A 195,442-nucleotide genomic window follows, 5' to 3' on the forward strand; every position below is an offset into this window, starting at 1 on the left:
CGGCAGTTGCGCAGCTCGTCGAGCAGCGGCCGCAGGTCCTCGCACAGCTCCAGGTAGATGACCTTGGGCTGCTTCTCGCGCAGGCGCCGCACCATGGCCAGCGCCGAGGCCGGCGAGTGGTGGCATACCGGGAAGATCTCGAGCTGCTCGCTCAGCGCCCGGTCGACGTCGTCGACCAGGCCCGACAGGATCCCGGCCAGGGTGTCCGGCTCGCCGGCGAACGCGGCGGCGGCGTCCAGCAGCTGCTCGCGGAGTGCGCCGAACGGGCTCATGAGAGCGTCTTGATGGCCTGGCGGCCACCTTCGAGGAAGTCCGTCCACGGCCCGCCGTCCTTCTTGCTGCGGGGTTCGACGATGCCGTGCCAGTACTTGTTCAGGATGGCCAGGTCCTCCGGCTGACGGCGGGCCAGCGAGCCCACCAGCGAGCCGCCGAGCGTCTCCGCCCGCAACTGGCGATCACCGAAGAACTGGCTGTGCAGGATGGCGTCCTCGAGCACGCCGATCTGCTCGGCCGTGGACAGGGCCGACTCGAGCTTGTCGTCGTCGCTCTTGGCCGAGGCCGCCGCGTTCCGCAGGTCGGCGAAGCTCTGCAGCAGGATGTCGAGCAGCGTGGGCGGCACGTCCAGCTCGATGCGGTGCCGGCGCAGCAGCTCCGTGGTACGGAATCGGACGATCTCCGCCTCGCTGGTCTTGCTGGTCACCACGGGGATGCGGACGAAGTTGAACCGCCGCTTCAGCGCCGACGACAGGTCGTTGACGCCCCGGTCCCGGCTGTTGGCCGTGGCGATGATCGAGAATCCGGGCTGGGCGAAGACGATGTTGTCGTCGTCGAGCTCGGGGATGGAGACGTACTTCTCGGACAGGATGGAGATCAGGGCGTCCTGGACGTCGCTGGTCGACCTGGTCAGCTCCTCGAAGCGGCCGATCACGCCCCGCTCCATCGCCGTCATGATGGGCGAGGGGATCATCGACTGGCGGGACTGCCCCTTGGCGATCACCATGGAGACGTTCCAGGAGTACTTGATGTGGTCTTCCGTGGTGCCGGCCGTGCCCTGGACGACCAAGGTGGAGTTGCGGCTGATCGCCGCCGCGAGCAGCTCGGCGAGCCAGCTCTTGCCGGTGCCCGGGTCGCCGATGAGCAGCAGGCCGCGGTCGGAGGCCAGCGTCACGATGCTGCGCTCGACGAAGCTGCGGTCACCGAACCACTTCTGCGGGATCTCGCGGTCGAGGCCGTCCGAGCGCTCGGAGCCGAGCACGAACAGGCGGACCATCCGGGGGCTGAGCCGCCACGAGAACGGCTTGGGGCCGTCGTCGACGGACTCCAGCCAGTCGAGCTCTTCGGCGTACTTGACCTCGGCGGGGGCACGCAGTATCTCGGTCATTCGCGGGTCTCCTAGGTGAGGAAGTTCTTGAGCTCGAGCACGAGTTTGCGGATGTGGCCGGAGATCACGGGGGTGCCCAGGTCTTTCAGCTTTTCGCGGAACCACTGGTCCACGCTGGCGTACCCCGAGCTGTTCACGGAGCCGACCGGGATGAACTTGACCCCCGAACGATGCAGGGACGTGAAGTCGTCGATCAGCGACCGGTTGTCGTAGAAGTCGGAGATCCAGACCATCACGGTGTTGCGCGGGTCGACGATCTTCGGCCGGGCCAGGGCCATCGCGACCGTACCGTCCGTGCCGCCGCCGAGCGTCGTGCGCAGCAGCACCTCGAACGGGTCCTTCACCCACGGCGTCAGGTCGAGCGCGCGGGTGTCGTAGGCGACCAGGTGCACGTCCACCTTGGGCAGCCCGGCGAAGATCGACGCCAGGATGGTGCAATTGACCATCGAGTCGACCATCGACCCCGACTGGTCCACCACCACGATCAGCCGGGCCGGAGTCGTCCGCCTGGCCGTGTGCCGGTAGAAGAGCCGGTCCACGTACAGCCGCTCGTCCTCCGGGCTCCAGTTGGTGAGGTTCTTCCAGATCGTCCGCTCGATGTCGAGGTTGCGGAACACCCGCTTCGGCGGCACCGACTTGTCGATCTTGCCGACGCTGGTCTTCTCGACCTGCGTACGGAGCACCTCGGCGACCTCGTCGACGAACCTGCGGATCAGCGCCTTGGCGTTGGCCAGGGCGACTCCAGAGAGGTTGTCCTTGTCGCGGAGCAGCTGCTCGATGAGCGACATGCTGGGATTGAGCTGGGCGGCCAGGGAGGAGTTGGACAGCACCTCGCGCAGGCGCATGCGGCGGACCAGGTCGCCTTCCAGGTTGGCCAGGGCCTTGTTCAGCTCGGCGTCGTCGATTCCGCGACCGCCGCCGCCAGTGCCGAGCCCCCGTCCTTGGCCGGATCCTTCGCCTTCCCTTTCTCCTTCGCCTTGAGCGTTGCGGCTGCCGCCGCCTCCCCCGAGTGCTTGCTTGAACCACCCGGCGTCCTTCTGCCAGGCGGCGAGCTGGGAGGCCGAGACGTCGCCCGTCCCGGTGGCGAAGACGTTGAGCAGGAGCTTGGAGATCAGCGCGGCCCTGCGCACCTGCTCACCGGAGTCCTCGGCGTCCTCGGCGTGGTCGAGCAGGCCGTCGAACTCGGCGGCCAGGTCGGGGAAGCGCTGCACGAGGTTGTCCACCGACACCGACGGGTCGAGCAGGGCGACCGGCAGGCCGAGGTCGTCCACGACGGCCACGCTGGCCGACTCCAGGGTCGCCTGCTCCTCGGTGTTGAACACCTGGGCCAGCAGGCGCCAGTAGAGCACCTGCCGCCTGTTCTCGTTGTTGGCAGTCATTTGCGCAGCAGCCGTCCCGCCCGCTCGCGCAGCACGGCCACCGCGTCGCCGTTCCTGGCCTCGGCCTTGGCGATCTTGGGGTCCGTCGCGCCCTGCGCCCAGTCACCGTTGTGCGCGGTGACCGGCAGCTTCTTGACCGTCCCCTGGACGGCGAGCGGCTGGAGCAGCCACCGGCCGGCGTCCCAGCGGAGCAGCCCGATGCACGACTCGGAGCCGCGCACGATCGCGGGCGTGAGCGGGCCGCACGAGGGCAGCCGATCGATGTCCACCGTGATCGTCTTGCCGCCGAGGTCGAACACCATCGGATCGCCCTTGCGCACGGAGTAGCCCTCGACCAGCACCGGCTCGGCGATTCGCACCGGGTGGCGTTCCAGCGGCGGCGTGGCGGGGGCGAGCGCGCTCCCCAGCTGGACCCGCGCCGTGGTGAACGGGTCCGCGGGCTTCCCCACCGTGGCCCGGTCGTCGTGCCACACCAGGTCGCCGCCGCCGAGCAGCGGCATGTCCTTGACGTCCAGGCTGCGATGCTCCGCCAGCGCGTTGAGCAACATCGGGGCCCCGGTCAACAGCCGCCACACGGCCGGGCCGACGATCGTGTCCACCTTCGTGGCGGCGACGCTCGTACGCACCAGACGGCACTGACCGCCGTCAGCGGGCTCCAGGATCGCGTGGACCTGCGCCTGCACGGCGGTGGCGTGCTCGTGCACGTCCACACCGAGCACCAGCAGCCGCCCGGACACCGGCTCGCCGGAGCCCGCGGGCAGACCGCCCGCCTGCGTGAGCATCAGCGCCCGCGCCCACAGGTCGGCCCAGCGCCGGGCGGGCACGACCTCCATCGTCGCGACCGGGCACGACGCGCGCAGCTCCCCCGCCAGGCCGTCGATCAGCACCGCCAGCCGGCGCAGCCGCGGCTCGGCCAGCAGCGCCTCCATCGTCTGGCTCACGGCCGAGACAAGGTCGTGGTCGACGCCTCGCCAGCCGGTGATGGCCAGCTCGTTGAGCCAGGACCGGCACCCGCCGAGCAGGTTGTCGGTCGTACCGGCCGCCGGCGGCTCCGCCCAGGAGTCCCGCTCCCGGCCCAGCGCCGCGTCGAGGCGGCCCAGCAGGGCGTCGTGCACCGCGCCCAGCAGCGCGGTACGCCCACCGGCCAGCGCCGTGACGTTCTCCTCCGAGACCGAGCCCGCGGCGACCTTGGCCGCCGCCTCGCCCACCCGGTCACCCAGCGGCGTGGCCGCCACCGCGCCGGCCAGGTCGGTGAGCGCCGAGGCGCGCTCCTCGCCGAGCCGGGCCAAGCCGTTCGTCAGGGCCTCGTCGAAGCCCGTCACCAGGTCGAGCGCCTCGCCGACACCCGGAAGGGGCTGGTCGGCCAACTCCGCCAGCTGCACGCTCAGCATCAGCCCACCGCCCCGGTGGACGGGAACCAGTGCAGCTCGGCGATGGGCTCGGTGGTCATGGGCAACTCCAGGTAAGCCAGGTGGCGCAGGAACCGGCTGAACACCTCGGCCCCCTGCGTACGCTCGACACCACCGTTCAGGTGGTAGGACAGCCTCTCCCCCTCGGCGAGCTCCACCCGCAGGTAGCCGGCGACCCGGTCCTGGCCGTACTGCAGCACCGCCTCATCGACCAGTGATCGCAGGTGCTTGCACATGTCGCCGTACAAGCCGCCACACGGCCGGTTGTTGTTGGTGCTGCAGTTGTAGGTATGGGTCCCGGCGGTGACCGACGAGACGTACACCCGGCTGATGTCCGAGCCGCTCGACACGACTCCCTGCAACCGCCCGTCGGCCATCTCGACGAAGGGCACCTTTGCCAGCTTGCGCGGTCTGACGGGAGAGACCACCCGTGCCACGCTGTGTTGCTCCCACGCGGTTCTGTCCGCGGTCACGCCTTTCGACCTCCAGCCCAGCGGCTCGCGGACGCCTGCCGGTGCGGCGGCACCTGTGCGAACGGCCGATCAGTGATCGCGTAATTTACCCCATTCGCGGGGAAGCGCGGGCGCGTTTCGATCACCTCCGAGAGCACGCCCGACCTTGGCTTCGACTATCGAAGTAAGAGGCATTGCCGCTAGGTGCTCCTTACAGTTAAAGTCGGCCGTCAGGAGCGAAAGCGGGCTGAGCGCCTTACCGGAGGAGCGCATGGTGGATCATGTCGACCAGGCCGGGTCTCCCCTGCGTCAGCTGCTCAAACTCGCGGTGCCCGCGCTCGGCGTCCTGGCCGCCGAGCCGCTCTACCTGCTCGTCGACACCGCCGTGGTCGGCCATCTCGGCGCGGTGCCGCTCGCCGGGCTCTCGATCGGCGCGATCGTGCTGGCGCAGATCGCCACCCAGATGCGCTTCCTGTCCTTCGGTACGACCGCCCGCGCGGCCCGGCTGCACGGCGCCGGCCGCCGTACCGATGCCGTGATCGAGGGCGTGGAGGCGACCTGGCTCGGCGCGATCGTGGGGCTGGTGCTGATCGTGGCCGGGCAGCTGCTCGCCGCGCCGATCGCCGGCCTGCTCGCCGGTGACGACCGGGTCGCCGCCGCCGCGGTGAGCTGGCTGCGGATCGCCCTGCTCGGCGCCCCGATGATCCTGATCACCCTGGCCGGCAACGGGTGGATGCGCGGCGTACAGGACATGCGGCGCCCGCTCCGCTACGTGCTCGTGGGCAACGGGATCTCGGCGGTGCTGTGCCCGGTGCTCGTGCACGGGTTCGGCTGGGGGCTCAACGGCTCGGCGGTCGCCAATGTGGTCGCGCAGGTGATCTCCGCGAGCCTGTTCGTGCGGGCACTGCTGGCCGAGGGCGTGCCGCTCGCGCCGGTCCCTGCCGCGATGCGCGCCCAGCTCGGCCTCGCGCGCGACATGATGGTGCTCGGTCTGGTCTTCCAGGCGTGCTGGGTGTCGGCGACCGTGGTCGCCGCGCACACCTCCACGGCGGCGGTCGGCGCCCACCAGGTGGTGTTCCAGCTGTGGATGTTCCTGGCCTTCGTGCTGGACGCGCTGGCCATCGCCGCCCAGTCACTGGTCGGGGCCGCGCTCGGCGCGCGCGACGGGGAACGGGCGCGCCGGCTGGCCTGGCAGGTGACCGGTTGCGGGTTGGTCTTCGGGGCGTTGCTCGGGGTGGTGTTCGCGGCGCTGGCCGGCATCCTGCCCCACGCGTTCACCACCGATGCGACGGTGCTGGCAGAGATGCCCCACGCGTGGTGGTTCTTCGTCGCGCTGCAGCCGATCGGTGGCGTCGTGTTCGCCTTGGACGGAGTGCTGCTCGGCGCCGGGGACGCGGCGTACATGCGGACCGCGACGTTGAGTGCGGCGGTGCTGGGGTTCCTGCCGCTGGTATGGGGGTCGCTGAGCTTCGGCTGGGGGCTGGTGGGGATCTGGTCGGGCTTGTCGGCCTTCCTGGTGATTCGGATGACCACCCAGCTGGCCCGCCTGCGGTCCGGCCGCTGGGCGGTGCTCGGCGCCGTACGGTGACCCGGCGGTTGAGCGGTGCTCGGCGCCGTACGGTGATCCGGCAGTTGGGCGGTGCTCGGCGCCGAACGGTGATCCGGCGCCGAGTCCGCAAAGGCCTCGGTCAGGCGCCTACGTAGGCCGCGAGGTGCTCGCCTGTGAGGGTGGAGCGGGCGGCGACGAGGTCGGCCGGTGTGCCCTCGAAGACGATCCGGCCGCCGTCATGGCCGGCGCCCGGCCCGAGGTCGATGATCCAGTCGGCGTGCGCCATGACCGCCTGGTGGTGCTCGACGACGATGACCGACTTGCCCGAGTCGACGAGCCGGTCGAGCAGGCCGAGCAGCTGCTCGACGTCGGCGAGGTGCAGGCCGGTGGTCGGCTCGTCCAGGACGTAGACGCCGCCCTTGTCGCCCATGTTGGTGGCCAGCTTGAGCCGCTGCCGCTCGCCGCCGGACAGCGTGGTGAGCGGCTGGCCGAGGCTGAGGTAGCCGAGCCCGACGTCGGCGAGCCGGTCGAGGATGGCGTGCGCGGCCGGCGTACGCGCCTCGCCGGCGCCGAAGAACTTCTCGGCCTCGGTCACCGACATCGCGAGCACCTCGCTGATGTCGCGGCCGGCGAGGTGGTACTCCAGCACCGAGGCCTCGAACCGCTTCCCCTCGCACTCCTCGCAGGTGGTGGCGACCCCGGCCATCATCGCCAGGTCGGTGTAGATGACGCCGGCGCCCTTGCAGGTGGGGCAGGCACCCTCGGAGTTGGCGCTGAACAGCGCCGGCTTCACCCCGTTGGCCTTCGCGAACGCCTTGCGGATCGGCTCGAGCAGTCCGGTGTAGGTCGCCGGGTTGCTCCGTCGCGAGCCGCGGATCGCGCCCTGGTCGATCGAGACCACGCCGTCCCGCCCCGACACCGAGCCGTGGATCAGCGAGCTCTTCCCCGAGCCCGCCACCCCGGTGAGGACGACCAGCATGCCGAGCGGGATGTCGACGTCGACGTCACGGAGGTTGTTCGCCGTCGCGCCGCGGATCTCCAGCGCGCCGGTGGGCTTGCGCACCGTCTCCTTGAGGGCGGCCCGGTCGTCGAAATGGCGTCCGGTGATGGTGCCGCTGGCCCGCAGCCCCTCGACGGTGCCCTCGAAGCAGACGGTGCCGCCCGCCGTACCGGCGCCGGGGCCGAGGTCCACGACGTGGTCGGCGATCGCGATCGCCTCCGGCTTGTGCTCAACGACGAGCACCGTGTTGCCCTTGTCGCGCAGCCGCAGCAGCAGGCCGTTCATCCGCTGGATGTCGTGCGGGTGCAGCCCGATCGTCGGCTCGTCGAAGACGTAGGTGACGTCGGTGAGCGACGACCCGAGGTGGCGGATCATCTTGACGCGCTGCGCCTCGCCACCCGACAGCGTGCCCGACGACCGATCTAGCGAGAGGTAGCCCAGCCCGATCTCCACGAACGAGTCGAAGGTGTGCCGCAGCTTCGCGAGCAGCGGCGCCACCGACGGCTCGTCGAGGTCGCGGACCCACTCGGCCAGGTCGCTGATCTGCATCGCGCACGCGTCGCCGATGTTGATCCCCTTGATCTTCGAGGACCGGACCGCCTCGCTGAGCCGGGTGCCACCGCACTCGGGGCAGGCGGTGAAGGTGACCGCCCGGTCCACGAACGCCCGGATGTGCGGCTGCATCGCCTCCCGGTCCTTGGACAGGAACGACTTCTGGATCTTCGGGATCAGCCCCTCGTAGGTGAGGTTGACGCCGTTGACGTTCACCTTGGTCGGCTCGCGGTGGAGGAAGTCGTACCGCTCGGTCTCGGTGTAGTCGCGGATCGGCTTGTCGGGGTCGATGAAGCCCGACTGGGCGAAGATCCCCACTGTCCACCAGCTGTCCGTCTTGTAGCCGGGGATGGTGATCGCGCCCTCGGCGATCGACTTGGAGTCGTCGAAGAGCTGGGTCAGGTCGATGTCGTTCACCTTGCCCATGCCCTCGCAGCGCGGGCACATCCCGCCGGTGATGCTGAACTCGCGCCGCTCCTTCACCGCCTTCCCGCCGCGCTCGAGCGTGACCGCACCCGCTCCGCTGATCGAGGCGACATTGAAGGAGTACGCCTGGGGCGAGCCGATGTGCGGCTGCCCGAGCCGGCTGAACAGGATGCGCAGCATCGCGTTGGCGTCGGTGACGGTGCCCACGGTGGAGCGGACGTTGGCGCCCATCCGCTCCTGGTCGACGATGATCGCCGTGGTCAGCCCGTCGAGCACGTCGACCTCGGGCCGCGCCAGCGTCGGCATGAACCCCTGGACGAACGCGCTGTAGGTCTCGTTGATCAGCCGCTGCGACTCGGCGGCGATCGTGTCGAACACCAGCGAGCTCTTGCCCGAGCCGGAGACGCCGGTGAACACCGTCAGCCGGCGCTTCGGGAGCTCGACGCTGACGTCCTTGAGGTTGTTCTCGCGAGCGCCGTGCACGCGGATCAGGTCGTGGCTGTCGGCGACGTTCGGCTCAGGCGACTGCGTGTCCGTCCTCGTGGCCATGCTCATCCTGTCTCCATCTGTTGGGCGGGGCCGCCGTCGCGCTCCCCATCAGGTCGCCCCCTTCGGCAACGGCCCCCTGTCTACCTGATCGGCGGGGCGGGCCGGAACTGGCGGACCGCCCTCCCGACATCGCTCAGGCTAGGTGCGGCTCGGTGACCCGTGCTTCTCGAATCCTGACCGGTCTGGTCACCTGCTTCGCCACGCACGGCGGCATCCCCGCCGTCGCGCGTGCGGCACGGCGCCGGTAGACGCTGGGCGGTACACCGACCAACTCGGTGAAGCGGGTGCTGAAGGTGCCCAGCGACGAGCAGCCGACCGCGAAACACACCTCGGTGACGCTGAGATCTCCACGGCGCAGCAGCGCCATCGCGCGCTCGATACGCCGCGTCATCAGATAGCCGTACGGCGACTCCCCGTAGGCCCGCCGGAACTCGCGGCTGAGGTGCCCGGCCGACATGTGCGCGCCGCGGGCGAGCGCCTCGACGTCCAGCGGCTGCGCGTACTCCCGGTCGATCCGGTCGCGAACGCGGCGCAGGCGGGCCAGGTCGCGCAGGTGCTGGGCCGCCGCGGGGCTGCTGGTCACCTACCCGATCGTGCCACGTCGCGCCGGAGGTGCCCAGCGATGGCTTTTGAAGTGGCCCGGCCTCCGGAACCCGGCCCTCGCGTTGATCGTTGTGACGGGCGGCTGACACAACCGATCCCGACGACAGGGAGACAACAGCGTGGTCTTCAAACGGATGCTGGGCGCTTTCGGCGTGGGCGCGCCCTCGGTGGACACCGTCCTTTCCACCCCGCGCATCCAGCCGGGCGGGCTGCTGACCGGGCAGGTACGACTCAAGGGCGGCGACTTCGACGCCGAGATCGAGCACATCACCCTCGGCCTCGTGGCGCGAGTGGAGATCGAGCATGGCGACGGCGAGCACGGCGGGCTCGGCGAGTTCTCCCGCACCCAGGTCTCGGGCCCCTTCACGCTGCGCGAGGGCGAGAACCGCACCCTCGACTTCCAGATCCCGGTGCCGTGGGAGACGCCGATCAGCGAGATCGACGGCCAGCACCTGAACGGCATGGCCCTGGGCGTACGCACCGAGCTGGCCATCGCCAAGGCCGTGGACAAGGGCGACCTGGACATGATCGCGGTCGAGCCCCTGCCCTCCCAGCTCCGCATCCTCCAGGCGTTGCTGCGGCTCGGCTTCCACTTCAAGTCCGCCGATCTGGAAGCCGGCCACCTGTACGGAGTGCACCAGGACCTGCCGTTCTACCAGGAGATCGAGTTCTACCCGCCCGCCCAGCACGCCGGGGTCGTGGGCGAGGTCGAGCTGACCTTCGTGGCGAGCCCGACCGGGCTGGAGGTCATCTTGGAGGCCGACAAGCGGGCCGGCCGTTACTCCGGCGACGCCATCGGCCGCTTCCATGTCAGCCACGACGACGCGCTGCACACCGACTGGTCCAGCGAGCTCGACCGCTGGCTGACCGGCCTGGCCCAGCACGGCGGTTATGGGTCGCACGGCCACATGGAGCATCACGAGGGCTACGGGCACCACGACGACCACCACCGCGGTGGCGGTCCCGGTTGGGGAACGGTGGCCGCCGCCGGCGCCGCGGGTCTGGTGGGCGGGTTCGTCGCGGCCGAGGTGGCCGAAGAGATCTTCGAGGGCGACGAGGAAGAGGAAGGCGGCGACTGGTAGCGCGAAGCCGGGTGGCGGGCCGTGACGGCCCGCCCGAACGCCGGTAGCGCTGGCTATACCGCTGAATTCCAGCGAGTGGGATCGATCATGAGGTGGTCCGGCCGACAGGCTTGTGGCATCGCAAACGAGCCACCAAGCAGGGAGCCCCCCGATGTCGTACCCCTCCACCAAGCGTCGTAGCCGGTTGGCCCTGGCGGCGGTGGCCGTCGCCGCGCTGAGCGGCCTGGGCCTGTCCGCCACACCGGCAAGCGCCGACACCGACGCCGTGCGGAAGAGCCTGGACGCCCTGGTCAAGGTCGACAAGTACCCCGCCGCGCTGGCGGCCGTACGAGGGCGTGACGGGCGGACCCGCAACTACACCGCCGGAGTGGGCGACCTGGAGACCAAGGCGAAGGTCCCCGTCGACGGGCAGGTACGCATCGCCAGCAACACCAAGATGTTCACCGCCACGGTCGTGCTGCAGCTGGTCGGCGAGGGCAAGATCGACCTGGACTCGAAGGTCGAGAAGTACCTACCTAAGGTGGTGCATGGCAAGGGCGTCGACGGCCGCGAGATCACGGTCCGGCAGTTGCTGCAGCACACCAGCGGCCTGGCCGACTACGACGACGTCCTGATCAAGGACTATCTGGCCATCCAGCACACCCACTACGAGCCGCGTGAGCTGGTGGACGCGGGGCTGACCAGCAAGAACTCCCCCAGCCACGGCTGGAGCTACAGCAACACCAACTACATCTTGGCCGGGCTCATCGCGCAGAAGGTCACCGGCCGGCCGATCGGCGAGCAGATCACCCAGCGGATCATCGAGCCGCTCGGGCTGCGCAAAACGTACTGGCCGGCCCTCGGCGACCAGTCCATCCGCGGCCCGCACCCCAAGGGCTACTACGCCGCCAAGTCCGGCGACCCGTACACCGACGTCACCACGATGGACCCCTCCATGGCCTGGGCGGCCGGACAGCTGATCTCCACCCCCACCGACCTCAACCGGTTCATGGGCGCGCTGCTGGGCGGCAAGCTGCTCGAGCCCGAGCAGCTCAAGCAGATGAAGACCACCGTCGACGCCCCCGGCTTCGACTCCGTCGGCGGCTCCCGTTACGGGCTCGGCCTGGCCACCTTCAAGCTCAGCTGCGGCGGCTTTGCCTGGTCCCACGGCGGCTCCGCCCCCGGCTACGCCACCGCCAACGCCATCACCGACGACGGCCGGGCCGCCACCATCGCCGTCACCGCGCTGCCCACCGAACTGTCCGCCTTCAAACACTTCGAAGCCGCCCTCGACACCGCGCTGTGTGAATAACCGCAGGCAGCAGCGCCTAGGAGAGCGACGGCCCGGCACAAGCGGACCGTCGCTCTGTTTTTGCCGCATCGCATTCAGCGATGAATACGAATAAGCCGTGTTTCCCCAGGTCAGCAGGAAATCATGAACAGCGGTTTCGGACCAGGTTGAGGTAACTCAGTGCGACTTGACTCGGCCATTCCTGAAAGGACGGACACCGCAGCGTCACCAATATGGAACGGTCCCCAACTCAGCAGCCGTCACAGCCGACTGCGTGCTATCGACCAGGACGTCCGCTTCGAGGCCGCACCCCAGGCCCAGCCCCTGACCCGCACCTGTGTGACGCCCCCCGTCAGCGCGCGAAGAACCGGTCGATCCCGCACCACGAAGAGGCCCTCTCCTTTGACATTGTCAGCTAGATCGCCATGAACCGATAGAGTCAGACCCGGTTGTGCCACAGGTAGTCCTGGAGAAGTCAGGGCAACGACCGGAATTGACCGCGGAGTGGCTATGCGTAAAGGCGACACGCTCTGTGAGCGACGAGTTGCCAGCACCTTGGTCACCCCCTAGTGTGCCTGAGGCATATTCACGTGTTCGGACACCTGAAGGGTTAAGGGCCAGTACAGGCATTCGGCCTGCACAGGATCCGCTCTATGGGGGCATGAATGGCGCTCAGACCGCGCACGGCTTCGGCCGTGGTGGTGCCAGCGGCAATGGAGTGCGGCGTGATCCCACCGCCGCGGCCCAAGGCCGCCGCCTTCGACATGCCCGCCGACCCTTGCCGTGCCCTGAACGCGCAGGGCCGGTCGTGGTCCGCAGGAAGAAGACAGACGTGACCTCCACCGAGTGGGAGGCCCAGACCGCCGACTGACGCCCGTTCAGCCGGACGGGCGCCCACAACAAGCGGAGAACCAAGGAAATTGACCCCATGTACCCGCACGTGCATGTGTGTCCGATTTGGGAGGTTTTGTGGTAGCTGTGGTTTCGGACTATGACAAGATCGGTGGCGCTCCCACCGTCCGTGAAGCGGTGGACCGCTTCTACACGGTCGTGCTGGACACCCCCGACCTCAAGCCGTACTTCGACGGCATCGACATGGCGCGGCTCAAGCGACACATGGTCATGCTGCTGTGCTCCGTCCTCGGTGGCCCCGAGGTCTACGAGGGCCACGACCTGGCCGACGCGCACCGTGGCATGGGCATCACCGATGGGCACTATGACCAGGTCGGCGACATCCTCGTCACAGTGCTCCGCGACCTCGGTGCTCCTGAGGAGGTCGTGGCGAACGTCGTGACGATCCTGGGCCAGGTGCGCGGCTCCATCGTGGAGAAGCCCGCAGAGGCAGCCGGGTAAGTGGACACGCAAGCCTTAAAGGACAGCTGGCACCAGGTCGCCCGGTCGGGTGATCAGGTGCCGCTGTTCTTTTACTCAGCCCTGTTCCTGATGTACCCCGAGACGCGCGCCCTGTTCCCGGTCTCCATGGCCACTCAGCGGGATCGGCTCGTCAGCGCGCTGGGGCGCGTCGTCAGCAACGTCGACCACGTGGAAGACGTGGTGCCGTTTCTCCAGCAGCTCGGCCGCGACCACCGCAAGTTCGCCGTGGTCACGCAGCACTACCCCGCTGTCGGCCAGGCACTGCTGGCCACGCTGCAGCACTTCCTCGGCGATCGCTGGACACCTGCTCTGGCCAACGACTGGACGCAGGCGTACGGGCTGGTCGCGAAGGTGATGACCGAAGCGGCCGAAGAGGCTGCGGCCACGACCCCGCCCTGGTGGGACGGCGAGATCATCCTGCATGAGTCGCGCGCCCCCGGCATCGCGGTGATCCGGGCTCGCCTGAACTACCCGTACCCCTTCCGCGCGGGCCAGTTCGCGTCGATCTCGGTCGGGCTGCGACCGAGAATGTGGCGTTTCTACTCCTTCGCCAACGCGCCGCGTCGCGACAACACTATTGACCTGCACGTACGGGTGGTCGACGGTGGCGCGGTCAGCACGGCCCTGGTGCACGGCGCGCAACGCGGCGACGCACTGAAGATCGGCGCACCGCTGGGCGACCGGTTGACGCTCGACACGAGCCTGCCCAAGGATCTCCTCCTGATCGCCGGCGGCACGGGCCTGGCTCCCCTCAAGGCGCTCGTGGAGCAGGTGGCCTACGAAGGGGCGCGCTGCAACATCCGTCTCTTCGTGGGTGCCCGGACCGCCCGCGAGCTGTACGACATCGAGGCGCTGTCCAAGCTGGACGCCGAGCACCCATGGTTGAGTGTCGTGCCCGTCGTGTCCCATGACGGGCTCTACCGCGGTGAGCGCGGCTATGTGGTGGACGTCGCCCTGAAGGCCTGGCGTGGCCAGGATGTCTTCGTATGCGGCTCTGAAGAGATGGTTCAGAGCACGACCGCCCGGCTGCTGGACGCCGGCGTGCCGGCCGAGCAAATCCGCTTCGACGAATTCACCAGCGCTGGAGGTAGAGAGCAGTGACGGGAGAGACGCCATGGGCACATAACCCATCGAACGGCCGCCAGCCACTGACGCCGGATCGGGTACGGAACAAGGACTTCTCACGCGCCAAGCTCGGGAGCCGCGGCTACAACGCGGATGAGGTACGTACGTTCCTCTACCGCATGGCCGACGACATAGCGGCCAGCGACACGGAGAAGGCCGACCTGCGCGCGGAGGTCGACCGGCTGCGCAACTGGTTCAAGGACCACGGCCACGACACCTCCCCGGGCGCCTCGGCCAGGCTCAACGTCGACGCGGTCAACCTCCTCTCCCGCGCTCAGCAGACGGCGGACGCCCAGATAGCCGAGGCGGAGGACTACTCCCGCAGGCTGGTGGGCCAAGCTCGCCAGCAGTACGAGCAGATCCTCCAGGAGGCGCAGCAGCAGGCGGAGGAGGCCGCCAGCCAGGCGGTCAACGTCTATCGGGCGAGCGGAGAGGTCCAGTCGGTCGAAGCCGAGGAACTGGAACGCCGCATCGCCTACCTGCGCACTTTCGCGGAGGTCACCCAGGTCCAGTTGCGCGCGGTCCTCGAAGGGCTGACCAACGAGGTCAACAAGCTGGGCACCCTGCCGGAGACGAGCCGACAGGCTGTCGCGTACTCCTCCTTGGGCTCCTCCTCAGGCTTCTCCACGAACCCGGGCTAGTTCCGGCCGAGCCGGCCACCGGAGAGGTCACCGACGACTCGAACCCGCAGACTTCCGATCCCCGCACGCCCATGGCGTGCCGCCACGGTCCTGGACACCCGTCGGCCGGGATCTTTCTTTCGCATGCCTGATTAGAGATCCGCGTCACCGTAGGCGGCTGGGTCACAGTTCGGGGCATGCGATCAATCGCCACGCCTGAACCGGGCGATCATGGGTAGCGCTGAGCAACCACACCCGTAACACCGGACGGACGGAAGCCCAGCATGCTCACCCTCATTCTGCTCATCTTCGCCTTGGCCTGCTTCGTGCTCGCCGCCTTCAACGTCGGCGGCGGCCGCGTCAACCTCATCGCCCTCGGCCTGGCCCTCTGGGTATTGACCGAGATCATCCCCCACATCAGCGACTTATAGCGGCCGGCCGGACTCCGCTGCCGTCCTGGGCCGTCCCGGGCAAGGACGGCAGCGGAGTGTCATGGCTTGACGACGGCACCTACAGGACGGAACTGCTCGATCATCGCCGCGTACCCGCTGCCACCATGCCCATCCGCCACGGCCCGATCGGTCAGGGCCTTGATGAACCTCGGAAGCTCGGCATTCACCCCGAGGGACTCACTCTCGTGGATGAGATGTTCCATCGCGGCCAGGTGCGTGTCGATGGTGGAATCAACGGCCGGGTACGCGCCGTCGTCGATCTGCCGCGCATAGGCGGACACCCAGCCGTTCACGGTTTCGATCCCCTTGCTCGCGATCGGGGCGAACGCCGTGGCGTCCACACCCGCCGCGCCGAGCAGGGCGGCACCCTGCAGGAAGCCGTTCAGGATGTTCCACATCAGACTCAGTACGGCCACGTCGTACAGCGCCGACAGCCCATGGTCGTCGCCGAGGTAAGTCGTACCCGCGCCAAGGCTCCTCAGGGCCGACTCGTGCAGGTCGAAAGCCGACCGCGGCCCGCTGTAGAGGAGAACGGCCTCCGCCCCGACGGCCGCGGGGGTGGCCATGATCGCGCCGTCGAGGTAGGCGCCGCCCTGCCGCGTCACCCACTCCGCGGTCTCGCGGGCCCCCAGCGACGTGCCAGAGGTCAGATTCACCAGGACGCGGCCGTCGAGCTCCTCGCCCAGCGGATCGAGGAGCGTGTGCACAGCCTCGTAGTCCGACACGCAGACGACCACGAGCGGGCCGGCCAGGACGGCGTCGCGGACCGAGTCGGCGACCTTCGCCCCCTGGGCGGCGAGATGTTCGGCCTTCGCCGCCGTACGGTTCCACACGGTCGTGGAGTAGCCGCCGCGCAGGAACGCTCCAGCCAGCGCCTGACCCATCAGGCCAAGACCAATGACCGTCACGTCGCGATTCCGCATCATGCGCTGCTCCCTCGATGGGTTTGAGTGGTCATGGCAGAATCATCAACGTTCACACCGATATGAAGGTCAAGGAGCAGCGCGCGTGCTGATCGGGGAGCTGAGCCGGCGGACCGGAGTCCGCACGCATCAACTGCGTTACTACGAGGCCCAGGGCCTGCTCGAGCCCCGCCGCGCCGCCAGCGGCTACCGCGAGTACACCAGCGATGCCGTCCTGACCGTGACTCAGATCCGGCGGCTGCTCGAAGCCGGACTGTCGACCCAGGAAATCGGGTACTTGCTGCCCTGCGCCACCGGCGCGGCCCCCGACCTCGAGCCCTGCCCCGAGCTCCTGGACACGCTGAGAGCCCGCATGCACGGCCTGGACGAGCACATCGACCTGCTCACCCGCTCCCGCCAGGTCCTCCACGACTTCATCGACGCCACCGAACAGCGCGGCGTCACTGCGAACGTCGTTGTATCGCCGCCTCGATGCGCATCACCAGGCCGCTGATCGCCACGAGCGCGAAGACACCGAGCACCTGCCAAGGCGGGTGGCCGTTCTCGACGATGAGCGCACCCACGCAGAGCGCGAGGCCCAGCCCGAGAAGCACCGCGCCGTACGTATGCGTGCTCTCGATACCGTCGCGGTCATACGGGGGGTCGATGCGCCGAGCGGGCTTATCAGGCTCGTTCACAGCCCGGAGCATCCCACGTCGCCGGTAAATCCGGAAGTGTCGCCCATCAGTGTTGGAAGGATTCCCATCTTGATCACCGATTGGACCCGGCAGGCACTCCCGGCCATGCTCGACGACCTCAAGGCCGTGGTCGAGCTGGAAACCCACAGCTCCGACAAGGCCATGCTGGTCAAGGGGCTGCACGCGATCCGCGCCCGGGCCGTCGACCTCCTCGGCCCGCCCGACGCGGAGGTCCTGCACGACGGCGGACCGTACGGTGACATCCTTGAGCTGACCTACCAGGGCACCGCGCCCGGCACCGTGCTGATGCTCAGCCACTACGACACCGTCTGGCCCACGGGGACACTGGCCGAGTGGCCGTTCACGGTGGTCGACGGTAGGGCCGGCGGGCCGGGCGTGTTCGACATGAAGTCGGGCCTGGTGCAGTCGATCTGGGCACTGCGCGGGCTGCGCGAGCTGGGGCTGCCGCATCCGAGCGTGCGCTTCCTGTTCAACGGGGACGAGGAGATCGGCAGCCCGGCCTCGCGCGAGCACATCGAGGCCGCGAGCGCGGACGTGCTGGCGAGCCTGGTCTTCGAGGCGTCGCTCGACGGCGCGCTCAAGACCGCCCGCAAGGGCGTGGGGCTGTTCGACGTGAGCGTGACCGGGGTGGAAGCGCACGCGGGGCTCGACCCGTACGCGGGGGCGAACGCGATCCACGCCCTGGCCGAGATCGTCACCACGCTGGCCGGCTCCGCCTCACGCGAGCGCGGAACCACCGTGAACATCGGCGTGATCACCGGCGGCACCGGCCGCAATGTCACGGCCGGCCATGCGAGCTGCGGGATCGACGTGCGAGTGACCGACCCGTCCGAGATGGGACGGATCGACGACGTGTTCGCCGGCCTGCGGGCCGCCGATCCGCGGGTGACGATCTCCGTGACCGGCGAGTGGAATCGGCCGCCCATGACCCCGAACCCCGCCTCGCAGCGGCTGTTCAAGGAGGCCCAGGAGGTGGCGGCCGGGCTCGGCTGGCCGCTGGACGAGGTGTCGGTCGGGGGCGCCAGCGACGGCAACTTCATCTCGGCGCTCGGGCGGCCCGTGCTGGACGGCATGGGCGCGGTGGGCGACGGGGCGCACGCTCGGCACGAGCACCTGCTGGTCGAGCACATCCCGAAGCGCCTGGCTCTGACGATCGGCCTGCTCACGGCTCTCGCCTGATGTTCTCATGTGACGGCGGCGGGGATGCTGGCGGTGACCGTGAAGCCTCCCTCACCGTCGTCCCCCGCGCTGAAGGTGCCGCCGAGCAGGGTCACCCGGCGGTTGAGCCCGGTCAGGCCCATCCCGGAGCCGGCGCCGGTCAGCGTGGGATCGACGCTCCGCCGAGGCGGCACGTTACGCACCTCGACGTCGGCCCGATCACCGGGATAGGCGATGGTGACGGTGACCGGCGCCCCGGGGGCGTGCTTGCGGGCGTTGGTCAGCGACTCCTGTACCACCCGGTAGACGGCGCGGGCCACGACCGCGGTCACCGTACCGGGATCGCCCTCGACACGCAGCGCCGCGCGGTCGGCTGCCGCCAGCGCGGCCAGGTCGCCGCCGGTGTCGTCGTCGGGACGCTCTGCGGGCACCATCCGGACCCCTGTGCTCATCACCCGCATGAGGTCGCGCAGCTCGGTGAGGGTCCGCGTGCCGGCGAGCCGGATCTGCTCGGCCGCGGCGCGGGCGTCGTCGTCGCGGGTGGTGACGCGCAGGGCGTCGGCGTGCAGGACGATCTCGGTGACGTGGTAGGTGACGATGTCGTGCAGCTCGGCGGCCAGGCGCCGGCGTTCGGCGGTCTCGGCTCGCTCGGCGAGCAGGTGGCGTTCGGAGTCGGCCAGCTCGGCTCGCTTGCGCAGCGACCGTACGAGCTCGCTCCGGGCCTTCAGATAGAGGGCGATCAGGGCGGGGAGCGCGGTGGCCGACAACGCCACGTACAGCGCCCCCCATGAGGGGGACCAGATCGGGATCGCCGGCACCGCCAGGACCGCGGCGAAGGCGAACGCCTGCCGCCATGGCACCAGGACCACCAGGAACGACACCACGATCGGGGCCGCCACGGGCGGGGCGACCCGCTCCACACCCGGCGCCAGCGCGAACATCGTCGTGACCGCGACGGCCAGCGCTCCCACCGTCCGCGGGAAGCGGACCACCAACGGCAAGGACGCGTCGAGCAGGAGATTCAGGGCCAGCTCGGTGAGCGAGGCGGCGCCGCGAGCGTACGCGACGTACAGGACGATCTGGATGACAGCGCACAGCACGGCCGCGCCGAAGGCGGCCCAGAGCATGATCCTCCGGTCGCTGACGATGAGCTCCGGTCTGGAGAAACGTGGCAGTGCGCGCACAGCGAAAACCTAGTGTTCAGGGAGGAGTCCGGCCTGGTGGGCGAGAAGAGCGGCCTGCGTACGGTGGGTGAGGTCGAGCTTGACCAGGAGGCGGGAGACGTAGCTGCGGACGGTGGTCTCCGACAGGAACAGTCGCCCCGCGATCTCCGGATTGGTCAGCCCCTCACCGAGGCAGACCAGCACCTCGCGTTCGCGCTCGGCGAGCGCGGCCACCCGCGACCGGGCGGTTTCGCGCCGCTCGTCCCCTCTGGACGACTGCGCGAGCAGTCTTCGCGCCGCGCTCGGTGACATCACGACGTTCCCGTCGGCCGCCACCTTGACCAGGTTGATCAGGTCTTCTGCCGGGGTGGCCTTCACCAGGAAGCCCCCGGCGCCGGCCTCCAGTGCGCCGAGCACATGCTCGTCGGAGTCGAACGTCGTGAGCGCGATGACCGCGGGTGGCGAGGCGAGCGCCGCGATCTCCTTCGTCGCGGTGATCCCGTCCACGCCCGGCATCCGGAGATCCATCAGAACCACGTCCGGCTGGTTACGCAGGACCTCCTCGACCGCTTCCGCCCCGTCACGGGCCTCGCCGACCACCTCGATCTCCGCGCTGGAGCCGAGGATCGCCGTGAGATGCCGGCGGACCATCGGGTCGTCGTCGGCGAGCAGAACCCTGATCGACATCCGCACAGTCTGCCATCCACCACCCCCGCGCTATGGTGCCTGGGGGCCCAGGCACCATGGCCTGATCAATCAGAGAGTCCACTCCAGAAGCCGCATCGGTGCTCGGCGCTGAGGTCGACCGGGCCGATACCGCCCTGGCCCGTGGGCTTCAGGCTGAGCATCGTCTGGCCGGACGGCGTGAAAGCGCGCCAGGCGGGTGCGCCGGCGGCCTGCGGTTTGCCGGTGTGGGCGAAGGACGTCCAGTAGCCGATCATCTGCTCCGCCAACCGCCACTGCTCCGTCGTCAAGCCGTCTTCTGGCCGGCCGTCCAAATCGAACAGGTAGGGCAGGTCGCTGGCGTGCTGGGCGCCGAGCGGGAATTCGGACGGGGTGCCGATGATGTTGGGCGCCTTGTCGTCGGCGAACTCATAGGCGTACACCGTGGTGCGGGCGGCCACCGCCTTTCCCGTCTCCAAGGTCGGGCAGGCCCAGGCCCGGTCACTGCTCACCGTCGCCCAGGCCTGGCCGGGAGAGGTGAAGTCCGTCAGCGGATATTCCCGCATCACCTTGTCGGCCTGCTCGCCGAACGCGCCCTTCATCAACTCCGGGTAGTTCTCGGCGGTCACCGGGAACCCGGCCTGTGCGGCGCCGGCGACGAAGCCGTTGCTCTCGCTCTTGGTAGCGCCGGAGATCACCGGCACCCGCGGGAACCTGCCCTCGCGCAGCGCCCGCGCCGGGTCGAGCGGCAGCAGCGGCGTGCCGTAAGCGACATCGTTACCGTAGTCCCCGTTGATCTTCATCAGCTCGGCGACCGGCTTGGCCCGCATACAGTCCAGCTCCTTGCCCGCTACGCAGCCCAGCTGTTCGGCCGCGGCCAGGCCGGCGTCCTGGCTGCTCTTCAGCGAATGGTACGGCTGTATCGCGCCCACGCTCGGGATCGGAAGATAGGTGCCGTTCGGCCAATTGAGCATGCACGACCCCGACTGCATGGCGGCCTTGTCGATCAGGCCGCGTGTGGCCGGCGAGGTCAGCAGCGCGCAGGTGCTTATCCCGCCGGCGGACTGACCGAACAGCGTCACGTTGTCCGGGTCGCCGCCGAAGGCCGCGGCGTTGCGCTGCACCCATCTCAGGGCTTCGACCTGGTCGGCCAGCCCGAAGTTCCCCGAGCCGGGCAGTCCCGGCAGCGAGAGGTAACCGAAGGCCCCCAGCCGATAGTTGGGCGTCACCACCACCACGTCGCCCTGGTCGGCCAGCCGCCGGGCGTTGTAGATGCTGCCGGAGCCGGTGAGGAAGCCGCCCCCGTGCAGCCACACCATCACCGGCCGCGGCTCGCGCGACGGCTTGGCGGGGGCGGTGACGTCGAGGAACAGACAGTCCTCCCCGCCGAGCTGCTTACCCGCCTCCTCCTGCAGGCACAGCCGGCCGGGCTGGGTGGCGTCGGCCACCCCCCGCCAGGGTGCGACCCGCACCGGCTCCTTCCACCGGAGCTTCCCCACCGGCGGCCGCGCGAAGCGAATCCCCGAGTACGTCCTTACCGTGCCGTCGTCCGCTCCCCGGATCCGGCCCGAGTCCAGCTGCACGATCGTCGGGCGCGGCGTCGGCACCTCCTGCGCGGCGGCGGCCTGCGTGACGCACGCGGACAGGGCAAGACAGCCGCCGGCGACCACAGCGAGCAGCCGCCTCGCCATTGACATGGATCTTGTTGCGCTCATGCGGCCAGCCTCGCGTCCGCTCCGAGCCCGCCGTAACGTGTGGGCGTTGCGGCCTGGCGATCGGTTGTTGCGAATGGGTGCGACCAAGGATTCATTTCTCGGGTACGGGAGTGCCGTCGCAGCCGCGGTCGATGCGCCCGGTGTTCGGCGGCGCAGTCTGGCACCCTCAGGCAGATCCGTCTTCCGCCTGTCCAGGCCAGGCGGGATCATGAGTGTGGTGGTCCCAGCGACAATCCTGCTCCCTCGTGCGGGGGAGCAGGATCACCACGTGGGGGGAGGCCGCCCGACCGACGACCCCGGAAGGCTCGGTAGTGCCGAGATCAACCGGTTGAGAGGGGTTCGGGGGCAGATGGACGTTCCGAGCGTAGGTGCGCGATGGAGCCGGGTACGCAGGCTCGCCGGCTATGGCGCGGCGCTCAGCATGTCGCTGTACTTAGCCGTCAAGATCGTCTGGATCGCGGCGGGCCTGTTCGGTCACGCTCCGGACGGTTACGGCACCGCGGACTGGGTGCTGCTGAACGTCGTCACCGTGGTGATGGCGGCGACCGGGATCGTCCTCGGACTGGCGCTGGCCCAGCCGTGGGGCCGTCGGCTGGCGGCCGGACCGGTGATCTTCTTTTCCTGGGTGGGCGCGGGCTTTCTGGTCCCGATGCTTCCGTACGTGGTGATCAGCAGTTTCTTTGGAGGCGACGGTTCCGGCTCGGCCGCGCAGGGGGAGGAGGTCTTCATCGCCATCGGCTTCGCCGGGATGGCGGTGGGGCTGGCCGTGGCCCTGCCGATCTACCTGAGGGAGCGATGGCCGCGGCCCTTCCTGGGGCGGGTCGGTGACGGCCCGGCACACTCATCGGCGCTGGTGACGGCGGCGATGGCGGTGGCCGTCGGGCTGGGACTGCTCTGGTGGTCCTGGGCACTGGGCGGCACGCTGGGCCTCGACCCGGTGTCACGCGCTCAATTGGAGCTCAACGATCGGCTGTTGAGCGGGAGCTCCGGGCTGTGGGCGCTGCTCGGAGCCTGGAGCGTGTGGACGCTCACGCGTGGCCGTCCCGCCCCGCTCCGGCGGTGGGTTCCGATGACGCTGGCCTTCGGGGCGTCCGGCTCGTTGTTCGCGTGGGGCGGTTGGAAGCTGCCGATGGTGATTCTGCGACCTGGCGGGTTCGTGACCGGCGAATACACGGCGGTCGCGATCGTCGAGCACGCCTTGGGCATCGGCGTGGGCCTGGCCCTCCTGGCCGCCATCCTGAGGGCCGCTCGCGGGACATGTTGAAAACCGTCTACTGGAGCCCGGTTCCCTCTCAGATGTGGCGTACGGCGGCGCGCAGGCATTCGGCCAGGTGGTGAACGTCGGATTCCGTTGTCAGCCAGTTGGTGAAGGCGGCGCGCAGCGCGGGCACGCCGTCCAGGACGGTGGGCGTGAAAAACGCCTCGCCGGCGAGTCGTTCGCCGAGCGCGGCCAGTCGCTCGGCGGTGGGGTCGGCGGCCAGGGTGAAGCAGACGACGTTGAGCCGGACAGGCGCCAGCAGCCGCAGACCGGGGATGCTCTCGATGGCCTCGCCCAGTAGCCGGGCGCAGGCGACGCACCGTTCGGTGATCTCGCGGTGGCCGTCCCGTCCGTAGGAGCGCAGGGTGAACCAGGCGGCCAGCGCCCGCAGGCGCCGGGAGTTCTCCGGGGTGAGGTGGCCGCTGTCGGGCGTGTCACCGAGCGGGCCGAGGTAGGCGGCGGCGTTCTGGAACACGGCCGTCTGCAGGTCCGGGCGGCGTGTGAACTGAAGGGCGCTGTCGTACGGCACGTTCAGCCATTTATGCAGGTCGACGCAGATGGAGTCGGCCAGGTCAAGGCCATCGCACAGGTGGGCGTGGGCCGGGGAGAGGGCGGCGAAGGCGCCGAAAGCGGCGTCCACGTGCAACCAGAAGTCGTGACGCTCGCGCAGCGCCGCGATGGCGCGCAGGTCGTCGAAGTCGGCGGTGTTGACGGTCCCGGCGTTGGCCACCACGACGCACGGGCCGTCCACCTGGCGCAGCGCGAGCTCCAGCGCCACCGGGTCGACGCACTCCCGCCCCGGAATGGTGGGTACGGTCACCAGGGCCCGGCGCCCGAGCCCGAGCATCGACAGGCCCTTGGGCACGCTGGAGTGCGCGGTGCCCGACAGCACCGTCACCGGCCCGAGTGCGCCGACCCCGTCCTCGGCCGGCGAGACGCCGGTCCGTTCGCCGATCCACTCGCGGGCGATGGCGAGCCCGACGGTGTTGGACATGGTCGCGCCGCTGACGAACGTTCCGTGGTGGTCGCCGGAGAGCCCGAACAGGGTGCGCAGCCAGGCGATCGTCTGGCGTTCCAGGTGCTGCCCCGCCGCGTCGAGAGAGGTGAAGGAGTTCTGGTCCCAGGTCGCGGTCAACCAGTCACCGGCCAACGCGGCCGGTGTGACACCTCCGGTGACGAAACCCCAGTAGCGCGGGCCGGCGCTGGCCGACAGCGTCGGCTCCCAGCGCGCGGTGAACTCCTCAAGCGCCGCTCTCAATCCCTCGCCCCGCACGGACATCGCAGCCGCCTCGGGGATCGGGGCCGTGGGGACGACCTCCCGTTCCGCCAGGCGTCCCAGGAGGTCGGCGCTGTGCTCCGAAACCGCCCGCAACAGCTCGGGCAGCTGGTCGCGGTCGGCGGCGAGTATGGGGTGCATGGTGGTGGTTCTCCCTTCGTCTGGAACGATTTACGACGGTATGCGGGGCACCTACCCAGCCGCCTAGTCCAATTCTGGAAAACTGGACCAGTGAGGATCGGAGAGCAGCAGATGGCCAGGGCTCTGCGGTCTTGGCGCGACACGGGGGAGCCACTCAGCACGGCGCTGGCAGGTGCTGTGCGGGAAGCGTTGCTGGACGGCCGCATCCGCGCAGGAAGCGAGCTGCCCGCCGAGCGCCGCCTGGCCGCGGCGCTGGGGGTCAGCCGCGGCACGGTAACGGCCGCCCTGGCGGGGCTGCGCGAGACCGGATGGGTCCACACGCGGCATGGGAGCGGCAGCCTCGTGCGGCTGCCCCCGGCGGTGGCCGAGCGTGTCGCCCCGCTCTCGGCGTCCGGAGAAGCCGGGTCGCTGATCGACCTTCGCCGGGCCGTCCCGGCCGCGCCGCAGCAGCCGTACCTGGAGGCCATGCGGCGGGCGGCCGATCGGGCCGGGCCCGTTCTGGCCGAACACGGGGAGCCGGGACCGGGGCTGCCCGAACTACGCGAGATGATCGCCGCGCGTTACAGCCATGAGGGGACGGCCACCCGGCCCGAGCAGATCCTGGTCACCAACGGGACGCGGGCCGCGCTGACCCTGCTGGCGGCCCATTTCCGGCCCCGCCTCACGGCGGTGGAGATACCCACGTACGTCGACGCGCTCCACGTGCTGCGGGCCGCCGGTACGAGGCTGGTCGGCTTCCGGGTCACCGGCGACGGATGGGACCTCGACCAGCTGGAGTCCTCCTTCGCCGCCGCGCGCGGCCACCTCGCCTACCTGGTGCCCGACTTCCACAACCCGACCGGGGCGCTGATGTCCCCACGCGTCCGCCGCGCCGTCGCCGACCTGGCCGCCCGCCATCAGGTGACCGTGATCGCCGACGAGACACTGCGCGACCTCGACCTGCGCGAGAAGCCGGTCGGCCTGCTGCGGATCGCCGGCGCGCTGCTCATCGGATCGGCCAGCAAGTCGGTGTGGGGCGGGTTGCGCGTCGGCTGGATCCGCGCCCGAGCCTCGCTCGTTCGTGACCTACAGGAGCACCCCCTGGCCGGGCCCCTGTCCGCGTCGCCCATGCAACAACTCGTCGCCGCCGAACTCCTGAGCGACCCCAAACCGGTGCTCGAACTGCGCCGGGACGAGTTGCGCGCACAGCGCGACCACCTCTGTGCCCTGCTCGACGGCGACGATCGCTGGCGCTTCACCCGCCCACCCGGCGGCCTGGCCCTGTGGCTGCGGTTGAGCGCGACACCCGCCGACACCGTCGTGCGCCACGCGGACGAGCACGGAATCGCGCTCGTCGCGGGCCCGCGCTTCGCGGCCGACGCCACCCTGACTCACTACCTGCGCGTCCCGTTCACCCCGCCGCACCCCGTACTGGATCGCGTCGCCGCAGTCCTCGGCGACGCCTGCTCGGAAGGTCGGGGGCCGTCCTTAGGACGAACGATCATTCGCGAGCGCACCACCGCCCGCCACACGCGGGAAGAGGGTCTGGCACCGGCTGGGACGGTGACAGAAGTATTCATGTGAATTGCAACCGGATCGTGTTTATCGTTGACGTGTGCGGATTCGGGCCGGGGTTCTCGATGGTTGGGCTCCGGGGAGGGAGACTTCGCGATTTCGCATGGCAGGACGGCCGTCGCGGGGACGGCCGCGCGCGGACACCGGCTTCTCCCCTTTCGTGAAGGAATCCGGTACTGAACACGGTTCGGCTCACCCACCGATCATTTACGCTTCTCGGCCCTCATCCCGGGATATCGGAGGAGTTCGTGTCAGATAAGGGAGCGGGTATCGCGGTCGCTCTCATCGGGGCGGGGGCGGTCATCGTCGCGGCGCTCATCACGACGCACGCGCCGATCTGTCCCGACTTCATGTGCGGCCCCGACAAGGCGACCACTAAGCAGCAGCCCGGTGGCGGGGAGGGCAAACAGATCATCAAGGTGCCCGACGGCAAGGCGGACGTGGAGATCACCCCGGGCGAGATCACCTGCACCGCCGAGGGCGGCTGCGACAGCGAGGTGCGCATCGAAAGCGTGGGCGACGCCACGCTGAAGGTCACCTACATGGAGATCAGAGGCAACGGCAAGGCGTACTTCAGCCAGGACGGCGCCTGCGCGCGCAAGAATCTGGCTCCCGGCGTGTCCTGCTCGTTCGGTGTGAGCTTCACTTCGCCGGCTGAGGGTGGCACGGCTCAGGCCACACTGGTCATCCACCACAATGTCGGCGCCCAGCCCACCCTCGTCACCCTTCGCGGCGAGGGAACGGCCCAGCAGCCGACGGACACTCCCACGACGGATCCCCCGGCCAACGGGTAGCCCTCCGGCGCCGCCGGGTGGGACGTCTCGCCCGGCCGTGTCGGGGAACGTCACGTCGTCGCCGGTCTTGATGTGCGCCGACCGGACGAGCGGCGCCGACGCGGCGAACGGCGCAGTATGCGGCCCGATGGCGCCTGGTCGACTGTCTGAAGCGGTGCGGACTGGTCGGCCGATCCGGCCGCAGGGCTAGCGCCATAGGCACGCACACGTCTCCGTCACGATGGAGATCTACACGCACGGCGGCCGGGAAGCAGTTCGACTGACGCTGCCATCGCCATTACCGTCAAAGGCCCCATTCCTTGATCGGAATGGGGCCTTACGCTGGGTGGGGCTACCAGGACTTGAACCTGGGACCTCTTCCTTATCAGGGAAGCGCTCTAACCGTCTGAGCTATAGCCCCGCGTACGCCAAACCGTATCGCATCCCCACCAGGGAAGGCGAACCAGTTGTTCGGACGAGGAAAAGCTTACCGCCTCTCCGTAGTTGCTCGCGCCGCCCCCGAAAGATCGACGGCGACGCGAGCCAAAAGCCGCAAAACAACGAGCCACAGAACCACGAACCACGTATGGAAACTACTCCGCCTCGCTGAAGGTCACCTCGACGCCGCCCACCAGGTCGGAGGCCACGTTGTAGATGACCGCCCCCAGCGTGGACAGTGCCGTGATCAGCACCACGTTCACCGCGCCGATGAGGGCGGTGTAGCCGAGGATGCGGACCGGCTCGAACCAAGAGGCGATGTCGATCGGGATCGAGTTTTGCCCCTGCTCACCCTTGCCGAGCTGGTTGACCAGGTCCACGAGCGAGTCGAACACGCCCAAGGCGGACAGTACGCCGTACAGGACGGCCACTGCCACGAACAGCACCACGAAGCAGACGAGGGAGACCACGAAGCTGAACTTCATGGCCGACCACGGCTCGACGCGACGCAGGACCAGGTGGGCCTTGCGGGGGAGACGGGCCCCCGCGGAGCTGGAGGGCTTCTTCTTGGGCATCTCGACAAGCGGAGGCGCCTCGGAAGTCAGCGAAGGACGGAGGCGGACCGTCTCGTTGCCCTCCGACTGCTCCTCCCCTGGCTGACCCGTGACCGGCGGCACCACTCCTTGCGGAGGTGTCGCCTTCTCCTCGTCGACCGCTCCGTCGAAGATCTCGGTTTCATTGGACTTCTTCGGCTGCTGGCCGTTGTCCCGGGCCGCCTTAGTCCTGGCGGAGCCACCCTGGGCGCTCATGACCTACTCTCCTCCCCCGTCTTCCTCACTCTCCACCGAAGTCTCCATGGACTCGGCGTTCCGGGCGAGGGCCACCACGCTGTCGCCTTCGGCGAGATTCATCAAACGCACTCCCATGGTCTGGCGGCCGGACTGCTTGATCTCGCCGGCACTCGTCCGGATCACCCCGCCGGCGGATGTGATCGCGAAGACCTCATCCTCTGGGTTGACCATGACTGCTCCGACCAGCTTGCCACGGGAACTGACGATTTTCGCAGTCAGCACACCCCTGCCGCCACGTCCTTGAACTGGATACTGCTCGACGGGTGTCCGCTTTGCGTACCCAGCCTTGGTGGCGATAAGCACATGTTGACCATCGGCAATTCTATTCATGGCGAGAAGTTCGTCACCATCAAGGAATCTCATGCCGATGACGCCGCTGGTCGCCCGTCCCATCGGGCGCAGCGCCTCGTCGGAGGCGGTGAAGCGGACGGACTGCGCGCCCTTGGAGACGAGCAGCAGGTCGTCCTCCTCGGAGACCAGGCGAGCCCCGATGACCTCGTCGTCATCCCGCAGGTTGATCGCGATCAGACCACCGGACCTGGGGGAGTCGTACTCCGACAGGCGGGTCTTCTTCACCAGGCCGCTGCGGGTGGCCAGCACGAGGTAAGGGGCGACGTCGTAGTCACGCAGGTCGAGGACCTCCATTACCGTCTCGTCGGGCTGCATGGCCAGCAGGTTCGCCAGGTGCATGCCCCGCGCGTCGCGCGCGGCGTCGGGCAGTTCGTACGCTTTGACGCGGTAAACGCGGCCTTTGTTCGTGAAGAACAGCAACCAATGATGGGTCGTCGTGACGAAGAAGTGGTCGACGATGTCGTCCTGGCGCAGCTGCGCGCCCCTGACGCCCTTGCCGCCACGCTTCTGCGCCCGGTAAAGGTCGGTACGGGTGCGCTTGGCGTAGCCGCCGCGGGTGATAGTGACGACGATCTCTTCCTCGGCGATGAGGTCTTCGATCGACATGTCGCCGTCGTACGCGACGATCTCGGTCTGCCGGTCGTTGCCGAAGCGGGCGACGATCTCGGCCATCTCGTCACCGACGATCTGCCGCTGCCGGGGCTCCGAGCTCAGGATGTCCTGGTAGTCGGCGATCGCCGTCATCAGCGCCTCGAACTCGTCCTGGATCGCCTGGCGCTCCAGGGCGGCGAGCTTGCGCAGCTGCATGTCGAGGATGGCCTGGGCCTGGATCTCGTCGATCTCCAGCAGCGTCATCAGGCCGCCCTGGGCCTCCGCGGCCGACGGCGAGCGCCTGATCAGCGCGATGACCTCGTCCATCCGGTCGAGCGCCTTGAGCAGCGCCCGCAGGATGTGGGCCCGCTCCTCGGCCTTGCGCAGCAGGTAGCGCGTCCGCCGGACGATGACCTCGATCTGGTGCGCCACGTAGTAGGTGATGAACTGGTCGAGCCGCAACGTACGCGGCACCCCGTCGACCAGGGCCAGCATGTTGGCGCCGAAGGTGTCCTGGAGCTGGGTGTGCTTGTACAGGTTGTTGAGCACGACCTTGGCGACGGCGTCGCGCTTGAGCACGATGACCAGCCGCTGGCCGACCCGCGACGACGACTCCTCGCGGACGTCGGCGATGCCGGTGACCTTGCCCTGCTTGACCAGCTCAGCGATCTTGTAGGAGAGGTTGTCGGGGTTGACCTGGTAGGGGAGTTCGGTGACGACGAGGGCGTGACGGCCCTTGTTGTCCTCCTCGACCTCGACGACGGCTCGCATGGTGATCGAGCCGCGGCCGGTGCGGTAGGCGTCCTCGATGCCCCTGCGGCCGACGATCAGGCCCTTGGTCGGGAAGTCGGGGCCCTTGACCCGCGCGATGGCCGCCTCGAGCAGCTCCTCTTCGGAGGCCTCGGGGTTGTCCAGCGACCACTTGACGGCCTCGGCCACCTCGCGCAGGTTGTGCGGCGGGATGTTGGTCGCCATGCCGACCGCGATGCCGCCCGAACCGTTGACCAGCAGGTTGGGGAAGCGCGCCGGGAGTACGACGGGCTCCTGGGAGCGGCCGTCGTAGTTGGGCTGGAAGTCGACGGTCTCCTTGTCGATGTCGCGCAGCATCTCCATGGCGATGGGCGCGAGCTTGCACTCGGTGTAGCGCATCGCCGCGGGCGCGTCGTTGCCCGGAGAGCCGAAGTTGCCCTGCCCGTCGACCAGCGGGTGGCGCAGCGACCAGGGCTGCGCCAGGCGTACGAGGGCGTCGTAGATCGAGGTGTCGCCATGGGGGTGGTAGGAACCCATGACGTCACCGACGACGCGCGAGCACTTGAAGTAGCCGCGGTCGGGGCGGTAGCCGCCGTCGTACATCGCGTAGAGCACGCGGCGGTGCACCGGCTTGAGACCGTCACGCACGTCCGGCAGGGCACGCGAGACGATGACCGACATCGCGTAGTCCATGTAGCTGCGCTGCATCTCGGTCTGGATGTCGACCGGTTCGATGCGGTCCGAAGACGGTGGAGGCGGAGTGTTCACTTCCGTCACGTGTGAAGATCCTTTTCTACTGTACGGCTGAGCGCTACACGTCTAGGAAACGGACATCTCGCGCATTGCGGATGATGAAGGCCCTGCGCGCCTCGACGTCCTCACCCATGAGCACGCTGAACATCTCGTCCGCCTGGGCGGCGTCGTCGAGCGTGGCCTGTAGCAGGATGCGGCTGTCAGGGTTCATGGTGGTTTCCCACAGCTGGTTGGCGTTCATCTCGCCGAGACCCTTGAACCGCTGGACCCCGTCGTGGGAGCGGGGGTCACGCTTGCCGCGGCCGATGCCGTCCTCGATGATCGCGTCGCGTTCGCGGTCGGAGTAGGCGTAGGAGGCGTCGTCGCCCTTGCGGTCCCACTTGATCTTGTAGAGGGGCGGCTGCGACAGGTAGACGTGGCCGCCCTCGATCAGCGGGCGCATGAACCTGAACAGCAGCGTCAGCAGCAGTGTGGTGATGTGCTGGCCGTCGACGTCGGCGTCGGCCATCAGGATCAGCTTGTTGTAGCGCAGCTTGCTGATGTCGAACTCGTCGTGCACGCCGGTGCCCATGGCCGTGATCAGCGACTGGACCTCGGTGTTCTGCAGGACCTTGTCGACCCGGGCCTTCTCGACGTTGAGGATCTTGCCGCGAATGGGCAGGATCGCCTGGAAACGCGAGTCGCGGCCGCCCTTGGCCGAGCCGCCGGCCGAGTTGCCCTCGACGATGAACAGCTCGCACTTGTCGGGGTCGTTCCACTGGCAGTCGGCCAGCTTGCCCGGCAGGCCGCTGCCCGACTCCAGCAGCGACTTGCGCCGCGTCAGGTCGCGGGCCTGGCGAGCCGCGAGGCGGGCCCTGGCGGCCTGCAGCGACTTGTTGATGATGTCCTTGGCCTCGCCGGGGTTGCGCTCGAACCAGGCGCGCAGGTGGTCGTTGCAGGCCTTCTGAACGAACGACTTGGCCTCGGTGTTGCCGAGCTTCGTCTTGGTCTGCCCCTCGAACTGCGGGTCGGCCAGCTTGATCGAGACGATCGCGGTCAGGCCCTCGCGGACGTCCTCGCCGGAGAGGTTGTCGTCCTTGCCCTCCTTGAGGAACTTCTGCTCGCGCGCGTAGCGGTTGACGATCGACGTCAGCGCCGCGCGGAAGCCCTCCTCGTGGGTGCCGCCCTCAGCCGTGTTGATGGTGTTGGCGAAGGTGTAGACGGACTCGCTGTAGGAGTTGTTCCACTGCATGGCGATCTCTACGGAGACGCCGTCGCCGTGCTCCTCGAAGTCGATGACCGACGCGTGCGCGGGCTCCTTCTTGGAGTTGAGGTGCGTCACGAAGTCGGACAGACCGCCCTGGTAGCAGTAGGTGACCTCGACGACCTCGCCGTTGACGTGGTCGGGCCGCTCGTCGCGCAGCACGATCGTCAGGCCCTTGTTGAGGAAGGCCATCTCCTGGAAGCGCCGCGAGAGCGTCTCGAAGTTCCAGGTGGTGGTCTCGAAGATCGCCTCGTCGGCCCAGAACGTGATCGTGGTGCCGGTCTCGGTGGTCTCCCCGTCCGTCGCCAGTGGCGCGGTCGGCTTGGAGTGCTCGTAGCGCTGCCGCCAGATGTGGCCGTTCTGCTTGACCTCCACCTCCATGGCGGTGGACAGCGCGTTGACGACGGCCGAGCCGACGCCGTGCAGACCTCCGGACACGGCGTACGACTTGCCGTCGAACTTGCCGCCCGCGTGCAGCGTGGTCAGCACGACCTCGACGGCGGAACGCTTCTCGACCGGGTGGATGCCGGTCGGGATGCCGCGGCCGTTGTCGATGACCCGCACACCGTTGTCGGCGAGCAGGGTGACGTCGATGCGGTCGGCGTGGCCGGCGAGGGCCTCGTCCACCGAGTTGTCGACGATTTCGTAGACCAGGTGATGCAGACCGCGCTCACCGGTCGAGCCGATATACATACCCGGGCGCTTGCGAACCGCCTCAAGCCCTTCGAGTACGGTGATTGAGCTAGCGTCGTAGGACAAGTGCCAAATCCTCCTGCCGCGGACACGCGGCTGGGGAGGCGACCGTTGTCAAGCTGCCCCTGCCGTGCCCGTCACCGTCGTGAGTGCCCCGTTGCGTTGATCACCCGGGGGAATCGGCGCCGCATACGTGCCGGGGGTGACACGCAAACGGACGTGTCCGGAATCCAGTTTCATTCTACCGGCTCTGAGGGCCCAAGGTGGCATTGAACGCGCCTGTAACGGCCTGTCGCTTGTTTTCCCCCTCTTCGAGCATCCCCCCACAGGAATGGGGGTCATCGCGTCTGCGGCTCTCTGATGGGTTTTCTCGCGGGTCCGGCCCATGGGTTTGTCGCCGATCCGGCTCAGCCGTAGGTGTCTCCCGGGCCCTTGCTGCCGGTCACCCTCAGGCCCCCGGCCGCGCGCGGTGCGTTCTGCGGGCCTCTGACCTTCACCTTCGTCACCGTGCCGTGTCCGAGCTCCTCGTTGAGCCGACGTACGAGAGTGCGCGCGAGCAGGCGTACCTGGGTCGCCCACGCGGTGGAGTCGGCCAAGATCAGCACCTCGCCGTCGTCGAACGAATCGGGCTTGGTGTGCGCGGCGAGCTCGGGACCGACGATGTCGGACCAGCGGCCGAACACCCCGCCGACGGCCGCCGACCGCTCCCAGCCGCGGTCGGCCAGCAGGTCGGAGATCGCGCGTCCGAAAAGCTGTGGATCGCCGGCGTCCCTGCGCGCCCCCGCCCTGCGCCTGGGCTCGCGGCGGGGGAGCTGGCCGCGCTTGGCCGCGTCGGCCTTGGCCTGGGCCAGCTTCTCCCTGGCCATCGCCGCGCCCCTGGCCGTGGGGTTGTCATCGGTAGGCACCCGGGAGGTGCCGTCAGCAGACCCGTTGGCGGATCCGCGCGGGTTGCTCTCAGCGGACACGCGTCACACTCCCTTCTGCGACGTCGAACCTGGCCCCGATCAACTCCCCGGGCACGTCGTCGGCCACCGCCGCGGTGATGAGCACCTGCTCGGCGGGGGCGACGATCTCGGACAGGCGGCGCCTGCGCTGGCTGTCGAGCTCGGCGAAGACGTCGTCCAGGATCAGCACCGGGTCGCCGCCCTCGGCCCGGAGCAGGTCGTAGGCGGCCAGGCGCAGCGCCAAGGCGAACGACCACGACTCGCCATGGCTGGCGTAGCCGCGCGCGGGCAGCTCGCCGAGGCCCAGGATCAGGTCGTCGCGGTGCGGGCCGACGAGCGTGACACCCCGCTCCAGCTCGGCCGCGCGGACTTCCAATAGCCGCTCGCGGAGTCGTTCTTCAAGGGTTTTCCCCAAGTCTGTGGATAACGTCTGTGTATCGGAAGATCCCGTCTCACCGGGGACTTCGTCCTCAGCCGCGTCGCTGCCTGTGGACAAAGTGCTGCGATAGGCCAGTGTCGCGGGGGCACTCGTGGGGGCCAGCGCGGCATAGGCTCCGGCGACCAGCGGGCGCAGCGCGTCGATGAGATCGAGCCGTGCTTGGAGGAGCTCCGCGCCGTGTCTCGCCAGATGCGCGTCCCAGACCTCCAGAGTGCTCAGGACGTCTCCGGCGCCCGCCGCCGAGAATCCTGTGTCACTCTCGGCCCTTCGGGCGCTCCTGGCCCCTCTGCGGGCCTGGGAGGCGGCACGCAGGAGCGCTCCTCGCTGCTTCAGCACGCGGTCGTAGTCGGCGCGTACGCCGGCGAACCGCGGAGTGCGGCTCACCAGCAGCTCGTCGAGGAAGCGCCGCCGCTCAGAGGGATCGCCCTTGACCATCGACAGGTCCTCGGGGGCGAACAGCACCGTGCGCAGCAGTCCGATGACGTCGCGGGGCCTGGACACGGGGGAGCGGTTGAGCCGGGCGCGGTTGGCGCGCCCCGGGTTGATCTCCAGCTCGACCAGCGCCCGCCGGTCGTCCCTGTGGATGGCGCAGCGCACGATGGCCCGGCTCGCGCCCCGTCGTACGAGAGGCGCGTCGCTCGCCACCCGGTGGCTGGAGTGCGTCGCGACGTAGCCGAGGGCTTCGACCAGGTTGGTCTTGCCCTGGCCGTTGGGCCCCACGAACGCCGTGACGCCCGGCTCCAGGCCGAGCTCCACGGAGGCGTAGGACCGGAAGTCGGTCAGCGACAGGTGGGCGACGTGCACCCCAAGAAGGTTAGTGGGCCACGCAGCTCACTGGGGTCACCGGCGTGCGCCTGTGGATAACCGATCTCGGATGAACCGGTATCGGGTCAGCGCACGTTCAGGAGGCTCAGCGCACCTTCGGCGGGGTCACGTCGGCGCCGGGGGAGTCGGCGCCCATGCCCGTCGAGCCCTCCGCCGAGGCGATCGGGTGGCCGCCGAACTGGTTGCGCAGCGCGGCCACCACCTTCATCGCGGGCGGGTCCTCCTGACGCGAGGCGAACCTGGCGTACAGCGCGGCGGTGATCACCGGCAGCGGCACGGCGTGGTCCACCGCCGCCTGAACGGTCCACCGGCCCTCGCCGGAGTCCTGTGCGTAACCGCGCAGCTCCTCGAGGTGCTCGTCGCTGTCGAGTGACCGCACCAGCAGGTCGAGCAGCCAGGAGCGGATGACGGTGCCGGTACGCCAGCTGCTGAAGCAGCCCTTGACGTCCTTGACGATGTCGGAGGCTTCCAGGAGCTCCCAGCCCTCGGCGAAGGACTGCATCATGCCGTACTCGATGCCGTTGTGGACCATCTTGGCGAAGTGTCCCGCGCCGACCTCGCCCGCGTGGACGAAGCCGTCCTCGCCTTCGGGCTTGAGCGTCTCGAAGATCGGCATCATGTGCTGGACCACGGCCTCGTCGCCGCCGCACATCAGCGCGTAGCCGTTCTGCAGCCCCCAGACGCCGCCGCTCACGCCGCAGTCGACGAAGCGGATGCCGCGCTCGGCGAGCTCGGCGGCGTGCTTCTGGTCATCCACATAGTGTGAATTACCGCCGTCGATGACGATGTCGCCCTCGGAGAGGAGTTTGCCGAGCTCGTCGACCGTCTGCTGGGTGGGTTTGCCGGCCGGGACCATCACCCAGACCGCGCGCGGCGCCTCCAGCCTGTCGACCAGCTCCTTCAAGCTGCCGACGTCGCTGGCCTCCCGGTTGTGGTCATAGCCCACGACCTCGTGACCTCCGCGGCGCAGCCTTTCGGCCATGTTGCCGCCCATCCTGCCAAGTCCGACCATGCCGATCTGCATGATGTACCAACTCCCCTAGTCAGGCCTCCATAATCCCCGATGGGATTTTCAGCTCGACAAGCGGATCGGCATGATCAGGTAACGGTAGTCGGGGACTCCGCCGTCATCCACAGGCTTTCCACCGGTGAGGATGGCGGGCTTGGTGGACGTGGTCATCTGTAGCCGGGCGACGTCCGAGTCGATCGCGCCCAGCCCTTCCAGCAGGAACTGGTGGTTGAAGGCGATGTTCATCTCCTCGCCCTCGTAGTCCACCGGCAGCACCTCGACGGCCTGGGCCTCGTCGCCGCTGCCGGCCTCCAGCACGACCTCGCCGCTCTTGAACGCCAGGCGTACCGGAGTGTTGCGCTCGGCGACCAGGGCCACGCGCTTGACCGCCTCGACGAACGAGCTTGTGGACAGGTCGGCGCGCGCCGAGAACTCCGTCGGCAGCAGCGAGCGGTATTTGGGGAACTCGGGGTCGAGCAGCCGCGTCGTGGTCCGCCGCCCGGCGCTGGAGAAGCCGATCATGCCCTCGCCGGTGCCGCCCGCCGAGCTGAGCGCGATCTCCACCTCGGCGCCCGTCGCGCCGAGCGCCTTGGCCGAGTCAGCGAGCGTCTTGCCGGGGATCATCGCGATCGCCGCGAAGTCGGGCTGGTCGGGCTGCCATTTCAGCTCGCGTACGGCCAAGCGGTAGCGGTCGGTCGCGGCGAGGGTCACGGTGTCGCCCTCGATCTCCATCCGTACGCCGGTGAGCATGGGCAGCGTGTCGTCCCTGCCCGCGGCGACGGCGACCTGGCCGACGGCGGCGGCGAAGACGTCGCTGCCCACCCGGCCGGCGGCCGGCGGCATGGCCGGCAGCGACGGGTAGTCCTCCACAGGCATGGTCAGCAGGGTGAACCGGGCGCTGCCACAAGTGACGACCGCCTTGGCTCCCTCCACGACGAAGTCCACAGGCTGTGCGGGAAGCGCGCGGGTGATCTCGGCGAGCAGCTTGCCGGAGACCAGGACGACGCCGGCCTCACCGGTGTGGAGTTCGAGCGTCACCTCGGCGGAGACCTCGTAGTCGAAGCCCGACAGCTTCAGCTGCTGGTCCTCGGTGACCTCCATCCGCATTCCGGCGAGAACGGGGACCGACGGTCGCGCGGGCAGGCTGCGTGCCGTCCATGCCACCGCCTCAGCGAGGACGTCTCGCTCGATTCGGAACATCACGGTCATCAGCCTCCTGAGTTCGTCGTTGATTCAAGTGTTGCCTCTCCCGCACTCGAGTTCCGGGAGAACCCCTCTATGGGTCTTGAGTTTCTTAGTAAGAGAGATAGGTGGTCTTCACACTAGGGGCTGTGGATAGTGTGGACAACGGGCGTTTCCCCTGGTCAGCTTGCGTGGCGTCGCCCACATGCTCGGTGGATTACGCCTGGGGGAAACTTCGCCGCCTGGGGATGAAAGTTTGTTGCCCACAGCTCGTCCCCAGATCATGGTGCGTTCATCCACTGGTCATCCACCGGCTTTCCACAGGTTATCCACGGGCTAAACGGCCTCGTGAGAGACCCTTTTTCGACTGTGCACAGGCCGTCCACAAGTCATCCACCGGATGTCCCCAGGTTGTCCTCAGGATGTCCCCAACTTTATCCCCAGGCATCGCGCAGGATTTTTCAGGCGAAGATGGGGCGTACGGCCGCCGCGATCTGACGTTTCCCCTGATCCACAGTGTTATCCACAGGCTGTGCATGACGGTCAGGATCCGCGCGACGTCTGTTTGATACGCATTGTTAGCTCGTTGACCTGGTTGTACATCGACCTGCGCTCCGCGATGAGCGAGCGGATCTTGCGCTCGGCGTGCATGACGGTCGTGTGATCGCGGCCGCCGAACTGCTGCCCGATCTTCGGCAGCGACAGGTCGGTCAGCTCGCGTACCAGATACATCGCGATCTGCCTGGCGTTGACCAGAGCCCTGCTGCGCGAGCTGCCGCAGAGGTCGTCGATGCTGATGCCGAAGTATTCGGCGGTCTTGGCCATGATCGTGGCGATGGTGATCTCGTGGCCGCCGTCGGAGGTGATCAGGTCCTTCAGCACCACCTCGGCCAGCTGGAGGTCGACGCCCTGCCGGTTGAGGCTGGCGAAGGCGGTGACCCTGATCAGGGCGCCCTCCAGCTCGCGGATGTTGGTGGAGATGCGGCTGGCGATGTACTCCAGGACCTCGGGCGGGGCGGCCAGGCCCTCCTGGATGGCCTTCTTCCTGAGGATCGCGATGCGGGTCTCCAGCTCGGGCGGCTGGACATCGGTGATCAGGCCCCACTCGAACCGGTTGCGCAGCCGGTCCTCCAGCGTGATCAGCTGCTTCGGCGCCCGGTCGCTGGAGATCACGATCTGCTTGTTGGCGTTGTGGAGGGTGTTGAAGGTGTGGAAGAACTCCTCCTGCGTCTGCTCCTTGCCCTCCAGGAACTGGATGTCGTCCACGAGCAGGATGTCGATCGCCCGGTAGCGGCCGCGGAAGCCGTCGGCCTTGTGGTCGCGGATGCTGTTGATGAAGTCGTTGGTGAACTCTTCCGAGCTCACGTATCTCACCCGCGCGCCGTCGTACAGGCTCTGGGCGTAATGCCCGATCGCGTGCAGGAGGTGGGTCTTCCCCAGGCCCGAGTCACCATAAATAAAGAGAGGGTTGTACGCCTTTGCGGGGGATTCGGCTACGGCCACGGCGGCCGCGTGGGCGAATCGGTTGCTGGCCCCGATGACAAATGTCTCGAAGGTGTACTTCTGGTTGAGCCGGGCGGGTTCGCTGGGCTTGTTGCTCTTCGCTTCCCAGCGGTTGTGCGTCGGCTCCGGCAGTTTCTCCACAGGGGACTGCCCCTGTTCAAAAGTGAACGTGGGCTGTGGATATTCGGTGGATATCTGGGCCGGGTCCGGCTGTGGAGAATAGAACTGCGGAGGCTCGGAAGCCTGGTAGTGCTGGGCCGATGGGGGTTGTGCATAACGTGGCTGGGGGTCCAGGCCCTGGGGATAATTTTGAGCCACAGGCTGTGGATGAAGGTCCGGCATCTGCTGCTCGGGGGCCGTCGTGTCGATCATCACGGCCAGGCGCATCGCCCGGCCGAGCTCTTGGGAGAGCGCGTGGGCCACGAGGGGCCGCAGCTTCCCCTCGATGAGGTCCTTCAGGAAGTCGTTGGGGACGCCCAGCACGATCGTGTCGTCTGCTTGGGCGATCGGGCGCACCATGGAGAGCCAGGTGCGCTGCTGTATGGGGACGTTCTCGTTGAGGAAGTTGCTCAGGGCCCTCGCCCATACCGTGCCGAGGTCGACATGGTTCATGTGCGCTACCCCTCCTTCCTCTCGCGGCCCCCCGCGATCGATCGTTTACCGCTTGCCCAGTGCGGGCATTGGTGCCGTTGCGGCCTGGTTATTGGCGCTTCGCACACGTACGTCACAAGTCGTCGGTGCGCCGTCACTGGCTGTCCACCGGGGCGAGTTATCCACATGGAACTCCCACCCGCAGGGGCGGCCGGCGCCTTGGTCCACAGCGTGGCGGGCGAGCTGGACACCCACATCATCCACAGGCCATCCACAGGTTATGCACAGGGCCTGAGCGGCTCTGGGAGGGCTGACAGTAGCTCTGTGCACAGCTGTGTTCAAGCGTTGTCCACAGCCTAGTGGTACCTGAGTGCACATACTGTGGACGTGGCCGAGGATGTGGAAAACCCGCATGTGGATTAGTGGATAACCCCGTTCGCCGGGCCGCCAGTTTGACCTGGGGCATGCTTGCCCCGTAACGTGCCATGGTCGGCTTGTCACGCGACGGCTATTTCGCGTGCCCTCGCTCTCTTGGCAAGCCAGCCATGTGTGTATCAGCGCCCCTGCGGCGCACCTTCAAGCCTGGAGCCCACCCGTGAGCAAGCGTACTTTCCAGCCGAACAACCGTCGCCGCGCGAAGACCCACGGCTTCCGGCTGCGGATGCGCACCCGGGCCGGTCGCGCCATCCTGGCCGCTCGCCGCCGTAAGGGCCGCGAAACGCTGTCGGCCTGATCGACTCGCGTCCGATAGTCCGCCCGCCGGTGAAGTCCGCCGGCGGGCGATAGGCGTATATGGTGCTTTCCCGTCAATCCCGCATGCGACGCGGGGAGGAGTTCGAGGCGGCCGTCAAGCGTGGGAAGCGCGCGGGCCGTCCTACCCTGGTAGTGCATCTAAGCATTTCTGGGGATTCGACGCCTCTGGTTGGTTTCGTGGTGAGCCGAGCTGTGGGTGGCGCCGCCGTGCGCAACAAGGTCAAGCGGCGGCTCCGACACCTGATGCGGGACCGTCTCGACCGGCTCCCGCGAGGTAGCCTGCTGGTGGTACGCGCCAATCCACCGGCTGCGTCAGCGCGATACGAGCACCTTGCCGCCGAGCTCGACCTCGCGTTGGATCGTTTGTTCAGGCGGCGCGAGTCCGCGATGGATGGACACAGATGACGGAGCAGCCGCAAGGGATGCCGAGCCTCCCCGCTCGGGCATTGATCATCCCGATCCGGTTCTATCGGGCCTTCATCAGCCCGATGCTCGGTCCACGTTGCCGTTTCTATCCGTCGTGCAGTGCCTACGGGCTCGAAGCGATAGCCGTACATGGTGCATTGCGCGGCACATGGCTGACTGTCCGGCGCATCGGGCGGTGCCATCCATTCCATCCCGGAGGTATAGACCCGGTGCCCCCACGCCCGGTTCGGTCCCACGAAACGCAAGGGAGATAGCTCGGTGGAGCTGTCCTGGCTGAGCTGGCTCTATGAAGCCGTAGCCCATGTCATCATCTGGATCCATCAGGGATACAGCACATTCCTCAACCCGGACAGCGGGCTGACATGGGCCCTGACCATCATCACGCTGACCGTTTTCATGCGGGTCCTGATCTTCCCGCTCTTCCTGAAGCAGATGCGCTCGTCGCGCAAGATGCAGGAACTCGCCCCCAAGGTGGCAGAGCTCCGCAAGCGCTACAAGAACGACAAGCAGCGCATGAACCAGGAAGTCATGGCGGTCTACCAGGGAGCGGGCGCCAACCCGCTCGGTGGCTGCCTGCCTGTGGTCGCGCAGTTCCCCATCTTCATCTCGATGTTCACCGTGCTGCGGGCCATGGCCGACGGCCGCCCGGTCTACGGCATGACGCAGCAGCTCGTCGACAGCGCCCGATCCGCGCACATCTTCGGCGCTCCGCTGCCGGCCAACTTCTGGATGTCGCAGGCCCAGGTCGAAAGCTTCGGGGCCACCGTCGTCACAACGAAGATCGTGCTCGGCGTCTTCGTGGCGATCAGCTCGCTGACCACGTTCCTCACCGTCCGGCAGAGCGTCACCCGCTCCATGGCCCAGATGCCGGACAACCCCATGGCGCAGCAGCAGAAGATCCTGATGTACATCTCTCCGCTGTTCGCCTTCTTCAGCCTCAACTTCCCGCTCGGCCTGATCATGTACTGGGTCACCACGAACCTGTGGACGCTCGGTCAGCAGCACTGGTTCTACAGCCGCCACCCGATGCCGCAGTTCGACGCCAAGGGCAACGTGGTCCCGGTCGAGCCGAAGACCGGCCTGCTGTCGAAACTCCGCAAGGGCGCCACTCCGGAAGAGGAAGTGCCTTCCGCGCCGCCGGAGCCTAAGATCATTCGGCAGCAGCCCAGTCGTCAGTCCCGCAGCAAGCGCACCGGCAGCAAGAAGTCGTGAACACGAAGGAGAGGCCGGCCATGACCGAGGCCGAGCAGGAGAAGACTCCTGATCTCAACGCGCTCGAGCAGGAAGGCGAGATCGCGGCAGACTACGTCGAGGGTCTCCTGGATATCGCCGACATCGACGGCGACATCGACATGGACGTCGAAGGTGACCGCGCGCTGGTCTCGGTCGTGGGCCTCAAGGGCACCGGCCTTGTCGGGCCCGAGGGGGAGGTCCTGGAGGCGCTCCAGGAGCTGACCCGCCTGGCCGTGCACCGGCAGACGGGGGAGCGGTCCCGGCTGATGCTCGACGTCGCCGGCTACCGTGAGCGGCGCCGTGCCGAGCTCACCAAGCTCGGCACCGAGATCGCCAACGAGGTGAAGGAGAAGGGCGAGCCCAAGGCGCTGCACGCGATGACGCCCTTCGAGCGCAAGATCGTCCATGACGCGGTGGCGGCCGCCGGGCTCCGTAGCGAGTCCGAGGGGGAGGAACCGCACCGCTACGTAGTCGTCCTCCCGGTCTGACCGCACGTACGCACACTCGCTCGCCGACCGGCCGCCGTCCCGCACTCGGGGGACGGCGGCCGGTTCGCGTGAGGGCACTCTTCATGTACGTACAGCTTGTCCGCTCCGTGGCCCATTGCTGCTTCATTTACCCTTTGGCATTATTTGTGAAATTTGGAGCATTATGGCCACTGTCCGGTCTTCCACGACCTCCACCTCGGCGCGGAGTGCAGGGAGTGTGGCGCGCGCCCCTCATTCAGGGCGGCCCGCTAGTCTTCCCAAGTGATCGCTCACCTAGCCTTGAGTAGAGACAGAGCATCGCCCATGACCCCCAAGGAAGGGCCACCCACCAGTGACCGACGAGCTGCCGCCTCCGCCCGACGAAGCGCGTGAGCTGCCGCCTCCGCCTGATGTGGCGCGAGAGGTCTTCACCGGTGAGGCTTGGGGCCGCGCACAGGCGTTCGCCGAGCTCCTCGCCGGCCCTGGGGTGGTACGCGGGCTGCTGGGCCCCCGCGAGGTCCCACGGATCTGGGATCGTCATCTGCTCAACTGCGCCGTCGTCGCCGAGGCCGTGCCGCCGGAGGTGCGGCTGGTCGACATCGGCTCGGGCGCCGGGTTGCCGGGCCTCGTGCTGGCGATCGTACGGCAGGACATCACAGTGACCCTGTTGGAGCCGCTGCTTCGCCGTACCGTATTCCTGGAGGAGTGCGTCGAAGCGCTCAAACTGGACAACGTCGAGGTGTTGCGCGGTCGCGCGGAAGAGCTGGCGGGCAAGCGCGAATTCGACGTCGCCAGCGCCCGCGCGGTCGCGCCGCTTGACCGGCTGCTGAAGTGGGCCATGCCACTTCTTCGCGAAGGTGGCGAGTTGATCGCCATGAAGGGGGAGCGCGCCGCGGAGGAACTTGCCGAGGCGGAGCCCCAATTGCGGGCCATCGGGGCGAGGACAGCCGAGCTTGTGAGTGTCGGGCGCGGTAAGGTCGAGCCGCCTGCAACATTGGTTCGGGTGGTAGCAGGTCGCGCGCCGGAGCCCGGTAGGCGGCGACGAAGGAGGTGACGGTCGTGCCAATCGCGTCAAGCGGTCTTGGCTGGCCGGACAGCCCTCTGTCCGAGAGTCCCAGCGGGGTTGGCTGGCCCGAAATGGGCGTGTCGCGACAGCGAATTCCTGGCACCGGCCTGCCACTGGTTGAAAGGATGGCCAACGTGACCCAGACCCCCCTAAACCCCGGTGATTCGCCGTTGGTACGAGAGGCGCTCAGCTCAGTGGTTTCACGTGAAACATCTGCCACCCAAACAGCTGCCGCCAAGGCGGGCGGAGCGCCCGGGGGAGGCGACGGCGCCTGGCCCAGGCCGCCCAAATGCCGAGTGATCGCGGTGGCGAACCAGAAGGGCGGCGTCGGAAAGACCACGACTTCGGTCAACATCGCCGCCGCGCTCTCGATGCACGGCCAGCGCGTACTCGTGGTCGACCTCGACCCCCAGGGCAACGCGTCCACGGCCCTGGCCACCGAGCACCGGGGCGATGTCCCGGATGTGTATCAAGTGCTCGTTGACGACTTGCCGATGGCCGACATCGTCAAGGAGGTGCCGGACATGCCGGGCCTCTATTGCGCCCCCGCCACCATCGACCTCGCCGGCGCCGAGATCGAGCTCGTCTCACTTGTCGCCCGGGAAGCCCGCCTCAGGCGCGCGCTGGGGGCGTTCGAGGCGATCGAGCTCGACTACATCATCATCGACTGCCCGCCATCGCTCGGCCTCCTGACCGTCAACGCCCTGGTCGCCGCCGAAGAGGTCATGATCCCCATCCAGTGCGAGTACTACGCGCTGGAGGGCCTGGGCCAGCTCCTCCGCAACGTCGACCTCATCAAGGCACACCTGAACCCCACGCTCAGCCTGTCGACGATCGTCCTCACCATGTATGACGGCCGCACCCGGCTGGCGTCCCAGGTCGCCGACGAGGTCCGCGCCCACTTCGGGGAGACGGTCCTCAGCACGGTCATCCCGCGCAGCGTCCGCCTTTCTGAGGCGCCCAGCTATGGGCAGTCGGTGATGACGTATGACCCTGGCTCGAGTGGCGCCATGGCCTACATGGACGCCGCCCGAGAAATCGCCCACCGCGCCGCCGTCTGACCTGTTGCCGTGTCGTAGGGCTGATCTTTGTGCGGCCGCTGGTGTCTCGTGTGACCTGAATGCGGCGGCCGCTCTGCCGACCGTCCTATTCCTGGGTTGGTTTCCACGGGCTGTCCACCGATGGCCCCTCACCCGTGGGCTGGTCCCGGTTTCTTCTATTCCGTATTCGTAGGGACGATCCTCTGCTGCTCGTTTCCCACATCAACACAGACCATCTCTAACCGCTCGTTTCCCGCACCAGCACGGCCGTGACCTCTCGTCTCTGGCAGCGGCACGATCCTCACCACCCGTTGCCCGTGCGGACCGCTCCCGTTCGCCTCCCCGCGTCAGTACGGAGACCGCTTCCGCTCGTCTCACCGCGTCCGTAGGGAGCGCTCCCGTTCGTCCCCCGACCCCATGCTCGTTTCCGCGTTGATCCACAGGATCCACAGGCGGCTCACGCCGCTGCCCAACGGTGTCCGCAAGGCGTTATCAAAGCGCACGCACAGCACACCCGCCCCACGTACTACACAGGCACCAGGGCGCAGGTCGCACTACCACAGGCAGCGCCTACATCGCCTGCACCACAGGCACCCCCTGCACCACAGGCACCCCCTGCACCACAGGCACCCCCTGCACCACAGGCACCCCTGCACCGCGGGCTCTGGCCAGCCACAGGCATCGCTAGGGCCTCAACCATTAGAGGCATCACAGGAAGCACATGTCGGCACACAGCGATATTCACCGATACACAGGGCACACGGGGCACAACACCGGGCGTTCAGAGGGTAGGACCTGGCGGCGCCCCGACGGCCCCGTGGAGGCCGTGCAGGCGGGGCGGGTTCGGTCGGCACAGCTCATGGACCGTGGGTCGCTCACCATGCCCTCCAAGTCCGGACACTCCCACGGGATGCGTGATGCGGGACGTCGACAAGACGACGTGCGAGGGTAGCGCGGCGAAGACGGCCTGCGAGCGACGCACGGCACGCGGTGATGCCCACCACCTCGGCCAAACTCCCCGCACCCCGCCTCCGCCTCCTGCACCTCCACCCACGCCGCCAGCACCCCGCCTCCGCCTCCTGCACCTCCACCCACGCCGCCAGCACCCCGTCTCCGCCTCCCGCACCCCCACCACCTGCACCCACATCCCACCCCCACATCGCGACCGCCCACATCTCTCCCCCCAACATCCCACCTCCTTACACACCCACACCCCCAAACTCCCGCCCCAAGATTGGAATCTTTCTGAACGGTCTGTCTTGGCGGCCAAAATCATGGGGTACAGGGCCTGCGGAGTGCATGCCTGGTCGGATGTGTACGCGTGAGGTTGTGGCGGTGTAAATCCGGAGGAACCGCGTGTGGCGAGCGGGCACCCTGTTGCGTTGACGACGGTAACCTCTCCTGGAGTGACCGGAATCGGCCCGGTGGATGAGGAGAAGCAGTGAGTCAGCATCGGCGGGGATTGGGCAAGGGACTCGGGGCACTCATCCCGACCGGTCCCATCGTTGACGGCGCGGGGACAGTAGCCCCCGCGAATGGCGCAACGGGGGAGACCGCCGGCCCCAAGCCGATTGCCGGAGCGTACTTCAGGGAGATCGCCCTCAGCGCGATCGTCCCCAACCCGCGCCAGCCCCGTGATGTCTTCGACGACGAGCGCCTTCATGAGTTGTCCGCGTCCATTCGCGAGGTCGGTCTGCTGCAACCGATCGTCGTGCGCTCGGTGGGCGGCGGCAAGTACGAGCTGATCATGGGGGAGCGCCGCTGGCGCGCTTGCCAACTGGCTGAGCTCGACCCGATCCCCGCGATCGTCCGCAACACCCAGGATGACGAGCTCCTCAGAGACGCGCTGATCGAGAACCTCCAGCGCGAGCAGCTCAACGCCTTGGAAGAAGCCGCCGCGTACCAGCAACTGCTCGACGACTTCCGGGCGACACATGAAGAGCTCGCCCAGAAGGTCGGCCGATCCCGTCCTCACATCACCAACACCCTTCGCTTGCTCAACCTCCCGCCGGAGGTCCAGCTCCGCGTCGCCGCCGGCACCGTCAGCGCCGGCCATGCCCGCGCCCTCCTAAGCCTCGACAGCCCGGAAGAGCAGATCCAACTCGCCAAGCGGATCGTCGCCGAACTTCTTTCCGTCAGGGCCGTCGAAGAGATCGTCTCCCTCGGCAGCTCCAAGGCGGCCCCCAAGGCCACCCGCGACCGCCAGCCCAACAAGCCCTCCGCACCCGGCCTCGTCCACCTCGCAGACCGCCTCTCAGACCACTTCGAGACCAAGGTCAAAGTCGACCTCGGTCGTCGTAAGGGGCGCATCGTGGTGGAGTTCGCGACGATCGATGACCTTGAGCGCATCATCGGCACTATGGCTCCCGAGGCCGCCCGCGCAATGAGGAACGCCGAAGACTAACCCATGTTTCACGTGAAACCATTTGCCGTTTCACGTGAAACCATGGCCAGGTGAGGCGCCGCGTCGCCTGGGGACCGACGGCGAACACCTGAAGGAAGTCGGCCCACTGAACCCGATCTGAGGCTGCCGCCGGAGTAGCTCGTGTTTCACGTGAAACGCCACCAGCTCCGACCCCACCAACCGCCGCCACTCGTAGTGGCGAGCCTCCGAGCCTCGAAAGACGACCTCGACGGGCGCTGAGCGAACGCCCCAGCGAACACTCGAGCGAAGGTCTCGACGGGCGTCCCGAGTCGAACCCCCGAGCGGGCGTCCCGAGCCGAACCCCGAGCCGAACCCCCAGCGGGCATCCCGAGCGGGCATCCCGAGCGGGGGCCCGAGCCGAACCCCCTGAGCGGGCATCCCCAGGAGGGTCCCGAGCGGACGCTCCGGCGGGCGTCCCCACAGGCGCCCCGAGCGGAGGTCCCGAGCGGGGCCTGTGGGGACGGCCGTAGAGGCCGAGCGTGGGGGGTGAAAGGCGGGTCGTGGACGATCTGCAGGCGACTGTAAGGGAGTCGCGGGCGGGCCGGAGATGACGGGCACGCAGGGCGGCGTGGTTTCTCGGTCCGTCAGCCCTACACGTCACGGGTAGAAGTCTCACGGCGAGATTGTGGATCCAACCACCAGTGGGACCGGCCGAGCCGTGGGATGGGCCGTAGGGCGGCGTGCAGGCGCCCACGCCACGACAAGGCCCTTCTCTGGGTATCCCACAAGCACTGCGCCGGCGCAGCTCGGCCGCGCCGTGCCGGTGCCGCCTGTGGGCGCGCCGAGCGGGCTGCTCGCCCGCCCCTCGTGGTGGCAGCCACTCCGCAGCGCGCCGCCGCCTTTGCCTGGCCGCACCACCGACGCCCCTGTTTCACGTGAAACCATCTATCCGCTCTGGCGCCACCGGCCTGCGCGGACGGCTCCACCTCGGTCAGGTGATCCATTGGATGACGTCACGCGGAGCAGTGTGGTTTCTCGGCCACTCAGTCAGGTCGTCCGCAGCCCGCCTTTCGCCTCCACCCTTGTCAGGCGACTTGTAGGCGAGTCCAGGTTGGTAGCAATGCCGTACAGCCAGGGCCTGACCTCTCCCACCGCTGGGTCATATCTGCCGCGCAACGCCGCGAGGAACACCTCGGCGGCTAGGTCGTCAGCGTCGTCCGTGGGCAGGCGACGGGCGATGTACCGGTGGATCTCGGCGAAGTAGCGGTCGAAGAGATCGGCCGGCACCGCCGGTTGATCTCTCCCGCTACGCGTGTGGTACACGATCACACCTATTTCTTGCCGCGACGGTGAGAATGCTTTCACGCGCGCTGATCCATACGACCCGGGAAGCCAGCCCGGCCCATCCTCCGAGTGCCCGGGCCAACCAATCTCCGAGCGCCCGGGCCAATCAACCTCTGGCCGACGCGGGTCAAGCAATCTCCGAGTGCCCGGGCAACCAAGCTCATCAGTGCTCATGGCGATCTACTCCCGGACGTTCGCGTCCCTCTCGCCGACAGGAGGGCTGCAGCAACCCGCAGGAAACCGTCCAGGCCAAGGTGTCGTATCGCCGGTCATAACCTGTCCCGGCGCCAACTTCATCCAGAAGGGGCACTTCCCATCTCCCGCCGCCTCCCTCGCTCTCGGGGCTACTCCGCCATTTGCGTGGGGTCCCACCCAAATGGCGGATCAACGATCTCGTTGTGGGTTTCCGATGTGGGCGAGAGCAAGGGGGAGCGGGGGAGAAACTACACCGCTCTGCGGGACGTCATCCATAGATGCCCACCCGGGGGGAGGGGGCTGTGAATGGGTTGCCACGCCGCGGTGCTGGCGGGTGGATGGTTTCACGTGAAACGAGGGGTGGGGCGTCGGTGGTGCGTGTGAACGGACACGAGGCACTCTGGATGGATGGACACGGACATCGTGTTCCACAGACAGCGGCTCTCCAGCCACGCGGCCATGTGGTCTTCGGTTCTGCGGACATCGGGGAGGCCGGGCTGGTGGCAAAGTCGGAGCGGCCGGGGCCTCACGATCGCCTGGGGATGGCGGGTGTAGGGCAACGGCTGGGGGCGATCGGCGCCGTGGGACCGCCTTCGTCGGCCCCACGGCATCGGAGTACCCCTGCGACTCACCGAGCCCCGAACAGCGTCGACGAACTCGGTCCAGAAGCACCATCAACGAGGCCCAGTGCAGACCCCGGTGAGCGGGTCCGTGGTTCGTCCACCGGGATTTCTCGTGGTCGCCTACCTGGCTGCAGACGTCTGGCCATCCGCTTGGCACGTGGTGTCCGGCTACCAGGAGTCCCTGGTAGCCGCTTACAGTGCGTCCGACTGGCGACCTGGGGAGGGTTGTTTCACGTGAAACCGTGGGCCGGAGGCTTGTGGAGTGCGTGGGCGGGGAGCTCACGCGAATGTCAGGGCCGGAGGATCAGGGGAGGACGAGGGACTTGCGGATGTCATCGAGGAAGTCGTCTACGTGGTCCGGGGTGGTGTCGAAGGCGGTCATCCAGCGGACGGTTCCGGCGGTCTCGTCCCAGTAGTGGAACAGGTAGCGGGTGAGGAGGGCGGCCGCGGCTGGTTTGGGGAGGGTGGCGAAGACGGCGTTCGATTGGACGGGGTAGGCGAGGGTGATGCCGGGGAGGTCGGCTATGCCGTTGGCGAGGCGGGTGGCCATTTCGTTGGCGTGGGTTGCGTTGTGGCGCCAGAGGTCGTTCGTGAGAAGGGCCGAGAGTTGGGCTGAGATGAAGCGCATCTTGGAGGCCAACTGGAGGGACTGGCGGCGGAGGAAGGGGATGGCGTGGGCGAGGGAAGAAGAGGAGAGGACTATTACTGCCTCAGCTGCCAGCGCGCCGTTCTTGGTGCCGCCGAAGCTGAAGATGTCTACGCCGACTTCCGTGGTGATGGCGCTGAGGGTGGTGTTCAGGTGGGCGGCCGCGTTTGCCAGTCTGGCGCCGTCCATGTGGAGCAGCAAGCCGGCGGCGTGGGCCGTATCAGCGAGGGCGGCGATTTCTTCGGGGGAGTAGCAGGTGCCGAGTTCGGTTACCTGGGAGATGGAGACCACGCGGGGTTGGGAGTTGTGGTGGCTGCCCAAGGTGTCGAGTCGTGTGGTGATGTCCTGGGGGCATAGCTTGCCGTCGGCTGTGGAGGCCGTCAGGAGCTTCGCGCCCAGGAGCCGTTCTGTCGCGCCGGTTTCGTGGGTGGCGATGTGAGCGGTGTCGGCGCAGATGATGGCGTCGTAGCGGCCGAGCATGGGGGCGAGGCCGACCATGTTCGCGCCGGCTCCGTTCAGGACGGGGAAGCCTTCCGCCCCTGGGCCGAAGACGTCCCTGATGTGGTCCTGGAAGGTTGATGTCCAGCGATCGTCCCCGTAGGCGGGTGCGTCCCCGTGGTTCGCCGCAGCCACGGCTTCGAGGATGGTGGGGTGGACGCCTGCGTGATTGTCGCTGGCGAAGCTCTTGGGATAGGTCGAATCGATCGGCACCTGCCCAGGCTACTTTCACGACTCACAAGATTCAGAGAGGCGATAGGCGATCGTCGAGGGTGGGCCCGGGGGTGTCCGCTGGCTCGGGTGCTGCATTGCTGGTTAGCGGTGATCCCCATGCTGGCGGTGATGCCTCCTGTTGTGGGTTGGGGCCAGTTTGGCGAGCGGTTGTGAGAGGCGGGAAAGAAGGCGGCCAGCGAGAGCGAGCCAGAGCCGGGCGGTGGGTGGCTGAGGCAAGGTGAGGTCGGTGCTGGAGTGAGGGCCAGATGGGCCAGGTGCCGGGCGTGCGAAGTGGAGCTACGCCCGGTATTGGGTCCGCGAAGGCGAAGCGGCCTTGGGCCATGCGAAGCCGAGGTGCGCTCGGTGTTGGGTGTGCGGAGGCGAGGTACCTCCGACGCGGGGCATGCGGGAAGGCCACACAGGGCAAAGGCCAGCCCTGCAAACACCAGCGGGGCAGAGGCCAGCCCTGCAAAACGGAGGTAGGGGTCGTACCCCAGGGTTGAAGATGGCGTGAGGTCAGTGCCAGGGGACAGCGGGGGAGGCGTAGACGTCAAGCGTGTACGCGGGAGGCGGCGTTCTGGAGGAGGATGCGGCAGAGGTCGCCCAGGTCTTGGCCCGCGGCCTCCGCCGCCATCGGCAGCAGCGACGTCTCCGTCATCCCGGGGGCCACGTTGACCTCCAGGAAGTGGGGCTTGTCTGAGGCGTCGACGATGAGGTCGGTGCGGGAGATGTCCCGGAGGCCCAGGGCGGTGTGGGCCGTCACGGCGGTTTCGGCGCAGGCCGCGGCCGCCTCGGCGGAGAGGCGGGCCGGCGCGAAGAACTCGGTGTGGCCGGCGGTGTAGCGGGCCGCGTAGTCGTAGACGCCCTCGTCCGGGACGATCTCGACGGCGGGCAGGGCGATCGGGCCGTTGCCCAGGTCGACGACCGAGACCGCTACTTCGACGCCCGCCACGTAACGCTCGATCAGCGCCGTGTCGCCGTACGCGAAACAGCCGACCATCGCGGCCGGGAGCTCTTCGGCGGTGCGGACGATCGAGGCGCCCAGGGCGGAGCCGCCACGGGCGGGCTTGACGAACAGGGGGAGGCCGAGATGCGCCACGATGCGGCCCAGGACGACCGTGGCGCCGAGGTCGTGGAAGGTCTCCTTGGGCAGGGTGACCGACTCGGGGGTGCGCAGGCCGACCGAGCGTACGACGCCCTTGGCGGTCGGCTTGTCGAAGGCGACGCGGCAGGCGTCGGGGTCGGCGCCGACATAGGGGACGTTCAGCAGTTCGAGGATGGAACGGATGGCGCCGTCCTCACCCGCGCCGCCGTGCAGCGTGACGAAGACCGCGTCCGGTGGGTCGGCCAGGATGGACGGCACGAGGGACGCGTCGGTGTCGCGGGCCTCCACGTCGATGCCGGCCGCCCGCAGCACCTCACTCACCCGGCGACCGGAGCGCAGGGACACCTCCCGTTCGTATGAGAGGCCCCCGGCCAGCACGAGCACGTGGCCCAGATCGCTCATTTGTTCTCCTCCGCTGATCGCACGCTGTCCAACCGTACCGGGGCTGGGGTGGAATGGTGTACGGCAGGCGCTTTCTACCGTGCGGGCTATGACCAACGGAATGCATAGATATGCACTGCGAGGGGAAGAGCCGGCGTCCCAACCGAGACGCCGGCAGGCAAGAGAGGATCAGGCCAGGTCAGGCCCGGGCGTGTCCACGCCCGCATGCCCCCGGGCCGACCCCGTCCCGAACGTGTCCCGCAGCTGGATCTCCTGCTCGATCACCCCAGCCAACCGCCGGACCCCTTCCCGAATCCGGTCCGGCTCAGGGAAGCAGTAGGACAGCCGCATCTGCCGGGCCCCGCTCCCATCGGAGAAGAACCCGGTCCCCGGCACGAACGCCACCCGTTCCGCCACCGCCCGCGGCAGGATGGCCTTCGAGTCCAGGCCCTCCGGCAGCGTCGCCCACACGAAGAACCCCCCGGCCGGTCGTGTCCAGGTGACCTCGGGGGGCATGAGCGCCGAGAGCGCGTCGAGCAGCGTGTCACGTCGCTCGCGATAGAGCTCCCTGAACGTTTTGATCTGCTCCTGCCACGGCTGCGTGGCGAGGTACTGGCCCACGGCCAGCTGGGTGAAGGACGAGTGCGACAGTACGGCCGACTCCATGGCCAGCACGAGCTTGTCGCGGACGGCGTGCGGCGCCAGCGCCCAGCCGACCCGGAACCCAGGGGCGAGCGTCTTGGAGAACGACCCGAGATAGACCACGCCGTCGGGATTGTCAGCCCGCAGCGCGCGCATGGGCTCGCCGTCGAAGCCGAGCAGCCCGTACGGGTTGTCCTCGATGATCAGGACACCGGCCCGCTGGCAGATGTCGAGCACCTGCTGCCGCCGCGCCAGGTTCAGGGTGACACCGGCGGGGTTGTGGAAGGTCGGGATCGTGTAGAGGAACTTGATCGGGGCGCCCGCGGTCTCCAGCGCGTAGATGGTCTGCGCGAGAGACTCGGGAATGATGCCCTGATCGTCCATGGCGATATGCACCACTTTGGCCTGATAAGCGGCGAATGTGCCGAGGGCGCCTACGTACGACGGGCCTTCGGCCAGCACCACGTCACCCGGGTCGATGAAGATCCGGGTGACCAAATCAAGCGCTTGCTGCGAACCTACGGTGACGACCACGTCGTTCGCCCCGGCCTGGATCCCCTCCAGCCGCATCACGTCGCAGATCTGCTCGCGCAGGTGCGGATCGCCCTGGCCGGAGCCGTACTGCAGCGCGACGGGACCGCGCCTGGTGACCAGATCGGACACCAGCTCGCCGACCATGTCGAGGGGGAGGGCCGTGACGTACGGCATGCCGCCGGCGAGCGAGACCACCTCGGGCCTCGACGCGACGGCGAAAAGAGCTCGGATCTCGGAGGCGACCATCCCGGTAGCTCGTGCGGCGTACCGATCGACGTAGGCATCGATGCGCGACCCTTGGGTCGCGGGCGTCTGACCGTGATCCAGCTCTCCTGTCACGGTCCACCTCCTTGGTGTCATTTGTCGCTGAACTACCAGATTACGGCAGTCGGACATGTCGGCTGTGACCGGGCTCGACCGTCGTGGTACCCGATGGCGGGACGTCACTGGGCTACGATGCCAGCTGGGGACGCGTTTTTCGCGCGCTTTTCCGGGTCAACGATTGGGGCCGTAGTTGTCGCGTCGGCTGGTCAACATAACCCTGGACAATCTGGACGATCTGCCGCGCCGCTGCCGGCGGTGCGTCTTTTGGGAGCTCGACCCCGTCAGCGGGGAGCGCGCGATCGACTCCGGTGGTCCAGAGCTGGAGAAAGAGGCATGGATCTCCGGCACGCTGCTCGAATGGGGCAGCTGCGGCAAGATCGTGTACGTCGACGGGGTGCCCGCCGGCTTCGTCATTTACAGCCCGCCGCTCTACAGCCCCCGCTCGGTGGCCTTTCCCACCTCGCCGGTCAGCGCAGACGCGGTGCTGCTCATGACCGCGCACATCATTCCGGAGTTCTCGGGCGGCGGTCTGGGCCGGATGCTGATCCAGGGCGTGGCCAAGGACCTGACGCGACGTGGCGTGAAGGCCATCGAGGCGTTCGGCGACCTCAAGTGGGAGGAGCCGAGCTGCGTGGTCCCGGCCGAATACCTGCTGTCCGTGGGCTTCAAGACGGTACGCCCGCATCTGCGCTTCCCCCGGCTCCGGCTGGAGCTGAAGACGGCCGTCTCGTGGCGCGAGGACGTCGAGGTGGCCCTGGAGCGCCTACTCGGCTCCATGAGCCCGGAACGCGCCCTTCGCCCCGTCTGACGCCATCTCAAGGACGCCAAAGGCGAACAGGCAGAAGCCCCCTGAGCGAACCATCGCCAGGGGGCTTCTCACTGAAACGCTGCGGGCGTCGTCAGATGATGCCCTCGAGCTCGCGCAGCAGCATGGCCTTCGGCTTGGCGCCGATGATCTGCTTCACGACCTCTCCACCCTTGTAGACGTTCAGGGTGGGGATCTGGAGCACACCGTAGTCGCGCGGGACATCCGGGTTCTCGTCGATGTTGAGCTTGACGATCTCCAGCTTGTCGCCGTGCTCCTTGGCGATCTCCTCGAGGATGGGCGATACCTGACGGCATGGGCCGCACCACTCGGCCCAGAAGTCAACGAGCACGGGCTTGTCGCTCTTGAGGACCTCGGCCTCGAAGGTGGCGTCGGTTACTGCCTTCACGGTGCGCTCCTTAGTTTTCGTTCGAGGCCAGCCAGCGCTCGGAGTCGAGTGACGCCGAGCAGCCGGTGCCGGCCGCGGTGATGGCCTGCCGGTAGATGTGGTCGACGACGTCGCCCGCGGCGAAGACGCCGTCGATGTTGGTCGCCGTGCTGGGCGCGTCGACCTTGACGTAGCCGTCGTCGTCGAGGTCGATCTGGCCCTTGACCAGCTCGCTGCGCGGGTCGTGGCCGATCGCCAGGAACAGCGCGTCGGTGGCCAGCTCGCATTCCTCGCCGGTCTTGAGGTTGCGCAGCTTGACGGCCTCGACCTTGTCGGCGCCGAGGACGTCGACGACCTCGCTGTCCCAGATGAAGCGGATCTTGTCGTTCGCGAACGCCCGCTCCTGCATGATCTTGCTGGCGCGCAGTTCGTCACGGCGGTGCACGACAGTGACCATGCGGCCGAAGCGGGTCAGGAACGTGGCCTCCTCCATCGCGGTGTCACCACCGCCGACGACCACGATGTCCTTGTTGCGGAAGAAGAAGCCGTCACAGGTGGCACACCAGGAGACGCCCCGCCCGGACAGGCGCTTCTCGTTGGGCAGGCCCAGCTCGCGGTAGCCGGAGCCCATCGCCAGGATGACCGACTTGGCGTAGTAGGTCTCGCTGTGGGTCTTGATCACCTTGGGATTGGCCTCAAGGTCCACTTCGAGTACGTCGTCCGCGACCAGCTCGGCGCCGAACCGCTCGGCCTGCTTACGCAGGTTGTCCATCAGATCGGGGCCCATGATGCCGTCGGGGAAACCGGGGAAGTTCTCGACATCGGTGGTGTTCATCAACGCGCCGCCCGCCGTCACCGAGCCCTCGAAGACCAGCGGCTTGAGCTCGGCGCGCGCGGAGTAGACGGCCGCCGTGTATCCAGCGGGGCCGGATCCAATGATGATCACGTTACGCACGTCGCTCAACGCTCTCACGCCTTCCTAGTCTGCTCTTGCCTGTCGCCTCAACAGATCCTAGGCCGCCGTGATTCCCGGCCCCGTCCTCAACGCACGCCGAAAACGAAAGAGCCCGCCGAAGCGGGCTCTGACGTGGGCGTTCAAGGGATCACCGACCTACCAGCGCCCCACCATGGGCTTACGCAGGCTCTTGCAGTTGAACGGGTCGACGATGTCGACGCGGAGCGTCTTGGCCGCCTTGTTCTTCCAGGAGGTCATGATGATGGCCTCCGACCCGTTGAACTGGCCCTGGTCGACCGCGAATACCTTGAGCTTCGTACGGTTGGCCACCCGGCTGACGCACTTGTCGACCACGTCGATCTCCGAGGAACCGCCACCCGCTATGGGCGCGGGCCCGAAGATGCCTTCGAGCGGCTGCCGCAGCTCCTGTTCGCTGTAGTTGTGCCCGCTGTCCGTCAGCGCGTACGGCCTGGGCCGCACCTCCGCCTTGGGCGGAGGCGGCGACGCCTGAGCGGTCTGCAACTGCTTCCCGCTGGCGATGGTGCCACCACCACCCGCGAGCAGGCTGGTGGAGAGCACTGCGGTGCCCACCACAGCCGCCGCGGCAGCAGCGGCGACCGCGGGCATCGCCCATCGGCGCCGTCGTGCGGCCGTGTGCTTGGCAGGGACGATGGTGCCGTCGTCGGAGACCACCCCGAGGCGTACCGGCTCCGGCTCCCGCGGGGATTGCTCCCATGGGGAGTCCCGCATGAGCTCATCCCAGTTGGGGGGTTCCGCCAGGCCGACACCACCCCCGCGCGCGGATCCCGCCTCGGCGGCCAGCGCCTTGTCGATGCGCAGTGCGACTCCCATCGGCATGGCCGGTGTCGGAGTCGCCGCGAGCACCTCGCGAACCGCTGCCAGGTCGGCCAGTAGCTCCCCACAGGGGTCGCATACCGCGAGATGCTCGCGGACCTGGCGGGCCGTGCCAGCGTCTAGGAGACCCTCGGCCAACTCGGCCAGGATTTCCAGATCGTAGTGCGTATCACCCGTCACGAAGTTCTGCTCCCTTCGCGGATGAGACGCGACTGAGGTCCGATCGGTTCCGCAGATGCGAAAGAATTGGGGCAAGTTTCGCGCGCCCCCGCGCGCACCGGCTCTTCACCGTCCCGCTGGGCACTTCAAGCACCTGAGCTGCGTCTTCGACCGAATAGCCCATCATGTCGACGAGCACCAGCGCGGCGCGCTGGTCGGTCGGAAGCAGTTTCAGCGCGGCCGAAACCTCCATCGAAACCTCACGCTCACCCGTCTGGTCGGGCATCGGCGTGTCACGCTCGGCGGCCTCGATGAGCTCGTCATCGGCGACCGGTCTGACGGACTTGCGGCGCATCCGGTCGAGGCAGGCGTTCACCACGATCCGGTGCAGCCAGGTCGTGACCGCGGCCTCGCCGCGGAACGTGCTCGCCTTCCGGTAGGCGGAGACGAAGGCGTCCTGCACCGCGTCGGCCGCTTCGTCGGGATCGCCCAGCGTGCGCAGGGCCACGGCCCACATGCGGTCACGGTGTCTCTTGACGATCTCGCTGAAGGCGTGAGGATCCCCGTTGATGTGCGCGGTCAGCAGCTCGGCGTCGGTGACGGCGGGCCGCTCCGCGGAGGAGGGTGGCTCGGGTGGGGAGTTCACAAGAGGGATTCCTGGGTTATGCCGATCCGGGAGAATGCACCACTACTTCATAGATGGTGCCATGAAACTTGCCCGCATCTGCCGGAAGACGGGTAAACCAGATCAAAACGTACCTGCCGCTTGCGGCTTGATCAGGCTTCAAGGTGATCTTTCCGGACCCGTTCTTCTCCTTGGTGACGGTCTTCAGCGAGCCCAGCTCAGGCGAATCGCCGACCTTCAGCTCGACGCTCGCGCCCGATGCATCGGCCAGCGTAGCCACCACGTCGCCGATCGGCATGCTCTTGCCCATATCGAGCAGCAATCCCACCCCGGCCTTGAGGTTGCCCAGGTCGGCGCTGTTGTAGTTCTCCGTTTTCCAGAGCGTGCTGGGCTTGCCGTCGATGGCGAGCGGCGCCATCTCGTTCTTCTCATCCCGGTCGGCGAGCGGATCGAAGCCGGTCGCCTTCTCCGGCTTCACGACGACCATCGGCTGCGCCGACGCGGAGGCCGAGGCGCTCGGGGAGGTCTCCGCCTGCGGGGAGTTCGGACTGCCCAGACTGCGGCCGATCGTCCAGGCACCGACGCCGACCGCGGCGATGACGAGCAGCACCACGACGGTCATCAGCACCCGGTTGATCATGCTGCCGCCGCTGGGTGCGCGGGGCGGCATGGGCCTGGGCTGCGTCGGCAGAGGCGGGCGCGGCGGGCGCCGCTCGGTCTCGATGCCCTCGGAGTGCGAGACCGACTGCACCGCCGGCGTCTGGGGATAGGCGATCGGGATCGGCATGGGCCGGGCCACGTTGGCGAGCGCGTCGGCGATCTCGGACGGGCTGGACAGGGCGGCCTGCCCCTTGCGGGACTCGGGCAGGCAGGACCTGATGGTGACCGCGTCGAGATATCCGGGCACTCCGGCGGTGACCTGGCGGGGCGTGCAGAAGTGCCCGTCGATCATCGGCGCCGTGGGCAGACCGCCCTCCTCCTCGTCGCCCGGCCAGTGGCCGGACAGCCCCGCGTACAGCAGGCGGCCCAGCCCTTCGGCGTCGTCGAGGGCGGGCTGGTCGGTGGTGAGCCCGGACAGGGCGGCGTCGACCGCGACGCCGAGCACCTTGACCGTGTTGCCGGTCGTCCACACCAGGTGCGCCGGGCGCAGGCACAGGTGATAGAGGTCGGCCTCATGCGCGTGGGCCAGCGCCTCGGCGGCCTCGGCGACCAGGCCGGCGGCCCGCTCCGGCTCCAGCGGGCCGGCCGCGAGCAGGTCGGACAGGGTGTCGCCGGTGACCCACTCGCTGACCACGTACGAGTGATCGTCGTGCTCGGCGGCGTCGAACACCTGCGTCAGGCGCGGATCGGTGAGCCTGCTGGCGGCGCGGGCGGCCGTGACCACCTCGTGGACGCGGGGAAAGTCAGGGGAGAAGGTGTGGACCGCGACGGGGCGGGCGAGGATCTCGTCGATGGCCTTCCACAGGGTGGCTCCATCGGACTCGGTCACCCGGTCCTCCAGCCGGAAGCGTTCGGCGAGACGGGTGCCGGGTTCGACCGACGACGTGCTCACTGACTCACTCCGCTCGGCCGCTCGGGGGTGCTCATGACTCGACTCACCTGCGTGGGGGTGTACCACGTAGGCACGCTATGCCGGGTGGATCCGCCCACGCCCCTCCTGCTTCCATTCGCGCCGTGTCGGCACCATGCTAGTGCCGCGCCGGTTCCACCCGCGTTCCTTACCTGCCTACCCGCCCGGCAACCATCCCAACGATCGAGTTGATCTCCGGGATGCGCATGCGATGGGCGACTCCCAGATACAACAGCATGCCCAGACCGCCGCCCACGGCCAAGGCGATCACCGAGTTGAGGAAGGTGAGCCCGCCGAACACATCCTGAACCGCCCAGACGGCCACCAGCGCCAGTGCCGCCGCGGGCAGTGCGGACAGGTACATCCTCGTCAGAGCCGTCCCGATCTTCCAGCCCCCCAGCCCCTTGACCCGGCGGGCGGCGAGAATCCAGGCGCCGCCGGCCCCGATGGTGTAGGCGACGGCGTAGGCGAAGGCCAACCCCATCACCGCGTACCGAGCCGGCAGCAGGACGTTGAAGACTACCATCAGCAGCGCGTTGACCGCCGTCGTCGCCGCGCCCACGTAAACGGGCGTCCGGGTGTCGCCGAAGCTGTAGAAGACCCGCAGCAGCAATTGGAAGATCGAGAACGGCACCAGCGCCAGGCCGTAGACCTGCAGCACGTTGCCGATGTAGACGGCCGCGTCGGCCGAGGTGACGCCGTGGGCGTACAACGGCACGGTGATCGCCGGGCCGAGCACCATCAGCAGCAGCGACACCGGGACCATCACCGAGCTGATGAGTCGCACGCTCGACCCGAACTCTGAGCGGACCTCGTCGAGCTGCCCCGCTTCTACCGCCCGGCTCATCCTGGGCAGCATGGCCGTGATCACCGAGACGCCGATGACGCCGTAGGGCAGCTGGAAGAGCTGGAAGGCCAGCGTGTACGGGCTGATGCCGTGGCCGGGCACCGCATCGCCCGCCGCGCTGGACAGGTTGGTCGTCAGCATGAAGCCGAGCTGCGTGACCACCACGTAGCCGATGGTCCAGATCCCGGCCCGGCCCATCTCGCCGAGCCGCGCGTTGCGCACGTCGAAGCGCGGGACGAAGGAGAACCCGATCCGCTTGAGCGCGACGATCAGCACGGCGGCCTGCGCCACGATGCCCGCCGTGGTGCCCAGGCCGAGCAGCGCGATCTGGCCGTTGGTGACCAGGCCGATGTCGCCGCCCGCCTTGCCGGCCACCACCATGTAGAGCACGAGCACACAGATGACCACGAGGTTGTTGATCACCGGCGCCCACATGGGAGCCGCGTAGCGGTCACGCGTGTTGAGAATGGCCCCGGCCACCGCGCCGACGCCGAAGAAGGCCAGCTGCGGCAGGATGAACCGGGCCAGCAGCACCGCGACCTCGAACTTGCGGCTGCCGGGCAGCCAGTCGGTGGTGTAGAGGTCGATGAGCAGGGGGGCCGCCAGCACGGCGAGCACGGCGACGACCAGCAGCGCCGCCGTGGCCAGCGTCATGAGGCGCTGCTCATAGGCCCGGCCGCCGTCGTAGTCGCGCTGCTGCGCCTTGACGATCATCGGCACCACGACGCTGCTGAGCACGCCGAGCAGCAGTAGGTCGAGAATGCTGTATGGAATCGCGTACGCGGCGTTGTAGGCGTCACCCATGGCCAAGGTGCCGATCGCGGAGGCGAGCACCATCGTCCGCACGAATCCCGTGACCCTGGACACCATCGTGCCCGCCGCCATGATGGCGCTGGCCCGCAACATGCGGCTCATACGGTCTCACTCTCCCGGCTCTTGGCGGCCCGAGCGAGCCGTCGCTGCGATCTGCGCCGTAGCACCCGTGTCACGACCGCGGCGAGCATGACCGCCAGCGCCGCCCCGACGATGACCAGGGCGATCCCCGTGTAGCCGGTGGTGCGGATCGTCAGCTTGACCGGCTTGCCGTACGGCAGACCGTTCCTGGTCATCAGCTGGACGCTCACCGTGGCGTCACCGCTCGTTGTCGCGTTCATCCCCACCTGGACGCCGCCATTTTGATCGTTGGGGATCGTCAGCAGCTTCTTGGACGGCGTGGGGTTGATCTGGAGGACACCGGGATTGTTGCTCTTCACGTCGATGTAGAGAGCGATAGTCTCACCGATCGAATTCTTCACGCTGATGGGCACCTGGCCGTTGCTCCCGGCCAGCTGGCGCAGCTGGTCGGGGTCGGCCCCGGTGATCGAGATCTTGTTCATCTGGGTCTGAACGGCCCCGTCGACCAGCTTGGTGGCGGCGCGGCCCGCACGCGTGTTGTTGCGCCAGGACGAGGAGGCCAGCCTGAGCACCGCGGCGTCGAAGTCGGAGTGCGGCTTGGGCTCGGCCGCGATCAGGGCGGTGAGCTGTGCCTTCTCGGCCACTTTCTTGAGCGGGGCGAGGTACTTGGCGCTGAGCTCGTCCTTGCGGTCCTGGTCGGTGTAGGTGAGCGCGGCCCTGGGCACGGACGCCTTGCTCGGCTTGAGCGAGCCGAGCTGGGTCAGCGTCAGCCACGGCAGCCGGTTCGCGGTCTTGAGCAGAGTGTTGACCAGCTTCGGGTTCGGGTCCCAGCGGCGCGAGGGTGCGATGACCAGCGACCGGGGATTGGTCTGGCCAGGCTCGGAGGCGACCATCGCGGTCTCGGCGATGAAGCGCTGCTTGCTCAGGAAGACCGAGCCCGGCGCGGTGGAGTCGGGCTCGAAGGTGCGCGTGAGCTCCGCGTCGGCGACCAGCGCGGTGACCGGCCCCTCGACGCTGTCGAGCGTGGTGACGGCGTCGGGCGTGAACGCGACCGGCGGCTGCGGCGGCAGGTTCGTGGAGTTGAGCAGGACCCGGTCGACCTTGGAGACGTTGAGCAGGTCGAGCGCGTCGGGATCGAGCACGCCCGCGACCGGCCAGTTCGTCGTCAGCGACACGTCGCGCTTGAGCAGCTCCGTGGCGACCTGGCCGCCCATCGCGATCGCCGTGGCGGTCTGGCCGTCCAGCCCCTGGTGGGCGAGCGCGGCGACGTCGGGATCGGCGTAGGGCGTGGCCACGACCGGGGAGGAGGCCAGCGCGGTGCGCAGCGAGTTGAGCCACTGCGCGGCGTTGGGGTCGGCGGCCTGGTCCTTGCCCTTGAGCCGGTGCTTGCGGGACAGAGCCTGCGCGTCGTCGAGGAGCGCGGGGTCCACGAACCAGGTGACGCTCTTGTGCGCCGTGGCGGCGATGCCGGCCAGCTCGGCGAGCCGGCCCTTGCCGGTCAGCTGCGGGCCCAGCTTGTCGTCGACGAAGTTGTCGTTCTCGGCGCGATGCGTCTGGTCGATGATGGGCAGCGCGATGGCCAGCCGGTTGCGCGGCAGTTTCTGCGGGGTCGGCGGCGCGTACGTCAGGTAGGTGCGCTGCGGCGTGGAGATCGACGCACCGAAGCGGGCCACGTCGACGGCGATCGGATAGACACCGAACGACGTCAGCCCGAGCTGCACGGGTGTCGCCAGGAGCTCGAAGGTCTTGGAGGCACCCGCCTCCAGCGCCGGGATGTCCATGAAGGAGACCTGCGTAGAGAGCCTCGTGGGCAGGGTCGCCGGGTTCTGGTCGGTCTGGTAGGCGGACATGGTGGCCCGGTCGGGGAACTTCTGCGGCTGGTAACGCAGCTGGACCCGCAGGCTGGTCATCGCCTCGCCCGTGTCGTTGCGGACCACTCCGGCGATCTTGATCTGCGTGGTCTGGCTCGTAGGCACATCGGGCGTGATGGACGTGATCGACACGTCCATCGACTGCCTGTTCGCCTTCCCGGCGGCCGTGCCCGGCGTCTTCGTGGCAGCAGTACTCGGCGTCGTCGCGGCCATGGGCGCGAGCAACGCGGCGGACAGTACGGCGAGCAGCGAGACCTTACGGATCACGCGTCCGCCCGAGCTGGAGTACGACGCACGCCCGCAATGGTACGGGCTCAGTGCCGTATCGCGACCGCCTGGCGGGATCCTCTGGGCCTCGGGATCCGCAGGTTCACGGTCTTGCCGGGCAGGAGTGTCAGCAGGTCAAGGGCGCGCATGGAGAGGGCCGTGTGGCGTTCCCCGGTGGCCGTGAAGATCGCGTCGGCATCGGCGCGGAGGCGGTCGTCCACCGCCACGGCCAGGCCCTCGGGCAGCAGCAACGGGCTGACGAGCCCGGCCGCGTAGTCGGTGGCGGAATTGACCAGAAAGTCGGGGGCGAGGCGTACCTGCCGCACGCCGAGCGCGCCGCAGACGGCCCCGGCCTGCGGTGGGTCCGAGACGGCGGAGACGACGGCGACGACGACCTCGCGGCCGATTCTCGTGGCGACCTCGAACACCGTGACCGCCACGCACCGCCCGGGCGCGGCGGAGACCGCCTCGGGCAACTCGTCCACGCAAGTCATGGGGCGAGGAAGGCGTACGATCTCATGATGGACCTGGTGTGCGAGGAGCCAGCGGTGGATCGCGAGGGCGTCCTTCATAGAAGACCTCCTGGCCTGGTTCCATGGCCCCCGACGGTCCCCTGACCGACGGTAACCCCGACTGGATATTGCTCGGGGGATATGTTCCGGAATCAAAGGACCTACCCAGCTTGTCCGACTCAAATCTGACCGAAAGCCAGCAGCGGGCCATGACCGACCTGTTCCGTAAGATCGCTCCGGTGGCCGACGAGCTTGGCCGGTTGTTCGCCGCGCATGGGCACGAGCTGGCCCTCGTCGGCGGCCCGGTGCGCGACATCCTGCTCGGCCGCGTGGGCAACGATCTCGACCTGACCACCGACGCCAGGCCCGAACGGGTCCTGGAAATGGTCCGTGATTGGGCTGATTCGGTCTGGACGATCGGCATCGACTTCGGCACGGTCGGCGTGCGGAAGGGCGGCTCGCTGCTGGAGATCACCACCTACCGCAGCGAGTCGTACGACCCCAAGTCCCGCAAGCCGGAGGTCATGTACGGCGAGACGCTGGAGGCCGACCTGGAGCGGCGCGACTTCGCGGTCAACGCGATGGCCGTGCGGCTGCCGGGGCACGCGTTCGTCGACCCCTACGGCGGCCTGACCGACCTGTCGGCCAAGCTGCTGCGCACGCCGGGCACGCCCGAGCAGTCCTTCGACGACGACCCGCTGCGCATGCTGCGCGCCGCCAGGTTCGCCTCGCAGCTCGGCTTCACGGTCGACGCCAAGGCCCTCGCGGCGATGACCGACATGGCCGAGCGCATCGAGATCGTCTCGGCCGAGCGCATCCGTGACGAGCTCGACAAGCTGATCTGCGGCACCTACCCGCGCGAGGGCCTGCGCCTGCTGGTCGAGACCGGGCTGGCCGCGCACGTGCTGCCCGAGCTGCCCAAGCTGCGCCTGGAGATCGACGAGCACCACCGGCACAAGGACGTCTACGAGCACACGCTGACCGTCCTCGACCAGGCCATCGCCCAGGAGGACGACGGCAAGCCCGACCGGATCCTGCGCTGGGCCGCGCTGCTGCACGACATCGGCAAGCCCAAGACGCGGCGGCACGAGGCGGGCGGGCGGGTCTCCTTCCATCACCACGAGGTGGTGGGGGCGCAGATGGCCAAGAAGCGCATGACCGAGCTCAAGTTCCCCAAGGACGTGGTGGCCGACGTGTCGCAGCTGGTGGAGCTGCACCTGCGCTTCCACGGTTACGGCACGGGCGAGTGGACCGACAGCGCGGTGCGCCGCTATGTGCGCGACGCCGGTCACCTGCTCGACCGGCTCCACAAGCTGACCAGGGCCGACTGCACGACGCGCAACAAGCGCAAGGCGGCCACGCTGTCGCGTACGTACGACCAGCTAGAGGAGCGCATCGCCCGGCTGGCCGACGAGGAGGAGCTGGCCAAGATCCGCCCGGAGCTCGACGGCAACGAGATCCAGCGGATCCTCGGCGTCGGTCCCGGCCCGATCGTCGGGCGGGCGTACAAGTTCCTGCTGGAGCTCCGCCTGGACAAGGGGATGGTCGGCAAGGAGACCGCCACCGAGGCGCTGCTGGAGTGGGCGCGGGAGAGCGGTGCGTCACCGGCCGGCGACACGACGCCGGCTTGATCTCAGCAGGAGGCCGTGGCGCGGCGCCCCGGATGATCAGCGGGAGGCCGTGGCGCGCGGCGTCGGGATGATCATCCGGTAGATCAGTGCGCCCGCCAGGTAACCGGCCGTCACGATCACCACGGCCGCGTAGGACTTGCCGTTGGCCGGCAGGATCGCCGCGGACAGGGCGGCCGCCAGCACGTACATGCCGTTGAACAGCATGTCGTAGATCGAGAAGGCCCGGCCCAGGTAGGCGTCCTCCACGTCGCGCTGGACCGTGACGTCGGCGCAGATCTTGACGCTCTGCCCGGCGATGCCGAGCACGAACCCGGCGATCGGCAGGCTCCACGTCTGGAACGGCACGACCAGCACCGCCGTGAGCACGCCGGCCACGACCAGCGCGATCGGTACCCACCGCTCGATCGTGAACCGCGCGGTGGCCCACGGAGTGACGATCACCGCGAGGAAGAAGCCAACACCCGAGGTGGCCACGACCAGGCTGAGCCCACGCAGCGCCACCTCGGAGTCGCCGCCGGAGAAGTAGTAGCGGTAGAGGATGATGCCGAGCGCGGTGGCCATGCCGTACATGAACCGGTGTGTCGCCATCGCGCCCATAGTGGCGGCGGCCGTACGGTGGCCCACCAGGTGCTTGGCGCCGTCGACGAGGCCGATGAGCACGTTGCGCACGGCCTCGCGGGCTTGCGGCCGCTCGGGGTCGAAGGAGGGGCCGAGCAGCGAGCGCTCCATGGTGCGGGCGATCAGCGCGCTCATCCCGGCGACCACGCCCGAGACGACCAGCAGCAGCGCCACGCCGAAGTCGCCGCTGCCGAACAGCTCACGCAGCAGGAAGCCCACCCCGGCGCCGAGAAAGGTGAAAACCGTGCCCGAGGTGGGCGTGACCGCGTTGGCGGCCATCAGCCGGTCTTCCGGCACCACGTGCGGCAGCGACGCGCCGAGGGCGGCCAGGAAGAACCGGTTGGCGGCGAGCACGCCGAGCGCGGCCGCGTAGAAGACCGTGTCGGGCACGTCGGCGGCGACCAGCGCCGCCGCCACGACCAACAGCGCGCCGCGCACGATCGGCGCGATGACGAGGATCTGCCGCCGCGACCAGCGGTCGATGAAGACGCCGACGAACGGGCCGAGAATGCTGTACGGCAGCAGCAGCACGGCCAGCCCGGCCGCCACCTGCAGAGCCGTGGTCTGCGTCTCCGGGCTGAAGAAGGCGAACCCGACCACGGCGAACTGGAAGACCCCGTCGGAGAACTGGGAGACCAGCCGGGTGGCGAACAGCCGTCGGAAGTCCCTGCCCTTCAGGACCACGCGAAGATCGGCGACGAATGACACGCAGTCAGCCTACTTCCGCCCGATTCACAGGTTGGTACAGCAGGCAGTCATTCGTCGCCAGTGGCCAACATGATCACGTACGCTTCGTAGCGTGACGATGGAAGAACACGTGGTGTTGGTCGACGGCGACGGCAACGCGATCGGCACCGCTCCCAAGAGCTCGGTGCACGGCCAGGAAACCCCGCTCCACCTGGCGTTCTCCAGTTACGTCTTCGACGAGGACAGCCGCGTCCTGCTGACCAGGCGCGCCGCGGGCAAACTGACCTGGCCGGGCGTGTGGACCAACAGCTGCTGCGGCCACCCGCTACCCGGCGAGCCGCTGAAGCACGCGGTCATCCGCAGGCTGTCCTACGAGCTCGGCCTGACGGTGGACCGGGTGGATCTCATGCTGCCGACGTTCACCTATCGCGCGGTCATGCCCAACGGCATCGTCGAACACGAGCTCTGCCCCGTCTACCGCGTGACGGTCGATGCCTCCGCCATCCCGAACCCGGACGAGGTTGACGAAATCCGGTGGATGCCCTGGAAGGAGTTCGCGGACGGCGTCCTGAGCACCCTGCTGGCGATCAGCCCGTGGTGCCGCGAACAGGTCCCCATGCTGAACGAACTGGGCACCAATCCCCTGGACTGGCGCCCGGCCTCGGTGGAGGAGCTGCCTCCGGCCGCCCGAAGCGCTGCCCGTACCGCTTTGTGAGATTTTGTGGGGCTTTGTGGGGCGCCGCGCGGAGTGCACGGCGCCGGACCACGGACCTATCTGTCCACTTCGCCGCGGATGAACTTCTCGACGTAGTCGCGCGCGTCGTCGTCCGAGTATTGGACCGGCGGCGACTTCATGAAGTAGGAGGACGCGCTCAGGATCGGTCCCGCGATCCCCCGGTCGAGGGCGATCTTGGCGGCGCGCACGGCGTCGATGATGATCCCCGCCGAGTTGGGCGAGTCCCACACCTCCAGCTTGTACTCCAGGGTGAGCGGCGTGTCGCCGAACGAGCGCCCCTCCAGCCGCACGAAGGCCAGCTTCCGGTCGTCGAGCCACGGCACGTGGTCCGACGGGCCGATGTGCACGTCGGCCTTGGCCATCTCGTGCGGGATCTGCGAGGTGACCGACTGCGTCTTGGAGATCTTCTTCGACTGGAGGCGCGTGCGCTCCAGCATGTTCATGAAGTCCATGTTGCCGCCGACGTTGAGCTGGTACGTGCGCAGCAGCTCGACCCCACGGTCCTCGAACAGCTTGGCCAGCACGCGGTGCGTGATGGTCGCGCCGACCTGCGACTTGATGTCGTCGCCGACGATCGGCACGCCGGCCGCGGTGAACTTCTCCGCCCATTCCGGGTCGGAGGCGATGAACACCGGCAGCGCGTTGACGAACGCCACCTTGGCGTCCAGCGCGCACTGGGCGTAGAACCGGTCGGCCGCCTCGGAGCCCACGGGGAGGTAGGACACCAGGACGTCCACCTGGCTCTCGCGGAGCACCTGGACGACGTCGACCGGCGACTCGTCGGACTCTTCGATGATCTCGCGGTAGTACTCGCCAAGTCCGTCGAAGGTATGGCCGCGCTGGACGATCACCCCGGTGGGCGGCACGTCCGCGAACTTGATCGTGTTGTTCTCGCTGGCGCCGATCGCCTCGGACAGGTCGCGGCCGACCTTCTTGGCGTCGACGTCGAACGCGGCGACGAACTCGACGTCGCCCACGTGATAGTCGCCGAACTTCACGTGCATCAGGCCCGGCACCCGTGTGGCCGGGTCGGCGTCCTTGTAATAGTGAACGCCCTGAACCAGTGACGCCGCGCAGTTGCCAACACCGACAATGGCCACGCGAACCGAACCCATCGCACTCGCTCCCTTACTCATCAGTTGATCTCTCGGGGTTCTCCTCAGAGGAGCCCCGTCTCTCTGTCGCGATCAGCTCGTTCAGCCACCGCACCTCGCGTTCGACCGATTCGAGCCCGTGACGTTGCAGTTCGAGCGTGTAGCTGTCGAGGCGCTCCCTGGTGCGGGCCAGGGCCGTGCGCACGCTGTCGAGGCGTTCCTCCAGGCGGCTGCGGCGGCCTTCGAGGATCCGCAGTCTCACCTCCGCCTCCGTGTGCCTGAAGAACGCGAAGTGGACGCCGAAACTCTCGTCCTCCCACGCGGACGGCCCTGCCTGCGTCAGCAGGTCCTGGAGCCGTTCCTTGCCCTCCGCGGTCAGCTTGTAGACGATCTTCGACCGGCCCCCGACGATCGCGGCGGGCGCCGGCTGCTCCTCCACGATGAGGCCCTGTTCGAGCAGTGAGCGCAGACAGGGGTAGAGCGACCCGTAGGAGAAGGCGCGGAACATGCCCAGCAAGGCATTGAGCCGTTTGCGCAGCTCATAGCCATGTAGCGGCGTCTCGTGCAGCGACCCGAGCACGGCCAGCTCCAGCACTCTGCCCTGCCCGCTGGCCACTGGAACCGCCCCCTCTCACGTCGATGTATCGAGCCGATACATCCCGATGATACGTCGCGCCGCTATATCGCCGCAATTAACGACTTTGCCAAGGCGTTGGGATGATTCAGCAAAACGCCGTAGTCTGGCGCTCATGTGGTCACAGGGAAAGGTGGTGGACTACGGCCTTGCCAAGCGGGCGGTGGTCGACTTCCCGCACCCCAGGTGTACGTCGCCTGGGGATATTCGTGACGCACAGTCGTACCTCCTTCGCGCGGCGCGCCACTTCGGCGAACCGACCGAACACCTCTGCCCGATGTGCGAGGGGGAGAACGTCACCAACGTGACCTACGTCTCCGGGGATTCCCCGGGACGCCATGCCGGTGAGGCAAAGGTCGCGTCGGAACTCGCCGATATGGCCCATGATTACGATGAGTTCCGGGTGTACGCCGTCGAGGTCTGTCAAGGTTGTTCCTGGAACCACCTGACGGTGTCGTTCGTCCTCGGCAACGGACCGCCGGACCGCGTCGGGCGACCGTAGAAGACCGAGGACGGCGAGGAGCCCCACGCCCATCCGCCGTGCTATCCGACGACGTTGTGAGGACGTGTGAGTAACAGCAGCAATGAGGGGACGGGTCGGCCTGGAAGGCGCCGTCGCTCCAACTCATCCCGTTCTGTGCCCCAAGACAATTCGCCGCAAACCGGCGAAGCAGGCTGGGGGGCGGCACAGCCTCAGCGTCGGCCGGAAGCCGCGTACGAGCAGACCGGCGCGATGGCCGCCCAGCCATACGCGGACCCCCAGCAGCCGGGCCCCCAGCAAATGGGCTCCCAGCGTCCGGGCATGCCGCAATCAGGCCCCCAACAGCCGGGTCCGGGCAGTCCCGGCCCCCGCCAGCCGGGTCGGCGCGAGGCCGCGCCGCGCGAGCCTGGGCGGCGCCAGGGCGGCCGTGAGCGCTCGCGCGGCGAAGGCGAATACGACACCCGCGCCCGCAGCAACCAGGAGACCATGATCAGCGACGCGCCCAGGCGGGCGCGCGGGCGCGGCTCCGGCGGACCCCAAGGGCCTGGCGGCCCCGGCGGCCCCGAGGGCCCTGAGCGGCCCAAGGACGAGCGGCCGAAGTGGCGCCGCTTCATCCCCAGCTGGAAGATCGTCATGGCCTCGATGACGGTCCTCGCGGCCGGCATCTTCGGCATGATCGCGGTGGCCTACGCCAACACCCCGGTGCCCGACGAGAACGACACGCAGGCCGGGGCGACCGCCCAGGGCAGCACCGTCTACTTCTCGGACGGCAAGAAGGTCATCGCCAAGCTCGGCACACCCCGGAAGATCATCCCGTACGAGCAGATGTCCGAGAAGCTCAGGGACGCCACGGTGGCCATCGAGAACGACACGTTCTACGAGGACTCCGGCATCTCCATCTCCGGCATGGCCCGCTCGCTGTGGATGACCGCGACGGGTCAGCAGTTGCAGGGCGCCTCGACGATCACCCAGCAGATGGCCCGCGGTTACTACGGCGGCCTCAGCTCGGAAGTCTCGATCAAGCGTAAGGTCAGCGAGATCTTCATCGCGGTCAAGCTCAACCAGACGAAGTCCAAAGAGGACATCCTTAAGACCTACCTCAACACCGTCAACTTCGGCCGGGCCTACGGCGTCGAGGCGGCAGCCCAGGCGTATTTCGGCAAGAGCAAGCATGCCTCGAACCTCACCCTGTCGGAGGCGGCCTACCTGGCCGCGCACATCCAGACGCCGAGCTGGGGCTCCGAGGACCCCGCGCTCAAATTCCGCTGGAAGACCGTCCTGGACTACATGGCCAAGCAGTGGCCGGACAAATACGCCGCGGAAGCGAAGACGGCGGAGTGGCCCAAGATCAAGAAGTCCAACACGGACAGCGCCTACGCGGGTCTCAACGGCTACATGCTCGAGGCGGTCACTCGGGAACTCGAGGCGCGCGGCATCACCATGGACGCCATCAAGAGCAGCGGCTACGAGATCGTCACCACCTTCGACAAGAGGCTCATGCAGGCCGCCAAGACCGCGGTGCAGGACGCGACGAAGAACATGTCGAAGGAGTTCCACACCAGTCTCGCCGCCGTTGACCCCAAGAACGGCCGCGTGGTGGCCTTCTACGGAGGCACTGACTACCTCAAGGACCCGTGGAACGAGCCCTTCGACTCGGCCAAGCAGGCCGCCTCCGCGTTCAAGCCCTACGTGCTGGCCGCATGGCTGAAGGCCGGATACTCGATCAACAGCTACGTACCGGGCAGCGTCACGGTGCCGAAGAAACTGCCGGGGCAGCAGCCCGGCGGTTTCAAGAACAGCCACAACGTGGGCGCCTCGATCGACGTGGTCAAGGCGACCGCGCAGTCCGTCAACACCGCCTACGTGTCGATGGCGTACGCGCTGCCCGAAAGGATCGACGACGTCAAGAGCCTCGTCGAGTCGGCCGGGTTCAGCCGGACGCGCATGGAGAAGGACGTCGATGACCACGGCTACGGGTTTGCCATCGGTAGCGCGCCGGTCACCGCCGTGGAGCAGGCGGCCGGATACTCGATCTTCGCCAACGCCGGCAAGTACACCAAATATCACGTGGTGAAGGAGATCAAGCTGAACGGGCAGGTCGCCTATCCCGAGCAGAAGTCCTCCAAGAACGTGATCAGCCCCGAGGCCGCCGCCGACGCGACGGTGGCCATGCAGGAGGTGCTGCGGAGCGGCACCGCGAGGGGCAAGGGCCTGGGCAACCGCCCGGCGGCGGGCAAGACCGGTACGAACAACGACGAGAAGGAAGCCTGGTTCGTCGGTTACACTCCGCAGCTGTCTACGGCGGTCGGTATGTACCGTGAGGTGTGCAAGACGAAGACCGGCAAGGTCGTCCAGCCCATCAACTCGAACTGCCCCCTCACCCCCAAGGGTCAGCCGCCATCCAAGAAGTACAACGTCAACAAGCCTTACACCAAGGCGTATGAGACCACGCTGCAGTTCGAGGGTGCGGACACGCCCACCACGATCTGGCGCGCGTTCATGACCGCCGCACTCCAGAACAAGCAGGTCGAGCAGTTCCCCACCAGGGCCGACATCGGGCAGCCGGAGAACATCGTGCCGAGCCCGACGCCCACGCCGACGCCCACCGAGGACGACCCGTCCCTTGAGGACGAGGACCCCAACGCCAACTGCGGCGTCGTCCCGCCGTGCACCGGCGACGACGACCAGATCATCACGGTCGACCCCAACCAGAACGGCGAGCCGCAGGACGACGGCGGCGGTTTCGACGGGCGGGGCCGCCAGAGCCAGGGGTCCAACCCGGTCATCGTTCCCGGTCCGATGCCGAGCAGACGCGAGGACTGGTGAAGTCGAGCACCGAGGTCCGCCCACCGCTCATGAACCGGGCCGTGCCGTACCTTCCCCTGGGGCTGTTCGCGGCCCTGGGGGCCACGCTCGCCTACATCGTGCGGCTGCCCTGCCGCACGGGCGGGTGGAACGACCAGGTCTCGACGTACACGAACTTCTGCTACACCGATATCTACCCGCTCTACTTCGACCGGCAGCTGGCGACGCAGAACCCCTACTTCGCCGACGTGCCGTTCGACAAGCACGTCGAATATCCGGTGGTCCTCGGCGAGGTCATGCAGGTGATCAGCTGGATCGCCCGCTGGCTGGAGCGCGACGTGGTCGCCCAGGCGGTCAGGTTCTACGACATCACTGTCATCCTGCTCGGCGTCTGCCTGGTGGTCGGCGTGCTGCTGATGGCGGCGGTGGCGGGACCGACCAGGCGGTGGGACGCGCTCTGGTACGCGCTCGCCCCGTCGATCGTCCTGGCCGCCTACATCAACTGGGACCTGGTCGCGGGCGCGCTGTCGATGGGCATGCTGCTGGCCTGGGCCCGGAAGCGGCAGGTGCTGGCCGGCGTGCTGCTCGGCCTGGCGATCGCGACGAAGTTCTACCCGATCATGTTCGTCGGCGCGCTCCTGCTGCTCACCATGCGCACCGCGCGATGGCGGCCGTTCCTCGTCACGATGGGGGCGACCGCCGGGTCATGGCTGGTGGTCAACGTGCCGTTCATGGTGCTGGCCTGGGACGGCTGGCGCCGCTTCTACGTCTTCTCCGAGGAACGCGGCGTCGACTGGGGCTCGCCCTGGCTGTTCTTCCAGAACAAGGGCTGGCCGGTCCTGGGTGACACCGACGTCAGCCGCCTGGGCATGGTCTCGCTGGGCCTGCTGTGCCTGGGCATCGCGGCCCTCACGCTGATGGCGCCGCGCCGGCCGAGACTGGCGCAGATCTGCTTCCTCGCGCTGGCCGCGTTCATGATGACGAACAAGGTGTGGTCGCCGCAGTTCGTCCTGTGGCTGGTGCCCTTCGCGGTGCTGGCCAGGCCCAACTGGAAGCCGATCGCGCTCTGGCAGGTCGCCGAGATCTGGTATTTCTGCGCGATCTGGCTCTATCTGCTCTCCCAGTCTCCGGTCAGCCGTCCCGACCTGGGCATCGGCGACAACACCTACTTCACCGCCGTATGGGGACGGGTCCTCACGATCGCCATCATGATGGCCTTCGTGGTACGTGACATCCTGCGTCCCGACAAGGACGTCATCCGGCAGACAGGCATCGACGACCAGGCCGGCGGCGTCTTCGACGGCGCGCCGGACCGGTTCACCCTGCGCCCGGCCTAGCCATGATCACCCGCTCGGCCGACCGCGACGCGACGCTCCTCTGGTTCGCCTCGCGCGGCGGGCTGCTGGTGGCGACCCTGCTCGGGGTCGCGCTGCACGACTATGTGGGCACGTGGCGGAAGTGGGACGCCGGGCTGTTCATCACGATCGCCGAGCACGGCTACGACGGCGATCCCGGCAGGCCGCCGGACGCCGGGCTGCCCGCGTTCTTCCCCGGACTGCCGCTGGCGATGCGGGTGGTCCACCTCGTGGTGCCGGACTGGACGGCCTGCGGGCTGATCGTCTCGCTGGTCGCCGGTCTGGTGGCGGTGGTGGCGCTGGCAAGACTGACGGAGTTCGAGGGCGGCTCGGGGTGGGCCGCAGTGGCCGGGCTGCTGCTGTTCCCGATGGCCGTCTTCCTGGTCGCCGGCTACAGCGAGGCGCTGTTCCTGGCGTTCGCGATCCCCGCCTGGCTGGCCGCCCGCCAGGGTCGTTGGCCGCTGGCCGCCGCCCTGGCCGCGGGCGCCTCCTGTGTACGCATCACCGGGCTGTTCCTGGCGGTCGCGCTGATCGTGGAGTTCCTCACCAGCAGGCAGCCCATCCGGCGGGCGCCGTGGCTGCTCGTCCCCTTCCTGCCGCTGGTGGCGTACTCCTTCTTCCACTACAGCCGCTCGGGAGATTGGCTCGCCTGGAAGCACGCCCAGGAGGCCGGGTGGGGACGGCAGATGGTGTGGCCGTGGCAGGCGTGGAGCACCACGTGGCAGTCGGCCATGGGCGTGGGTGACTTCGCGATCGCCTTCCGCATGGAGCTGGCCGGTGCGGTGGTGGCCGTGGCCGCGCTCGTCTGGCTGCTGGTCATGCGCCGGTGGAGCGAGCTGGTCTACACGGGGTTACAGGCGGGGGCGCTCATGACCTCCGCGTACTACCTGTCGATCCCGCGTTCGCTGTTGCTGTGGTTCCCGCTGTGGGTGGCTTTCGGCCGGCTGGTGGCCCGGTATCCATGGGTGATGGTGGTGTACGCCCTGGTGGCGGGGCCGCTCATGCTGCTCGACGTGGTCCGCTTCCTGAGCGGCGCCTGGGCAGGATGATCTCCATACCCACTTTCGGGACTCGGTAATCCAGGGAAGTTATCCACAGGCTGTGTGTATTCGCTAGAGGTTCTTCCTCAGGAACGCGATGTCGTCGGCCTGACCATCGCCGGGCGTCTCCACCACGATGGGCGCGGCGGCCGCGCGGCAGACCGCCAGGATGAGCTCGGGGTCGATCTTCCCGTTGCCCAGGTTGGCGTGCCGGTCGGCACCGGAGTCGAACTCGTCGCGCGAGTCGTTGCAGTGCACCAGGTCGATGCGGCCGGTGATCGCCTTGACCCGGTCGACCAGGTCGAGGAGCTCCTCACCGCCCGCGTGCGCATGGCAGGTGTCGAGGCAGAAGCCCACGTCGAAGCCGTCGAGGGCGTCCCAGAGCCGGGCGATGCGGTCGAGCCTGCGGGCTATCGCGTTGTCGCCGCCCGCGGTGTTCTCGATCAGCACCGGGATCGGGCACTCCATGCGCTCGAACACCTTGCGCCAGTTGTCGAACCCGATCTGCGGGTCCTCGTTCTTGTTGAGGTGGCCGCCGTGCACGATCAGGCCCTTGGCGCCGAGCCCGGCCGCCGCCTCCAGGTGCTGGGCGAGCAGCTTGCGGCTGGGGATCCTGATGCGATTGTTGGTGGTGGCGACGTTGATCAGGTAGGGCGCGTGGATGTAGATGTCGACGCCCTCGACCGGCTCGGCCGGCAGCACGGGCTTCTTGTAGCCCTGTGGATCGCCCAGGAAGAACTGCACCACCTCGGCCCCGATCGCGGCCGCGTGGGCGGCTGGGTCGTCCTGACCTACGTGAGCTCCGATGCGCACCATGTCACGAGCTTATCCGTTTGGAGCAGAGGGCTCAGGGAAGTCGCCAGGCGCCCCCTACGCGAGGAGAACGATATGACGCGCTGGCGCTGGCGCTCACTGATCTTCTTAATTTGGGTTCTTATCGGCATCTATGTGGCCTGGGTCTACCACTACATCACCCCGGGGATCCTCCGGAACATCGCCGAGGCGCTCCTCGCGGTCTTCCTGTGGTTCCTGGTGCTGCTCGGCGTGGATCTGCATATTGGTAAATGACCTCAGGCGAACGGTCCCGGCCATGCCGGGACCGTTTCGCATGGCATCAGCCGCTCAGGGCAGGAATCCGCCGTGCGCGATGCCGAGCGCGACGCCGACGAACGACGCCACCAGGCCGATGATGTTCAGCGAGCGCTGGGGCGTGGTCACCGAGACGTACTGCGAGTAGAGCCCCATCCCGAATCCGAGCGTGCCGAACCACGCGGAGATCGGGTGGGCGGCGACGAAGAACGTCGAGATGAAGGCCACCAGCCCGCACACGAGCGTGGCGACGGCCAGGACGTTCTCGATCGGGTGCGGCGCCCCGTCGCTGTTGAGCGTGAGTCTGAACCGCTGGGTCTCCGGAGGTTGCAGGATGTGCGGCACTAATGTCACCCCCATGGGTTTCCTACAGGTCCTTCCCATCCGCGAGCGGCTGGTAACCTGGTCAAGCTGCGTTGTGATGGGTGATCCATCAGCCTGAGACGCCGAAAGGGGTGTCCGGGTCCTGACGTCAGCGTCCTCCTGTCACGGCAGAGTGTCGTGACCGCAAAAGTCCAGAGGAGGTTGGAGTCCCGCATGCGTCGTTACGAAGTAATGGTCATTCTGGACCCTTCGCTCGATGAGCGCACTGTGGCGCCGTCCCTCGACCAGTTCCTCACCGTCGTCCGCAACGACGGCGGCACTGTGGAGAAGGTCGACGTCTGGGGCCGTCGCCGTCTCGCCTACGACATCGACAAGAAGTCGGAAGGCATCTACGCCGTCATCGACCTGTCCGCGGAGCCCGCGACGGTCAAGGAGCTCGACCGGCAGATGAACCTCAACGAGGGCATCCTGCGCACCAAGGTTCTCCGCCCCGACGTGCACTAAGCAGCCGTTGCCCGGCTTTTTGTCGGGCGGCAGCCGTACTCTGAGCCGTAACCAAAGCGAAGGCGTGCAGGAAGGCGAGCGCAAGCCATGGCAGCAGGCGACACCGTAATCACCATCGTCGGCAATCTTGTCGACGATCCGGAGCTGCGCTTCACCCCCACGGGTCAAGCCGTGGCTCGATTCCGCATCGCGTCCACTCCGCGGTTCATGGACCGCCAGACCAACGAGTGGAAAGACGGCGAAAGCCTCTTCCTGACCTGCAACGTGTGGCGGCAGGCGGCGGAGAACGCCGCCGAGAGCCTCCAGCGCGGCATGCGGGTCATCGTGCAGGGGCGGCTCAAGCAGCGGTCTTACGAGACCAAGGAAGGCGAGAAGCGCACGGTCTACGAGGTCGAGGTCGACGAGGTCGGCCCGTCTCTGCGTAACGCCACGGCCAAGGTCAACCGCACCACCCGTCAGGGTGGCGGCGGTGGCGGCGGCTTCGGTGGCAGCCCGGCCGACGACCCGTGGGCCTCCGCGTCGCCCGCCCCGCCCCAGGGCGGCGGCGGTTTCGGCGGCGGCGGTGGCGGTGGCGGCTACCAGGGCGGCGGTCAGCAGGGCGGCTCCGGCGGCTTCGGCGGCGGCGGCAACGACTTCAGCGACGAACCGCCTTTCTAATTCCAGTTCACCAGCCCGAGTCCATTCCCGCTTGACGGCGGGGCTCTGAAAGGAGCACCACGATGGCAAAGCCGGCACTGCGCAAGCCCAAGAAGAAGGTTTGCCTGTTCTGCCACGACAAGATCTCCTACGTCGACTACAAGGACACGGCTCTGCTGCGGAAGTTCATCTCCGACCGCGGCAAGATCCGGGCCCGCCGGGTGACGGGCAACTGCACCCAGCACCAGCGTGACGTGGCGACCGCGATCAAGAACGCCCGTGAGGTGGCCCTGCTGCCTTACACGAGCACCGCGCGCTAAGGGAGGACTGTCGATATGAAGCTCATCCTCACCAACGAGGTCTCCGGCCTCGGCACCCCTGGCGACATCGTCGAGGTCAAGGACGGCTACGGCCGTAACTTCCTCATCCCGCGCGGCTACGCCATGCGCTGGACGCGTGGCGCCGAGAAGCAGATCGAGTCCATCAAGAAGGCTCGTGACGCTCGCGAGATCCGCGACCTGGGCACGGCCAAGGAGGTCGCCGGCCAGCTCGGCGCCCTTCGCGTCCGCCTGGTCACCCGCGCGGGCGACTCCGGCCGCCTGTTCGGGTCGATCACCACGGGTGACGTCGCCGAGGCCGTCAAGGCCGCCGGCGGTCCCATCCTCGACCGCCGCCGCATCGAGATCGTCAACCCGATCAAGAGCGTCGGCTCGCACAAGGTCAGCGTCAAGCTGCACCCCGAGGTCTCGGCGTCGGTCGACGTCGAGGTCGTCGCCGGCTGACGACTCTCAGCTCCGCCGCTGCCCCCTCTCGCCCGCGAGAGGGGGCAGCGCTGTCTCTAGGGCCGTATGGGTGCAGGTGGGGGACATAGTGCACTGTCCCGCAGCGTAGGATTTGCTCGTTCTTCCCGCGCCCCTTCCCTGGAGGCCCCCAGCCATGGCCCGACCCTCGATGCTGCTGGCCCTTGGCGTGCTCGCGGCGGCGGCCGTCGCCTGCGCCCCCGCCGACACCCCGCCGAGCGCCGGCCCGGTCAGTCCCACGGCGTCCACCGCGTGCACCAAGGACCAGCTCAAGCTCGTCAACGCCGGCAAACTGACGATCGCCACCGACAAGCCCGCCTTCGAGCCGTGGTTCAAGGACGACGACCCGAGCAATGGCCAGGGCTTCGAGAGCGCGGTCGCGTTCGCCGTGGCGGGCGAGCTCGGCTTCGACCGCACCGAGGTGCAGTGGAGCACGGTCAAGTTCGACTCGGCCTTCGCACCGGGTGCCAAGCAGTTCGACTTCGACATCAACGAGGTCTCGATCACCCCGGACCGGGCCAAGGCGGTCGACTTCAGCCACGGCTACTACACGGTCAAGCAGGCCGTCGTGGCCATGGGGGACGGCAAGTTCGCCGGCGCGAAGAGCCTGGCCGAGCTCAAGGACGCCAAGATAGGCGTGCAGGTCGGCACGACCTCCCTCAACGCGGTCAAGGAGGTCATCAAGCCCGGTGCCGAGCCCAACGTCTACACCGACCAGATCGACGCCATCAACGCGCTGAAGAACAAGCAGGTCGACGCCATCGTCGTAGACCTGCCCACGGCCTTCTACGTGACGGCCGCGCAGGTCGAGAAGTCGAAGATCGTCGGCCAGTTCAGCTCGACCGGCGGCACGCCCGAGGAGTTCGGCCTGGTCATGGAGAAGGGCAGCGCGCTCAAGCCGTGCGTCGACAAGGCCGTCGACGCGCTGAAGTCCAAGGGCGAGCTGACCAAGATCGAGCAGCAGTGGCTCAGCGCGGCCGCGGGCGCGCCCGAGCTGAAGTGAGCGAGCCTTCCGTGAGCGAGCCTTCAGCGAGTGAGAGCGCTGTGGGCTGGGTCAAGAGCGAGCGGCAGCTCGAACGCGAGCGGGTCCGCAGGTCGCGGGCCCGACGCTCGACGTCCATCGCCGGCGCCTCGACGATCGTCTTCCTCGTCCTGGCCGTGGTGGTGGTCACCCATTCGCCCGGCTGGCCGCGGGTGCGGGAGTCGTTCTTCAACCCGGAGTGGTTCGTCAAGGCGCTGCCGGACGTCCTGACCGGGTTCCTGCTCAACATCAAGATCTTCCTGATCGCGGAGCCGCTGATCCTGCTCGTCGGAGTGCTGGTGGCCCTGGCCCGCACCGTCACGGCGCCCGCCTTCTTCCCGATCCGGGCGCTGGCCACGCTCTACACCGACATCTTCCGCGGCGTGCCGACGATCCTGGTCATCTACCTGGTCGGCTTCGGGCTGCCCGCGCTCAGGCTGCAGGGCATTCCGACGGATCTGGCCACGCTCGGCATCATCGGCCTGACGCTCTCGTACGGGGCGTACGTGGCCGAGGTGTTCCGGGCGGGCATCGAATCGGTCCATCCCAGCCAGGTGGCGGCGGCCCGCTCGCTCGGCCTGAGCCACGCCAAGGCGATGCGCTTCGTCGTGCTCCCGCAGGCCACTCGCCGGGTCGTCCCGCCGCTGCTCAACGACTTCATCTCCCTGCAGAAGGACACGGCGCTGGTGGCCACCATCGGGCCGCTGGAGGCGCTGAGGCAGGCGCAGATCATCGCGGCCAGCAAGTTCAACTACACGCCTTACCTGGTGGCGTCGCTGCTGTTCATCCTGCTCACGATCCCGATGGCCCGCTTCACCGACCACCTGGCCGCCCGTACGCGAAGGAGGCGCGGATGAGCCTGCTGACCATCGACGGGGTGTGGAAGAACTTCCGCGGCCACAGCGTCCTGCGCGGCATCGACCTGGAGGTACGCCCGCACGAGGTGGTCAGCCTGATCGGCGCGTCAGGGTCGGGCAAGTCCACGCTGCTGCGCTGCGTCAACCTGCTGGAGACCATCGACGACGGCGCCATCCACCTTGACGGGCAGGAGATCACCGACCCTCGGGCGAACGTCGACGACGTACGCAGGCGGCTCGGCATCGTGTTCCAGGCGTTCAACCTGTTCCCGCACATGACGGTGCTCGACAACATCACACTCGCGCCCCGGCGGGTGCACGGGGTGGCCAAGGCCGAGGCGGAGGAGCAGGCGGGCGAGCTGCTGGCCAGGTTCGGGCTGGCGGACAAGGCCCGCTCCTACCCCGACCAGCTCTCCGGCGGCCAGCAGCAGCGGGTGGCCATCGTCCGCGCGCTGGCCACCAAGCCACGGCTGATGCTGCTCGACGAGGTCACCTCGGCGCTCGACCCGGTGCTGGTCGTGGAGGTGCTCCAGGTCGTCAGGGAGCTCAAGGACTCGGGCATGACGATGATCCTGGCGACGCACGAGATGGGCTTCTGCCGCGACATCTCCGACACGGTGTGCTTCCTGGACGGCGGGGTCATGCTGGAGAAGGGCCCACCGGAGATGATCTTCACCGATCCGGAGCACGCCCGTACGAGAGACTTCCTGCGAGCCGTGCTGGACTCCGGGCGGCTCTAACGCGGCGTCCACGAACGTCGGGCGAGTATCCGCTCCCCGAAGGGGGTCCCTTCCTGGGACCCCGACCACAACGGACCGCTTCTCCCGAAGGGGCTCCCTTCTAAGGACCTCAGCCACGGCGGACCGTTCTGTCCGCCCCCGGAGCCCTTCCTCGGAGCCTCAACCACGACGACCCGTTTTCGTCCGCCTCCCGAGGAGGTGCCCCTTTCTAGGGGCCCCGCCACGACGGACCGTCTTCCTCCCGCTCCCCCGGAGGGGGTCCCTTCCTGGGGACCTCAGCCACGACGGACCGATTTCATTCGTCCCCCGGAGGGAGTATCCCTCCCGAAGGACACCAGCCACCACAGACCGTCACAGAGATTGAGACGGTCGTGACAAACCACCCGGGCTTAACGCCGATGGCGCCCTCTGGCATGGTTCAGGGGAGGCAGCTCAGGCTGGGCCAGCAGGCTGTGGCGCCGACCGTACACAAGGTAGACAAGCAGCCCGAAAGCCATCCACAGGGCGAACCACGCCCAGGTGAGCACCTGCAGATTCACCATCAGCCAGAGCGTCGCCACCAGGGACAGCGCGGGCAGCAGCGGCGAGAGCGGGACGCGGAAGCCGCGGTCGAGGTGCGGCATCCGGCGCCGCATGACGATCACGCCCGCCGCGACGAACATGAACGCGAACAGCGTCCCGATCACCACCAGCTGCTGCAGCGTGAACACTGGCACGAGCTCGGCCAGCAGGATCGCGATCACTCCGATGAGCAGCGTGACCCGCGTGGGGGTGTGATATTTGCGGCTGATCGTGGCCAGACGGCGCGGTATCAGGCCGTCGCGGGCGATCGAGAACAGTACGCGCGTCTGCCCCACGATCAGCACCAGGATGACCGTGGTCAGCCCGAGCACCGCGCCGATGTCAATGACATGCGCCATCCAGTCGACGCCCACCACGCGGAACGCGCTGGACAGCGGCGAGTCGGGGGAGATGCCGGTGTAGGGGATCATGCCGACCATGACGACGGCCACCGCGAGGTAGATGACCGTGGCGATCACCAGGCTGCGGATCATGCCCTTGGGGATGGCCCTGGAGGCGTTCACGGTCTCCTCGGCGGCGGTGGCGACGACGTCGAAGCCGATGTACGCGAACGCGATGGCCGACGCCGCCGCGAACACCCCGAACCAGCCGAACGCGTGACTCTGCCCCACGATGATGTCGAGCACGGTCGCCGCCGGGGTGGTCAGGGGCTTCGGTTCGGTGTAGAGGTCGCCGAAGTTGGCCACTTTGACGTACCGCGCCCCGACGACGATGACCGCCCCGATGGCCAGCAGCTTGGCCGCCACCATCACCCACAGTGCCCGCAGCCCGACCCGCGCGTTGAGCGCCACGACGCTCGTCAGCACCACCAGGATGAACAGGACGAACACGTCCTCGACCACGTTCTGGTACGGCAGGCGCACCCCGAACCCGGTGATCGCCCGGACGGTGATCAGCGCCCAGGCCCTGGCCACTACGGCGACGGCCAGCTCCAGCTCCAGGATCAGCGCCCAGCCGATGATCCACGCCCATACCTCGCCGAAGATGACGTAGGTGAAGGTGTAGGCGCTGCCCGAGGTCGGCATCGTGGACGACAGCTCGGCGTAACACAGGCAGGCCAGCAGGCAGGCGATCCCAGCGATCATGAACGAAAGGATCACTCCGGGGCCGGCCATGGTCGCGGCCTGCTGCCCGGCGATGCTGAAGATGCCCGCGCCGATCATCACACCGAGCCCGAGCACGACCAGATCGGCGGGCCGGTATAGCTCAGCGAGGCTGTGGCGCGCGCCTGTGCGTAACCCGGTCGCCGCGTCGGGCGGCAGCCGCCGGAGGATTGTCGACAAAGGCACACCCCGCTCAGGGAACCCGCCCACAGTGCCGCACCACACGCGTAACAGCAAGCACGGGACGATTACGCCCCGGTCACCAGCCATGCCGTACCGAGCGCCCGCTGTCCCAGCGTGATCAAACGTGCGATCATCCACACCCCGAGCGCGCACCAGAGTGCGACGATGCCGAATCCCGAGGCGAGAAAGGCACACGGCAGGTACGCGAGCGTCGTCCACAGGGCCGCCCACGCCAGGTAGCGCTGGTCACCCGCACCGATCAGTACCCCGTCGAGCACGAACACCACGCCGCACACCGGCTGGAACAGCGCCACCGGCCAGAGCACGGCCAGCAACTGCTCGGTCACCTGTGGATCGGCGTCGAACAGGCCGGGCAGCAGCGGCCTGGCCGCGACGACGAGCACGCCGAGCGCGAACCCCGACCAGAGACCCCATCGCACCATGCGCCGGGTCGCGGCCCTGGTGGCGGCCACGTCGCCGGCGCCGAGCGTACGGCCGGTGATGGCCTGGCCGGCGATGGCGATGGCGTCCAGGGCGAAGGCCAGCAGGGTCCAGACCTGGGTGGCGATGGCGTACGCGGCCAGCTGGGCCTGGCCCATCCTGGTGGCCACCACGGTCGCCGCGATCAGCACGACGCGCAGGCAGAGGGTCCTGATGAGCAGCGCGAAGCCGGCCGTACCCGCCTGCTTGACGCCCGCCAGGTGAGGCGTGAGCGATATGCCGAGCCGCAGCGCGCCCCTGGCCACCACGACGAGGTAGACGGCCGCACCCAGCGTCTGAGCCAGCACGGTGCCCCAGGCCGAGCCCGCGATGCCCCAGCGCAGTCCGAGCACGAACCACGCGTTCAGCCCCGCGTTGAGCGCGAACGAGCCCACCGCGACGGCCAGCGGCGTGACCGTGTCCTGCAGGCCGCGCAGCACGCCCGTCCCGGCCAGCACGACCAGCATGCCGGGCGCGCCGAGCAGCGAGATGCGCAGGTACGTCGTAGCCTGCCCGGCCTGCTCCGGGACCGCCCCGAACAGCCCGACGATCGTCGGGGCGAGCGGCCAGCAGACCGCGATGAGAGCGGCGCCGATGGCCAGCGCGAGCCAGATGCCGTCCACGCCGCTGCGCATCGCCCTGGCATGATGGCCCGCACCGGTCTGGCGGGCCACGGACGCCGTCGTGCCGTACGCGAGGAAGACACAGAGGTTCACCACCGTGGCCAGGATCGTGCCGGCGACGCCGAGGGCACCCAGGGCGGTGGTGCCCAGCCCGTGCCCCACGATGGCATAGTCGGCGAGCAGGAAGAGCGGTTCGGCGACCAGCGCGCCGAACGCGGGCACGGCCAGGCGCAGAATCTCCCTGTCCTGCGACGTAATGGGCATTTACCCATTATGGCCATTACCCGGCGTGTCGGGCCAACTTTCTTTCCTCCACAGCCGGTGGACAAAGTTTTCGCAGGTCAAGTGGGGTGCTGTGGATTGTGGACAGAGTTATCCACAGCTCCGTCCACAGTTGTTTCACACCCTGAGCCGAATAGTGCACAGCTTGACCACAGGGTTGTCCACAGGCCGCGTTGCCGTCTCACCGCGAACCCGCGAAACTGTCACACCGGTCGACTACAAGTGGGGGTGGTGCGACCGCCTGCAAGGTGTTGAGGGGGCGCGGTGAGCATTGACGAAGAGGGCGGCGCAGGCCCGGGGTTCGAACGTACGCCGCCTAGCAACATCGAGGCGGAGCAGTCGGTTCTGGGCGGCATGCTGCTGTCCAAGGACGCGATCGCCGATGTGGTGGAGCTCATCCGCTCCGACGACTTCTACCGGCCCGCCCACCAGATGATCTATGACGTCATCACCGACCTCTACGGCCGAGGCGAGCCCGCCGACGCCGTCACGGTCTTCGACGACCTGCAGAAGCGCGGCGAGATGGCCCGCGTCGGGGGTGCCGCCTACCTCCACACGCTGACGGCCGTCGTCCCCACCGCGGCCAACGCCGGCTACTACGCGAAGATCGTCCGCGAGCAGGCCATCCTCCGCCGCCTCATCGAGGCCGGCACGCGCATCGTCTCCTTCGGCTACGGTGGCCAGAACGAAGAGGTCGACGACCTGGTCGACCGCGCGCAGGCGGAGATCTACAAGGTCACCGAGCGACGCACGTCCGAGGACTACGCGCCGCTGGCCGACATCATGCCGGGCGCCCTCGACGAGCTGGAGGCCATCGGCAGCCGCAGCGGCCAGATGGTCGGCGTGCCGACCGGCTTCCAGGACCTCGACCAGCTCACCAACGGCCTGCACCCGGGCCAGATGATCGTCGTCGCCGCCCGCCCGGCCATCGGAAAAAGCACCCTAGGTCTAGATTTCGCCCGCTCCGCGGCGATCAAGCATGGGATGACCACCGTCATCTTCTCGCTGGAAATGTCGCGTAACGAGATCACGATGCGTCTGTTGTCGGCTGAGGCGCGGGTGGCGCTGCACGCCATGCGCTCGGGCAGCATGGGCGACGACGACTGGACCAGGCTGGCCCGGCGGATGAGCGAGGTGGCCGAGGCGCCGCTGTTCATCGACGACTCGCCCAACATGTCGATGATGGAGATCCGGGCCAAGTGCCGGCGCCTGAAGCAGCGCAACGACCTGCGCTTCGTGGTGATCGACTATCTCCAGCTGATGAGCTCGCCGAAGAAGACCGAGAGCCGCCAGAACGAGGTCTCGGAGATCTCCCGTGCGATCAAGCTGCTGGCCAAGGAGCTGGAGGTGCCGGTCATCGCGATCTCCCAGCTCAACCGAGGCCCCGAGCAGCGCACGGACAAGCGGCCCGCGGTCAGCGACCTGCGCGAGTCCGGCTGCCTGACGGCAGACACCCGCATCCTTCGGGCCGACACGGGCGCGGAGGTGTCGCTGGGGGAGCTTCTGGAGTCTGGCGCACGCGACATCCCCGTGTGGTCGCTGGATGAGAAGTTGCGGCTCGTGCCGCGCACCATGACGCATGTCTTTCCCAGCGGAACCAAGGAGGCCTTCAGGCTGCGCCTGACGTCGGGCCGCGAGATCGAGGCGACGGCCAATCACCCCTTCATGACCTACGACGGCTGGCGACCTCTGGGGGAGATCGGACCGGGCACTCGCCTTGCCGTTCCGCGCCACGTTCCCGCCCCTCAAGATCTTCAGGAGTGGCCCGAGGAGGAGGTCATCCTCCTCGGGCACATGATCGGAGATGGTTCGTTCGTCAGGAACCAGCCGATTCGGTACGCAAGTACGGACGAGACTTGCCTGGAAGCTGTGACGATGGCCGCCACGCATTTTGGAGTGAATGCGGTCCGGGACGACTATGCCGCCGCGCGGGTCACCACGCTGCGGCTACCTGCCCCTTATCGGCTCACGCACGGCAAGCGCAACCCCATCGCCGCCTGGCTCGACGGCCTGGGTCTGTTCGGCCTTCGCAGTCACGACAAGTTCGTTCCCCAGGAAGTCTTCTCTCTGCCGAAGAAGCAGATCGCCCTGTTCCTGCGTCACCTGTGGGCGACAGACGGATGCATCTGGTGGGACGAAAAGCTCGGCCAGTCGCGGATCTACTATGCCTCGACGAGTCGGCGACTGATCGACGACGTCGCGCGGTTGCTGCTCCGGTTCAACGTGATGACTCGCATCAAAACAACCCGGAAGGGCGACTACCGGCCGGGGTATCAATTGCACATCTACGGCGCGGAGAACCAGCTCCGGTTCCTGGAGGAGGTGGGCGTGGTCGGCGAACGAGCAAAGCATGCCGCTCGCTGCCTTCCAGCGCTGCGGGCAGCCAAGAGCAAGACCAACCTCGACACGGTTCCCCGTGAGATCTGGGACCGTGTTCGTGACGTGCTGACACAGAAGAGCATGACCCATCGGGCGTTCTCGAACGCGCTGGGGACCCAATTCTGCGGCAGCGCCTTGTGGAAGCACGCACCCAGCCGGGAGCGTCTGGGTCGGGTGGCGGCGATTCTGGATGACGCCCAGATGGAGATGCTGGCGACGAACGACGTCTTCTGGGACGAGGTCGTTTCGATCGAGAGCCTAGGAGAGCAGCCGGTCTATGACGCCACGGTGCTGGGAACCCACAACTTCGTCGCCAACGGGATCTCCGTCCACAACAGCATCGAGCAGGACGCCGACATGGTCATCCTGCTGCACCGCGAAGACGCGTACGAACGGGAGTCGCCGCGGGCAGGCGAGGCCGACCTGATAGTAGCCAAGCACCGAAACGGCCCCACGGCGACCGTCACGGTGGCCTTCCAGGGCCACTACAGCCGCTTCGTCGACATGGCCCAGCACTAGCCTCGGGCTTTGCAGGGCGGTCATGCCGCCTCGTCCGTGGGATCGGGAGTGGGAGCCAGTCGCATGCTGCCGGACTGGGCCTTCTCGTCGGGGAAGACCCACTTCCGGAACGCCCAGAAGCGGAAGACCATGGCGATCAGCGTGCCGATGATCTGCGCGCTCATGAAGTCGGCGATCTCCTGGGTCACCAGGCTCACATCCGGGGTCTCCAGGTGAAACACGTACCGGGAGATCCAAAGCGGCGCGGAGCTGAGCACGAGACCGACGCCGCTGACCAGGAAGAACAGCGCCGCCTCGTGACGGCGCTCGCGGCCGCCCCTGGTCCGGAACGACCATTCGCGGTTCAACACGTAGGACACGATCGTCGCCACGAGCACCGCGATGATCTTCGCGGTCACCGGCTTCGGTTCCAAAATGGTGAGCTTCAGCCCATAGAACATCGTGTTGTCCACTAAGAACGCTGTTCCACCCACCACCGCGAACTTCAGCAGCTCACGGTGCTTCAGCGCAAGGGCGTGCAGCGGGCCCGGTAATCTTTCGAGTACTGCGTTTGCTATTCGGAGCACCCTCGATCTTCTCACCGGTCCGGCACCGCAGAGCGTTGTCTTCCGAAGGGGTATCCAAAGGGATTCCCGGCCACGACAGGTCGGCTCCTGCCTCACCCCCGGAGGCGGTCCCTCCGTAGGGACTCCGGCCACCACGGGCCTGCTTCTTCCTCACCCCCGGAGGGGGTATCCCTCTAATTCGATGGGGACCGCCACGGACCGTCATAGGGATTGAGACGGTTGTGTGACGAACCATCTGAGGAACCGAGGTTCCGCGATTCCGTGAGCATGAAAGGTGGGGCTGGCCGGTTCAATAGCCGATGGTGAAGCGTCGCTGGACGAAGCGCGGCAGTTCCGCCTCGTCGACGAGGGCGACGGCGGCGTCCTCCGAGGAGATTCGGCTGCGTCCGTCGGCGTCGAGGATCGGTTGGTCGCCACCGATCCGGAAGCGGCCGGTGCGCCGGCCGGGAGCGATGTCCTCGGCCGGGCTGAAGTAGGTCCAGAGCCGGTTGGACGTGCGCAGGACGTTCAGGGCGTCCCGATGCCCGCGTACGGCGGCGGCGTACTCCCTCGGCAGCCCAATCTGATCGAGGCTCTCGTGCAGGAGTTCGTCGGAGTCGGCTCGTACGAGGCCAGGCTCGATCTCCAGGCTGCCGGCGCCGCCGATCACGATCAGCCGGGTCCGGGGGTGACTCTCCAGCGCCTTGAGCAGCGCTCGGGCGGCGGTGGCGTAGACCGTGGGATCGGCGATCGACCGCGACACGGTGTCGGCGAAGTCGTCGGCGGCGTTGCCAGGCTGGAATCCGCTGATCAGGACGTCCAGCCCGGGCAGGACCGCGGCGACGCTTCCGGCATCGAGGACGTCGACGCTCTTCCAGACGATGTTCTCGCGCTCTTCGCTGATCCGGGTGGCGTCGCGGCTGAACGCTGTGACGTGATGCCCCCGGTGGAGGGCTTCGGTGACGACGCGGCTTCCGATGCCGCCCGTGGCGCCGATGATGCCGATGTGCATGGGTCTCCCTATGTGTTCGCTGTCAGACGCGTGCCTCGCTGTCAGACGTGACGAGACTATACGGCGTGAAGTTTTTATACGGCAAGCAGTGTAGTGACGCTGTATAGTGGCCGCTGTGGGAAGTACGGGAGGACGCCGCGAACGGCTGCGGGTCGAGACGACGGCGGAGATTCAGCAGGTCGCGCTCAGGCTGATGGCCTCGGGCGGACCCGACGCGATCACACTGCGGGCCATCGCCCGTGAGATGGGCATGACCGCCAATGCGATCTACGGCTACTTCGCAACCCGCGACGATCTGGTCACGAAGCTGATCAACGAGGTCTACACCGCGCTGGCCGACGCCGTGGACGCCGCATGGGCCAAGGCCCCGGCCGCGCGTCCGGCCACTCGGATCCAGACATGGGCGCGCGCCTTTCGGGACTGGGCTCTGGCCAATCCCGAGGGATTTCGCCTCATCTATGGCGACCCCGTGCCCGGCTATCAAGCTCCCGAGGGCGGCGCCGCACCGGACGCCGCGCACCGGGTCTGTACGGGCATCGCCGCCCTGGCGGACGCCGCCTGGCCGCACGCCCAGCACCTTTACGCGCACAGTGACTTCCAATGGTCCGACTTCGACGGCGGGCTTCTCGGCAAGGTCCGCCCGGCATTCCCCACCTTGCCGCCGGCCGGCGTGGCACTCGCGCTGCGCATCTGGGGCCACCTGCACGGCCTGGTGTCACTGGAGATCTACGGACACCTGCGTACCCAGACGATCAGTCCCGACAAGCTCTTCCAAGAAGAACTGGCCCAGCTCGTCCGGTCACTGGGCATCGAATCCGAGGCCTGACGGCCCGCAATGGGTCGGCGATGTGGTCCGCGGGCTGCGGGCCGCCGCCGTAGCTCGACGGCGGCCCGCAGCCGCCTTCTGCGGAGGCTGACGCCCCGGGCGGTTATCAGCCTCCGCCGACGGTGCTGTCCGTCTTCTCAGTGGTGCCGGGAGAGTCGTCCGTCTTCTCACTGGTGGACGGGCCGTCGCCGGTCGAGTCAGTGGTCGGCGGAAGGTTCAGCGCGGTCGCCTCGCAGGGGGCCACCGCCCCCTTGACCACCTCCAATGAGATCGCGGTAGGCGGCTTGTCCGCCTGGTCGACCGAGACCGCCAGGACCAGCGTCTGGCCGGAGCCCGCCTGCCCCTTGCCGATCAGGAACGCCATCCCCGTGCCGACCGTCCTGATCAGGAAGCTGTTCTTGGCCCGCCCGTCGCCGACCCCGTGCCCGCCTCGGGGGTTCTTGCAGGTCTGGTCAGCCGGCAGGTAGTCGACCACCGCCGTCACCCCCGCCGCGGCCAGCTTGGCCGTCAGCTCACCGGGGTCACGAAACTCGCTGATCCGCACCTCGACTGATCCGTCCGCGTTCCTGGTCACGGCGAAGGCCGGGGTGGCGGCTCCGCCGTACACGTTCATGGCCACCACGGTGGCCGCCGTGACCCCCGCCACCGCGGTGGCCAGTCCCACGACACGCCCGGTCCTGCGGCGTCGCGCCGGTGGCTGGACGACCGGGTCCGCCCTCCTGCCGGCGATGTCGTCCTTGAGTGCGGTGAGCAGACGCTCCTCGAAGTTGTTCATGCCTGTCCCTCCACGTACACAGCCGACGGCGAAGCGACGTCTTCCAGGGCGCGTCTGGCCCGGTGCAGGCGGACTCGGGCAGTCACCCCGTTGATGCCCAAGGCCACCGCGGCCTCCTTGACGGTGAGCTGATCGATCGCCACGAGCTCAAGCACGGCCCGCTCGCCCTCGGGCAGGTCGCCCATGGCCGCCAGCGCCCGCCGCATCTGGCGCTCGGCGTCGATCCGCTCCTCCATGCGGTCGAGGTCGTGGTCGTCCATCAGTCGCCGGCCCGCGACGCGGCTGGTCGCTTTCGCCTCGCGGGCCGTGCGTCGATACTGGGCGGACACGACGTTGCGCGCCACGCCGTACAACCAACCGGTCTCGCTGCCTCGGCCGGGGCGGTAGGTGTGCCCGGAGTCCAAGACCGCCAGGAAGATGTCGGCAGTCAGGTCGGCGGCCAGGTGAGCATCGCTCACCCGGCGTACGACGAACCGCATGACGCCATCGACATGGCGGCGATAAAAGGCCTCAAAGGCCTCGGGGTCCTCGTTGAGGCGCACAAGCCTCGCTCCCTTCGTCGCTCGCCCTACACCTCTACTTGGACCGAGCGACCCGAAGCGTTTCCGGTCAGGACGGCACCGCTGACCGACGTGTCGTCCTGGCGGGCGCCGTTGACGTGCGTCGGGCGGAGATCAGAGCGGCCGGAGTCGTTCGGCGATGTCGAGCCAGACGGTGACCTCGGTGGCGGTGAAGTGCCGGATCGCCCAGTCGACCATGCGCAGGCTCATGTGCGCCCAGCAGGCCGGCGCCGCCTCCTCGGACACCATCCCGTCGAGCAGCCGAGCGAGCTCCGGGGCCCGGTGCGTGAGGTCGAAGCGCAGTGTGAAGAGATCGAAGTCCGCGTCACCCTGTGTGGCGCCGTCCCAGTCGATCACTCCGGTGACCGTGCCCGAGGCGTCGACCAGCACGTTCTCGGGATGGAAGTCGGTGTGTACGAGGTCGGGGCCGTCCAGCCGCTCTGGGAGGGCGGCGCCGATCTCCTCGACCTGGTCGAGCAGCCGCCGCGTGCGGCTGTCGTACGTCCGCAGCGGCTCGTGCAGGCAGAAGCCCGGCCCGTCGGCGCGCAGGAAGAGCGCGAATCCGGGCAGATCCGTACGGCCGGCCAGCAGGCCGCGGCAGCGCCGGTTGACGTCGAGCATCGACTCGATCGTGACCCGGGAGGGCTCGAGCGGGGGAGAGCCCGGCAGCAGCTCCTGCACCACGACGGGCGGGCGTACCAGCTCGTAGCGCGGCGCAGGGACGCCCGCCGCGCGGGCCACCTCCAGCAGCGCGCCGACATCGGGTCCGCGGCTGAGCACCGACCGGCGGCCGTCGGGCCAGCGCACGTACGCGGCGCCGACCTGGCCGCCCGGGCACGGGCCTTCATAGACGAGCGGTACGTCGAGCTCGCGCAGAACGCCGTCGATGTCGAGGCGGGGCACGCGGGGGAGTGTCACGAAGACCGATCCTCGCCGGTCCTTCAGCTGCGACACAACTTCCGGTGTGACACAACAGACAGCGGCTCCCGGAATCCCGGCTGATCGTCCCAGTGCTGCAACGAGAGAGTGAGCTTCAACTGAAGGGAAGCACGCCATGACCATTCTCGTCGCCTACGACGGCTCAGCCGACTCGCGCGCCGCCATCGAGTTCGCGGCCAAGCACCTGGCCGCCGAGCCCACGCTCATCGTGACCGTGTGGGAGCCGCTGCTCGTGCAGCTCAAGAGGTATCCGCTGGCCGGTGCCGCGGTCCTCGCCGACTCCAGTGAGGAATGGCGGGTCCAGGCTGAGCAGTACGCCAAGGAGGGGGCCGAGCTGGCGATCGCGGCCGGGCTCGCGGATGTGACGTATCGGGCGGTGGCCGACAACGAGTCGATCTGGCGGACGATCGTGGACGTCGCGGACGAGGTCGACGCGTCGCTGGTGGTCACGGGGTCGCGAGGACTTGCCGGCGTACGCTCCGTGCTCCTGGGCAGCGTCTCCAACCACGTGCTGCACCACGCCCACCGGCCGACCCTGATCGTCCCACCGACCAAGCACTGATCGGTCCACGACCGTTTTCTGGGCGCGACGGACCGTCTTCTTCCTCCCCGAAGGGGCTATCCCGTCAAAAGGACCCTAACCACGACGGACCGTCACAGGGACCGAGACGGCCGCGTGACGAACCGCCGTGAAAGATCGCCTAGCACGCGGCCTGTGGGGCCGAGCAGCCGTCCTTGGACGGGGTGAGCCGGGTGTCGATGCGCCTCGCCCCCGGCCCTTCGTTGCCCAGCCGGTCGTGCGGGTTGGCCAGCGCGCACCGGTCGAGCGACAGGCACCCGCACCCGATGCACTCCGTGAGGTCGTCGCGGAGTCGCTGCAGTTGCTCGATCCGGTCGTCGAGCTCGCTGCGCCAGGCCGCCGACAGCCGCGCCCAGTCGTCACGGGTGGGCGTGCGCTCCTCGGGCAGTTCGCTCAGGGCGTCCTTGATGGTCCGCAGCGGGATGCCCAGCCGCTGCGACAGCCGGACGAACGCGACCCGGCGCAGCGTGTCACGGGTGTAGCGCCGCTGGTTGCCCGCGGTGCGGCGGCTTCCGATGAGCCCTTTGGCCTCGTAGAAGTGCAGCGCCGACACGGCCACGCCGCTGCGCTCGGCGAGCTGGCCGACCGTCAGCTCCTTGGAGTTCCACGCCACCTTGGTCATAACCTCAAGAATACTTGAGGAATACCGGCCGGAAGTGGGTGACCAGCTGGCGGCCGTCGAAGATGTGCAGCGCGTACGCGGGCGGCAGGTCGTACGTGACCGGGATCTCGGCCTCGGTCTCCACACTGGTCAGGCAGGTGGAGATGACGCCGGGTGCGACGACGAGCGGCAGTCCGGCGAACCGGGCCGACACGGCGGTGTGCGCGTGGCCGGTCAGCACCCCGGCCACGTGCGGGTGCCGTGACAGCAGGTCCGCCAGCCGTTCCGGCTCGCGCAGCCGGATCTGGTCGACGTACGGGATGCCCAGCTCAATCGGCGGATGGTGCATCCCCACGAACGCCGGGACGTCGGGCCGCTCCGACAGCACCTCGTCGAGCCAGGCCAGCGTCTCGTCGGCCAGGTAGCCGTGGTCGTGGCCGGGCACGCTCGAATCGGCCAGGGCGATGGTCAGGTCGTCGAGCCTGAGCGCCTGGTTGGCCGGGCCGAGCAGCTTCTCGAACTCCGGCACCGCGTCATGGTTGCCCGGACAGATGGCCAACGGCCGCTCGTCGCGGAGCAGCTCCTTCGCGATCGTGTATTCCTCCGGCAACGCGTGGTCGGCGATGTCACCCGTGACCAGGACGGCGTCGAGGCGCAGGGTACGCAGATGCTCCATGACCTGCCGCGTGCGCTCGACGCTCTCGTCGGAGCCACCGATGTGGGTATCACTGATCTGCGCAAAAATCGCCACCCGAGCACCCTATTCCACGTGTACGGGCCGCTCGAAGAACGTCTCCAGCACGACGACCGTCTGGGTCCCGGTCACGCCGTCCACCTCGAACACCTGCCGCAGGACCTGCTGTAACTCCCTAGTGTCGGCCGTACGGACCTTGAGCAGCACCGAGGCGGGACCGGCGATGACGTGGGCCTCCTCGACCGGTGCGATGGCCGCCAGCCGCGCGGCGGAGTCCCCCATCCAGGCGCCGCCGTCGACCAGCACATACGCCACGACCTCGCGCCCGAGCGCGGCCGGATCCACCTCGATCGTGGTGCGCTTGATCACCCCACGTTCGCGCAGCTTGCGCACCCGCTCGTGCGCCGCCCCACTCGACAGGCCGACCGCCTTGCCGAGAACCGCGTACGACCGCGTGGCGTCTTCTTGAAGCAGGCCGATCAGCATCTTGTCGATCTCGTCCATGACAGTATGCTATTCGACTATGCAGCCATTCCACCAAACACCATATGGCCACATCCCCACGGAGCTCGAAGTGCTGGATGAGCGCTTCGCCGTGGTCGGCGGTGACGACCTGGTCGAGCGGATCTACTTCGGCACCCGCTGGGCCGAGGGGCCCGTCTATTTCCCGGCGGGCCGGTTCCTGGTCTGGAGCGACATCCCCAACGACCGGATGCTGCGCTGGGACGAGATGACCGGCGCCGTGGGCCCGTTCCGGCAGCCCGCCGGCTACGTCAACGGCAACACGCTCGACCGCCAGGGCCGCCTGATCTCGTGCGAGCAGGGTCAGCGGCGGGTCACCCGCACCGAGGCCGACGGCTCCATCACCGTGATCGCCGACCGGTGGCAGGGCAAGCGGCTCAACAGCCCGAACGACGCGGTGGTCCGCTCCGACGGCTCCATCTGGTTCACCGACCCCGCCTATGGCATCGACAGCGACTACGAGGGCTTTCGAGCCGAGCCGGAGATCGACGGTTGCCATGTCTACCGCGTCGATCCGGTGACGGGCGAGGTGACCCGGGTGGCCGACGACTTCGACCGGCCCAACGGGCTGGCCTTCTCGCTGGACGAGTCCCGTCTGTACATCGCCGACACCCGCCGCAGGCACATACGCGTGCTCGACGTGCACGACAACGGCACGCTCTCGGGCGGCAAGGTCTTCGCGCAGGGAGGCGACGACGACCGCTTCGACGGGATGCGGCTGGACGACACGGGCCGGGTGTGGGCGGCGGCGGGCAAGGCGGTGCTCTGCCACGACCCCGACGGGACGCTGATCGGCCGGCTCCGCCTGCCCGACGATGTCGCCAACCTGGTGTTCGGCGGCCTCAAGCGCAACAGGCTCTTCATCGCGTCCTCGTCCTCGCTCTACTCGGTGATGCTGAACGTCACGGGCGCCCGCCCCGTCTGGTCCTAGCGCCACTCCCGGCGAAAGCAACCGGATCAGCGCTACTCCCAGCGGAACAACCGGATCGCGATCCCGCCGAAGACCAGCAGCCCGGCCGCCATGACGACGAGGTGCAGCGGCTGCGGCGCGTGGCCCGCCCAGGTGTCGCGCAACGCCTGGGCGAACGGCCCCGCCACCGAATAGTCGCTCACCACCCGCAGCGCGTCCGGCATGACCTCACGCGGAATCCACATGCCCGCCACGAACATCAGCGGGAACATCACCACCGACCCGATCCCCGGCGCCGACTTCCCCGACGGCGCGACCGAGGCGATCACCAGCCCCAGAGCCAGCAGCGCGGCCGAGCCGAGCAGGAACACCAGCGTGAAACCGGGGAGCTGCTTGGGTATCGCGACGCCGCGCACCAGGTTCCCGACCACCACCAGGAGGACGACGGACACGGTGCCGATGGCCAGGTTGATGATGAGCTGGGCGGCCAGGAGCCGCCCCGGCGGAACGGGCGTCGTCGACATCCGCCTGAGCACCCCCTGCTCGCGATAGGTGACCAGGACGGCCGGCAGCACCGTGCAGGCGAGCGTCAGCACCGCGAGCAAGGTCATCTGGGCCGGCAGTTGGGTGTCGATGAACCGCTGGCCGCCCATCGCCGGATCGGGCGCGGACAGGTCGGGAATGCTGCCGAGCGCCAGCAGCAGGGCGAGCGGCAGGCCGATGGTGAAGACCATCGTGGGCCACTGCCGCAGATGCAGCTTGGTCTCGACGAGGAGGATCTTCTTCATGACAGTTTCCTTCCGGTCAGTGCGAGGAACGCGTCGTCGAGCGTGGCCTGCTCGATGCGCAGGTCGGCGGGGACGACCTCATGCCGGGCGAGCGTCAGCATGACGGAGGTGGCGAGGTCGCCGGTGCCCGTCACCACGACCTGCTCGCCGCTCCTGGCGACCTCGCTCACCTCGGGCAGGGCCAGCAGGAGGTCGTCGGAGAAGGGCGCGGTCGGCCGGAACCGCAGCCGCTGCGCCCCGCCCACCTGGGCGATCAACCCCGCGGGTGTGTCGGTGGCGACGACCCGGCCCTCGTCGATGAGCGCGACGCGGTCGCAGAGCCGCTCGGCCTCCTCCATGAAGTGGGTGACGAGCACGACCGTCACGCCGGAGTCGCGTACCTGCTCGACCAGCTGCCAGGTGTCCCTGCGGGCCTGCGGGTCGAGGCCGGTGGTGAGCTCGTCGAGCACCGCGACCCGTGGCCGGCCCACCAACGCCAGCGCGATGGACAGGCGCTGCCGCTGGCCACCGGAGAGCTCGCCGAAGCGCTCTTCCCGCTTGCCGCCGAGCCCGACGCGCTCGATCAGCTCGGACCAGTCGGCCGGGTCCGGATAGAAGGAGGCGTAGAGATCCAGCGCCTCCCACACCTTGAGCTTGTCGGGCAGCGCGGCACTCTGCAGCTGCGCGCCGAGGACGCGCCGCAACGCGTCCCTGTCCTGCTGAGGGTCGATCCCGGTCACGCGTACGGTGCCACGATCGGGAGTGCGCAACCCCGCGACGCACTCGACGGTCGTGGTCTTGCCGGCGCCGTTCGGGCCGAGGATGCCGAAGATCTCGCCATCCGACACCTCGAACGACACGTCATCCACCGCCACGTGGTTCGGGTACCGCTTGTGGAGGTTCCTGACCTCGATGACTTTCATGCCTTAGACGCTAGGAATTCCGGCTCTCGCGGAGAATCGGGCTGGGTACCCGGCGAAGGTGTATCTAGCTGCAATATGCGCGATGCCGTGGATCGCGCACACTGGGAGCATGCTGAGAAGGTACGTCCAGGTCGCGGCGTTGCTGGCGCTGATCCTCGTCGAGGTGCCCACCGCCGTCGTCTCCTTCTGCCTGCTCGTCCTGACCTTCGGCCTCGGCGTGGTCCCCCTCTTCCCGCTGCAGGTGCGGCTGGCCAGGCAGGTGGCGGAGCGCAGGAGACGGTTGGTCGGGGAGTGGTTGGGAGTCCGGATCGACTCGCCGTACCTGCCCAAGCCGCCGCCCCCGCAGCGGCAGGCCGACGGGATGTACCGCTCGCACCGCACGCTGTACAAGTCGCCGCGGGTGCCGGCCTGGAACGACAGGTGGAAGTGGCTGGTCTCCGACCCGGCGACCTGGCGTGACTGCGTCTGGCTGGTCCTGGACCCGGTGGTCAAGCTGGGCCTGCTGCCCCTGCTCCTGCTGCTGCCCGACCGCGGGCTGCGCGTCTACGGCATGTGGTGCGAGCTGGTGCTGTCCGCGACCGCGGCCAGCCGCCTGGCGGGGCAGGTCAACCACCTCCAGCGGGTACGCAACCTGGCGGCCGACACCCAGTCCGCGGAGATGCGCAGGATCGAGCGCGACCTGCATGACGGCACGCAGGCGCGGCTGGTGGCGATCGGCATGACGCTCGGCGCGGTCGAGCAGCTCGTCGACACCGACCCGGCCGCGGCCAAGGCGCTGCTGTCCAAGGCCAAGGAGGCGTCCTCGGAGACGCTGACCGAGCTGCGTACCGTCATCCGCGGCATCCACCCGCCGGTGCTGGCCGAGCGCGGGCTCGCCGACGCCGTGCGCGCCCTGGCCATCGACAGCCCGCTCCGGGTGAACGTGGACGTCGATCTGCCGCACCGCCCGGAGCCGCCGGTGGAGGCCGCCGCCTACTTCGCGGTCAGCGAGCTGCTGTCCAACGCCGCCAGGCACGGCGGGGCCGCCACGGCCACCGTCGACGTCAGCGGCAACGGCTCCGACCTGCGGATCTCCGTGATCGACGACGGCATGGGCGGCGCCGACCCCGGCAAGGGCAGCGGCCTCATGGGCATAGAGCGGCGGCTGGCGGCCTTCGACGGGGTGCTCGCGGTGCACAGCCCGCCCGGGGGACCGACCACGGTGACCATGAGCATGCCCAAGGTCCTGCCGAATCACTGGGCGGGCAGCCTGCCCAAGCTGCCGCGCTGGAAGGCCGCCCTGGTGGTCACGCTCTGGCTGACCTCCTGGTGCCCGCTGTTCCCCCAGGGCATCGTGGCGGGCATCTTCAAGGTCTTCGGCATCCCGGAGAAGGCCTGGTTCCTCGCGTTGTACATGCCAGAGCCGTGGCAGTGGCCGGTCATCCTGTTCATGATCGCGCTCGGCTGCGCCATGTACCTGACGGCCACTCTGCTCCCGGCCTGCCACAACAGGGATCGCTGGTGGGCGGAGGCGACGCCGCGCCGTCTATGGTTCAGCAGATGAACCGTGTTCTCGTCGCCGAAGACCTCTACCTGCTCAGAGACGGCCTGGTCCACCTGCTCCAGGCGCACGGCTTCACGGTCGTGGCCGCCGTGGAGAGCGGGCCCGAGCTGCTCAAGGGGCTGATCGAGCTGCGCCCCGACGTCTCGATCGTGGACGTACGGCTGCCGCCCACCTTCACCGACGAGGGCCTGCAGGCCGCGCTGGCAGCCCGTCAGCAGGTGCCCGGCCTGCCGATCCTGGTGCTGTCGCAGCACGTCGAGCAGCTGTACGCGCGTGAGCTGCTCGCCGACGGGTCCGGCGCGATCGGCTACCTGCTCAAGGACCGGGTGTTCAACGCCGAGCAGTTCATCGACGCCGTACGCCGGGTCGCCCAGGGCGGCACCGCGATGGACCCCGACGTGATCGCCAAGCTGCTGGCCAGCAACGCCAGGAACGAGCCGCTGGCCGCCCTCACGCCACGTGAGCGGGAGGTGCTGGAGGCGATGGCCGAAGGGCGCTCCAACGCCGCCATCTCTCAGCGGCTCTACCTCAGCGAGAGCGCGGTGGCCAAGCACACGGCCGGCATCTTCGCCAAGCTGGGTCTGGCGCCTTCTGACGACGACAATCGCCGGGTCCTGGCGGTGCTCGCCTACCTCAACAGCAGATAGTCGCATTGTCGGTGGCACCGGCTACCTTTCATAGGAGGCAGCAACACGAAAGGGTGGGTCAGGTGAAAATCCGGGTAAACCGCGATGTTCTGGCAGACGCGGTGGCGTGGGCCGCCAGGGTGCTGCCCAGCCGCCCTGTGGTGCCCGTGCTCTCGGGCCTGCTGCTGGGCGCCGACGAGGAGCTGAGCCTGTCCGCGTTCGACTACGACGTCTCGGCCCAGGCCAGGATCGACGCCGACGTGGCCGAGCAGGGCCAGGTGCTCATCCCCGGCCGCCTGCTCGCGGAGATCAGCCGCAGCCTGCCCGCCGACGATGTCGAGATCGTCACCGAGGGCCAGGAGGCGGTCCTGACCTGTGGCAGCGCCGAGTTCGGCCTGATCACGATGCCTGTCGAAGACTTCCCGACCATGCCCACGATGCCGCCGAGCATCGGCGCCATCGGCGGCGGCGTCTTCGCCTCGGCCGTGGGCCAGGTCGCGCCCGCCTCCAGCCGCGACGACACGCTGCCGATGCTCACCGGCATCAGGGTCGACATCGAGGGCGAGTCGGTCACGATGGCGGCCACCGACCGCTACCGCATCGCGGCCCGCGACCTCACCTGGCGCCCGGCCACGCCCGACGTCGCGGTGTCGGCCATGGTGCCCGCGCGTGTGCTGGTCGACGTGGCCAAGACGCTGCGCGGCGGCGAGGTGGCGGTGGCGCTGGGCGACGGTGTGGCGGGCTTCGAGAGCGTCGGCCGCAGCACCACGGTCCGCCTGCTCGACGAGCAGTTCATCGACTACCGCGCCAGGCTGACCGCCGACTGGTCGATCAGGGCCGACGTGCCGGTGACGGCGTTCGTCAACGCCATCAAGCGGGTGGCGCTGGTGGCCGAGCGCAACACCGCGATCCGGCTGTCGTTCAGCCAGGGCCACGTACGCATCCAGGCCGGCGGCGGCGACATCGGCCGCGGCTCCGAGGTGGTCGAGTGCGAGCTGCGCGGCGACGACATCCAGATCGCCTTCCAGTCGCAGTTCCTCCTCGACGGCCTGACCGGCATAGAGACCGACCTGGCCCGTCTCAACATGGAGTCACCGACGAGGGCCGCCCTGATCCAGGATGTTCCTGGCGACGGGCAGCCCAGCTTCCGCTACTTGGTGATGTCGCTGCGCCTCGGGTGACCCTTGCGGGTTATTCGCCCTCGGTGAGCGCGATGAGAATGTGCTCCATGCAGGCATGCCCGGCGCGCTCGGCGGCGGTGGCGTCGCCCGAGGAGATGGCGCGCGCGATGGCGTCGTGCGGGATGTAGCTCTTGTTCAGCGACGTGCCCGCGGCCGTGATGCTGGCCCGCAGCGCCGCCGAGAAGTCCTCATAGAGGTCGATCAGCACGAGGTTGTGCGTGGCATGCGCCACGGACATGTGGAAGGCCAGGTCGGCCTCGACGAAGGCGTCCGGGTCGTCCAGCTCCCAGGCGCGGTCGCGCTCGGCCAGGGCGGCCTCGATGCGCAGGATGTCCTCGTCGGTGCGCCTGGTGGCGGCCAGGCGAGCAGATTCGACCTCCAGTGCGCGGCGCACCTCGAGGATCTCCAGCTGCTCTGCCTGGCGCAGACGCCTCAGCATGGCGCCGGAGAGCTCGCTGGTGGCGCGGACATAGGTCCCGTCACCCTGGCGGCACTCCAGTAGCCCGGCGTGTGTAAGCGCGCGTACGGCCTCGCGAACGGTGTTGCGTCCCACTCCGAGCTGCTCCGCGAGCACCGTCTCAGTTGGGATCTTGCCGTTCATCTGCCACAACCCTGAGGTGATCTGCTCCTTGAGCTGATCGATCACCTGGTCGACGAGCGAAGCTCGCTGAGCCGTACGCAGACTCACAGTCCGCCTCCTCCGGGGTGCCAGTCATCCCATGAGTCAATGACTGGTAGACCCTAATTATTCCAGACTCAAAAACCAAATCTGGAGCTCCCGGAGGGTTAGCGGTTCACTGAAACGTCGATCTTCACCCCTGCCAGTGCGGAATGGACTCCGGCGGCCTCCAACGCCCTGCGATAGGCGCTGGTCTGCTGGGCCTTGTCCCCGGAGCTGCCGTAGAGGTCGCCCAGCTCTCGCCAGCAGCGTGCGGCCTGCCTGTCGGAGCCGAACACCGGACGGTTGAGCGTCTCGAGCAGCTGCCGAGCCTCGCCGAGAGACCTCGACGCGTCGGCGTCCAGGGCGAGCGCGACGGTGGCGAGCACGAGGTGGGCCTCGGCCGGTGCCGTGCCCGGGGCGTCGTGCACCAGGTCGAGCGCCGAGGTGGCCAGCTCGCCCGCTCGCACGGCGTCGCGCGCCCGCAGCTTGACCCTGGCGTGCGCGATGAGGCTCTCGCCGTGCTCCTGCGTGCTGCCCGCGGTGCTCGCGAACACGCGAGTCGCCGCTTCGGCCCACCGGTCGGCTTCGGCGATCGGCGCGGAGTCGAGCCTGGCCCAGTGCATGGCCACGCGGGCCAGCTGCAGCGTGAGCCTGGTCGGCCGGCCCGCCATGATCGCGTCGTCGGCCAGGCGTACGGCCAGTGCGGAGTCCTCGCCACCGGCCGCGGCCACACTGGCCTGCCAGAGGGCGTGGATCTCAGCGGAACGGTCCACAATCTCAGGCACGCCGCTGGCGTCGAGCACCCGCCGCACGAATCCGAGCTCGGGAGAGTCGCCCTCGCGTCCGCTGCGCACCTCTACCAGCGCGGCGGCCAGGTCGATGGCGATCTCGCCTTGCGTGACGGCCAGCCGCTCCGCCTGCTCCAGCGCGTGCGCGGCCAGGTCGCGGGCCCTCAGGCGGTCGCCCGCCCGCTGGTAGCAGCGGCTCAGCGCGACGGTGAGCGGCAGGTCGGCCAGCCGCTCAGGATGGGCCGCCGCCTCCCTGCGCAGCCGCTCGAACGCCTCGACCGCCTGGCCGAGCCGTCCTTGCGCTTCGAGGGCACGGGCCCTGCCGAGGCGGGCGTGCGCGGTCAGCAGTGCGTTCTCCTCGTCGGCCGCCTTCACGATCTCCGTGAAGCGGTCGGCCGCGAGGACGGGGTCGCCATGCTGTAGCTCCAGCTCAGCGTGGCGCAGACCGAGCTCGGTATCGATGCGCTGCCGAGGCTCGATCCCATGCAGGAGGAACTCGGTGGTGCACCCCAGGCGCTCGGCCAGGAGTCTTGCTACAACCGGAGTCGGAGTCCGCTTGCCCGACTCGATGAGCGAGACATAACTGTCAGACAGGTCGGGTCCGGCCAGTTGGGCCTGTGACATCCGCCTGTTTAGCCGCAGTCCTCGGACGCGGTCACCGATGGTTCCCTGACTCGGCATCTCATCTCTCAAGGCGGGGAAGGGTCAACACTCCGCAATGATTGCATGAAGTGGCGCAATCGGGTATCCCCACGTGAAGAATTCCCCACGGCAGGATTAATCGTCGCTGTCGTCCTTGCTGGGGAAAAGCATCTGGCACACTTCGAGGTACAGAGTCTCCGGATACGGAATGTACTCGACTGTTGACAGTGCCTGATCCTGACCAGCGGATTCAAGGATGAACTCACCGTAACCGAGCATGCGCCCAAGGAGAGATCTTTGGAAGCTCATGTCGGTGACCTTGCCCAATGGCATCATCGCGACTTTGCGCGTGATGAGGCCTGTGGTGAGCAACATCCGCTTTGAGGTAACCACAAAGTAGTCGACCGACCACTCCGCGACTTTCCAAACAAAGCGGATCAAGAGCAGAAGCCAGAGCCACCAGACGACGACGAGGGCCGTGCTGCTCCCCTCGCCGCCGAAAATCTTGCTGAGCAACCCGGCGATGATGAGGCCGCCGAAGACTTCGGCGACCGGGCGAAGCAGCACGGCTGGGTGACGCCGTACCATGATGACCTGTTGTTCGTGGGGGAGAAGGTAGCGGTTGACCGACGCCGGAGCAGAGTCCCCGTGGGTCACAAGTCTCATGCGAGGTTGTTCACAAATTGGGCCAGTGAGTCGGCCGCGTTGATCACGTTGTCGAACACTCCTCTGACCGCGTCCGCGGCATCGGTTGGTCGCGCGAACAGGTAGTACGCCACAAAAGCCATACCACCGTATGTGAGGACCTTTTTGACCTGCACTGTCGCCTCCGTACCACTTACCTACTCCACCCGCTCTCTACATTACCCACCCCAATGCCGGGGTAAAGGTAACTTGACGGGATAGTTTTGATCTTGCTTAGCCGCGTTCGCTGGCCACGAGAGCCAGGACGTGAAGGTGCTTGCGCGCGATCCGCTCGACGAGACTCGGATGGGCGTAGCCCGTGACCTCCAGCGCGCCGTAGTGCGCCGCTTCGACGCAGCGCGTTACGGTGATCGCGGAGTGGATGCCGGCGAACTCCTCGCGGAGTGCCGTCTCCACGTCCGCGTACGGACTTGGCTCCGCCTCGGTGTGGTCGCTCACGACAACACCTCGGTAGCCGGAAAAACGCTCATCGCTGCTCCCCCCACGCGCATGCGGAAGTTGCCTTCCTCTCACCTCATACCCACGAGACAACAGTATGTAACGAAGTGAGTGCGCAGCGTGACGAGTCAGACCACCCCGTACAAACGATCTCCGGCGTCACCCAGACCTGGAACGATGTAACCGTTCTCGTTCAGCCGCTCGTCGAGGGCGGCGGTCACGACGCGGATCGGCTTGCCGGAGTTGGCGAACACCTTGTCCATGTACGCCAGCCCTTCGGGCGCCGCGAGCAGGCAGATCGCCGTGACGTCCACCGCCCCGCGGTCGAACAGGAACCGCACGGCCGCGGCCAGCGTGCCGCCGGTGGCCAGCATGGGGTCGACCACGTAGCACTGGCGCCCGGACAGGTCATCGGGCAGCCGGGTGGCGTAGGTCTCGGCCTGCAGCGTCGACTCATTGCGGATCATGCCCAGGAAACCGACCTCGGCCGTGGGCAGCAGCCTGGTCATGCCGTCGAGCATGCCGAGACCCGCCCGCAGGATGGGCACGACCAGCGGATAGGGCTTGGCCAGCCGCACCCCATGGGCCTCGGCGACCGGCGTCTGCACGCTCACGTCCACGACCCGCACATCGCGCGTCGCCTCGTACGCCAGCAGGGTCACCAGCTCGTCCGCGAGCCGGCGGAACGTCGGCGAGTCCGTCCGGACATCGCGCAGCGTGGTGAGCTTGTGCGCTACGAGAGGATGGTCGACGACGAGGGTTTCCATAAGGGACAACGCTATCTTGTGTGCAACGAACCGGCACGTCGCGTCATGGGTTTTGATCACAATTTGGTCGGAGCAGCCCACGGGGGGTGGCCGGGTCTGGAACGATTGGATCCCGTAGTGACCACGTCGTGGGGTGGACGATGACAGAAGAAGATGCGCTCGACTTCGCCATCGTGGTCTATCGCGAGGACGAGTGCTGGGACGCCGGCCTGCTACCGGTCGCGCTGACGACCGATCTGCATGGGCTGATCAAGGCGCTGCGCCAGCAGCCGAGCGAGAGCGGCACGATCGGCCTGGTCGCCGTGGGCGACGAGTTCTTCGTGGCGCTGCGCGTCCTGGGTGATCGCGTCGATGTCTTCCTGTCCGACATCGCCGCCTCCTGGGACTTCCCGCTGGCCGAGCAGGTCCTCGACTACCTCGACGTGCCGATCCCCGACGAGGAGGAGCTCGACGAGATCCTCCAGGACGAGGACACGGTGCTCCCGGCCGGCGATCTGTCCATCTTCGCGGACCTGGGACTCGACGAGATGGAGCTGGGCATACTCTCCGGCGACATCGAACTCCTCCCGGAAGACGTACTCTCCAGCATCGCCGCGCGACTCGGCTTCTCCGAGCCGTTCGAGCGGGCCATCGAATCGGTCTTCGGCTGACCCCTGGAGCACGGACATGGCGTCCAACACCTTCTCTGCGGCCTTCGTCAAGATCTCCGGCGGTTGGAGCGGCGCCGAGGTCGATCTCGGTGACGCCGAGATCGTCGACGACTTCGGCGACGCGGTGACCGAGGCCCTCGGCCTGTCCGGCGACGAACTCGCCCTGCTCTGCGTCGAGGTGGAGGACGAGTGGTTCGCCATCGTCCGCTACCGCGGTGACGACGAGCCGCGGGTGTTCCTCTCCGACGCGCACGCCATCATGTCGGACAGACTCGGCGAGCTGTTCGCGGAGTTCGCCGGGGTGGCGCCCGACAAGGACGGCAACGGGCTGGGCGTCAAGCCGTCCGGCGACTTCGACCTGCTCAGCGACCTGGGCGTGGGCTCGGAAGAGCTGCTGGAGCTGTCCATGGAAGAAGGCGTGCTGCCGGCCGACATCCTCTCGGTGATCGCCGAGCGGCTGTCCTTCGCCGACGAGCTCGACCGGTTGCGGTGAACCACGCCGACGCGATGCGCCTGGCCCTGTCCGAGGCCGCCGCGGCCGGCGCCCGGGGCGAGGTCCCCGTCGGCGCGGTCGTGCTCGGCCCGGGGGGCGAGGTGCTCGCGTCCGCCGGCAACTCCCGTGAGTCTTCCGCCGATCCGACCGCGCACGCGGAGGTTCTGGCGCTCCAGCAGGCCGCCCGGTCGCTCGGGGGGTGGCGGCTGAGCGGCTGCACGCTCGTGGTCACGCTGGAGCCGTGCACGATGTGCGCGGGGGCCGCGGTGCTGGCCAGAGTCGACCGCATCGTGTACGGGGCCGTCGACGAGAAGGCCGGGGCCGTGGGGTCACTGTGGGACGTGGTCCGCGACCGCAGGCTCAACCACCGCCCCGAGGTCGTCATGGGTGTGCTGGGCGAGGAGTGCGCTGCGGTACTAAAGGAGTTCTTCGGCACTCGGCGGATCCGGTAAGCTCGTCGACGGTGGTGTCGCCTAGTGGCCGAGGGCGCACGCCTCGAAAGCGTGTGATGGGGCAACTCATCCGTGGGTTCAAATCCCACCACCACCGCCACCTATTGGGCCTCTGACCTGTCTGACCGGGTCAGGGGCCTTTTGCTGTGCGAGGACGCCAGGGGACGTGGACGAGACGGCTACCCCAAGACCAGGCGACACGCATTTACCAGGCTGACTGCTCACCTTTCTCTTGTCGTAAGATCAGGCGATTTCATGAGGGTGGTAGCGCTGTGGACATCCGTGTGCTGGGCCCGCTGGAGGTCGTCGGTGACGACGGGCGGTCGTGTCAGATCACCTCGCTGAAGTTGCGGGCGCTGGTGAGCGTGCTGGTGCTGGCGGAAGGCCGGCCGGTGGCTCCGGCGGCGCTGATCGACCGGCTGTGGGGCGAGGAGGCGCCGGCCGAGGCGATGGCGTCGCTGCACTCGTACGTGTCCAACCTGCGCCGCCTGCTGGAGCCCGGACGCCGGGCCAGGGCGCAGAGCCGGTTGCTGATGTTCGGGCCGGTGGGCTACACGCTGGCGATCGAGCCGGAGCAGGTGGATTCGACGCGGTTCCTGCGTCTGGTCGGGCAGGCCGAGCAGGCGGCCGAGCCGGCCGAGGCGGAGCGGTTGGCGGGCGAGGCGCTGGCGCTGTGGCGCGGTGAGCCGTACCAGGATCTGGACGGTCAGGAGTATGTGACCGCTGTCAGGGCGCGGCTCACCGAGGCCCGGGAGCGGGCCCGCGAGCTGCGGGTGAGCGCGGTCATCCAGCAGGACCGCCACGGCGAGTTGCTGGGTGAGCTGGAGGCCCTGACCCATGAGCACCCCCTGCGCGAACGGCTGTGGGCGTTGCGCGCGCTGGCGCTCTACCGGAGCGGCCGCCAAGGGGAGGCTCTGGAGACGCTGCGCACGGTCCGCCGGATTCTGGCCGAGGAGCTCGGCATCGACCCGGGCGAGGAGTTGCGCGCGCTGGAACGCGACATTCTCCACCAATCCCCCGCGCTGTTCCCCCACCGGCCGCCGCGCCCGCCCGAGCCGGGGGTGGTCGAGCGGGGGATCACGGGCCGGGAGGAGGAGCTGGCCGCGCTGGACGGGTTGCTGGAAGCGGCGGCGGCGGGCCGCACCGGGTTCTCGCTGATCACCGGAGAGCCGGGGATCGGCAAGACGCGGCTGGCCGAGGCGTTGGTCAGCCGGGCCCGTGCCCGGGGTTTCACGGTTGCGGTGGGGCGGTGTGCGGCGACGGAGGGCGCGCCGGCGTTCTGGCCATGGGTGACGGTGCTGGAGCGCTTGGCCGACGCGTTGCCGCCGCTGCCCGCCGACGTGCGCGCGAACCTGCCCGGAGTCGGCTCCGCGACCGGGACCGACCCCGAGGGCGCGAGGTTTCGTACCTATGAGGCGGCGGCACGGGCGCTGACCGCGGGCCTGCGGCCGGTGCTGGTGGTGCTGGACGACCTGCACTGGGCGGACCGGTCCTCGCTGCGGCTGCTGAGCTACCTGGCCGGGTACGTGCTGGACGGCAAGCTGGTCGTGGTGGGTACGGCACGCGACTGGCCGCCGCCGGAGGGCGCGCTGGCCGAGGCGTTCGAGGCGCTGTCGCGCCGGCAGGCGGTGCGGCTGCCGCTGTCCGGCCTTTCGGCTTCCGAGCTGGGCGAGCTGACCCCAGCGGGCACTGACGTCCGGGCGCTCAGAGACCGCACGAACGGCAATCCGTTCTTCGTCACGGAGCTGACGCGTTACCTGGAAGCCGGGTCGCCGGGCCGCGGCACGCTGCCGCTGGGCGTGCGGGACGTCGTGCTCGGCCGGGTGAACCGGCTGCCAGGGCCGTCCGCCGAGTTGTTGCGGGTGGCGGCGGTGGCCGGGCGGGAGTTCGACGTGACGATCGTGGCCGAGGCCGCCGGGCTCGACCTGGACGCGGCGCTGGACCGGCTGGAGCCGGCCATGGCCGCCGCCCTGGTCGGAGAGGGGCGGCCCGGCCGGTTCCGGTTCGTGCACGCGCTGGTGCAGGAGGCGCTCACCGAGGTGGTGCCGGTGCTGCGGCGGGCCCGGCTGCACGCCGCCGTGGCCGCCGCGATCGAGTCACGTACCGGCGGCTCGGCCTCCGACCGGTTGGCTGCCGCCGCGCACCACTGGTTCCAGGCGATTCCGGCCGGCCACACCGCGCGTGCCTGGCGGGCGGCGTGGCGGGCGGCCGAGGAGGCCAAACGGCTGCGCGCGTACGACGTGGCCGTCGAGCTGCTGGAGCGGGCCGACCGCGTGGCCGAGGACGACCCCGGGCTGGGCCCGGCCGAGCGGATGGATCTGCTGTTCGCGCTGGCCGAGGCCAGGTTCGGGGCGGGCGACTCGGCGGGGCAGGAGGCCGAGCTGACGCGGATCCGCCGCCTGGCCAAGCAGGAGGGCGACCGGCGGCGCTGGATCGAGGCCGCGACCGGGTACGGCGGCCGCGTCCTGCAGCCCTGGAAGGTCTACGGCGACTACGACGCCGATCTGCTGGCCGACCTGATGGAGCTGGCCGCCGACGAAGGGCTGGAGCCGTCGGCCCGGGCCCGGGTGCTGGCCTGCCTGGCGCTCCAGGCGTACTACCAGCCGGGACGGGATCCCGTGGAGCGGGACCGGTGGAGCGCCGAGGCGGCGCGGCTGGCCCGCCAGGAGAACGACGCGACGCTGCTCGGCCGGGTGCTGTTCGCCCGCTACTACGCGCTGCTCGACCCGGACTCGGTGCACCAGCGGCTGGAGGCGGGCGAGGAGATGGCCCGCGCCGGGTTGGCGGCGGGCGACGACGAACTGCGCACGATCGGGCTCACCTGCCAGGGCGGCACGCTGCTGGAGCTGTGCCGGGTGCGGGAGGCTCTGGACGTGCTGGCCGAGGCGGAGCGGCTGATCGGACGTACGCACATGCCGTATCTGCGCATCATGCTGAACTGGCTGCGGCTCGGCGTCATCATCCAACGCGGCGACCTGGAGGCGGCCGAGTCGCTGCTCGCGGCCACCGACGCCGAGCAGCGAGCGACCTCGATGTGGGGTGCGGAGTCGACCACGGCCGGCGCCACGTACCAGATCGCGCTCATGCGCCTGCGCCGCGGGACAGCGGACACGGCGCTGCCGCCGCTGGACATCTCGCACCAGCAGCTCGACCAGTTCAACCTGGACGGGTACGCCCACTACCTGGTGGCCGGCGGCCGGTTGGAGGAGGCGCGTAAGGCGCTCGGGCCGTGGGAGCGGCAATCGCCGATCCCACGGACGTTCGTCTACTTGTTCTGGCTGGTCGTCCGCTGCGAGATCTGGGCGGCGCTGGGCGACCGGCAGGCCTGCGCCGACCTGTACGAGGAGGCGTCCCCGTACGCCGACCGCATGGGGATCTCCGGACTGAGCATGCTGATGTGGCCGGTCAGCCGGTCGCTGGCGCAGCTGGCCGAGGCTCTGGGCGACGCCGAGGCGGCGCGGCGGCACGCCGAGCACGCCGAGAGCGTGGAGCGGGAGCTGGCTCACCCCCACAGGTAGGACATGCGCCGCCGGTATCGGCCCCCGGCCAGGGTGCTGAGCAGCAGCAGCGGCCTGGGCGAGGTCTTGCGCAGGTGGGCCTCGACGTCGGCCGGCAGGTCGGAGGTGATCCAGCCGAGCAGCATGATCAGCTTGCGGAGCCCGTACTGCTTCGTGAGCGTCTTGTGCATTTCCGCGTCCTCCTCCGGCGTGATGTGGGCCATCATCAGCGGGATCCCATCGGTCTCCTCGTGCGCCAGGTGCGCCCCGAGGGTGTCGGCCAGCGCGCGCAGGGCGACCATGAGCCGTTCGCGCCCCTGCTCAGACGGGCCGGCGTCGAACGCCTGGAACGCCTCGGTGCTCTCGCGGAGCCAGTGATCGCAGGCCTCGTGCTCGGCCTCCAACGCGTCGATCGTGCCGATCGCCTCCGGCGCCCGCTCCCGCAGCCGCGGCCAGACCGTCTCGTCCTCGGCGGTGTGGTGGTGGTGCAGCACGAACAGCACCCACCCGTGGTGCTCGCGCAGGGCGGTGACGCGCCGCCGGTCGCCGAGACGGACCCGGCCGATCGCGGTGATCAGGTGGCCGAGGTCGCGGCGGAAGCCGTAGTGCGCCAGGTACATGTTGGTCATGTCGAGCGGCCCCGGCGCGGCGGCGGCCTGGCCGGGCAGCGTGATCTGCGGCAGGTTCGGGTGTGCGGCGGTGCGCATGGTCGTACTCCTTCTCATTCTGGAGGGATGCCGGCATCGTGGCTTCTCGCTCTTGGGGGAGTCTGGAAGATCGGCCTCAAGTGGGGCCCAAGACCTCCTCATTAGCGTGTGCGGTCATGACGATCACGATTCCCGACACGACGTTCCAGAGTTCTGTGGTGTGCGCCTACACCTCGCTCACCCGCGACGGGCGGCCCATCACCTGGCCCGTCACTCCGTACACCGGGCCCCGCGGCACGATCGACGTCAGCACCGGCCTGACCTATCCCGACAAAGCCGAGCGGGCGCGCCGCGATCCGCGCGTCGCCCTGCTGTTCGAGGGCGATCCGGTGGTGCTGGTGCAGGGCCGCGCCACGGTCCGCGACGCCGACCTGCAGGCCAACACCGAGCGGTACGTCCGCGACTCCCAGGTCAAGATCCCGGACGCCTTCGCGGGGCTGCCGTGGTTCCTGATCAAGCGCTTGACCTGGTACTTCGCGCGGATCTACATCGAGGTGACCCCCGAGCGGATCACCTGGTGGCCCGGCGGCGACCTGACCCGCGACCCGCTGACCTGGACCTGCCCGCCCGGCACCACGATCCCCGCCTCCGACCCCGCGCCGTCGGGCCCCCGCCTGCCCGGCCGCTCCGCGCCGCCCGCCGACTGGCGCCCGTACGCCCGCCGGGCCCGCGACCTCGGCCGGCCGATCGTGTCGACGGTGGCGGACGGCCGGCCCGTGTCCGTGCCCGCGCGTGCCTTCTCGCCCACCTCGATCGGGTACGAGCTGGACCTGCCGGCTGGTGTGGCCGCCGTGCCGGGGCCGGTCTGCCTGACCTTCCACCGGCACGATCCCGGCATGCGATGGCAGGAGAACGTCGTGCTGCTCGGCACCGCCACCGCCCAGAGCGACGACCGGCTCACCGTCGCGATCGAGCGCGCGCTGCCCGACTGGAGCCTGCCCGAGGACCGCCGCCTGCGGACCCGTTCCTTTCTCCGCCACGGCAAACAGCTGAGGCGCCGGCTCCAGACCGAGGCCGCCCGCCGCGCCCAGCCGGTCCCGAAGGTCCGCTGACGCGCGGGGTCAGTCCACCGGTTCGTAGCGGGCCCGGCGGGCGATCACCTCGAATCCGAGGCCGCGGAAGAGAGCGGCCGAGGCCGGGTTGTTGACGTTGACGTCCAGGAAGACCTCCGTCACGCCGCGTGCGCGCATGCGGCCGAGCGCGGCGACCGCCAGCGCCCGCGCGAGCCCGCGCCGCCGCCACGCGGGCACGGCGCCGACCTGGATCAAGAACCCTTCCGCGCACGCCACGAAGCCGGCGGCCCCGCCCGCTCCGCGCGCCACCAGCGAGCACTCGGGCAGGAACTCGTCGTCGACCAGCCAGTCCACCCACTCCTCCCGCGACCAGCCGGGGAAGCCGGGACGGTCGGCGAAGGACGCGGAGTAGGCCTCGTAGAAGGCCCCTTCTGTGTCCCGCGACCATTCCTGGACCTCCAGCTCCAGCTCCAGCTCCGGCTCCGGCGGCAGCGGTCGGCTCAGGTCGCGGCGGTAGACGTCCTCGGCGAACGTCTGCCGGAGCCCGTGCGAGAGAAACAGCGCGTGGGCCTCCGGGGTCACCGACTCGGTCTCCAGCCGGACCGGCCCCGGCTCCCCGATCAGCCGGTCCGGCCGTGCCTCCTTGATCAGCCGGTCCGGCAGCGCCTCCTTGATCAGCCGGTCCAGCAGGCCCGATCCCAGCCCCTGCCCCCGATGCCCCGGGTCGACCAGACCGGTCGCCGCCGACGCGTCGCCCACGGGGCGCACGGCCCCGCAGGCCACCAGGCGGCCGTCGGCGAACGCGCCCACCGCCGTCCCCGCTGCGTACCTGCGCTCCAGGAAGGACAGGGACGCGGTCGCCTGGAGTCCGCCGTCGTGCGCCACGCACCGCCGCGCGAGATCGGCGATGGCCGGCATGTCGGCGGGGGACAGCGCGGTCCACTCAAGGGCCACCGTCGGCTCCTCTCAGGTGCAGGTGACGGTGTATGTCATCTTGTCGGAGGACATGACGTTGGGCACCCTGCTCTCCATATACGCCGTGACGGGCTTTCCCGTCGACTCCTCCACCGTGAACTCGCGCTCGACGACCTTGGCCAGGGGCCCGTTCGCGGGGAAGTCGGTGCTGCCGAGGAAGGGCTGCGTCTTCCCGTCGAAGACCCATTGCGTGAAGAGCGCGTCCATCGGGGCGGACACCGTGACCTTGCCCTGAGTCTTCAGCGTGACCGGGCACTTGCCGCGGTAGTCCGCCGGGGTGATGGAGGCCTCGATGATCGACACCACGCGCGGGTAGGTGCCCGTGGGCGGCTTGCCGTCGCAGATGACCTCGTAGGCCACCGACGGGCTGACATACACCCTGTCGTTGGCGGTGACCTCCAGCCGGACGCTGCCCGACTTGCTGATCCACTCGTCCCACCACCGTTCCAGGGTCACGGGCGCCGCCTGGGCGAAGGTGTAGGTGTACGGCGAGGTCATGCTGCCGTCGGCCCAGCGCCACCGGTAGCTGATCGTGAGCGGCAGCTTGGTGGCCGGTTTGGGGGCGACTTGCGAGCGGATCGTGAACGGTTTGGACTGGCTCGGGCAGGGGGTCGGGTTGCTGTCCGGAGTGATCTCGGTTCCGGTGATGGTCACCGCCTCGTCGATCCGGCAGATGATCCTGAAGGGGACGGAGTCTGTGGCGACCGCGTTCGGGGTGAGCACGCGGAGCCGGGCCGAGCCTTGGCTGATGTTGACCAGGTCCGTCACCTTCCAGGTGTGCTCCAGCGTCGTGGTCAGGTCCCTGGACAGGACGACCTGGCCCGGGATCTTCGTGCCGTCGCTGCGTTCCCACTGGTAGGTGACCTCGGTCGGCTGGGTGACCGCGAGGTCGGCGCGGAAGACGAAGTCCAGCGGTTTGTTGCACGGGCCCTCGTACTGGACGGGCGTCACACGCGCGTCGGTGACGGACGCCAGCGGCCGCTGCTCGGGGCGGGTGCAGGTCACGCGGTAGGCGGACTTGTCCGAGCGGCCGGTCACGTGGCCCTTGTCGTCCAGGATCTCCAGCCAGTGGTAGCCGGAGTGACTGGTCAAGAACGTGCGCGACGAGCTGACCGCCTTGCCCGCAGAGGTGAGCCAGAGTCGTTCGACCGGCTCGGGACCGCCGTCGCTGTCCACCCACCGGTAGGCCACCGACGCCGGCGTCCGGGACGCCTTGATCCGCCCGTCGAACGTCACCCGGTGGCCCGGCAGCCCGCAGCTCCCCGAGTACGGCGCGGGCGTGGTCACCGAGGCGGTCACGCGCGGCGGCTCCGGCGTGTGCACCGTCACCACCACGGGCGAGGCATCCGCGCAGGACACTGTGAACCGGGCCTTGGCCGAGGTCGTCTTGCGCGGGCTGAGCACCTGCAGGGCCTGCCAGCCCGATGTGCTCTTCGCGAACGACTGCCGATCGCGTACGACCACCGCCCCGGCCTTGACCGTGGCGGTGACGACCGCCCCCTTGTGGCCGTCGCCGCGCAGCCAGCGGTAGGTCACCCTGCTCGCGCCGCGTACCGCCACCCTGGCCGAGAACGTCGTGGTGGCCGGGCACGCGCCCGCGTACCGGGCGGGCGAGACCGTCACCCTGCCGACCTTCACTGAAACGGCCGCCGCCTGCGCGGGTGCGGTGGCCAGGCCACCGACCAGCGCAAGGGCAGCGGCCAGCGCCGTCCATGTCCTTCGCACCTCGAACTCCTCAAGCTCCGCAAGATCGGACTGATCCCGGGGAGTGTCGTGCAGGCGACTTGAGCGGGACTTGGGCCGCTTGGGCCGGACACGGGAGTCGCACTCAAGACGTCAAGAAGTTCGCGCCAAGGGGTGGTCCCTAGCGTCTCACTCGGTTGCCCAACGGGGTGATCACCTTCGAAAGGAATCACTGTGCCCAAGATTGACATCGACGACATCGCGGCCATCGGACCGGAGCTGAACGAGGGGGACCTTCGCCTGGTCAACGGCGGCCTGAAGCGGGAGACGTCCAGCTGGGTGATGGATTGGGAGAGCGGCAGGACCTGGAGCGACGCCGACTTCTGATCGTTGGAGCGATGCGGGGCGCCACCGCGCGCCCCGCGTCTTCACGTGAGGAGAACGAAAGATGGCGGGCGAGGTACTCATCCTCACCATCGACGCCGACCCGCACGCGGAGCACGTCGCCGGTCTGCTGGCCGAGCGTGGCGCGCGAGCGGTCGTCTTCGACCCGGCCGACTATCCGGTCCGCGCGGTGCTGGACGCGGCCTACGGCCGCGACGGCCGCGTACGCCGGCGGTTGCGCACCACGACCGCCGACGTCGATCTCGACGGCCTGACGGCCCTGTGGTTTCGCCGCCCCCAGTCCCCGGTCGCGCACGCCGAGATCGCGGACGAGGGTGCGCGCGCCCACATCGAGAAGGAGTGCGCGGAGTTCGCCGGCGATCTGTGGGAGCAGCTCGACTGCCGCATGGTCCCGGCGCCCAGGACGCGGGTCAAGCTCGCCCAGCGCAAGTCGTCCCAGCTGGCGCTGGCCGGCCGGCTCGGGTTCGAGCTGCCGGACACGTTGATCACCAACGATCCGGACGAGTTCCTGGATTTTTACCGCCGGCACGAGGGCCGGATCATCACCAAGACCCTGGGCTCGGCCATACTGGCCCGCCCGGACGGGGAGGGTGTCGGCCGGCTGTCGGAGCCGGTGTCCACCCGCGACGTGGCCTATGCCGATGCGATCAGGTTCGGTCCCGTCATCATTCAGGAGTACGTACGCAAACAGGTCGAGCTGCGGGTGACCGTGGTCGGCCGGGCGGTCTTCGCCGCGGAGATCCATTCCCAGGAGAGCAACCACACCCGGTTCGACTGGCGGCGCTACGACCTGGGCAGCACCCGCCACGAGGTGCACCGGCTCCCCGACGAGGTGGCCGGGCGCTGCGTCGAGATCGTCGAACGCCTCGGCCTGCGCTACGGGGCGCTCGACCTGATCCTGACCCCCGACGGGCGTTACGTCTTCCTCGAGATCAACCCGACCGGACAGTGGCTGTGGATCGAGCGGGCCACCGGCCTGCCGATCGGCGAGGCGCTCTGCGACCTACTGCTGTACGGCGAGGTGAAAGACGAGATCGGGCAGACCGTCAGATCCGCGTGAAACACAACAAGGAGAAAGGAAACACCATGTCCAAGATCACGATCGACGACATCGCGCCCGCAGGGGCAGAGCTGCACGAAGGCGACCTCCGCCTCGTCAACGGCGCGCAGAAGCCGGAGCTGTGCACCGCTGTCCTAGACCTGGAGGTGGGCACCTGCTCCATGGACCCGGACATCTGCGGCAACTGACCGACCACGACCGCGCGGGGCGTCGTACGGGCCCCGCGCGGCGCCCTGTGAGAGAGGAGATGCGGCGATGCTGTCCGATGCGCTCGACACGCTGCGCGACCTGGCCGCCCTGGAGCCTCCGCAAGCTCAGGAACGCCTGCGCGAGCTGCGCGAACGCCACCCCGAGTCGCGCTTACGGCTGTTGTGGCAGCGGGAGGAGTACGACGACGCCCTGCACTACGACCTCCTGATCAAGCAGGAGGGAGAGGGAACGATCTCGCTGTCGTGGTGCCCGGACCGGGCGCTGCCGTGGCCGCTGCGGGGCGTGCACCGGTCCAGCGAGTTCCTCCTGCTGCGGATCGACGGAGCGGGCGTGAAGGTGGCCGATGCCGTGGCCTGGCTCGACTTCCTGTGGGACGAGGCCCGGTTGACCGACCGGATCGTCACCGCCGCCTTACTCCAGGTGGAGCTGGCTGGGTCGCCGGTCGAGCTCGCCGACGGCGAGCTGCAGGAGGCGGTGGACGCCTTCCGCCGGGCCCGTGGGCTGCTGACCGCCGAGCAGACGCGCGCGTGGATGGACCGGCGCTGCCTCACGGAGGTGGACCTGCGGGAGCTGGTGGCCGGGGAGCTGGCCGCCGCGCGGGTGCGGGAGAGGGTTACGGCCGGGCGCGTCGAGCCGTACTTCGCCGAACACCGCGAGGAGTTCGCCATGGCCAGGATCGCCCGCCTGACCTTCCCCGACGTCGAAGCGGCCGGCCGCGCGGCCGGCAAGCTGGACGGTTCCGCCGAGGCGCTAGACGGCTTCTACGCCCTGGCCGAGTCCGGGGACGCCGGGCTGGTGATTGAGACCGTGCCGCTCGCCGACCTGCGGAAGCCGGCGCCCGGCGACCAGCTGGTCAGAGTGATCTCGGTCGGCGACGCCGTTTTGGACGCCGAGACGCGTCGTCGTGTCGAACGGCGGATCTTCGAGGAGTGGATCGAGGAGCGCCGCCGGAGCGCGAAGATCGAATGGTTCTGGGGCACCACGAGCCGTACGAGCACGCTGTGAACGGGCGGATCTTCCGGGCGGAGGCGCTGCGCCGCCATGTGGAGCCTTCGGCGCGACGTCGGTCCCTTGAGCTGCGTGCGACCACGTTCGCGCTGCTGTGGGCCGCGGTCATGGTGCTGGTGGCGGTGCTGTCCCTGCTGGCGGGGCCCGTGCTGAGCACCGGTTGGGGCGGAGGATGAGACGGATTCCGGTCATCCTGCAGAACGCGGCCACCGAGTGCGGGGCCGCATGCCTGGCCATGGTGCTGTCCTTCCACGGCCGCCGCACCACTGTCCGGGAGCTCTCGGACCGGCTGCAGGTCGGCAGGGACGGGCTGAGCGCGCTCGCGATCGTGGAGGCCGCCCGGGAGTACGGGCTGCGGGCCAAGGCGTTCTCGCTGGAGCCCGCCGACCTGGCCCGGGTGCCGATGCCCGCCATCGTCCACTGGGAATTCCAGCACTTCGTCGTGGTGCGGCGATGGACGTCCTCCTACGTGGATGTCGTGGACCCCGGTCTGGGGCGCAGGCGGCTGACACCGGAGGAGTTCGACGGGGGCTTCACCGGCGTGCTGCTCGCGTTCGAGCCCGCGCCGGGCTTCCGCAGGGGCCGTTCCGGAGCCGGCCGGGAGTGGCGTCGCGAATTCCTGCGCACGCTGCTGGCCAAGCGCAAGGGGCTGCTGGCCCAGGTGCTGGCGGCCTCAGCGCTGCTGCAGCTCCTCGGCCTCGGCATGGCGGCCGCGTTCCAGGTCGTCGTCGATCGGGTCCTGCCGCTCGGCGACGAGCATCTGCTCGCGCTGGCCGGTGGGGCCGTGCTGGCCGCCGCGGTGACGCAGTTCGCGGTGGGATACCTGCGTTCGGTGCTGCTGGTGGCCCTGCGTGCGCGCACCGATGGTGAGGTGACCCGGAACCTGGTCGCCCACCTCGTCGCGCTGCCGTACCGCTACTTCGCCACCCGCGGCACGGGTGACCTGATGAGCCGGGCCAACAGCGTCACCTCCCTGCGCGAGACGCTCACCGGGCAGATCCTGTCGACGCTGCTGGACGGGCCCCTCGCCCTGGTCTACCTCGTCCTCGTCTTTGTGGCCGACCCCGTTCTGGGCGGATTTCTCGTGCTGCTCGCCATGGCTCAGGCCGGCTTGCTGCTCGGCACGTCGCGCCGGGTCGGCGACCTGACCCGGCGCGAGCTGTCCGCTCTGGCCGGCACGCAGACCCGGCTGATGGAGGCCGTACGCGGCATCGAGACGCTCAAGGCCTCCGGCGCCGAGCCGCGCGCGATGAAGCGGTGGTCGGAGCAGTTCGACGTCCAGCTTGACGCCGACCTGCGTGGCGGCCTCGTCAGAGGACTGGTCGACGCGGCGCTCGGCGCGATCCGCTACCTGGCGCCGCTCGGGCTGCTGTGGGCCGGCGCATGGCGGGTCCTGGACGGCTCGCTCTCGCTGGGCATGCTGCTCGCGCTCAACTCGCTCGCCGCCGCCGCGCTCACTCCGCTCGGCTCGCTGATGACCGCCCTGCAGAACCTCCAGCAGGCCGGCGCGCACTTCGACCGGCTGGCCGACATCCTGGCCGCCGACCCCGAACCGGCCGAGGGCATCGAGGTGCTGCGGCTGCGCGGCGCCGTGGAGCTGCGCGAGGTGAGCTTCCGCCACGATCCGCGCGGGCCCTGGACGCTCCACGACATATCGCTTTCGATACGGCCGGGCCAGAAGGTCGCCCTGGTCGGGCCCTCGGGCTCGGGTAAGAGCACACTCACCAGGTTGCTGCTCGCCCTCCACACGCCCACGTCCGGCGAGATCCGCTACGACGGCGTCCCTGCCGCCGAGCTCAACCTGCGCTCCCTGCGCCGGCAGTTCGGCGTGGTCACCCAGGAGCCGTCGCTGTTCACCGGCACGATCCGGGAGAACATCGCGCTCAACGACCCCGACGCGTCGCTCGACCGGGTCGCCCACGCGGCCCAGCTCGCCTGCGTTCACGACGAGATCGCCGCCATGCCCATGTCGTACGACACCATGCTCGTGGAGGGCGGCGGCCTGTCCGGCGGCCAGCAGCAGCGGCTCGCCCTCGCCCGCGCGCTGCTGTCCCGCCCGAAGATCCTGCTGCTCGACGAGGCCACCAGCCATCTCGACAGCGCGACGGAGGCCGCGATCGAGGACAACCTCGCCTGGCTGACCCAGACCAGGATCGTCATCGCCCACCGGCTCAGCACCGTACGCGACGCCGACCTCATCCTTGTCGTGGAGGACGGCCGGATCGCCGAGCGAGGTACCCACGCCGAACTGCTCACTCTCCAGGGCCGCTACGCCCGGCTGATCCGCGCCCAGACCGGAGCGCAAACGGTGTGCGACGAACCGCGAAATGTCGAACAGCGCCCCCAGTCCTCGCCGAAGCCCACACGCCGCGTCACATAGGTATAGGCGATATCCCCGATCGCAATCCGGGCTTTGTGCCGGGTCCTGAGCGTGTGGTTGATTCGAAACGGCTCCGGCAGGCCTGTTCCGAGCGGCGAATCCCAGTTCATGGCACCAGCACCCCGAGGAGAAGCGCGTGAGGGACGCGGTCATCGTCGATGCGGTTCGTACCCCCATCGGAAAACGCAACGGAGCGCTGTCTGGCATTCACCCCGCGACCCTCTCGGCACACGTGCTCAAGGCGCTCGCCGGGCGTACCGGAGTGGAGCCGGCGGAGATCGACGACGTCATCTGGGGATGCGTCAGTCAGGCCGGAGACCAGTCCGGCAACATCGGCCGGGTCGCCGTGCTCGCGGCGGGCTGGCCGGAATCGGTCCCCGGCACCACGGTCGACCGCCGGTGCGGCTCCAGCCAGCAGGCGGTCCACTTCGCGGCCGCCGGGATCATCGCCGGACACCACGACATCGTGATCGCCGGTGGCGTCGAGTCGATGAGCCGCGTGCCCATGGGCTCGGCCGCGCGGGACGGTCGCCCGTACCCGGACGAGGTGCTCGAACGTTATGGCGTGTCCGGCTTCAGCCAGGGCACCGGGGCGGAGATGATGGCCGAGCGGTGGGGTCTGTCCCGGCGGCAGCTTGACGAGTACTCCGCCCGGTCACATACCCGGGCGGCGGCGGCCGTCGACTCCGGCGCGCTCGACGGGCAGCTCGCGCCCGTCGAGGGAGCCCTGCGGGCCGACGAGGGCATCCGCCGCGGCTCGTCGGTGGAGACGCTGGCAGGGCTGAAGACCGCGTTCCGCGACGACGGCGTGATCACCGCCGGCAACGCCTCGCAGATCTCCGACGGCGCGGGCGCCCTGCTCCTCACCTCCGGCGAGACCGCCCGGGCGCGTGGATGGCGGCCGCTCGCCCGTGTGCACACCGCCGCACTGGCGGCCGACGACCCGGTCATCATGCTGACCGCGCCCATCGAGGCCACGGCCAAGGCGCTCAAGAAGTCCGGCCTGCGAATCGACGACATCGGAGCCTTCGAGGTGAACGAGGCATTCGCCCCGGTCCCGCTGGCCTGGCAGGCCGAGACCGGCGTCTCCGGCGACCGGCTCAACCCCCTGGGCGGGGCGATCGCCGTGGGCCATCCGCTGGGCGGCTCGGGCGCCGTCCTGATGACGCGCCTCGTCCACCACATGAAGGACCAGGGCCTCCGCTTCGGGCTGCAGACCATGTGCGAAGCGGGCGGCATGGCCAACGCGACCATCCTCGAACTGCTCTGACGAGAGGGCCTCACCCATGCGTTTGGAAGGATTGTGCACCGCCGTCACCGGAGGCGCGTCCGGCCTCGGGCTGGCGACGGCCCGGCGGCTTGTCGAGGCGGGCGGCAAGGTGGTCGTCGTCGACCTGCCCGGCTCCGCCGGCGAAACCGTCGTCAAGGAGCTCGGTGCGGCGGCGCGGTTCGCCGCCGCGGACGTCACCGACGCCGAGGGGTTCGCGGCGGCACTCGACGTGGCCGACGAGTTCGGCGGCCTGCGGGGGCTCGTGCACTGCGCGGGCGCCGGCCGCCGGCTGAGGCTGCTGGACAAGGAGGGCGAGCCCGGCTCCCTGGAGGACTTCGAATGGGTGATCAAGCTCAACCTGGTCGGCTCGTTCAACGCCCTGCGCCTCGCCGCCGCCCGCATCGCCCGCCAGGACGAGATCGACGGCGAACGTGGCGCCATCGTGCTGACCGCGTCGGTTGCCGCGTACGAAGGCCAGATCGGCCAGATCCCGTACACCGCGGCGAAGGCGGGCATCGTCGGCATGACGCTGACGGCGGCTCGTGACCTGGCGAGCCGGTCGATCCGGGTGTGCACGATCGCGCCCGGGATCATGGACACGCCCCTGCTGGCCCGCCTGCGGGAGGACGTCCGGGCCTCCCTGGAGGCCGGCGTGCCCAACCCGGCCCGGCTCGGCCGCCCGGACGAGTTCGCGCGGATGGCGGGCCAGATCCTGGAGAACGGCTACCTCAACGGCGAGACCATCCGGCTCGACGGCGCCATCCGCATGGCGCCGCGCTGAGGCGGCCGCATGGGCGCTGCTGGATACAGTCAGGGCGTGGACCTGCACCAGATCAAGTATTTCCTCGCGGTCGTCGACCACAACGGCATCAACGCCGCGGCGACCGCGCTCGACGTCGCCCAGCCCACCGTCTCGCAGGCCATCCAGGGGCTGGAGCGCGAGTTCGGCGTCCCGCTGTTCCACCGCATCGGCCGCGGCATGGTGCTCACCTCGGCCGGCCACAGCCTGGTGGGGCCCGCGCGCCGCATCCTGCGCGACGTCGTCGCCGCGGAGAGCTCGTTCGTCGACGCGGCCGGCCGGCCGCGGGGGCGGTTGGACGTCTTCGCCATGGCCGCCCTGTCCGCGGACCCGGTGGCCCGCCTGGTCGGCGCCTTCCGCAGGGAGTTCCCGAAGGTCTCCATCCGCATCGGCGATCTGCGCGACGAGACCATGGCGGCGTCCCTGATCAGGGAAGGGCACTGCGAGATCGTGGCCTGCCATCTGCCCGCCACGGACTGCGCCGGACTGGAGGTGCGCGAACTCGGGGTGCAGGAATACTGGCTCGTCCTCCCGCCCGGCTCGGCGCCGCCGTCCGATCCGCTGCCGCTCGCCGAACTGCCGGACATCCCGCAGGTGACCGTACCGCGCGGCAGCTCCCAGGTCGTCGGCGGGATCGAGCAGGCGGTCGCGGCGGCGGGACGCGCCATCGGGCCGTCCGTCGTGGTGGAGCACCGTGAGGCCCGCCTGCCCTTCGTACTCGCCGGCGTGGGCGCCACGTTCCTGGAGCGGTCGATGGCTGAGGCCGCCGCGGCCCGGGGGGCCGTCGTGCGCCGTCTGGAACCACCGATCAGCCGGGCGTATGGACTGGTCTACGACCCCGCGGCGCTGTCCCCGCCGGGTCGCGCGTTCGTCGGTATGGTCGCGGCCGGCCCGTAGGCCTGCCGCAGCTCGTGCTTGCGCACCTTCCCGCTCGCGTTGCGCGGCAGCTCGGCGATCACGGTGACGCGCCGTGGCACTTTGTAGGCCGCCAGCCGCGTCCGGCACCACTCCCTGATGTCCTCGGCCGTAGGCAGGCCCCCCTCGCTGGCGGGCACCACGACGGCCAGCGGCGTCTCGCCCCATCGCTCGTCCGGCACGCCCACCACGGCGACCTCTGCCACCCCCGGGTGGGCGGCGATGGCCTCCTCCACCTCGGCGGAGTAGATGTTCTCCCCACCAGAGATGATCATGTCTTTGAGGCGGTCGACGACATAGATGTAGCCGTCCTCGTCCTGGCGGACGAGATCGCCCGAGTGGAACCAGCCTCCGGCGAAGGCCGCCGCCGTCTCGGCCGGCTTGTTCCAGTAGGCCGTCATGATCGTCGGTCCGCGGTAGACGATCTCGCCGATCTCGCCTCGCGGCACGTCGTTCATCTGCTCGTCCACGATGCGGACCTCGACGTTGACCAGCGGGGTCCCCACTGACCCGATCTTGCGGAGGGCTTCCTCGCCGAGGAGCACGGTCGACACCGCGCTGGTCTCCGTCTGGCCGAACACGCTCAGCAGCCTCGCGCCGGGGAAGGTCTCGATCATCCGGAGCAGCAACGCCTTGGTCGCGGGAGCGGCGCCCCACGAGATGAGCCGCAGCGCCGACAGATCCCGCTCCGCGATGCCCGGAACGTCGCAGACCGCCTGCCACTGGGCGGGGACGAGGAAGACGTAGCCGATGCGCTCGCGTTCGAGCAGGTCCAAGGTCCCCACCGGGTCGAACCGGCCGGACCTGGCGATCACTGTCCGCCCGCCGACCATGACGCTGGACAGCAGGGCGGCCAGGCCGCCGATGTGGAAGAGCGGGGTGCTGATCAGCCACGCCCGGCAGTCGCTCGGCACGCCGATGTGGGCGAACCTGCTCATGGTCTGGACGGCCAGGTTGTAGTGCGTGAGCACGGCACCCTTGGGCCGGCCGGTCGTGCCGGAGGTGTACATGATGAACGCGGGCGCGTGGGGGTCGACCGCCACGCGGGCGCCGCTCTTGGGCGCCTCGCGCAGCGCGTCCTCGTACGACTCCAGGTCCGCGCCCAGCTCGCCGGCCGCTCCCGCCACGAGGCAGTGCCGCACGGTCGGCACGTTCTTCCACGCCCGCACGAAGGTGGCGGCCAGGCCGTCCTCGACGACGGCGACCACGGCTCCGCTGTCGGCCAGCTGGTAGGCCACCTCGTCGGCGTGCAGCCGGAAGTTCACCGGTACGCAGACCGCCCCCATGCGGGCGCAGGCGAAGAAGACCTCCACCGGTTCGAGCCCGTTGTACATCATCACCACGACTCGGTCACCCGGACCGACGCCGCGCGCCCCGAGGACGTAAACCAGCCGGTCGACCCTTACGTTTAGCTGGCCGTACGTCCGGTCGACCCCGTCCATGCGCAGCGCCACCGCGTCGGGGATGGATCGGGCGTGCCGGGCGAGCTGGTCACTGATTGTCATTCCCGAGTAGGCGGACGGTGTGTTCACGTCGGTTCTCCTTCGCATCCGGCCGGCGTGCGCTGCCGAGAGTCGACCATCCCCTCGGGCATCGCGCGCTGCTGAGAGTCGACCATCCCCTCGGGCGTCGCGCAAAGAGCGAACGCCGCATCGTCCGATAGGCCGAACCTATGAGAGCCGTCGCCGGCTCATGTCCGCCGCCACGTTCAGAAAGGCCGTGGCGGCGGGGGACAGCGGCCCAGGCCGGAACACCAGGCGCACCGTCCGCCGCACCTGCGGCGACGTTGATCGCACCACCACGTTGCGCAGCTCGGTCTCGGCGATCCGCCGGGGGAGGAACGTGGCGCCCGCGCCGTGCATGACCAGCTCCCAGATCGCCTGCCGGTGCGCGCACTCGACGGCCACGAAGCCAACGGCCTGCCCCAGCACGTCGTCGAGTGCGGCCCGGCCGCCCGCCTCCGAGGATTCCAGGACCAGGGGGATGTCGCCGATCGCGGCCAGCGGGACCGGGTCGGGCAGCGCGGCGGCCAGGTGCGGGGGGAGGACGAGAGTGATCTCATGCTCCCAGAGCTCCTGGGTCCGCAACAGGTCGCTCCTCACCGGTGCGTCCGTCAGCCCCAGCTCGGCATCGCCCTGGCGCACCTGGCTCAGGACCCCCGATGAGCTGCCGGGATCGCGTACGGTGACCAGGATCCCAGGATGCGCCCGGTGCAGCGCGCTGGTCAGCTCCGGCAGCGGATCGGCGGACAGCGCGGACAGCACCGCGATCTCCAGACGCCCGGTCAGCAGGTCTCTGACGGCGTGCACGCGCCGCTTGGCGGCCTCGACGTCGGCCAGGATCTGCCGGGCCGGGTCGACGAACGCCCGCCCGTCGGCGGTCAGGGTGAGCCAGCGGCCGGACCGGTCGAACAGCTGTGTGCCCAGCTGGCGTTCAAGGCTGCGGATCGCCTGGGACAGCGACGGCTGCGCGATGTAGAGCGCCTTCGCGGCCTTGGTGACGCCGCCATGGTCGACGACCGCTACGAAGTACGTGACGAGCCGCAGGTCCATGCCCTGAACTTTACTCATAGGCAGCGCCGATAGATCCATACGCACCCTGGTCTTTGCGCGTACCGGTGCGGTGATGATGCAGTCGGGATACGCCGGGACGCCACCGGATGACCTGTTCGATGACCCAGGAGCACGATGACAACGGAGAGCGGCACGACCGCCGTCGGTGACGACGTGCTGGTGCGTCACGAGTCGCGCATCGCGGTGATCACCATCAACCGCCCGCACGCCAAGAACGCTGTCACCCGCGCCGTGTCCGAGGGCATCGCCGCCGCGCTCGACGAGCTCGATCGGCGCGACGACCTCTCCGCCGCCGTCCTTACCGGGGCCGGAGACTGCTTCTGCGCGGGCATGGACCTGAAGGCATTTCTGCGCGGCGAGCGGCCGAGCCTCGAGGGCCGGGGATTCGCCGGCGTGACCGAGGCGCCGCCGAAGAAGCCGCTGATCGCCGCGGTCGAGGGCTACGCGCTGGCCGGCGGCTGCGAGATCGTCCTCGCCTGCGACCTCGTCGTGGCGGCGCGGACGGCGAAGTTCGGCATCCCGGAGGTCAAACGGGGCCTGGTGGCCGCCGCCGGTGGGCTGCTGCGCCTGCCGCACCGTGTCCCCCCGCAGATCGCGATGGAGCTCGCGCTGACCGGGGACCTGATCACGGCCGCGCGGGCGTACGAGATAGGCCTGGTCAACCGGCTCACCGAGGAGGGCGAGGCACTGGACGCCGCACTGACGCTCGCCGCCCGCATCGCGGAGAACGGCCCGCTCGCCACGCTCGCCACCAAGCGAGTGATCAAAGAGCACGAGCAGTGGCCGGAGGAGGAGCGGTTCGTCCGCCAGCGGCTGATCATCGAGCCGGTCTTCGCCTCGGAGGACGCCAAGGAAGGCGCCCGCGCCTTCGCCGAGAAGCGCCGGCCGAACTGGCAGGGCCGATGACCGTGAACGGTCCTCTCACCGGAGTGCGGGTCGTCGAGCTGGGCGGCATCGGCCCCGTTCCGTTCGCCGCCATGATGCTGGCCGATCTGGGGGCGGAGGTGATCCGCGTCCACCGCCCCGCCGATCGGGACGCGCGCCCGAACCCGGTGCTCGACCGCGGGCGCCGCTCGCTGGTCGCCGATCTGAAGAACCCCCGTGGCGCCGCCGTCGTCCGGGCCCTGATCGACACGGCGGACGCGGTCCTGGAGGGCTTCCGTCCCGGCGTGGCCGAGCGGCTGGGGTTCGATCCCGGGACGCTGGCCGAGAGCAATCCGCGCCTGGTGTTCGGCCGGATGACCGGCTTCGGCCAGGACGGGCCACTGGCCATGCGGGCCGGCCACGACATCAACTACATCGCGCTCTCCGGCGCGCTGGCCGCGATCGGCCGTCCCGATCACCCGCCCACGCCGCCGCTCAACCTGGTCGGCGACTTCGGCGGCGGCGGCATGCTGCTGGCGCTCGGCGTGCTGGCCGCGGTGCTGAACGCGCGCGCGTCGGGACGCGGCCAGGTGGTGGACGCGGCGATGGTCGAGGGCTCCGGCCTGCTGATGTCGATGATCTATGGCCGGTACGCGCACGGCGCCTGGGCCACCGAGCGTGGCGCGAACCTGCTCGACGGCGGCGCCCCCTTCTACGACACCTACGAGTGCGCCGACGGGCGGCACGTGGCCGTGGGCGCCATCGAAGGCGCCTTCTTCGCCAAGCTCGTGGACGTCCTTGGCGTCGCTCACGCGGTCGACCTCGCCGCCCAGCGCGACCCGGCCACCTGGCCCGCGATGCGGGAGACCTTCGCCAAGGCGTTCAAGAACGCCTCCCGCGAGGAATGGGTGGCGCGCTTCGCCGGCGTCGACGCCTGCGTCACACCGGTGCTGACCATGGACGAGGTCGTCGCGCATCCCCACAACGCCGCCCGGGACAGCTTCTACACCGACGCCGAGGGCGCCATCCAGCCCGCGCCCGCGCCCCGGTTCGCCGGCACCCCTAGCGACAGGCCGGCACCCGCGCCCATCCCTGGCCAGGACACCCGTGCGATCCTCGCCGAACTTGGACATACCTCCGAGGAGATCGAAAACCTGCTGGCAGTGGGGGCGGTGCGGTGAACGCGTACTGGCCGGAGGGCATGGTCGACGCGCTGCCCACCTCGCCCGCCGGAAAGATCCTCAAGCCCGAGCCGTCGCCCACCACCCTCAGGAGCTGAACAGTGGACATCGAAGCGTTCCAGGAGGTGCTGGCCGCCGTGCGCACCTTCGTACGCAAGGAGGTCGTGCCCGCCGAAGACGTCATCGAGCAGACCGACGAGATCCCCGAGGCCATCCGTGCGAAGGCGGCTGACATGGGGTTGTTCGGCTACGCGCTGCCGGAGGAGCACGGCGGGCTCGGGTTCACCATGATCGAGGATGTTCAGCTGGCGATGGAGCTCGGCCACACCGCGCCGGCCTTCCGCTCGATGCTCGGCACCAACAACGGCATCGCCGGCCAGGTGCTGGTGAACTTCGGCACCGACGAGCAGAAGCGGCGGCACCTCCCCGCGCTGGCGGCCGGCGACCAGATCGCCGCGTTCGCGCTGACCGAGCCCGAGGCCGGCTCCGACCCCAGCGGGCTGCGGACTCGGGCGGTCCGGGTCGAGGGCGGCTACCGGCTCACCGGCCAGAAGCGGTTCATCACGAACGCCGACCGGGCCGACCTGTTCATGGTCTTCGCCAGGACGAACGCCGACACCGAGGGCACCAAGGCCATCTCCGTCTTCGTGGTGGAGTCCGGCGCCGAGGGGCTCACGGTCGGCCCCAAGGACGAGAAGATGGGACAGCGCGGAGCGCACACCGCCGAGGTCTTCCTCGACGACGTCTTCGTGCCCGAGTCCGCGCTGATCGGCGGAGTCGAGGGCGAGGGGTTCGCGGCCGCCATGCGCTCGCTGGCGCGCGGCCGGCTGCACATCGCGGCGATCTGCGTCGGGCTGGCCCAGCGGCTCGTCGAGGAGAGCGTCACCCATGCCGCCGCCACCCGGCAGGGCGGGCGTCCCATCGCGGAGTTCCAGCAGGTGCAGGCGATGCTCGCGGACTCGCAGACCGAGCTCATGGCCGGGCGGGCGATGGTGCTGGACGCGGCGCGGGCCTACGACGACGGCAGCGACCGGCGCATGGCCCCGTCGTGCGCGAAGCTCTTCTGCTCGGAGATGGTCGGCCGGGTGGCCGACCGCGCCGTACAGATTCACGGCGGCCTGGGATATATGCGGTCGGTCCCGGTCGAGCGGTTCTACCGCGACGCCCGCCTGTTCCGGCTGTACGAGGGCACGAGCGAGGTGCAAAAGGTCATCATCGCCAAGCAACTGCTCAAGGGCGCGGAACGAAGCGGAGAGCGATCATGAGCGCACTGACCGAGGACGAAAGGGAGATCGTCGCCCTGGCCGGCGAATTCGTCGACGAGCGGGTGCGGCCGCGAGTACGGGACTACGAGTCGGTGGACGCCTACCCCGCCGAGTTCATCGAGGAGATGAAGAAGCTGGGCTTCTTCGGCCTGCTCGCGCCCGCCGAGCACGGCGGCGTGGAGGTGAGTACGGAGTGCTTCGCCCGGGTCACCGAGGAGCTGGCCCGCGGCTGGATGAGCCTGGCCGGCGCCATCGGCGGGCACTCGGTCATCACCTACATGATCCGCAGGTTCGGCACCCCTGACCAGCGCGAACGCTACCTGCCCCGGATGGCCGACGGCACGATCCGGGCGGCGATGGCGCTCACCGAGCCCGGCGGCGGCAGCGACCTGCAGGCGATGCGCACGCACGCCCGCGAGGACGGCGGCGACCTGTTGATCACCGGGTCGAAGACCTGGATCACCAACGCCCGCCACGCCGGCCTCATCGGCCTACTCTGCGTGACCGACCCGGACGCGAAGCCGGCGCACCGGGGCATGAGTGTGCTCCTCGTCGAGCCCGGCGACGGCATGACCGTGTCCAAGAACCTGCCGAAGCTCGGCTATCGCGGCGTCGAGTCCTGTGAGCTCGTCTTCGACGACATGCGGGTCCCCGCGTCCGCCGTGCTCGGCGACGAGCCGAACCAGGGCTGGGCGCAGATGATGCGTGGCCTGGAGATCGGCAGGATCCAGGTCGCCGCCCGCGCGGTCGGCGTCGCCCAGGCCGCGCTCGACGACGCGGTGCGGTACGCGCAAGAACGCGAGTCGTTCGGCAAGCCGATCTGGAAACACCAGTCGGTGGGCAACCTGCTGGCCGACATGGCGACCAAGGTCCAGGCGGCACGGCTGCTCACCGAGGACACCGCCCGCCGGCTCGACGCGGGCGGCCGCGCCGACATGGAGGCCGGTATGGCCAAGCTCTTCGCCTCCGAGGCTGCGATGCAGGTGACGCTGGACGCGATGCGCGTGCACGGCGGGTACGGCTACTCCAAGGAGTTCGACGTCGAGCGCTACTTCCGGGACGCCCCGCTGATGATCCTCGGCGAGGGCACCAACGAGATCCAGCGCAACGTCATCGCCGCCCAACTGATCGCCCGCAACCCCATCAGCTGAGGAAACATGATGCTGCTCAACGGCAAGACCGCGGTCGTCACCGGCGCCGCCCAGGGCATCGGCCTCGCCATCGCGGAGGTCTTCGTCAGGGAAGGCGCGCGGGTCGTGATCGGCGATCTCAACCTGGAGGCGGCCGAGGCGGCGGCCAAGGAGCTCGGCGGGCCAGGCGTGGCCCGGGCGGCGCGGTGCGACGTCACCCGCGCCGCGGATGTGGACGCCCTGATCCGGACGGCGCTGGAGGCGTTCGGCTCGCTGGACGTCATGGTCAACAACGCCGGGATCACCCGCGACGCGACGATGCGCACGATGACCGAGGAGCAGTTCGACCAGGTCATCGACGTCCACCTCAAGGGCACCTGGAACGGCACCCGCAAGGCCGCCGCCGTCATGCGCGAGCAGAAGAGCGGCGCGATCGTGAACATCTCCTCGCTGTCGGGGAAGGTCGGCATGGTCGGCCAGACCAACTACTCCGCCGCCAAGGCCGGTGTCGTCGGCCTGTCCAAGGCCGCCGCCAAGGAGTTGGCCCACCACGGCGTCCGGGTCAACGCCATCCAGCCGGGCCTGATCCGCTCGGCCATGACCGAGGCGATGCCGCAGAAGGCGTGGGACCAGAAGCTGGCCGAGATCCCGATGGGACGGGCGGGCGAGGCGCACGAGGTCGCCTCGGTGGCGTTGTTCCTGGCCTCGGATCTGTCGTCGTACATGACCGGCACCGTGCTCGAAGTCACCGGCGGGCGGTTGATGTGAGCAGTCACCGGCGGGCGGTTGATGCGAGCTGGGCACCGCACACCGTCGTCACGACCGAGACGGTCGACCCCCATCCGGTGGCGGCGCTGTCGGCGTTGTTCGACGACGGCACGCCCGCGATCGGCCCGGGGGACGTCCTTCCGCCGCTGTGGCACTGGCTCGCCCTGGCCCGCTGGCCCCGCTCGTCCGCGCTCGGCGCCGACGGCCATCCGGCGCGCGGGTCGTTCCTGCCCCCGGTGGAACTGCCGCGCCGGATGTTCGCCGGCGGCGAGGTCGTCCTCCATGCCCCGCTCACGGTCGGTGGCACGGTCCGCCGTGAGGCGCGCGTGGAGTCGGTCACCGAGAAGTCCGGCCGCACCGGCCGCCTCGTCGTGGTGACCGTCGTCACCGCCCTGTACGACGAGCATGACAAACTCGCGATCGAGGAGCGCCAGGACCTGATCTACCGGGACGCCGGGCCCGCCGCGCCCTCGGCCGCGCAGCCGCCCGACGCGGCCCCCGCCCGCGCTCCGTTCACCCGGACAGGGGAGTGGGCCTGGGATTTCGCCACGGATCCGACGCTGCTGATGCGCTTCAGCGCGGCGAGCGCGAATCCCCACCGCATCCACTACGACTGGCCGTACACCACCCGTGTCGAGGGCTATCCCGGCCTGGTCGTGCACGGCCCCCTGATGACGCTCGCCCTTGCGGAGATCCTCCGCCTCGAAGGGCACCAGGGCGAGGTCGTCCGCCTGCGGCACCGCAACCGCAAGCCGCTGTTCTGCGGCCAGCGGGCGGAGCTCCGGCGGGTCGAGGACACCGGATCGCTGACGCTGGGCGTGTTCGTCGCGGATGACGAGCCCCGCAGTACCTTGACGATCGACCAGGAAGGGGCCGGCCATGCGTGAGGCGGTCATCTGTGAGCCCGTCCGCACCCCGATAGGCCGTTACGGCGGGATGTTCAGGAGCCTGACGGCGGCCGACCTCGGCGTCATCGCGCTCAAGGGCCTGATCGAGCGCACCGGCCTCGTGCCGGACGAGATCGAGGACGTCGTCCTGGGCCACTGCAACGCCAGCAGCGAGGCGCCCGCGATCGGCCGCGTCGTCGCGCTCGACGCCGGTCTGCCCGCCCACGTCCCCGGCTTCCACCTCGACCGCCGGTGCGGCTCGGGGCTGCAGGCCGTCATCCACGCCGCCATGCAGGTGCAGACCGGGGTCCATGAGGTCGTCGTCGCGGGCGGCACGGAGAGCATGAGCAACGCCACGTTCTACTCCACGGACATGCGATGGGGCGCGAGGAACGGCGTAGCGGTGCACGACAGCCTTGTACGCGCCCGGCAGACCGCGGGCGGCCGGAGCCACCCGATTCCCGGCGGCATGATCGAGACCGCCGAGAACCTGCGCCGCGCGTACGCGATCTCGCGCCGGGAACAGGACGAGCTGGCCCTGCTGTCCCACCAGCGCGCGGTCAGGGCCCAAGCCGACGGCATCCTGGCCGAGGAGATCATCCCGACCCCGGTATCCACCAGGAGCGGCGAGGTCGTGATCGACACCGACGAGCACCCCCGCGCCGACACATCCTTGGAGTCCCTGTCCAGGCTCAAACCACTCCTGGCCGGCTCCGACCCGGAGGCGACCGTCACGGCGGGCAACGCGAGCGGGCAGAACGACGCCGCCGCCATGTGCCTCGTCACCACCCCCGAGCGCGCCGACCGGCTCGGCCTGCGACCGCTGGTCCGCCTCGTGTCGTGGGCCGTGGCCGGGGTCGCGCCGGAGACCATGGGCATCGGCCCGGTACCCGCCACCGCGGCCGCCCTGGACCGGGCCGGCCTCTCGCTGCACGACATGGAACTCATCGAGCTCAACGAGGCGTTCGCGGCCCAGGCGCTGGCGGTCATGAGGGAGTGGAAGTTCGGCGAGGAGGACCTGGAGCGTACGAACGTCCACGGCTCCGGCATCTCGCTCGGCCACCCGGTCGGCGCCACCGGTGTGCGGATGCTGGCGACGCTGTCCCGCGAGCTCTGCCGGCGCGAGGCCAGGTACGGCCTGGAGACCATGTGCATCGGCGGCGGCCAGGGCCTGGCCGCCGTCTTCGAACGGGTGACGTCATGACCGCCCGCGTCTTCACCTCCCTGGAGGAGGTGAAGAGCGCCCTCGACGAGCCCATCGGCCCCAGCGACTGGCTCGTCGTGGATCAGGAGCGCATCGACGCCTTCGCCGACGCCACCGGCGACCACCAGTGGATCCATGTCGACCCAGAACGGGCCGCGTCCGGTCCGTTCGGCCGCACCATCGCGCACGGATACCTGACGCTGTCGCTGATCCCGCACTTCGGGCCCCGGCTCTTCCGCCTCGACCTGGGCGGGGCCCGCGTCAACTACGGCGTGAACAAGGTCCGCTTCCCCTCGCCCGTGCCTGAGGGCTCGCGCCTGCGGGCGGTGGCCGCCTTCGCCGGCCTGCGGGAGACCGCGACGGGCGCCGCACTCACGACGCGCTACACCATCGAGCTCGACGGCGAACGAAAACCCGCCTGCGTCGCCGAGACCATCACGCTCCTTCTCGACGCCTGAGGATCCCCGGGGCAAGTCGGCGGTCGCCGCCCGAAGGAAGTCAGGTCAGCGGTCGCTGCCCGAGGGAAGGCAGGTCAACGGTCCCAGATCGGCGTCCGCTTCTCGGCGAAGGCGCGGGCGCCCTCCTGCGCGTCGGCGGAGGCCACCACCTCGGCCCACACCTTCAGCTGCGCCGCGAACGCGGCCTCGTCGGTGTAGTTCACCGACGACGACAGGATCCGCTTGGACATCCGCACCGCGAACGGCGCGTTGGCGGCGATCCTGGCGGCCAGCGCCCGCGCCCCCTCCAGCGCCACACCCGGCTCGGTGAGCTCGTTGACCAGCCCGTACGCGTGCGCCCGCACCGCCGGCAACGGATCACCGGTGAGCACCAGCTGCATGGCGAGGTGGTGTGGCAACGCCTTCGCCACCCGCAACAATCCGCCTCCGACCGCGATCAGCCCCCGCTTGACCTCGGGCAGGCTGAACTGGGCAGTTCGGGACGCCACCACCAGATCGGCCGCCAGCGCCAGCTCGCAGCCACCCGCGGCCGCCCACCCCTCAACCGCCGCGATCAGCGGTTTCTCCGGAAGCCGCTCGGTGATGCCGGCGAAGCCGCGCCCCGGCAGGGCAGGCTTCTCGCCCCGCGTGAACGCCTTCAGATCCATGCCGGAGCAGAACGTGCCGCCGGCTCCGGTGAGGATCCCCACCTTCAGGTCGGGCCTGGACTCGAGCTCGTCGATCGCCGCCGCGAGCGCCTTCGTCGTCTCCAGGTCCACCGCGTTGCGTGCCGCGGGCCGGTTGATGGTGATGACCGCGATGCCGTCCGCGAATTCGGTCAGCACTGTGCTCATCGAGGTGCTCCCTTGGTCAGAGGCCGATGGACTTGGCGATGATGCTCTTCATGACCTCGCTGGTGCCACCGTAGATGCGGGTGACGCGCGCGTCGGCGTACATGCGGGCGATCGGGTATTCCAGCACGTACCCGTAGCCGCCGTGCAGTTGCAGGCACTTGTCGACGACGCGGGACTGCAGCTCGGTGCAGAAGAGCTTCACCTTGGCCGCATCGGCCGCGCTCAGCTCGCCGGCGTCGTGCTCCTCCAGCGCGCGGTCGACCAGCGCCTGGCCCGCCTCCACGTCGGTCGCGCACTCGGCGAGCACGAACTTGGTGTTCTGGAAGCCGGACAGCGGCCGGCCGAAGACGTTCCGCTCGTTCACGTAGGCGAGGGTGACCTCCAGCGCCGTCGCCGCTGCCGCCTGCGCGTTCACGGCGATGGACAGTCGCTCCTGCGCGAGGTTGTGGCGGAGGAACTCGAACGCGCGGCCCTCCTCGCCCAGCAGGTTCGCCGCCGGCACGGCGACGTCCTCGAAGGCCAGCTCGGCGGTGTCCTGCGCCTTGAGCCCGAGCTTGTCCAGATTGCGGCCCACCGAGAAGCCGGGCGAGCCCGCCTCGACGACCAGGATGCTCAGCCCCGCCCGCCGGTCGCCCGTGGGCGGGGACGTACGGGCGACGACGAGTACGAGGTCGGCGTTGACAGCGCCGGTGATGAAGGTCTTGGCCCCGTTGAGCACATAATGGTCCCCGTCGAGCACCGCGGTCGTAGCGATGCCGGCGAGGTCCGACCCGGTTCCCGGCTCGGTCATCGCGATCGCGGTCATCAGCTCGCCGTTGGCCACCCCTGGCAGCCAGCGCCGCTTCTGCTCCTCGGAGGCGTAGCGCAGCAGGTACGGCAGCACGATGTCGGTGTGCACCCGTACCGGGCCGAGGCCCAGCTTCGCCCGCGCCAGTTCCTCGTTCACCACGACGTTGAACCTGAAGCCGCGCTGGCCGCCGCCGCCGTACTCCTCGGGGACCTGCAGGCCGAGCACGCCCAGCTTGCCGAGCCGCCGGTAGAAGTCGCGGGGCGCCGCGCCCGCCTTCTCCCACGCGGGGAAGATCGGGACGACCTCCCGGGCGAGGAAGTCACGGACGGTGGCCCGGAACGCCTCATGGTCGTCGTCGAAGACGGTGCGTCGCATCGTTCCTCTCTCTGCCGGCAAGACCAGGATCTTGTCGAACGATCGTTAAGTGTAGGTCGCGGACCGGCGATGTCAGGGTCCGGATCGGCGGGTCAGCGGGTCTTGGCGCGCGACCTTCGGGCCGGCGGGCGGTGCTCCACCACCGTGAGCGCCAGATGGACGTAGCGCTCCACCAGGTCGGTGACGCTCAGGTCGCCGTCGGGTTGGTACCACTGGGCGATCGCGTTGCACATCGCCAGGATCGCCCGCTGCGCCTCGTCGGGATGGGGAGTGGCGAAGACGCCGCGCGCCGCGCCGTCGTCGATGATCTCACGCAGCAGTTTCGGCAGCGCGTCGCGCCGCTCCACGAACCGCTCCAGCCGCTCCGGCTCCAGGTTGCGCAGCTCCCGCAGCGCGAGCAGGCTGTCGACCTGGCGCCGCACCCGGTATTCGACCGTGGACCGGACGAAGGCGCTCAGCCGCGCCGCCGGGTCGTCCCCGGCGGCGGTCAGTGCCGTCTCGCAGCCGCGCCGGCAGTCGTCGAGCGCGTCTTCCAGCAGCGCGTGGAGGAGCTCCTGCTTACCTGCGTGGTAGTAGTAGAGAACCGAGAGGCTCAGCCCCGCGCCCTTCGCGATGTCCCTGATCGAGGCGCCGTGGTAGCCGCGCTCGGCGAAGATGTCGCGTGCCGACCGCATGATCGCGGCAAGCCCGTTTCCCCTGGTCACCGCCCCCGGCGGCCGATCCGCCGCCGCTGCCGTGCCGCGTGTCGCCATCACCACATCCTATTCTAAGCGTGTCCGATGTTGAGATCATCAGCCCCGGCCGGGGCTAGCCCGCCTTGACCTGATACTCCTTGGCGAGGTCGGACACCTTGAAGTCCTCGATGAGCTTCATGCCGGCGTAGACGCCCTGGTCGGGGCGGTGGATCTGGCTGGCCCGCGAGGTCGGCTGCGCCGGCTCGGACAGGTCCAGCGCCGGCCCGAGCCCGTCGATGCTGAAGCTGGTCACCTTGGTGCGGGCGGCGAGCAGGCTCTTGCGGGTCAGGTCGTTGCACGTACCACTGATGATCTTCGCCCACAGGTGGGTCGACAGGTATGCGAGCACCACCGCGCCGCCCGACTCCGGCTGCTGCGCGCCGAACTTGGCCTTCCACTTGTCCGCGAGCGCCTTGACCGCGGGGGTGTCCGCGCTGAGCAGCCCGATGCCCGACACCCGGTAGTACCGCTTGATCAGCGCGGGCGCGGCCGCCGTGGACAGCAGGCTCGTGGCGAACGTCGCCACGTTCCCCATGATCGGCACGTCGAGTCCGGCGGCCTGGGCGGCGCTGGCCACCGCCGCGGTCTGCTTCGCCGTCGAGTCCAGCAGGATCGCCTTGGCACCGGCCGCCTTCATCGCGTTGACCTGGCTGGTGAGGTCGGCGTCGGTCGGCTTGATCTGCTGGCCGGACAGTTTCAGACCGAGTTTCCCGGCTGCGAACGTGCTTCCCTTCAGGCTGTTCTCGCCGATCTCGCCCTGCAGGTAGATGTGCCCGAGGGTGTCGCCCTTCTTCAACATGCCCTCCCGCACCATCCAGTCGACGCTGTTGATCGCCTGGACGTCGTACGTGGCGCCGACCACGAGGAGATGCGGATCGCCGAGCAGCGTGGGCGCGAACGCCGTCAGGCCGACCAGCATGTCGTTCGAGGTGATCTTGTCCCGCAGCGCCGAGGTGATCGCCGAACCGTAGACGTTGAGCAACCCGAGGACCTGCGGCGCGACCTCGTCGTAGGCCGTGACCGCCTTCTGCACGTCGTACCCGTGGTCCCGGATGACGAGCTCGATCTTCCGCCCGCACACCCCGCCCGCCGCGTTGATCTCGTCGACGGCGAACTGGCTGGCGGTGTTGCTGGTCTTCCCTGATGTGGCGAACGCGCCGGACAGGTCCAGCAGCATGCCCAGTTTGATGGTGGAGTCACTGACACCGGGGGCGGCGCCGCTCCCGGACGAGGTGGCCTTGGTGGAGCAAGCGGTGACGGACAGGGCGGCCACGAGGGCGGCCGCGGCGAAGACGCGCGGACGGGACCGGTTCATGGGTTCTCCTGGTAGTTCTCTGGGGGGTGTCGAGAAGGGGTCAGGGGGCGGCCGGCCTGCGCCGGTCCCGGAGGGCGTGCACCATCGCGCGCACCCCGCCGGGCTGGGTCAGCATGACGACCACGACGAGCGCGCCGTACACGAACTGCGCGGCGATGGACGCTTCCAGCCCGTCCTGGCCGGGGCCGACGACGAGCGGCAGCACGTCGGCGTAGCGGGACAGCACGATCGGCAGCGCGACCACGAACGTCGCCCCGATGATGGCGCCGGACGTCGAGCCGAGCCCGCCAAGGATGATCATCGCGAGGAAGTCGATGGAGAGATGGAGGTCGAAATAGTCGGGGACGGCACGCTGGAACGCCAGCGCCGTCAGCACGCCGGCGGCGCCTGCGTACATCGAGGACAGGACGAACGCGGCCGCTTTGGTGCGCTGCACCCGCACGCCCATCGCGGCGGCGCCCACCTCGCTGTCACGTATGAGGCGGAACGCCCGGCCCGGCCGGCCCCGCAGCACGTTGCGGGCCACCAGCATGGCCACGACGGTGACGGCCAGGAAGAGATACCAGAGGTTCTCGACGGCCCCGAACGGCACCCCGAGCACGACGAGGCCGCCGGCGTCGGAGAAGACGAACCCGCCGAGCGCGAACGGCGTGACCGAGCGCCCGTCGTAGCCGCCGGTCACCGGCCGCATGTTGAGCAGCAGGTGGTGGCCGAGGAAGACCAGGCCGAGCGAGGCGATGCCGAGATAGATGCCGCGCAACCGGCTGGCGATCGGGCTGAACAGCAGGCCGCACAGCCCGGCGAGCAGGGTCGCGAGCACCGCCGCCACGAGCGGGGGCAGTCCCAGGCCCGTCAGATGGCCGCCCTCGCCGCCGGAGAGGAACGCGTAGCCGTATGTGCCGACCGCGACGAAGAACGCGTGCCCGAGCGACAGCTGCCCGGCCGCGCCGAACAGGATGGTCAGGCCGAGCGCCCCGACCGCCGAGGCCATCGCGAACAAGCCGATGCGCAGCCAGAACGCGTCCACGTACAGCGGCAGGGCCAGCGCCACCACGATCGCGGCGACCACGGCGGCGACTGCCGGCAGGCGGCGCGGCAGCGTCCGGGCCCGCGAATCGGCGGGGACGGGACGGACAGGTGCGATGGTGTCCTCAGACACGGCTGAACTCCTTCGACCCGAACAGTCCGGACGGCCGCCACAGCAGCACGACGATCATCACGAGATAGGCCACGACGTCGCCCACTCCTAGTCCCAGGAACGCGAGCGAGTCCTGGTGACCGGCCACGAGCACCTGGACGACCCCGACGATGAGGCCGCCGGCGATGGCCCCGCCGAGCGAGTCGAATCCGCCGATGATGGCGGCGGGGAAGGCGGCGATCGCGACCGATTCGATGCTCAGGCTGACGCCGGGGCTGGGGAACGAGGCCAGGCCGATCCCGGCCGCAGTGGCCAGCAGCCCGGCCACCACCCAGGCGCCGGCCGAGACCCGGCGCAGCCGGATCCCCACCAGCGCCGCGCCCTCGGCGTCGGCGATGGACGCGCGCATCGCCAGCCCCCAGCCGGTCAGCGTGAGCAGCGCGGTGAGACCGCCGATCAGCAGCGGTACGGCGACCACGATGATGACGATCGTGAGCGGCAGCGTCAGCGGCCCCAGGTTGACCACCTCGCCGTCCCACGGCGCCCCCAGCGGAAGCACCTGCTCCCCGAGGCGGCGGGTCAGCTCGGCGGTCAGCACGACGTTCAGCCCGATCGTGAGGATCGCCATCGAGTGGTGGTTGTGCGGGTCGATGCGGGCCAGCAGGAGCCGCTCGGTCGCCAGCGCGAGCAGGCCGGCGACGGCGAGGCCGAGCAGCGCCGCCGCGGCGAACCCGATCCGCGACTGGGTGGCGGCGACCACGTACACGCCCAGGAGCAGGAATGACGCGTGAGCGAAGTTGACCACGCGGGTGGCCTTGAAGACGATGACGAAGCCGAGCGTGATGAGTGCGTACAGCAGGCCCAGGGACACGCCGTTGACGAGCAGTTCCAGCAGGCGGATCATCGCGGCGTCCTCTCGGCCTCTTGCTCGATCACGGGTTCGTCCCGAGCGTGCGCGTCCGGAGCGTCCTCGTCCGGAGCGTCCTCGTCCGGCACGCCGAGATAGGCGCTGACCACGGTCGGGTCCCGGCGCACCTCGGCCGGCGTTCCCTCGGCGACGACCTTGCCGAAGTCCAGCACCGTGATGCGGTCGGCGATCGACATGACCACGCCCATGTCGTGCTCCACGAACACCACGGTGAGGCCGAGGGCGTCGCGCACCGCGAGGACCAGCCGCCCCAGCTCCCGGCTCTCCGCGGTGTTCATGCCGGCGACCGGCTCGTCGAGGATGAGCAGGCGCGGCTCCAGGCACAGCGCCCTGGCGAACTCCAGGCGCTTGAGGTCGCCGTACGCCAGCCGCCCGGCGGTGGCCTCCAGCAGCGCCGAGAGGCCGACGAACTCGGCGATCTCCCGTACCCGCGCCTCGTGGCGGCGCTGTTCGCCGCGGCCGAGCCACAGGGCGGTCCTGAGCAGGCCGGCGCGGGTCAGCCGGTGCCGCCCCACCATCAGGTTGTCCAGCACCGACTCCCGCGGCGAGACCACGATGTTCTGGAAGGTCCTGCCGACCCCGAGCGCCGCGACCCGGTCGGGGCGCTGCCGGGTCACCTCGTGGTCGTCGAGCAGGATGCGTCCGTCGGCCACCGGGTAGATGCCGCACAGCGCGTTGAGCAGCGACGACTTGCCCGCCCCGTTGGGGCCGATGACCGCGTGCACGGTCCCCGGCTCGACGGTGAACGACACCTCGTCCAGTGCCAGCAGACCGCTGAAGGCCACGCTCACCCCGTCCACCACGAGGCGGGGCGGGCTCACGCCGTCCACCGGGCCAGCTGGGGCACGGCACGGCCGTCGCGCGGGTCGTCGTGGTCGGTTTCCAGGTCTTCGCCGAGGTAGAGCCGGCGGACCTCGTCGCTGTGCGACAGTTCGTCGGCCGGTCCGCTCAAGACGACCCGTCCGAGCTCAAGGACGTACGCCGACTGGGCGACGGACAACGCCATGGCCGCGTTCTGCTCCACCAGCAGCACGGGGACGCCGTCGCGGGCGATCTCACGCACGATCTCGCCGATCTGCTTGACCAGTCGCGGCGCCAGGCCCAGCGACGGCTCGTCCAGCAACAGCAGCTTCGGCTGGGCCATCAGCGCGCGGGCGATGGCGAGCATTTGCTGTTCGCCGCCTGACAGCGTGCCGGCGCGCTGACGGTGCCGCTCGGCCAGCCGGGGGAACATCTCGAACACCTGGCGGCGACAGCGTGCCCGCGCCTCGCGGGACCGGACGGTGACGGCGCCCGCGTCGAGGTTCTCGTCAACGGTGAGCGGCCCGAACACGTGTCGGCCCTCCGGGACCTGGACGAGCCCGCCGGTCACCACAGCCGCCGGGTTCGCGCCGGCGATCTGCTGGCCCAGGAACCTGATCGATCCCGCGGCGACCGATCCGCCGTGCAACGGCACCGTCCCCGAGACGGCCCGCATGAGGGAGGTCTTTCCCGCGCCGTTCGCGCCGAGCAGCGCGACCACGCCTGCCTCGGCGACCGCGAGGCTCACTCCGTGAAGTACGGGCTCACGTGCGCCATAGCGAACGACGAGCCCTTCGATCTCGAGCATCCGGCTTCTCCTTGCTGTTCTCGCGGCCTCACTCCGTGAGGCGGGCTCGGTCGCCCATGCCGCCGCCTTCCCCCGCTCTGGTCGCTCCGCTCCCGAGGTATAGATCAATCGTTCGTTAAGTTGGCACTATCGATCGTTCGTTAAGTACGCGTAATGTAGGTCTCTCGAAGACACACGTCAACACCTTGTCGGGCGCAGCCGGAGCGGGTTTGCCGCCCATCCCACCCTGGAGGTTCGCCATGCGGATCGGCACGACCCTGGCCTACAGCGGCGGTTTCAAGCAGGTGGCCGCGGGCCTGCGTGACCTGGAGAAGGCGGGGGTGGAGATCGCCTTCGTGGCGGAGGCATACTCCTTCGACGCCGTGAGCCAGCTCGGTTATCTCGCGTCGGCCACGGACCGGATGCACCTCGCCTCGGCGATCCTGCCGATCTACACCCGGACGCCGTCGCTGCTCGCGATGACCGCGGCCGGCTTGGACTACGTGTCGGACGGCCGGTTCACGCTCGGCCTGGGCGCGTCAGGGCCGCAAGTGGTCGAGGGGTTCCACGGCGTTCCCTACGACGCGCCGATCGGCCGTACCCGCGAGATCGTGGAGATCTGCCGCCGGGTGTGGAGCCGCGAGGAGGTCGTGTACGAGGGCGAGCACTACGAACTCCCGCTGCCGGCCGGGCGCGGGACGGGCCTGGGCAAGCCGCTGAAGCTCATCAACCATCCGGTACGCGACCGCATTCCGGTCATGCTGGCCGCCATCGGTCCCAAGAACGTCAGACTCGCCGCCGAGATCGCCGAGGGCTGGCTGCCGATCTTCGTACATCCCGGCCGGCTGCGCGAGGTCTGGGGCCCGTCGCTCGACGCCGGCCAGGCCCACCGCGACCCGGCCCTGGGCCCGCTGGACATCGTGGTCACCATGCCCCTGGCCATCGGCGACGACGTCGGCCACCTGCTCGACCGTGCCCGCCCGCAGCTCGCGCTCTACATCGGCGGCATGGGCGCCCGGGGCAAGAACTTCTACAACGACCTCGCCCGCCGTTACGGCTACGAGCGGGAGGCCGAGCTCATCCAGGACCTCTACCTGTCGGGACGCAAGCGGGAGGCGGAGGCCGCGGTCCCCGAGGACCTGCTGCGCGCCACGTCCCTGGTCGGGCCGAAGGAGTACGTGGCCGACCGGCTCGCGGAACTCGCCGCGTGCGGCATCACGACGGTCAGCGTCAAGCCCTTGGCGGACAGCCAGGCCGGTCGGGTCGCCGCTATCGAGCTCCTGCGGGACCTCATGTCCTGACCGTCACGGGCGTCCGGCGCGAGGGCGCGGAAACAGTTCCGCCCTTCTGCCAACCTTTTTGCGGCAGCTCCGCGTTGAGGCCATGTGAGTGATCCAACGGAAGACGCCGCGTACGCCACCTTCGCCGAGGCGGCCTGGAACAGGCACATGGCCGTCGCCATCCTGCTCACCGGCGACCGGCACCGGGCCGAGGAACTGCTCCAGGACTGCCTGGTGCGGCTGTACGTGCGGTGGCGACGCGTAGGTCCCACCGACCCGCATGCCTATCTGCGCCGCATGCTGGTCAATGGGAACGTCAGCTGGTGGCGGCGACGTCAACGGGAACTGCCCACTGCCGACCTGCCTGATCACGCTGATCCTCGGTCCGGGCCGTACGAGCCGCACGAGGATTTACGCCGCGCGCTGCTCGCCCTGCCGCGCAGGCAGCGCGCCATCGTCGTCCTCCGGCACTACGAGGACCTGACGGAGAAAGCGGTCGCGGCGACACTCGGCTGCACGGTCGGCACAGTCAAGAGTCAGCACTCCAGAGCGATGGCGCGGCTGCGCACGGCTCTGCGGGATAACCAGGAGGCAGCGCGATGAACGACGACCATGAAGAGTTCGCACAGGCCTTGCGGACTCTCGCTCAGCGTGAACCGGTCACGCCCGCGCCGGTGTCGGCTCTGGTACGCCGGGGACGCCGGGCCAAGCGGACCCGTGCCGTGGTGGGGGCCATCGCCGGAACGGTCATTGCCTCGGCAGCCGTCGTCGTGGTTCTGGGCAGTGGCGGAATTGTCCCGGCCGGCCCGCCACCGATTGCCAGTGCGCCGCTCGCCGGAGACGGTTCACGGTCCTCGCATTCCTCCCGTACGCAATCTCTGGACGCCCGGTCCGTCCTGCTGGCCGCAGCCGAGACCGCCGCCCGCGAGCCGGCCACGTCGGGCCCCTACTGGTACACCCGTCAACGCACCTCCCAGCCGGCCCATTACTACGGGAAGAAACTCAAAAAGCCGCAACGGCAGAAGATCCCCTTCTCGGCGACCGTGGCGAGTACCCAGGACAGCTGGTACGCGAGCGAGAAGGGCGAGCCCAGCCGAACCGTGACGGGTCAGGACCCTAAGGTCGCCTTCGCTTCCCCGGCGGACGAGGCGAAGTGGAAGCAGCTGGGCTCGCCCGCCCTTGCCGGAGAGAAGCCGTCGACCAACGACTACGACATGGAACTCCACTTTCAGATCGGCAACCACAACTTCACGGTCCGGCAACTGCTCAAGCTGCCGACCAGCAAGGACAGGCTGGAGAGCCAGTTGCGGCGGCTGTTCGACGAGGAGCGCGCAAGCGACTGGTGGCCCGCCAAACCGGAGTTCACCGAATACGTGTGGTCGGCGGCGCAGGACCTGCTGGCCGGTCCGATCAGCCCCGGGACCCGCTCCGCCCTCTACCGGCTGCTTGCCGAACAGCCTGCGATCAAGTCGCTGGGAGAGGTCACCGATTCGCTGGGGCGCACCGGGGTCGCCCTGGCGCGGGCCGCAGCAGGGAATGGGGACTCTGCGGGCGAGGCTCGACTGATCGTGGACGACGAGACAGCGGAGTTGCTCTCCTACGAGTTCCGCGAACAAGGGCAATCGTCGCCGACACTGCAGGTCAGCTATGAGGACATGGGCTGGGCCGAGGCCTTAGGTGAGCGCCCGCAAAGCTGACTTCCGGCTGAGGCCAGGCCGAGCGAGGACTTTGCCACGGCGGACCTTGGGGTGGCGGGAGCTTGTCGTCACGATGGCGGGGCCTTGATGTCACAACGGCGGGGTGGCCGGGCCGCGGGGGCTTGATGTCACAACGGCGGGGTGGCCGGGCCGCGGGGCCTTGATGTCACAATGGCGGGGCCTTCGGCGCCCCATCTGGTGAGTGCCGTCTGGTGCCCGATCTGGGCACCCGTGCGGGGATCCACCTTGAAGGCGCCGAACATGGTGGTTGTCTCCAGCGCTACGGCCGTATCCCACAGCGCCTCACGTGTGGCGCCGGCCGCCTGCCCGGCGCAGTGTGTCGCGATCGCGGCAGCGGCCGCGGCCTGGGCTGCTGGATAGTCGGGGAGTGACCCGGAGCGTTTCCGGTAGGCGCTCAGGAAGTCGTCCTCGCTCATGGACAACTCGACATGACCGCCGCTCCCCGGGAACCACTGCCCGACACCGTAGATGCCCAAGGGCCCCTCGACGGCCTGGCCGAACTCGCGAACGCCCGCGGCCACGGCGCAGACGTTCTGCGGAGGCGTCGGCAGTGATCTGGCCGAGATGACCGTTTCCACGTCTTCCTCGAACGAGCCGGCGCAGAAGAGATCCCAGCCCTCCTCGAATGAGCCCGAGCGGAAGATGTCCCAGTTCTCTTCGAGCGAGCCGGTGTAGCCCTCCGGTGTGCTCGGGCGGCGGTGGATGGTGTCTATCCCGAGGGCGCGCGCCAGGCGCTCAGCGCCATCGGCGACCTGACGGCCGAAACGGCCCTTGCCGGTGACGATCAGGAGCGGGCGGGGATCCTCGCGGGCGGCGAGGTGCCGGACGAAGGGCTCCGCGTAGCGGCTGGCTGGCGTCGGCACGGACACGACGTGGCCGGGGTGGGCGGTCTCCACGTCGTCGCCTGATCCGCCGTGGTTCCAGATCAGGCGATCCAGGGTCGCGGCGACGGTTCCCGCTCTTCGCATGAGGATGGTCGAGTAGGGGCCGAGCAGGAGGTCGCACTCCGCCGACAACCTGGGGAGGAGGGCGGCCAGCCGTTCGGGATCGCTGCCGTCGTCCTCGATGAGCAGGTCTGCCGCGCCGGTTGTGGACCGCCAGATGTCCAGGGCGAGTCCGGCCTGCCTGCCGAATCTCGCGTACTTGCCCGACAGGGACAGGCAGGCGCCGAGCCGAAGGCGGCTGTCGGACATCGTCCCTCCTACTCGTCGTAGGCCCAGCCGCTCCACCGCTCGACGGTGATCGCGATCACCGGGCCGGCGGGGCGTCGCTCCACGTATTGGTCGTAGCGTGCGGCCAGCCGGTCGAGCCACTGGCCGCGTGTGGTGTCGTCGTCGACGAGCGCGGCCGTGCCGTCGGCTCGGGCCCACCACAGGCGCCGCCAGTCGTCGGCGTAGTGGTCGACCAGGACGCACACCCGGTTGTCGCTCGCGATGTTCCGAAGCCTGCGGAGGTCTGTCGTCCGCTTCGGTTTGTCGTCCACGGCGAAGGCGATCACGTCGCCCGCCACCGCGAAGACGATGGGCACCAGGTGCGGCGCCCCTTGCTCGTCCACGGTGGCCAGCCTGGCGCTGCGTGCTGCCAGGAACTTCGCTCGCGCCACGGCCTCGTCCATCGCACCAACTCTCAGCCGGCCTCTGAGCCGGACGGCCTCTTAGGCGACCTCTCAGACCACGTCGAACTCGTTGCCCTCCGGGTCCGTCATCGCCACCGCGTAGTGGTCCATCCCGGGCTCGGCGAGCACGCGTACGACGGAGGCGCCCGCCCGGACCAGCCGCGTCACCTCGGCGTCGACGCGCTCTCTGCGGATCGCCAGCGGGACCTCCTCCCGCTTGCCGCCCACCTTGATGTCGAGGTGGAAGCGGTTTTTAACCACCTTGCCCTCAGGCACCTGCTGGAACCAGATCCGCGGGCCTCCGCCCTCCGGATCGACGATGCTGTCGGAGCAGTCTCCGTCGCCGAGCTCCTCATCCGGCACGCCGATGCTCTGCCAGTAGTCTCGCCAGGTGTCGAAGTGGCCCGGCGGCTCCTCCAGCTCATAACGCAAGCCGTCGGCCCAGAAGCGCGCCAGCCGTCCGGGGTCGGCGCAGTCGATCACCAGCTGAAAAGAGACCATGGAGGCATCCTGCCGAAGGGGTCCGACAAATCTTTGTCAGCGGGGCATCTCCAGGACTCGGGCGTGCAGGATCGAGCGCTGGTGCAGGGCCGCCCGGAGCGCCCGGTGCAACCCGTCCTCCAGGTAGAGCTCGCCCTCCCACTGCACCACGTGCGGGAAGAGGTCGCCGTAGAACGTGGAGTCGGCGGCGAGCAGGGAGTGCAGGTCCAGCATGGCCTTCGTGGTGATCAACGAGTCGAGCCGGACCTGCCGTGGGGGGATCTGCGCCCACTCTCTGGGCGTCAGACCATGGTCGGGATAAGGACGTCCGTCACCGACAAGCTTAAAGATCACCCCAACGATTTTAGGAGAGAATCCGATTACTCGTGTTCTACGCCGCCGTTATACAAGATCGGCCTGTGCGCATTTGGCCGGATCGCCGATCTTGTAACCGCGATTCAGGGCGTTGACGCGTTGCTCGGAGCTGCCGTGCGTGAACGACTCTGGGTCGATCCTGCCCTGCGTACGCTGCTGGATCCGGTCATCGCCGACGGCCGCCGCCGCGTCGAGCGCCTCGGCCATCTCCGCGGTGGTGAACGGCTTTTCGTAGAAGCCGGTCTCGACGGCGTGCTTGGCCCACACACCCGCGTAGCAGTCGGCCTGCAACTCCGTCGCCACCGAGTTGCCCTGGGAGAGCTCGCCTAGGAGGTCCTGGGCGTGGTGTCCGTACTCGTGGGCAATTACATACGCCTGTGCGAATGGGCCGCCTTTTGCGCCAAATTGGCTTTGCAACTGGTCGAAGAAGCTCAGGTCCAGGTAGACGCGCTGGTCGCCGGGGCAGTAGAAGGGGCCGACCGCCGAACTGGCCGCGCCGCAGGCGGTGCGCAGGCTGCCGGAGTACAGGACGGTCTTCGCCGGGCGATAGTCGGAAATCTGGGTCTTCCAGTAGTCCTGGATGCTGTTGACCACGCCGACAACCCGGCATTTCTCCGACTGATCGGCGTCCTTGCCAGTACGGCACTGCTGCGACAGGTTCGAGGACGGCTGCCGCTGTTGTGCCGGCTGGTCGGTTCCGCCGCTCAGGTTGTTCAGGACGAAGACTATGACGAGCACGATCAGGCTGACGATTCCGCCGCCGCCGATGACCATGCCGCCGGGGAACCCGCCACCGCCCCCGCCCCCTCCACTACCGCCGACGTCCTCCACCTGTGAGGAATCGAGGTTGGCGTCGTCCCTGAAGTCCATCGCTGAGGTCCCTTCTCGGGTGCTGCTCGGATGACAGCTTCCCGAAAGGGGCGTATAGATGCCAACGGTGAACCTCTCATACCCGCGCGCTTACGCAGAGTATTCACCGGTGGCCGGGCGCAATGTCCGCTAATCTGCCCATATGACTGGTGGTCTGCTGGGAATCGCGTTGGTGTCGCTGGGCATGGTTCTCACCCCCGGGCCGAACATGATCTATCTGGTGTCGCGCTCCATCACCCAGGGCCGCCGGGCCGGGTTGATCTCCCTCATCGGGGTGGCGCTCGGGTTCACCGTCTATCTGACGGCCACCTGCCTGGGCCTGACGGCGATCTTCGCGTACGTACCCGCCGCCTACACCGCCCTCAAGCTCGCCGGCGCCGCCTACCTGCTCTGGCTGGCCTGGAACGCCGTCAAGCCCGGCGGCACCTCCGCCTTCGAGCCGCGCGAGCTGGCGATCGAGCCGCCGCGCAAGCTCTTCGCCATGGGCCTGCTCACCTGCCTGCTGAACCCGAAGATCGCGATCCTGTACCTCTCGCTGCTGCCGCAGTTCATCGATCCGGCCATGGGGCACGTGCTGCTGCAGAGCCTCGCGCTCGGCTCGGTCCAGATCCTCATCGGCACATTGGTCAACGCGCTGATCGCGGTGTCGGCGGGCACGCTGGCGGCCTTCCTGGCCGGCCGCCCGCTCTGGCTGCGGATCCAGCGGTACCTCATGGGCACCGTGCTCGCCGGCATCGCCGTCCACCTCATCGCCGATCGTTCCAAGGCCCTCGCACCGGCATAGGCGCGCAGCGCTTCAGGCGATATTTCGGGAACCGCGTGGCCTCCTGGTGGCATCGTCGATCAGCCCGGTCAGACGCCCTGATCAGGTGAGCGCGACGCGGACGGCCGAGGGGTCGGCTCCGGCAAGAGGGATGGAGAAGACGGCCGTCCGCTCGCGCGCCCCGTACACCACGAACCGCAGGCCGTCCTCGTCCCATACGTCCTGGACGTCCGAGGTGAGCTGCGCGGACGCCGAACAGTACGCGGGGCTGAGGTAGAGCAGGTGCAGCGAGACCTCCAGCGGGATCTCACCCGGTGAGCGTACGGCCAGTGGCCGGCGGAGCCGTACGAGGAGCTGGCGCAGTGGGCTCAGCCAGAAATGGTCCAGCTCCGCCGAGAGGCCCAGCAGGGCGACGACCTCCACCAGGCCCAGCGCGACGAGCGGGGGATCCAGCGGGTACGGCCCTGCCCAGATCGCCGCGACGCCCGCGACACACAGCAGCCCCGCACGGGCGAAGGCGCGCACGTCCACGGGATGGGAGTGCGCGCCCAGGCAGCCGCACGACGACGTGGGCGCGGCCGCGTACGCATAGGCGAGGTAGGCGAGGAACCCCGCCGAGAGCACGGCGGCGGCCGCGCCCTCCTCAGGGGTGGCGGGCGGCAGCAGCAGCGCGGCCGCCACCGCGAGCTCCACCACCCCGACGAGGCGGAGCGTGGGGACCGCGCGCGCCGAGCCGACCAGCCGGGCCAGTGCGGTCCGTCCGGCTTCCGCCCGCATTCGACGGCTGAACAGTTTCAGCAGGGCCGCCCAGACGAGGAAGAGGGCGATCACGTACGGCTGAAGCGCGGCGATCCCTTGCATGTGTCGCTCCTAGTGGGGGGAGAAGACGGTGGCGATGTCGACCTCGTTGGTGTCCGGTCGCCACGCGCCGAGGATCTGCACGTGCTGGCTCACCCGCAGCATCGACAGGTCCGCGGACGGCGGTGACTCGGAGTGGACGGCGACCGACTTGCCCGACACGACGTGGCAGAGGACCTCTTGGCCGTTGTGGTCGAGGTGGATCTTGTCGCTGGTGATGTTCTTGATGTGGCCCTTGATGTTGACGATGTTGAGCCACACCGATTCGGCGGCGAGCACTCCGTCGGGCATCCGCACACCTCGGGCGTACAGGCCGTCACCCGGCTTGGCCTGGTCGAAGGGGACGGGCCCCAGCTTCCAGAGGCTCGTGCCGTCCACGACCCGGATGTTGTGGAAGACCATGTTCGAGCCCAGGACGAGGAGCGTGTTGTCCTTGATGGAGCGGATCCGGCCCTCGGCGAAGTTGGGGTCCACGGAGCCGGGCTCCACTTCGGGCGCCCTGGCCGTGGCGAACGCCGCCTCGGGGCCGAGCGAGCCCAGCGCGGTCGCGGCGACCACGCTGGCCCCGCCCCCGAGCAGGGCGGACTTGAGCATTTGCCGTCTACTGGTCATCGTCAGCTCCCTAGGGGGTCGAGATCTCGCAGGGCCTCAGGCCGGCGGAGAGGCTGGCGATCTTGCTGTAGGCGGCCGGGGTGAGGTCGATCAGGCGGTTGCTGGCGCAGGTCGCGCCGCAGCAGCTCTTCTCACCGCAGAACAGGTCCGTCTGGGGGCCGCAGTCGGCGATGGCGGTGACGACGCTGGTACCGCTGCACAGCGCCGTGATCTTGTGCTGGAACCCGCAGGTCCGCCGGGAGAGGCTGACGCCGCAGGTGTCGGGGTGGGTGATGGCCAAGCAGGCGTCGGAGGTGTTGGGCCAGGCGTGCTGGAGGCTGCCCGAGTTGCAGGTGCCGCAGGCTCCCTTGCCGGTGGTGCTGCACGGTCCCCAGGCTGTGCCGCAGCAGAACCAGGAGACCTCTCCTTGGACGGAGGCGTATAAGTCGATGGGTGGGGGGTCAGTGGGCTGGCGGCGCACCATGCGCGTCCTCCTTGGGGTGGGCTCTGCAGGGGTCCCCCGATGAGGTGGTGAAACTTTCCGACTTGATCCATCAAAACATGTAAGAATTTTTCGTCAATGCCCAATTTGTCCAGACGCGCCCAGCCCGCCTCGTTCCACCGCGCTTGCGACTCGCCCGGACCTACGGCGCTTGTCGGGATCTACGGCGCTTGTCGGGATCTACGGCGCTTGCCGGGATCTACGGCGCTTGCCGGGATCTACGGCGCTCGCCACTCGCTTGGACACGAGATCAGTTCTTCTCCGGCAGTCGCGCCACATCAGATACCGGTCCGAGATGGCCGAGCTTGTCGGGATTGGCCACCGAGTGGATCGCCTGGACCACACCGTCGGCGATGTCGAGTTCGACCACGCTGGCCACGCGCCCTTCGGCGTCGTACATCACCGCGCCCGGCCGGTCGTTGACCCAGGCCGGCCGGAAGGAGACGCCGAGCATCCGGATCCGGCGGAACCCGCCGACGAGCAGCTGCGCGACGCGCCGGGGCTCGGCCGCCGGCTTCGCGATCGCCTGGGCCTTGCCGCCGCCGTCCCCGATGAGCACGACGTCGGGCGCGAGCATGCTGAGCAGCGCGTCCATGTCGCCGCCGGCGGCGGCCTCGAAGAACCTGCGGGCGAGCTTCTCGCCTTCCGCCCGCCGCGCCGGAGGCGGCACGCTGCCGCGCGACGCCGGGGACGGCATGCTGTCGCGCCCCCGCCTCCCGGCGGCGATGCGCTGCCGGGCGCGCGTGAAGATCTGCCGGCAGTTCACCTCGGTCTTGCCGGTCATCTTGGCCACGTCCGGGTAGCCGTACCCGAACACCTCGCGCAGCATGAACACCGCCCGCTCCACCGGCGAAAGGGACTCCAACAGCACGAGGAACGCCATCGACAGCGAGTCGGCCAGCTCGACGTGCTCGACCGGCCCCGGCCCATCGGCGGTCACGACGACCGGCTCAGGCAGCCAGTCCCCGACGTACGTCTCCCGCCGCACCCGCGCCGACCGCAGGTAGTCGATGCCCAGCCGCGTCACCGTCGTCGTCAGGTACGCCTTCAGGTCGGCGATCGTGGTTCCGGCCTGGCGCGCCCGGGTCAGGCCGAGGAACGCGTCCTGCACGATGTCCTCGGCGTCGCCCACCGACCCGGTCATCCCGTAGGCGATGGAGAACAGGAGCGGCCGGTACGCGACCGCGCCCGTCTCATCCGCTGATCCAGGCACTCGGCTCATTTCCTTGGCCTTCTCCTACGTGGACACCTCCGCACGACGTCCAGCAGGTTACCCGGGGGCCTTCGATCATGGTTGCGCGGCGGTCACCAGGCGATGGGGCCGAGGCGATCGATGAAGATCCCGGTCGGCCCGTCGGCGTCGATCGTCGCGAGCCTCACGATCGAGTCGGTGCCCTCGGTGACCGTCAGCTGCCCGGTGTGATGGTTCATGTCGGTGGCCGCGAATTTGTGATTGACGACTTCTCCGGGAGTGGCGATGTTGAACTTGATCTCCGGGAGCGCCTGGGCGTACCGGACGGTGATCATGTTCAGCGCCGCTTTCGACGAGCTGTAGGCGAGCTCGTGCATTTTCGAGGCGGGCTGCTCCGGATCGGTCACGACCGCGAAGGAACCAACGGCGCTGGACACCATCACCACCCGCGGATGATCGGCCGCCCGCAGCAAGGGCAGGAAGGCCTGCGTGACCCTGATCGGTCCGTACACGTTGGTGTCGTAGACGGAGTGAATCTCGTCGACTGTCGCGTCGGCCGGCGCGATGGCCTTTCCTGGCGCGCCGGCGTTGTTGATCAGCACATCCAGCCGATCGGTGTGCTCCCGGACGAGCCGTACGGCGGCGGTGACCGATTCGTCCGAGGTCACGTCCAGGGGGACCATGACGACGTTCGCGCCACCGTCGGTGAGCTTGTCGGCGGCTGCCTGTCCGCGGCCTTCATCACGCGAGCCGAGAAAGATCGTCCAACCCTGCTCGCCGAGCCGCCGGGCCGCCTCGAGGCCGAGTCCCTTGTTGGCGCCAGTGATCAATACCGAGGTCTGTTCCGAGTTTGTCATGGCCTCTATGACGGAATGCCCTGCTCGGCTGTGACGCGTTGTGAGCGAGCTCACAACGCGGACTGGTGCCGGTGTCTCTTCGCCGGGACGGAAATCCGGCGGGGCCGCCGGTGCGCGACCCCGCCGGAGGTCTTCGCTCAGTTGCAGGGGCTCGAGGTCCATTCGCTGTAGCGGCTGATGGTGCCCCAGGTCGAGACCTCACCGTCGCAGAATTCCGTCTTGGCTCCGACCACGTTGTTGTGCGCGGAGTCGGAGTAGTACGCCGTGTTGCACTCATAGCCGGCCGGGCAGCGGAAACCCAGCGTGCCGGCTTGTGCGGTGGTCGGTATGACAGCGAGGGCGGCGGCGGCCAAGGTCGCAATGCCGAGTACGCGACGGATCATGAATCGTCCTTCCTGATTGCGGGAAAGCGGATGGGACCCGGCGGAGTCGCCGGGAAACGGTTCATAGGTCCGCGACGCCCTGGCCTGCACGGGGCCGGTCGGGAGGGCGACGAGGGCGGTGGTGGCCAGGCTAAGGCGATGAGGCGCGACAGATCATGAATGGTTCTTCGTCAGCACGAAGGCGGAGTCTCGGCGGGATCGCTGGAAACGAACTGCCCGGCGTTTCACGTTCCGCTCAGCAGGGGCCTCGATAGTAGTCCGAGTAGTTGCTGCGCACACCCCAGACGTACACGGTGCCGTCGCAGAGTTCCTCTCTCAGTCCGATCTCGGTGGTGTGGGCGGCGTCGGAGTAGTAGGTGGTGATGCAGAGGTAGTTTTCCGGGCAGGCTGAGGCCTGCGCGGGGCCGGTGGGGAGGGCGATGAGGGCAGTGGTGGCCAGGGCTGCTGCGACCAGTGCGCGACGGATCATGAATCGTCCTTCCTGAGCACGAAACGGTGTGGGACTCACCCCCCTGGGCGGCGACACAACCCATGATCGAAATGATCCGTCCCGTCCGAAGGAAACGCAACACTTACAGACATGGATGACGATCTGTAGAACGACAGGTGCATTCGCGTCCCGCGCCATGACGTGTTGCTGTTATCGGACGCATGGATGATGCGTATCGACGCGCTCACCTGGTGTCATGTCCGCTGTTCATGCCGCCGCGTCTGCGCTGGCCCGATAATTCGGACACTGGTTTTTTGATTTACGGATGGAGTAAGGTCGCCGGCTGTGGTCTGGCCTGCTCTGCGAGGCTGGAGAGCAGGCTGACGTGAAGGGGCGGATGCGCCAGGCGTTCGAGTCGGCCGAACCGGCGTCGATCAGCGAGGCGCCGGACTATTTCGAACCGCAGATGCTCTTAACGAATTCCTGGTACCACTGATCCTCCTCGCCCGCGAGGGAGGGATCGGGATAAATGGTTTCCTCGCCCTTCGGTCGGAGTACGCGGAGTGGTATCGGCCACGTCCCACGGGGGACGATCTTGCAGTTTGTCACGCGGTATTTGAGTTGGAGAGCAATGCTCTCGCCAGGGAGAATCACATACGGCCCTCGTCGTTGGGGGTTGAGCAGCTGCATTCCTGGCCCGCTGCGCCCAATCCCGACGATGGTCACGGACTCCTTGCCGGCGTTGCCGAACTGTATGGAGATTTCGAAGCCGCCTTTGCCACTGCCTCCGCCCATCCCGCCCGTCAGCGAGATGTGAGGTTCTTTGACCGCGACGGGGACCCGGACGGCCGTGGTCTTCGCGGGGGGAGATGTCGCTTCAGACGTGTCTGCGTCCACCGCTGATCCGTTGAGAAAAAGGGCCACGGATAAGAGCGCGACGGCGCCGGCAGAAGAACGGGGTGGGATGATCACCCGACATATCCTTCACCACTCCAGCCCGATCGTAAAGTGGTAATTGGATCATAGCGTAGGGGATTACCGCCCTCTTCCGTCGCTTCTCAAGATGGAAGGGAAGCGCGTCCGATGATGTTTCTCGCTCTCATCTACATTTTTCCTGGTGGTGTATTACGCCGACAGCTTCGTGGGCGCCGGGAGACCGGCGCCTGCTTCGCCGTGACTTGGGCTCGGGCGACGGGGCAGCAACAGCGGGCTGGCGAGGATCAGCACTCCCGCGATCGTGATGGCCGTGCGTGGGCTGGTGGCGTCGGCGAGCAGGCCGCCGAGCGCGCTCAAGATGGCGATGGCGGCGCTGCTGCTGATCGACCAGGCCGACAGGGTGCGGGCGGTGCGGTCTGAGGGAGTGTGTTCGAGTCGGTAGGTGGCGAGTACCGGGTTGTACAGGCTCATGCTGATGATGATCGCGAACTCGACAGCCATCACGATCGCGAGGCCGGCGACACCGGGACGGACGAAGGCGAGGCCGATCAGCCAGACCGCGCGCAGCGTGCCGACCGTACGGAGGATCCGGGGTTGGCCGTACCGCGCCACGACGCGGCGGGCGAGGCGTGAGCCGATGAGTCCGCCGACGCAGGGGACAGCGAAGGCGAGGCCGTACTCCCAGGGGGAGAACCCGAGCTCGCGGAGCAGGAGCACGCCCAGTAGCGGCTCGGTGGCCATGATCAGTCCGCTGACGAGCAGGTTGTTGAGATAGAGCGCCCGCAGGCCGGGATGGGTCAGGATGTGCCGAAAGCCGTCGAGCAGCTCGCCGGCCCGGGCCCGGCTCTTGTCGGTGCGTCGCGGGGGTTCTTCGCGGCCGCGAATGGCGCTGATCCCCAACGCGGACAACAGGTAGCTGAGCGCATCGGCCACCACAGTGGTCACCGGCCCGAACAGGCCGATCGCCGCCCCGCCCAGCGGCGGCCCGACCGCGATCGAACTCCACGTCGTCGACTCGAACCGCGCGTTGGCCACGAGCAGATCATCCGGCCGTACGAGGGTCCTGAGGTGGGCGCCGCTGGCCGCGTTGAAGGCGATCTTGGCCGCGGCTGTCACCGTCGAGACAACCAGTAGCTGTACGAAACTGAGCTGGTTGAAAGCGTAGGCGAGCGGGATCGTCATCATGGCCGCGAACCGAGCCAGGTCCATCGCGATCATGATCGGCCGCTTGCGCCGAAACTCCACCCACGGCCCGAGCGGCAACGCGATCAGCGCGCCCACCGCCGGCCCCACGGCGGACAGCGCGGACACCTGGGCGGGGCCGGCATGCAACACCAGCACGGCTATCAGGGGCAATGCCCCGAATCCCAAGCCGGAGCCGTAGGCGCTGACCGCGTACGCCGCCCACAGCCAGCCGAACCGCCGGCCCAAGGATCGTCTAGCCACGAAGCTCCACATCTCCCCGCTCCGAACAACTTGCCGCTGACCGCTCCGATCCAAGCAAGGCCGAGAAGGCGGATCAAACAACGCGGTTGGCGGCAAGCCACAACCATTAGTTGTGGGAGTAGCGTGTGGTGTGTGGATCTCAACGCCGTACGCACATTCGTCGCCGTCGCGGACGCAGGCCAGTTCCAGGAAGCCGCCGCCGAGCTGTCGATCACCCAGCAGGCCGTCTCCAAGCGCGTCGCCACGCTGGAGAAAGACCTCGGTGTGCGCCTGTTCACCCGTACGGCGCGCGGAGCCCAGCTCACTATCGACGGCCAGGCGTTCCTGCCCCACGCCCGTGAACTCCTCCGGGTGGAAGAGCGGGCGGACGCGTCCGTACGTCCTGGTCGGCGTGCGCTACGTGTCGACGTCGTCAACCGGCGGGTCGCGGCTGGGGTGCTGCTGCAGGACTTCTACCGTACGCATCCCGAGATCGAGCTTGATGTCGTGACCCTGAAGGGCGACGTCGAGGCCGCGATCGCCGCTGTCGAGGCCGGGACGATCGACGCCACGTTCCACGCCGTCACGGTTTCCGCGCGGCATCTGCCAGACCCGATCAGGACTGCCCGAGTGATCGACGAGCCGCACCAACTACTCGTCGGACCCCGCCATGCGCTCGCCAAAGCTCACGCAGTCACGCCCGCGCAACTTGCCGGGCACCGAATCTGGATGCCCGGCATGGCCCCAGAAACCGAATGGGCCGGCTACTACGACGAACTCGCCGCCGCGTTCGGTCTCACGATCGACATGGTCGGGCCCAGCTTCGGAATCGAGGCGCTGCTGGCCGAGATCGCGGACTCCTCCGAACTGGCGACCCTTGTCGGCGAAGGCTCGCGGTATCTGTGGCCGGACAGCTACGACCTGCGGCGCATACCGGTACGTGACCCGGCGCCGCTCTACCCGATGTCACTGATCTGGCGCGACGACAATCCGCATCCCGCGCTCGTCGAACTCCGCGACTATCTCGACTCCAGGCGAGAGGACGTATCCGACACCGAGGTCTGGTTGCCCACATGGGGACAATGATCAGCTCGCTCGCGCGGTGAACGCCAGGAGGGGTGCGGCGGTCCGCGGCGGATCCTCGAGCATGGGTGAGTGTCCGAGGCCGGGCAGCAACTCGACCGTCGCGCCCGGAACGACGCGGTAGTCTGCGGCGGATGAGGATCGCCATCTCCGGTCGTCCGCGCCGAAGATCACCAGCAGCGGCTTGCCGAGGGACGTCAGCCGCTCCGGGAGCGCCCGCTGCTCCAGATACTCGCGGATGCCCTGCATAGTCGCGGTGAGCGTGTGGTACGTCATCGCGCGTACCTCGTTCAGGAGCTCTTGGGGGATCTGGTAGCCCGCGCGGCTGAAACCGGTGCTCGCGAACTGGCGGAGCTGCTTGTCGGTCGGCGGCCACTGCGAGGGCGTGATCGTGGCGGACTCCGAGGCGATGAAGGCGGCCAGGCTGGGCCCGGTGTTGATGAGCGCGAGCGCGGTCACCAGGTCGGGCCGCTGTTCGGCGAGGGCGGTGGCGACCGCGCCGCCGCTGGAATGGCCGACGACGATGGCGTGCTCGACGCCGAGCCGGTCCAGTGCCGCGCCCACCCGGCGTCCCTGCTCCGGGGTCGCGTAGCTGCGGTCGGCCGGTTTGGCTGACCGGCCGTGGCCCAGCAGGTCGATCCGGATGACGCGATGGGACGTGGTCAGCAGCGGAACCAGCGTGTCCCATGAGCGGGTCGAGGACGCGGACCCGTGGATGAGCAGGATCACGGGGGCGTCGTCGGGGCCGTCCTGGCACACGTAGATGTCGTCGTCGTCCAGAGACAGGGTCTCGGCGTGGCCTTTCACGCCGTCAGAAATGGTCATGAGGCCACTGTCGCCGCTGGTACGCGCTGGCGGATTGGACGAATGTTCCTCTCCTTGGCGTGCGTAGCATGGGACGGTGCGGACATTCGTCCACGGTGCGGCTGTGTGGGAGGTCGCATCCCCGCAGCGGCCCAGCCGGGTGGCCGGTGTCACCATGGCCGGGTTCCGGGTCGGTGATCTGGACGCGCTGCGGATGGTCCCGCACCCGGCCGTGACGCTGCTGCTGGACTTCGGCGCCGGTTCGCCCATCCTGAACGACGCCGCCGGGCGTCAGCAGCTGGGAAGCGTCGTCGCCGGGCCCGGGATCGGGTCCGGGGGCGCGGTGTGGGCGCGGGGGGAGAACGTCGAGTGCGTACAGGTGCGCCTGTCCCCGGTGATCGCCCGCGCGATTCTGGGCGCTTCCCCCGCCGAGCTCGACGGCGCCGTGGTGGCCCTCGACGACCTGTGGGGCCGGGAGGCGTCACGGATCCGTGAGCGACTGGGCGAAGTCTCGTCGTGGGAAGATCGCTTCGCGCTGACGGACGCGTTGCTCGCCCACCGGTACGAGGCGGGGTCGCCGCCGGTGGACCCGGAGGTGGCCTGGGCCTGGGACCGGATCGTCGGCGGCCACGGCCTGGTCCGGGTCGACGGACTGGCGGCCGAGGTCGGATGGAGCCGTAAGCGCCTTTGGTCCCGGTTCCGGTCGCAGCTCGGCCTGCCGCCCAAGCGCGCCGTGAAGCTGGTCCGGTTCGACCATGCCGCCCACCGCCTGGTCGCGGGTGAAGGTGCGGCCCGAGTCGCGGCCGACGCCGGCTACACGGACCAGTCCCACCTGCATCGGGATGTTGTGGCGTTCACGGGAGTAACCCCCGCGACCGTGGCGGACGAGCCGTTTCTGGCGGTTGACGACATCGCCTGGCCCAGCCACTCACTCGCCAACCCACAGACCACAGCGAGATCGATCGCGCTCAGCAGCAGTTCTCCGAGGCGGTGACCGGTTCGTCGCCCGATGCGGCGGCTGGGGTACAGCAGGCTGAGTCGGTCTCCTTGGCCAGGGTGTCGGCGTCGCCCTTGACCACGTACACCTCCCATGGCTCGGCTCCCGGGCCGTGCACCCACACCTTGTCCTGGAGGGCGTAGCAGCAGGAAGTGTCGTTCTCCTCGAAGGTGGCCAGGCCGGCGTCCTTGAGCCGCCGGGTGGCGGCGTCGACCTGGGCGGTGTCCTCGACCTCGACGCCGAGGTGGTCCATGCGGGTCGCCTCTCCCTCCTCGCCTTCGATCAGCACCAGCTTGAGCGGCGGCTCGGCGATGGCGAAGTTGGCGTAGCCGGGACGGAGCTTGGCCGGTTCGGTGCCGAACAGCTTGGAGTAGAAGGTGATCGAGCTCTCCAGGTCGGCGACGCGGAGGGCGAGCTGGACGCGAGACATGACGATCTCCGATCGTTGTTTCGACGGATGTCTAAGCAGCCTCGAGTTTGCGCTTCTGATTAGAAGTCTGTCAAATTAGAGATATGTCGAAACAGGAGCTGCCGGTGGTCGCCTCCGGATGCTGCACGCCGCTGATCGCGGAGCCGATCAGCGAAGACGAGGCCGCCGAGACGGCCCGCGTGTTCAAGGCATTGGGCGACCCGATCCGGTTGCGGTTGCTGTCCCTGATCGGTGCCCACGAAAGTGGCCGCCAGGTCGGCAACGGGGTGTGCGTGTGCGAGCTGACCGAGGCTTTCACGGTCACCGCGCCGACGATCTCGCACCATCTCAAAGTGCTGCGCGAGGCCGGTCTGATCGACAGCGAGCGGCGCGGCACCTGGGTGTACTACTGGATCGTCCCGGCCACGCTCAAGCGTCTGACCGGCGTACTGGCCCTGCCCGAGACGCTTGTCGCGGACGCGCGGTGAACCTGGCACGCCGGGCCCTGGCCGAGTTCGCCGGCACCGCGGCCCTGGTGGCGATAGTGGTCGGCTCCGGCATCATGGCGGCTGATCTGTCGCGTGACGTCGGCGTACAACTGCTGGCCAACAGTCTGGCCACAGCAGCGGGCCTGGCCGTGCTCATCGTGATCCTCGGACCCGTGTCCGGCGCGCACTTCAATCCGGTCGTCTCCGTCGCGGCCTGGGTACTCACCCGCCGCGACGCTGACCCGGCGGTGCGTGGCCGGGAGGTGGCGGCCTACGTTCCCGCCCAGATCGCCGGAGCGATCGCGGGGGCCGTCCTGGCGAACGCCATGTTCGCGCTCCCGGCCGTTCAGATCTCGGCTCGTGACCGGTCGGCGCCTCACCTGCTGCTGGGTGAGGTGGTGGCCACCGCCGGGCTCATCGTGGTCATCTTCGCCCTGATCCGGCAAGGCCGCGCCACGCTGGCACCGGTCGCGGTCGGTGGCTACATCGGCACCGCCTACTGGTTCACCAGCAGTACGAGCTTCGCCAACCCCGCCGTCACCCTGGGGCGAGCGTTCACCGACACCTTCGCCGGGATCGCCCCCGCTTCCGTGCCCGGTTTCATCGCCGCCCAGCTGGCCGGTGCCGCGCTGGGCGGCCTGCTGCTGGTCCTGCTCTACCCGAACAGCCCGCAACACGTCTCCGGTTCCACTTACCAAGCCGCCGATCAGCCCCGATAGGAGAAACCCGTGCCCGACGTGCTGCCGCAGGTGTTGTTCGTGTGCGTGCACAACGCCGGCCGCTCCCAGATGGCCGCCGCCTTCCTGTTCCACCTGGCCGGCGGCCGGGTACGCGTGCGTTCGGCTGGTTCCGCGCCCGCCGATGAGGTGAACCCGGCCGTGGTGGAGGCGATGGCAGAGCGTGGCATCGACATCTCCGCCGAGATCCCCAAGGTGCTCACGGTCGATGCCGTCCAAGCCAGCGACGTCGTGATCACCATGGGTTGCGGCGACGCCTGCCCGATCTTTCCCGGCAAACGGTACGAGGACTGGGTGCTGGCCGACCCGGCAGGGCAGGGCGTCGAAGCCGTACGTCCGATCCGGGACGCGATCGAGGCCCGCGTACGCGCGCTGATCGCCGACCTGACCTCCGCTCCCGCGGACACGGCGACCAGGTGAGCGTCGCCGCGAATCTGGACGGGCCAATCATCGGCATATAGCGAGACATCGTACTGATCGAGCGTCGCAGTCACATCGTCACCTGAACTCTCTCGGTAAGTCCGGCCGCTCTCATACCTGCATGGAATGTCGCCATCTGCGGCTTCCGTGACCAGTCTTCATCGTCTATCGTCGATTAACGATGAATGGAGAGAAGAGGCCGCTCGATCGGCCTACCGCCGCCGAGTACGCCTCCTGGTTCAAGGCCCTGGCGGACGCCACCCGCGTGCAGATCGTCTCGCTGCTGGCCCGGAGTGGCGCGCCGATGAGCGTGGGCGAGATCGTCGAGGCCGTCGATGTGGGCCAGTCCACCGTCTCGGCGCACCTCAGGATTCTGTCCGAGGTCCGGTTCGTGCTGGTCGAACGTGTCGGCACCGCGGCCTTCTACCGGATCAACACCGTGTGCGTGGAGTGCTTTCCCAGCGCAGCCGATCTCGTCATGGGCCGTCCCGCTCCCAAGCCGCCCACCTGTACGCCCGCGTCAGGAGATACCGATGAGTGAACCCACTGACAGGCGTGAGGCCACCGTCCAGCGCTACTCCGGGCTGGCCCGGCTGGCCGTGTCCGGCGGCACACCGCTGGACTGCGAGGCCGGCGCCTTCACCGACGGTTGTTTCGGCTCCGCCGCCTACGCCGACGGCGACGCACCTGAGATGCCAGAGGCAGCCCTGCGCGCCAGCCTCGGCTGTGGCAACCCGCTCGCCGTCGCCGACCTTCGCCCTGGCGAAACGGTGCTGGACCTCGGCTCCGGCGGCGGCCTGGACGTACTGCTGTCCGCCCGCCGCGTCGGCCCCACCGGCCGCGCCTACGGCCTGGACGCCAGCCCCGACATGCTCGCCCTGGCCCGCACCAACGCCGAACAGGCCGAAGCGAAGAACGTCGAGTTCCTGCACGGTCACATCGAGGACATCCCGCTGCCCGCGGCCGCTGTGGACGTCGTCATCTCCAACTGCGTCGTCAACCTCTCCACCGACAAGCCCGCAGTGCTGGCCGAAGCCTTCCGCGTCCTGGTACCCGGGGGCCGCCTGGGCATCAGTGACGTGATCGCCGACGACGACTTGAACCGCGACCAGCGCATCGCCGCCGAACAGCGCATCGGTTGTGCCAACGGCACCCTCACCGCCCGCGAGTACGAGCGACTACTACGAGACGTGGGCTTCACCAGCGTCCGCGTCACGCTCACCGACGACACCGGCGGCGGACTCCACTCCGCCATCGTCCAGGCCCTCAAGCCGAACGACGGCTGACACGAGCGGGTGCTTTGCGATACCGGGGACGCTGCCCCGGAGTGTCACAGCCGGTCTTCCGCGCTCAGCGCGCGGCGAACCGCAGCGCAAGATCTGGCTGTAACACTGGGGCCCGCCGTTACCTGTATCGGTAGAGGATTCGGCCGCGGGCGAGGTCGTAGGGGCTGAGCTCCACGAGCACCCGGTCGTACGGCAAGATCTTGATGTAGTTCTTCCGTATCTTCCCGCTGATGTGCGCCAGCACCTTGTGGCCGTTCTCGAGCTCTACCTTGAAGGTGGCGTTGCGTAGGCACTCGACGACGGTGCCCTCCACCTCGATGCCGCCTGCTTTTCTTGCCATGATTTCTCCGGAGTGGCTGTGAGGTCGGTGCGGAAACGGATCCTGTTGCCGCAACCGTGATCGGGGCGCCTCGGCAGGCGCGGTTGTCGCAGGCGGCGGCCGTGACCCGACCGTCTCGCCCGGCGATGGGTGGGGCGTCAGCGGAGTACCAGCTCCAGGTTGCTGCTCGCACGCCGGGCGCCGACGCGCTCGAAGAGCGCCATGGCCGCCCCGTTGGATTCGTTCACCTCGGCCGATGCCGTTTCGATCCCGCGGCGGTGCAGCGAACCCAGCACATGGGCGAGCAGCGCCCGGGCGATACCGCGGCGGTGCTGGTCGGACCGGACCGCGATCAGCCCGATCCGTGGCTGCCGGATGACCGGCGCCACCCGGAGCAGCCCCACATATCCATCCGATTGTGCGGCCACCGCGTACTTCGACGGGTCCAGCACGGTAACGCCGTCCGGGAGGGGCAATACCTCAGCCAGCATCTCCTGCCATCCGACGGTGGCTTCGACCTCGTCGCGGATCACGCGGTCCAGCTCGCGCAGAGGGCCCTCCTGCGCCTCGCCGACGCCCACGATCGTCACGTCCGACGGCGGTGGCGCTGAGCCGAGTCCCGTGACCTGCGGGTCGGTGGGTACGAGGTACTCCCACTCGCGGCGTCTGGTCGTGAAGCCGGCTCGTTCCCAGTGGGACGTCAAGTCGAGGTCGGTTTCGTCGACCAGCGTGTACAGCGGCTTCGGCAGGTCCGCCAGCATGGCTTCGGCGAGTTGGTCGAAGACCGCGCCGTGCCACGCGTCGATGCTGACGAAGATCCGTCCGTCGGGCCTGCGCGAAGTGTCGCCGCGGCCGACCACCCGGTCGTCCGCCAGAGCGTGCCATTGCCGCTCCGCGACCCGCGCGATCACTACGGGATGCTCGCCCATGTCTGAAGTGAAACTGTTCATAGGTTGTTGCCTTTCGGGCTTGCCTTGTCGAGGCACTCCCGGCGACACCTATGTCAATCGCCCGACCGTGATGACGAGGGGGAGCACCCACATCGATACAGCGTTCATGGGTCTCACCTCCTTGCGGCCTGTCACGGTTCCCGCACGCTATCAACCCGAACGCGATCCCGTACAACCATTTTTCCGGCGATCAGCTCGGCGGGCCGCCAATGCGCTCATCAGCCGCGAGTCGCACGGCTCTCCCAAGGTCCAGGCGCCCGTGCGTCGCGTCGTTGATCTTTGAGGATCGCCAACGCTGGGCGTCCACCACAGCGTTACAGCCGTACGGTGGCGCAGGGTGTCCTCAGAAGGGGTGCGAAGCGCCACGTTGACCGGCGCGCCGAGCGTCTCGTCGGCCTCGTCGATGGCATCGACCGCGAGCAACTGCGCCAGTTCGGTGCCGGGTTCAAAAGCGTTCGCCGCGTCGCTCGGGCGGGCCCTAGCATGCCGATCATGAGCAGACGGTTGCGCGGCATTGCCAACGACAATGCCCAGATCGTCGCCGAGGGCGGGTACGTGGCCCATGACGGCACCTCCGTAACCATCGGCCCAGTGTTAGCCGCGGCGATCTCCGGCACGGTCGACCACGCGCCCGACGAGCCCATCGACCTGCCCGCCCCCGCCGGTCGTCACACAGTGTTCGAGGTGACCGGAGAGGACAGCCTGCGAGCGGCGCGGCGGCTGCACCTGGAAGGGGCGGAGCACATCGCCGTGCTCGACTTCGCTTCGGCCCGCAACCCCGGCGGCGGCTATCTCAACGGGGCGAAGGCTCAGGAAGAGGATCTGTGCCGCAACGCTCTGCTGTATCCGTGCCTGCTGGCGGCCCCCGGCTACTACGCCGCCCACCGTTCCTCGGCCGATCTGCTCTACAGCGACCGCGTCATCTGGTCGCCCGGCGTGCCCGTCCACCGCGACGACCAGGGGCGGTTGTCGCCGGAGCTGTACCAGGTGTCGTTCCTGACCTGTCCCGCGCCCAACGCAGGCCAGGTGCTGCGCCGCGACCCAGACGCTGGAGAGCGGATCCGGCTCACGCTGCACCGGCGTGCGGGGCGCCTCCTGGCCGTCGCCGCCCGCCATGGCGCGCGCGAGCTGGTGCTCGGCGCCTGGGGTTGCGGCGTGTTCCGCAACGACCCGCGGGATGTGGCCGGCGCCTTCCGTGTCCATCTGGCTGATTCGGGCGCGTTCTCGTCGGTGTTCGATCGGGTGGTCTTCGCCGTGCTCGACCGTTCGGATGAGTCCACGACCCGGGGCGCGTTCACCGACTGCTTCGCTTCAATGCTCTCCACGGCGGCGCCGTGACGATCTGGAACGCCGGAAGGGGTGTGCCGCGATCGCGGCACACCCCTTCCGAGCTGGCGGAGGATGGGGGATTTGAACCCCCGAAAGGTTGCCCTTTACACGCTTTCCAAGTCTGCTGATCTCTGTTCGGGAGTGTTCGAGGGGTCCTCTGAACTGGCCTTAAGCGGTACGCCGTCCAGTGCTGAACGTACTCGGACGGACATGGACTGAGACCCAGATTGAGACCCAACGTGCTGCTGCTTTTGCATTTGGAACTTCACTTCGCGATCTCGACATGTGAGCTCACGGTCACGGAGTGGAGTTCGAACGCCTCCTTCGGCAACAGCACTCGCTTCGCCTGGCCGGTACGAACGTTGACCAGGTAGAGACGGCGTCCATAATCCTGTGTCTCGACATCAATGAGCACCCTGCTGGCGTCGTACCAGTAGACGAAGCTTTCGATCTCCCGCAGCCCGTCAATGTCGGGAGTGACGCGGCTGACGATCTGGCCGGACTTCGCATCCAAGGTGCCGACGGTTCGGGATGGCGCGCCATACTCCTCGCCGTCGAATGCCAGCAGGCGGCCGTCGGGAGAGACGTGGGTCTTCGACAGCATCAGGTAGGGGAGGATGGGAAACTGCACCTTCAACGTCCTTCCCGGACGTACGGCGCTCGCCTCCGTTGTTTTGGCGGAGTCCTTGTGAACAGCCACGAAGGTCGTGCCCGCATCGGCGATGCCGATGACACAACACGCCCGCGGGAGAGTGAGAACCTTGGCGGTTTTCACGTCATACCGGATGGCGCGCGACTTGGGGTGGTCTATCGAGTCGACCGCCAACCACCGGCTGTTGCGGGAGAACCCGAAGGACATCTCCCATCCTTTCCAGCTCTTCGGGGTGGGAACGATACGGACCGTTCCCCGCTCAAGGTCGCGGATCATAAGGCGTTCACTCTTGGCGTGCAGGTAGGCGAGCAAGACACCATCTGGTGACACAGCGATATCGCCCATGTCCTCATCCGGCAGTGCATCGCGGACTGCCCACTCCTTCCCGGTGGTGGTGACCACATGCCACACGTCACACGACTTCGTGAAGCCGTCACAGGGCGAGTAGGCATACCGGATCGGCTCCGAGAGCTTTTTCTGGAGAGGCCGGACAAGCGGCTTCGTGGTTCTCGTTGATACCTCGAAATGCGCTATGGAAGCCTCTCGATAGGCTGCGGCGCTGTCGACCGGGTGCGAAACCAGCGCGGCCATCAAGAGGGATACGAACACAAGGCCTCGTCGGCCGAACCTGTCCATGGTGACCCCCCAATTGACGACGATCACCTTAGACCAGACGAGGGGCACGCGAAACGTGTCCTAGAGGGACAAACCTGCTGTAACACCAGCCCTCTGGTGTTACAGCAGGTTTGGCGTGTAGCGCCCAGGAGGGGCGGGCGAAGCGCCATTCAGCCCTTCGCTTCACAGGCTCAGAGACAGCAGGGACACCTATGGCCGGTGAATGTCCCTTGCTGCCGTCCGTTTTGCGCTGGTCAGGGCGGGCACTGTGACACTAGGGACAGCCGGGACACCTCTCTGCCCGCATCGTGGCCGATCTGGCCGATGGTGACGATGATCGTGGCCGGGCCGGTTCGCCAGGTGCCGAGCCACGCGGTTGGCTATGACGCCGGGCCGGTGCTCCACGCGGCACCACGGCACGCCGCACGCGGGCTTGCCTCCGGTCACGGCTCCGCCCCCCGCGCGGTGTGAGGCCGCCTTGGCGCACACGCGGGGTCTTCGGGTCCGGCCCTCGCAGTCCAGAGGGGGGCGTGTGGATGGTGGCCCCGCACGGGTGTGTAGGGCTTCGTGCGGGGCCATCCGCCCCGGTCAGCCGGGTGGGGCAGCGGCATCCCGGGGTTGCTTCATCGGGGCACGTGCTTGTCGAACGAGCCAGAACCCATGCCCGGCCGCGGCCTGCTCGGGCAGTTCATCGAAAACAGCTCGCCGGGCTGAGGCTGCACTGCATCCCAATGCTCGGTGGGAACATGCCCCGGTATGGCACCTTGACGATCTGCGCGTCGCAGAAGTCGCACACGCTCTCCTGCGCGGGAGGAGGCGCCTCGCGAGCCATGCCAGGCTGGATGATCATCGCTGCTCCTCGGTGAAGCGGGCGATGATCTCGGCGATGTGCTCGCGCGGAGTGTGGCGTTCCACCCACGCCAGCGGTGGACGGTCGCGAAGTGGCTGACTCACTGGATCGAGAACATCGCCGTCCCACCTGCCATCCGCGAAAGCACGCATTCCGGCTACAAGGTGGACGTGGTGACCTATCTGATCCCCGGAATCGGTGCTCACCGTCCCGACAAGCTGGAGCCCGAACACCTCGAAAAGCTCTACGCCAAGATCCAGCGCTCCGGCCGATCCGCTGGCACGGCTCACCATGTTCACCGGACCATCCGCTCCGCGCTCAACGAGGCCGTACGGCGTGGCCACATCACGAAGAACCCGGCGACGCTGGCGAAGAGGCCACGTCAGACACCAAGTCAAAGGCTGGACGGCGCGTGATCGGCCTGCCGGATGAGCTGGTGACCCTGCTCAGGAAGCACAAGGCAGAGCAGGTCAGGGACCGCGAAGAGGCTCGCCAGCATGGGGTGGTCCGGCTCAGGCATGGCGGTGCGGTATCAGCACGACAGACGGCATCCGGCAGACCGTGGCCAAGCAAGTCGGGGGTCTCATCTGGGAGGCAGACAGGGGCTCTGGAAAGGCCAACTGAGACCCGAATAGCGAAAGGGGCCGACTTGGATGGGGTCGGCCCCTTCGCGTTTACTGCCTCAACCAGGCGCGGAGGATAGGGGATTTGAACCCCTGATAGGTTGCCCTATACACGCTTTCCAAGCGTGCGCCCTCGGCCACTAGGCGAATCCTCCGCCGAGTAGCTTACCGGACTCCCGTACGTGACAAGACCATGATTTACGTCCGGCGAGACCACGATTTGGCTGCAGCGAGCACTGCTGGATGTGGCTAGACTGTCCAAGGACCCCTCGCGCGGCGTCATCCTGTGAACCTCCCCAGGGCCGGAAGGCAGCAAGGATAAGCGGGCTCTGGCGGGTGTGCGGGGGGTCTCTTCGTTGAGAGCCCCCTCGCAGGCGGGATGGTCGCATGAGCCTTGCGCTTTATCGCAGGTACCGACCTGGGACCTTCGCCGAGGTCAAGGGTCAGGAGCACGTCACAGATCCGCTCCGACAGGCGCTGCGCACGGGCCGTATCAACCACGCCTACCTCTTCAGCGGGCCGCGCGGCTGCGGCAAGACCTCCAGCGCCCGCATCCTGGCGCGTTCGCTCAACTGTGAGAAGGGCCCCACCCCCGACCCGTGCGGCGTCTGCGAGTCGTGTGTCGCGCTCGCCCCCACCGGTCCGGGTCACCTCGACGTCATCGAGATCGACGCCGCCTCCCACGGTGGCGTGGACGACGCGCGTGACCTGCGCGAGCGGGCCTTCTTCGCGCCCGTCTCCGCGCGCTACAAGATCTACATCATCGACGAGGCGCACATGGTGACCCGCGAGGGTTTCAACGCGCTGCTCAAGCTCGTCGAGGAGCCTCCGCCGCACCTGAAGTTCATTTTCGCGACTACCGAGCCGGAAAAGGTCATCGGGACCATCAAGTCGCGGACCCACCACTATCCCTTCCGGCTGATGCCGCCGGCGACGCTGCGCGCGCTGCTCGAAGAGATTCTGGTCGCGGAGAATGTGCCGTTCGAGCCGACCGCCCTGCCGCTCGTCGTACGCGCGGGAGCCGGGTCCGCGCGTGACTCGCTGTCCATCCTCGACCAGCTGCTCGCCGGGGCCGAGGACGACGGCATCACCTACGCCAAGGCCGTCTCGCTGCTCGGCTACACCGATGGCGACCTGCTCGACGAGGTCGTCCAGGCGTTCGCCTCCCGTGACGGGGCGCAGGTCTTCCACGCCGTCAACCGGGTGATCGAGGGCGGCCACGATCCGCGCCGGTTCGCCTCCGACCTGCTCGAACGCTTCCGCGACCTGGTGATCCTGGCGAACGTCCCCGAGGCCGCCAGCAGCGGCCTGCTCGATCGTCCGGCCGACGAGCTGGAGCGCCTCGTCCAGCAGGCGAGCTCCATGGGGCCGGCCGAGCTCACGCGGGCCGCCGAGATCTTCAACGCCGGCCTCACCGAGATGCGCGGCGCGACCTCCCCGCGGCTCCTGCTTGAGTTGATGTGCGCTCGCGTTCTGCTGCCCGGCGCGTCGCAGGGCGAGGACGCCCTGCTCGCCCGCCTCGAACGCCTCGAACGCGGCGGCGCCGTCGCCCAGATGGCCGCCCGGGCCATGCCTGCCCAGGCCACGCCTGTCGGTGGTGGGCCGGTGCATGGTGGTGCTGCGTACGCGAGTGGTCCCGCACAGAGTGGTGGGCCCGCCCCTGCGGGTGGTGCTGGGTATGCCGGCGGTGTTCCGCAGGCTGGGGACGGCGGTCATGCTGGTGGGGGCGCGCCGGCCGACAGTTCGGCGGTGTCTGCCGGTGGCGTGTCCGCGAGCCCGGGGTCCCAGGGGGGCAGTGCCGATGACTGGCCGGAGCCGGCTCGCCCCGGGCGGCCCGCGCAGTCACCAGCCGGATCCCAGGCAGCGTCGACGCCCGGCGCCGGGTCCCACGGGCCGACGTCGCACGCAGCCGCGCCTCAGGGCCCGTCGGCCCAAGGCCAGGCGTCCCACGGGCAAGCGCCTCACGGGCAGGCGTCCCAGGGGCAGGGGGCGTCGTCCCATCAGGGTGCGGCTCCAGTTGGTGTTGGTGGTGCTGGGGCGGTCCAGCAGCAGTGGCCCGCCGTGTTGGCCGCGCTCAAGCGGCGCAGCATCGTCGTCTGGGCCAATGTGAGCACCAACGCCCAAGTGGTGGGCATCGAGGGCAACCTGGTCACGCTCGGCTTCGGTCAGGTCGGCGCGATGAAGAACTTCACGGGTGGCGGCAAGGACGCCGTGGTGGCCAGCGCGCTGGCCGATGTGCTCGGCGGCACCTGGCGGGTTGAGGCGGTCGTGGGCGGCTCCCCGGCCCCCCAGGGCTCTGGGGGCTCACGGCCGGGGCCTCAGTCCGGTCCGCACACGGGCTCCCACGCGGGTCCGCAGGCGGGCTCGCACACAGGACCGCACCAAGGCTCGCACCCGGCTCCGCAGACGGATCCGTCGCAGTCGGGCGTTTCCCGGTACGACCAGCCGGGGTCTGCGACAGTCCCGCAGAGCGGTGCTCAGTCGGGGCACAGCCGTGCTCATACGCATGGCTCGTCGGACGACGACTCCGGTTCTCAGGAGGCGGGCCAACCACCCGGACCAGCCGACCACGCCTCCCAGAACGGTGGCCGCCCGACGACGGACGAGTCCTGGCCGGACGCACCTGACGATCCGGGTCCCGGCTCTCCACCCACCCCGGACCCCACCGACTCGACTACCGGTGTCCGGCCCCAGGGTTCGGGACAAGCCGTGAGCGTGGGCGCGGGCAATGGCTCGTCCGGGACGGGACTGGCCGCCGCGAGGTCGGCCGCGAAGGCAGCCGCTCAGGCGGGTCCCAGGGCCCCCGCCTCCAGGCAGCAGGCAAGCTCTGCCGCCTGGCCCGAAGCTGTCCCCAACCGCCGGAAGGGCCCGGAGGCCGACGAGGTCGACCCGCTGAACGACGCCGACGCGGACGTGGACGCGCGCTCCGGCATGGCCCTCCTCCAGAGCGAGCTCGGCGCCCAGGTGATCGGCGAACTCTGAGAACTCGCCTCGGGTATGCGGTGAACCGGCGGTCTCAGGCGCGTAGGCGGGCTTGGGCGGCGGCGGCGCGGTGGTCAGTCGCGGGGAGGGTGGTCGCGAGGCGCTGCAGGATCTCGAAGTCCTCTCGTCCGCCGGAGGTCTGCGCGTACGCCCACAAATCATCGGGTGAGCCGCGCAGCAGCAGGCACGTACGTACCTGGACCTCGAACTCGTCCCGTTCGCGGCGGATCTCGGGCGACTCCGAGCGCGGCAGCAGGGGGCCGGCGTAGACGCGGGCCAGAGAGGCGGGGTCCGGGCTCGCCAGCAGGCCCCGGAGCTCCAGGAAGTCGGCCTCTATGGGTGAGGTCAGCCGGTACGGCCGGGCGCCGATCGTGTCGCCGAGCTCGGCGCGGAGGCGGTGGATCTCGACCCGGATCGTCACCGGATTGCCGTCGTCGCCGTACAGATGGAAAGAGAGCTGTTCGGCGCTGAGGCCGCCGGGGTGCAGGGCCAGGAGGGCGAGGATCTCGGCGTGCCGGAGGGAGAGTGGCAGGCGGTGCTCGCCCACCAGGGCCGTTGGCGAGCCTTCGCCGAGGAAGCCGCGCAGGCGGAGGTGAGTGGGGGCGGATGTGAGAGGTGCGGCGCGTAGGAGGTAGCCGTCGGAGAAGGGTTCGAGGAGGACGAAACGGCCGTCCCGGAGGATCATGCGCTCGCCGGGGGCGGGCAGCGGGAGCCGTTCACCGAGTGTGCCCAGCGGGTCTCCGGAGAGTACGCGTCCGGTCGGGGAGAGCAGGATGCCCGGGTGGCCGCCCAGGGCCTCGTAGCGGCGGCGCAGGCGCTCGTCACGTTCGTGCATGCGCAGGGCGAGCTGGGTCTCGGCGAGCTTGGCCGTGGCGCAGACCAGCGCGACCGTGGCCGGGTGCGGGGAGCGCGCGGTACCGCTGATGTCGACGCAGCCGAGCACTCGGTCGGTGTCGGGGTCGATGATCGGGGCGGCGCTGCGTGACTGTACGTGCAGCACGCGCATGAGAGGTCTGTCGGTGCAGGGCTCGGTTCGGTCGGGTTCGGTGGCGACGCGCAGGACGCCAGAGTTGCCGTCGCGCAGGACGCCAGGGTTGTCGTCGCGCAGGACGCCAGGGTTGCCGTCTCGCCACAGAACCCTGCCGTCGGCGTCCGTCACGACCATCATGTGGGCTGATTCGTCGGCTATGTGGGCGAGCGACTGGGCGAGTAAGGGGAGCAGTGACTGCAACGGGTGCACTTCGCGGAGGTCGTGGGCGTTCCCGATCTCGTGCGTGTTCTCCCGGTCGAGGCTCGTGTCCTGCGGGTCGGTGCGCAGCCCTGTGGTGACCATCCCGTACGGTCCCTCCGACGCCGCCTCCTCCGTAACCGCCGCCGCGCGCGCTCCGCGAGAGTGCGCTTCCGGATGTGTGTGACACATGGGCCACTCCAAGTAGTCAACCCCTTACGGTGAGCATCCGCTTCGCGGTTGGTGGCCGCAACCGGTTCGGGGGGATTGCAAGGGGTGATTGAACGATCGCAACGTGTGTGCAACGTTGCCGGGGCTAGCGTGCGGCAACGCGTCGGCGTGGTGCGGCCGCTCCGGCCGACGTGTTGGCCGGGTCTCGGACACTGGAGGGGGGCCGGGATCCGGCCAAGGCGAAACGTTGGGGATGCCGCAGTACATGACGACGCCCAAACACCGTAGGCTCGTGGCAGTCAAGAACGCGGAGCCACGAGGAGCGCACGACGGTGAACCCAGGGGATGTCAACCTGCAGCAGCTGCTGGAGCAGGCACAGCTCATGCAGCAGCAGCTTGTGAGCGCCCAGCAGGAGCTCAACGACGCGCAGATCGAAGGCTCGGCCGGCGGCGGCATGGTCACAGCCGTGGTCAACGGCTCGGGAGAGCTGCTCGAGCTGAAGATCAACCCGAGCGTCATAGACGCCGACGACCCGCAGGACACGGCCGACACGATCGCCGACCTGGTGATCGCCGCCGTACGCGACGCCGTTCGCGCGGCGGCCGACCTGCAGCAGGAGAAACTGGGCCCGCTGGCCCAGGGACTCGGCGGCGGCGGTCTCGGACAGTTGCCAGGGTTCTAGGCCATGTACGAGGGGGTCGTCCAGAACCTGATCGACGAGCTCGGCATGCTGCCCGGCGTCGGTCCCAAGAGCGCGCAGCGGATCGCGTTCCACCTGCTGGCGGCCGACCCGGCCGACGTGAAGCGGCTGGCCCACGCCCTGCTGGAGGTCAAGGAGAAGGTCAGGTTCTGCCGGGTCTGCGGCAACGTGGCCGCCGAGGAGGAGTGCCGTATCTGCCGCGACCAGCGGCGCGACACTCATGTGATCTGTGTGGTCGAGGAGTCCAAGGACGTCGTCGCGATCGAGAAGACGCGCGAGTTCCGCGGGACCTATCACGTGCTCGGCGGCGCGATCAGCCCGATCGACGGCGTCGGCCCTGACGATCTGCGCATCCGGGAGCTCATGACGCGCCTGGCCGATGGCCGGGTCACGGAGCTCATCCTCGCCACGGACCCCAATCTCGAGGGGGAGGCGACGGCTACCTACCTTGCCCGTCTGGTCAAGCCGATGGGTCTGAAAGTGACACGACTGGCCAGCGGTCTGCCTGTGGGCGGTGACCTCGAGTACGCCGACGAGGTGACCTTGGGCCGCGCGTTCGAAGGACGGAGGCTGCTGGATGTCTGACCAGTGGAGCGCGCTGGCGGAGGAGATCGCCGCTCACGCGCAGAACTATGTGGACGGCCTGACCAGGGTCGCCGGCGGCGAGGGCGGCGACGCCATCTGGTCGCTACTGCTGGTCGAAGTGGCGCAGGTAAGTCTCGCGGGCGCCAAGCTCGGCGCCAACGAGGATGTGATCCTCTCGGGCAACTACGAGCCGCCACTGAGTGAGGATCCCGACATCGACGGCGTACGCACCGCGATGTCGGAGTTGCTGGAGGCGGTCGACGACTATGCCGAGGTGTTCGACCCGTACAAAGACACGGGTGTCACCCCATACCGGCTCTCCGACGACCTGACGGCGGTCGCCGCCGACCTCATCCACGGGCTGCGGCATTTTCAGGCCGGACGGCCGCACGAGGCGCTGTGGTGGTGGCAATACTCCTATTTCAATACGTGGGGCAACCACGCGGGCGCGGCCATGCGGGCACTTCAGGCACTCGCCGCCCACTCACGGCTTGACGTGGCGGAGGAAACCACGGCGGTGTGATCATCCACATAGTGGTATGAACCATCAGGCGCATGAGAAGCCCCCAGTAGACTGGCAGCTCACAGTCCGAACCGGGAGACTCTCGTGGCGCTCGTTGTGCAAAAGTACGGTGGTTCGTCCGTCGCCGACGCGTCCTGCATCAAGCGGGTCGCGCAGCGGATCGTTGCGACGAAAAAAGCCGGCAACGACGTGGTCGTGATCGTCTCCGCGATGGGTGACACGACGGACGAGCTGCTCGACCTGGCCGAGCAGGTGTCGCCGCTGCCTCCGGGCCGCGAGCTCGACATGCTGCTGACCTCCGGCGAGCGCATCTCGATGGCCCTGCTGGCGATGGCGATCGCCAACCTGGGGCACGAGGCCCGCTCGTTCACCGGCTCGCAGGCGGGTGTGATCACCGACTCCACGCACGGCAAGGCGCGCATCATCGACGTGACGCCGAGCCGCATCCGCGAGGCGCTCGACCGGGGCCACATCGCGATCGTGGCCGGGTTCCAGGGCGTCTCGCAGGACACCAAGGACATCACCACGCTGGGCCGCGGCGGCTCCGACACGACCGCCGTGGCGCTGGCCGCCGCGCTGAGCGCGGATGTCTGCGAGATCTACACCGACGTCGACGGCATCTTCACCGCCGACCCCCGCATCGTGGGCGCGGCACAGCAGATCCCCAAGATCTCCTATGACGAGATGATGGAGATGGCTGCCTGCGGTGCGAAGATCCTGCACCTGCGCTGCGTCGAGTACGCTCGGCGCTTCCATGTGCCGATCCACGTACGCAGTTCGTTCAGCACCAAAGAAGGCACCTGGGTCGTTTCTGATCCTTATAGCGAAGGAACCGAGATGGAGCAGCCGATCATCTCCGGCGTCGCGCACGACCGGAGCGAGGCCAAGATCACCGTTGTCGGGGTTCCCGACAAGGTCGGCGAGGCTGCCGCGATCTTCAAAACTCTGGCGGACGCCGGGATCAACATTGACATGATCGTGCAGAACGTCTCGGCCGCGGCCACGGGCCGCACCGACATCTCCTTCACGCTGCCCACGACCGACAGCTCGACGGCGCTGACGGCGTTGAAGAAGATCCAGGGTGACATCGCCTACGAGTCGCTGCTCTTCGACGACCAGATCGGGAAGGTGTCGCTGATCGGGGCGGGCATGCGCTCGCATCCGGGCGTCACGGCGACGTTCTTCGCGGCTCTCGCCGACGCGGGGGTCAACATCGAGATGATCTCCACCTCGGAGATCCGCATCTCGGTGATCGTCGGGCAGGACGGTGTGGACACGGCCGTGGCGGCCGCGCACCGGGCCTTCGATCTCGACGCGGACCAGGTCTCAGCAGTGGTGTACGGAGGTTCAGGACGATGAGCAGGCCCAATCTGGCGTTGATCGGCGCGACCGGGGCTGTGGGCACCGTCATGCGCGACCTCGTCTCCACCCGTGCCGACATCTGGGGCGAGGTACGCCTCGTCGCCTCGGCGCGTTCGGCCGGCAAGCTGCTCAGGGTGCGCGGCGAGGACGTCGTCGTGCAGGCCCTGGCGCCCGAGGTGTTCGACGGCATCGACATTGCCATCTTCGACGTGCCCGACGAAGTGTCGGCCGTGTGGGTGCCGATCGCGGCCGAGCGTGGCGCCATCGCGATCGACAAGTCCGGCACGTTCCGCATGGAGCCCGACGTCCCGCTGGTCGTGCCGGAGGTCAACCCGCTCGACGCCCGGCTGCGGCCGCGCAACATCATCTCGACCCCCAACTGCACCACGCTGTCGATGATGGCGGCCATGGGCGCGCTGCACGCCGAATACGTGCTCAAGGAGCTCGTCGTCGCCTCCTACCAGGCGGTTTCCGGCGCGGGCGTGGCCGGTTCCGCGCGGCTGTACGACGAGGTCGAGGCGCTCGCCGGTGACCGGTCGATCGGCCAGGTGGCGGGCGACGTACGCAAGGTGCTGGGCAACAAGCTGCCCGAGGAGTCGCCGTTCCCGGCGCCGATCGCGTTCAACGTGGTGCCGTGGGCGGGCTCGTACAAGGAGGGTGGCTGGGCCTCCGAGGAGCTCAAGCTGCGCAACGAGTCGCGCAAGATCCTCGGCATCCCCGACCTGAAGGTCTCCGCGACCTGCGTCCGGGTGCCCGTGATCACCACGCATTCGCTGGCGGTGCACGCGCGGTTCGAGCGTGACATCACGGTGGCGGACGCGCACCGGGTGCTTGAGGCGGCGCCGACGGTGGTGCTGATGGACGACCCGGCCAACGGGGTCTACCCGACGCCGATCGACGTCGTGGGCACCGACCCGACCTATGTCGGGCGGATCCGGCAGGCGGTGGACTTCCCCAACACGCTGGATCTGTTCGTGTGTGGTGACAACCTGCGCAAGGGGGCGGCGCTCAACGCCGCTGAGATCGCCGAGCTGGTGGCGAGCGAGCTGTAGTCGGCCCTCCAGATGTCTCAGTAGGCGGCGCGTCGTGCGGGTTCGCACGGCGCGCCGCCGTCTGGGTCGTCGGCCCTGTCACCAGGCCGCGTCACCAGGCCCTGTCACCGGAACAGGATGTCCCAGTGGTCCACCTCGTCGGCGAAGACCGTGCCCGAGGGTGATCGGTAGAGGGCGGCCCCGTCGCCCCGGGTACCGGACTTCTCGTGATTTTTGGTGATGTATCGGTCGATACATGGGTTGTGGGTGATGTCCAGCTTGTAGCCGTTTCCGTGGCTGTACGGGCCCGGGGCGTGGCCTGCTTCGGTGCCGCCGGTGACCATGACGGGGCAGCCGCTCTGGCGCTTGATGCCGATCACCCGCGAGATGGTCGAGGTGCGGATGTCCTCCAGGGACGTGCAGCGGTACACCTGCTTGTTCGTGCAGTGGCCCGACGAATGCGTACGCAGGCCCTCATCACGCAGCCAGTCGGCGGCCAGCGCGTGGGACATGCGCACGGTCGCGTACCTGGGTTTGACGCGGGCCAGGTTCACGTCGGCCTTCTGGGACCTGCCGGCCTTCTGGAGTTTGGCGGCGTTCCGTGTGGTGGCGTCGCCCGGCTTCCGCGGGGTGGCGGTGCCGGGTTTTCGCATGGTGTCGGCCTCGAGCTTCCGCATGGTCACGGCGGCCGGGTGAGGCACGGACGACAGAGGGCGCACCGCGGTAGTGGACACCTCGGCCGGTGAGACCGGCGCGTCGGCTCGCAGAGCGACTGGTACGGCGTCCTGTGACATCGTCGGCGGGTTGGCCACGTCCCGGTCGCGTACGGCCCTTTCCAGGCCGTTTACGGGCGTCTCTGGCCCGCTCGCGTCCCTCTCCGGGTCCCGCACGAGCGCATCCCCCTCCCCCATGAGCACATCCCGGCCCCGCACAAGCGCATCCCTGTCCCGTACGACCGCGTCCGGGCGACGTATGACCGCGTCCGAGCGATGTATGACCACGTCCGGACGACGTATGACCACGTCCGGACGACGTACGACCGCCGCCACCGTCTCCACGCCGCCGGTCGCCGTTCCCGGGTCCCGCAGGAGCGCGGCCGGGCCGCTCTCGTTCGCGAGCGGGCCGAAGGTGATCGGTTCTGGGACCGATGACTCCGGCGCGCCCGCGAACGTGTCAGGATCGCGCCCGATCGACTTCTGGCCGTGGGCGGAGGGGCCCCCGCGGTTCAAGGCGGACTCCCGGCCGAAGTCGGCCGGATCCACCGAAGGGTGCCAGCGGCGCGCCTCGATCGTCCCCCCGATGTGGTAGGACCGAGTGATCGGTGATGGTGTCTGCCGCGGCGCCCTGCCGGGTGCTTGGGAAGCGGCGGAAGCGGCCGACGCCAGCGCGATTATGGAGATCTCAATGTTGAGGAATACGACCGCTACCAGCCGTACTGTTCCACGTATCCACATGTCGATGCCTTTTCGCGGAATAGCCCTTCCGCCAGAAACATCAATCCCATCCTTCGCAGGAGCTAACCCCTATCTCACCGGGATTTTTGCCCTGTGGTGGCGATCACCGTGATCTTTCCTGACCTAACGCACCACTACCACGTAAAGTGACGAACGTGTCCGAAGCCCGAAATCGAGGACCGGAGAGCACCCGGGAAGTCATTGTCGAGACGGCTTTGCGGCTGTTCCGGGAACGCGGCTTCGATGCGACGACGATGCGGGCCATCGCGGCCGAGGCCGGTGTATCCGTCGGTAACGCCTACTACTACTTCGAAAGCAAGGAGGCGTTGATCCAGGCGTACTACGACCGCGCCCAGGCCGAGCACGAGGCGGCCTGCCGTGAGCTGCTGGCCACGGAGTCGTCGTTCGCCGCCCGGCTGAGCGGGGTGCTGCGCGAGTGGGTACGGGTCTCGGAGCCCTATCACGAGTTCGCGGTGAAGTTCTTCAAGCATGCCGCCGAGCCCACGAACCCGCTGAGCCCGTTCAGCGCCCAGTCCTCGCCGGCCCGTGAGGCGTCGATCGACATCTACCGGCAGGTGGTCGAGGGAGCGCGCGACCGTATGAACTCCGAGCTGCGCGAAGAGCTGCCGGAGCTGCTGTGGCTGCTGTCGATGGGCATGGTGCTGTTCTGGGTGCACGACACCTCGCCAGGTTGCGACCGTACGCATCGCCTGATCGACGTGACGGTCCCGCTGGTGGACCGGCTCGTCGGCCTGTCGCACCTGCCGGGGCTGCGGGGGATCACGAAGGACTTCATCGCGGCGGTCCACGAGCTGCGCGCCTGACCCGACAAAACGCCCGGCAAGACGACGCCCGGCAAGGCGACGCCCGGCAAGGCGACGCCCGGCAAGACGGCTGAGTGCGGGGCGGGTCAGAGGGGTCAGGGCGGCGACTACATACCGGTCGGTTGGTATGGTCGGCCTACCTGGCATTGACGCCCGATCCCCCGCGAGGGGCAAGCTGGAGGCCGCGATGACTCAGAACTGGGGCATGACGATCCCGTTCACCGACCGTTCACTGGCGGACTCGCAGGAGCTGATCGCGGAGCTGCCCGCCCTCGGCTACACCGACGCGTGGTCGGCCGAGGTCAACGGTGTCGACGGGTTCGTGCCGCTGGCCATGGCCGCGCAGTGGGCGCCGGGGATCCGGCTCGGCAGCGCGATCGTGCCGGTGTTCACGCGCGGTCCGGCGCTGCTCGCGATGCAGGCCGCCACGCTGGCCGACCTGGCGCCCGGCCGGTTCCTGCTCGGCATCGGCTCCTCCTCCCCGGCGATCGTGGAGCGCTGGAACGCGGTCGAGTTCACCAAGCCGTACGCGCGGACCCGCGACACCCTGCGCTTCCTCAAAGAGGCGCTGACGGGGGAGAAGGTGTCGCAGCGGTACGAGACGTTCGAGATCAAGGGGTTCAAGCTGGACCGGGCGCCGAAGATCCCGCCGAAGGTCGTGCTGGCGGCGCTGCGGCCCCGGATGCTGCGTCTGGCCGCCGAGGAGGCGGACGGCGCGATCACCAACTGGCTCTCGCCCGAGGACGTACGGAAGGTGCGGGCCGAGATCGGTGACACCGAGCTCATCGCCCGCCTGTTCGTCTGCGTGAGCGAGGACACCGACAAGGTACGCGCGCTGGCCCGCTGGATGCTGGCCGCCTACCTCACCGTGCCGGCCTACGCCGCCTTCCACGACTGGCTCGGCCGGGGCGAGGTGCTGCGGCCGATGCACGAGGCGTGGGCGGCCGGCGACCGGCAGGCCGCGCTCAAGGCGATCCCGGACGAGGTGGTCGACGCGCTGGTCGTGCACGGCGACGCCGCGACCTGCCGGGCCAGGATCCAGGAGTACGTCGACAACGGCCTCGACACCCCTGTCCTCGCGCCCATCCCGGGTGGCGAGGTGACCATCACGCAGGCCGTCCGCGACCTGGCCCCCACGGCCTGACCGGGAGGAAGCGATGGCCGACGCACTGGGGCGTGACGCGACCGAGCAGGCCGGGAGGATGCGATGGACGACGTACTGAGGTCTGACGCGATCGAGCAGGCCGCGGCCGTCCGCGACGGGCGGGTGTCGCCGCGCGAGCTGGTCGAGGCGGCGATCGCCCGGATCGAGGCGTACGACGGCGAGCTGAACGCGGTGATCCACCGGCGGTTCGAGCGGGCGCTGGCCGAGCTCGACGCCATCCCCGCCGACGCGCCCTTCCGTGGTGTGCCGATCCTGTTGAAGGACCTGGGCTGGCCGCAGTCGGGTGAGCCGTACGGCGCGGGTTCACGGACGCTCGACGGCGTCGTGGTCAAGGAGGACGGATACGGTACGGCCCGGCTGCGGGCCGCTGGGTTCGTCGTGCTGGGCCGTACCAACACTCCCGAGTTCGGCAGCACGATCACCACCGAGCCCGTGGCGTACGGACCCACGCGCAACCCCTACGACCCGGCCTACTCCGCGGGTGGGTCGAGCGGCGGGTCGGCGGCCGCGGTCGCGGCCGGGATGGTGGCGCTGGCCACGGCCAGCGACGGCGGCGGCTCGATCCGCATCCCGGCGGCCCTGTGCGGGCTGGTGGGGCTCAAACCGACCCGGGGGCGCTCCAGCGCGGGACCGTCGGCCGGCGAGGGCTGGAGCGGCTTCTCGTGCCCGGGATTCGTCAGCAGGAGCGTGCGCGACACCGCGGCGGCGCTCGACCTCGTGTCCGGCTACGTGCCGGGCGATCCCTACGACGCCCCACGCCTGCCGCGACCGCTCGCCGAGGAGGTCGGCGCGGACCCGGGACGGCTGCGCGTCGGCTTCGTCGCCACGCACCCGAGAGACGACGTGCCGGCGGTCGCCGAGCTGACCGAGGCGGTCGAGGGGGCCGCCGCCCTGCTGGCGGCGCTCGGGCACGACGTGGCTCCCGGCTGCCCCGACGCGCTCGGCGACCCGGACTTCCCCGCCCACTTCGGCGCCATCGTGGCGAACAACCTGGCCGCGGAGATCGAGAACGTCGGCGTCTGGCGCGGCAAGCCGGTCGAGCTGGAGGAGCTGGAGCCGCGCAACGCCGCCATGGTCGGCGCCGGGCGCGGGCACAGCGCGGCCGCCCACATCCTGGCCACCCAGTGGATCGACGGGTTCCGCAGGCGGATGGCCGCGTGGTGGGCGTCGGGGTACGACCTGCTGCTGATGCCGTCTCTCGGCGTCGCGCCGTTCCCGCTCGGGTGGATCCCGCCGGACGACCTGAGCACCGCGTTCGGCAGGACCGCGCACGCCGTGTCCTACACCGCGCCGGTCAACGCGACAGGCCAGCCCTCGATCTCGCTGCCGCTGCACCGGAACGCGGCGGGCCTGCCCGTGGGCGTCCAGCTGGTGGCCGCGGCCGGGCGGGAGGACCTGCTGGTCAGGGTCGCGGCACAGATCGAGGCCGCCCGGCCGTTCGAGCACGCCGCACTGCGCTGACCATCAGAGGGCCGAGCCTCGGGAACTCGGTTCCGGCCGTGACGCGTTATGTCGTGAGAGGCCCGGGTATGAGGAGCGACATGATGGCGAAGGCAGGACGGGCTGCGGCGGCCTGGCGTACATACCGTGAAGTGAGCAAGCCCGGCACGCCGGGCTTGATGGCCAGGTTACGAGCGATCCCGCGCATGATCGGCGCCGTGATGCGCGGGGAGTACGACGGCATGGGCAAGAGCAAGCTGGCGCTGATGGGGTTCGGCGTGATCTACATGATCTCGCCGATCGACCTGGTGCCGGACTTTCTCGTGCTCATCGGTGTCGTGGACGACTTCGGGGTCTTCCTCTGGCTGATCGCCTCGTTGCTCGGCGAGAGCGGACGCTACGTGGACTGGGAGCGCGCGACCATCCAGGGAAGCGTCCAGGGCAAGCTCGACGACGGGCTTGGTCCCAAGCGACCGCGCCGCCGCTAGAACTCCTCCATCCGCAGCCAGGCTCGTGACGGCAGCGGGTGGCCGAACAACCGGGCGGCGTTGCCGTAGGCGACCCTGGCGATGTCGGCGGGCGGAAGCGTGCCGAGGTTCTGGGCCACCGCCTGCTGGGTGTCGGGCCAGGTCGAGTCGGAGTGCGGGTAGCCGCTCTCCTGCAGCACATGGTCGAGGCCGACCGCCAGGCGCACCCCCGACAGGGAGTGGTCGTCGAGGGTGCCGAAGTAGAAGTTGCGGCGCAGCACCTCGCTGGGCTTGAGGCCGCCGTCCCACTGCGCCTCGCCCGCGACGGGGTGATCCAGCGCGTAGTCGGCCCGCGCGGCCAGCATCGGCAGCCAGCCCACGCCGCCCTCCACGATGAGGATGCGCAGGTTGGGGTAGCGCAGCGGGAGCCCGGACCAGAGCCAGTCGGCGCAGGCGAACATCGCGCTGGTCGGCATCAGCGTGGTGATCGCCTCGATGGGCGTGTCGGGCGAGGGCACCGGCGACCAGCTGGAGCCACCGGTGTGCAGGCAGACGACGGTGCCGGTCTCCTCGCAGGCGGCGAAGAACGGATCCCAGTGGCCGCTGTGGATCGACGGCAGCCGCAGCCGGGTCGGGAACTCGGGGAAGACCACGGCCTTGAAGCCGCGCGCCGCGTTGGCCCTGATCTCCTTGGCGGCGAGGTCGGGGTCGGGCAGCCAGGGCAGCTGCAGGCCGATGATGCGCTCGGGGTAGGTGCCCGCCCAGACGTCGATGTGCCAGTCGTTCCACGCCTTGACCAGGGCGAGGCCGAGCTCCTGGTCGCGGGTCCTGGCGAACGGCATGCCCGACTGGCCGGCCAGCATGCCGGGGAAGCAGAGCGCCGCCCAGATGCCGGCCAGGTCCATGTCCTCGATGCGGGCCTCGATGTCGTGGCAGCCGGGGCGCATGTGCTCGAACCTGACCGGGTCGAGCGTCCACTGCTCGCGGGGCAGACCGGCGCCCACGTCGAGCCCGGCACACGGGTATGTGGCGCCGCCGTAGCGCCAGACTTGGTGACCGCCCTCCGTCTCCACGACCTTTGGCGCGACCTCGGCGTATTTCTCCGCGAGCCGGCCTTCGAAAAGGTCTGGCGGCTCGATCAGGTGATCGTCGGCGGAGATGATCACATAGTCGCGCCGCCTCGGATCCGGATCGGGGAGCAGCGGCGTAGTCACGCAGGTAACCGTACGACGGCCGCATAACGTCGAACAAGCTGCGACGTCTCCGTTGGGTATCCACTATGCCCGAGGACCCGGGATCGCTGGGAGGGGGATGTGGCGACCCCGGGCCATGAGGTCCGCTTTGTGAGGTTGCTGCTCTGCGAACCCCGGTGCCGCCTACCCACCGGAGATCGGTTCAGTCCGGGACAGAAGACTCTTCTGCAGCTCTTCGATGATCCCCGCGTCGACCTGCAAGACGTCCGTACAGTACTTCGCGACCGAGCCGTGCCGGGCGGTCAGATCGGCGAGGAACAACCGCATCGCCTCGGCCGGAGCCACCCCGAAACCGGGCCATCGGGTGGCGTTCGGATGCCGGCGCTGCCAGCTCGCGATGAAGCGCTCGGTGGCCAGGCCCGTTAACGCGTAATCGTCGATGATGTCCTCGTCCGCCACGCCGACGAGGCTCAGGATGAGCGCGGTGAGCAGCCCGGTGCGGTCCTTGCCCGCCGCGCAGTGCACGACCACGGGCGCGCTGCCGGACTGGGAGATCGTCTCGATGGCCGACCGGAGATTGTCGATCCCGTCCTCGGTCACCTCGAGGTAGCGGTCGGCGAGGTATCTCCCGACGCCCAGCCGGTCGTCGTAGGTGTTGATGTCCCAGCGGCGGCCCTCGATGGGCAGGTTGCGGTAGTCGAGCCCGTCGGAGTCGGGAACCCGCCCGGTCCGCTCCACCTCGAAGGGATGGCGCAGGTCGATGACGGTCCGCACCTTGAGGGCCTGGAACGTGATGAGATCGTCTCCCGCCAGCCAGCCGAGTGAGTCGGCACGATAGAGCCGTTGCCACCGGACGGTTTGCCCGTCCTTTGCGGCATATCCACCTACGTCACGAAAGTTGTAGATACTTGCGAACTCTATGTGGCGGATCACCCTATCCAGCTTAATTGCTGGGCGCCCCGACTTCCTGGGCCGGCGCGTTCGCCGCGGCCTTCCTGTCGGCCACCTCGCGCCGGATGAGCAGGATCCAGCCACCGATGGCCACGCCGATGAACAGCCACCACTGCACGCCGTAGGCGAGGTTGAGGCCGCCCCCGGCGCCCACGTCGGGCGCGGGCACCGGGGCGGGCGCGGCGGCCGCCGCCGGCTGCTGCTTGGTCAGCTCCACATAACCGCCCATGAGCTGGTACGGCAGCGCCTTGCCGATCTTCCCGGTGTCGATGAGCAACACCTGACCGGGTGGCAGACCGGCGCGCTCCTTGACTCCGGCCGTCGCCTCGGTCTCGCTGAGACGTAGCCTCCCGGTGACAGTTACCTGACCCGTCGGTGGCGGCGGCACCTCAGGAGGCGCGTCGGCGCTCGCCCCGGCCTTCACCCATCCGCGGTTGACGAGCACGGCCTGACCCGGACCGGTGACCAGCGGGGTCAGCACGTAGAAGCCCAGCTGTCCCTCCTGCGGCCGCCTGCGCACCACCAGCGCGTGGCTGGTGTCGTAGCTCCCCGAAGCCGTGACCGTCCTGAACCGGTCGGCCTCCCGCGCCCCTTTGCCCATCAGGGTCTCTACGGGCACGGGACCGGCCGCCAGGTTCGCGGTGACCTGCGTGCTGTTGGCCGACCGCTCCTCGAAGCGCCCGAACTGCCACCGGCCCAGGAACACGAAGGCCGGGATCACCAGCAGCACCACGATGTGGAGCGAGATCCAGCGGGGCGTGAGAAGGAACCGGTACACCCCTCAAGGGTAGGCACCGGGGCCGGTGCTCCTTCACCTGGCTCGGTCTGCCGGAGCGTGACCGAATCGCAATCTGGTCGAAACACTTACCGAACGGCGCTTCATCGCGTACGGTCGGGATTCGTCCGATCAGCTCCCCCTTCAGAGAGCGCCTCCAAAGCCATATGACCGTGCTTGCCGCGCCGTCCGAGGCGCCCGCGTTCGAGCTGCCCCGGTTCGGCCGTCTGGTGCGCCACGCCGTGCCCCGTGTGTTCGAGGGCATGATCCTGCCCGTCGCCGTCTTCTACGTCGGGATGATCCTCTCCGGGATCACCGGCGGGATCGTGGTGGCCGTGGCCTGGGTGTACGGGGGTGTGGTCTGGCGGCTGGCCAGGCGCAGGGCGGTGCCGGGGGCGGTGCTGCTGGCCGCGGGCACGGTCACCGTCAGGGCGGTGCTGGCGCTGCTGTCCGGCAGTGCGGTGATCTTCTTCCTGCAGCCGACCCTGGGCGTCTTCTGCGCGAGCGCCGGGTTCCTGGCGACCGCCCGGCTGCGCCGGCCGCTGGCGCAGCGGGTGGCGGAGGATCTGGTGCCGCTGCCGGAGCACGTGATCGAGCGGCCGGTGATGCGGCGCTTCTTCGCCAGGCAGTCGCTGGTGTGGGGATGCGCGCAGTTCGGCAACGCCTCGCTCAGCCTCTGGCTGCTGCTCAGCCAGACGATCCAGACGTACCTCATCGTGCGCACCGCGGCCGTCGCGGTGCTGCTGTCGGGGGCGGCGCTGCTGACGCTGATCGACTTCCGCTGGTGCCTGCGCGTCCTCCAGCGCGACACTGCCGCTGGGATTTAGGCGGACTTCAGCTCGGCGCCTGAGCCGGGGAGCGCCGTCACCTCGCGGGGGCCCGCGACCTCGTGACCCTCGGCGCAGCGGAAGTGCTGCTCGATGGGCGCCCCGCAGTCGCGGTGGGTCAGCAGCACGGGTGGCCCCTCGTTGCCGGCCAGGTATTTGTCGCCCCAGTGCATGAGCGCCACGAGCAGGGGATAGAGGTCGCGCCCTTTGTCGGTCAGGCGGTATTCGTCACGCTGGCGCTGGCCGGGCTCGCGATAGGGCTCCTTGCGCAGCAGGCCCTCGTCTACCAGCCGCGCCAGTCGCGCGCTGAGCACCTGCCGGGGCGCCCCGGTGATCGCCTGCATGTCGGCGAACCGCCGGACGCCGCGGAACGCCTCGCGCAGCACCAGGAAGGTCCACTTCTCCCCAACGATGTCCAAGGTGCGCTCGATGGAGCAGTTGTTCACCTGGAATGCCACGTTCATGCGCCATATCATACCTGAGTTCAATTGACAGACCCAGGAAAATCAGGGGAAGCTGAGTTCATGCTCGGAACTCAGATCCGGCCCGCCCGGCCCGACGACGCCGAACGGCTCCGGCGCTTCCTCGCCCGGCTGTCCCTACACACGCAGACCCTGCGCTTCTTCACCGGCATCGGCACCCCGGCCGCCAGCATGGTGCGGGTGCTCATCGCGTTGGACGACCACAGAGACGCCCTGGTCGCCACCCTGGACGGCGAGATCATCGGCCACGCCATGAGCTACCGGGGCGGCGCGGCCGACGTCGAGATCGCCGTCGTGGTCGCCGACGAGTGGCAGGGCAAAGGGCTCGGGCCGTACTTGATCGACGTGCTGCTGTTCAGGGCCGCGGTGCGGGGGGCGAAGACGGTCGGCATGGACGTACTGGGGGAGAACAGGCGGGTGCTCCGGATGATCCGCAGGCTCTGGCCGGACGCTCAGATGAAGGTGACTTCCGGATCGGTCGAGGTGACCGCTAGGATCCAACGGGCGGAGGTATTTGCGGAATAAGGTTCTGTTGCTCCACCATTGACAGTGTGAAGAGTGCCAAGAACGGACGCGACGGACGCACCCGCATCATTGACGGTGCCCTGCGCCGATTCAGCCAGGACGGGGTGTCGGCCACCACGCTGGCCAGCCTCCGTGAGGAAAGCGGCGTAAGCGTCGGCAGCTTCTACCACCACTTCGCCAGCAAGGAACACGTCTTCGGCGTCCTCTACGCGGAGATCCTCACCGCCTATCAGGCGGCCTTCCTCGCCGAGCTGGTCAGCCACGAGGAGGCCCGCGACGGCATCGAGGCCGTCGTGGCGCTGCACATGCGGTGGGCCGGTGAGCACCCGGAGCGCGCGAGACTCCTGGTCAGCGAGCGCCCGCCGCGCAAGAACGAGCCGGGTGGCGCCGAGGTGGCGGAGGCCAGGCGTGCCTTCTTCCGCCAGGTGTCCGACTGGTGGCGGCCGCACATGAAGAACGGCCGGCTCCAGGTCGTACACCCGACCATGTGTTACGTGCTGTGGCTCGGACCGGCGCAGGAGATGTGCCGTCTGTGGTTCGCCGGCGCCCACACGCCGACGGAGGAGGAGATCAAAGGGCTCGGTGAGGCCGCCTGGCAGAGCCTGCGGCAGCGCTAGAGAGCGGCCTGATCCGCGATGGCACGCGCCAGCAGGCCGCGTCGAGCGAGATGTCCAGGCGCAGATCGCCACGCTGCCTGCGCAGCCCTGGCACGCGCACCCGCGCGTGCACGTCGAACCGGCCCCGGCAGGGGTAGCCGAATCCCAGCTCTCCCGGCAGCACTCGCAGGTCGTCGCGGTTGCCGCAGCTGGGGCAGGTCCATGAGACCAGGTCCAGCCCGCGGTTGTAGTCGGAGCAGGCGCGGAAGTAGTCGTCGGGCCAGAAACGGGACTCGCAGGCCAGGCAAGGGATCTGCATTGATCCGCTCCTCTTCTAACACCGAGCGTGGGTCTTCATAGAGATATCGTGGCCCACTTGCAAAACGCTTGGACGTTTCGGTAACAGTATGATTACTGTGGGTATCGGATCATGCGCGGGATTCTGCGGTGAAAGGATGGTCTCGTGGAACGACTGCGCGAGCACCTCCTCGAGACCGGCTACTCGATCGACGGCGTCCGCGATCGGCTGGGCGTCATGGCGGCCTCGGCCCTGTCCCGTGAGGAGCTGGTCCCGGCGCTGCGCGCCACGGCCGGCGACGACCCGCTGGCCGCGCTGATCCGGCTCTGGTGGCTCGGCGCCGCCGTTCCGGCCGCGCGGTTCCCGGGCGAGGTTCTCGACGAGGCCCTCGCGTCGGGCCTGGTCGCCGCCGAGGGCGAGCACGTACGCGCCACCGTGCACCTCCAGCCCTGGGAGACCGGCGGCTACGTCGTCTCCGATCGCAAGGTACGGCCCGGCGACCCGGCGCTGCGCCCCGACCACGTCGTGGGCGCGGGCGGCGCCTCGGCCAACCTGGCCCAGCTCGTCACCCGCCGCCCGGTCCACCGGGCCCTCGACCTCGGCACGGGCTGCGGCGTACAGGTGCTGCACCTGGCGGACCGCGTCGACGAGATCGTGGCCACCGACCTCAACCCCCGCGCGCTGGAGCTGGCCCGGCTGAGCTGGCGGCTGTCCGGGATCGACTGGGTGGACGCCCGCGCCGGCTCCCTGTTCGAGCCGGTCGAGGGGGAGCTGTTCGACCTCGTCGTCTCCAACCCGCCGTTCGTCATCTCGCCCGGCGGCGAGCTGACCTATCGCGAGACGGGCGCCGACGGAGACGCGTTCTGCCGCGATCTCGTACGACAGACCCCCCGCTTCCTCAATCCGGGCGGCCAGGCCCATTTCCTGGCCAATTGGCTGCACGTGGCGGACGAGGACTGGCGCGACCGGGTCGGCGGCTGGCTCGGCGAGACCGGCTGCGACGCCTGGGTGGTCCAGCGGGACGTGCAGGACCCGGCCGAATATGTGGAGCTGTGGCTGCGGGACGCCGCCGTACAGGGCACCCCCGGCTACACCGAGCACTACGACCGCTGGCTGGCCTGGTTCGACGAGCACAAGGTGCGGGGCATCGGCTTCGGCTGGATCACCATGCGCAACGCGGGCACGCTCGACCCGGTGGTCCGCGTGGAGCAGCTCACCCACCAGGTCACGCTGCCCGTCGGCGACTACGTCGACGGCGTGCTCGACTCGATCGCGACCGCCCACCGGGTGCAGTTCCTCGACTCGGCCCACCTGCGGACCGTGGCGGGCCTGCTGGACGAGCGCATCGGCCTGCCGGGCGCGGAAGACCCCATGCGCATCGTGCTGCGCCAGACGGACGGCCTACGCCGCAGCAGGGAGGTCGGCACCGTCGAGGCGGCCCTGGCGGGCGTCTGCGACGGCGACCTCGCCCTCGGCCCGCTGCTCAACGTCATCGCCGAGCTGGTCGGCGACGGGGAGATCCTGCACCCCGACGCCATCCGGCCGCTCATCGCCGAGGGTTATTTCCTGCTTTGATCGGCCGTTGATCGGATGTTGACCCCTCGGGTGGAGGCTTCTCACCAAGACACGAGCCCGGGGGGTTCGAGGCTCGTGTCGGGTCCGGCCGGTCGTCGATGTGAGGCGGCTAGCCGTTACGCGGAGCATCCGGATAACCGGGCCCCCTAGCGACGCGTGACGGTCAGATGGCCGGCCGGGCTAGCAATCCGCGCCACAGGCACGCATCACGGGGGATCCGTGACTCCCAAAGGGACAGCCTTGATCAACCATGTGTGGATGACACGTCTGGACGACGAGCTGTACTCAGGGCTCGACGGGACCGGCGACCGTATCGACGACAGGACTGACGACCGGCTCGATGTTGGAACCAACGATCGCGGCCTTGTCGAGACGGACCTTGAGGTCGTCGGCCTCGGGAGCGCCGAGCAGCGAGAAGATCTCGAAGGCCTGCCGTAGGCAGTCGTGACTCCTCGTGGCACTGCCCAGACCTTCGAGCGCCTCGCCGAGCACCATCAGCGAGAGCGCCTCGCCATAGGGATGGCCGATCTCTCTCGACACCACCAGCGCCTCCTCCGCGTGCCGTACGGCATCGGGGTAGCGCTTGGCGGCGATGAACGTCTCGGCGAGCCGGGAGCAGACCCGCTGCTCCCACACGCGCTGCTTGCTGGCCCGGAAGAAGGCCAGGCACTCGGCGTGGTGGTGGACGGCCTCGGTGATGCGGCCGACCCGCGACAGGACGATGCCCAGGTGGTAGCGGGCGCGGGCGGTGCCGGCGCCGCTGCCGATCTCGGTGAAGATGGCCAGGCCCTTCTCCGCCGCGGCGATCGCGTCCTCGGGGCGGCCGAGGCCGAGATGGTCGCGGGCCGAGTAGCTGAGCACGAGGGCCTCGCCGGCCGGTACGCCGTTCTCGCGATACCAGCGCATGGCCGACTCGAACCAGGTCAGCGCCTCGGCGTGGCGGCGCTGCCGGCCCACGACGACGGCCAGCGCGTTCATCACCTCGCCGGTGACGACCTTCTCCGCGCGTTCGACCGAGAGCTCGTGCACGATCCTGAACTGCTCCTCGGCCTGCGTGAGCTTGTTGCTCGCGAACAGCACCCGGCCGAGCACGTAGCGGGCGCGCAGCTCGCTGCCGGCGTCGCCGATGCGCTTGGCGGTGGCCAGCACGGCCCGCGTGCCCTGGTCGAACTCGCGGGTGTGGGTGCCCGACTCCAGCAGCGGCTCCATGGCCACCAGCAGGTCACCGGCGGGCAGCAGCGGCTCGGGGGCACGGGCGGTGGCGGCGGCCTGGTTGATCGCGGCGAACAGCGAGTCGCCCTCGGCGACCAGCCAGGCGACGGCCTCGTTGACGCTGTTGAAGGAGAGCCCGCTGCCGTCCACCTGGAGGTTGTCGGCGATCATGCTGCCCTCATAGGCCAGCCGGTGCGCCGACTGGGCGGAGGCCAGGTAGAACCCGAGCAGCCGCCGCAGCGCCATCGTGCGGGCCTGCGGCCGTTCGGACTTCTCCAGCGTCCGCCGGGCGAACAACTTGAGCAGGTCGTGGAAGCGGTAACGGCCCGGCGCGGGCGCCTCCAGCAGGCTGGCGTCGACCAGCGACTCCAGCAGGTCCTCGCTGGCGAACGCGCTCATCGACAGTACGGCGGCCGCCGCTCCGACCGAGAAGTCGGGCCCGTTGGGCAGCGACAGCAGCCGGAACGCGCGGGCTTGGGCGGTGTCCAGCTGCCCGTAGCCGAGCGCGAACGTCGCCTCGACCGCCAGGTTGCCCACCCGCATCTCGTCCAGACGGCGCTGCTCGTCGGCCAGCCTGGGCACCAGCGAGGCGACCGTCCACGAGGGACGCGCGGCCAGCCGGGCCGCCACGATCCGTACGGCCAGCGGCAGGAACCCGCAGGCGGCGACCACGTCCATGGCGGCGCCGTGCTCGGCCGCCACCCGCTCGGTCCCGGCCACCGAGGCGAACAGCGTCAGGGCCTCGTCCGGGTCCATCACGTCCAGGTCGAACAGCCGGGCCGAAGGCAGATCGGCCAGCTTGTGGCGGCTGGTGACGATGGCCGCGCAGCCCGACGAGCCGGGCAGCAGCGGGACGACCTGCTCGGCGTTGTGGGCGTTGTCGAGCAGTACGAGGATGCGCCGTTCGGCCAGCAGCGACCGGTAGAGCGCGGACCGCTCGGCCAGCCGCTCCGGGATGACGTCGGAGGGCACGCCCAGCGCGCGCAGGAACGCGCCCAGCGCCGACTCGGGCCCGGTCGCCTCGTCGGTGTAGCCGCGCAGGTCGGCGTACAGCTGACCGTCGGGGAACAGGTCGTCGGCCGCGTGCGCCACGTGCACGGCCAGGGTGGTCTTGCCCACCCCGCCGATCCCGCAGATCGCGGCCACCGGCACGCCCTCGGCCGGCTTCGACGACAGCAGCGTGCGCAGCCGCCCGGCGATGTCCATGCGCCCGGTGAAGTCGCTCACGGCGGCGGGCAGCTGGGCGGGGCGGGGCAGTTCGAGCGTCGGCGCCCGTTCCTCCGGCGCTTCCTCCTCGGCCACCTCGGTCACGGCCAGCGTGGGGTCGGCGCTCAGGATGCGCTGGTGCAGCGCGGTCAGCTCGGGGCCGGGCTCGATGCCCAGCTCCTCGATCAGCGCATCGCGCGTCTCGGTGAAGACAGCCAGCGCGTCACCCTGCCGGCCGCACCGGTAGTAGGCCAGCATCAGCTGGGCGCGCAGCCGCTCACGCAGCGGATGCTCGCCCGTCAGCGCGATCAGCTCGGACACGACCGCGGCGTGCTCGCCCAGCTCCAGGTCCAGGTCCATGAGCGTCTCGACCACACTGATCCGGCGCTCGACCAGCCGGTCACGCTGATGCTCGGTGTACGGCCCGACGGCCCCGGCCAGCGGCTCGCCCTCGAACAGCGACAACGCGGCCCGCAGACCATCGGCGGCCTCCCGCGGCCTGCCGGCCCGGCGCGCGGCCTCGGCCTCATGGATGCCGCGCTCGAACCGGGTCAGGTCCAGCGAATCGTCGGGCAGCCGCAGCGCGTACCCCCGGCCGACGGAGGTCAGCAGCTCGGGCCGCGAACGGGCCGCCCGGCCGGGCTCCAGGACCGTGCGCAACCTGGAGACGTACGTGCGCAGCGCACCGAGGGCTCGCGGCGGCGCGTCCTCGCCCCACACCGCGTCGATCATCTCGGTCGGCGTAACCGCACGGCCTTCCCGCAGGAGCAGCATGGCGAGAATGGAGCGCTGCAGCGGGGTGCCCAGGTCGAGTTCCTGGCCATCGCGCCACGCGCGGACGGGGCCGAGCATGGCGAACCTCAGCCCGCCTTCGCCGCTCTGACCAGTCATGTCGCCTGTCTCCAACGCAATGGAAAGATTTGTTACCAAATGATAGGTCCATCCTTGCGCAACAGATAGGCATCCGCCCATTCGTTAACCGAAGCGTTGATCGGCCTTTAATCGGGTGTTGAGCCACGCGGCGGATGCTGAGGGTCAACGGCGGCATGGCCCCGATAACGCGGGGGCGGCCATGACACTGGCATAAATAGGACAAGCAAGACACAGGCCCCGCCGTATGGCGGGGCCTTCACGGATGCTTCCTTATGCTGCCTCGGCCGCGAGGACAAGCCTCTGGGCCAGGCGTTCTCGAATCCCGGGCCATTCCGAGTTCAGGATCGAGTAGTACGCCGTATCTCGGACAGTGTCATCCGCGCCCCTGCATTCCGCCCGGCGTATCCCGTCGAAATGCGCGCCCAAGGCGGCTATCGCGGCCAGGGACCTGTTGTTGCGTACGTCTGACTTGAGCGTGATGCGGTGGACGTTCCACGTCTCGAAGGCGTGCGAGAGCATCAGGTACTTGCTCTCCCGGTTCGCACCCGTGCCCTGGGCGGAGGCGCCCAGCCAGGTGTAACCGATGTCGGCCACGGACGGGACCTCGCCCACCGCGCCCCGCGTACCCGGCGGCCAGGGCATGGGGCCCTGCCAGTACTCCAGGTGCATGAGACGGGTGGCACCGACCACACGGTCGGTGTTCAGCCACCGGACGGCGAAGGGCAGCGTGCGGCCCTCCGCCTGCTCAGCCAGTGCGGCCTCCACATAGGAGACCATCTCGTCCCGGCCGGCCGGGACACGGGTGAAGGCATACGTGGAGCGGTCTTCACTCGCCGCGGCGACGAGGTCGTCGATCACCGCGAGGCTGAGAGGTTCCAGGCGCACGAGGCGCCCGGACAAGGTGACAAGAGCGGGCATGAGCACATGATGGAGGCTGCTCGGTATGGGAGAGAACAGCACTCGCCCACCATTCTTTGCAGCTTGTTGCAACCTGGGTATTCATGCAGGTCAACGGGCCGATTGCGGGGTCTCCGCACCGGCCCGTGGACAAAGTTTCGCCTAACTGTGACATGGCGTCGGCACGAGCGCCGGGTGCCGTTCACGCACCGGGCTCAGCCGCGCCAGCGAGAGCTCTGTCAAGCCCATCGACAGCTGGTCCAGATTGGCCGCGATCCACGGCAGCTGGAGCGGATCGGGGCTGGTCAGCGCGGCCAGCCGCTCCTCCGTGGTGTCCCCGTAGAGCAGGCTCACCGCGACACGTACCCGCGCGGCGGTGGGATCGTCGCCGAACGCGTGGCCGGGCAGCACACCGATGCCGTGCTCCTCGAGCAGCAGCCGGGTGATCTCGGCCGAGCCGCCGAGCCGCAGGTGGCTCAGGTCCGGGTAGAGGTAGAACCCCCCCTGGGGAGTGGGCACCGACGCGCCGATCTCCGTGAACCTGTCGCGTACCGCGCGGGCGAGAGTCCCGTGCAGCCGCTGGCTGCGCAGGATGCGCTCGACCAGCTCGGGCGGGTCGGTGAAGGCGTAGGCGGCGGCTTCCTGCACGGGAGCGGCCGGGGCGGACCAGATCTCGCTCGCCACCGCGAGCAGTCTGGCGCGCAGGTCGTACGCCTCGTCGGGCAGCCTGGCCACGCCGATCCGCCAGCCGCCCAGCGCCAGGCTCTTGCTGAGCCCGGTGGTGACGACCGTGCGCTCGGGCGCCAGGTCCGCGGGCGAGGTGAACGGAAGCAGGGGGTCGTGCAGCAGGTCCCGGTAGATCTCGTCCGAGATGATGTACAGGTCGAGCTCGCGGGCGACCTCCACCAGGCGTTGGATGGTCTGCGGCGGCGCGAGGCGTCCGGTGGGGTTGTCGGGCAGCGTCACGAGCACCGAGCGGACGGTCCGGCCCTGGGCGCGAGCGTGCAGCACGGCCGAGGTCACCCGCTCCGGATCCGGTACGCCGCCCTGTCCCTGCGGGGGTGCGACCATGATCGGACGGGCGCCGACGAGGTCGGCCTGCGCCGCGTAGCTGACCCAGCTGGGCATGGGCAGGACGATGTCGCCGCCGATGGCCAGCAGCACGCCGTACAGCAGTGACTTGCTGCCGGGGCCGCAGACGACCAGTTCGGGGTCGGTGGGGAGCCCCCGTCGTGTCCAGTAGCCCGCCGCCGCGTCCCGTAGGTCGGCCGCCCCCGCGACCGGCCCGTAGCCGTTGCGCTCGGATGCGGCGACCAGCTTGTCGCGCAGCGCCGGGTGGACGGGCAGGCCGGCCTCACCGAACGCGAGGTGCAGCACCCGTTCCCCGGCGCGCCGTCTTCGCTCGATGTCTTCGTTGGTCGCCAGAGTGGCGGAGAGGGTAACCGTCATGTTTGTCACGTTCCCAGCGTGGTTGGATGAAGGCATCACCACAAGCGAGGCTTTTTGTGGGTGGGCGGAAGGAAGTCCGATGCTCGAATTGCGGCGCTTGGTGCTGATCTGCGAATTTGCCCGTCGGGGCAGCATCTCGGCGACCGCCGAGTCGTTGGGGTACAGTCCCTCCGCCGTGTCCCAGCAGCTGGCGGCCCTCGAACGTGAGACCGGAACCGCGCTGATCGACCGGACCGCGCGCAGCGCCGAGCTGACCGACGCGGGCCGCCGCCTGGTGATCCACGGCGAACGCATTCTGTCCATGGTCGAAGAGGCCGAATCCGACCTTTCGGCCCACGCGGGCACGCCGTCCGGCCGAGTGGTGGTGACCGCCTTCCCCACGGCGGCGGTCGCGTTCGCGCCCGCGCTGGCCCGCTCGCTGCGCCGCTACACCGAGCTGACGCTCAGGCTCGGCCAGAGCCGGTCGGGGCGGGGCATGCGGGAGGTGCAGGCGGGCGAGGTGGACATCGCGCTCGTCGACGACTGGTACGGCCGGGTCGGCGACAGCGACAGCCTCCGGACGTTCCCGCTGCTGAACGACCCGCTGGTGCTGGTGGTGCCGCGCAAGCACCGGCTGGCCGACCCCGAGGTGCCCCTGGACCTGCGCGAGCTGCGTGACGAGCCGTGGATGGCCACGCCGGACGGGGAGCCGTCGCGCCTCGCCGTCGACCGGCTCTTCGTGGACGTGGGCGGTACCCGGCCGACGCCGTGGGAGTTCGAAGGGCTGGGCACGATCCTGTCGCTGGTCGCCAAGGGCATCGGGATCGCCGCCGTGCCCGCGCTCGCGCTGGCCGCCGGCGTGCGCGGCATCGCCGTACGCCAGTTCCCCGGCAATCCGGTGGGCCGCGAGGTACGGGCCGTCGCGCGCGGCTCCAGCGTCCACCGGCCGTCGGTGTCGGTGACGCTGCGGGCCATCCACGTCGCCGCGCGCTATCTCGCCGCCGATCTGGATCCGGTATCGCTCGCGGAGCGATAACGTCTGGTGCCCATGGCGCCCACCTATGACATTGAGCACCTGCTGCTCTCCCAGCGCAGCACGACCACGGTCGCGGGCCTCGACGAGGTGGGCCGGGGCGCGTGGGCCGGTCCCGTGACGGTGTGCGCCGTCATCACCGACTTGTCGGACCCGCCCGCCGGGCTGACGGACTCCAAGCAGCTGTCCGCCGCCAAGCGCGGAACCGTGGCCGCTTCTCTGGAGTCCTGGGCTGTGGGCATCGGCTTCGGTGACGCCTCCCACGCCGAGGTCGACGAGCTCGGCATGACGGAGGCCCTGCGCCGCGCCGCCCGCCGCGCCCTGGCCGCCCTCCCCGTGCGGCCCGACGCGCTGATCCTCGACGGCTCGCACGACTACATCGGGGCTCCGTGGCCGGTACGCCTGGAGGTCAAGGGCGACTCGGCCAGCATCTCGGTGGCGGCGGCCTCGGTTCTGGCCAAGGTGCGGCGTGACGCGTACATGGGGACGATCGGGTGCGAGGAGTACGGGTTCGCGGACAACGCCGGTTATCCGTCACCGGTGCACCAGGAGGCGCTGGCCCGGCTGGGGCCTACAGAGCATCATCGGCTGTCGTGGTCGTACCTGGACGATCTGCCCCGCTGGCGCCACCTCAAGAGGCACCGGGACCCGGCGGTGGGTGAGGGGCAGGCGAGCCTCTTCGGTTAGTAGCGTGCAGCGGGTGGGAATCACAGACGGTCCGGCGAGTCGGTCGCCCCCGCGCATCGACTCGCGAAACCAGTGACCCTCGCGTGACAGGTGACTCCCTACTCGGCTTACTCGGCTTACTCGGCGGTGGGAGGCGACGGCTCCGCGTCCGTCCAGCCCGCGGCCAGCACCACCTCAGCCTTGGACCCCATACCCGAGGCGTGCGTGACCTCGTAGGACAGCACCATCGACGTGCTCGGATCGACGATCAGCCGGCCCCGGGTCGGCTTGTCGTGCTGGATCGGGAACGTGACCGCGACACCCGCCCTGCCCCGCGGATCCTTGGCGCCCTCCTCGACGGTGACCGTCGGCAAGTCGGCCAGCGCCCGATAGGCCGCCGCCCGTACGTCCGGCGAAACCGGCAACTCGTACAGCAGCGAAGCCAACGTGATCGGCAGACCGTCGTCGACGAAGCTCTTTTCGTCGACACCGGCCCTGATCGCCTGAAGCACCCGCTCCTTCAAAGCAGCGGGGGCGGCGGGCAGTGCCTTCACCTGCTCAAGGGTGAGGTCCTCACCGGCGAGCCGGAACCGTCCCCCCTCCTTTACGGGCGTGAGCCGGCTCTCGCCCTCCGATGTGGAGAAGCGACCGTCCTCGACCTTCCACTCGGTGGGAGCGCCGTCACGGCGCCAGGCTGCTTGGTCAAGCGGGCGCGCGGGCAGTTCCTTGAGGCCCGTCCAGGCCCGCCCGTCGTCCGAAACCCACTGCTCGACCAGCCGCGAACTCTCCAGTCGGTACGTGTTGCCGTTCTTGCCGTGCAGCTTGTCAGGACGGATCGTGTACAGCCGCTTGACGTGCCAGTACTCGCCGGTCGGAGCCGACTTGGCCTTGGTCGCGGCGGCCAGCAGGATCGAATGGCCGGAAAGCGCGGTTCGCGTGGGCTGCTCATCAGTGCGTAGGGCGGGGCCGACCACGATGGCGGCGGCCAGCGCGGCGGCGGCGGTGAGTCCCACCACGCCGGCCTTCCACGGCAGCCGACGTCTGGTACGTGCCCGCATCCTCGTTTCGACCCTGGCCTTGGCGAACGGGTCCGCGGGGAGATCGTCGTACAGGCTGCGAACCGAGGTCAGCTCCTGCGGGGTCAGTTCGTCCACGCTATGCCTCCATGGGGTTGGCGCCACCCAGAGCGGCGCGAAGCTTGGTCCTGGCACGGCTCAACCGAGATCCGACCGTGCCGTACGAGATGCCGAGCGCGACGGCGATCTCCTGGTGGGACAATCCGGCCAAAGCCATGAGCAGCAGCACGTCCCGCTCACCCTGTCCGAGTGAGGCGATGGCCGAGGCGAGAGCCGGTCGCAGGCTTTGGGCGCTGACCTGGTCCGTCACACGCTCCTCAGGTCCGGGAAAGTCGGCTCCGGGGCCGTGCCGCTGTCTGGCACGTAACGCTCTGACCTCGGATCGGCGTTGTTTGCCGACGAGATTGGTGGCGATGCCGTACAGCCAGGTCCGGACGCTGGCCCTGGTGGAGTCATAGCGCTCCCGTTTACGGAACGCCGCCAGGAATGTCTCCGCTACCACGTCCTCGGCTTGGGCCGGGCCGAGGCGTTGGGCGACATACCTGAAGATCTCCTCGAAGTAGGTGTCGAAGATGCCAGGGAAGTCGCCGAGCGACTCCTCCGGCGAACCTTCGACTCGTGCCGCTGTCATCTGGAGCCTTTCGTCAGCGGATGGCGGTCATGGGATATCACCCGCTGACGCGATTCACTTTCCATCCGGCTCCAGCCCGTACCCGAGCCCCACCACAGCCACAACGAACCCGGCTGCCCGGCCGGGGCCTGGAAGACCGATGGCAGCTACTCGTCGCCCTGAACAGTGTTCCGACCCCGAAGAATCAACCATCATCGATGGGATGAGAATCGGGATTTTTCTGATCGTGGCCCGATTTCCGGACCAGAAATCAGAGCAGGTGCTGGCGAACGCCCTCGACCTCATCGTGGCGGCCGAGGAGGCCGGGTTCGCCGATGCCTGGATCGCCGAGCACCATTTCATGTCCTACGGCGTCTGCCCCTCCGCCACCACCCTGGCGGCTGTGGCGATCGGCAGGACCAGCCGCATCGGCCTCGGCACCGCCGTGAGCGTCCTGTCCACCCAGCATCCGATCGCCCTGGCCGAACAGGCGGCCATGCTGCACCACCTGTCGGACGGCCGCTTCACGCTGGGCGTCGGGAGGGGCGGCCCGTGGGTGGACCTGGAGGTGTTCGGCACCGGGCTGGAGCGCTTCGAGCAGGGCTTCGAGGAGTCGCTGGACGTACTGCTCGCCGCGCTCTCCGGGGAGCGGGTGTCGGCGGCGGGGGAGTTCTTCAGCTTCCGTGAAGTGCCGCTGGTCCCGCCGGCCAGGCTGCGCCCGGTCCTGGCCTGCACCTCGCCGCCGACCGTGGCACTGGCCGCGAAGCGCGGCCTCCCGATGCTGCTCGGCATGCACATCGACGATCGGCAGAAGAGCGCGATGATCGCCATGTACGCCTCTCACGGGGGAACGCCTCAAGCCCACGTGGCAGCTGCCGTCGCCCACGTGGCGAACTCCACCGCCGAAGCCCGAAACGAGCTGAAGGAGTCCCTGCCGCGCTGGCTGACGCCCGGCCTGGCCGGCTATGTACCGGTGGACCACAGAGAACCACCATCACGGGATATTTCGGCATACGCAGACTTCCTGACCCGCGTCCACCCGGTCGGCTCACCGGCCCACTGCGTGGAGTCGATCCTGCGCACCTCGGAAGCCACCGGAATCCAGCACCTCATCCTCATGGTCGAGGGAATCGGCGACCATCAGCGCACTCTGGAGAACATCCGTCGCCTCGGGGAAGAGGTGCTACCTCAGGTCACCGGCTGAGGGCCGAAAGGAGGCGAATGATCGTCACTTTACGTGCTCGTGATGTAACAATGAGTGTCATGCCGTCCCCCCGACATGACACTCTCATCAAGCTGTTCGCCGATCGCCCTCAACTGGCGGTGGAGATCCTGCGTGACTTCCTGGGGGCGGACCTGCCCGCCACTCCGCTGATCCGGCG

Annotated in this window: 194 protein-coding genes, 3 tRNA genes and 1 other RNA gene (1 of these 198 cut by a window edge); 96 read left to right on the forward strand and 102 right to left on the reverse strand. The window is 68.9% G+C overall.

What is annotated here, in order from left to right; genetic code table 11:
* The 5 genes in view from AB0B64_RS11865 to AB0B64_RS11885 are tightly spaced (at most 11 nt apart) and all read right to left on the reverse strand, a layout consistent with a single transcriptional unit that may run on beyond the window.
* Nucleotides 1-272: the start of a DUF5682 family protein gene (locus tag AB0B64_RS11865; RefSeq protein ID WP_358176701.1), read on the reverse strand. Its footprint begins 2,515 nt before the window's first position; 272 of the gene's 2,787 nt are visible here — the first part of the coding sequence; it begins with the start codon at nt 270-272; its stop codon lies beyond the left edge, outside the window.
* Nucleotides 269-1,381, reverse strand: coding sequence for an AAA family ATPase (locus tag AB0B64_RS11870; RefSeq protein ID WP_357938217.1), 1,113 nt, complete (start codon nt 1,379-1,381; stop codon nt 269-271). Before AB0B64_RS11870 ends, AB0B64_RS11865 begins: the two co-directional genes overlap by 4 nt.
* An 11-nt stretch (nt 1,382-1,392) precedes the next feature.
* The gene (locus AB0B64_RS11875) at nt 1,393-2,760 is read right to left on the reverse strand and encodes a VWA domain-containing protein (RefSeq protein WP_358176704.1); all 1,368 of its coding nucleotides are present in this window, start codon (nt 2,758-2,760) and stop codon (nt 1,393-1,395) included.
* On the reverse strand, nt 2,757-4,151 hold the full coding sequence (locus AB0B64_RS11880) for a hypothetical protein (protein WP_357938213.1): 1,395 nt from the start codon (nt 4,149-4,151) through the stop codon (nt 2,757-2,759). Before AB0B64_RS11880 ends, AB0B64_RS11875 begins: the two co-directional genes overlap by 4 nt.
* Complete coding sequence (locus AB0B64_RS11885) at nt 4,151-4,642, reverse strand: hypothetical protein (RefSeq protein WP_357938211.1); 492 nt, start codon at nt 4,640-4,642, stop codon at nt 4,151-4,153. The genes AB0B64_RS11880 and AB0B64_RS11885 overlap by 1 nt, the downstream gene beginning before the upstream one ends.
* A 250-nt stretch (nt 4,643-4,892) precedes the next feature.
* Between AB0B64_RS11885 and AB0B64_RS11890 the strand changes: the two genes are divergently transcribed.
* Nucleotides 4,893-6,209 carry an MATE family efflux transporter gene (locus AB0B64_RS11890; protein ID WP_357938209.1) on the forward strand — a complete coding sequence of 439 codons (1,317 nt, stop codon included), beginning with the start codon at nt 4,893-4,895 and terminating at the stop codon, nt 6,207-6,209.
* A gap of 100 nt (nt 6,210-6,309) precedes the next feature.
* Here the strand turns inward: AB0B64_RS11890 and AB0B64_RS11895 are convergent, their stop codons facing one another.
* Nucleotides 6,310-8,703: an excinuclease ABC subunit UvrA gene (locus tag AB0B64_RS11895; RefSeq protein ID WP_357938207.1), complete on the reverse strand. Its 2,394-nt coding sequence runs from the start codon at nt 8,701-8,703 to the stop codon at nt 6,310-6,312.
* Nucleotides 8,704-8,830: 127 nt separating this feature from the next.
* Entirely contained in the window at nt 8,831-9,280 is a 450-nt protein-coding gene (locus AB0B64_RS11900; protein WP_358176707.1) for a helix-turn-helix transcriptional regulator, read from the reverse strand.
* A gap of 139 nt (nt 9,281-9,419) precedes the next feature.
* On the opposite strand from AB0B64_RS11900, the gene AB0B64_RS11905 reads away from it, so the two are divergent.
* From AB0B64_RS11905 to AB0B64_RS11930, 6 genes are all read left to right on the forward strand, one after another.
* Nucleotides 9,420-10,382 carry a sporulation protein gene (locus AB0B64_RS11905; RefSeq protein WP_358176710.1) on the forward strand — a complete coding sequence of 321 codons (963 nt, stop codon included), beginning with the start codon at nt 9,420-9,422 and terminating at the stop codon, nt 10,380-10,382.
* 151 nt (nt 10,383-10,533) lie between these two features.
* Nucleotides 10,534-11,673 carry a serine hydrolase domain-containing protein gene (locus tag AB0B64_RS11910; protein ID WP_358176713.1) on the forward strand — a complete coding sequence of 380 codons (1,140 nt, stop codon included), beginning with the start codon at nt 10,534-10,536 and terminating at the stop codon, nt 11,671-11,673.
* A 948-nt stretch (nt 11,674-12,621) separates the two neighbouring features.
* A complete protein-coding gene (locus AB0B64_RS11915; protein WP_357938201.1) occupies nt 12,622-13,005 on the forward strand; it encodes a group 1 truncated hemoglobin in 384 nt (127 codons plus the stop codon).
* A complete protein-coding gene (locus AB0B64_RS11920) occupies nt 13,006-14,127 on the forward strand; it encodes a globin domain-containing protein (protein ID WP_358176716.1) in 1,122 nt (373 codons plus the stop codon).
* On the forward strand, nt 14,124-14,792 hold the full coding sequence (locus AB0B64_RS11925; protein ID WP_357938197.1) for a DivIVA domain-containing protein: 669 nt from the start codon (nt 14,124-14,126) through the stop codon (nt 14,790-14,792). The genes AB0B64_RS11920 and AB0B64_RS11925 overlap by 4 nt, the downstream gene beginning before the upstream one ends.
* A gap of 263 nt (nt 14,793-15,055) precedes the next feature.
* Complete coding sequence (locus AB0B64_RS11930; protein ID WP_357938195.1) at nt 15,056-15,202, forward strand: hypothetical protein; 147 nt, start codon at nt 15,056-15,058, stop codon at nt 15,200-15,202.
* 59 nt (nt 15,203-15,261) lie between these two features.
* Here the strand turns inward: AB0B64_RS11930 and AB0B64_RS11935 are convergent, their stop codons facing one another.
* Entirely contained in the window at nt 15,262-16,149 is an 888-nt protein-coding gene (locus AB0B64_RS11935; protein ID WP_358176719.1) for an NAD(P)-binding domain-containing protein, read from the reverse strand.
* A gap of 82 nt (nt 16,150-16,231) precedes the next feature.
* Between AB0B64_RS11935 and AB0B64_RS11940 the strand changes: the two genes are divergently transcribed.
* Nucleotides 16,232-16,639, forward strand: coding sequence for a MerR family transcriptional regulator (locus tag AB0B64_RS11940; protein WP_358176722.1), 408 nt, complete (start codon nt 16,232-16,234; stop codon nt 16,637-16,639).
* On the opposite strand, the gene AB0B64_RS11945 is transcribed toward AB0B64_RS11940, so the two are convergent.
* Nucleotides 16,587-16,823, reverse strand: coding sequence for a hypothetical protein (locus tag AB0B64_RS11945; RefSeq protein WP_357938189.1), 237 nt, complete (start codon nt 16,821-16,823; stop codon nt 16,587-16,589). The genes AB0B64_RS11940 and AB0B64_RS11945 overlap by 53 nt on opposite strands.
* A 69-nt stretch (nt 16,824-16,892) precedes the next feature.
* On the opposite strand from AB0B64_RS11945, the gene AB0B64_RS11950 reads away from it, so the two are divergent.
* A complete protein-coding gene (locus tag AB0B64_RS11950; protein WP_357938187.1) occupies nt 16,893-18,023 on the forward strand; it encodes a M20 family metallopeptidase in 1,131 nt (376 codons plus the stop codon).
* A 5-nt stretch (nt 18,024-18,028) separates the two neighbouring features.
* Here AB0B64_RS11950 and AB0B64_RS11955 read toward each other — a convergent pair whose 3' ends face one another.
* The 3 genes from AB0B64_RS11955 to AB0B64_RS11965 all read right to left on the reverse strand — a co-directional run bounded on the left by AB0B64_RS11955 (nt 18,029) and on the right by AB0B64_RS11965 (nt 21,519).
* On the reverse strand, nt 18,029-19,186 hold the full coding sequence (locus tag AB0B64_RS11955; protein WP_357938186.1) for an ATP-binding protein: 1,158 nt from the start codon (nt 19,184-19,186) through the stop codon (nt 18,029-18,031).
* A 9-nt stretch (nt 19,187-19,195) separates the two neighbouring features.
* Complete coding sequence (locus AB0B64_RS11960; RefSeq protein ID WP_358176725.1) at nt 19,196-19,852, reverse strand: response regulator transcription factor; 657 nt, start codon at nt 19,850-19,852, stop codon at nt 19,196-19,198.
* Nucleotides 19,853-19,917: 65 nt separating this feature from the next.
* Nucleotides 19,918-21,519 (reverse strand): carboxylesterase family protein, encoded by a 1,602-nt coding sequence (locus AB0B64_RS11965; RefSeq protein ID WP_358176728.1) that lies wholly within the window; start codon nt 21,517-21,519, stop codon nt 19,918-19,920.
* 373 nt (nt 21,520-21,892) lie between these two features.
* On the opposite strand from AB0B64_RS11965, the gene AB0B64_RS11970 reads away from it, so the two are divergent.
* Nucleotides 21,893-22,807: a hypothetical protein gene (locus AB0B64_RS11970; RefSeq protein ID WP_358176731.1), complete on the forward strand. Its 915-nt coding sequence runs from the start codon at nt 21,893-21,895 to the stop codon at nt 22,805-22,807.
* A 28-nt stretch (nt 22,808-22,835) separates the two neighbouring features.
* Here AB0B64_RS11970 and AB0B64_RS11975 read toward each other — a convergent pair whose 3' ends face one another.
* Nucleotides 22,836-24,218, reverse strand: coding sequence for a pyridoxal-dependent decarboxylase (locus tag AB0B64_RS11975; RefSeq protein WP_358176734.1), 1,383 nt, complete (start codon nt 24,216-24,218; stop codon nt 22,836-22,838).
* A 90-nt stretch (nt 24,219-24,308) separates the two neighbouring features.
* Here AB0B64_RS11975 and AB0B64_RS11980 point away from each other — a divergent pair, with 90 nt between their 5' ends.
* Both AB0B64_RS11980 and AB0B64_RS11985 read left to right on the forward strand, forming a co-directional pair.
* Nucleotides 24,309-25,781, forward strand: a complete 1,473-nt coding sequence (locus tag AB0B64_RS11980) for a PLP-dependent aminotransferase family protein (protein ID WP_358176737.1) — start codon at nt 24,309-24,311, stop codon at nt 25,779-25,781.
* Between the two features lie 239 nt (nt 25,782-26,020).
* Nucleotides 26,021-26,566 (forward strand): hypothetical protein, encoded by a 546-nt coding sequence (locus tag AB0B64_RS11985; protein WP_358176740.1) that lies wholly within the window; start codon nt 26,021-26,023, stop codon nt 26,564-26,566.
* A 326-nt stretch (nt 26,567-26,892) separates the two neighbouring features.
* Here the strand turns inward: AB0B64_RS11985 and AB0B64_RS11990 are convergent.
* The 9 genes from AB0B64_RS11990 to dnaA form a co-directional block, all read right to left on the reverse strand.
* Nucleotides 26,893-26,966 (reverse strand) — tRNA-Ile (locus AB0B64_RS11990).
* A 172-nt stretch (nt 26,967-27,138) separates the two neighbouring features.
* Nucleotides 27,139-27,792 carry a DUF3566 domain-containing protein gene (locus AB0B64_RS11995; protein ID WP_357938176.1) on the reverse strand — a complete coding sequence of 218 codons (654 nt, stop codon included), beginning with the start codon at nt 27,790-27,792 and terminating at the stop codon, nt 27,139-27,141.
* A gap of 3 nt (nt 27,793-27,795) precedes the next feature.
* The gene (gene gyrA, locus AB0B64_RS12000; protein WP_357938174.1) at nt 27,796-30,303 is read right to left on the reverse strand and encodes a DNA gyrase subunit A; all 2,508 of its coding nucleotides are present in this window, start codon (nt 30,301-30,303) and stop codon (nt 27,796-27,798) included.
* A gap of 34 nt (nt 30,304-30,337) precedes the next feature.
* On the reverse strand, nt 30,338-32,281 hold the full coding sequence (gene gyrB, locus AB0B64_RS12005) for a DNA topoisomerase (ATP-hydrolyzing) subunit B (RefSeq protein WP_357938172.1): 1,944 nt from the start codon (nt 32,279-32,281) through the stop codon (nt 30,338-30,340).
* Between the two features lie 341 nt (nt 32,282-32,622).
* On the reverse strand, nt 32,623-33,081 hold the full coding sequence (locus AB0B64_RS12010; protein WP_225300984.1) for a DciA family protein: 459 nt from the start codon (nt 33,079-33,081) through the stop codon (nt 32,623-32,625).
* An 88-nt stretch (nt 33,082-33,169) separates the two neighbouring features.
* On the reverse strand, nt 33,170-34,402 hold the full coding sequence (recF, locus tag AB0B64_RS12015) for a DNA replication/repair protein RecF (RefSeq protein ID WP_357938170.1): 1,233 nt from the start codon (nt 34,400-34,402) through the stop codon (nt 33,170-33,172).
* A gap of 106 nt (nt 34,403-34,508) precedes the next feature.
* Nucleotides 34,509-35,447 carry a phosphogluconate dehydrogenase (NAD(+)-dependent, decarboxylating) gene (gene gnd, locus AB0B64_RS12020; RefSeq protein ID WP_357938168.1) on the reverse strand — a complete coding sequence of 313 codons (939 nt, stop codon included), beginning with the start codon at nt 35,445-35,447 and terminating at the stop codon, nt 34,509-34,511.
* Between the two features lie 48 nt (nt 35,448-35,495).
* The gene (gene dnaN, locus AB0B64_RS12025; protein ID WP_357939730.1) at nt 35,496-36,635 is read right to left on the reverse strand and encodes a DNA polymerase III subunit beta; all 1,140 of its coding nucleotides are present in this window, start codon (nt 36,633-36,635) and stop codon (nt 35,496-35,498) included.
* 522 nt (nt 36,636-37,157) lie between these two features.
* Nucleotides 37,158-38,729, reverse strand: a complete 1,572-nt coding sequence (gene dnaA, locus AB0B64_RS12030) for a chromosomal replication initiator protein DnaA (protein ID WP_357938166.1) — start codon at nt 38,727-38,729, stop codon at nt 37,158-37,160.
* A 574-nt stretch (nt 38,730-39,303) separates the two neighbouring features.
* Here dnaA and rpmH point away from each other — a divergent pair.
* The 8 genes from rpmH to AB0B64_RS12070 all read left to right on the forward strand — a co-directional run bounded on the left by rpmH (nt 39,304) and on the right by AB0B64_RS12070 (nt 46,097).
* Nucleotides 39,304-39,441 (forward strand): 50S ribosomal protein L34, encoded by a 138-nt coding sequence (rpmH, locus tag AB0B64_RS12035; RefSeq protein ID WP_093172456.1) that lies wholly within the window; start codon nt 39,304-39,306, stop codon nt 39,439-39,441.
* A gap of 59 nt (nt 39,442-39,500) precedes the next feature.
* Nucleotides 39,501-39,866 carry a ribonuclease P protein component gene (gene rnpA / locus AB0B64_RS12040; protein WP_225300917.1) on the forward strand — a complete coding sequence of 122 codons (366 nt, stop codon included), beginning with the start codon at nt 39,501-39,503 and terminating at the stop codon, nt 39,864-39,866.
* Between the two features lie 17 nt (nt 39,867-39,883).
* Nucleotides 39,884-40,141, forward strand: a complete 258-nt coding sequence (gene yidD / locus AB0B64_RS12045) for a membrane protein insertion efficiency factor YidD (RefSeq protein WP_357655404.1) — start codon at nt 39,884-39,886, stop codon at nt 40,139-40,141.
* 4 nt (nt 40,142-40,145) lie between these two features.
* On the forward strand, nt 40,146-41,099 hold the full coding sequence (yidC, locus tag AB0B64_RS12050; RefSeq protein ID WP_357938164.1) for a membrane protein insertase YidC: 954 nt from the start codon (nt 40,146-40,148) through the stop codon (nt 41,097-41,099).
* A gap of 20 nt (nt 41,100-41,119) precedes the next feature.
* Nucleotides 41,120-41,608 carry a R3H domain-containing nucleic acid-binding protein gene (locus AB0B64_RS12055; RefSeq protein ID WP_357939728.1) on the forward strand — a complete coding sequence of 163 codons (489 nt, stop codon included), beginning with the start codon at nt 41,120-41,122 and terminating at the stop codon, nt 41,606-41,608.
* A gap of 373 nt (nt 41,609-41,981) precedes the next feature.
* On the forward strand, nt 41,982-42,641 hold the full coding sequence (rsmG, locus tag AB0B64_RS12060; protein WP_357939726.1) for a 16S rRNA (guanine(527)-N(7))-methyltransferase RsmG: 660 nt from the start codon (nt 41,982-41,984) through the stop codon (nt 42,639-42,641).
* A 137-nt stretch (nt 42,642-42,778) separates the two neighbouring features.
* Nucleotides 42,779-43,714, forward strand: a complete 936-nt coding sequence (locus AB0B64_RS12065) for a ParA family protein (RefSeq protein WP_358176742.1) — start codon at nt 42,779-42,781, stop codon at nt 43,712-43,714.
* A gap of 1,420 nt (nt 43,715-45,134) precedes the next feature.
* Nucleotides 45,135-46,097: a ParB/RepB/Spo0J family partition protein gene (locus AB0B64_RS12070; protein WP_357938160.1), complete on the forward strand. Its 963-nt coding sequence runs from the start codon at nt 45,135-45,137 to the stop codon at nt 46,095-46,097.
* A 1,008-nt stretch (nt 46,098-47,105) separates the two neighbouring features.
* On the opposite strand, the gene AB0B64_RS12075 is transcribed toward AB0B64_RS12070, so the two are convergent.
* The 4 genes from AB0B64_RS12075 to AB0B64_RS12090 form a co-directional block, all read right to left on the reverse strand.
* Nucleotides 47,106-47,381, reverse strand: a complete 276-nt coding sequence (locus tag AB0B64_RS12075; protein WP_358176745.1) for a sigma factor — start codon at nt 47,379-47,381, stop codon at nt 47,106-47,108.
* A 1,143-nt stretch (nt 47,382-48,524) separates the two neighbouring features.
* Nucleotides 48,525-49,577, reverse strand: a complete 1,053-nt coding sequence (locus tag AB0B64_RS12080; protein WP_358176748.1) for an aminotransferase class V-fold PLP-dependent enzyme — start codon at nt 49,575-49,577, stop codon at nt 48,525-48,527.
* 550 nt (nt 49,578-50,127) lie between these two features.
* Nucleotides 50,128-51,084: a D-alanine--D-alanine ligase gene (locus tag AB0B64_RS12085; protein WP_357938150.1), complete on the reverse strand. Its 957-nt coding sequence runs from the start codon at nt 51,082-51,084 to the stop codon at nt 50,128-50,130.
* Nucleotides 51,085-51,252: 168 nt separating this feature from the next.
* Nucleotides 51,253-52,485 (reverse strand): PLP-dependent aminotransferase family protein, encoded by a 1,233-nt coding sequence (locus tag AB0B64_RS12090; RefSeq protein ID WP_357939724.1) that lies wholly within the window; start codon nt 52,483-52,485, stop codon nt 51,253-51,255.
* A 268-nt stretch (nt 52,486-52,753) separates the two neighbouring features.
* On the opposite strand from AB0B64_RS12090, the gene AB0B64_RS12095 reads away from it, so the two are divergent.
* Complete coding sequence (locus AB0B64_RS12095) at nt 52,754-53,371, forward strand: GNAT family N-acetyltransferase (protein WP_357938148.1); 618 nt, start codon at nt 52,754-52,756, stop codon at nt 53,369-53,371.
* 91 nt (nt 53,372-53,462) lie between these two features.
* Here AB0B64_RS12095 and trxA read toward each other — a convergent pair whose 3' ends face one another.
* From trxA to AB0B64_RS12135, 8 genes are all read right to left on the reverse strand, one after another.
* The gene (gene trxA / locus AB0B64_RS12100) at nt 53,463-53,777 is read right to left on the reverse strand and encodes a thioredoxin (RefSeq protein ID WP_225300927.1); all 315 of its coding nucleotides are present in this window, start codon (nt 53,775-53,777) and stop codon (nt 53,463-53,465) included.
* 10 nt (nt 53,778-53,787) lie between these two features.
* Nucleotides 53,788-54,720 carry a thioredoxin-disulfide reductase gene (gene trxB / locus AB0B64_RS12105; protein ID WP_357939722.1) on the reverse strand — a complete coding sequence of 311 codons (933 nt, stop codon included), beginning with the start codon at nt 54,718-54,720 and terminating at the stop codon, nt 53,788-53,790.
* Between the two features lie 147 nt (nt 54,721-54,867).
* Nucleotides 54,868-55,746, reverse strand: a complete 879-nt coding sequence (locus AB0B64_RS12110; RefSeq protein WP_357938146.1) for a zf-HC2 domain-containing protein — start codon at nt 55,744-55,746, stop codon at nt 54,868-54,870.
* Nucleotides 55,736-56,371, reverse strand: a complete 636-nt coding sequence (gene sigM, locus AB0B64_RS12115; RefSeq protein ID WP_357938144.1) for an RNA polymerase sigma factor SigM — start codon at nt 56,369-56,371, stop codon at nt 55,736-55,738. Before sigM ends, AB0B64_RS12110 begins: the two co-directional genes overlap by 11 nt.
* A gap of 16 nt (nt 56,372-56,387) precedes the next feature.
* Nucleotides 56,388-57,902: a protein kinase family protein gene (locus tag AB0B64_RS12120; RefSeq protein WP_357938142.1), complete on the reverse strand. Its 1,515-nt coding sequence runs from the start codon at nt 57,900-57,902 to the stop codon at nt 56,388-56,390.
* A 166-nt stretch (nt 57,903-58,068) separates the two neighbouring features.
* Complete coding sequence (murJ, locus tag AB0B64_RS12125; protein ID WP_357938140.1) at nt 58,069-59,682, reverse strand: murein biosynthesis integral membrane protein MurJ; 1,614 nt, start codon at nt 59,680-59,682, stop codon at nt 58,069-58,071.
* Entirely contained in the window at nt 59,679-61,799 is a 2,121-nt protein-coding gene (locus tag AB0B64_RS12130) for a DUF6049 family protein (RefSeq protein WP_357938138.1), read from the reverse strand. The genes murJ and AB0B64_RS12130 overlap by 4 nt, the downstream gene beginning before the upstream one ends.
* A 47-nt stretch (nt 61,800-61,846) precedes the next feature.
* A complete protein-coding gene (locus tag AB0B64_RS12135; RefSeq protein WP_358176922.1) occupies nt 61,847-62,293 on the reverse strand; it encodes a YbaK/EbsC family protein in 447 nt (148 codons plus the stop codon).
* Between the two features lie 227 nt (nt 62,294-62,520).
* On the opposite strand from AB0B64_RS12135, the gene AB0B64_RS12140 reads away from it, so the two are divergent.
* A complete protein-coding gene (locus tag AB0B64_RS12140) occupies nt 62,521-63,942 on the forward strand; it encodes a CCA tRNA nucleotidyltransferase (RefSeq protein ID WP_357939720.1) in 1,422 nt (473 codons plus the stop codon).
* A 36-nt stretch (nt 63,943-63,978) separates the two neighbouring features.
* Here AB0B64_RS12140 and AB0B64_RS12145 read toward each other — a convergent pair whose 3' ends face one another.
* Nucleotides 63,979-65,268, reverse strand: coding sequence for an MFS transporter (locus AB0B64_RS12145; RefSeq protein ID WP_358176751.1), 1,290 nt, complete (start codon nt 65,266-65,268; stop codon nt 63,979-63,981).
* 97 nt (nt 65,269-65,365) lie between these two features.
* Between AB0B64_RS12145 and idi the strand changes: the two genes are divergently transcribed.
* On the forward strand, nt 65,366-65,962 hold the full coding sequence (gene idi, locus AB0B64_RS12150) for an isopentenyl-diphosphate Delta-isomerase (RefSeq protein WP_357939718.1): 597 nt from the start codon (nt 65,366-65,368) through the stop codon (nt 65,960-65,962).
* A gap of 56 nt (nt 65,963-66,018) precedes the next feature.
* Here the strand turns inward: idi and AB0B64_RS12155 are convergent, their stop codons facing one another.
* Both AB0B64_RS12155 and AB0B64_RS12160 read right to left on the reverse strand, forming a co-directional pair.
* Nucleotides 66,019-67,098: an inositol-3-phosphate synthase gene (locus tag AB0B64_RS12155; RefSeq protein ID WP_357938133.1), complete on the reverse strand. Its 1,080-nt coding sequence runs from the start codon at nt 67,096-67,098 to the stop codon at nt 66,019-66,021.
* A gap of 13 nt (nt 67,099-67,111) precedes the next feature.
* Entirely contained in the window at nt 67,112-67,693 is a 582-nt protein-coding gene (locus AB0B64_RS12160; RefSeq protein ID WP_357655325.1) for a PadR family transcriptional regulator, read from the reverse strand.
* Between the two features lie 133 nt (nt 67,694-67,826).
* On the opposite strand from AB0B64_RS12160, the gene AB0B64_RS12165 reads away from it, so the two are divergent.
* The 4 genes from AB0B64_RS12165 (at nt 67,827) to AB0B64_RS12180 (ending at nt 73,401) form a co-directional block, all read left to right on the forward strand.
* Nucleotides 67,827-68,213 (forward strand): DUF5318 family protein, encoded by a 387-nt coding sequence (locus AB0B64_RS12165; RefSeq protein WP_357938131.1) that lies wholly within the window; start codon nt 67,827-67,829, stop codon nt 68,211-68,213.
* A 300-nt stretch (nt 68,214-68,513) separates the two neighbouring features.
* On the forward strand, nt 68,514-71,018 hold the full coding sequence (locus AB0B64_RS12170; RefSeq protein ID WP_358176753.1) for a transglycosylase domain-containing protein: 2,505 nt from the start codon (nt 68,514-68,516) through the stop codon (nt 71,016-71,018).
* Nucleotides 71,015-72,334 (forward strand): glycosyltransferase 87 family protein, encoded by a 1,320-nt coding sequence (locus tag AB0B64_RS12175; protein ID WP_358176756.1) that lies wholly within the window; start codon nt 71,015-71,017, stop codon nt 72,332-72,334. Before AB0B64_RS12170 ends, AB0B64_RS12175 begins: the two co-directional genes overlap by 4 nt.
* Nucleotides 72,335-72,336: 2 nt before the next feature.
* Nucleotides 72,337-73,401, forward strand: coding sequence for a mannosyltransferase family protein (locus AB0B64_RS12180; RefSeq protein WP_357938125.1), 1,065 nt, complete (start codon nt 72,337-72,339; stop codon nt 73,399-73,401).
* A 63-nt stretch (nt 73,402-73,464) separates the two neighbouring features.
* On the opposite strand, the gene AB0B64_RS12185 is transcribed toward AB0B64_RS12180, so the two are convergent.
* Nucleotides 73,465-74,208, reverse strand: coding sequence for a deoxyribonuclease IV (locus AB0B64_RS12185; RefSeq protein ID WP_357938123.1), 744 nt, complete (start codon nt 74,206-74,208; stop codon nt 73,465-73,467).
* A 72-nt stretch (nt 74,209-74,280) separates the two neighbouring features.
* On the opposite strand from AB0B64_RS12185, the gene AB0B64_RS12190 reads away from it, so the two are divergent.
* On the forward strand, nt 74,281-74,460 hold the full coding sequence (locus AB0B64_RS12190; RefSeq protein WP_225300943.1) for a hypothetical protein: 180 nt from the start codon (nt 74,281-74,283) through the stop codon (nt 74,458-74,460).
* 54 nt (nt 74,461-74,514) lie between these two features.
* Here the strand turns inward: AB0B64_RS12190 and AB0B64_RS12195 are convergent, their stop codons facing one another.
* Nucleotides 74,515-74,841, reverse strand: coding sequence for a hypothetical protein (locus AB0B64_RS12195; protein WP_357938121.1), 327 nt, complete (start codon nt 74,839-74,841; stop codon nt 74,515-74,517).
* A 177-nt stretch (nt 74,842-75,018) separates the two neighbouring features.
* Here AB0B64_RS12195 and rpsF point away from each other — a divergent pair, with 177 nt between their 5' ends.
* The 7 genes from rpsF (at nt 75,019) to AB0B64_RS12230 (ending at nt 79,363) form a co-directional block, all read left to right on the forward strand.
* A complete protein-coding gene (rpsF, locus tag AB0B64_RS12200; RefSeq protein ID WP_026214314.1) occupies nt 75,019-75,309 on the forward strand; it encodes a 30S ribosomal protein S6 in 291 nt (96 codons plus the stop codon).
* Nucleotides 75,310-75,396: 87 nt separating this feature from the next.
* Nucleotides 75,397-75,966 (forward strand): single-stranded DNA-binding protein, encoded by a 570-nt coding sequence (locus tag AB0B64_RS12205; RefSeq protein WP_357938119.1) that lies wholly within the window; start codon nt 75,397-75,399, stop codon nt 75,964-75,966.
* A gap of 62 nt (nt 75,967-76,028) precedes the next feature.
* Nucleotides 76,029-76,265 carry a 30S ribosomal protein S18 gene (gene rpsR / locus AB0B64_RS12210; RefSeq protein ID WP_020543048.1) on the forward strand — a complete coding sequence of 79 codons (237 nt, stop codon included), beginning with the start codon at nt 76,029-76,031 and terminating at the stop codon, nt 76,263-76,265.
* A 15-nt stretch (nt 76,266-76,280) separates the two neighbouring features.
* Nucleotides 76,281-76,727, forward strand: coding sequence for a 50S ribosomal protein L9 (rplI, locus tag AB0B64_RS12215; RefSeq protein ID WP_225300946.1), 447 nt, complete (start codon nt 76,281-76,283; stop codon nt 76,725-76,727).
* Nucleotides 76,728-76,881: 154 nt separating this feature from the next.
* Entirely contained in the window at nt 76,882-77,748 is an 867-nt protein-coding gene (locus AB0B64_RS12220; protein WP_357938117.1) for an ABC transporter substrate-binding protein, read from the forward strand.
* An 11-nt stretch (nt 77,749-77,759) separates the two neighbouring features.
* Complete coding sequence (locus tag AB0B64_RS12225; protein ID WP_357938115.1) at nt 77,760-78,623, forward strand: amino acid ABC transporter permease; 864 nt, start codon at nt 77,760-77,762, stop codon at nt 78,621-78,623.
* Nucleotides 78,620-79,363 (forward strand): amino acid ABC transporter ATP-binding protein, encoded by a 744-nt coding sequence (locus tag AB0B64_RS12230; protein ID WP_358176759.1) that lies wholly within the window; start codon nt 78,620-78,622, stop codon nt 79,361-79,363. The genes AB0B64_RS12225 and AB0B64_RS12230 overlap by 4 nt, the downstream gene beginning before the upstream one ends.
* Nucleotides 79,364-79,752: 389 nt before the next feature.
* On the opposite strand, the gene AB0B64_RS12235 is transcribed toward AB0B64_RS12230, so the two are convergent.
* Both AB0B64_RS12235 and AB0B64_RS12240 read right to left on the reverse strand, forming a co-directional pair.
* A complete protein-coding gene (locus AB0B64_RS12235) occupies nt 79,753-81,234 on the reverse strand; it encodes an amino acid permease (protein WP_357939716.1) in 1,482 nt (493 codons plus the stop codon).
* A 62-nt stretch (nt 81,235-81,296) separates the two neighbouring features.
* Nucleotides 81,297-82,598 carry an MATE family efflux transporter gene (locus AB0B64_RS12240; protein WP_358176762.1) on the reverse strand — a complete coding sequence of 434 codons (1,302 nt, stop codon included), beginning with the start codon at nt 82,596-82,598 and terminating at the stop codon, nt 81,297-81,299.
* 282 nt (nt 82,599-82,880) lie between these two features.
* On the opposite strand from AB0B64_RS12240, the gene AB0B64_RS12245 reads away from it, so the two are divergent.
* A complete protein-coding gene (locus AB0B64_RS12245) occupies nt 82,881-85,514 on the forward strand; it encodes a replicative DNA helicase (RefSeq protein ID WP_357938109.1) in 2,634 nt (877 codons plus the stop codon).
* A 20-nt stretch (nt 85,515-85,534) separates the two neighbouring features.
* Here AB0B64_RS12245 and AB0B64_RS12250 read toward each other — a convergent pair whose 3' ends face one another.
* Entirely contained in the window at nt 85,535-85,990 is a 456-nt protein-coding gene (locus tag AB0B64_RS12250) for a GtrA family protein (protein ID WP_358176925.1), read from the reverse strand.
* A gap of 379 nt (nt 85,991-86,369) precedes the next feature.
* Nucleotides 86,370-87,071, reverse strand: a complete 702-nt coding sequence (locus AB0B64_RS12255; protein ID WP_358176765.1) for an NAD(P)H-binding protein — start codon at nt 87,069-87,071, stop codon at nt 86,370-86,372.
* Between the two features lie 115 nt (nt 87,072-87,186).
* Between AB0B64_RS12255 and AB0B64_RS12260 the strand changes: the two genes are divergently transcribed.
* Nucleotides 87,187-87,897, forward strand: a complete 711-nt coding sequence (locus tag AB0B64_RS12260) for a TetR/AcrR family transcriptional regulator (RefSeq protein WP_357938105.1) — start codon at nt 87,187-87,189, stop codon at nt 87,895-87,897.
* Nucleotides 87,898-88,003: 106 nt separating this feature from the next.
* On the opposite strand, the gene AB0B64_RS12265 is transcribed toward AB0B64_RS12260, so the two are convergent.
* The 3 genes from AB0B64_RS12265 to AB0B64_RS12275 all read right to left on the reverse strand — a co-directional run bounded on the left by AB0B64_RS12265 (nt 88,004) and on the right by AB0B64_RS12275 (nt 90,150).
* Nucleotides 88,004-88,672, reverse strand: coding sequence for a hypothetical protein (locus tag AB0B64_RS12265; RefSeq protein WP_358176768.1), 669 nt, complete (start codon nt 88,670-88,672; stop codon nt 88,004-88,006).
* Nucleotides 88,669-89,214 (reverse strand): RNA polymerase sigma factor, encoded by a 546-nt coding sequence (locus tag AB0B64_RS12270; protein ID WP_358176771.1) that lies wholly within the window; start codon nt 89,212-89,214, stop codon nt 88,669-88,671. Before AB0B64_RS12270 ends, AB0B64_RS12265 begins: the two co-directional genes overlap by 4 nt.
* 132 nt (nt 89,215-89,346) lie before the next feature.
* Entirely contained in the window at nt 89,347-90,150 is an 804-nt protein-coding gene (locus AB0B64_RS12275; protein WP_358176773.1) for a phosphotransferase, read from the reverse strand.
* 136 nt (nt 90,151-90,286) lie between these two features.
* On the opposite strand from AB0B64_RS12275, the gene AB0B64_RS12280 reads away from it, so the two are divergent.
* Nucleotides 90,287-90,733, forward strand: a complete 447-nt coding sequence (locus AB0B64_RS12280) for a universal stress protein (protein ID WP_357938097.1) — start codon at nt 90,287-90,289, stop codon at nt 90,731-90,733.
* Between the two features lie 139 nt (nt 90,734-90,872).
* Here the strand turns inward: AB0B64_RS12280 and soxR are convergent, their stop codons facing one another.
* The 3 genes from soxR to AB0B64_RS12295 are packed head-to-tail and all read right to left on the reverse strand — an operon-like array spanning nt 90,873 to nt 92,550.
* Nucleotides 90,873-91,373: a redox-sensitive transcriptional activator SoxR gene (gene soxR / locus AB0B64_RS12285; protein ID WP_357938095.1), complete on the reverse strand. Its 501-nt coding sequence runs from the start codon at nt 91,371-91,373 to the stop codon at nt 90,873-90,875.
* 4 nt (nt 91,374-91,377) lie between these two features.
* Nucleotides 91,378-92,103, reverse strand: coding sequence for a metallophosphoesterase (locus tag AB0B64_RS12290; protein ID WP_357938093.1), 726 nt, complete (start codon nt 92,101-92,103; stop codon nt 91,378-91,380).
* Between the two features lie 9 nt (nt 92,104-92,112).
* Nucleotides 92,113-92,550: an Lrp/AsnC family transcriptional regulator gene (locus AB0B64_RS12295; RefSeq protein ID WP_358176776.1), complete on the reverse strand. Its 438-nt coding sequence runs from the start codon at nt 92,548-92,550 to the stop codon at nt 92,113-92,115.
* A gap of 70 nt (nt 92,551-92,620) precedes the next feature.
* Between AB0B64_RS12295 and AB0B64_RS12300 the strand changes: the two genes are divergently transcribed.
* A complete protein-coding gene (locus tag AB0B64_RS12300) occupies nt 92,621-93,499 on the forward strand; it encodes an SMP-30/gluconolactonase/LRE family protein (protein WP_357938089.1) in 879 nt (292 codons plus the stop codon).
* A gap of 32 nt (nt 93,500-93,531) precedes the next feature.
* On the opposite strand, the gene AB0B64_RS12305 is transcribed toward AB0B64_RS12300, so the two are convergent.
* Together AB0B64_RS12305 and AB0B64_RS12310 are read right to left on the reverse strand one after the other, a co-directional pair.
* Nucleotides 93,532-94,266 (reverse strand): ABC transporter permease, encoded by a 735-nt coding sequence (locus AB0B64_RS12305; protein WP_357938087.1) that lies wholly within the window; start codon nt 94,264-94,266, stop codon nt 93,532-93,534.
* Nucleotides 94,263-95,168, reverse strand: coding sequence for an ABC transporter ATP-binding protein (locus AB0B64_RS12310; RefSeq protein WP_357938085.1), 906 nt, complete (start codon nt 95,166-95,168; stop codon nt 94,263-94,265). Before AB0B64_RS12310 ends, AB0B64_RS12305 begins: the two co-directional genes overlap by 4 nt.
* 109 nt (nt 95,169-95,277) lie before the next feature.
* Between AB0B64_RS12310 and AB0B64_RS12315 the strand changes: the two genes are divergently transcribed.
* The 3 genes from AB0B64_RS12315 (at nt 95,278) to dnaN (AB0B64_RS12325) (ending at nt 98,518) form a co-directional block, all read left to right on the forward strand.
* Nucleotides 95,278-96,711, forward strand: coding sequence for a histidine kinase (locus tag AB0B64_RS12315; protein WP_357938083.1), 1,434 nt, complete (start codon nt 95,278-95,280; stop codon nt 96,709-96,711).
* Nucleotides 96,708-97,358 (forward strand): response regulator transcription factor, encoded by a 651-nt coding sequence (locus AB0B64_RS12320; protein ID WP_225300970.1) that lies wholly within the window; start codon nt 96,708-96,710, stop codon nt 97,356-97,358. The genes AB0B64_RS12315 and AB0B64_RS12320 overlap by 4 nt, the downstream gene beginning before the upstream one ends.
* A 62-nt stretch (nt 97,359-97,420) precedes the next feature.
* Nucleotides 97,421-98,518 (forward strand): DNA polymerase III subunit beta, encoded by a 1,098-nt coding sequence (dnaN, locus tag AB0B64_RS12325; RefSeq protein ID WP_357938081.1) that lies wholly within the window; start codon nt 97,421-97,423, stop codon nt 98,516-98,518.
* A gap of 10 nt (nt 98,519-98,528) precedes the next feature.
* On the opposite strand, the gene AB0B64_RS12330 is transcribed toward dnaN (AB0B64_RS12325), so the two are convergent.
* The 6 genes from AB0B64_RS12330 to upp all read right to left on the reverse strand — a co-directional run bounded on the left by AB0B64_RS12330 (nt 98,529) and on the right by upp (nt 102,519).
* A complete protein-coding gene (locus AB0B64_RS12330; RefSeq protein ID WP_225300972.1) occupies nt 98,529-99,206 on the reverse strand; it encodes a FadR/GntR family transcriptional regulator in 678 nt (225 codons plus the stop codon).
* A gap of 98 nt (nt 99,207-99,304) precedes the next feature.
* A complete protein-coding gene (locus AB0B64_RS12335) occupies nt 99,305-100,648 on the reverse strand; it encodes a helix-turn-helix transcriptional regulator (RefSeq protein WP_357938077.1) in 1,344 nt (447 codons plus the stop codon).
* A gap of 96 nt (nt 100,649-100,744) precedes the next feature.
* Nucleotides 100,745-101,275, reverse strand: coding sequence for a PH domain-containing protein (locus AB0B64_RS12340; protein WP_225300974.1), 531 nt, complete (start codon nt 101,273-101,275; stop codon nt 100,745-100,747).
* Nucleotides 101,272-101,430: a hypothetical protein gene (locus AB0B64_RS12345; RefSeq protein ID WP_225300975.1), complete on the reverse strand. Its 159-nt coding sequence runs from the start codon at nt 101,428-101,430 to the stop codon at nt 101,272-101,274. The genes AB0B64_RS12340 and AB0B64_RS12345 overlap by 4 nt, the downstream gene beginning before the upstream one ends.
* A gap of 97 nt (nt 101,431-101,527) precedes the next feature.
* Complete coding sequence (locus AB0B64_RS12350) at nt 101,528-101,752, reverse strand: hypothetical protein (protein ID WP_357655252.1); 225 nt, start codon at nt 101,750-101,752, stop codon at nt 101,528-101,530.
* Between the two features lie 128 nt (nt 101,753-101,880).
* Nucleotides 101,881-102,519: a uracil phosphoribosyltransferase gene (upp, locus tag AB0B64_RS12355; protein ID WP_357938075.1), complete on the reverse strand. Its 639-nt coding sequence runs from the start codon at nt 102,517-102,519 to the stop codon at nt 101,881-101,883.
* 140 nt (nt 102,520-102,659) lie between these two features.
* Here upp and AB0B64_RS12360 point away from each other — a divergent pair, with 140 nt between their 5' ends.
* The 5 genes from AB0B64_RS12360 (at nt 102,660) to AB0B64_RS12380 (ending at nt 107,632) form a co-directional block, all read left to right on the forward strand.
* Nucleotides 102,660-103,169 carry a tRNA adenosine deaminase-associated protein gene (locus AB0B64_RS12360; protein WP_358176779.1) on the forward strand — a complete coding sequence of 170 codons (510 nt, stop codon included), beginning with the start codon at nt 102,660-102,662 and terminating at the stop codon, nt 103,167-103,169.
* Between the two features lie 16 nt (nt 103,170-103,185).
* Complete coding sequence (locus AB0B64_RS12365) at nt 103,186-103,662, forward strand: tRNA adenosine deaminase-associated protein (protein WP_357938072.1); 477 nt, start codon at nt 103,186-103,188, stop codon at nt 103,660-103,662.
* On the forward strand, nt 103,659-104,114 hold the full coding sequence (gene tadA, locus AB0B64_RS12370) for a tRNA adenosine(34) deaminase TadA (RefSeq protein ID WP_357938069.1): 456 nt from the start codon (nt 103,659-103,661) through the stop codon (nt 104,112-104,114). The genes AB0B64_RS12365 and tadA overlap by 4 nt, the downstream gene beginning before the upstream one ends.
* A 10-nt stretch (nt 104,115-104,124) precedes the next feature.
* Nucleotides 104,125-104,214 (forward strand) — tRNA-Ser (locus AB0B64_RS12375).
* Nucleotides 104,215-104,386: 172 nt separating this feature from the next.
* On the forward strand, nt 104,387-107,632 hold the full coding sequence (locus tag AB0B64_RS12380) for a BREX system ATP-binding domain-containing protein (RefSeq protein ID WP_358176782.1): 3,246 nt from the start codon (nt 104,387-104,389) through the stop codon (nt 107,630-107,632).
* Here the strand turns inward: AB0B64_RS12380 and AB0B64_RS12385 are convergent.
* Nucleotides 107,617-108,318, reverse strand: coding sequence for a hemerythrin domain-containing protein (locus AB0B64_RS12385; protein ID WP_357938063.1), 702 nt, complete (start codon nt 108,316-108,318; stop codon nt 107,617-107,619). The genes AB0B64_RS12380 and AB0B64_RS12385 overlap by 16 nt on opposite strands.
* Nucleotides 108,319-108,434: 116 nt before the next feature.
* Between AB0B64_RS12385 and AB0B64_RS12390 the strand changes: the two genes are divergently transcribed.
* Nucleotides 108,435-109,370, forward strand: a complete 936-nt coding sequence (locus tag AB0B64_RS12390; protein ID WP_358176785.1) for a pyridoxamine 5'-phosphate oxidase family protein — start codon at nt 108,435-108,437, stop codon at nt 109,368-109,370.
* A 9-nt stretch (nt 109,371-109,379) separates the two neighbouring features.
* On the opposite strand, the gene AB0B64_RS12395 is transcribed toward AB0B64_RS12390, so the two are convergent.
* Together AB0B64_RS12395 and AB0B64_RS12400 are read right to left on the reverse strand one after the other, a co-directional pair.
* Nucleotides 109,380-110,285, reverse strand: coding sequence for a GNAT family N-acetyltransferase (locus AB0B64_RS12395; protein ID WP_358176788.1), 906 nt, complete (start codon nt 110,283-110,285; stop codon nt 109,380-109,382).
* 12 nt (nt 110,286-110,297) lie between these two features.
* Nucleotides 110,298-112,031 (reverse strand): hypothetical protein, encoded by a 1,734-nt coding sequence (locus AB0B64_RS12400; RefSeq protein ID WP_358176791.1) that lies wholly within the window; start codon nt 112,029-112,031, stop codon nt 110,298-110,300.
* Nucleotides 112,032-112,223: 192 nt separating this feature from the next.
* Here AB0B64_RS12400 and AB0B64_RS12405 point away from each other — a divergent pair, with 192 nt between their 5' ends.
* The 9 genes from AB0B64_RS12405 (at nt 112,224) to AB0B64_RS12445 (ending at nt 120,018) form a co-directional block, all read left to right on the forward strand.
* Nucleotides 112,224-112,376, forward strand: a complete 153-nt coding sequence (locus tag AB0B64_RS12405) for a putative ATP-grasp target RiPP (protein WP_357938051.1) — start codon at nt 112,224-112,226, stop codon at nt 112,374-112,376.
* 61 nt (nt 112,377-112,437) lie between these two features.
* Entirely contained in the window at nt 112,438-113,454 is a 1,017-nt protein-coding gene (locus AB0B64_RS12410; protein ID WP_358176794.1) for an MvdC/MvdD family ATP grasp protein, read from the forward strand.
* 26 nt (nt 113,455-113,480) lie between these two features.
* Complete coding sequence (locus tag AB0B64_RS12415) at nt 113,481-113,642, forward strand: hypothetical protein (RefSeq protein ID WP_357938045.1); 162 nt, start codon at nt 113,481-113,483, stop codon at nt 113,640-113,642.
* Between the two features lie 67 nt (nt 113,643-113,709).
* Nucleotides 113,710-114,669: a TIGR04500 family putative peptide maturation system protein gene (locus AB0B64_RS12420; RefSeq protein ID WP_357938042.1), complete on the forward strand. Its 960-nt coding sequence runs from the start codon at nt 113,710-113,712 to the stop codon at nt 114,667-114,669.
* Complete coding sequence (locus tag AB0B64_RS12425) at nt 114,666-114,848, forward strand: hypothetical protein (RefSeq protein ID WP_357938039.1); 183 nt, start codon at nt 114,666-114,668, stop codon at nt 114,846-114,848. The genes AB0B64_RS12420 and AB0B64_RS12425 overlap by 4 nt, the downstream gene beginning before the upstream one ends.
* A complete protein-coding gene (locus tag AB0B64_RS12430) occupies nt 114,845-117,052 on the forward strand; it encodes a peptidase domain-containing ABC transporter (RefSeq protein ID WP_358176797.1) in 2,208 nt (735 codons plus the stop codon). Before AB0B64_RS12425 ends, AB0B64_RS12430 begins: the two co-directional genes overlap by 4 nt.
* A 136-nt stretch (nt 117,053-117,188) precedes the next feature.
* Nucleotides 117,189-118,322, forward strand: coding sequence for a thiolase family protein (locus AB0B64_RS12435; RefSeq protein WP_357938033.1), 1,134 nt, complete (start codon nt 117,189-117,191; stop codon nt 118,320-118,322).
* A 16-nt stretch (nt 118,323-118,338) separates the two neighbouring features.
* On the forward strand, nt 118,339-119,103 hold the full coding sequence (locus AB0B64_RS12440) for an SDR family NAD(P)-dependent oxidoreductase (protein WP_357938030.1): 765 nt from the start codon (nt 118,339-118,341) through the stop codon (nt 119,101-119,103).
* Between the two features lie 36 nt (nt 119,104-119,139).
* The gene (locus AB0B64_RS12445; protein WP_358176799.1) at nt 119,140-120,018 is read left to right on the forward strand and encodes a LysR family transcriptional regulator; all 879 of its coding nucleotides are present in this window, start codon (nt 119,140-119,142) and stop codon (nt 120,016-120,018) included.
* Here the strand turns inward: AB0B64_RS12445 and AB0B64_RS12450 are convergent.
* Nucleotides 119,952-121,568 (reverse strand): long-chain-fatty-acid--CoA ligase, encoded by a 1,617-nt coding sequence (locus tag AB0B64_RS12450; RefSeq protein ID WP_358176802.1) that lies wholly within the window; start codon nt 121,566-121,568, stop codon nt 119,952-119,954. The genes AB0B64_RS12445 and AB0B64_RS12450 overlap by 67 nt on opposite strands.
* Before the next feature lie 138 nt (nt 121,569-121,706).
* Nucleotides 121,707-122,606: a LysR substrate-binding domain-containing protein gene (locus AB0B64_RS12455; protein WP_358176805.1), complete on the reverse strand. Its 900-nt coding sequence runs from the start codon at nt 122,604-122,606 to the stop codon at nt 121,707-121,709.
* A gap of 117 nt (nt 122,607-122,723) precedes the next feature.
* Here AB0B64_RS12455 and AB0B64_RS12460 point away from each other — a divergent pair, with 117 nt between their 5' ends.
* From AB0B64_RS12460 to AB0B64_RS12495, 8 genes are all read left to right on the forward strand, one after another.
* Nucleotides 122,724-123,515 carry a crotonase/enoyl-CoA hydratase family protein gene (locus tag AB0B64_RS12460; RefSeq protein ID WP_357938017.1) on the forward strand — a complete coding sequence of 264 codons (792 nt, stop codon included), beginning with the start codon at nt 122,724-122,726 and terminating at the stop codon, nt 123,513-123,515.
* Nucleotides 123,512-124,654 carry a CaiB/BaiF CoA-transferase family protein gene (locus AB0B64_RS12465; protein ID WP_358176808.1) on the forward strand — a complete coding sequence of 381 codons (1,143 nt, stop codon included), beginning with the start codon at nt 123,512-123,514 and terminating at the stop codon, nt 124,652-124,654. Before AB0B64_RS12460 ends, AB0B64_RS12465 begins: the two co-directional genes overlap by 4 nt.
* Nucleotides 124,655-124,755: 101 nt before the next feature.
* Nucleotides 124,756-125,919: an acyl-CoA dehydrogenase family protein gene (locus AB0B64_RS12470; protein ID WP_358176811.1), complete on the forward strand. Its 1,164-nt coding sequence runs from the start codon at nt 124,756-124,758 to the stop codon at nt 125,917-125,919.
* Entirely contained in the window at nt 125,916-127,070 is a 1,155-nt protein-coding gene (locus tag AB0B64_RS12475) for an acyl-CoA dehydrogenase family protein (protein WP_358176814.1), read from the forward strand. Before AB0B64_RS12470 ends, AB0B64_RS12475 begins: the two co-directional genes overlap by 4 nt.
* A gap of 6 nt (nt 127,071-127,076) precedes the next feature.
* A complete protein-coding gene (gene fabG, locus AB0B64_RS12480; RefSeq protein WP_357938005.1) occupies nt 127,077-127,817 on the forward strand; it encodes a 3-oxoacyl-ACP reductase FabG in 741 nt (246 codons plus the stop codon).
* Entirely contained in the window at nt 127,814-128,704 is an 891-nt protein-coding gene (locus AB0B64_RS12485) for a MaoC family dehydratase N-terminal domain-containing protein (protein ID WP_358176817.1), read from the forward strand. The genes fabG and AB0B64_RS12485 overlap by 4 nt, the downstream gene beginning before the upstream one ends.
* Nucleotides 128,697-129,908, forward strand: a complete 1,212-nt coding sequence (locus AB0B64_RS12490) for an acetyl-CoA C-acetyltransferase (RefSeq protein WP_358176820.1) — start codon at nt 128,697-128,699, stop codon at nt 129,906-129,908. Before AB0B64_RS12485 ends, AB0B64_RS12490 begins: the two co-directional genes overlap by 8 nt.
* Nucleotides 129,905-130,366, forward strand: a complete 462-nt coding sequence (locus AB0B64_RS12495; RefSeq protein ID WP_357937996.1) for a MaoC family dehydratase — start codon at nt 129,905-129,907, stop codon at nt 130,364-130,366. Before AB0B64_RS12490 ends, AB0B64_RS12495 begins: the two co-directional genes overlap by 4 nt.
* A 74-nt stretch (nt 130,367-130,440) precedes the next feature.
* Here AB0B64_RS12495 and AB0B64_RS12500 read toward each other — a convergent pair whose 3' ends face one another.
* From AB0B64_RS12500 to AB0B64_RS12535, 8 genes are all read right to left on the reverse strand, one after another.
* Entirely contained in the window at nt 130,441-131,199 is a 759-nt protein-coding gene (locus AB0B64_RS12500) for a crotonase/enoyl-CoA hydratase family protein (protein WP_357937993.1), read from the reverse strand.
* A 16-nt stretch (nt 131,200-131,215) separates the two neighbouring features.
* Complete coding sequence (locus AB0B64_RS12505; RefSeq protein ID WP_357937990.1) at nt 131,216-132,364, reverse strand: acyl-CoA dehydrogenase family protein; 1,149 nt, start codon at nt 132,362-132,364, stop codon at nt 131,216-131,218.
* Between the two features lie 92 nt (nt 132,365-132,456).
* On the reverse strand, nt 132,457-133,116 hold the full coding sequence (locus AB0B64_RS12510; RefSeq protein WP_357937987.1) for a TetR/AcrR family transcriptional regulator: 660 nt from the start codon (nt 133,114-133,116) through the stop codon (nt 132,457-132,459).
* A gap of 55 nt (nt 133,117-133,171) precedes the next feature.
* On the reverse strand, nt 133,172-134,413 hold the full coding sequence (locus AB0B64_RS12515; RefSeq protein ID WP_357937984.1) for an ABC transporter substrate-binding protein: 1,242 nt from the start codon (nt 134,411-134,413) through the stop codon (nt 133,172-133,174).
* Between the two features lie 40 nt (nt 134,414-134,453).
* A complete protein-coding gene (locus AB0B64_RS12520) occupies nt 134,454-135,572 on the reverse strand; it encodes a branched-chain amino acid ABC transporter permease (protein ID WP_358176823.1) in 1,119 nt (372 codons plus the stop codon).
* Nucleotides 135,565-136,455: a branched-chain amino acid ABC transporter permease gene (locus AB0B64_RS12525; RefSeq protein ID WP_357937978.1), complete on the reverse strand. Its 891-nt coding sequence runs from the start codon at nt 136,453-136,455 to the stop codon at nt 135,565-135,567. The genes AB0B64_RS12520 and AB0B64_RS12525 overlap by 8 nt, the downstream gene beginning before the upstream one ends.
* Entirely contained in the window at nt 136,452-137,300 is an 849-nt protein-coding gene (locus AB0B64_RS12530; protein ID WP_358176826.1) for an ABC transporter ATP-binding protein, read from the reverse strand. Before AB0B64_RS12530 ends, AB0B64_RS12525 begins: the two co-directional genes overlap by 4 nt.
* On the reverse strand, nt 137,297-138,088 hold the full coding sequence (locus AB0B64_RS12535) for an ABC transporter ATP-binding protein (RefSeq protein WP_357937972.1): 792 nt from the start codon (nt 138,086-138,088) through the stop codon (nt 137,297-137,299). Before AB0B64_RS12535 ends, AB0B64_RS12530 begins: the two co-directional genes overlap by 4 nt.
* Before the next feature lie 239 nt (nt 138,089-138,327).
* Between AB0B64_RS12535 and AB0B64_RS12540 the strand changes: the two genes are divergently transcribed.
* The 3 genes from AB0B64_RS12540 (at nt 138,328) to AB0B64_RS12550 (ending at nt 141,044) form a co-directional block, all read left to right on the forward strand.
* On the forward strand, nt 138,328-139,368 hold the full coding sequence (locus AB0B64_RS12540; protein ID WP_358176829.1) for an LLM class F420-dependent oxidoreductase: 1,041 nt from the start codon (nt 138,328-138,330) through the stop codon (nt 139,366-139,368).
* 84 nt (nt 139,369-139,452) lie between these two features.
* Nucleotides 139,453-139,950, forward strand: coding sequence for a SigE family RNA polymerase sigma factor (locus tag AB0B64_RS12545; protein ID WP_358176832.1), 498 nt, complete (start codon nt 139,453-139,455; stop codon nt 139,948-139,950).
* Nucleotides 139,947-141,044, forward strand: a complete 1,098-nt coding sequence (locus tag AB0B64_RS12550; RefSeq protein WP_358176835.1) for a CU044_5270 family protein — start codon at nt 139,947-139,949, stop codon at nt 141,042-141,044. The genes AB0B64_RS12545 and AB0B64_RS12550 overlap by 4 nt, the downstream gene beginning before the upstream one ends.
* Nucleotides 141,045-141,172: 128 nt before the next feature.
* On the opposite strand, the gene AB0B64_RS12555 is transcribed toward AB0B64_RS12550, so the two are convergent.
* Genes AB0B64_RS12555 through AB0B64_RS12575 form a run of 5 tightly spaced genes read right to left on the reverse strand, consistent with a single transcriptional unit; the run spans nt 141,173 to nt 144,405 of the window.
* A complete protein-coding gene (locus AB0B64_RS12555) occupies nt 141,173-142,258 on the reverse strand; it encodes an ABC transporter substrate-binding protein (protein WP_357937960.1) in 1,086 nt (361 codons plus the stop codon).
* Nucleotides 142,259-142,266: 8 nt separating this feature from the next.
* Nucleotides 142,267-142,680: a TIGR03668 family PPOX class F420-dependent oxidoreductase gene (locus AB0B64_RS12560; protein ID WP_358176838.1), complete on the reverse strand. Its 414-nt coding sequence runs from the start codon at nt 142,678-142,680 to the stop codon at nt 142,267-142,269.
* A 51-nt stretch (nt 142,681-142,731) separates the two neighbouring features.
* Nucleotides 142,732-143,181, reverse strand: a complete 450-nt coding sequence (locus AB0B64_RS12565; RefSeq protein WP_357937954.1) for a VOC family protein — start codon at nt 143,179-143,181, stop codon at nt 142,732-142,734.
* A gap of 36 nt (nt 143,182-143,217) precedes the next feature.
* A complete protein-coding gene (locus AB0B64_RS12570; protein ID WP_357937951.1) occupies nt 143,218-143,514 on the reverse strand; it encodes a type II toxin-antitoxin system VapB family antitoxin in 297 nt (98 codons plus the stop codon).
* Between the two features lie 48 nt (nt 143,515-143,562).
* Nucleotides 143,563-144,405 (reverse strand): neutral zinc metallopeptidase, encoded by an 843-nt coding sequence (locus AB0B64_RS12575; protein ID WP_357937948.1) that lies wholly within the window; start codon nt 144,403-144,405, stop codon nt 143,563-143,565.
* Nucleotides 144,406-144,547: 142 nt separating this feature from the next.
* On the opposite strand from AB0B64_RS12575, the gene AB0B64_RS12580 reads away from it, so the two are divergent.
* On the forward strand, nt 144,548-145,189 hold the full coding sequence (locus AB0B64_RS12580; RefSeq protein WP_357937945.1) for a LysE family translocator: 642 nt from the start codon (nt 144,548-144,550) through the stop codon (nt 145,187-145,189).
* An 81-nt stretch (nt 145,190-145,270) separates the two neighbouring features.
* Here AB0B64_RS12580 and AB0B64_RS12585 read toward each other — a convergent pair whose 3' ends face one another.
* From AB0B64_RS12585 to AB0B64_RS12625, 9 genes are all read right to left on the reverse strand, one after another.
* Nucleotides 145,271-146,029 carry a MauE/DoxX family redox-associated membrane protein gene (locus AB0B64_RS12585; protein ID WP_358176841.1) on the reverse strand — a complete coding sequence of 253 codons (759 nt, stop codon included), beginning with the start codon at nt 146,027-146,029 and terminating at the stop codon, nt 145,271-145,273.
* 9 nt (nt 146,030-146,038) lie between these two features.
* Nucleotides 146,039-146,638 carry a cell wall protein gene (locus tag AB0B64_RS12590; RefSeq protein ID WP_357937939.1) on the reverse strand — a complete coding sequence of 200 codons (600 nt, stop codon included), beginning with the start codon at nt 146,636-146,638 and terminating at the stop codon, nt 146,039-146,041.
* 10 nt (nt 146,639-146,648) lie between these two features.
* Nucleotides 146,649-147,101, reverse strand: a complete 453-nt coding sequence (locus tag AB0B64_RS12595) for a hypothetical protein (RefSeq protein ID WP_357937936.1) — start codon at nt 147,099-147,101, stop codon at nt 146,649-146,651.
* A 268-nt stretch (nt 147,102-147,369) separates the two neighbouring features.
* Complete coding sequence (sigJ, locus tag AB0B64_RS12600) at nt 147,370-148,332, reverse strand: RNA polymerase sigma factor SigJ (protein ID WP_357937933.1); 963 nt, start codon at nt 148,330-148,332, stop codon at nt 147,370-147,372.
* Nucleotides 148,333-148,424: 92 nt separating this feature from the next.
* Entirely contained in the window at nt 148,425-149,330 is a 906-nt protein-coding gene (locus tag AB0B64_RS12605) for an SDR family oxidoreductase (protein WP_357937931.1), read from the reverse strand.
* Complete coding sequence (locus AB0B64_RS12610) at nt 149,306-149,551, reverse strand: DUF6289 family protein (protein ID WP_357937928.1); 246 nt, start codon at nt 149,549-149,551, stop codon at nt 149,306-149,308. Before AB0B64_RS12610 ends, AB0B64_RS12605 begins: the two co-directional genes overlap by 25 nt.
* Nucleotides 149,552-149,786: 235 nt before the next feature.
* A complete protein-coding gene (locus AB0B64_RS12615) occupies nt 149,787-150,020 on the reverse strand; it encodes a DUF6289 family protein (protein ID WP_357937925.1) in 234 nt (77 codons plus the stop codon).
* Nucleotides 150,021-150,431: 411 nt separating this feature from the next.
* The gene (locus tag AB0B64_RS12620) at nt 150,432-150,953 is read right to left on the reverse strand and encodes a hypothetical protein (RefSeq protein WP_358176844.1); all 522 of its coding nucleotides are present in this window, start codon (nt 150,951-150,953) and stop codon (nt 150,432-150,434) included.
* A gap of 153 nt (nt 150,954-151,106) precedes the next feature.
* Nucleotides 151,107-152,363, reverse strand: a complete 1,257-nt coding sequence (locus AB0B64_RS12625; protein WP_357937919.1) for an MFS transporter — start codon at nt 152,361-152,363, stop codon at nt 151,107-151,109.
* 132 nt (nt 152,364-152,495) lie between these two features.
* Between AB0B64_RS12625 and AB0B64_RS12630 the strand changes: the two genes are divergently transcribed.
* Nucleotides 152,496-153,428, forward strand: coding sequence for a LysR family transcriptional regulator (locus AB0B64_RS12630; protein WP_357937916.1), 933 nt, complete (start codon nt 152,496-152,498; stop codon nt 153,426-153,428).
* Here the strand turns inward: AB0B64_RS12630 and AB0B64_RS12635 are convergent, their stop codons facing one another.
* Complete coding sequence (locus AB0B64_RS12635) at nt 153,429-154,250, reverse strand: alpha/beta hydrolase (protein ID WP_358176847.1); 822 nt, start codon at nt 154,248-154,250, stop codon at nt 153,429-153,431.
* Between the two features lie 76 nt (nt 154,251-154,326).
* Between AB0B64_RS12635 and AB0B64_RS12640 the strand changes: the two genes are divergently transcribed.
* On the forward strand, nt 154,327-155,223 hold the full coding sequence (locus AB0B64_RS12640) for a helix-turn-helix domain-containing protein (RefSeq protein ID WP_357937910.1): 897 nt from the start codon (nt 154,327-154,329) through the stop codon (nt 155,221-155,223).
* On the opposite strand, the gene AB0B64_RS12645 is transcribed toward AB0B64_RS12640, so the two are convergent.
* Nucleotides 155,198-155,656, reverse strand: a complete 459-nt coding sequence (locus AB0B64_RS12645) for an ArsI/CadI family heavy metal resistance metalloenzyme (RefSeq protein ID WP_357937907.1) — start codon at nt 155,654-155,656, stop codon at nt 155,198-155,200. The genes AB0B64_RS12640 and AB0B64_RS12645 overlap by 26 nt on opposite strands.
* Nucleotides 155,657-155,739: 83 nt before the next feature.
* Here AB0B64_RS12645 and AB0B64_RS12650 point away from each other — a divergent pair, with 83 nt between their 5' ends.
* The 5 genes from AB0B64_RS12650 (at nt 155,740) to AB0B64_RS12670 (ending at nt 158,566) form a co-directional block, all read left to right on the forward strand.
* Nucleotides 155,740-156,123 carry a metalloregulator ArsR/SmtB family transcription factor gene (locus tag AB0B64_RS12650; protein ID WP_358176850.1) on the forward strand — a complete coding sequence of 128 codons (384 nt, stop codon included), beginning with the start codon at nt 155,740-155,742 and terminating at the stop codon, nt 156,121-156,123.
* The gene (locus tag AB0B64_RS12655) at nt 156,120-156,842 is read left to right on the forward strand and encodes an aquaporin (protein ID WP_358176853.1); all 723 of its coding nucleotides are present in this window, start codon (nt 156,120-156,122) and stop codon (nt 156,840-156,842) included. Before AB0B64_RS12650 ends, AB0B64_RS12655 begins: the two co-directional genes overlap by 4 nt.
* 9 nt (nt 156,843-156,851) lie before the next feature.
* A complete protein-coding gene (locus AB0B64_RS12660; protein WP_358176856.1) occupies nt 156,852-157,280 on the forward strand; it encodes an arsenate reductase ArsC in 429 nt (142 codons plus the stop codon).
* A gap of 181 nt (nt 157,281-157,461) precedes the next feature.
* Entirely contained in the window at nt 157,462-157,821 is a 360-nt protein-coding gene (locus AB0B64_RS12665) for a metalloregulator ArsR/SmtB family transcription factor (protein WP_357937895.1), read from the forward strand.
* Nucleotides 157,814-158,566, forward strand: coding sequence for a methyltransferase domain-containing protein (locus AB0B64_RS12670; protein WP_358176859.1), 753 nt, complete (start codon nt 157,814-157,816; stop codon nt 158,564-158,566). The genes AB0B64_RS12665 and AB0B64_RS12670 overlap by 8 nt, the downstream gene beginning before the upstream one ends.
* 118 nt (nt 158,567-158,684) lie before the next feature.
* Here AB0B64_RS12670 and infA read toward each other — a convergent pair whose 3' ends face one another.
* Both infA and AB0B64_RS12680 read right to left on the reverse strand, forming a co-directional pair.
* The gene (gene infA, locus AB0B64_RS12675; RefSeq protein WP_357937889.1) at nt 158,685-158,906 is read right to left on the reverse strand and encodes a translation initiation factor IF-1; all 222 of its coding nucleotides are present in this window, start codon (nt 158,904-158,906) and stop codon (nt 158,685-158,687) included.
* A 137-nt stretch (nt 158,907-159,043) separates the two neighbouring features.
* On the reverse strand, nt 159,044-159,814 hold the full coding sequence (locus tag AB0B64_RS12680) for a GNAT family N-acetyltransferase (RefSeq protein WP_358176862.1): 771 nt from the start codon (nt 159,812-159,814) through the stop codon (nt 159,044-159,046).
* A gap of 513 nt (nt 159,815-160,327) precedes the next feature.
* Between AB0B64_RS12680 and AB0B64_RS12685 the strand changes: the two genes are divergently transcribed.
* Nucleotides 160,328-161,173 carry a TIGR02452 family protein gene (locus AB0B64_RS12685; RefSeq protein WP_357937884.1) on the forward strand — a complete coding sequence of 282 codons (846 nt, stop codon included), beginning with the start codon at nt 160,328-160,330 and terminating at the stop codon, nt 161,171-161,173.
* A 256-nt stretch (nt 161,174-161,429) separates the two neighbouring features.
* On the opposite strand, the gene AB0B64_RS12690 is transcribed toward AB0B64_RS12685, so the two are convergent.
* A complete protein-coding gene (locus tag AB0B64_RS12690; protein WP_358176865.1) occupies nt 161,430-162,500 on the reverse strand; it encodes a hypothetical protein in 1,071 nt (356 codons plus the stop codon).
* 954 nt (nt 162,501-163,454) lie between these two features.
* Here AB0B64_RS12690 and AB0B64_RS12695 point away from each other — a divergent pair.
* Entirely contained in the window at nt 163,455-163,697 is a 243-nt protein-coding gene (locus AB0B64_RS12695; RefSeq protein ID WP_358176868.1) for a hypothetical protein, read from the forward strand.
* Between the two features lie 277 nt (nt 163,698-163,974).
* Here the strand turns inward: AB0B64_RS12695 and AB0B64_RS12700 are convergent.
* Nucleotides 163,975-164,059: transfer RNA gene (locus AB0B64_RS12700), tRNA-Ser, on the reverse strand.
* Nucleotides 164,060-164,164: 105 nt separating this feature from the next.
* Here AB0B64_RS12700 and ffs point away from each other — a divergent pair.
* An RNA gene (gene ffs, locus AB0B64_RS12705) (signal recognition particle sRNA small type) lies at nt 164,165-164,260 on the forward strand.
* 31 nt (nt 164,261-164,291) lie between these two features.
* Nucleotides 164,292-166,886, forward strand: a complete 2,595-nt coding sequence (locus AB0B64_RS12710; protein ID WP_358176871.1) for a DNA polymerase III subunit gamma and tau — start codon at nt 164,292-164,294, stop codon at nt 166,884-166,886.
* 34 nt (nt 166,887-166,920) lie between these two features.
* Here the strand turns inward: AB0B64_RS12710 and AB0B64_RS12715 are convergent, their stop codons facing one another.
* Nucleotides 166,921-168,219, reverse strand: a complete 1,299-nt coding sequence (locus AB0B64_RS12715; protein WP_357937872.1) for a helix-turn-helix domain-containing protein — start codon at nt 168,217-168,219, stop codon at nt 166,921-166,923.
* A gap of 398 nt (nt 168,220-168,617) precedes the next feature.
* Here AB0B64_RS12715 and AB0B64_RS12720 point away from each other — a divergent pair, with 398 nt between their 5' ends.
* The 5 genes from AB0B64_RS12720 to AB0B64_RS12740 all read left to right on the forward strand — a co-directional run bounded on the left by AB0B64_RS12720 (nt 168,618) and on the right by AB0B64_RS12740 (nt 172,508).
* Nucleotides 168,618-168,968, forward strand: coding sequence for a YbaB/EbfC family nucleoid-associated protein (locus AB0B64_RS12720; RefSeq protein ID WP_225302239.1), 351 nt, complete (start codon nt 168,618-168,620; stop codon nt 168,966-168,968).
* Between the two features lie 3 nt (nt 168,969-168,971).
* Nucleotides 168,972-169,571: a recombination mediator RecR gene (gene recR, locus AB0B64_RS12725; protein ID WP_225302238.1), complete on the forward strand. Its 600-nt coding sequence runs from the start codon at nt 168,972-168,974 to the stop codon at nt 169,569-169,571.
* A complete protein-coding gene (locus AB0B64_RS12730; RefSeq protein ID WP_357937869.1) occupies nt 169,564-170,094 on the forward strand; it encodes a DUF5063 domain-containing protein in 531 nt (176 codons plus the stop codon). Before recR ends, AB0B64_RS12730 begins: the two co-directional genes overlap by 8 nt.
* 84 nt (nt 170,095-170,178) lie before the next feature.
* Complete coding sequence (locus AB0B64_RS12735; protein WP_357937866.1) at nt 170,179-171,453, forward strand: aspartate kinase; 1,275 nt, start codon at nt 170,179-170,181, stop codon at nt 171,451-171,453.
* Nucleotides 171,450-172,508, forward strand: coding sequence for an aspartate-semialdehyde dehydrogenase (locus AB0B64_RS12740; protein ID WP_357937863.1), 1,059 nt, complete (start codon nt 171,450-171,452; stop codon nt 172,506-172,508). The genes AB0B64_RS12735 and AB0B64_RS12740 overlap by 4 nt, the downstream gene beginning before the upstream one ends.
* 104 nt (nt 172,509-172,612) lie before the next feature.
* Here the strand turns inward: AB0B64_RS12740 and AB0B64_RS12745 are convergent, their stop codons facing one another.
* A complete protein-coding gene (locus AB0B64_RS12745; protein WP_358176874.1) occupies nt 172,613-173,716 on the reverse strand; it encodes a hypothetical protein in 1,104 nt (367 codons plus the stop codon).
* A 380-nt stretch (nt 173,717-174,096) separates the two neighbouring features.
* Between AB0B64_RS12745 and AB0B64_RS12750 the strand changes: the two genes are divergently transcribed.
* From AB0B64_RS12750 to AB0B64_RS12765, 4 genes are all read left to right on the forward strand, one after another.
* Nucleotides 174,097-174,765, forward strand: coding sequence for a TetR family transcriptional regulator (locus AB0B64_RS12750; RefSeq protein WP_357937857.1), 669 nt, complete (start codon nt 174,097-174,099; stop codon nt 174,763-174,765).
* Nucleotides 174,766-174,952: 187 nt separating this feature from the next.
* A complete protein-coding gene (locus AB0B64_RS12755) occupies nt 174,953-175,909 on the forward strand; it encodes an LLM class F420-dependent oxidoreductase (protein ID WP_358176876.1) in 957 nt (318 codons plus the stop codon).
* A 63-nt stretch (nt 175,910-175,972) separates the two neighbouring features.
* Nucleotides 175,973-177,391, forward strand: a complete 1,419-nt coding sequence (locus AB0B64_RS12760) for an amidase (protein ID WP_358176879.1) — start codon at nt 175,973-175,975, stop codon at nt 177,389-177,391.
* Nucleotides 177,392-177,471: 80 nt separating this feature from the next.
* Nucleotides 177,472-177,858, forward strand: coding sequence for a YkvA family protein (locus tag AB0B64_RS12765; RefSeq protein ID WP_357937847.1), 387 nt, complete (start codon nt 177,472-177,474; stop codon nt 177,856-177,858).
* On the opposite strand, the gene AB0B64_RS12770 is transcribed toward AB0B64_RS12765, so the two are convergent.
* The 3 genes from AB0B64_RS12770 to AB0B64_RS12780 form a co-directional block, all read right to left on the reverse strand.
* Nucleotides 177,855-179,051, reverse strand: coding sequence for an amidohydrolase family protein (locus tag AB0B64_RS12770; RefSeq protein ID WP_357937844.1), 1,197 nt, complete (start codon nt 179,049-179,051; stop codon nt 177,855-177,857). The genes AB0B64_RS12765 and AB0B64_RS12770 overlap by 4 nt on opposite strands.
* A 162-nt stretch (nt 179,052-179,213) precedes the next feature.
* Nucleotides 179,214-179,963, reverse strand: coding sequence for a tyrosine-protein phosphatase (locus AB0B64_RS12775; protein WP_357937841.1), 750 nt, complete (start codon nt 179,961-179,963; stop codon nt 179,214-179,216).
* A 10-nt stretch (nt 179,964-179,973) separates the two neighbouring features.
* Entirely contained in the window at nt 179,974-180,759 is a 786-nt protein-coding gene (locus AB0B64_RS12780) for an SURF1 family protein (protein WP_358176882.1), read from the reverse strand.
* Between the two features lie 164 nt (nt 180,760-180,923).
* On the opposite strand from AB0B64_RS12780, the gene AB0B64_RS12785 reads away from it, so the two are divergent.
* Entirely contained in the window at nt 180,924-181,583 is a 660-nt protein-coding gene (locus AB0B64_RS12785; protein ID WP_358176885.1) for a VC0807 family protein, read from the forward strand.
* On the opposite strand, the gene AB0B64_RS12790 is transcribed toward AB0B64_RS12785, so the two are convergent.
* Nucleotides 181,580-182,047 (reverse strand): helix-turn-helix domain-containing protein, encoded by a 468-nt coding sequence (locus AB0B64_RS12790; protein ID WP_357937832.1) that lies wholly within the window; start codon nt 182,045-182,047, stop codon nt 181,580-181,582. The genes AB0B64_RS12785 and AB0B64_RS12790 overlap by 4 nt on opposite strands.
* 60 nt (nt 182,048-182,107) lie before the next feature.
* Here AB0B64_RS12790 and AB0B64_RS12795 point away from each other — a divergent pair, with 60 nt between their 5' ends.
* Both AB0B64_RS12795 and AB0B64_RS12800 read left to right on the forward strand, forming a co-directional pair.
* Entirely contained in the window at nt 182,108-182,590 is a 483-nt protein-coding gene (locus tag AB0B64_RS12795; protein WP_358176888.1) for a GNAT family N-acetyltransferase, read from the forward strand.
* Between the two features lie 26 nt (nt 182,591-182,616).
* Nucleotides 182,617-183,207 carry a TetR/AcrR family transcriptional regulator gene (locus AB0B64_RS12800; protein WP_225302223.1) on the forward strand — a complete coding sequence of 197 codons (591 nt, stop codon included), beginning with the start codon at nt 182,617-182,619 and terminating at the stop codon, nt 183,205-183,207.
* Here the strand turns inward: AB0B64_RS12800 and AB0B64_RS12805 are convergent.
* On the reverse strand, nt 183,161-183,505 hold the full coding sequence (locus tag AB0B64_RS12805) for a hypothetical protein (protein WP_357937826.1): 345 nt from the start codon (nt 183,503-183,505) through the stop codon (nt 183,161-183,163). The two genes, AB0B64_RS12800 and AB0B64_RS12805, sit on opposite strands and share 47 nt — an antisense overlap.
* A gap of 144 nt (nt 183,506-183,649) precedes the next feature.
* Here AB0B64_RS12805 and AB0B64_RS12810 point away from each other — a divergent pair, with 144 nt between their 5' ends.
* Nucleotides 183,650-185,059 (forward strand): class I SAM-dependent methyltransferase, encoded by a 1,410-nt coding sequence (locus AB0B64_RS12810; protein ID WP_358176891.1) that lies wholly within the window; start codon nt 183,650-183,652, stop codon nt 185,057-185,059.
* Nucleotides 185,060-185,344: 285 nt separating this feature from the next.
* On the opposite strand, the gene AB0B64_RS12815 is transcribed toward AB0B64_RS12810, so the two are convergent.
* The 3 genes from AB0B64_RS12815 to AB0B64_RS12825 form a co-directional block, all read right to left on the reverse strand.
* Nucleotides 185,345-188,368, reverse strand: a complete 3,024-nt coding sequence (locus AB0B64_RS12815) for a BTAD domain-containing putative transcriptional regulator (RefSeq protein WP_358176894.1) — start codon at nt 188,366-188,368, stop codon at nt 185,345-185,347.
* A gap of 252 nt (nt 188,369-188,620) precedes the next feature.
* Nucleotides 188,621-189,268 carry a GNAT family protein gene (locus AB0B64_RS12820; RefSeq protein WP_225302219.1) on the reverse strand — a complete coding sequence of 216 codons (648 nt, stop codon included), beginning with the start codon at nt 189,266-189,268 and terminating at the stop codon, nt 188,621-188,623.
* Nucleotides 189,269-189,409: 141 nt separating this feature from the next.
* Complete coding sequence (locus AB0B64_RS12825) at nt 189,410-190,696, reverse strand: pyridoxal phosphate-dependent aminotransferase (RefSeq protein WP_357937817.1); 1,287 nt, start codon at nt 190,694-190,696, stop codon at nt 189,410-189,412.
* A gap of 79 nt (nt 190,697-190,775) precedes the next feature.
* On the opposite strand from AB0B64_RS12825, the gene AB0B64_RS12830 reads away from it, so the two are divergent.
* Nucleotides 190,776-191,711 (forward strand): LysR family transcriptional regulator, encoded by a 936-nt coding sequence (locus tag AB0B64_RS12830; RefSeq protein ID WP_357937814.1) that lies wholly within the window; start codon nt 190,776-190,778, stop codon nt 191,709-191,711.
* A gap of 12 nt (nt 191,712-191,723) precedes the next feature.
* Entirely contained in the window at nt 191,724-192,395 is a 672-nt protein-coding gene (locus AB0B64_RS12835) for a ribonuclease HII (protein WP_357937811.1), read from the forward strand.
* A gap of 116 nt (nt 192,396-192,511) precedes the next feature.
* Here AB0B64_RS12835 and AB0B64_RS12840 read toward each other — a convergent pair whose 3' ends face one another.
* Entirely contained in the window at nt 192,512-193,528 is a 1,017-nt protein-coding gene (locus tag AB0B64_RS12840; RefSeq protein ID WP_357937808.1) for a CU044_5270 family protein, read from the reverse strand.
* A gap of 1 nt (nt 193,529) precedes the next feature.
* A complete protein-coding gene (locus AB0B64_RS12845; RefSeq protein ID WP_357937805.1) occupies nt 193,530-194,081 on the reverse strand; it encodes an RNA polymerase sigma factor in 552 nt (183 codons plus the stop codon).
* Between the two features lie 202 nt (nt 194,082-194,283).
* Here AB0B64_RS12845 and AB0B64_RS12850 point away from each other — a divergent pair, with 202 nt between their 5' ends.
* Nucleotides 194,284-195,264, forward strand: coding sequence for an LLM class flavin-dependent oxidoreductase (locus AB0B64_RS12850; RefSeq protein ID WP_357937802.1), 981 nt, complete (start codon nt 194,284-194,286; stop codon nt 195,262-195,264).
* The last annotated feature ends 178 nt before the right edge of the window (nt 195,265-195,442 follow it).

The organism is Nonomuraea sp. NPDC049129, from assembly GCF_040648495.1.
Classification (GTDB): Bacteria; Actinomycetota; Actinomycetes; order Streptosporangiales; family Streptosporangiaceae; genus Nonomuraea.

Coding starts and splice junctions, on each gene's coding strand:
- AB0B64_RS12465 (WP_358176808.1), top strand. CDS start 123,512: ATGACCGTGAACGGTCCTCTCACCGGAGTGCGGGTCGTCGAGCTGGGC.
- AB0B64_RS12500 (WP_357937993.1), bottom strand. CDS start 131,199: ATGAGCACAGTGCTGACCGAATTCGCGGACGGCATCGCGGTCATCACC.
- AB0B64_RS12555 (WP_357937960.1), bottom strand. CDS start 142,258: ATGTCCGACAGCCGCCTTCGGCTCGGCGCCTGCCTGTCCCTGTCGGGC.
- AB0B64_RS12360 (WP_358176779.1), top strand. CDS start 102,660: ATGACAGAAGAAGATGCGCTCGACTTCGCCATCGTGGTCTATCGCGAG.
- AB0B64_RS12575 (WP_357937948.1), bottom strand. CDS start 144,405: ATGGACTTCAGGGACGACGCCAACCTCGATTCCTCACAGGTGGAGGAC.
- AB0B64_RS12475 (WP_358176814.1), top strand. CDS start 125,916: ATGAGCGCACTGACCGAGGACGAAAGGGAGATCGTCGCCCTGGCCGGC.
- AB0B64_RS12835 (WP_357937811.1), top strand. CDS start 191,724: ATGGCGCCCACCTATGACATTGAGCACCTGCTGCTCTCCCAGCGCAGC.
- AB0B64_RS12390 (WP_358176785.1), top strand. CDS start 108,435: ATGACGATCACGATTCCCGACACGACGTTCCAGAGTTCTGTGGTGTGC.
- AB0B64_RS12515 (WP_357937984.1), bottom strand. CDS start 134,413: ATGAACCGGTCCCGTCCGCGCGTCTTCGCCGCGGCCGCCCTCGTGGCC.
- gnd (WP_357938168.1), bottom strand. CDS start 35,447: ATGCAGATCGGCATGGTCGGACTTGGCAGGATGGGCGGCAACATGGCC.
- AB0B64_RS11975 (WP_358176734.1), bottom strand. CDS start 24,218: ATGCACCCCATACTCGCCGCCGACCGCGACCAGCTGCCCGAGCTGTTG.
- AB0B64_RS12795 (WP_358176888.1), top strand. CDS start 182,108: ATGCTCGGAACTCAGATCCGGCCCGCCCGGCCCGACGACGCCGAACGG.
- AB0B64_RS11960 (WP_358176725.1), bottom strand. CDS start 19,852: ATGTCGATCAGGGTTCTGCTCGCCGACGACGACCCGATGGTCCGCCGG.
- AB0B64_RS12385 (WP_357938063.1), bottom strand. CDS start 108,318: ATGCGCACCGCCGCACACCCGAACCTGCCGCAGATCACGCTGCCCGGC.
- AB0B64_RS11880 (WP_357938213.1), bottom strand. CDS start 4,151: ATGCTGAGCGTGCAGCTGGCGGAGTTGGCCGACCAGCCCCTTCCGGGT.
- soxR (WP_357938095.1), bottom strand. CDS start 91,373: ATGACCAAGGTGGCGTGGAACTCCAAGGAGCTGACGGTCGGCCAGCTC.
- idi (WP_357939718.1), top strand. CDS start 65,366: ATGGAAGAACACGTGGTGTTGGTCGACGGCGACGGCAACGCGATCGGC.
- AB0B64_RS12230 (WP_358176759.1), top strand. CDS start 78,620: ATGAGCCTGCTGACCATCGACGGGGTGTGGAAGAACTTCCGCGGCCAC.
- AB0B64_RS12790 (WP_357937832.1), bottom strand. CDS start 182,047: ATGAACGTGGCATTCCAGGTGAACAACTGCTCCATCGAGCGCACCTTG.
- AB0B64_RS12190 (WP_225300943.1), top strand. CDS start 74,281: ATGACGCGCTGGCGCTGGCGCTCACTGATCTTCTTAATTTGGGTTCTT.
- AB0B64_RS12755 (WP_358176876.1), top strand. CDS start 174,953: ATGACTCAGAACTGGGGCATGACGATCCCGTTCACCGACCGTTCACTG.
- AB0B64_RS12535 (WP_357937972.1), bottom strand. CDS start 138,088: ATGCTCGAGATCGAAGGGCTCGTCGTTCGCTATGGCGCACGTGAGCCC.
- AB0B64_RS12135 (WP_358176922.1), bottom strand. CDS start 62,293: ATGACTTGCGTGGACGAGTTGCCCGAGGCGGTCTCCGCCGCGCCCGGG.
- AB0B64_RS12585 (WP_358176841.1), bottom strand. CDS start 146,029: ATGCAAGGGATCGCCGCGCTTCAGCCGTACGTGATCGCCCTCTTCCTC.
- AB0B64_RS12510 (WP_357937987.1), bottom strand. CDS start 133,116: ATGGCGACACGCGGCACGGCAGCGGCGGCGGATCGGCCGCCGGGGGCG.
- AB0B64_RS12565 (WP_357937954.1), bottom strand. CDS start 143,181: ATGGTCTCTTTTCAGCTGGTGATCGACTGCGCCGACCCCGGACGGCTG.
- AB0B64_RS11895 (WP_357938207.1), bottom strand. CDS start 8,703: ATGAGCATGGCCACGAGGACGGACACGCAGTCGCCTGAGCCGAACGTC.
- AB0B64_RS12310 (WP_357938085.1), bottom strand. CDS start 95,168: ATGAAAGTCATCGAGGTCAGGAACCTCCACAAGCGGTACCCGAACCAC.
- AB0B64_RS12455 (WP_358176805.1), bottom strand. CDS start 122,606: ATGAGTAAAGTTCAGGGCATGGACCTGCGGCTCGTCACGTACTTCGTA.
- AB0B64_RS12685 (WP_357937884.1), top strand. CDS start 160,328: ATGAGCAGACGGTTGCGCGGCATTGCCAACGACAATGCCCAGATCGTC.
- AB0B64_RS11890 (WP_357938209.1), top strand. CDS start 4,893: ATGGTGGATCATGTCGACCAGGCCGGGTCTCCCCTGCGTCAGCTGCTC.
- AB0B64_RS12610 (WP_357937928.1), bottom strand. CDS start 149,551: ATGATCCGTCGCGTACTCGGCATTGCGACCTTGGCCGCCGCCGCCCTC.
- AB0B64_RS12525 (WP_357937978.1), bottom strand. CDS start 136,455: ATGATCCGCCTGCTGGAACTGCTCGTCAACGGCGTGTCCCTGGGCCTG.
- AB0B64_RS12180 (WP_357938125.1), top strand. CDS start 72,337: ATGATCACCCGCTCGGCCGACCGCGACGCGACGCTCCTCTGGTTCGCC.
- recR (WP_225302238.1), top strand. CDS start 168,972: ATGTACGAGGGGGTCGTCCAGAACCTGATCGACGAGCTCGGCATGCTG.
- AB0B64_RS12165 (WP_357938131.1), top strand. CDS start 67,827: ATGTGGTCACAGGGAAAGGTGGTGGACTACGGCCTTGCCAAGCGGGCG.
- AB0B64_RS12590 (WP_357937939.1), bottom strand. CDS start 146,638: ATGACCAGTAGACGGCAAATGCTCAAGTCCGCCCTGCTCGGGGGCGGG.
- rpsR (WP_020543048.1), top strand. CDS start 76,029: ATGGCAAAGCCGGCACTGCGCAAGCCCAAGAAGAAGGTTTGCCTGTTC.
- AB0B64_RS12420 (WP_357938042.1), top strand. CDS start 113,710: ATGCTGTCCGATGCGCTCGACACGCTGCGCGACCTGGCCGCCCTGGAG.
- AB0B64_RS12085 (WP_357938150.1), bottom strand. CDS start 51,084: ATGAGCGATCTGGGCCACGTGCTCGTGCTGGCCGGGGGCCTCTCATAC.
- AB0B64_RS12605 (WP_357937931.1), bottom strand. CDS start 149,330: ATGGACCTCGAGCCCCTGCAACTGAGCGAAGACCTCCGGCGGGGTCGC.
- AB0B64_RS12490 (WP_358176820.1), top strand. CDS start 128,697: ATGCGTGAGGCGGTCATCTGTGAGCCCGTCCGCACCCCGATAGGCCGT.
- AB0B64_RS12430 (WP_358176797.1), top strand. CDS start 114,845: ATGAGACGGATTCCGGTCATCCTGCAGAACGCGGCCACCGAGTGCGGG.
- AB0B64_RS12065 (WP_358176742.1), top strand. CDS start 42,779: ATGGCCAACGTGACCCAGACCCCCCTAAACCCCGGTGATTCGCCGTTG.
- AB0B64_RS11970 (WP_358176731.1), top strand. CDS start 21,893: ATGGACGTTCCGAGCGTAGGTGCGCGATGGAGCCGGGTACGCAGGCTC.
- AB0B64_RS11995 (WP_357938176.1), bottom strand. CDS start 27,792: ATGAGCGCCCAGGGTGGCTCCGCCAGGACTAAGGCGGCCCGGGACAAC.
- AB0B64_RS12340 (WP_225300974.1), bottom strand. CDS start 101,275: ATGAGACTTGTGACCCACGGGGACTCTGCTCCGGCGTCGGTCAACCGC.
- AB0B64_RS11965 (WP_358176728.1), bottom strand. CDS start 21,519: ATGGCGAGGCGGCTGCTCGCTGTGGTCGCCGGCGGCTGTCTTGCCCTG.
- AB0B64_RS12670 (WP_358176859.1), top strand. CDS start 157,814: ATGAGTGAACCCACTGACAGGCGTGAGGCCACCGTCCAGCGCTACTCC.
- AB0B64_RS12805 (WP_357937826.1), bottom strand. CDS start 183,505: ATGCAGATCCCTTGCCTGGCCTGCGAGTCCCGTTTCTGGCCCGACGAC.
- AB0B64_RS12280 (WP_357938097.1), top strand. CDS start 90,287: ATGACCATTCTCGTCGCCTACGACGGCTCAGCCGACTCGCGCGCCGCC.
- AB0B64_RS12205 (WP_357938119.1), top strand. CDS start 75,397: ATGGCAGCAGGCGACACCGTAATCACCATCGTCGGCAATCTTGTCGAC.
- AB0B64_RS12785 (WP_358176885.1), top strand. CDS start 180,924: ATGACCGTGCTTGCCGCGCCGTCCGAGGCGCCCGCGTTCGAGCTGCCC.
- AB0B64_RS12635 (WP_358176847.1), bottom strand. CDS start 154,250: ATGACCATTTCTGACGGCGTGAAAGGCCACGCCGAGACCCTGTCTCTG.
- AB0B64_RS12365 (WP_357938072.1), top strand. CDS start 103,186: ATGGCGTCCAACACCTTCTCTGCGGCCTTCGTCAAGATCTCCGGCGGT.
- AB0B64_RS12595 (WP_357937936.1), bottom strand. CDS start 147,101: ATGGTGCGCCGCCAGCCCACTGACCCCCCACCCATCGACTTATACGCC.
- AB0B64_RS11930 (WP_357938195.1), top strand. CDS start 15,056: ATGCTCACCCTCATTCTGCTCATCTTCGCCTTGGCCTGCTTCGTGCTC.
- AB0B64_RS11875 (WP_358176704.1), bottom strand. CDS start 2,760: ATGACTGCCAACAACGAGAACAGGCGGCAGGTGCTCTACTGGCGCCTG.
- AB0B64_RS11870 (WP_357938217.1), bottom strand. CDS start 1,381: ATGACCGAGATACTGCGTGCCCCCGCCGAGGTCAAGTACGCCGAAGAG.
- AB0B64_RS12760 (WP_358176879.1), top strand. CDS start 175,973: ATGGACGACGTACTGAGGTCTGACGCGATCGAGCAGGCCGCGGCCGTC.
- AB0B64_RS12730 (WP_357937869.1), top strand. CDS start 169,564: ATGTCTGACCAGTGGAGCGCGCTGGCGGAGGAGATCGCCGCTCACGCG.
- AB0B64_RS12820 (WP_225302219.1), bottom strand. CDS start 189,268: ATGCCCGCTCTTGTCACCTTGTCCGGGCGCCTCGTGCGCCTGGAACCT.
- AB0B64_RS12155 (WP_357938133.1), bottom strand. CDS start 67,098: ATGGGTTCGGTTCGCGTGGCCATTGTCGGTGTTGGCAACTGCGCGGCG.
- AB0B64_RS12765 (WP_357937847.1), top strand. CDS start 177,472: ATGATGGCGAAGGCAGGACGGGCTGCGGCGGCCTGGCGTACATACCGT.
- AB0B64_RS12580 (WP_357937945.1), top strand. CDS start 144,548: ATGACTGGTGGTCTGCTGGGAATCGCGTTGGTGTCGCTGGGCATGGTT.
- yidD (WP_357655404.1), top strand. CDS start 39,884: ATGCCGAGCCTCCCCGCTCGGGCATTGATCATCCCGATCCGGTTCTAT.
- AB0B64_RS12495 (WP_357937996.1), top strand. CDS start 129,905: ATGACCGCCCGCGTCTTCACCTCCCTGGAGGAGGTGAAGAGCGCCCTC.
- AB0B64_RS12740 (WP_357937863.1), top strand. CDS start 171,450: ATGAGCAGGCCCAATCTGGCGTTGATCGGCGCGACCGGGGCTGTGGGC.
- AB0B64_RS12220 (WP_357938117.1), top strand. CDS start 76,882: ATGGCCCGACCCTCGATGCTGCTGGCCCTTGGCGTGCTCGCGGCGGCG.
- AB0B64_RS12315 (WP_357938083.1), top strand. CDS start 95,278: ATGCTGAGAAGGTACGTCCAGGTCGCGGCGTTGCTGGCGCTGATCCTC.
- AB0B64_RS12460 (WP_357938017.1), top strand. CDS start 122,724: ATGACAACGGAGAGCGGCACGACCGCCGTCGGTGACGACGTGCTGGTG.
- AB0B64_RS12815 (WP_358176894.1), bottom strand. CDS start 188,368: ATGACTGGTCAGAGCGGCGAAGGCGGGCTGAGGTTCGCCATGCTCGGC.
- AB0B64_RS12550 (WP_358176835.1), top strand. CDS start 139,947: ATGAACGACGACCATGAAGAGTTCGCACAGGCCTTGCGGACTCTCGCT.
- AB0B64_RS12845 (WP_357937805.1), bottom strand. CDS start 194,081: ATGACAGCGGCACGAGTCGAAGGTTCGCCGGAGGAGTCGCTCGGCGAC.
- AB0B64_RS12540 (WP_358176829.1), top strand. CDS start 138,328: ATGCGGATCGGCACGACCCTGGCCTACAGCGGCGGTTTCAAGCAGGTG.
- AB0B64_RS12615 (WP_357937925.1), bottom strand. CDS start 150,020: ATGATCCGTCGCGCACTGGTCGCAGCAGCCCTGGCCACCACTGCCCTC.
- AB0B64_RS12195 (WP_357938121.1), bottom strand. CDS start 74,841: ATGGGGGTGACATTAGTGCCGCACATCCTGCAACCTCCGGAGACCCAG.
- AB0B64_RS12645 (WP_357937907.1), bottom strand. CDS start 155,656: ATGTCTCGCGTCCAGCTCGCCCTCCGCGTCGCCGACCTGGAGAGCTCG.
- AB0B64_RS12185 (WP_357938123.1), bottom strand. CDS start 74,208: ATGGTGCGCATCGGAGCTCACGTAGGTCAGGACGACCCAGCCGCCCAC.
- AB0B64_RS12830 (WP_357937814.1), top strand. CDS start 190,776: ATGCTCGAATTGCGGCGCTTGGTGCTGATCTGCGAATTTGCCCGTCGG.
- AB0B64_RS12055 (WP_357939728.1), top strand. CDS start 41,120: ATGACCGAGGCCGAGCAGGAGAAGACTCCTGATCTCAACGCGCTCGAG.
- rpsF (WP_026214314.1), top strand. CDS start 75,019: ATGCGTCGTTACGAAGTAATGGTCATTCTGGACCCTTCGCTCGATGAG.
- AB0B64_RS11910 (WP_358176713.1), top strand. CDS start 10,534: ATGTCGTACCCCTCCACCAAGCGTCGTAGCCGGTTGGCCCTGGCGGCG.
- AB0B64_RS12710 (WP_358176871.1), top strand. CDS start 164,292: ATGAGCCTTGCGCTTTATCGCAGGTACCGACCTGGGACCTTCGCCGAG.
- AB0B64_RS12320 (WP_225300970.1), top strand. CDS start 96,708: ATGAACCGTGTTCTCGTCGCCGAAGACCTCTACCTGCTCAGAGACGGC.
- AB0B64_RS12560 (WP_358176838.1), bottom strand. CDS start 142,680: ATGGACGAGGCCGTGGCGCGAGCGAAGTTCCTGGCAGCACGCAGCGCC.
- AB0B64_RS12665 (WP_357937895.1), top strand. CDS start 157,462: ATGAATGGAGAGAAGAGGCCGCTCGATCGGCCTACCGCCGCCGAGTAC.
- AB0B64_RS12010 (WP_225300984.1), bottom strand. CDS start 33,081: ATGGCCAGGGAGAAGCTGGCCCAGGCCAAGGCCGACGCGGCCAAGCGC.
- AB0B64_RS12505 (WP_357937990.1), bottom strand. CDS start 132,364: ATGCGACGCACCGTCTTCGACGACGACCATGAGGCGTTCCGGGCCACC.
- AB0B64_RS12295 (WP_358176776.1), bottom strand. CDS start 92,550: ATGGACGAGATCGACAAGATGCTGATCGGCCTGCTTCAAGAAGACGCC.
- AB0B64_RS12850 (WP_357937802.1), top strand. CDS start 194,284: ATGAGAATCGGGATTTTTCTGATCGTGGCCCGATTTCCGGACCAGAAA.
- infA (WP_357937889.1), bottom strand. CDS start 158,906: ATGGCAAGAAAAGCAGGCGGCATCGAGGTGGAGGGCACCGTCGTCGAG.
- dnaA (WP_357938166.1), bottom strand. CDS start 38,729: ATGAACCATGTCGACCTCGGCACGGTATGGGCGAGGGCCCTGAGCAAC.
- rplI (WP_225300946.1), top strand. CDS start 76,281: ATGAAGCTCATCCTCACCAACGAGGTCTCCGGCCTCGGCACCCCTGGC.
- upp (WP_357938075.1), bottom strand. CDS start 102,519: ATGGAAACCCTCGTCGTCGACCATCCTCTCGTAGCGCACAAGCTCACC.
- AB0B64_RS12335 (WP_357938077.1), bottom strand. CDS start 100,648: ATGCCGAGTCAGGGAACCATCGGTGACCGCGTCCGAGGACTGCGGCTA.
- AB0B64_RS12265 (WP_358176768.1), bottom strand. CDS start 88,672: ATGAACAACTTCGAGGAGCGTCTGCTCACCGCACTCAAGGACGACATC.
- AB0B64_RS12170 (WP_358176753.1), top strand. CDS start 68,514: ATGCCGCAATCAGGCCCCCAACAGCCGGGTCCGGGCAGTCCCGGCCCC.
- AB0B64_RS12255 (WP_358176765.1), bottom strand. CDS start 87,071: ATGCACATCGGCATCATCGGCGCCACGGGCGGCATCGGAAGCCGCGTC.
- AB0B64_RS12440 (WP_357938030.1), top strand. CDS start 118,339: ATGCGTTTGGAAGGATTGTGCACCGCCGTCACCGGAGGCGCGTCCGGC.
- AB0B64_RS12305 (WP_357938087.1), bottom strand. CDS start 94,266: ATGAAGAAGATCCTCCTCGTCGAGACCAAGCTGCATCTGCGGCAGTGG.
- fabG (WP_357938005.1), top strand. CDS start 127,077: ATGATGCTGCTCAACGGCAAGACCGCGGTCGTCACCGGCGCCGCCCAG.
- murJ (WP_357938140.1), bottom strand. CDS start 59,682: ATGAGCCGCATGTTGCGGGCCAGCGCCATCATGGCGGCGGGCACGATG.
- AB0B64_RS12240 (WP_358176762.1), bottom strand. CDS start 82,598: ATGCCCATTACGTCGCAGGACAGGGAGATTCTGCGCCTGGCCGTGCCC.
- AB0B64_RS12825 (WP_357937817.1), bottom strand. CDS start 190,696: ATGACGGTTACCCTCTCCGCCACTCTGGCGACCAACGAAGACATCGAG.
- AB0B64_RS12140 (WP_357939720.1), top strand. CDS start 62,521: ATGACCGACCTGTTCCGTAAGATCGCTCCGGTGGCCGACGAGCTTGGC.
- AB0B64_RS12410 (WP_358176794.1), top strand. CDS start 112,438: ATGGCGGGCGAGGTACTCATCCTCACCATCGACGCCGACCCGCACGCG.
- AB0B64_RS12715 (WP_357937872.1), bottom strand. CDS start 168,219: ATGGTCACCACAGGGCTGCGCACCGACCCGCAGGACACGAGCCTCGAC.
- AB0B64_RS12415 (WP_357938045.1), top strand. CDS start 113,481: ATGTCCAAGATCACGATCGACGACATCGCGCCCGCAGGGGCAGAGCTG.
- rnpA (WP_225300917.1), top strand. CDS start 39,501: ATGGTGCTTTCCCGTCAATCCCGCATGCGACGCGGGGAGGAGTTCGAG.
- AB0B64_RS12090 (WP_357939724.1), bottom strand. CDS start 52,485: ATGGTCGCCTCCGAGATCCGAGCTCTTTTCGCCGTCGCGTCGAGGCCC.
- AB0B64_RS11935 (WP_358176719.1), bottom strand. CDS start 16,149: ATGATGCGGAATCGCGACGTGACGGTCATTGGTCTTGGCCTGATGGGT.
- AB0B64_RS12650 (WP_358176850.1), top strand. CDS start 155,740: ATGTCGAAACAGGAGCTGCCGGTGGTCGCCTCCGGATGCTGCACGCCG.
- AB0B64_RS12680 (WP_358176862.1), bottom strand. CDS start 159,814: ATGGGCGAGCATCCCGTAGTGATCGCGCGGGTCGCGGAGCGGCAATGG.